Consider the following 230,686-nt stretch of genomic DNA (forward strand, 5'->3'; position numbering starts at 1 on the left):
GAAGGGAATTTTTTAGGAGATAATTTCGTAACACGTGAACAATATGCACAGTTTTTATATAATGCAATAAAGAAATAAAATGAAACTTTAATCAGTGGGGGTTTTGTTTATCCCCCACTGATTATTAGCCCTCACCAATCGGGCTTTTACGGGCAGAGCCCGATCCCCGCCTAACTTCTTTGCTTTCGCTGCATTTTGAGGTGGGGGTCTTACTGCCCAGCAAATAGCGGGATAAAAATTGAGGAAAATGCACTATTCTTTAATTAAAGAATAGTGCATTTTTTTATGTACAAAATGAAATAGGCAATAGATAGGAGTATAGACATATGAATAGCCTATTTTAAAGAAGAACCGCGAAACTATATTGACAAAAAAGCATTCTCATGTGATAATTCAATTAAATTTTTAGAATAATCAAAAAATATTCCTTTTACATAGAAAGGATTCGAACCTTATATGAATATTATGCCGGGGGTGACGAAATGTTATTTTTTCTGAAGAAATGGAATGAATTAAAAGATGTGAAATCTGAATTGGCACTTCGTGATTGGTTTTATGGTACCAAAATTAGTTTGTCGCTATGTACGTCAAAAGAGCCGTTAACATTTTTAGTAAATGTTGAGGGAAGAGATAAAGGGCTATTTTCGGAAGAAGATTTTATTGTCGTAAATTGCATGTGCGAGTCAGTATTTGAAAATGAAGAAAAACCAGCTGCAGAGTCATTTATGCATGCGGATATTTATAAAAAAAGTAGTGCAGGATGTATTTTACAAGTGCAGACTGTAGATAGTCATTTAATATCAGAGTTATATGGAGAAGAAGGAGAAGTAACGTTCGATAAACGCAGTGTGGAACGTGTTTTCGGAAAAGAAGGTATAACAGAAATGACCATTCCAATTGTAGAAGATGAAAAAAAATTCGCTGATTTATTAGAAAGCAATGTTCCGAATTTCATTGAAGGTGGAGGAGTAGTTCTTGTTCATAATTACGGCATGATTGTGTGGGGAAAAACGCCAGAAGAAGCGAAAAAATGGCTAGAGGGTATAGAATATTTAATGAACTATCATGTGAAATTATTAATGATTAAGGGCGCAAGAAGCTCTGTTATATAAAAATGAATGTGATATGGCCACAAGTTAATAAATAAATGAAAGCGTTTTAAAAATAATTTCACTCATAAAATATAGGTCTCCTTATTATATATAGATTACATGTTGACATGTAAGGAGGAACATATTTTGCGAGTTAAATATCATTTTCTGCCAAAGCAGCAAGTAACATTTTGCAAAATAAATGATTCTGGTGAAGAGGCACTGCAAACGATGAACAAAACGGGATTTCGAGCCATCCCGGTATTAGCAGAAGATGAGAAGAAATTCACGGGTATTATTTATAAAGTAGATTTATTAGAAAAAAATGCAATAGCGGATTAGAGCATGTAAGTGCAGGAGATATGCTTGACAATTCCAATGCATTTATTTTTGAAAAGGATTCCTTCTTCAGAGCCTTTTATGTGATTCGTCGGCTTCCGTTTTTAGCCGTGCTAAATGATTATAATGAATTTGTCGGTATGTTAACGCATTCGAATATATTTGATGTTATTGAAGATTCATTTGGTATGCGGACAGGTGGTTATATATTAACAATTGCAACACAAGATTGTAAGGGAACGATTAAAGAGCTTGGGACATTGTTAAAAGCATATAATATCGGTGGGTTGTTTACACTTGATAACGGTGATCAATATATCCGCCGCGTTATTGTAAATATATCAGATGAGTTAGATGAAACAAGATTAAAGCAATTAATCGGAAAAATAGAGAAAAAAGGATTCAGAGTGAGTCATGTAGATTATATTTAAGTTAAAAAGAAAAGTACCTATCTGTTATATGTAGATAGGTACTTTTCTTTGTGAGTAATAAACTTTATTTTGAAACAGGAGGCGGGGATAATGCTAGATCAGATAAAAAAATAAAGTCTGCATGCTCACGAATTTTAGGGATAGAAGTTTCAATAACTCGTGATGTAATTTCACCTGGGGGGCCCACATGCCCGATAGCTACCATAATAGGTTTTTCTTGAATTTTTTTGATGAGTAATTGGGCTTGTTTTGAAATATGTCCTGCTGTATACACATCATCAAAAAATAGTTGGTTTTCAATAATAGGAACTCCTAATTCTTTTCCGATTTTTGGGACGACACTATTAGGATTAGTTTTACTATCTAAGTAAAATAAACCGTGTTTTTTACAAGCAGCAAGTATAAGGCGAACAATTCTTTCATCCGCTGTTACTTTTGACCCCATATGATTGTTCATTCCAATTGCATGCGGAACTTCTTGAATCGCTTGTTCAAGTCGGTTGTTTATTTCTTCATCGCTTAAATCGGTTGTAATTGCTTTCGGTCCAAGCCATTCTTTTTTACCTTTAATAGGTTCCATTGGCATATGTATAATAACTTCATGGCCTTTTTTATGGGCAGCTATTGCATCTTCTTTTGTGGAAGGAAGAAAAGGCATAACAGCAACAGTGAGCGGAATGGGAAGTGATAACATTTGATTAGTCCCCTTCATATTATTGCCGAAATCATCAATGACAATAGCAACTTTATTTGTATGAGCATTTGCTTGAATAGGAAATAAGAAGGACGGTAAAAACAAAACAATGATGAACAATGTAATCGTATATTTTCGCATATAAATATTTCCTTTCTATTGTTATCCCGCTATTTGTGGGTAGTAAGACTCCCACCTCAACATTGGGCTGGATAGGTGGGAGATTCACTGCCTATAAACGCACGATTGGTGAATGCTAATAATCAGTGGGGCTGAACAAAAAACACTGATTAAAGTTTCACTTTATCAATCATCATTATGTTTTGCTTTTTTATATAAATTAAACAAAAAATGTCGAAGAAAAGTAGGTGGAAAATTAAGAATCCCCGGTTTACGTAGAATTTGTAAAAAAAGAAGATGAAAAAAATGTCTATTATTGCGAATGTATTTACAAAGATAGAATAATTTGTAATAATTCTCAAAGTGAGGGTAAAGATTTGTAAATTACAGGGAGAAAATGTTAAAATTTCTGATTCTTCAAATTTGTATATGATTAAGTAGTTAAAAAGGTCAATGGAGAAGTGAAGTTGAGAGCATGGAAGTATAATAAGGGGGATATGGATGTTTACTGTAAAAAGGAAGTACACATTAGAAAAGCTTTCACGTGATATTCATATGAAACGTGAAGAAATGATTCAACTAGGATTAACAAGTGGGCTAAATAGTAGGGAGACAATTCAAGTTAGTCAAGAATTGGACAAGCTTATTTTACAATATCAGTGTTATAAAGAAAAACAAACACCGAAATGGTTTTCAATTATAAAAATACCAATTTTCCAAATCGGGTATGAAGGAAAATCAAATAATTTTTGGCGAATGCTTGTCACTGGTTTTATGAAATAAGTATAATTACCCTTATAGGATAAGGATAATTATACTATGTGTAACGGAATTTCGATATGAACTGTCGTTCCTTCGTTTTCTGTACTGTCAATAAAAATATGCCCATTATACATCTCTACAATTCGTTTACATATGACAAGTCCAAGACCTGTTCCAGTATCTTTATTAGTAAAGAACGGATGAAAGAGGTGTTTTTGAATATGTTGCGGAATCCCTTTTCCAGTATCTGTAATCTGCAATTGTGCGTGTGTTTCATTGTTTTTTACTACAATGGTTAGTGTATCACTAGAAGTCATGGCCTCAATTGCATTTTTTGTAATGTTTAAAACCACTTGTTTCATATGGTCTTTGGAACAACGGATATGAACAGGATGGTCTGGCAAATGTAAATGGAATACAATGTTATGTAAATTCGCCTCAGATTGAATAATTAATGCTACCTCATTTAGAATTGTTCTTACGTCATATGTTTGTTCGATGATGGCGGTTGGCTTGCCGAGAATAAGAAATTCACTTACAATTTCATTGATTCGCTCTATTTCTTGTTCAATTACGGAAAAGTAGAACTGATCTTGTTCATCTTTATATTTCTCTTTTAATAGAGCGACGAGTCCTTTAATTCCAGTAAGAGGATTACGGATTTCGTGTGCTGTACTTGCTGCAAAAGTTCCAACTAATTCAATTTTCTGTAGTTCATTTTGTTGTCTTTCAAGTTTTGTTTGACGTTTTAACAACATATATTGAGCAAGTAAAAATAAAATAGACATTAAAAATAAAGTAGCGATACACTCTATTGCAACCCACTGGTATAAGTTTTTTTGATGAATAGGTAATGGTGAAACAGAGACCTTCCAATTTAATCTTTGGAGTGGAGTAGTAAGCATATTAGAATGCGTATCACTTGTGTCATTATTATCATCGGTTAGAAAAACTACATCATGTTTATCAGTTACCTCAAAATGGTATTGTGGTTTAATGGCATTTAAAGAAGATGAAATGTAATCAAAGCGTAAACTAGCTAATAATAATCCTGAGAGCTCCTTCTGTTTATTGAATATGGGGGCAGCAATCATAATAGCTTTATGTCCAAGAACGCGATCAGTAATGACTGATGATACAGTGGTTTTTTTAGTTTGTAGAACGTCTTGAATATATTTACGGTCTGAAACATCTACGGGCTTTGATTCATCTTCAGATGCGATTGTAATGACCCCTTTTGGTGTAGCGTAATATAGACCAGAAAAGCGTGCATCGTTTCCATCTGTATCATGTACAATTTGTTTAATGCCATTTATATTACCAGTCTCGGTGCCTACAACTTTTGCAAGCATGTCTAAAGCAGAAATTGCTTCACCAAGATGATGATCTAAATAATCTCTATATAAAAAGAGAACTGTATGAGCGGATAATTTGTTTTCCTGTTTCATTTTATATGTATGATACGAATAAAATGTAGCACCAATCCCTATTGTCGGTAGGATAACAAGCAATATATATATAATTATGCTTTGGAATTTGACTTTCAAATGTGGTACTCCTTCTTTTTTTATTATCATTATATATAAACTATGTTAAAATTGTCATGTTTTTATTCAAGAATGATTCTTAATATATTAGGGGAGAGGAAATGGATGAGTGAATGCTCATTCGGAATTCACATGAAGTATGAAGTGGCATTTTCTTTTTATTGCTGAGAATTTAAGTGAAGGGTTGAAAGTTGTATGACATCAAATAATGAACGAGAAGATATTTCTCAATCTTTAAAAGTATTTATTGCATTATCTCGTGTACATCGTTCTGTTATGGATACTACAAATAAATCTATACAAAGTAACGGGTTAAATCCAACGGAATTTGCTGTATTAGAACTGCTATATCATAAAGGCGGTCAACCACTCCAGCAAATTGGTGAGCGCATTTTAATAGCCAGTGGCAGCATTACATATGTTGTAGATAAGCTGGAGAAAAAGGGATTAGTAAAGAGAATCCCATGCCCGAATGACAGACGTGTTATTTACGCGCAATTAACTGAGTCTGGCGAGAACTTTATTGCTTCTATTTTTCCGGGGCATGAGAAAGTTATACATCGGTCTTTTGAAATGTTAACGAAAGATGAAAAAGATGAATTACTTGATCTATTAAAAAAAATTGGGAAGTATGAAAAATAATAATATGTTCCAAAGGAGCTTTGGATAAATAAATCCAAGGCTTTTTTATTTGCAATGAACTCAGGGTAGTAACTGCCGAATTTTGTTGAAAATTAAGAGGGAATTCGGGAATACGTATTGAATTATAGTAAAGGTATGTAATGGAGAGGAGGCTCGTTCATGTCATTTAAAGACTATGAATATAAACGCCCAAATATTGAAGAGTTAAAAGAGAAATTTACTGTTGCTTTAGAGAAGTTTGATAACGCAAAAACTGTAGAAGAACAAAAACAAGTCATTCATTCAATTAATGAAATTCGCAACGATTTTGGTACAATGGGAAACCTTTGTTACATTCGCCATTCTGTTGATACGACGGATACTTTTTATAAGGAGGAGCAGGATTTCTTTGATGAATTCTCTCCAGTTGTACAAGGATATGGTACAAAATATTATAAGGCACTCATTAATTCTCCATTTCGTGAAGAATTAGAGGCGTATTATGGAAAACAATTATTTGCTCTAGCAGAATGTGATTTAAAAACATATTCAGATGAAGTCGTGAAAGATTTACAATTAGAAAATAAATTATCGTCGCAATATACACAGTTATTAGCATCTGCAAAAATTGACTTTGCTGGAGAAGAAAGAACATTATCGCAACTGATTCCGTTTATGCAAGGAAAAGAAAGAAGCGAACGTAAAGCAGCAAGTGAAGCATACTACGGATTTTTAGCTGGAAATGAGGAAGAACTAGATCGTATTTATGATGAGCTTGTTAAAGTGAGAACGAAAATCGCAAAATCTTTAGGTTTCAAAAACTTTGTTGAACTTGGATATGCAAGAATGTACCGTACAGATTATAATGCGGAGATGGTGGCTAATTACCGTCAGCAAGTGCTGGATTATATCGTTCCCGTTACAACGGAATTAAGAAAGCGACAACAAGCACGTATCGGTGTAGAGAAGTTAGCTTATTACGACGAAAACTTTGAGTTTGCTACAGGGAACCCAACTCCAAAAGGAGATGCGGATTGGATTGTTGATCATGGAAAGACGATGTATAAAGAGTTATCGGCTGAGACAGATGAATTTTTCAATTTCATGCTAGATAATGATTTATTAGATTTAGTTGCGAAAAAAGGAAAAGCTGGTGGCGGATATTGTACATATATTGAGAATTATAAAGCGCCATTTATTTTCTCAAACTTCAATGGAACATCTGGTGACATTGATGTATTAACACATGAAGCAGGTCATGCTTTCCAAGTATATGAAAGTCGTAAATTTGAAATTCCAGAATATAATTGGCCAACATATGAAGCGTGTGAAATCCACTCTATGAGTATGGAATTTTTTACATGGCCATGGATGAAGCTATTCTTTGAAGAAGATGCAGATAAATATTACTTCTCTCACTTAAGTTCAGCACTTCTGTTTTTACCTTATGGCGTATCAGTTGATGAATATCAACATTATGTATATGAAAATCCTGAAGCATCACCTGAAGAGCGTAAGACAGCATGGCGTAACATAGAGAAGAAATACTTACCGCATCGTGATTATGAAGATAATGATTATTTAGAGCGCGGTGGTTTTTGGCAACGTCAAGGGCATATTTATAGTTCACCTTTCTATTATATTGATTACACGCTTGCTCAAATTTGTGCGCTACAATTTTGGAAACGTGCAAGAGATAATAGACAAGAGGCGTGGGAAGATTATGTGAATCTGTGTCAACAAGGTGGAAGTAAATCGTTCTTAGAATTAGTAGAAGTTGCAAATTTAACATCACCATTTGCTGAAGGCTGTGTGAAAAGTGTTATTACAGAAATTGAAGCATGGTTACATGCGTTTGACGACACAAAATTGTAAAAAACATGCGCTTTTTTTCACATGTTTAACATCGACATAATGGGAAAATGATGAGATAATAAAAGAAAATTCAGAATACTAAAGAGGTGTTTCTAATAAGGAGCACCTCTTTTCACCAACAAAAGGGGGGAACAAGTATGCTTCAATCTAATATGGATGTGAGTTTAGAAAGTTTAGTAAACTCATTACAGTCTACCCGAAGCACGCTATTATCAGAAATTGAAATGTTAAATGATACAGAAGTGAATGTAAAGCCACGCCGTGATAAATGGAGTATTACTCAAATTTTACACCACTTGCATTTAGTTGAACAATCTGTCACGTCTGCCCTTGTATATGCTTTACAAAAAAACGAAAGAAACATGACTCCATTTAAAGACCTCCAACTTACGCTTGATCGCACACATAAACGAGAAGCTCCTCAGCAAATGCAACCAACAGAAACTTTAATGAAAAAACAGCAAGGAATTCAATTACTAGAACATTCACGACAAGAACTATTACACGCGCTTCATAGTGTTATAGATGAAAAAGATCTATTTGAAAATGGATTAAAGCATCCTGTTTTTAATGATCTGAATTTGTATCAATGGGTTCAATTTCTTGATTTGCATGAACAAAGACATCTTACGCAGTTAAAAGAGGCGAAACATGCAATTTTGCAACGCTAAAGTGGAAGAAGTGGGAAACCACTTCTTTTTTGATATGTGCATAGTTTTCTTTCTTATTTTGGAATACTACATGGAGAAAGAAAAGAAGGAGTTGAAAAAATATGTCTAAGAAGAAGCGAGAAGAGGAGCGCGCCTGGAAAGCGCGTAAAGAAAATCAACAACCGCACGGAAAAGTGAAAGCTTTTGCTGAATTAGTTGAAGGAACAGAAAAAACGTGATGATTATTTCATCACGTTTTTTGTATGAGTGGAAAAGTTAATAAAAAGGTTGTACCGATTCCTTTTTCACTTATAATATCAATTTTTCCGTTCATAGCTTGAACAACACTGAATACGACCATCATTCCAAGTCCAGTGCCTTTTTCTTTCGTTGAATAGAAAGGCGAACCAAGACGTTTTACTTGTTCTGAATCCATACCGATTCCTGTATCTTTTATATATAACTGAATATGCTTATGATCAGGAACTAATGTGAAATAAAGATCACCGCCTTTTGGCATAGCCTCAATGCAATTTTTTAAAATATTTAATAAACATTGATTTAGTTTTTGTTTTTCTCCAGCGATAAAAAAAGAAGTGCTTTGCTTTATATAATGAGTACGTACATTTGTTAAATTAGCAAGCGGTGTAATTAACGACAATGCATGTAGTAATTCTTCTTCTAACTGTAATGTTTGTTCTTTTTCAATGCTTGGTTTGGCAAAAGTTAAATAATCTGTAAGAACATGATTTGCTTGTTCGATGCCGTTAATGGCAATGTCGATATATAATTTTCGTTCCTGCTCAGTGCATGTATCTGATTGTAACAGTTGTAAAAACCCTTTCGTTGAAGTTAATGGATTGCGAATTTCATGAGAGATAGACGCTGCCATTTCACCAATTAAATGAAACTTTTCAGCATTTATAAGTTCGTTTTGGAGACGAACTTGAGTTTGTAATATGTGTAGTAAATATAAAATTAGGATCGTACCAAGCATTGAACATAACTCATATACAATAATATGCGGTATATAATCAGTCTTATTTGTAACCTTTGAAAGAAAGAAAGGTATCCAACTAAATCCATATGTGAGACTGTAGATAATAGCAAGTGTTATTTTTATACGATTAGAAGTTCGATTGAAAAATTTATATGTTAATAGTAGAACAATAAATAGAAGAACAGAACCGATAAGAGATGGGAAAACACCTACCCCACCTAATAGTAAGCGATATATGTTTAATACAACTAAGATAGAACCACCAGCAATAGGCCCTCCCGTTAATGTACCGACAATTAATACAATATGGCGCATATCAAATTGAAAACCATTATTTGTTTTTGCTGCAAATGTAATACAGAGTACGGTAGCGAGGCAACACAATACAATAAATATAGCTGAATTTAATTTAGGAGAGCGTTTCCCTTTTTGATTCCAAAATAAATGATATACGAGCATTGTAATAAGGATGAATAATATATTTAAAAAGAGATAAATAATAAAGGATTTCAGTGGGATGCCTCCTCTCTTCTTATATTAAATTAATCATACTATAAAATGTAAGAAATGAAATAATAAATAGCGGAAAAATCAGAAATTTTTACGCTAGTATACAATATGTTACAATAAGCTGTGTCAATGAAAGAAGAAATTCCGTGCACCGCGCGGGAGAGGTTCGCGAACTCCCTCTATAAAAAACTATGGAAACAACAATATCCTTAGGTATTGTTTTGTTTTTTTATTGTGACAGTTCAAGAACGTTCTTTCTTCTTATTTATAGTAGAGAAGGAGAATGAGTGAAATGAAAAAAGAAAAAGCAGTTGTTGTTTTTAGTGGAGGACAAGATAGTACAACATGTTTATTTTGGGCAATAGAGCAGTTTGCAGAGGTAGAAGCTGTAACGTTTAATTACAATCAACGTCATAAGCTAGAAATTGATTGTGCAGCGAAAATTGCAAAAGAGCTAGGAATAAAGCATACGGTACTAGATATGAGTCTATTAAATCAACTTGCTCCAAATGCGTTAACGAGAACGGATATGGAGATTACACATGAAGAAGGTGAATTGCCATCGACATTTGTAGATGGACGAAATTTACTCTTCTTATCATTTGCTGCTGTATTAGCAAAACAAGTTGGAGCACGTCATATTGTAACGGGTGTATGTGAAACTGATTTCAGTGGTTATCCAGATTGCCGTGATGTGTTTGTGAAATCGTTAAACGTTACTTTAAATTTATCCATGGATTACCCGTTTGTCATTCACACGCCACTTATGTGGATTGATAAAGCTGAAACATGGAAATTATCAGATGAACTTGGAGCATTTGAGTTTGTTCGAGAAAAAACATTAACATGTTATAACGGAATCATTGGTGATGGTTGCGGTGAATGTCCAGCGTGCCAACTTCGTAAAGCAGGATTAGATACGTACCTACAAGAACGCGAAGGAGCGAACAACTAATGGATAATTTCTTTGGATTTCGCATCGTAGAAAATTTGCAAAAAATGGACAAGGATATTCAGCGTAAACAGCTCAAATACCATAATAAAAGAGTAATGGTCAGCAAGGAATTTACATTTGATGCAGCACACCATTTACACTGTTATGAAGGGAAATGTAAAAACTTACATGGTCACACATATAAAGTTGTATTTGGAATTAGTGGATATGTAAATGAAATAGGACTTGCAATTGACTTTGGTGATATAAAAGAGATTTGGAAGAATGAAATCGAAATTTATTTAGATCATCGTTATTTAAACGAAACGTTACCTGCAATGAATACGACTGCTGAAAATATGGTCGTTTGGATTTATGAAAAGATGGCAGAGGCACTAACTAAAGAGAATCGAGTGAACGAATATAAAGGAGCTCGCGTAGAATTTGTTCGTCTATTTGAGACGCCGACTAGTTATGCGGAAGTAAGACGGGAGTGGATGCTCGATGAGTAAAATCCCTGTCTTAGAAATATTTGGTCCGACTATTCAAGGTGAAGGAATGGTTGTAGGGCAAAAGACAATGTTTATCCGTACGGCTGGTTGTGATTATAGCTGCGCTTGGTGTGATTCTGCTTTTACATGGGATGGATCAGCTAAAAATCAAATTAGACAGATGACAGCAGAAGATATTTGGGATGAGCTTGTTGCAATTGGAGGAGAAAAATTTTCTCATGTTACGATTTCAGGCGGGAATCCGGCATTGCTGAAAAATATTGAGTTTCTTCTTTCTATATTAAAAGAAAATGGAATGCGGACGGCAATTGAAACTCAAGGGAGTAAATGGCAAGATTGGTTACTTCAAATTGATGAAGTAACAATTTCTCCAAAACCACCAAGTTCGACGATGAAAACAGATTTTCAGAAGTTAGATGCTATTATTCAGAAACTAGCAGGAAAAGATATTAGTTTAAAAGTAGTAGTATTCGATGATCATGATTTTGAATATGCAGTTAAGATGCACGAACGTTATCCAGATGTACCATTTTTCTTGCAAGTAGGAAACGATGATACAAAAACAGTGGATGATGCGATGCTTATTAAAAAATTATTAGATAAGTATGAGTGGCTGATTGATAAAGCTGTAAATTGTAAAGAGATGAATGATGCAAAAGTATTGCCCCAGCTTCATGCGTTAGTATGGGGAAATAAACGCGGCGTATAATGAGAAGGGATGTTTAAAATGACAGGAAGATTAGATGAAGATTTAAAAGATGTAACATTACTAGGAAATCAAAATACAAAATATTTATTTGAATATAGCCCAGAAATATTAGAGGTATTTGATAATAATCATCCAAACCGTGATTATTTTGTAAAATTCAATTGTCCTGAATTTACAAGTTTATGTCCGAAAACAGGACAACCAGATTTTGCAACAATTTATATTAGCTATATTCCAGAGCAAAAAATGGTAGAGAGTAAATCTTTAAAGTTGTATTTATTTAGTTTCCGCAATCATGGTGATTTCCACGAAGATTGCATGAACGTTATTATGAACGATTTAATTAAATTAATGGATCCACGTTACATTGAGGTATGGGGGAAATTTACACCACGTGGTGGCATTTCAATTGATCCATACTGCAACTACGGTCGCCCGGGGACGAAGTATGAACAAATGGCTGACTACCGCATGATGAACCACGATCTATATCCGGAAACAATTGATAATCGTTAATAGAAAGAAAGGGCATGTATACTATACAGGCCCTTTCTTTCTATTATATTATGCATTTTGATTAATGACAGTATAGTTTTTATGACTTACAACTGTAAGAGGTTCCATATCTAGTTCTCTAAAATTCTTCATAATTGTTATATCAACAATAACAGAGTTTTGATTTACTTTTTGAACACGGCCTTGCATTCCACCTTTAAATTCGATGATATCTCCAGTTTCTGCGATCTGCATAAGCAACTCTCCTTGTTACAGTTTTCCCAAAAAAAGAATAAATTTGGGTTTTTTTATTTCCTCCTATTTTGAACCATATTTCCTACTTTGTAAATGTTTCCAAAGTAAAAATTCGAAAAATATTCACTTTTTGTAAGAAAATATGTAGAAAATCCATGTTATTTGAAAAAATAGCAAAAATGCGGAAATCTTTATATCGAGGTATAATGAAAAAGTAGAATAACCTGCTGAAGTGGGAGAAATTAGAGGCGGTAAAATGATGTTTGAATTTGTGGGGAGTGTTATAGCTTTAATTTTATTTTTATTTTCTTATATGCATTTAAAAAAGATTCGTCAATATGATACGAATACATATTTTGATGGGATGGATGGTACCCATGCTTCGATAACACATGATAGTGGTGGGGAGATGTAAAGGTATATAACTTTCTTTTCTTGCGTGGTATGATATTTAGAACTAGTGCATAATAGAGTTCGTAAGTGATGAATGGAGAGTGAAAAGAATGAAGATTTCTTTTATTCGTCATGGTTGTTTAGGTCGTATAAGAGAACCGATGACAATTAATTCATTTCACGAATGGATGAAACAGTATGATTCCGAGTCAATGATACAAAAAGCTAAAATGCCGATAGAAACAATAGAGGCAATTGAAGCAGCGAAATTTGTCTTAACAAGTGATCAAAGGCGTGCTGTACAATCAGCAGCTGAATTGACAGATTCTTTATCTTTTATGCAAAATTCTCTTTTTAGAGAAGCTGAAGTTCCTTCATGCTTTTTTGCTCCGAAGTGGTTGAAATGCACAATTAAGGTATGGATGTTCATTGGACGAACGTTATGGATACTTGGCTACCATAAAGATGTTGAGTCTTATAAGGAAGTAAGAGAGAGGGCAAGGCAAGCGGCTTACCTGTTACATCGTTATGCTCTCGTACATGGAAGTATTGCTCTTGTAGGTCATAAGTATTTTAATTCGATGATTGGAACGGAGCTGAGGGCAATGGGATGGTCTGGTTCTCCTATTTTGCATAGAAAGCCATGGGGATGTACAACATATACGTTTCACGAGGCGATTGATGGAAATATATTAAATACGAATTTAACATAAAAGCACACGATTTATATAAATCGTGTGCTTTCTTTTTAAGATATAGAAATTTTGACGTTTAATGTTTTTACGAGATGAGCATAAGGTTCGCCTACTAGCATAACAATTTCATCTTTTTTATAACCTAACTTTTCGTATAGTGAATAGGCGCGTGTGTTTTCTAAATTAACAAGTAAAGCGATTTTTTCATGCCCTTTTTCAGTTGCATAGATTTCGGCAGCTTCAATTAATTTAGAACCTATACCTTTTCCGCCGTGTGCACTTGAAACTGATAATGTATCAATGTAATACTCATCAAGCTCAGCTTCTTTTTCTAACGTAATTGATTCATCTTTATGTAATTCTCTTAAGTGATGTACAATTGGTGCGTCAAGCTGTGTTGCTTCACTACCGTGATAAGCGACAATAATTCCAACTGCACTCTCGTCTTGTTCATAGACAAAACAGTTTTCGTAGCTCAGACGGTTATTTTCTTTTGAGAACCATGTCTCAAGTCCTAGTAATACTTCTGCTTTAACTGTGCTACCTGTGATTTTTTCAGCAATTTCATGCAGAGCATTATACAATAAAGGAGCTATTGCCATTGCATCTGTCTTTTTTGCTTTCCGAATCATAGTATCCCTCCTAGTTCTATTTGTATATTGTAGCATAGTGGTATGGAACTTTGCATAATTGAATGCCGAAATGTTTGATATAGAGAAGTAGCTATGTTAGTATATGATATTTAGTGGACATATAGTAAAACGATATTGTTTGCGAAATAACGAAAATAAAATCATGGCATAACAACGAGATAAAATGAAACGTTAATCAGTAAGACTTTTGTTCATTCCACGACTGATTAGTAGCCAACACCAATCGGACCGCCTGCAAATAGCGGGATAATTTTACAGTTGTTGACCTATAGAATATACGATAAAATAAAATATTGCAGAGAGGTGAAATACATGGATAAAGAATTAGCAAATACAATTTTAGATCAGCTGAAAAATGGTGAAATAACGGAGTATGTTGTTACGAAAGATGTATTTTATACGTTCAGAGAAGTTGTTGTAAATAGAGAAGACTTTAAGCATTTCATTGGTAACGCACAACGAGGCGGGCAAGTGATTTATACATATTCAGAAACGCCACGTTCATAAAGGGGAATTTTGATCAGCAGGGCATCCCTCACTGATTAGTAGCCGACACCAATCGAACGTTTAATGCGGGATAAATAAAAGATAAAGGAGAGGGGAATTATGGGCGATTTTAAACAAGGCATTTTACCACATTGGGATTATATGTGGAAAGATAGAGCCGGCAATAGATTTATGGGAATGGTTATGTATCCAGAGAAACGAAAATGTTCAGCAAAAATGCTTCAGAAAATAAAAAGAGCATATGAAGAAGCGATAGAAATTAAAGTAACTGTACAAGTTCAACATACATATCAGTACGTAGAAGGAATGATTGTATACTTTGATGAAGAGGCTCCTGTATGTACAATGCTTGATAAAGATGAAAATCCACATCACATATTTGTAAAAGATATTTTGCGTATTGAGCACTCTGAATAAACTTTTCATAAATAAATTGAAGTTCCATAATAATAATCTTTTTCTATAATAGTTATCTTTTAGTATGTAACGAAAAACGAAAGTATATGTATAATATATTTAATAAGGTAAATTTGATAAATGTAATCGTTTTTTAGAGCAGATTATAGTTTCATATCTGTTCTTTTTTGCGTGATGCTGGAGAAATATATTTCTTCAGCATCTACCGTTTTATGACAAAATATATTGTTAACTTTTTTTAAAATAAGATTAAATTCGTTGACAACTTTTTTGAAAAGCACTTTATTGACATGAGTTTTAGAATGTTGTTTCATAGTCATTGTATTGAAAAAAAACGGCTATCATGTCGAAAAGTAAAAGTTAAAAAAAGAAAGAATTTATACATATATCTTGTGTCTTATTTTGAAACGTAATACAATATATAGAGAAATCAAGAACAACATATAGAGAATATAGATTTGAGAGGGAGGGTCGGAAATGTTAGTTGCATATGATTCTATGACAGGAAACGTGAAGCGTTTCATTCACAAATTAAATATGCCGGCCGTTCAAATTGATGAAGATCTAGTAATAGATGAAGACTTTATTCTTATTACGTATACAACAGGTTTTGGCAATGTACCAGAACGTGTTTTAGACTTTTTAGAGCGCAATAATGAAAAATTAAAAGGCGTATCTGCAAGCGGCAATCGTAACTGGGGAGACATGTTCGGTGCAAGTGCTGACAAGATTTCTACTAAATATGAAGTGCCTATTGTATCAAAATTTGAGTTATCTGGAACAAATAACGATGTAGAATATTTTAAGGAAAGGGTGCGGGAGATTGCGACACATTGAACTGAATAATGAAATCACGCAAATGCAGGACGGTTTTTATCAGCTTCATAAAGATAAAGAGGCATTAGAAGTCTTTATGGAAGAAGCTAGAGAGAATACCGTTCCTTTTAATAGCGTGGCAGAGCGAATGGAGTATATGAAAGAACATGATTACTATTACAACGTTCTGGACGAGTATAGCTTGGAGGAAGTAGAGGGAGTATATAACATCGCTTATGGTGAAAACTTCGAGTTCCAATCTTATATGGCAGCATCTAAGTTCTACAAAGATTATGCGTTAAAAACGAATGATCAAAAACAATACTTAGAAAGCTATGAAGATCGTGTAGCAATTGTGTCATTATACTTAGGACGCGGTGATGTTTCGAAGGCAAAACAATTCGCAAGCATGATTGTAAAACAAAACTACCAACCAGCGACACCAACCTTTTTAAATGCGGGAAGAAGCAGAAGAGGAGAAATGGTGTCTTGTTTCTTGTTAGAGATGGACGATAGCTTAAATTCAATTGGTTTTAACATTAATACTGCGATGCAATTATCGAAAATCGGCGGGGGAGTAGCCTTAAACTTATCTAAGCTACGCGCACGTGGTGAGCAAATTAAAGGTATCGACAACGCTGCAAGTGGTGTAGTGCCTGTTATGAAATTGCTTGAAGATTCGTTTTCATATGCGAATCAGCTTGGCCAACGAAAAGGTGCCGGCGCAGTATATTTAAACATTTTCCATTGGGATATTATTGAATTCCTTGATACAAAAAAAATAAATGCCGATGAGAAGAGCCGTATTCAGTCTCTATCAATCGGAATTATCGTTCCAAGTAAGTTCTTTGAGCTTGCTGAGAAAAACGAACCTTTCCATGTTTTCGCGCCTTATACGGTTTATAAAGAATATGGCAAGCATTTAGATGATATTGACATTGATGAAATGTACGATGAATTAATGAGCAATCCGAAAGTGAAGAAGAAGCCACTAGATATTAGTGCACGTGATATGCTTATTAAAATCGCTATGATTCAGCTTGAGTCTGGTTACCCATACTTAATGTTTAAATCAAATGCAAATAATCAACATCCATTGAAGGATATTGGAACTGTGAAGATGTCGAACTTATGTACAGAAATCTTCCAGCTTCAAGAAACTTCAGAAATAAATGATTACGGTACAGATGACATTATCCGTCGTGATATTAACTGTAACTTAGGATCGTTAAATATCGTAAACGTAATGGAAAATAAAGAAATTCGTGAAGCAGTTCATGCGGGAATGGAAGCTTTAACAGCTGTTTCTGATATGACGATTATTCCGAATGCACCAACTGTGAAAAAAGCAAATGACGAGCTTCATTCAGTTGGACTTGGAGCAATGAACTTACACGGATATTTAGCAAAAAATAAAATCGCTTATGAAAGTGCAGAAGCGAAAGAATTCGCTCGTACATTCTTTATGATGTTAAATTACTATTCTATTGAGAAAAGTATGGAAATCGCTACAGAAAAAGGCGAGACATTTAAAGACTTCGATAAATCTGATTATGCGAATGGCACATACTTCGAAAAGTATGAAACGACAGATTACAGCCCAGTAACTGAAAAAGTTCAGCAACTATTTGAAGGAATTCATATTCCGACAAAAGAAGATTGGACAAGTTTAAAAGAGCAAGTGCAAAAGAATGGTTTATACAACTCATATCGTCTTGCCATTGCTCCAACACAATCAATCAGTTACGTTCAAAATGCAACTTCAAGCGTAATGCCGATCGTAAGTCAAATCGAATCAAGAACATATGCGAACGCGACAACATATTATCCAATGCCGTATTTATCAAAAGATACGTTCTGGTACTATAAATCTTCTTACGATATGAATCAGTTTAAATTAATTGATTTAATCGCAGAAATTCAAGAACATATTGATCAAGGAATTAGTACAATTCTTTACGTTAATAGTGATATTTCAACACGTGAATTAGCACGTTACTACATCTATGCACATAAAAAAGGCTTAAAGAGTCTGTATTATACGAGAACACGTAAATTAAGCGTGGAAGAGTGTGTGGCTTGTACCGTTTAATATAAAAAGTGAGACATGATGAGCAGGGTTTTCTGAACCCTGCTCATGCTTAGTTATCATATTTAGAGAAGGGGCGATTTAATGCGTGCGGTAAACTGGAACAAAAAAGAAGATGATTTTAGTTTAATGTTTTGGAAGCAAAACATCGCTCAGTTTTGGACAGAAGAAGAAATTGCGGTTTCGTCTGACAAAAATACTTGGGTGCAATTATCGAAAGAAGAGCAAATTGCTTATAAGCGTGTATTAGGTGGTTTAACACTTTTAGATACGAAACAAGGTGGCGAAGGAATGCCACTTGTACTTGTTCATCTTGAAAATTTACAAGCTAAAAGTGTATTAGCTTTCATGGGAGCTATGGAAGAAGTACATGCGAAGAGTTACAGTCATATCTTTACAACGTTAGCTACTGAAGAAGAAATTGATGATATTTTTGACTGGGTAGACAATCATCCATTACTTGAGAAAAAGGCCGGTATTATTACTGGTTACTATCGTCGTTTGTTAAAGCCTGAGGTAACGAAAAAAGAGCTATATATGGCAATGGTAGCAAGTGTGTTCTTAGAAAGTTATTTATTCTATAGTGGATTCTTCTATCCGCTTTACTTAGCTGGTCAAGGAAAACTAACAGCAAGTGGTGAGATTATTAACTTGATAATTCGTGATGAGTCAATTCACGGCGTATTCGTCGGTATTTTAGCACAACAAATCTTCGCAGAACTTTCTGCAGAAGAGCAACAAGAAGTGCAAAAAGAAACACAAGAGTTATTAATGGAACTATATGAAATTGAAATGGCCTATACAGAAGAAATTTACACTTCTATCGGTCTTGTAGAAGATGTAAATCGTTTCGTTCGTTACAATGCGAATAAAGGGCTTATGAACTTAGGACTTGAGCCGAAGTTTGAAGAAGAAGAAATTAACCCAATCGTTTTAAATGGTTTACGTACAGATACGAAAAACCATGATTTCTTCTCTGTAAAAGGAAATGGTTACGTAAAAGCAACGAATGTTGAAAAGTTAGCTGACGATGACTTCGTGTTTAACTTTTAATATAGGATTATAAAGAAAAGCTGTCTTATTCATTGATAAGACAGCTTTTCTTTATAATTTTGTTTACATAACACTATTATTTCTATATAGCGATTTATGTTTGGGAAGTTCTATTCGGTTAACGGATAGAACTTTTTGTAATTAAATGGGTATTTACAAACTTTTTGTATCAGTGTATTATTTAACTAGTACACCAATACAAAAGGAGGGAAGAAATGAAAATAGAGTTTTCTCCAAATATACCAATTTACATTCAGGTAATGGAATACATAAAAAAAGAGATCGTAACAGGACAGTTATTGCCTGGTGATAAAATTCCCTCTGTCCGTGAATTAGCGAGTGAATTACAAGTGAATCCAAATACGATTCAGCGTACATTTCAAGAGCTAGAACGGGATGGAGTTGTTGTAACACGTAGAGGAATGGGACGGTATGTAACGAATGAAGGGGAGAAAATAATGGAGCTGCGAAAAGAGATGGCGAAAGAATTACTTCATTCTTTTATAGATGGAATGGACAATTTAGGTTTTTCAGAAGAAGAAATTCTTACAATTCTTCGTTCTTCATTGCATGATAAGAGGGAGGAGAGCCAATGACAGAGCTATTAAAAATAGAAAACTTATGGAAGAGATACGGATTAAAAGCAGTGATCCGTGAATTAAACATAGAGATTACGGAAGGGAAAATCGTTGGGCTTGTTGGAGATAACGGGAGCGGGAAAACGACGTTATTGAAAATGATTGCAGGCTTGCAACACCCTTCTGAAGGCAGTATCACAATAGACGGTAAAAAGGTAGGATTACAGACGAAAGAAATCGTTTCATTTATGTCCGATAAGCCAATCTTTGATGATTGGATGACTGTAAAAGACGCTTTATTTTTCTACCGGGATTTTTATAAAGACTTCGATATTCAAAAAGCGGTAGATACGATAGCGGAATTTAAAATATCGCTAGAAGAAAAAATTACAGCATTGTCAAAAGGTATGGTTGAGAAGCTGCAGATTATTTTAACGTTTTCTCGAAAAGCGAAGCTATATGTACTAGATGAGCCATTGGGCGGAATTGATCTTGTTTCTAGAGAACATGTACTTGAGCTAATACTTAAATTTTATCGTCAAGACTGTACGCTACTTATATCGACTCATTTAATAAGAGAAATTGAAAATATATTCGATGAAGTAATCTTTTTGAAAGATGGAGAAATAATATTGCATGAAAATGTAGAAGAACTAAGATTTCAAAAGGGTAAAGCAGTACATGAGCTGTTTAAGGAGGCCTATGAGAAATGAGTCAGCTTTTTCATTATCTGTATAATTGTAATAAGAGAAAGATAGCTATTATTTACTTTGGTTTTATTACAGTTTCATTAATTCTTTTATTTAATATGAAAGGAGTTTCAGGAGTTAGAATTTCAGGTAGGCAAGATATAATTATTATTATATTTTTTATCGTGCTAGGTATAAATGGATTTGCAATTCTTCTAACAGGTATATCGTCTTTTCGGAAAATGTTAAAAGACTCTATGCTACGTTATACTTCTATTTCAGCAAAAAAGTATATATGTGCAAATATTTTATTCTGTGTACTACTCTTTATGATTTTGCTAGGAATAGGAATCATTTTTCTATACTATTTTTCTTTAAATATTTACAATGGCAAAACTAATTTAGGTATTCAGCAAGCGATACACAGTTTATATGATTATGGAATATTACATCATATGTTATCTATTTTCTTATGGGGACTAGATTTTCTTAATATGCTAGTTTCTATTTATTTTATTATAGTAATTGTGAAACTATTCAATGTGAAATCATCGATGAATAAGATTGCTTGTTTAGTTTTGTTCGTCATTTTTACAGCATTTAATGGAGGAATAACGTATATTTTTCAGCAAATAGAAAAGTATGTGTTTGCTATAAATAATATTGGATTTATAGATAAAAATGGTTTTTTAAATACATCATTTTATTCTGGTACCGAGATTACAATTTTAAATCTATTTTTTAATTGTTTATTAACAATTATATTACTAGTAGTTACAGGTTACATAGTCGATAAAAAACTAGAAGTCTAAAGGAGGAATCAGCATTGGGAAACGTAGTAGTAAAGTTAGAGAATGTTCGAAAAAGGATTGGTGGAACGGAAATTATTCGTGGTTTATCATTTGAGGTTCGTGAAGGAGAAGTATACGGATTCCTTGGACCGAACGGTAGCGGTAAGACGACGACGATCCGTATGATGACAGGTCTTATTTCAATGACAGAGGGCGATATTACAATTTGTGGACATAGTATTCGCTCGGAGCGTGAAAAGGCACTAGAGCAAATTGGAGCGATTGTAGAAAATCCTGAACTATATGATTATATGACAGGAATGCAAAACTTAAAGCATTTTGCGAACATGGCCATTAAACCAATTAGTAAAGAGCGCATTGCTGAGATTGTAAAGCTTGTTGAATTAGAGCATGCAATTCATAAAAAGGTGAAAACATATTCACTTGGTATGAAACAACGTTTAGGAATTGCACAGGCATTACTTCATCAGCCGAAAATCTTAATTTTAGATGAGCCGACAAATGGATTAGATCCAGCTGGTATTCGCCAAATTCGTGATTATTTACAACGTTTAGCGAAAGAAGAGAATATTGCTGTAATCGTATCAAGTCACTTATTGAGTGAAATTGAATTAATGTGTGATCGCGTCGTTATTATTAAACAAGGTGAGTTTGTACAAGAGTACAACTTACATGAAAAAGTGAAGCATGATGAGGCAGTCGTTGTAGCGTTTGAAGTAGATGAAGTTCAGAAAGCGAATGAAATTATTAAAGGTAAAGCGAAAGGGAATGTAATTGTAGCATCTTTAACAAAAGACAACATTCCACAAATTGTAAAAAAACTTGTTCATGCTGATGTGCTTGTATACGGAGTTACTGTTCAAAATAAAACGTTAGAGGATGAGTTCTTAGCGATTACTGGGGGAGTGAAAGCGTAATGTTTAAATTAATTCAAAATGAATTTTTAAAGTTGCATGCGAAAAAAGGTATGTATATTTTAATTGGTGTCATTGCGGCACTCGAAATTTTAGGTACTTTAGCAATGTTGAAGTGGGGAAAAGGTGATGAGTTTAAGGGATCATATTTAGATTATGCAAACTCAGAGATTGGCTTAATTGTTTTATTTACAACGATTTTTGGGATCACACTTGCTGCCCGTACTCTTACTGATGAGTTCCAAAAAGGTACAATTAAACAATTGTTAATCCGTCCAAGAAAAAGACTTGCAGTTTTATTTTCTAAATATATTACAGTGTTATTAGCAATGTTATTTATCGTATTAGCTGGTATGCTAATTGCAATGATTATTGGCGGTATTGTAATGGATGGTAGTAAAACAGAATTAACGTTAGGAATCGTAATGAAGTCCACTTTATATCAATTACTTTCACCGTTCTTTTTTGCAACACTTGCATTTTTCCTAGCAAATGTCTTTAGAAAGTCTGTATTACCATTAATTATTACGATGTTCCTATTCTTCTTACAAGGTGCAATTAACATGGTATTAATAATGTTTGCAAAAGGTGTAGCGAAGTTTGTAGTATTCTTCCATTTGGATTTAAGAGCTTACGACAGTAATAAATTAATTAGTGGTGGAGTAGAACCAACATTTACAGAATTTACGTTTACAACTTCATTATTACTTGTAGCTGCATACTTTGTTGTGTTACTTGTAGCATCAAGTGCATTATTCCAAAAACGTGACGTATTATAATAAAAGAAATCCCCGCTTGTAAAAACGGGGATTTTTATTACATAAATTTCACTTGGATTGCAACTTGAAGAACAGCGATATGGTATTTTAAGAGCCATGCTGTTTGAAATGATTTGAGAAAAATAGGAAGGATTTCAACTAGATTCATATTGTAATTTAGTTATCCAATTATTTATAAGGAAAGGACGCCTATAAAATATTGATTCAAGTTTTACTTTATTTTTTACTATCTTTGGGGGTGTTTCATGTGCACTATGCATTTTCACGTATAAGGCTACGTAGCTTTTTTGGATGGATGATTATAGGGGTGTTCCTTATAATGATACCATTAGGTCTAGCAAATGTTTCTGAGAATACGATGGAGGTTATTTCACAAATAACTGTATTTTTTGTATTTCCGTTACTTTGGCTATACGTAAAAACAAATAAAAATAATGTTGTATTTAACAGTTTTTTTGATAAGCCAGGACGTTTATCTTGGGGATTAATTGTATTAGCAACGATAATGGGGATGATTTTTTCAGTTGGCATATCTCAGATTCAATTTTACATATTAGCACATACGTTACCGAATTTCTTAGTTACTATGCTAGAAGACGGAAATGTTATTAATACGAGTAACGTATATATGACGATATTTACTTTCATTTCAGCATGTGTGTTAGCACCTATTATGGAAGAGGTTATTTTTAGGGGATTTTTCTTACAGCGAATGGCTCATAAATGTGGAATTAAAAAAGCTGTAATTATATCTTCAATTATTTTTGGCCTAGGACATTTTGATGTTATTGGTGCGTTCATGTTTGGTGTCGTTATGTGCCTTTTATACATAAAGACAAAAAATATATGGACGAATATAGCTGTGCACGCTCTAAATAATTTGATTGCAACAAGTATGCAATTTTTCGGTGGAGAAGAAAGTGGTACAATCTCAATTACTGAATTACAAGCGCAAAGTAATTTATGGATTGGTATCGGTCTTACAGTTGTTGGATTACTATGGTTAATTCCGTATGTTTGGAAACAATGGCGTACAGTAAAAGAAGTTGGCGTGCCACCAGTACGTTTTATAAATGAGCAAAAAGTAGTGAATTCATCACAAGAAAATGAAGTGTATAGTCAAGTGATCGTAACCGATAGATTGATGGCCATAGAGTTACCAGATGAGGTTGTAAATAAGCTTCGGTTAGAAGAAAGTGATTATGTAACAGTATCAGTAGAAGAAGATAAAATTGTTATAAAGAAAGCACATAATAGATAATTAAAAAGTAGCTCCTTAGGAGCTACTTTTTAATTTGTAATAATTTCTATACGAAAATTATTACCGTTCTTTACATATTTAATATCTGTAACAGTACGGACTGTCTTTAAAATCTCCACTTTTTCACCAATTCGCGGGATGGTCGGAACATTGTCCCAAATACCAAGCAAGTCATCTAATTGTGCCGTTTTTTCATAAAACCAGATTTTCAATGTAAAGCCCCTTTCTCGAACTTTATGTATTTTAATACATAATATATTATTTTTATTCTTATTGTAAGGGGTTTTTTTATATTTTATGAATAAAAATAAATTAATCTTCTGGGAAGATATGTTCAATATCAGGAGTAAGAGATACTTCTGATAATACGATATGAGAAACTGTCGTTGCATATGAAGAAACATCATTGATAAATTCTTCAAGTTCAACGAGTGAAGGAACAGAAATTTTTACAATGTAGCATAAGCTTCCTGTTACTCGGTAACAAAAACTTGCAGATGGATAAGACTGAATAAACTGTTGCATACGTGTTGTATCACCATTTTTTAAAGTGATTTCTAAAATACAATCTAAAACTAGTCCTGCTTTTTTATAGTCGATATCGATTGTATATTTTTGAATAACGCCTTCACTTTCAAGTTTACGAACACGTTCTGCAGTAGACGGAGCAGATAAGTTTACTCGTTTCGCCAATTCACGCATAGAAAGGCGACTATCATTATATAATTCATTTAAAATTTTTCGATCAACACGGTCTAGTTGCATTTGTAAATATACCTCCAGTAAAATAATGATTTTTGTAAAGGGAAAATATAAATTAAGATTCATATGAAATGTAAAGTGAACGTTATTTATTTTACAATAAAACAGAAGGAAATAGGAGGGGAAATGATGGAGAGAATTTCATTATCAAATGTAGGAGATACAAAGTTTCAAAAGTTATTAGGGCATAATTCGGATATATTACATTCGTGGAGTACGTTAGAGGATACACTGTACAATAAAGGAATTCTTTCAGCAGAGTTGAAGGAGCAAGTGAGAAGAACATTAGCGTATGGGAATGAATGTCCGTACTGTATGGCAAAGGGAAGACCTGATGATGTGCAAAAGGCAGAGGAGATTGGTGTAGCCGTTACTTTTGCGCATACATTTGTTCATGACCGAAAAGCGATAGATGATACTATGTTTCACGCATTAAAACAATATTGGACAGAAAAAGAAATTGTAGAGCTTTGCGCCTATGTTTGCTTTATTACTGCGTCACAACAACTTGGTTTTCTATTTCAATTACAGCCAAATTAAGGAGGAAATGATGACAAATCAAATAGCACTTATCATAATCGATGTACAAAAGGCATTTCAATTACAAGATTGGGGCGAGAGAAATAATATTTTTGCTGAAGAAAACATGAGAATTTTGTTAGCAGAATGGAGGAAAAGGAAACGACCAGTTTTTCATATTCAACATGTAAATAAAGAAGATGCTCGGTCAATGTTTTATGAGAGAGGGGAAACGGTAAACTTTAAAGAAGAAGTGCAACCACTACCTGGTGAAGTGGTTATTCAGAAATTCGTTAACAGCGCGTTCATTGGGACGAATTTAGAAGAGCAATTAAGAGAGGACAAATGTAATGCAGTAGTAGTTGTAGGATTAACGACAAATCATTGCGTGGAAACTACGACACGAATGGCAGGGAATTTAGGATTTACAACGTATTTAGTGAGTGATGCAACGGCTACTTTTAACCGTAAAGGTTTAGATGGTAAAGAGTATAGTGCAGAAGATATTCACAATATGACACTTGTAAATTTACATGAAGAGTTTGCTACGATTGTGACGACAAAAGAAGCATTAAAATTATTTTGAAAAAATAATTGCGAATTATGTAGAAAAAAATAAGAATATTTCGTATAATCTAAGTACAATCATTTTGAAATAGGGGTGGCATCATATGGAGCAAATTTCAGTAAAGAAATTAGAAGAGGTACTTGTTGTAGCAGGGGATGATAAACAGAAGCAAAAGGAATTTTATGAATTGCTCTTATCTACTGAGTTTTATGTTGCTGGTTCACTAGAAGCAGAGGACGGGGCAACAGAAGGAATACTTCGTTTGCGTCATTTCCAAGGAGAAGGTAGATGGATCGTTCCGTTCTTTACACAAATGGAATTTGTAAAAGATGTGTTGCCAGAAGGAACGCCCCTTATTACGATACGTGGGAAAGAGTTATTTGGTAGCATTGAGAAAGATGCTACAGCTGTATTAAATGTTGGCACTGATATAAGTAAAACATTTATTCCAGAAGAAATTGCAGATATCGCATCTGGACGAATTTTTAATTATTATAAGTAAAAGGAAAAGCGTAATCGCTTTTCCTTTTTAATTTGAACATGGAGTGGCTATACCAGAAGAAATAGAGACTGTTTTATTATTTGTGTTTATTGTCGCTGTAGCTCCAAGTGGAATACCGATGTTTGGACTTATATGTCCAATTGGTAAACCGAATAGGACAGGTATATGATATGGCGCGAAATATTCATATAATATTGTTTGCAATGATTGAGATGGCTTTGAAGGAGTGCAGTCGTGACAACTTGTGAAAATAACGCCCCTGCATTCATTAAACTTTCCAGATAAAAGTAGCTGATTTAACATACGGTCAATGCGGTACGGTTCTTCACCAATGTCTTCAAGTAATAAAAGTGTATTGTCCGTATTTATCTCGTAGGGCGAGCCAATTATACTTGTTAACACAGCTAAATTTCCTCCAACTAACGTACTTGTAACTGTACTGTGAGAGCTAGGTACGATACATTCTGATGCAGATAAAATGGTTGAATACGGATGGAATAGCTGATTAAAAGAGGATAAAGATAGGGAATCAATACCTTTTCCTAGTTCTTCAATCATCGGACCATGAAATGTTATAAGCTTTGCATAACGTGAAACAGCAGTATGTAAAGCTGTAATATCGCTATATCCCCAAAAGATTTTTGGATTCTGCCTAATAACTTCATATTGAATGTGAGGAAGAAGACGAGCACTTCCATAACCACCTCGTGCACAAAAAATTGCCTTCACTTCATTATTTGTAAATGCTTCATGTATATCGTCAAGCCGAACTTGATCACTTCCGGCTAAAAATCCATATTTCTCGTAAACACTCTTCCCGATTATTACGGATAACCCCATCTCTTGTAATACATTCACACCTTTTAATACATTTTCGATTGTAGGTGGACCAGATGGTGCAATAATCATTACTGTATCACCTTGTTTTAATGCATTTGGATAAATCATTAAGCTCAGCCTCCTTATCTTTCAATATATTCGCTTCATATGAAGTTCAACCCTTGCAAAAGCAGGGGAAAGCTTATCAAATAAAGAAGATATAAGGGAAATAGGAGGGAAAATGATGTTTACAAGTCGAGTAACAGACATATTAAAAATTGAGTATCCCGTTGTTCAAGCCGGTATGGCAGGCGCGATTACGACGCCAGAACTCGTTGCAGCAGTAAGTAATAGCGGAGGATTAGGGACGCTTGGAGCGGGCTATATGAGCCCAGAACAAATTTGTGAAGCGATTTATAGAATAAGAGAACTAACAGATAAGCCTTTCGGTGTTAATTTACTTGTAACGAAAGAGATACAAATAGAAGAAGAGAAGGTAAATGAGGCGAAAGTATTACTAAGCGGAGTGAATAGAGAATTAGGTATAGAAGTAGAAGGAACGTTAAAGCTTCCAAAAAGCTATAAGGAACAATTACAAGTCCTATTAGATGAAAAAGTACCGGTCGTTAGTTTTGCATTTCAAACGTTAGAAAAAGAAGAAATAAATGATTTAAAAAGAAGTGGAATAAAAGTTATCGGAACAGCTACCCATGTGAAGGAAGCGAAAGTACTTGCCGAGCTAGGAGTAGATATTATTATCGGACAAGGTAGCGAAGCAGGAGGGCATAGAGGAACGTTTATTGGGAAAGAACGAGATGCTATGATTGGTACTTTTGCGTTAGTACCTCAGTTAGTAGAAGCTGTTCCGCATATCCCAATTGTCGCAGCAGGTGGTGTAATGAACGGACAAGGGCTTGTTGCGGCATTGGCACTAGGAGCAGAAGGTGTTCAAATGGGATCGGCCTTTTTAACAAGTGAAGAGAGTATTACGCACGATGTGTATAAAGAAGCGGTTTTACATAGTACAGATACGAGCACAACGGTAACTCGTGCGTTTTCCGGGAAATATGCACGGGGTATCCGGAATGAATTTATAGAGAGACATGAAGGAAAAGAAGAAGGGCTTCCGATGTATCCAGTGCAAAACGTATTAACTTCTAAAATACGCCAAGAGGCAGCGAAGCAAAATAAGGAAGAATATATGTCACTTTGGGCAGGACAGGCAGCATCGTTGGCACGAATCGAATCAGCTCAGCATGTAGTGGAGCGAGTTATGAAAGAAGCGGAGAATGCAATCGAGCAATTACAAAATATATACAAAAAGACCACTTGAGTAATTCAAGCGGTCTTTTCATTAGTTTGCTTTATAAAATTGTTGGATGGCTTCGTCGATGTAAACCCAGCCTTTCCAACCTAAGTGCATATGATCTTTTAAGAAGTATTTATCGTATTCATGATTTGAGAAGTCGGCAATTGGATAACCAGCTTTTTCGATTTGCTCATGAACTTTCTTATAGTATGCTTCACGGCGTTCTTTCGGGAAGCCAGCGTAGTCGTACCAAGGACCTTTGACAGGAACAGAAATGAAGAGCGGTTTTGCACCAGATTGTTTTAATAAATCAAGTACAATTTGTAAATCTTCATATTCTGGCGATTGGTCATAAGCATCATTTTTTAAGTAACCTTCACGTTGCTTTAATTTTTTCTTAATTTTGCTATTGAAATAATCATCTTCAATACCGTATTCATTAGATCCAGATTCTACTGCACCTGTTTGATCCGCATGTTTACGAGCCTCTTCCCAGTTCATTTGTTTTAATGAAGGATCAAGCTTTTCTTTGTGCGGTTTAATATTAAACATAGCTGTAAATAAATCTTTACGATCTAAAATGTTACGATAAATATAAGCGAAAGGTTTAGCAGCAAGTGCTTTTACTTTATACTTCGTATCATCATAAGCAATGCCTTCAAGCGAAATTTTTAATAAAGTTTCTTTTTTTACAATCTCAAAGTTTAATAAACGCTTTGCAATTTGTTTTTTCATTTCAGGTTTTAAATCATTGTTGAAAATGAAATGGTAACCTTGTTGCTTTGAAAAGTTAGGTGCAAAGTGCGTTTCATCAATACCTTGTGGTACAAACCATTGCGGAGAAAGAACGAATACCATTTTCTTATCTTTCAATTGATCCATTGTAGATGCGAAGTTTAACACATGTACAAGGTCTTGTGTTCCGCCGCGTCCAAGAAGGAATGGTGTGAACCCTTCAGGCTTTACTTTAAAATAATTAGATGGATGGAAAGCATCCATACGTGCGAATTCCGATGAACCGTACATCGGAAGATATTTTGGATTTGCTAACATCTTTTGCTGTAAAATCATACTTTGAATTTTTTCTTCTTTTAAAGAAGTAGCAGCTTGTTCTACTTTTTCATCACTTAAAAGTGGAAGTAGGAAGCGCGTTGGAATAAGTAAGAATACAGCAAAAAGGGCCAATGCTAAAAGCATCGGACCAAATTTTGCTTTGTTCATCGGATTTCTTCCAACTTTTTAATAACCATGTTTGGTGTAGCCCACTCGTCACGGTCAAAATCAGAAATAGAAACTTCAATATCTAAACGCTCTTGGAATTCAACTAATAAAGATACTACAGCGAAAGAATCAAGGATACCTTCTTCAAATAATTGAACATCTAAGTTTTCTTTCACAATATCGTTTTCACATACTTCTTCTAAAATATCTAATACTTGCTCTTTGAATTCTGCCATTTTTAAAATCTCCTTTATATCCGAAATATATTATATGTGCAACTTCTTAATGGAATAAGAAGGGTGCATTAAAAGTATCTGTTAAGGTGTCCAGAGAAGATTAGGAAACCGAAACATACAACGTGGAACGTAATTACAATCGCAAGGATGCGTGTAAATTTAGTGTTTGGCCAAAACTTATGCTTCTTGTTTTTTCGTTCGAAAATATCGAATAAAATAAACAGTGCGGCATGATATAGACCATAAATAATATACTGCGCAACAGCGCTTCCTTGGATATGCCAAATTCCCATAATGAAAAAGTTTAAAAATGCACCGATATATGAAATTGTGTAACGGTTCTTAATTAACTTTTTCTTCGTTGCAAAAAAGACGAAACGCATGTAAATAAAATCACGGAACCAGAATGATAAACTCATGTGCCAGCGGTTCCAGAAGTCTTTAATATTACGACTAAGGAATGGCTTATTAAAGTTTTCTGGCGTTTTAATTCCCATCATATAACTTACACCAATTACAAAAGAGCTATAACCAGCAAAATCAAAGAATAGATATAAGCTATAGCTATACATGTAAATCATATTTGAAAAGATTGTATCGTGTTGAGCGAATGCTGGATCCATACAATATTGCTTTATTAAGTAAGCAATAATAAATTTATACAAGAAACCTTGGAAAATACGATTTAGTCCTGTATATAGTAAATTTTGATATTCTTCAGCGCTAGGTGGCTTTTGAATATCTTTTTGGAATCTTCTGTAACGATCGATAGGTCCTGTTGAAATTGCAGGGAAGAATAAAACGAATTCCCAGAAGTTAAAGAAAGAAAGCTCTTTAATTAAACCATCACGAACTTCAAATACCATTTGAACTGCTCTGAATGTTACGTAAGATATACCTAGAAAAACAACAAGTTTTAACTCAGGTAATAACGATGCAAATGGTGCGATTTTTGCCAAAATAAGAGGCAAAATCGATAAAATAACAGCTATGCAAAATGTGAATGTACTATTATTTTGTTTTCTTAAAATTAAATAGCCTTTAATAAGGGCATATTGCCAAATAATAAATGCAGCTAACATCATTGCTTGCTTTGGTTTATCTGAGAAGATAATAGCAAGCATGACTAATGTTAAAACGGCATTATATTTACGCAACATTTTACCTTTTAATCCAGCTATGATAGTAGGTATTAATAAAATGCCCACTATAGCGAAAAAATAAAATGATCCATATGCGGTCATGCTGTAACCTCACTCAATAATTTTTTGCGATCTACCTTTCCATTTGGTGTCATTGGAATAGAAGATTGATACATGAATTTACGTGGAATCATGTAGTTTGGTAATCGCTCATTGAGCTCTTTTTTGATTGCAGATGTTAATTTGAATTCTTTTTCAAACGAATGCTCTCCAGGAACAACAACCGCTAATAAATAATCGTATTTCTCACCTTTTTTAATTGGAACGATAACTGCTCCCTCAACGTAAGAACACGCACGAAGGTGATGCTCAATTTCTTCTAATTCCATTCGATAACCATGCAGCTTAATTTGGAAATCAAGACGACCATTATAGAATAGAAGACCATTTTCTACATAGCCAGCATCGCCTGTTTTATAGGCACGCTCACCGTCAATCATAGTAAATGCTTTTTCTGTTAATTCAGGGCTTCCTAAGTATCCAACGCTTACGCTTGGACCGACAATTACGATTTCACCTTTTTCACCATCAGGTGCAATCGTGCCATCTTCTTTCATAATAAGAAGGCGACAGTCTGATTTACAATAGCCAACTGGAAGTGAGTTGTATTGATCAAGTACTTCTTCTGTAACGTGAATACCTGTTACAGCGACAGTAGCTTCTGTTGGACCGTACGTATTCATAATTGTTGCATTTGGGAAACGCTCAATTAATTTTCTAGCTACTTCATTTGGTAACACTTCACCGCAGAATAAGAATGTTTTCATGTTCGGTAGCATATTCTCAGAGAAAGAAGCTTCCATTAAACACATCTCTGCGAAAGATGGTGTCGAAGTCCATACTTGTATATCCGATTGCTCTAAAGAAGCAAACAAGTCTTTTGGACGTGCAATCATATCTTTATCGATTGCCCAAAGTGTACCACCTGTTACTAATGATGGGTAAATATCCATGACAGATAAATCGAATGAGAAAGGTGCTTGGTTTAAGAATACTTGCCCTGTTTGTAAGTTAAAGTCTTCTACAGCCCATTTTGTAAAGCTAACAAGGCAGTTATAAGTAATCTGAACCCCTTTCGGATTACCTGTGCTTCCTGATGTGTAAATAATGTAGAAGTTCTCATCACCTTTTACCGCATGTTCAGGATTTGGAGTGTTCCCTTTATGAGTAAAGAAAATATCTTTTAAGTTGTCTTCACTTACGATGCGAACTGGTAAATCAGTTACAGTTACTGCTGCTGCCGATAAAAGTAATTTCGCACCAGAATTTTCAGCGATACGTTGTACACGATCAGCTGGGATAGATAAATCTACAGGAATATAAGCATGTCCAGCTTTTACACATCCTAAAAAGTTGATAATCATTTCAGGTTGCATATGGCCATACACCATAATTGGTGAACGATCATCTGGATACGCAGAAGAAATCCAATGTGCTAACGCATCAGAATCTTCCTTTAATTGTTTGTACGTAATTTTCGCATCTCGCCAAACAAAAGCAGTTTGATCAGGCGTTTCAATAGCCCACTTTTCAATTAGTTCTAATAACTTCATAACGTTCCCACCCTAGAATTCATTGTAAATAAATGTACTTGTGTTTGTATCATGGAATCCATACAACCAAAGTAATGCAAATAAAATTGCAAGATAATAAACCGTCTTTGCAACCCATTGTGTGAGTGGTCGAGACCATATCTCTTTTAATCTTTCCATGTCTTTCCCTCTCTTAATGAAATAATAGCTCTTTGTAGGTATCATGTCCTACATTATTGTGAAAAAAACAAAATCCCACATTTTAGGTAAAAATAAGTCAAAAGGCTCTTTTCTGATATTAGCACTAAATACTAAAAAAGAAAATCCCTAACTTAGCAATTATATTACATTCAGCATGAATTTGTAATGGGTTTGATATGTAAATAGGAAGTGGATTGTGTGAATGTATAAAATTGCCCTGAGAGAATGTATAGAAATGCAATATTTGTTTGCATTTTTTCATAGTTAATGTATGAATTCCTAAAGTTTCTTAAAAGGAGGAATCTCTAATGACGAGGGTTTGGAAGGATCTTATTTCAGAAGAAAACATTATAAAATGGAGACGACATTTCCACAAGTATCCGGAATTATCATTTCATGAAAAAGAAACTTCGCAATTTATATATGATACATTATGCTCGTTTTCTTCTTTTGAAGTAACGAGACCGACGAAGTATAGTGTACTAGCAATTAAAAGAGGCGTGAAGCAAGGGAAAGTGATTGCGATTCGAGCTGATATAGATGCTTTACCAATCCAAGAGGAGACAAGGAAATCTTATACGTCTGTAAATAAAGGAGTGATGCATGCATGTGGGCACGATGCTCATGCAGCTATTTTATTAAGTACAGCAGAGATGTTATCAAATATGAAGGAAGAGTTTGTAGGGGAAATTCGTCTATTCTTTCAGCATGCAGAAGAAGCATACCCTGGTGGTGGACAAGAAATGGTCGAGGCGGGCGTTATGGACGGTGTTGATTATGTAATAGGTTTACATGTTATGTCTGGATTGGAGAGCGGAAAGATAGGTATTGCGTATGGGCCAATGATGGCAGCTCCAGACGTATTTACAGTTGAGATTCAAGGCAAAGGAGGACATGCAGCACGTCCAGAAGAAACGATTGACCCTATTGCTATCGGAGCACAGATTATTACAAATTTACAACATATCGTATCAAGAAATACAAGTGCTTTCATGCAAAGAGTCGTTTCAGTTACGCAGTTCCATGGGGGAATGGCTGATAATATTATTCCAAGTACAGCAACTTTAATGGGAACTGTACGTTCTTTTAATCAAACATTAAGAATAGAAGCAGAAGGGAAAATCGAAAAAATTGTGAAAGGAATTACAGAAGCACATGGAGGATCGTATACATATACGTATCGATATGGATATGATCCGGTTATTAATGATGAATATATTACGAAAATAGTAGAAGAAAGTGCACTACATTTGTTTGGGAATGAGCGTGTTGTTAAGCTTGAACCTTCTATGGGTGGGGAAGATTTTTCAGCATATTTAAGAAAAGCACCCGGTTGTTTCATTAAATTAGGAACAGGTAATGAAAATATATATACTTGTTATCCACATCATCATCCGAAATTTGACGTGGATGAATCAGCATTAATTTGTGGAGTGGAGCTATTCTTAGAGACTACTATAAGATTACTAAAATCATAGAAAAACAAAAAAAGGCAACTGCGCTCTATCGCAGTTGCTTTTATTTCTTTCCGTCAGAGAGGGCTGAGAAAGAACTATGCTCATTTATAGTATATGAATAGCTAACGGACAAGCTTGTACATTTTAATCATTTTTTTTAAAATAGTTGTTGACATTGATAATCAATGTCAATTAATCTAAATATAGTTGAAATTGATAATTATTATCAATAGGATGGATGCGACATGTTAATGAGAAAAAAATTTCACCTTCTACGGAGGGGATTAAAAGATAAAAATAAAGATGTTGATCAGCATATGGAATGGCAACGAAATGTAATTCGGTCTGAATATGTAGATGAGAAGAAGAGCATTCAAACAGAAAAAGAGATACAAAGTAAAGGGAGAGGTTCAGTTGAGTAAGTTAGTAATGATTTTTGCAAGTATGAGTGGAAATACAGAGGAAATGGCTGACCATATTGCCGGCGTAATTCGTGAAACAGAAAATGAAATTGAAGTTATTGATATTATGGATTCACCAGAAGCTTCTATATTGGAACAGTATGATGGAATTATTTTAGGTGCATACACATGGGGAGATGGTGATCTTCCTGATGATTTCTTAGATTTTTATGATGCAATGGATTCTATTGATTTAACTGGGAAAAAAGCGGCCGTATTCGGATCATGTGATTCGGCTTATCCGAAATACGGAGTGGCGGTTGACATTTTAATAGAAAAGCTAAAAGAGCGCGGAGCAGCAGTTGTGTTAGAAGGACTAAAAGTAGAATTAACGCCAGAAGATGAAGATGTAGAAAAATGTTTACAGTTTGGAGCTAAATTTGTAAAACACCTTTCTTAATGGCAGAAGGGAGCTGAAGAGCAAGTGCATGAGAAAATCTCAATCAAAACGATGACAGATTATCATTTGTATGATTTTATGCGGTGTCCGCATAAATTTTATTTTCGTCATATAAAAAGAAGAGAACCTTCTTCATTTGAATGGCAACAAATAGCGCAAATGATTGTGAATCAAATTATTAACGAGTATTACACGCTACCTGCGGGTCAACAAACGAAAATTGTACTTTTAATATTAATAGAAAAGTATTGGAAAAAAGTAAGGATTAATATGTTTGCTTCGAAGACGGAGTACTATATTGTATTAGCGAAGCTAACGGATCACTTATTACAGTTTGTTGAAAGGGATGATAGTCAGACACCACCATTGTTTTTATACGAGAAGTTTCAAACATATATGGAAGAGTTAGGTGTCCACATGTCATTGACATTTGAAGTTGGTGAGTGGAATGCTGAGTCGTTTGTAATTAAAAAGTATGTTGTCGATGCGGATGAGGAAATGCTTGCTCTTTGTCAGAAGCTAATGACAGTATTCAGTTATAAAGCTTTCGGCGTTCTTCCAGGAAAAATTGAAGTTATTAATTTAATAGAAGGAACTAAGTATGAGTACATTCCGAAACAAGAAGATATTATAACTGGAATGGCTGATTTATCTAGAATGAAAGAAATGTTACAGCAACCTGAGCATTATACTGAGCGTCATTTTCGTTCTGAGTGTATAAGCTGTGCGTTTCGTAGTGAATGCCAAAGTGAAGAAGTAAAGAAAGAAGCGAAACAGAAGAAAAATATAGTTCATTAAAGGATGCAACTTTGCATCCTTTTTTGTTATTGACATGAAAAGCTTTTCATCATTTACGGTATATTTGTAGCAGATTTTAATAAAGTGAAACTTTAATCAGTGGGGTTTTGTTCATCACCCACTGATTTATTAGCCTTAACCAATCGGGCTTTAACGGGCAGCCCGCCCCCCACCTAACTTCTTTGCTTCCGCTGAATTTTGAGGTGGGGGTCTTACTGCCCGCAAATAGCGGGATAAAGGGAGGAATAATCAATGAAAGATGAAACGAAAGTATTTCAATGGTTAAAAGAACAAAATGCTCCTTTTGAAATTCAACTGCAAATCTTACAGGCATTTCAATTGTATAAAGTTATTGTTGAAATGGATAAAAAGTTAATGATGTATGAGGAAAGAGTATACAGGGAGAGAATGTAATCTCATCCCTGTAATATCGTTTTTAGCTGTTCTGTACTTGTAATGAATTCGAGTTCATTCTCTGACTCAAAGTTATAAATAATATTATGTAGTAAAGGACTGTATTGATAAAAGGTAGTAATGCGGTGAATGAGTAATGGATCATGATGAGAAATAAGTGTACTGTACTGTTCATATACAGATGTAGTAAACTCATGTCCGAAATCATAATATAGTCCTGCAAAATCAAAAGCAGGATCGCCAATTTGCGCATCACCAAAATCGATAACACCTGAAATGCTTTTGTTCTGCTTGTTAAATAAAATGTGATGATGTGTAAAATCAGCGTGAATGATTGTGTTTTGAAAAGTGGATGTAGCTAAACATGCAAAGAAATTTTCAAATAAGCGATTTAAGGCTAGTTTCTGTAATGAAGTAAGGTTAGTAGTGAGATATTGGTTTAATTTTGTTTGTAGCTCTTTCCAGTAGGTACATGTTTTTCTAATAGGGAAACATAGCGTTGTAACTTGGTTTAAAGGAATACTATGTAGTACCGCAAGGAAAGTAGCTAATTTTGTAATAATTGCTTTCAGCTCTGTATCCTCCAGCGTGGCAATTGTTTCTGTTTTTAATGGTTCACCATGAATGAGAGTATAGTAACTACAAAGAGGAACCTCATCAGATTCATTTTTATAAATTAGGTGATATTGTGGAACTTTGATTTCTTGTAGTGATTGAGTGAGAATTGTGCATAGTTCTTTTTCTAACGGAATTCGCATTGCATATTCCTGTTTTCGCGGGAAACGAAACAGTAGCTCATCATTTACTATAACTGCTACATTATCCCATCCTCCTTTATTTTGTTTATATGAACGTATAGAAAGATTAGGCAAAGCTTCTTTTATATAATGTTTGTAAGAGTCCATAATTGTTCCTCGTTTCTGAGTTAAGTTATTCTACTTTATGATATCAGAATTTTCTTTCTATATGTTAAAATATAGCTATCATTATGAAGAAGGGCGGGAGTATTACGAAAAAAAGATTGTTAATCATTTCTCTATGTATCGCTTTTGTATTGTTTTGGTCATATAAAGAGAAGGTTTTTGCTACCTTTAAACCGATTGATCAGTACGAGTTAAATAAGGAATTAAAGAACAAAAGTATAGAAAATTTAACTCATAATGAAATGAAAAAGGTAGGAGAGCATTTTGTGACCGAGCAACTATCAGTGTTTGAGTTTACTAATAAAGAAGATGTGAAACGAAAAGGTGAAGAACTATTTTTAAATAGAGGGTATGAACAATTAATGGGAAATTATTATCCAAATCGTTTTCAAGATTTAGAGTATAAATTTACAAACGAGGAGATACGTGAAGAGACCGATGAGAGTTTTCTTTATCAAGCTGTAGCGTACGTTGCGGGTACTGAAAATGGTAAGAGAAGCAAAATGAAATTGAATTATGAAGTGAAAATTGTAAAGGTTAATAATATATTTATGGTGCTAGAACAAAAGCAGCGCGTACAATAAAGGAAATTCATTGCTCAATAGAACATTTGGGGGTGTACTACTTAATGCGGAATAAAAAGGCCCTCAAGGAATCAAGGGCCTTTAAAGATTTTCATTTTGTTGACCAAGTTCTTTTTGAGCAATATATAAATTTCCTTGCTCGACTTGTTTAAGTGTATGAACAGAATCTCCTGCATATCCTTTTTGTGTTTTAACAGTTCTTTTTGAACGATTGGAATTTTGTTTCTTCATATAATAGGCACCTTTCATCAAAAATAAACGAAAATGATAAGTATGAGTAATACAGCAGCGAAAATGGTAATGCCCATTAAAAACGAAGTGTTTTTATATTTAGGTGGCTTATGTACATCTTGCCGATATCCAGGTGAAATTTCAGGGGCAAATTCTTCATCGAATGATTGCTTTTTTTCTTTGTCGTCCATATGTACCCACCTTTCTTTTTCATTATATTACACGTTACAAGAAAAAATATGCATAAAGAAAACAGCCGCTTTATTATTAGCGGCTGTTTTCTTTATGCATATTTTCGTTGTACTTGAAAGAGACGGATAAGTAGGAAGGCAGCGCCAAATGCTAGACCGATAATAAGACCGATCCAATAGCCTTTTGCGGCCCATTCTGTATACGTTGCTAGTATGTAACCTAGTGGTAGACCTATTATCCAATAAGCAATTAAAGTCATAATTAGAGCAACATTTACATCTTTATAACCACGCAGAGCTCCTTGTACAGGGGTTGCAATTGCATCTGAAATTTGAAATAAAATCGCAAAGATAAGAAATTCTTTTGCTAAATGATGAACTTTTGCATCTGTCGTATAAATAGAAGCAATTTGATTATCAAAGAAGTAGAGAAGAATCGAATATAATAAAGCAAAGGCAAGGGCTAATCCAATTCCAATCAGTCCGTATTGTTTTGCATTATCGTAACGTTTTGCTCCGACTTCGAATCCGACTGCAATAGTCATTGCCATTGCTAAACTTAGCGGAGTCATATATAACAAGGAAGCAAAGTTCATAGCTGCTTGGTGAGCTGCAATAGTTGTCGTACTAAAATTACTCATCATAAGCGTTACCGCAGCGAAAATACTTGTTTCAAAAAAGATAGCAAATCCGATAGGGACGCCAAGCTTTAAGAATGCTGTCCAACTCGAAAGAGAAGGACGATATAATTGTTTGAAAATGTTAAAAGAGGCAAAAGGCTCTTTCGTCTGAATAATAATGACTGTAATAATTAAAATGCACCAATATGTTGCAGTGGAAGCAATTGCTGCTCCGACACCACCAAGCTTTGGGAAACCGAAGTTACCAAAAATTAATAGGTAATTTAATATTACGTTAATTGGTAATGATAGTAATGTAATAATCATCGTTGTTCGAGTTTTTCCTAATGCATCAATAAATCCACGTAAAACAGTGTACGTGAATAAAGGTATAATTCCTATTGCGATAATACTTAAAAATTGAGCTGCAATTCGTTCCACAGGTTCTTCTAAGCGCATGCCGTTTAAAATAGGTGAAACGACGAAGAAACCGATGAGGATAACAACGAAGCTAGCACAAATTGCTAAATAAACTGCTTGTATGACAACGTGGGGAACGTCCTCTTTTTTCTTGGATCCAACGAGCTGTGCAACAATGGGAGTAGTAGCCATTAAAATTCCTGTTAATCCCGTACTAACTGGAAGCCATATACTTGTTCCAATTGCAACACCTGCTAAATCAGTTGGACTTGCATGTCCTGACATTGTTGTATCAAAAAAACTCATCGCAAATAATGACATTTGCGTTACGAAAATCGGAAAAAATAGTAATACAAATTGCTTTAACTTTTGTGAGAATGAAGTAGTTTCTTTCATAAAATCCCCTTTCCGTATAAAAAAACAAACTCTTACTATCATACAATTTAATCAAAGATTAGAAAAGAAATACGCGCCTACAACATATGAAACCAATAAAAAAAGGATGCACTTTGAAAAGGGATAAGGTATTATGATAAGGTGTGAAAAAATTACATATTATTTGTTATTAAGGAGGCACTACTTGTGGCTGATTGGTTAATTGGTTTAATCATGGGTGCTGTTGAAGGGTTAACAGAGTTTCTACCAGTATCATCAACAGGACATATGATTTTAACAGGACATTTAATTGGATTTGAAGATGAGAGAGCGAAAGTTTTCGAAGTTGTTATCCAATTGGGATCGATTTTAGCAGTTGTTGTTATATTCTGGAAGCGTCTATGGTCGTTAGTTGGAATAGGAAAAGTAACAGACGGACCATCGTTAAATTTATTACATATTATTATCGGGATGATTCCTGCCGGGGTACTTGGCGTATTATTCCATAGCACTATTAAAGAGGTTTTATTTGGTCCAGGACCAGTTGTTATTAGCTTAGTAGCCGGTGGTATTTTAATGATTGTTGCTGAGAAGTTTTCAAAACCAAGTACAGCAAGAACGTTAGATGAAATCACATATAAACAGGCATTTACAATTGGAATGTTCCAATGTTTAGCTCTTTGGCCAGGGTTTTCTCGTTCTGGTTCTACAATCAGTGGTGGTTTATTAGCTCGCGTGTCGCATACAGCGGCAGCTGAATATACGTTCATTTTAGCGGTACCGATGATGGTAGCTGCAAGTGGGTTAGATTTAATTAAAAGCTGGGATGTATTAAGCTCAGCAGATATAACGCTATTTGTAACAGGATTTGTAACTGCATTCGTTGTTGCGATGCTTGCAATTGTTTCATTCTTGAAATTATTATCTCGTGTAAAACTAACACCGTTCGCTTACTATCGTTTCATTTTAGCTGCGGTATTCTATTTCTTCATTATGTAATAAAAAAAACTGCCGAGCTCGGCAGTTTTTTTATTTTACTATTTTTTCCACCATATTTTCCATTACATGCTCCCAAAGAGAAGTATCATCAGCTAATGTAGCACGGAAATTAGCATACATTTCTTTTTGTTTTTCTTCGAATGTTGGATCTTCTTTTTCAGGTAATGTAGCGCGCATTGAAGTTACTAATTCTTGTACTTTTGGAGCGCGTGGTCCAAAGACGGCTTGTTCATTTCCATCTTTATCAATGAAAATAAAGATTGGAATCGCACGTGCTGTTCCATTTGTTAAATATTGATCCATTAATTCTAAGTTTTCATCGCGAATTAATAAACTCATATCAATATTTGCAACTTCAGAAATTCGTTTCATAACAGGTACGCATAAAAGAGCATCGCCACACCAATCAGCAGTTAATACGATAACACGCCAGCCGTCATTTTGACGTTCTTCTAATACAGGAAGTAATTCATTTGGAATTAAAAAGTTATTGTAAATGTGTAGTAGCTCGTATTGGTTTACTTGCATTTCATTCACATATGTATCAAAGGACATACCTTTATCAGCCCATTGTTGTAAGTTCATAATTAACACCTCTTTAGTAAGATTTGCTTTCATTGTACCAATTTTTATATAGAAAAGCTTGTATTCTTACTCTTTCTCGTCACTTAATAATTTATTTAAGAGGAAAAAGAATAGTACGACACATAATTCAGCTGTGTTGGACATTTGTACGCTTTCTATCCAATTATCAGCAGTATGAATGACGAACCAATCTAGTGTAATTTCAATGAACGAGAAAAGAGTAATAGAAATCCAATTTGGCATGTTTTGTGTCAGTGGATATAGCAGCGCTTTGAAGAAACTGAAGATGAAAAATGTAATACTGTCTAAGAAAGTGATTAATAAAAAAAGAGAAGTAACGCAGTACGTGAACTATACTCTATACCTGTAATTTGAAAGATTCCTACATATACAAAAAATATAAATGCAAAAACGATAATGAGAAAAAGAGCAATAATACTAGTGATAATCGTTTTATCTTTTAGGCTGAGATTTGAGAATTTCTCCTCCTCATGCATTAAAATACCCCCTTTTTCTGGAAGTTAACTTCATTTTATCATGAAATACCTATTAAAAAACTACGAATTATGGGAAAATAAGGTGACAAAAAGTAAGATTTCATGTAAAATTGTTAATAAGGTTTTTATTTAACTAAATGAAATAAAAGGAGCTGTCAAAGTTGTCTCAAAATCGAGAGCAATTAATGGAAGAACTATCGACAAATGTGTTTGCTATGTTTCGCACATTGCGTAATGATATCGGAAAAATATTCGGTGGTTACATACCGTGGAATGAATTCATCGTCCTGAGAATATTAAATCGTACGAATAAAGAAATGGTATCGCGTGTAGCAAATGAATTAAATGTGTCGAATAGTCATATTACAGCTGTTACAGAAAAATTAATTAATAAAGGTTTTGTAACTCGTTCACGTTCTACATCGGATCGCCGAGTTGTGTATTTAGAGATTACAGAACAAGGGAAAGATTTAGTTGCGAAAATGGAAGATGCGAAAAAACAATATTTACAAGAAAGATTCTCTGCACTTTCAGAAGATGAAATGAGTGTAATGATTTCGATTTCCAAAAAACTTATTTAAGTGATTATAAACAAGAAAACGCTTACGTGATGAAAAAGAAGATCTTCCTTATATATGGAAGGTCTTCTTTCGTGTGTAGTAGATGTTAAAAAATAAAATGTGTATGAAAAAAGATAGAGCGCCATACTACTAATACAAGGAAGGGAGGGAGAAATATGACGAATCGTAACGGTAGTAAAGGGAGCGGTAATCAAGGATCACCAAAGTCCGGCCAGTTTAATCAGGAATTTAGCACTGAATTTGAAACTGGTAATGATAATAAAGGGAAAGAATATCGTTCGAAAAAAGGAAGTAAATCAAAAAAGGAGTGAATATATTCACTCCTTTTTTGATTTAAGATGCTGCCGATTGATCAGTATTATATTTTTCTTCTGATTTTGCGACAATCATTGCACAAATTGCATCACCAGAAATGTTTACAGCTGTTCTTGACATATCTAGAATACGGTCAATACCAATAATTAAAGCGATACCTTCTACTGGTAGATTTACTTGATTTAAAACCATTGTAAGCATTACAAGTCCAACACCTGGTACACCAGCAGTACCAATACTAGCTAGTACAGCAGTTAATACGACCATAGCTAATTGCGGTAATGTAAGTTCAACTCCGTATACTTGAGCGATAAATACAGTTGCTACCCCTTGCATAATAGCGGTACCATCCATATTAATCGTTGCACCGAGTGGTTGTACAAATGAGCTGATTGCTTTTGGAACTCCAAGCTTCTCTTGTGCGGTTTTCATTGCAAATGGAAGAGATGCATTAGAGCTAGATGTGCTAAAGCCAATTGCCATTACCGGTCCGAAATGCTTAAAGAACCGGACGATACTTTCTTTTGCTAATACCTTTAATAGGCCGCCATATACAAAGACCCCGTGAATAATGAGTACTAACATAACGACAATCATATACTTGAACATCGCAGCGACGCCTGCAAGACCCATTTTACCAACGGATGAAGCGAGCAAACCGAATGTTCCAATTGGGGCTAATTTCATAACGAGATTAACAAGATACATCATTAATTCGTTGCCCTGTTCAAGTAATGAATGGATACCTTGAACTCGTTTTCCTAAAATAGCTATACCGAGTCCAATCAATACGGCAAAGGCAATGATTTGTAACATATTTCCGTCAGCCATTGCTTTTGCTGGGTTATCTGGTACGATATTTAGCAATGTTTCGACGAAAGATGTTTCAGTTTTTGCACCTTCATACTTAAGACCTTCTGTTTTAAAATTACCGCCAGCTCCTGGTTTTATAATAAGTGCAAATGTAACCGCTATAGAGATGGCAACCGCAGTTGTTACGAGAAAGAATGAAATTGATTTTAAACCGATTCTTCCAAGTTGTTTCGGATCTCCAAGGCCGGCAGCACCAAGTACGATAGAAATGAATACAACAGGAACAACTAGCATTTTAATAAGGCGAATAAACAATTGACCAATTGGGTTGAACACATATTGATTTAGTGGCTCAAAGATAGATGGAGCGGCTAAATTTAGAGTGAGTCCAACAACTAGACCTAGAAATAATGCGATTAAGATTGCTTTTGTTTGTTTCAATAAAATCCCCCCTTTTGTTTTTGCGAAAGTTCTTTCTAAAGTAATTATACCGAAAAAATCCCTAATTTAACAATATTTTCTGAATTTTTTGTTTTTATTTAAGTGTAGATAGACTGATTTTGTGTTTGGAAAATAAAATAGACCATCACATAGGATGGTCTAGGGAAGGGGACAATTTATGTCAATTTAATTAGGGATGGAAGYTGYTYWAAGACACTGGGGAATGTCTTAAAAATTAGGGAGGAACAACTTCGATAYATATACTATAAAAGGTAGGTGTGACTCTCATGTGAACATAGGGTGAAAGAGAGAGGGAGTTTTAAAGAAAAGATAGAAAGACAAAAAAATAAGACCATCATTTATAAGATGGTCAAGGAAGGGGACAATTTATGTCAATTTAATTAGGGATGGAAGTTGTTCAAAGACACTGGGGAATGTCTTAAAAATTAGGGAGGAACANATTAGGGATGGAAGCTATTCAAAGACACTGGGGAATGTCTTAAAAATTAGGGAGGAACAGCTTCGATACATATACTATAAAAGGTGGATGTGACCTCTGTGTGAACATAGAGTGAAAGAGAGAGGGAGTTTTAAAGAAAAGATAGAAAGACAAAAAAATAAGACCATCATTTATAAGATGGTCAAGGAAGGGGACAATTTATGTCAATTTAATTAGGGATGGAAGCTATTCAAAGACACTGGGGAATGTCTTAAAAATTAGGGAGGAACAGCTTCGATACATATACTATAAAAGGTGGATGTGACCTCTGTGTGAACATAGAGTGAAAGAGAGGTACTATCAAAAGCTTATTATGGAAAAGATTATANAATTAGGGATGGAAGCTATTCAAAGACACTGGGGAATGTCTTAAAAATTAGGGAGGAACAGCTTCGATACATATACTATAAAAGGTGGATGTGACCTCTATGTGAACATAGAGTGAAAGATATGGGGATTTGAAAAATAGTACATATGAAATTGTTATTGCTAGCAATATTGAGCTAGGATATATAGTTTTCCAGCATAAAACAAAAAGGAATCTGAATATAAATAAAAGTTGTAATCTATGAAAAAAAGGATTATGCTCAACTATATTATAAGAATATAAGGTTTGTCCCAATTGTTTAAGGGCTTTTTAAAAGCTTTTTATTTATGAGGGGAAAGCTTCACTTTAATAAGGGAGTTAGTGATATGGAAGTAACAAAAAAACAAGGGCTGTATAATCGTCTTATACGATTAAACCCACCACAAATATTAGCATTAGGTTTTTTCTGCTTAATTGTGGTTGGCGGTTTGTTATTAAAGTTACCATTCGCAACGAAAGCACATATTAGTTGGGTAGATGCTTTCTTTACAGCAACGTCAGCAGCGACCGTAACTGGTTTGGGAGTAGTGGATACAGCAAGTACATTTACGATGTTTGGCGAAATTGTTATTATGTTTTTAATTCAAACAGGTGGTCTAGGTCTTATGACAATTGCCATTTTAATTGTTTGGGTATTAGGCAAAAAAATCGGATTACGCCATCGTTTATTAATTGGAGAAGCATTTAATCAAACAAATATAGGTGGTCTTGTAAAATTAGTAAAGCGTGTCTTTATATTTTCGATTTGTATTGAGCTTATTGGGGTCATCTTTTTATCGTTTCGCTTTATTCCAGAGTTTGGTTTTGGAAAAGGTTTATACTATAGTATTTTTCATGTAATTGCATCTTATAATAATGCAGGATTTGCTTTATGGCCAGATAATTTAACAAGATATGTAGGGGATCCCATTATTAATATTGGGATTTGCTCTTTAATTGTAATAGGTGGACTCGGTTTTACCGTATTAATTGATATATGGTATAGTCGCAGTTTTCGAAAATTATCACTTCACTCAAAAATAATGATTATTGGAACAGTAGTGTTAAATGTTATAGCAATGATTGTAATTTTTGTATTGGAATATAATAATGTGAAGACGTTAGGGAATTTATCTTTAAATGAAAAACTATGGGCTTCCTTCTTTCAAGGTATTACCCCGCGGACAGCTGGATTTAATACGATTGACTATGGAGGTATGGAAGAATCATCTATATTATTTACGATGATTTTAATGTTTATTGGTGCAGGAAGTGTATCAACAGGTGGAGGAATTAAATTAACAACGTTTGTTATCTTAATTACATCTGTCCTTTCTTTCTTTAGAAAAAAGGAAGAAATTGTTTTATTTCAGCGTACAATTAAAATGTCGACAGTAACGAGGGCCTTAGCGATTGCTGTTGCTAGTCAAATACTTATTTTTACAGCGGTATTTATATTAATGCTTACAGAAAACTTCAGCTTTATTCAATTATTATTTGAGACAATATCAGCGTTTGGCACAGTCGGATTAACGATGGGAATTACTGCAAAGCTATCGGCATTCGGAAAATGTATTATTATGTTTGTTATGTTTTGCGGATTAATTGGACCGTTAACACTTGTGTTTTCTTTAGCGCGACCAGCAAAACAAAAAATAAAATATCCATCGGAAGATGTGTTTACAGGATAAGGTATCCCGCGTTAAGCGAGATACCTTTTTCTTTTTTAGAACAGGGAGAACAATAAACCAATAAGTGCTACTCGGAATAAAATTGCGATAAGTGCAGCAATCCCACCGACAACTGCAGCGATACCGCCAGTTACAGTAGCTCCGCGATTATAAGCGTAAATACCGAGTAAAACAGAAACAAGACCAAATAGTGTTGGGAATGTAAATAGCGATAAGATAGATAGCGCAAGAGCGATAAAACCAGCAGTTGATCCAGCGGCGGATGATTTTACAACATCTTTATCGTCTTTATCATCGTAATCATAATCAATGCGTTGTGGTGCAACCTCAGCGGCGTACTCTTCTTTATAGTCACTATAATCACTATCTATTCTATCTCTTCTTTTATAATCATCAAATTTCTCAGTCAAAGTCATGACTCCTTTCATAACAAGGTTCAATAGTAGTATGTATCTCTTTTTCTTTTTTATCCTGCTATTTGTGGGAGTCGAGCTACGTACACATCCTACTGATTAAAGTTTCACTATACCGGAGCATGTACAGGGAGTAGTATCTTTTAAAAGGAGGAAAATGTTTTCTTGAAATAGGAAAAGTTAGTATGACTTCCTCTATTTTGGAAAGTATAAAAAGGAATAAAGAGGAAAGGGTGCAATACATAATGGAACATCCAATTGAAAATTTAATGAAAACGGCAATGACAAATTTAAAAGAGATGGTAGATGTAAATACAATTGTTGGGAGCCCGGTCTCAACAGCTGACGGAAATGTAGTATTAACAGTATCTCAGGTGGCTTTTGGTTTTGGAGCTGGTGGAAGTGATTTTAAAGGGGATTTCATTACTGAAAAACATAACGGTGGGCAAAATCAGCATAAAGAGAAAAAGCAAGGGCATCCATTTGGAGGAGGAAGCGGGGCTGGGGTTTCTATTAGCCCAGTTGCTTTTTTAGTAGTCGGTTCTAACGGTGTGCAAGTATTACACCTCAATAGTAGTATACATTTAATTGAAAAGGCTTTAAATACGGTACCAAGCACTGTAGATAAATTTGTAAATGGTCGCCAAAAGTGAACTTGCATTTTTTAGGAATTATGATATATTAGAAAAAGTGCGCTTTAGGATGATCGGAATAATTGAACTGTAAATATATATGATGTGTGGAATAAGGGAGAGGAATTTATGATTAATATCAAAAACTTAGTAGTTGGTTTATGTATGTTAGTAAGCGGTTTTGTTGTATATGTAATAAAAGAAAAAGCTCCATTCTAAAACAGACAAACCGTTACTGTCTGTTTTTAATTTACAAAAAATGTTGACAAGTTATTTTATTGATGTTAAAATTTTAATTCGTGTCTCGGTTACAGCTAGTATAAAGTAAATAAATCTTATAAATGTAATACGAAAAGTTTGCGAAAGATCGGGTAGTCTTACCAACAACTTTTGTGAACAAACCCTATAAATTATAAGTGTAAGCTTTATAGGTATACTAGTGAATCAAGGAGCGGTCAGTGGAACCGTAATGATGAGAGAGAGGTAGGGCTTTCATCCAGTATATGTTACTTTCCCGTTAGGTGAATATAAAAAAGAGGACTCCTTTTCAAAAGGAGTCCTCTTTCTTTTTTTAAGTGCGAATTTCAACTTGTTGACAAATTTCATCCGTTGTTAAACCGTGAGCTGTAATGACTGATCCTTTAATTGATGCATCTGCAATGCCCATCACATTAGAATCTTGCCCAGTTACAACGCAACAATCACACCCTTGTGCATCCTGTTCTGAGTTAAGTGTAACAACTTCATGACCTTGTTGCTGAAGAGCTTGTTGAACGTCTGTTAATGAGTTTTCAACGCCAATTCTAGCCATAATTCTCACCTCCTACCATCTAATTGCTAGTATGCTCAAGTTCACTGCATATATTTATGAAAAGACGGTAGGAAGTAAATCTTTGTTTAGTCGTTATATACGCCAGTAAGCATTTGACTAACGAATTGATCGTTTAATGTATCTTGTGCAGAAGAAGTATTTGAATGGATGTCGATTGAAGCAATAAAATGATTATGTTCTTGCGTGTTTGGTTCTACCTCTACGTAATTATCGAATTTACAAAAACCTTTCGTGTCCATTAGATCAAATAATTGCAACATTTCTACTACCTCTTGTCTCGTTCCTTTAATTTGTACACATGCCATATTTATTTCCTCCTTCATTTTGACAAATTGTTTTTTAAAAATAGGATTATGATTACGAAATGAAAAATATGAATGTTATTTTTAGACAGCGCTATTTTTGTTATTTTCCCCCTTTTTCAGCAAAAGTCGTTATATATTCCCGGATTTATAAAATCGGACGTCCGTTTATTGAATACAATAGATTCGTATTAATTGATGAAAATCCTTCTTTTAAACAAATATTTTTTTAGTGAAAATTGGCGAAAAAAATTTTCGGGCTTTTTGTAAACGTTAACAATGTTGTTAAATCAATACAATTGAAGATGTACGTACGATTAAAAATTATAAATTTTCTAAAAAATTTACTTGATTTATTTAAAAAGGAGAGTAAACTAGGAAACAATAAAAAATTCATAGAACATAGGAGGCACTTCCAGTGAATGAGCAATGGATTTTCTTAAATGGAGAATTTGTTCCGAAAGATGAAGCAAAAGTTTCGGTATATGATCATGGCTATTTATATGGCGATGGAGTATTTGAAGGAATTAGAGTTTATAGCGGTAATGTTTTCCGTTTGAGAGAGCATCTTGTCCGGTTGTATGAATCAGCAAAATCAATCCTTTTAGAAATTCCATATTCATTAGATGAAGTAACGAATATTGTTGTTGAGACGATTCGACAAAATAAATTATCTAATGGATACATTCGCCTTGTTGTATCAAGAGGAGCAGGAAATCTTGGATTGGATCCCGATTCATGTAAGAAGCCGAATGTAGTAGTAATTGCAGAACAATTATCTTTATTCCCACAAGAATATTATGAGAAAGGGATTCCAGTTGTAACAGTTGCAACGCGCCGAAATCGTCCCGATGTTTTATCCCCTCAAGTAAAATCTTTAAATTACTTAAACAATATTTTAGTTCGTATTGAAGCGAAATTAGCTGGAGTACAAGAAGCACTTATGTTAAATGATCAAGGATATGTAGCTGAAGGATCAGGAGATAACGTGTTTATTGTTAAAGGAAATAAATTAATTACACCACCAAGTTCTGCTGGAGCGTTAGAAGGTATTACACGAAACGCCATTTTAGAAATCGGCGAAAAACTTGGATATGACGTAAGAGAAGAGTTATTTACAAGACATGATGTATATGTAGCTGATGAAGTGTTTTTAACAGGAACAGCTGCTGAAGTTATTGCTGTTACGACAGTAGATGGTAGAACGATTGGTTTAGGGCAAACGGGTCCACATACGAATCGTTTATTGGAAGAATTCCGAAAGTTAGTTATAGAAGATGGAGAGAAAATTTACGAAGAAAATAAAGTTGGATAACAACTTTTTATAACATAAGAAAGCGTTGAGAGGGAGGAGTAGTTGATTGTGAAGCCTCACAGAGAGTCGGTGGTTGCTGAAAACCGATGGTTCACGTCGACGAACATCGCCCTTGAGTGCTAAGCTGAAGCATTTGTCTAGGCTTAGACGGTAGCTCCGTTATTAGCTAGATCCATTTATGGGTCACTGAGGCAAGAGTATTCTTGCAAAGAAGGGTGGTACCGCGAAATCTTTCGTCCCTTCAGCACATAGCTGGAGTGTGGACGTAGGATTTTTTTTATTGATAAAGGTTTTCAAAAAGGGGGCTTATAAGAACAATGTCTTCAAAAACGGAAGAGAAACTGGCAACTGGTGCACAGCTATTGTTAGAAGCGCTAGAAAAGGAAGGAGTAGAAGTGATTTTCGGTTATCCTGGTGGTGCTGTTTTACCTCTCTATGATGCACTGTATGATTGTGAAATTCCTCATATTTTAACAAGGCATGAGCAAGGAGCAATTCACGCTGCTGAAGGGTATGCCAGAATTACTGGTAATCCAGGGGTTGTCATTGCAACGAGTGGTCCAGGTGCTACAAATGTGATTACTGGTCTAGCAGATGCGATGATTGATTCATTACCACTTGTTGTATTTACAGGGCAAGTAGCAACAACGTTAATTGGAAGTGATGCTTTCCAAGAAGCGGATATTATGGGGCTTACAATGCCGGTGACAAAACATAACTATCAAGTGCGAAAGGCTTCAGATTTACCTCGAATTATTAAAGAAGCATTTCATATTGCTAAAACAGGAAGACCAGGCCCAGTCGTGATCGATCTTCCGAAAGATATGGTAGTAGAGCAAGGAGAACGATGTAATGATGTGCAAATGGATTTACCAGGATACAACCCAAATTATGAACCAAATTTACTCCAAATAAACAAATTATTACAAGCAATTAGTGCTGCAAACAAGCCGTTAATTTTAGCTGGAGCAGGTGTATTGCATGCGAAAGCATCAAAAGAGTTAACAAGTTTTGCGCGTAAATATGAAATTCCTGTTGTGCATACATTACTTGGTCTTGGTGGCTTTCCGCCAGATGATGAACTTTTTCTAGGGATGGGGGGAATGCATGGTTCTTACACAGCCAATATGGCGTTATATGAATGCGACTTACTCATTAATGTAGGCGCGAGATTTGATGATCGGCTTACTGGAAATTTAGCTTATTTTGCTAAAGGAGCGACTGTCGCGCATATCGATATCGATCCAGCAGAAATCGGAAAAAATGTGCCGACTGAAATTCCTATTGTTGCAAGTGCTAAGCGGGCATTGGAAGTATTACTTCAACCAGAAGGAAGGAAAGGAAATCATCATGAATGGATCTCTTTATTAAAGAGTAGAAAAGAACAGTATCCATTCTCTTATAAACGAAACTCTGAAAGTATTAAACCTCAATACGCAATTGATATGCTATATGAAATCACGAAAGGAGAAGCGATTGTAACAACAGACGTTGGGCAACATCAAATGTGGGCAGCGCAATATTATCCGCTGAAAAATCCAGATAAATGGGTAACTTCTGGCGGATTGGGAACGATGGGATTCGGATTTCCAGCAGCAATTGGTGCGCAAATCGCAAAGCCTGAAGAACTAGTCATTGCAATTGTTGGTGACGCTGGGTTTCAAATGACTCTACAAGAATTAAGTGTATTAAAAGAACATTCTTTACCTGTTAAAGTATTTATTTTAAATAATGAAGCTTTAGGAATGGTAAGGCAATGGCAAGACGAATTTTATAATCAAAGATATTCACATTCCTTATTGTCGTGTCAACCAGATTTCGTCGCTCTTGCGAATGCGTATGGTATAAAAGCTGTTCGTATTGATGATCCACTTCTTGCAAAGAAGCAGTTGAAGCATGCGATTGAATTAAAAGAACCAGTCTTAATTGATTGCCGTGTACTTCAATCTGAGAAAGTTATGCCGATGGTTGCGCCCGGGAAAGGCGTTCACCAAATGGAAGGAGTGGAAAAAAGGTGAAGAGAATTGTTACAGCGACAGTTCGAAATCAAAGTGGTGTGTTAAACCGAATTACAGGGGTTATGACACGAAGACATTTTAATATTGAAAGTATTTCAGTAGGTCATACGGAATCATCAGATATATCGCGAATGACGATAGTTGTGCATGTGGAAAGTGAACAGCAAGTTGAGCAGTTAATTAAACAACTTCATAAGCAAATCGATGTTCTGAAAGTATCAGATATTACAGAAGAAGCGATGATTGCTAGAGAGCTTGCTCTTATTAAAGTAGCAACTTCTGTAGCAAGGGCGGAATTATATAGTTTAATTGAACCGTTTCGAGCCGCTGTAATAGATGTTGGGAAGGATTCCATAGTTGTGCAAGTAACAGGTACGCAAGATAAAGTGGAAGCGTTAATTGAATTACTTAGACCATACGGTTTGAAAGAAATTGCGAGAACAGGTGTAACAGCATTTACACGTAGTATGAAAAAACAAGATAAGCAAGTTATGTTAATTCAATAATCATTTAAATATAGGGGGAAATGAAAATGGCAAAAGTTTATTATGAGAAAGATGTAACAGTAAATGTATTAAAGGAAAAGAAAGTAGCAATCATCGGATATGGCTCGCAAGGTCATGCGCATGCGCAAAATTTACGTGATAACGGATTTGATGTAGTAGTAGGTTTAAGAAAAGGTAAGTCTTGGGATAAAGCGAATGAAGATGGATTTTCTGTATATACAGTAGCAGAAGCAGCGGAAAAAGCTGATGTAGTAATGATTCTACTGCCTGATGAATTACAACCAGAAGTATATAAAGCTGAAATTGAACCAAATTTACAAGCCGGAAATTCTCTCGTGTTCGCACATGGATTTAATGTTCACTTTGATCAAGTAAAACCACCAGCTAATGTAGATGTATTTCTAGTAGCGCCAAAAGGACCGGGGCATCTCGTACGCCGTACGTTCGCCGAGGGCGGGGCTGTTCCTGCACTATTTGCCGTATATCAAGATGCAACAGGAGTTGCGACTGAAAAAGCACTTTCTTATGCTGACGGAATTGGAGCAACGAGAGCTGGTGTATTAGAAACGACGTTTAAAGAAGAAACAGAAACAGATTTATTTGGAGAGCAAGCTGTACTCTGCGGCGGAGTGACTGCACTTGTAAAAGCAGGGTTTGAAACGTTAGTTGATGCGGGATACCAGCCTGAACTTGCATATTTTGAATGTTTACATGAACTGAAGCTAATCGTTGACCTTATGTATGAAGGTGGACTTGAAAATATGAGATATTCAGTTTCAGATACAGCGCAGTGGGGAGACTTCGTATCAGGACCACGCGTTGTTACTGAAGATACGAAGAAAGCGATGGGGGCAGTATTAGCAGAAATTCAAGATGGTACATTTGCAAGAGGCTGGATTGCAGAGCATAAAGCAGGAAGACCAAATTTCCACGCGACAAATGAGAAAGAGAATGAACATGAAATTGAAGTAGTTGGACGTAAATTACGTGAAATGATGCCTTTCGTACAGCCGCGAGTAAAGGTAGGGATTAAATAATATGAAGCAGATTTTGTTCATGGATACAACGCTTCGTGATGGCGAACAATCACCAGGAGTAAATTTAAATGAACAAGAGAAATTACAAATTGCTAGGCAATTAGAGAGGCTTGGTATTCATGTAATGGAAGCTGGATTCGCGGCAGCTTCCGAAGGTGACTTCCAATCAGTAAAACGCATCGCGAATACAATTCAAAATGCTACGGTTATGAGTTTAGCTAGAGCGAAAGAAAGTGACATTCGAAGAGCATATGAAGCAGTGAAAGGTGCTGTATCTCCTCGTCTACACGTATTTCTAGCTACGAGTGATATTCATATGAAATATAAACTTTGTATGTCAAAAGAAGACGTGTTAAATAGTATTCATCGTTCGGTTACGCTTGGAAAATCATTATTTCCGACAGTACAATTTTCTGCAGAAGATGCGACAAGAACATCGAGAGCATTTTTAGCTGAAGCAGTAGAAACTGCGATTCGCGCAGGAGCGAATGTAATTAATATTCCGGATACAGTTGGATATACGAATCCAGAAGAATATTATTCTCTTTTCAAATACTTACAAGAATCCGTTCCATCATATGAAAAAGCGATTTTTTCTTGTCACTGTCACGATGATCTTGGTATGGCAGTAGCAAATTCGTTAGCTGCGGTTGAAGGCGGAGCATTGCAAGTAGAAGGAACGATTAATGGCATTGGAGAAAGAGCAGGGAATGCAGCGTTAGAAGAAGTTGCGGTTGCTCTTCATATTAGAAAAGATTTTTATAAAGCAGAACCTTCTATGACTTTAAAAGAGATTAAGGCGACGAGTACATTAGTAAGCAGGTTAACGGGTATGGTTGTACCGAAAAATAAAGCAATCGTTGGAGCGAATGCATTTGCTCATGAATCAGGCATCCACCAAGATGGGGTTCTAAAAGAAGTAACAACTTATGAAATTATCGAACCAGCGCTTATAGGAGAATCTCAAAATCTCTTTGTACTTGGGAAACATTCTGGCCGTCATGCGTTTACGGAAAAAATGAAAGAGCTTGGTTATGAATTTACAAATGAAGAGCGAGATGCGGTATTCGAAGCGTTTAAAAAATTGGCTGATCGTAAAAAGGAAATTACTGAGGAAGATTTACGCGCACTTATGCTTGGTGAAGCAGCATTTGCAGCCCAGCAATATAACATTACGCAATTACAAGTGCATTTCGTATCAAATAGTACACAATGCGCAACAGTTGTGCTGAAGGATGAGGAAGGAAATGTATATGAAGATGCAGCCACTGGTTCTGGTAGTATTGAAGCGATATACAATGCGATTCAAAGAATTTTAGGACTAGAATGTGAATTGGCAGATTATCGCATACAATCTATTACACAAGGTCAAGATGCACTTGCTCACGTTCATGTTGAATTAAAAGAAGGTAGTCACCAAATATCAGGTTTCGGAGTTGCGCAAGACGTATTGGAAGCGTCGGCGAGAGCTTATGTCCATGCAGCAGGGAAATTAAAATCTCTTATAGCGCTTGTGAAATAAATATTTGATAGGTGAGAGAAGTTTTCCTCACCTATCAAATTAAAGTTCTGAAAATTCAGTTAAAAGGAGTGTTAAAAATGGAAAAACGTATCGTTTGTTTAGCTGGTGATGGTGTCGGTCCAGAAGTTATGGAAAGTGCGAAGGAAGTATTGCATATGGTAGAAAGGCTATATGGACATCATTTTCATTTGCAAGATGAGTACTTTGGTGGTGTTGCTATCGATTTAACTGGGCAACCATTACCACAGCGAACACTTGCCGCCTGTTTAGCGAGTGATGCGGTTTTACTTGGAGCAGTAGGTGGACCAAGGTGGGATAGTGCGAAAGAAAGGCCTGAGAAAGGATTATTAGCATTAAGAAAAGGACTCGGTGTATTTGCGAATGTTCGCCCTGTAACGGTAGAAAGTGCAACTGCACATTTATCACCATTAAAAAATGTGGATGAAATTGATTTCGTTGTCGTTCGTGAATTAACAGGCGGAATTTATTTTTCTTATCCGAAAGAGCGAACGGAAGAAGTGGCGACAGATACACTTACGTATCATCGCCATGAAATTGAACGTATCGTTTCGTATGCTTTTCAATTAGCGAATAAGCGGAAGAAAAAAGTAACATCTATTGATAAAGCGAATGTTTTAGAGTCTAGTAAACTATGGAGAACTGTGACAGAAGAAGTAGCACTTCGCTACCCAAATGTGGAAGTAGAACACATTTTAGTAGATGCAGCGGCTATGGAATTAATTCGAAATCCAGGAAGATTTGACGTTATTGTAACGGAAAATTTATTTGGTGATATTTTAAGTGATGAGGCTTCAGTATTAGCTGGATCATTAGGAATGCTTCCATCAGCAAGTCACGCTGAAAAGGGGCCTTCATTATACGAGCCTATTCACGGATCAGCGCCGGATATTGCGGGGGAAAATAAGGCGAATCCAATTGCGATGATGCGTTCTGTTGCAATGATGCTTGGGCAATCGTTCGGATTAACGAGGGAAGGATATGCAATTGAAGAAGCAGTTTCTGCAGTCCTTAAATCAGGAAAATGTACAGCAGATATCGGGGGGACTGAAACGACAATTTCATTTACAAAGGCAGTTATTCAAGAAATGGAAGAGCAAGCGTTAGTAGGGAGAGGAAAATAATGGGGAAAAGGTTACTAGATAAGCTTTGGGAAAGACATGTAGTTGCGACTAATGAAAATGGATTGGATTTATTATATATCGATCTACATCTTGTTCATGAAGTAACGTCACCGCAAGCCTTTGAAGGCTTGCGGCTTACAAATCGAAGAGTCCGCAGACCAGATTTAACATTTGCAACGATGGATCATAATATTCCAACGAAAGATGTTTGGAATATTACCGATCGTATTGCGAAGCAGCAACTAGATACACTTCGGGAAAATTGTAAACAATTTCAGGTGCCATTAGCGGATATCGGAGATGAAGAGCAAGGGATCGTTCATGTTATAGGACCAGAACTTGGACTCACACAGCCAGGAAAAACGATTGTTTGTGGTGATAGTCATACAGCAACACACGGTGCTTTTGGTGCACTAGCGTTTGGTATTGGTACGAGTGAAGTGGAACATGTATTGGCAACGCAAACGTTATGGCAACGAAAGCCGAAAGCGATGGGCATTGAGTTAAAAGGAAAGTTACCGCAAGGTGTTTATGCGAAAGATATTATTTTACATCTCCTTTCAAAGTACGGAGTAGCAGTTGGAACAGGTTACGTAATGGAGTTTTACGGAGAGACCATTCATGCTATGGATATGGAAGAGAGGATGACGCTTTGCAATATGGCAATTGAAGGGGGAGCAAAGGCTGGTATTATTGCACCAGATGAAAAAACGGTTGCTTACGTAAAAGGGCGTAAATATGCGCCGAAAGACTATGAATCTATTAAGAAAAAATGGTCAGAACTTTATACAGATTTAGATGCAGTTTATGATTTACATATTTCAGTAGATGTTACGGATTTAGCGCCGTACGTTACGTGGGGAACAAATCCTAGTATGGGTGTTCGGATTGATGAGAAATTGCCAGAAAAGTATGATGCAAATGACGAAAGAGCGTTTTCTTATATGGGATTGAGTCCCGGACAAAGTACGTATGACATTCCAGTTCAACATGTTTTCATTGGATCTTGTACAAATTCTAGGCTTTCTGACTTAGAAATTGCTGCATCTGTCGTGAAAGGTAAGAAAGTAAAAGAAGGTGTGCGAGCACTTGTTGTACCCGGATCTCAAAGGGTAAGAGAAGCAGCGATGCATAAAGGATTACATCGCATATTTGAAGAAGCTGGATTTGAATGGAGAGAGCCCGGATGCTCAATGTGTCTAGGTATGAATCCAGATCAAGTGCCTGAAGGAGAACATTGTGCCTCTACGTCAAATCGCAATTTTGAAGGAAGACAAGGAAAGGGAGCACGAACGCATTTAGTTAGCCCGGCAATGGCGGCTGCGGCTGCGTTATATGGTCATTTTGTTGATATTAGAAAGGAGAGTTATGATGGAGCCATTTCGTATTCATAAAGGTACTGCCGCAGTACTGATGAATGATAACATTGATACAGATCAAATTATTCCGAAGCAATATTTAAAGAGAATTGAAAGAACTGGGTTTGGGAAGTTTTTATTTGATGAGTGGCGATATGATAATAATCGCCAAGAAACCCCTAATTTTCCTCTTAATGCACAAGAAAGAAAAGGAGCCAGCATATTAATTACAGGTGATAATTTTGGATGTGGCTCGTCAAGAGAACATGCTCCATGGGCGCTTGCTGATTATGGTTTCCGCGTTATTATCGCTGGAGGATTTGCCGATATCTTTTATATGAATTGTATGAAGAATGGCATGTTACCGATTGTAATGGATAAAGATATGCGTGAACAACTTGCTAAAACAGATGCGAGGGAACAAATCACAGTTGATTTAGAAAATGAAGTAATTACAACGAATACGCATAGATTCCATTTTACAATCGAGAAAATGTGGAAAGAGAAGTTATTAAATGGTTTAGATGAAATTAGTATTACAATGCAATATGAACAAGAAATAAAAGAGTATGAAAGAAAAGTGGCTTTATATTAAAAAAGTGACGGAATATTAAAAATGTATTTACATTCAAAATTAACTGTTATATACTATGTGAAAATCAGAGGAGAAAGGGAGTAAGTATTATGAATATCGTGCGATCTATTACAATGCTTACACAACTACATCATCATACATGAAACCCTTGAACCTAGCGTGAAAACGTGTAGGTACAAGGGGTATTCCCGTTGTACCTACACTCTATTGAAGAGCCTTGTAGGTATTTTGTCTACAAGGCTCTTTTTATTTTCGGCTTAGGTGAATGAAATCGGCATACATTAGAAGGGGAAAGGTGTGAAAATTTAGATGACAAAATGGAAGCGGGCAAACCCGAATGGAACGAGAGATTATTTATTCGAAGAATGTACATTAATTGAAGAAGTGGAGCAAAAATTAAGGCTTACTTTTTTAGAGAGAGGTTATGAGGAAATAAGAACACCTACAATTGAATTTTATGATGTTTTTGCATTTCAAAATAGACCGATAGATGAAGAGAAGATGTATAAATTTTTTGATGAAAAGGGAAGGATTATCGTTTTACGTCCAGATATGACAATTCCTTTAGCGAGAGTTATTGGAACACAGAGATGGGATACGCCACTTAAAGTGACGTATAGCGGGAATGTATTTCGAGCAAATGAATCCCATTCTGGAAAATATAATGAAATCGTACAAAGTGGTATTGAAGTTATCGGGATTGATAATGTAAGAGCTGAAATTGAATGCGTAATAAGTGTCATTCAAGCACTTCAAAAGTTGAATGTGCAATCTTTTACAATTGAGATTGGGCAAGTACAGTTATATAAATGTATTGTAAAAAAGCTCTCCATCCATGATGAAGAAGAAAGGGTACTTAGAACGTATATAGAAAGTAAAAATTATGCTGCCCTCTCAAATTTCATCGGAGAAAAGAAATTAGATCGATGCGATGAGACAGTAAGATTACTTGAGAAATTACCGAGGCTATTTGGAAATTTAGAAGTTATTGAGGAAGCAGAAAAGCTTGCTTCAAGTAATGAAATGAAAATGGCAATTGCAAGAGTAAAAGAAATGTATGAAACAATGGAAACGTTAGGATATGGTTCTTACATATCAATTGATTTAGGCATGATTCAACACTTAGATTACTATACGGGTGTTATTTTCAAAGGATATATATATGAAATTGGAGAAGAAATCGTTAGTGGCGGAAGATATGATGAGCTAATTGGGAATTTTGGAGAAACGCTGCCGGCTGTTGGACTCGCGGTGCAAGTAAATCAAATTGTGAAGGCGCTACAAGAGCAGCAAGAACCATATGAACGAAATCAAATTGATATTGTGATTCATTATGAGTTAAATAGATTAGCAGAAGCAGAAAGGTTACGAAATTTACTTCGAAAGGACGGGAAAAATGCCTGGTTATCTCTATTCTCTAATTTAAGCGATACCTTTCAATTTGCAAGAAAAAATAAAATAGGAACGGTCGTTGAGGCAAAGAATGAATACTTAGTGGAATATGTGTGGAATGAGAAATGGGTAGTCCAGAAAGAAGGAGAGACTTCATGCGTAACATTCAAATTGCGTTAACGAAAGGAAGATTAGAAAAACATGTAATTCCACTCTTTGAGCAGATTGGAATTGATTGTTCGGAACTCAAAAATAAAGGTCGGAAGCTTGTATTTCAAAGTAAAAATACAAATGTTTCATTTATTTTAGTAAAAGCGGTTGATGTTGCTACTTATGTAGAACATGGGGTAGCTGATATTGGGATCGTTGGAAAAGATATTTTAATGGAAAACGAGAAAGATATTTATGAAATGCTGGATTTAGGAGTAGGGATTTGTAAGTTTTGTGTTGCTTCTATTCCTACGTATAATCCGAAAAGTTACCGGAAGAAAAGAATTGCTACGAAATACCCACATATTACTTCTACTTATTTTCATGATAAGGGAGAGGACGTAGAAATTATTAAAATAGAAGGTTCTGTAGAAATCGCTCCTCTTCTTGGATTGGCAGATGCAATTGTAGATATTGTTGAAACAGGAAAAACATTACAAGAGAATGGACTTATTGTATTTGAGGAAATGCACTCTATATCGGCTCGGATGATTGTAAATAAGGCGGCCTTAAAAACTAAAAAAGACGAAATATTCAGTATTGTAAATATGATGGAGCAAGAAATCTTATCAGGGAAATAGGAGGACTTAAAATGGAAATCATTTATGAAGACTTTAAGGAGGCATTATCTAAAATAAAAGTGCTAAGAGAAAACGCTAATATAATAGAAGAAACTGTTCAAAGAAGTGTAAGAGAAATCATTAGAAATGTAAGGGAAGGGAAAGATGAGGCTTTATCTTTCTATACAAAAAAGTTTGATGGTGTAGAGATGAAAGATTTTTGTGTAAGTGAAGAAGAAATACAGCAAGCGAGTATGCTTGTAGAGAATTCATTTTTAGAAGCTTTAAAAGAGGCGAAGAAAAACATTGTTTCGTATCACGAAAAGCAAAAGAAGTACTCAATATTCGATTGTGAAAGTAAAGGCATAATTAGAGGACAGCTCATTCGGCCATTAGAAAATATAGGTGTATATGTACCGGGTGGGACAGCCTCATATCCTTCTTCAGTATTAATGAATGTATTGCCGGCGAAACTCGCAGGTGTGAAAAAGATTGTAATGGTAACACCGCCGAGGAAAGAAGGAATTGATCCTCATATATTAGCGGCTGCAAATCTTGCGGGGGTAGATGAAATTTATACGATAGGTGGCGCGCAAGCAATTGCGGCTTTAGCATACGGGACGGAATCGATTCCGAAAGTGGATAAAATAGTTGGACCGGGAAATTTGTACGTCGCTCTAGCGAAACGAGAAGTATACGGAATAGTAAATATCGATATGATTGCTGGTCCATCAGAAATTGTAGTTGTCGCGGATGAAACAGGTAATGCAAAATATATCGCAGCGGATTTATTATCGCAAGCAGAGCATGATGAGAGAGCAACGGCAATTTGTATTACAACGAATATGGAACTAGCTAAAGAAGTAGAAAAAGAGGTAGAAAGACAGTTAGAAATGTTACCAAGAAGTGAAATTGCACGTGAATCAATAAATAGAAATGGAGCCATCTTTATCGTTCCTTCTTTAGAGGAGGCACTAAAGTTATCAAATGAAATTGCTCCAGAACATTTAGAGTTACATATAAAAGAACCGATGAATGCTCTAGATTATGTGAAACATGCAGGCTCTATTTTCCTTGGGCCATATGCACCTGAACCGCTCGGGGATTATTTGGCGGGACCGAATCATGTATTACCAACGAGCGGAACGGCAAGATTTTTTTCTCCGTTATCAGTCGATGATTTCGTGAAAAAATCAAGTTTTATTTCTTATACGGAGGAAGCATTAAAAAATGTACAGCATCATATTGTAGAGCTTGCAAATAAAGAAGGGTTACATGCACATGCGAGAGCAATCCAAATAAGGTTTGAGGAGGAAAAATAATGCGTCAGTCCAGTCAAGTACGTCAGACGACAGAAACAAAAATTAAATTAAGTTTGCAGCTTGATGAAAGTACGAATGTATCTATTCAAACGGGGATTGGTTTTTTCGATCATATGCTGACTTTATTTGCTAGACATGGAAGATTTGGATTGCAAGTTGAGGCAGAAGGTGATGTATTTGTCGATGCACATCACACCGTTGAAGATGTTGGAATTGTACTCGGAAATTGCTTGAAAGAAGCATTGCAAAATAAAGAGAGAATTAATCGTTACGGTTCAGCGTATGTACCGATGGATGAATCTTTAGGATTTGTCGCAATTGATATAAGTGGACGCTCATATTGTGTATTTCAAGGGGAATTAACAAATCCGAAGCTCGGGGATTTTGATACAGAATTGACGGAAGAATTTTTTAGAGCAGTTGCACATGCTGCCAATATTACATTACATGCGCGCGTTCTATATGGAAGTAATACACATCACAAAATTGAAGCATTATTTAAAGCTTTTGGTAGAGCGCTTAGAGAAGCGGTCGAAAAAAATGCCAACATTACTGGTGTAAATTCAACGAAAGGGATGTTGTAATTGATTGCCATTATAGATTATGGAATGGGGAATATTCGTAGTGTAGAGCAAGCATTAAAATATATTGGGGCAGAGCACATTGTAACGAGTGATAAAGAAGAGATATTGAGAAGCGATGGCGTGATTTTACCGGGAGTAGGTGCATTTCCGAAAGCGATGGAAGTATTAGAAGAAAGAGATTTAGTGTGTGTACTAAAAGAAGTTTGTGATATAGGAAAACCACTCCTCGGTATATGTTTGGGCATGCAGCTTTTATTTGAACGAAGTGAGGAACTAAAAGGTTGTAGTGGGTTAGGTTTACTACCAGGGGAAATTCGTAAGTTAAAAGTTTCGTATAAAATTCCTCATATGGGATGGAATGAATTAAGGAAGGAAAGAGAATTTCCGCTTTGGAATGGATTAGTAGATGGTTCTTTCGTGTATTATGTTCATTCATATTACGCGGATTGTCCAGATGAAATTGTATGCGGAGTAAGTGATTATGGAATGCAAGTACCAGGGTTTGTAGCGAAAGGAAATGTATTTGGTGCACAGTTTCATCCAGAAAAAAGTGGTGAAATTGGCATGCAAATATTAAAAAATTTTCAAGGGGTGGTAGAAGCATGGAAATCTTCCCGGCTATCGATTTAAAGGAAGGGCGATGCGTTAGACTTTATCAAGGAGAGTTTAGTAAAGAAACGGTGATGAATGAAGATCCGGTAGCGCAGGCGATCATATTTGAAAAGCTTGGAGCGGAAATACTACACATTGTTGATTTAGACGGTGCAATTGCTGGCGAGTCGCTAAATTTTCTCGTCATTGAAAAAATCTGCAAGGCGGTACGTATTCCTGTGCAAGTGGGAGGAGGAATTCGTTCACTTAAAGCGGTGGAGAAGTTATTGTCAGTAGGTGTAGAAAAAGTGATTTTAGGAACAGCGGCTCTTTATGATAAGTCATTTTTAGAGGAAGCAGTTCATCTATATAAAGAGAAAATCATTGTTGGAATTGATGCGAAAAATGGTTTCGTAGCAACGAGAGGTTGGCTTGATTTGTCTGAAATTTCTTATATTAGTTTAGCGAAACAAATGGAAAGTTTAGGTGTTCAAACGATTGTGTTTACAGACATTTCGAAAGACGGGACGCTTGCAGGGCCAAATTTTGAACAATTGACGTTACTTCAAAAAAGTGTGGGCATTCGTCTCATTGCCTCTGGAGGAGTGGCATCTATTCAAGATGTGAAAAAGTTAGATGATATGAATATATATGGTGTCATAATTGGAAAGGCGCTTTACGAGAAAAAGATTGATTTAGAAGAAGTATTACAGGTAACGAAGTTATGTTAGCGAAACGAATTATTCCATGTCTAGATGTGAAAGAAGGGCGAGTCGTAAAGGGTGTAAATTTTATAGGATTACAAGATGTCGGTGATCCGGTTGAAATAGCTGAAGCATATAACGAGGCAGGGGCAGATGAAATCGTATTTTTAGATATTACGGCGACCCATGAAGGAAGAAAAACGATTATAGATGTTGTAGAAAAAACAGCAGCAAAAGTATTTATTCCTCTTACGGTTGGCGGGGGGATTTCAAGTGTGAAAGATATGTACAATTTACTAAGAGCTGGAGCAGACAAAGTTTCAATAAACTCAGCGGCAGTGCGAAACCCGAAGCTAATCGAAGAAGGGGCAGAACACTTTGGATCACAATGTATTGTCGTCGCAATTGACGCTAGAAAAGTAGCGGAAGATAAATGGAACGTATACGTCAAGGGTGGAAGAGTTGACACAGAAATGGATGCTATAGAATGGGCGAAGCGTGTTGTTAAGCTCGGGGCGGGTGAAATTTTGTTAACGAGTATGGATGCAGATGGAACGAAAAGTGGATATGATCTTCGTTTAACAGAAGAGATTTCAAAAAGTGTTTCCATTCCAGTCATCGCATCAGGGGGCTGTGGTCATACGGATCACATTATAGAAGTTTTTCAAAAGACAACGGTTGATGCAGCGTTAGCGGCATCCATATTTCATTATGGTGAGGCGACAGTGCAGAGTGTAAAGCGAAAATTAAGAGATGCAAATGTTGAGGTGCGGTTATGAAACCTAATTTTTCAAAAGGATTAATACCAGCAATTGTCATCGAAGAAGGTACGAAAGAAGTTTTAATGCTAGCTTATATGAATGAAGACGCATATGAAAAAACGTTAGAGACGAAAAGAACATGGTTTTATTCTCGTTCGAGGCAGTCGTTATGGAATAAGGGAGAAACATCAGGGAATGTTCAATATGTGCAATCTCTATACTTAGATTGTGATCAAGATTCAATTGTTGTGAATGTGAAACAAGTAGGGCCTGCTTGTCATACGGGGGAGAAGACATGCTTTCACTATCAAATTATATAGGGGGGATACATATGGAAAATGCCTTTAAGTTGCTGTATAAAACAATTGAAGAACGAAAGGAAAGCCCACTTCCTGAATCGTATACAAATTATTTATTTTCAAAAGGAGAAGATAAAATTTTAAAGAAAATTGGTGAAGAGTGCGCTGAAGTAATTATCGCATGTAAAAATAATGATAAAGAAGAAGTAGTGAAAGAAATGGTTGATGTATTTTATCACTGTTTCGTTTTATTGGCTGAAAAAAATATTGCATTGGAAGATGTCATGCGAGAGGTGAAAGAACGAAATGGAAAGCTTTCGAGAGTTGGGGATAGAAGGGAAATAGATACATTATAAGGGGGAATGTATATGAAAGTAGATTATCATCTTCACTTAGAAGAAGGACCGTATTCAATAAGATGGCTTGCTAAAATAAATGAAGCGTTGGAATGTTATGAACCGCTTCAAGAAAGGCATTCTATTGATTGGCTTATGAAAACACAAGAGCGTTTGCAAAAGCGTGTGAAGGAAGGGCCATTTACAAAAGAATGGATGGATCTCTATTTAGAAGAAGCTGTGCGAAAAGGAATAAAAGAAGTGGGAATTGTTGATCATCTATATCGTTTTCATGAAGCGAAAGGATATTATGAAAAATATGTAGATATTAGTGATTCTAAGCTTGGTCGTATACAGAAGGAATGGTTAGATCAAGTAAGGGTAGTTTCACTGTATGATTTTACAAAGGCAATTGAAGAAGCGAAAGAACGATGGAGTAAAAGAGGTGTCACACTTAAACTTGGAATTGAAGCGGATTATTTTCTTGATTGTGAAGGAGAGTTAAAAGAATTATTAGCGCTAGGAGACTTTGATTATGTAATTGGTTCCGTTCATTTTCTAAATGGCTGGGGATTTGATAATCCGGATACGAAAGAATATTTTGAGGTGCATGACCTACGCACATTATACGATACGTTTTTTAAAACAGTTGAGAGTGCGATTCATACAGAGTTATTTGATATTATCGCTCATCTTGATAATATAAAAGTATTTAATTATCGATTGGATGAGAATGAACAGCTTTCTTATTATAAGGAAATTGCCTGTGCGTTAGTAGAAACGAATACGGCAACAGAAATAAATGCAGGACTGTACTATCGTTACCCTGTTCGTGAGATGTGCCCAAGTCCACTATATTTACAAGTATTAGCTAAGTATGGTGTTCCAATTACGATTTCTTCGGATGCCCATTATCCAAATGATTTAGGGAATTATGTACAAGAAAATGTACAAACATTACGAGCTCACGGTGTTACTCAGGTCGCAACATTTACGAAGCGAGCAAGAGTAATGAGGTTGCTTGAAGAAGAAGTAACAAATTTAAAATGAAACGCGATTTTTTGATGAAAACCGTCCTTTTTGTTCAAAATAAGAAAGAATGAAAAGGAGGGTAAGAAATGGCGAAACAACAAAATAAACAAAATGTACAAGTTGCACAGCAACAAGCTTATACGTCTGAAACGAATGCTGCATCTCAATCGGTTATTGAGGAGCAAATTAGCGATACGGTTGCAGAAGGAACTATTGATGTGAAGCTCGGAAAAGAATCGCAGGAAAAAGCGTAAGAAGAGGGGAGAGTTGTATCTCCTCTTTTTTTATGGAAAAGTGTCGATTTTCAAAACTATAATCAAATTCCTTGGTTTTTATATATGGATTTCTTACAATGAAATATAAGAGATATCTTATTTTCTATAGAAGAGGTGTTAGTAGTGGCAAAAATATTAGTAGCGGGAAAAATTCCAGAAATTGGATTAGAACTATTAAAAGATCATGATGTAGAAATGTACGATAAAGAGGAGTTAATTTCTATAGATGAATTAACAGAGCGTGTAAAAGATAAAGATGCATTGTTAAGTTTACTTTCAACAAAGGTGCCAAAAGAAGTTATTGATGCAGCGCCTCATTTAAAGATTGTTGCAAACTATGGTGCTGGTTACGACAATATTGATTACACGTATGCTGGGGAAAAAGGAATTGCAGTAACGAATACACCGAAAGTATCAACGGAAGCGACTGCAGAATTAACATTTGCACTTCTTTTAGCAGCGGCGCGTAGAATTCCTGAAGGGGATACGTTATGTCGTACGACTGGATTTAACGGATGGGCACCGTTATTTTTCTTAGGACGAGAAGTCCACGGTAAGACAATTGGAATTATTGGTCTTGGAGAAATCGGGAAGGCTGTTGCAAAACGTGCGAGAGCATTTGGAATGGGTGTTTTATATACAGGGCCAAATCGTAAGCTTGAAGCTGAAAGTGAACTGGGAGCAACGTATGTGACGTTGGAAGAATTATTACAAACAGCAGATTTTATTACAATTAACTGTGCTTATAATCCAAAATTACATCATATGATTGATGAAGAGCAGTTTAAAATGATGAAGAAAACAGCGTATATTGTAAATGCTTCACGTGGACCAATTATGAATGAAGCGGCACTTGCTCATGCATTAAAAACGAATGAAATTGAAGGGGCAGCTCTTGATGTGTTTGAATTTGAACCGAAAATTTCAGAAGAGCTAAAAGAATTAAAGAATGTAGTGCTTGCTCCACACGTAGGGAATGCAACGTTTGAAACTCGTGATGCGATGGCTGAAATGGCTGTCAGAAATATTTTAGCTGTATTAAACGGCGAAGAGCCAGTAACACCTGTAAATCAAAAGGTATTAGTCACAAAATAAAAAGAAACCTTCCGGACTCGGAAGGTTTCTTATTTTTCTTTATTCGCTTTTTTAGACGGTCTTTGTCTAATGAATTGAGATAACATGTACAAAATATATAGTGGAATGGCAATGAATAAGAAAACAGAAAAATTGCCAAATCCTGTTTGATACATTGTAATAATGATTCCAACTAAAAATAGTGTAATAATGATGCTATATCGTGGAATTGGTACATCTTTTAAACTTGGGATACGAATGCGGCTCACCATTAAAAATGCGAACGTTACAAATACGGTAATAAGAACGATTTTTGGAATGGTATGTGAAAATAATGTTAAGAAAGCAACAAGCCCTCCCGCTGCTGTAATCGGTACTCCAGTGAAATATTTCATTGAAGTAGAAGATGGTGTTACATTAAATCGTGCTAAACGATATGCCCCGAAAAGAGGGAATAATCCCGCTATGTATAATCCGATGATTCCGTAGTTTGAGAAAGATGTGTAATACATTAAAACAGCAGGTGCTGCACCAAATGTTACGACATCTGCAAGCGAGTCGAGCTCTTTTCCCATTTGTGAATCAACACGTAATAAACGAGCAACACGACCATCAAGACTATCTAACATCATCCCGATAAGTACTAAAATAGCAGCTGATTTATAATATCCTAAAGATGCATAGCCGATTGATAAAAATCCGCTATATAAATTTCCGAGCGTAAATAAGTTTGGAATAGCTGCTCTATACAAAATCTGATCCCTTGCTTTCTGTAATAAATTCTTAATTAGTGTATGAAAGTTTACTTATTTTATCATACCATAAATTTATTCCTCATACGAAAGAAATTACCAATTTGTGAAAGATTTCATAGAAGGATGAGGAATAAATTAAGTGAAAATAAAAAGAGGAAGCAACTTGTATAAAGTTGCTTCCTTTACTATTCAAATTTCGTTGTCATCGTTCCGGTTTTATATCGATTATTAGGATCGAAACGTAATAAATCTCCATAAATTAATTTATCGGAGAGTTTTAATTCTGTTTTTGCTTTTTCAACATACGGCTGACATAGCGTCATGTCAGCTTCTTCACCCGTACTTCTTTTGTAGCACATATTTTTTGTATAAACATACTCTTCAGAAACAAAGCTACCATCACGCATTACCATAAGCGGGTCTTTTTCTTTAATAAATAAGTCAGTTCCAAATTCAACGGATTTATTTGTTTTAATACCAAGTAAATGAAGGAGCGTTGGTTTAATATCAATTTGACCAGATACTTTAGAAACAACTTTTCCTTCTTGACCAGGCACATGAATAATAAGAGGAACGCGTTGTAATTGCATAGAATCGAATGGTGTAATAGTATCTTTTCCTAGGAACTGTGCCATAGCTGCGTTATGGTTTTCGGAAATACCATAATGATCACCATAAATGACAATAACGGAATTATCATACAGTCCTTCTTCTTTTAATTGTTTAATAAATAATTTAAGAGCTTCATCTGTGTAACGAACAGTTGGGAAGTAGCGGTTTACAACACCACTTTCTGAGTTGAATTCATCAACATATTGGTCTTCCGGATTTAGAAGAAACGGAAAATGATTTGTTAATGTAATAAATTTTGTATAGAACGGTTGCGGTAAAGATTTTAACTTTGGAATAGATTGTTCAAAGAACTCTTTATCTTTTAATCCCCAACCGACAGACATTTGTTCCGTTCCTACGTAATCATTTAAATTAAAGTAACGATCATATCCAAGTGTAGGATACATTACATCCCGATTCCAAAACGTTTTATCGTTTGAATGGAAGACGGCAGAAGAATATCCGTATTTCTTTAATTGTTCTGGTGTAGCTGTGTATTCATTTGTTGCATGAGTAAAGAATACAGAACCACGATCTAGTGGGTAAAGTGAGTTTTCAACGATAAATTCAGCATCAGAAGTTTTACCTTGTCCAGTTTGATGATAGAAGTTATCGAAATAGAAGCTATCCTTAATAAATTCATTTAAAAATGGTGTAATTTCTTTTCCATTTATTTTTTTATTAATAACAAAGCTTTGTGTAGATTCCATTGAAATTAAAATTACATTTTTACCTTTTGCAGCTCCAAATAAGTTTTTATCAACTTGCTTGTCTTTTGAGTCTGTATAGTTCTTAATTTCAGAAAATCCATCGCCACTTGCAAATACACGCTCAGCTGAAGACTTGGATTGAAGTGTAATATCAAATAGATGATATGTGTATAAACCTAAATTTTTCACAACAGTTTGACGGTCAAATGAGCGTGAGAACATTTGTGGTTTATAAATAACTGATACAACAATTTGTAGTGCTAATAAAGCTGTTACACCGCTAAAGAAAGTTCGCTTCTCTGAGCGGGAAAGTGGTGTTTTGTCGCCAAATGATGGGAATTTACGCGAAATAAACATTAAAATAATTGCATCTGCAAATAAAAGTAATGTTTTGTACGTAAAGAGTTCTTTTATACTTGTCCCTAAATCAGCCATATTGTTTGTTTGGAATAAAACCGGGAAAGTAACGAAATCGTTATAGAACCCATAAAACATTGCGTTTCCAAATAAAATAAATGACAGTATAAAACTGATTCCAATTATAATTCGGTTTCGGTGCTTAGATGCAAGTAAAGCTAAGCCGAAAAATAAAAGTAACGCAGCTAGTGGATTAATAAAAAGCATGAATTCTTCAAAGAAATTATCAATTTTAATATCAAATGCTAGCTTGTACACAATATATGTTTTAATCCATAGTAAAACGACTGCAACGAGTGCAAATCGCAGTTTTGGAAACAGATGTTGTAGCATAATATACTCCTCTCCTAAAAAGCATGACAGTTCTTGTGAGTCAGTTTGCTTAACGACTCCTTTTATATATACGAACAGTCCTTTGTTATTATGATTATTATACTATGAGTATCATTATACGAAAATAAAAGGGGGTTGTGGGCTTTTTTATAATAATCGAGTAGAAAAAGATTGGTGGGAGACAATAAAACAGAATTTCTATGTATGATAATTATCGTAAGTAGAAAGAATCGCGTGATATACGGAGGTTATAATGCGAAAATTATTATATTTTATAGCATGCAGTAGTGTTATACTTTTTACTTCACCGAGTGTGTCGGTAGCTCAATATGATGCACCTCTTATGGAAGATGCACTTTATTCTGTTTTATTTCCAAAAATAAATAAAGCAATTGAAAAACAATATGGAAGTTTGAAACCTTATCAATGTCCTAAAATTATTAGTTTAAAAAAAGTGTATAGCGGTACATATTTATTTCAAGCAAGTATTGAAGTGACAAAGTATGAACGTGTTGCTGGGAAAATTGCTCCACCATTTGAGAAGGTAACGATTACATTTAATAACGAAGAAGGCGAATGGGAAGTGACAAAGATTTCAGTAAAGCGCTTACCAAACGATACAAAATTAAACTGTAAAAAAACAATATAAAAAATTGTTTGACAAATAAAATGGTCCTTTGGTATTGTTAATAGCAACAATTAGATGTTTGAAAATTAAATAGACTTACCTCATCTACTCTCAAAGGTAGAGGCCGCGATAGGAAAGAGTAAGCTATGGGAGATTTAATGGAATCTGTGATCATAGGTTGAAAGGGACTATTGCCGAAATATAAGAATAACCATCTTATTCATATATTGGGACTACATTGAATAAATGTAGTACTGTCATAAGATTTATTTTATGGAGAGCTATTTGGAGATGTTGATGCGGTTTCTTATTTTGAGGAGATAACAACTCGTTTATTTTTTCAATATATATTTTTCCTAATAAGAAACGCGTGTGAACATTGTTCCGCGCGTTTTTTGTCTATCTAAAAGCGTGCTGCAATGAATAGAAGATTGGGGTTATGAGTTTTAGAGGAAATAAGGGAGGAATTTAAATGTATTTACACGGCACAAGCCGAATTAATGGGCAAGGACACTTAGAAATTGGAGGGTGCGATACGACGCAGCTAGCAAAGCAATACGGAACACCACTTTATGTATACGATGAAGAGTCTATTCGAGGAAAATGCCGAGCGTTTCATCGTGCTTTTAAAGAAAGTGGTTTCTCTTATCAAGTAGCATATGCAAGCAAGGCGTTCTTGTGCATGGAGATGTGCCGAGTAGCTCGTGAAGAGAATATGTCATTAGACGTTGTTTCTGGGGGAGAATTATATACTGCGCTCCAAGCTGGATTTCCAGCATCACGTATTCATTTTCATGGAAATAATAAAACAGAAGAAGAGATAGTGATGGCTCTTCAGGCGAATATTGGTTGTTTTGTCGTAGATAATTTCTTTGAATTAGAAATTTTACACGATTTAGCGATGCAACATGGAAAATTTGTGAACATATTAATTCGTGTAACACCTGGAGTAGAGGCGCACACACATGAATATATTACAACAGGCCAAGATGATTCGAAATTTGGATTTGGCGTTTCAAACGGTCAAGCGATGCAGGCAATTGGATTTGCTTTACAAAAATCAAATTATAATGTGCTAGGGATTCATTCACATATCGGATCGCAAATATTTGAAACAGCTGGTTTTGTTCGAGCAATTGAAGTTCTTCGCCAATTTTTAGAAGAAGTGAGAGAGCAAACAAACTATGTAGTAAAAGTGTTAAATGTAGGCGGGGGATTTGGAATACGCTACACAGAGTCGGATACACCATTAACTCTTGAGACATATGTGCGAGCTGTAACAAGTGCAGTGAGAGAACAATTTACTGTATGTGAATATCCATTGCCAGAAATATGGATTGAACCAGGCCGTAGCATTGTAGGTGATGCTGGGACAACAATTTATACAGTTGGATCTGTGAAAGATATTCCTGGTATTCGGAAATATGTATCAGTCGATGGTGGAATGACAGATAATTTAAGACCTGCTTTATATAGTGCGCGTTATGAAGCAATGTTAGCGAATCGAGGGAATGATGAGAATGAGGAACTCGTTTCGATTGCTGGGAAATGCTGTGAGAGTGGAGATATGTTGATTTGGGATATTCATTTACCAAAAGTCGCTTCTGCTGATTTACTAGCAGTTTCCTGTACAGGAGCCTACGGGTATTCGATGGCGAATAATTACAATCGGATTCGAAGACCAGCCGTGGTCTTTGCAAAAGGCGGAACATCGCAAGTAGTTGTGGAACGCGAAACATATGAAAATATTATTGGGAACGATCGCATACGTATTAAAGAGCTTGTCTAAATAGAAAAGGAGTTGTTCGGATGGGCAATTCCTTTTTTGTAAAATAAAATAATTAAAATATATCGGAAAACTAGGATTGAAAAAAATCAGAATTGTGATAAAATACAAATACAAAGCTTATCAAGAGAAGCGGAGGGAACTGGCCCGAAGAAGCTCGGCAACCTGCTTATAGAAAGCAAGGTGCTAAATCCAGCAAAATGGAATCCATTTTGAAAGATAAGGTAAAATATATTACCGAACAGTCTTTTCGAAATGGGAAAGATTTTTTTTATGAATAAAAAGGGGGGCTGTTCGCGTGAGTGTACGGGAACATTTTGATGAAGTATCCGAGAAGATTGAAGCGATGCTTGCTGATATGAAATATGGTTCAATTACAATTGTTGTGCAAGATGGAAAAGTAATTCAGTTAGAGAAAAGTGAAAAAGTACGTTTAAAGTGAAAAGCGCTGACTAGAAAAACTAGAGGCGGTTTTAACCTATTTTCATTAGGTTAAAACCGTCTTTTTGCTTTTACAGGGGGAAAAAACATGTTGACGTATGAAACGTGGGAAGAAAATGTTGTTTCATTTTCGGAAGAAGATGAAACAAAAGGCGCGTTATCAGTATTAAATTGGGCTTATGAAGAGTATAAAGATGAAATCGTCTATGCATGTAGCTTTGGGGTGGAAGGTATGGTATTGCTGCACCTTATAAACCAAGTAAATCCATCTGCTAAAGTTGTATTTTTAGATACAAATGTTCATTTTCAAGAAACGTATGAATTAATTCAAAGAGTGAGGGAACGATTTCCTTCATTGAATATTATAGAAAAACAGCCAGAACTTACACTTGATGAACAGGCGAAGTTGCATGGTGAAAAACTGTGGGAGAGCAATCCGAATCTTTGTTGTAAGATTAGAAAAATTTTACCTTTAGAAAAATCATTAGTCGTGGAAAAAGCATGGATATCGGGCTTAAGAAGGGAACAATCAGAAACACGTAAGCATACAAAGTTTATAAATCAAGATCATCGTTTTCAATCTATTAAAGTTTGTCCACTCATTCATTGGACGTGGAAAGAAGTTTGGCGATATGTATACAAACATAGCTTGCCGTATAACCCGTTGCATGATGTTGGCTATCCAAGTATTGGGTGTGAGAAATGTACTTTACCTGTAGGGGATGGTGGCGATTCAAGAGATGGTAGATGGGCTGGGAAAATGAAAACCGAATGTGGTCTTCATTATCAATAAGATGAATCTTGAAATAAAGCTAAGAGGGGATATAGAAAATGAGCACAGTAAACGAATTAGTAAACCGTATAGATGAGACATATGAGGTATCACAAATTGAAAAAGAAATTAAATTAGACAATATTGCTTTAAGTGATTTAGAACTATTGGCGACAGGTGGATATAGCCCGCTTACTGGTTTTTTAGGGAAGGAAGATTATGATTCAGTCGTAGAAACGCTTCGTTTAGCAAATGGTAGTGTGTGGAGTATACCGATTACATTACCGGTAACAGAAGAAGTCGCAGAAAGCCTGAAGACTGGAGAGGAAGTAAAGCTTGTCAACAATGGAAATATATATGGTGTTATTCAAATAGAAGATATTTTCGTACCAGATAAAGAAAAAGAAGCGTTACTTGTATATAAAACAACGGATGAGGTTCATCCAGGAGTGAAAAAGTTATATGAACGGCCAAACGTTTACGTTGGAGGAACTATTATTCTAACAAAACGCTTTGAAAATAATCAATTTCCTTCTTATCGTTTAAACCCAATTGAAACGAGAGAAGAATTTAAAAAACGTGGGTGGAAAACAGTAGTCGGATTTCAAACGAGAAACCCGGTACATCGTGCCCATGAGTATATTCAAAAATCTGCTCTTGAAATTGTAGATGGTCTCTTTTTAAATCCACTCGTTGGAGAAACGAAATCGGATGATATTCCTGCTGATGTAAGAATGGAAAGCTATGAAGTACTCCTTCAAAACTATTATCCGAAAAATCGTGTCTTTTTAAGTGTATTTCCTGCTGCAATGCGTTACGCAGGACCAAGGGAAGCTATATTTCATGCGTTAGTAAGAAAGAATTTTGGATGTACACACTTTATTGTAGGGCGTGATCATGCCGGAGTAGGAGATTATTACGGAACATACGAAGCGCAAGAAATCTTCACGAATTTTACGATAGAAGAGTTAGGCATTACACCACTATTCTTTGAACATAGTTTTTACTGCACGAAATGTGAAGCGATGGCTTCAACGAAAACATGTCCGCACAGAAAAGAAGATCATGTTATTTTATCGGGTACGAAAGTAAGAGAATTATTAAGAAACGGTGAGATTCCGCCAAGTACATTTAGTCGTAAAGAAGTAGTAGAAGTGCTAATTAAAGGTTTAAAAAAAGAAGTAGTAACAGAATAGGGAGAGAACGAGATGGATACGAATATTACTTGGCATATAGCTTCGGTTTCAAAAGATGATAGAAGAGTGAAGAATGGACATCACAGTTTTGTAATTTGGTTTACTGGTTTATCAGCTTCGGGTAAATCTACAGTAGCGAATGCGGTTGCTCGTAAACTATTTGAAAAGAATATTGGAAATTATGTGTTAGATGGGGATAATATTCGCCACGGTTTAAATAAAGACTTAGGTTTTTCTGAAAGTGATCGTATGGAGAATATAAGGCGTATTGGCGAAGTGGCGAAGCTATTTGTAGATCAAGGTACTGTTGTTCTTACAGCGTTCATTTCACCATTTCGAGTAGATCGAAAACAAGTTAGGGATCTATTAGCGGCAGATGAGTTTATAGAAGTGTTTGTAAAATGTCCAATTGAAGAGTGTGAAAAACGTGATCCAAAAGGGTTATACAAAAAAGCGAGACAAGGTGATATTAAAGATTTTACAGGTATTGATTCACCGTATGAGGAACCAGATCGAGCGGAATTAATTGTAGAAACGCACAAGTATTCTATTGAAGAATGTGCAGAACAAATCGTGAAGTACTTACAAGAGCGTAGTTTTGTCCCGTTGTTTGCTGGGAAGTAAAACGCCCACCTCAAAATTCGGCTGGAGCAGGCTGTAAATGCCCGATTGGTGAGGGTTGATTAAAGTTTCACTTTATATAGGGGGATTTAAAAATGAGTTATGAAAAAGTATGGGCTAATAATGAAAAATTAAATCAGACTGAGAAAAATAAATTAGCAAAAGATGGTTTGGAAATTTTTAATGATATTCCTTACTATGCGGAAAATGGATTCGAATCTATTCCGAAAGAAGAGTGGGACGCATTTAAATGGGCAGGATTGTATTTGCAAAGACCGAAAGAAGCTGGCTATTTTATGATGCGTGTAAATATTCCTTCAGGGATTATTACAAATGCGCAGGCGGAAGTGCTTGCTTCTATCGCTGAGGATTATGGACGTGATGTAATAGATATTACGACAAGACAGGCGATTCAGTTTCACTGGTTAGAAATTCAGCAAATGCCAGATATTTTTAAAAGATTAGCAAGAGTTGGGTTATCTTCAGCAGGGGCGTGTGGTGATATAACACGTAATATTACAGGTAATCCACTTGCAGGAATTGATGCGAATGAACTGTTTGATACAACGCATATTGTGAAGGAGGTATATGACTATTTCCAACATAATGAAGAGTTTTCTAACTTACCACGTAAATTTAAAATGTCTATTAGTTCTAACGTTTATAACTCGGCAAACGCAGAGATTAACTGTGTTGCATTTACACCTGCTACGAAAGAAATAGATGGTGAGAAAAAAGTTGGTTTTCATATAAAAGTAGGCGGTGGATTATCAGCCCGTCCATATTTAGCTGATGAATTAGATGTGTTCGTTTTACCAGAAGAAGTGAAGGCGGTAGCAATTGGGATTGCTACTATATTCCGTGATTTTGGATATCGCGAGAAACGTCATTTAGCTCGTTTGAAATTTCTTGTTGCAGACTGGGGAGCAGAGAAATTTAAAGAGAAACTAATAGAGTATACAGGACCATTGCAAAGTAAAGGAGAAAGTGCACTTAAAGGATGGAATGCAGGCTATTTTTATGGTGTTCAAGATCAAAAACAAGATGGATTAAAATATGTCGGTTTTAATGTGCCGGTAGGTCGTTTACATGCAAAAGAAATGTTTGAGATTGCAAGAATTGCAAAGCAGTATGGAAATGGACAAATTCGTACGTGTAACTCACAAAACTTCATCATTCCGAATGTTCCACCAGAAAATGTAACGGGTTTATTAAGTGAACCGTTGTTTGAAGCGATATCTGCAAGTCCGAAATCATTTATTGGTCATGCGGTTTCATGTACTGGTATTGAATATTGCAATCTTGCTCTAGTAGAAACGAAAGAAAGATTACGGAAAATTGCAGAATACTTAGATACAGAAATTGCACTTGATGTTCCAGTTCGAATTCATATGGTAGGATGCCCAAATTCATGTGGTCAACGTCAAATTGCTGACATCGGATTACAAGGGGTAAAAATGAAAACGAAGGAAAAAGGGATTGTTGAAGCATTTGAAATATATGTAGGTGGAACGTTGTTAGATGGCGGTGCCTATAATCAAAAGTTAAAAGGGAAAATAGATGGCGAGGATTTACCGGATGTACTCGCATCATTTATAAGTTATTTTAAAGAGAATAAGTTACCTGCCGAAACATTTTATGATTTTGTCGGACGTATCGGTGTAGATACATTGCAAATAGCTTTAAATAACGTGTTAGAAGAAGTAATAGCGTCTTAGGAGGGGCAATATGGAATTATATCGATTTGAAGCTGTGTTAGCGAATAATATCGTTCCGATTGTTGTTGTTGCTCAAAGTGAAGAGCAGGCATTTAAGCTTGCGGAGATTGAGCTTGAAAAGCATTTTTTACCGTTGCCAGAAGTAAAGGAAATCTCCTTATTTGAAAAAAAGAAGATTCGAAAAGGTGCGGCATTTGTTGTTCATGAGTAAATAACATTGAAATACGAACGTATACTAACTTCCATTCATGCATAAGGATGGAAGTTTCATTTTAATAGTAGAAATGAGGAGAGATGATGGGGAAGGTGTATATAGTTGGAGCGGGTCCTGGCGATCCGGATTTAATTACTGTTAAAGGATTGAAATGTATTGAGAAGGCAGATGTTATTTTATATGACCGTCTCGTGAATAAAGAATTGCTTTCATATGCAAAGCCTGAAGCGGATTTAATTTATTGTGGGAAACTCCCGAATTATCACACAATGAAGCAAGAGACAATTAACACATTTCTTATTAAATATGCGAAAAAAGGAAAAGTTGTAACGAGGTTAAAGGGCGGTGATCCATTTGTATTTGGTAGAGGGGGGGAAGAAGCTGAAGCGTTAGCAAAGCAGGGTGTACCATTTGAAATCGTTCCTGGAATTTCAGCTGGAATAGCTGCACCTGCTTATGCTGGTATTCCGGTGACGCATCGTGATGCAAGTGCGAGTTTTGCGGTTGTGACAGGGCATAGAAAAGAAGGTGCTGAAGAGGAAGTGAAGTGGGAAAATTTAGCGAAAGGTGTAGAGACCTTGGCAGTATATATGGGAGTTAGTAATTTGCCCTACATATGCGAACAACTTATGAAGCATGGAAAAGATAAAGGTACACCTGCTGCTATTATTGAACGGGGAACGACGTCTATGCAGCGTACAGTTGTCGGGACGTTAGGGACAATTGTAGATGTTGCGAGAAAAGAACAAATTCAAAATCCGAGTATGATTGTAATTGGAGAAGTTGTCCGTTTTAGAGAGAAAATTCATTGGTTTGAAAAACAAACGGAACAGACTTATCAAGTAAGTGGAGTGTTATAAAATGAAAGCCATCTTATATATATGTCATGGAAGTCGTTTGAGGGCAGCGAAAGAAGAGGCAATTCAATTTATTACGACATGTATGAGCCGTATAGAAGCGGCTATTCAAGAAGTTTGTTTTTTAGAGCTGGCGAATCCTTCTATTGAAGAAGGATTTCGTACATGTGCGAAGCGTGGTGCGACAGAGATTATTGCTATTCCTGTTTTCTTATTAGCAGCAGGCCATGTGAAGAATGATATTCCTTTTGAATTAGAAAAGTTAAATAATCAATACCCTAATATTAAAGTGACGTATGGTAATCCGTTTGGTGTATCAGAGACGCTTATAAAGTCGGTATATAACGGAAGTGGTATTGAAGAATATAAAGATGAAGTAACACTTTTACTCGTTGCAAGGGGTAGTAGCGATCCTGAAACTTTACAAGATATAAATCGGATCGCTACTTTATTTCAAGCAGAAGAAAAAATTGCTAAAGTAGAAGTTTGTTTTTTAGCAGCTGCGGAGCCGAAATTTGAGGAGAAATTAAAGGAAGTTGTAGAACGAAAAGAAAAGAACATCGTTGTACTGCCTTACTTGTTATTTACAGGTTTACTTATGAAACATATTGAGAAAGAAGTGCGCCAATATGAATTGGAAGAGATAAAAATCAGTCCATATTTAGGGAAGAATGAAGCGTTTCAAGATATGTTAATTCAGAAAACGACGGAGTTATTGAAGGGAGATCAGTATGTATCCACTTACAGTGCGAGTTAATGAGAAACGTGTTGTTGTTATTGGTGGGGGAAAAGTTGCAGGATTTAAAATTATTCCTTTACTCAAACAAGGTGCAGATATAGTTGTAATCAGTCCAGAATTAGATGCGAATTTAGTAAAACTTGTGGAAGAAAAGAAAATTCGTTGGTATCAAAGAGAATATGAAAAAAGTGATATTAAAAGTGCTTTTTTAGTTGTTGCAGCGAGTAGTGATTCAATATTAAATGAACAAGTTGCTGAAGATGCCGCGGAGAATCAATTAGTAAATGTTATTACAAATCCGGAAAGTGGTAATGTTCATTTTCCGGCAGCGATTCATCGTGGTTTGCTTAATATAGCAGTTTCTACTGGGGGAGCGAGCCCGAAGCTCGCAAAAAAAATTCGAGATGAGATTGCAAATAAATATGATGAGACATATGAATCGTATTTAGATTTTTTATATGAAGTAAGGGTGAAGTTAAAAGATTTACAGTTAGAAAAGAGGGAACGAAATATATTGCTCCAGGAAGTGTTGAAATCAGTATATATGCAAAACGAGGGGAAAAGAGAAAGTTTTTTGCGAGAATTAGAGGAAAAGGTTTTAAAATAATAAAAGATAAAGTGCGCTTTACAAATATAAAAATATAATTTATAATCACAAGTAACTTCAATAGATGAAATCGATGAGCAAGAAGAGTACGTATATTTGATGCGTTCAGAGAGCTGGGGTTAGGTGGGAGCCCGGTACGATAAATTATACAGAATGGGCTTGCGAGAGGTATGTTGAACATTGTAGTAGGCAACCCGGGTTCCGCCGTTAAAAGGATAGAGTATCGGAATTATTCCTGTACTTGAACAAGTGGGATTTATCAATCCAATTGAGGTGGTACCACGGTATTTACATTACATATATCGTCCTCTACATGCATATTTGCGTGTAGGGGACTTTTTTATTTTCTAAAGGAGGTGTGCGAGTATGAAATGAAAGTGTATAATTAACAAAAGTTTAAATATTCAGAAAAGGAGAATTTATGATGAAAGAAACACAGCAATGGACGTCGAAAATAGGCTTTGTACTCGCAGCAGCCGGAGCCGCAGTAGGTCTTGGTGCGATATGGAAATTTCCATATGTTGCAGGTAATGGCGGGGGAGGAGCATTCTTCCTTGTATTTTTACTATTAACTTTATTTATAGGTATGCCTCTTCTAATAGCGGAGTTTGTTATTGGACGTAGCACGCAAAAAGAGGCGGTTACAGCTTATAAAGTATTAGTGCCAAATAGCAAATTATATCCTTGGATTGGTCGTATGGGAGTTGTTACTTGTTTTAGTGTACTATCTTTTTATAGTGTTGTAGGTGGATGGATTTTACTTTATTTATATTATAGTGTGACAGGCAGTTTCTGGAATGGAGTAGCTGATTATGGACAATTGTTTGGTGAAACGATTTCAAATCCGTTAAGTGCGATTGGAGCACAATTTATCTTTATGCTTTGTACAATTTTTGTCGTAAGTAAAGGTGTAGAGAAAGGTATAGAAAAGGCAAGTAAGTACATGATGCCGCTATTATTTATTTTATTTATAGCGATTATTGTTCGTGCGTTAACACTCGATGGTGCTTTTGCTGGAGTAGAGTTCTTCTTAAAGCCAGATTTTTCAAAGCTTACAGCAGATACGATTTTATATGCGATGGGACAATCTTTCTTCTCGCTAACTGTAGGTGCCTCGGTAATGGTAACGTATAGTTCGTATTTAAAGAAAGAAGAACATTTAGCGAAATCAGCAACATCTATTGTAAGTTTAACTGTTTTTGTTACAGTACTTGCAGGATTAGCAATTTTCCCAGCGATTTTCGCATTAGGAGTTAAACCGACTGAAGGACCGGGATTACTGTTTATCGTCCTTCCAGCAGTATTTGCAAAAATACCATTTGGTCAATTTTTCTTTATTATGTTTTTAATTTTATTCTTCTTTGCGACTTTAACATCAGCAATTTCAATGCTTGAAATTGTAGTAGCATCTGTTGCGAAAGGTAATGAGAAGAAGCGTCCGTCAGCATCATTATTAATTGGTATTCTTATTTTTGCAGTCGGTATTCCATCAGCGTTATCATTTGGAATAATGAGTGACGTGAAAATATTCGGGAAAACATTTTTTGATTTAGTCGACTTTTCAGTAAGTAACGTATTGCTGCCGTTAGGAGTACTAGCTATTTCATTATTTGTACCAAATAAAATGAGTAAAGAATTGTTGATGAAAGAATTAGAAGTGACGGAAACGAAAGGGAAAACGTTATTTAACATTTGGTTCTTCTTACTTCGTTATGTCATTCCGGTAACTGTAATAATTGTATTTTTAAATGCGATAGGTATATTTAAAATGTTTGCATAAAAAAGACGGGGATCTACCGTCTTTTTTATGTTGATGAATGTAATAGCCGATTATACGCTTTATAGGCTGTGGTGACTGCGAGGAATGAACCGATTAAAAATAAAACTGAGCCGCCAAATGTAAATATCCGGCCGATATATGTCGTTCTAGCTTCTTCTATTTTTTGTTGTAATTGCGTATTCATATGGATCACCTCGTAAACTATAGGCATTTAGTTATAGTTTATGTAGAATGCCTATATTGTGTGAAGTGTAAATAAAAAACCTCGGTAGGCACCGAGGTTTTTTATAATCCGATATAAGGAGATGGGTCAACTGCGTTTGTCTTGCCGACATTCCATTCTCCAAGATGAAGTTCGAAGTGTAAATGTTGTCCGTATGATTGGCCCGTATTCCCCATAAATCCAAGCTGATCGCCTTGTTTTACAGTTTGTCCATTCGATACGGAACGGCTATTCATATGAGCATATACTGTCGTATATGTTTTTCCGTTTATACGGTGAGATAAGTACACTACGTTTCCGTAACTAGATGATAATTCTGAGCGAATAACAACGCCATCTGCAGCAGCGATAATTGGAACCGTTCCCGAAGCAGCGATGTCAATTCCTTTATGGTTATCTAAAGAACGTACACCGAATCCGGATGTTTTTGATCCAGCTGCTGGTTTGATAAAGCCACCGATATTTGTATCATGTGGTGTTGGAGCTGCTTGAGTTGCTTGAGCAGATTTAGTAGCTTGTTGTTTGCGAGCCTCTTCTGCCTGGCGAGCTTCTTCCACTTTACGAGCTTCTTCGGCACGTTTTTCTTCTTCAATTGCTTTTTGAACAGCTTGACGTTGATTTTCTAAAATACCTTTGGATTCTTCTAATCCTTCAATCTCTGAATCTACTTTTGCTACTTTCGTATGTAGATCGTTAATAAGAGTTTGTTGCTGTTGTTGGTTATTTTGTAATTCTTGCTGTTTTTGTTCTAGTTTTTGCTCAGATTCTTTCAGGTGTTGTTCTTTTTTCTCAACAGCTTCTTTTTCTGTAGTTACAGCATTTTGATCAGATGTTTGTTTTTTTACAATATCTGTATCGTTGTTTAATATTAAACTTACGGAGTACATATTATCAACAAGATCAGCAATGTTTGTAGAGTTTGTTAATACTTCTGTAATGATATTTGTACGCGGTTTTTCTTGCATAGATTGTAATCGTTGTTTAATAACTTCCTGACGTGTATCTATGTTTGTTTGTAATTGTTCTATATGTTTCTTTTTGTCAGTAATTACTTGTTGTGTTTTGCTAATTTCTTTTTTTGTATCGTTTAATTCAGCCTCGTTTTTATTAATAGAAGTAGTTAATTCATCGATTTTCTTCTGTAATTCTTGAATTTCTTTTTCTATTTGTTCTTTCTCGACTGATTTATTTTGTAAGTCACTTTGTTTGCCTTCTAATTCAGATTGAATGTTAGTTAATTTATCTTGATTCGTTTCAGCGTATACGGGTGAAAGTAACGGGGAAGCAAAAATCGTTCCTGCTGCTAAAACACTAAACGCTGCAAATTTCTTTTTCATTGTTGTCTGACTCCTTTCCCTATGAATGTTATATATCATAAGAAGAAGGGTGTCTATCGTTGTAATCATAATGTAAAGAAAACTTTATAAAATTGCTAAGTTTTGTCGGAATTTATCATTTTTCAACTTTAATTGTCATAGTACTTACATTTTATTTATATGTGTAACAAAGGTAAATTTTTGATTTATTTGTAAAATGCAGGAGGGAAGTAAGAGTTTTTATGGGGTGAAATATTACTTAGAAAGCCAATGAAATACTAGTAAGGAATCGTTCTCATGTGAGGTTTTCTGACATGAGTTTATTTTTTGTCAAGAAAATTATTTGTGTTCGAGCAAAGTTATTTTGTTGTCAGATTTTAAATTTTGATTTATGATTTTTAACAGGGACAAAATGTAGTGAATTGTCGAATAATATGTAATACTCTTAATTTCTTAGTTTTATAGAGATAGAATGAGAGATAGAGTGACACATCGAAGAGGGGGTTACAACAAATATGAAAAGAATAGGACTTGCATGGCAAATATTAATAGGACTTGCACTTGGTATTGCAGTTGGGGCGATTTTCTTTGGCAATCCGGCTGTAGTGAGTTATTTACAACCAATTGGTGATATTTTCATCCGATTAATTAAAATGATCGTTGTACCGATTGTTGTAGCAAGTATTGTTGTTGGGGTTGCTGGTGTTGGCGATGTTAAAAAACTAGGTCGACTAGGCGGAAAAACAATTATTTACTTTGAAATTATTACAACAATTGCAATTATTGTTGGTCTATTAATAGCGAATATTTTCCAACCAGGAAAAGGCGTGAATATGGAGCAGTTAACAAAGACAGATATTTCAAAATATACACATACAACAGAGCAAGTACAAAGTCATTCATTTGCAGATACATTTGTAAATATTGTTCCAACGAACATTATGAAGTCATTAGCTGACGGAGATATGCTTGCTATTATATTCTTTTCTGTACTATTTGGTTTAGGTGTAGCAGCAATTGGTGAAAGAGGAAGACCAGTTCTTCAATTTTTCCAAGGTGTAGCTGACGCAATGTTTTATGTAACAAACCAAGTTATGAAATTTGCACCATTTGGTGTGTTTGCACTAATTGGTGTTACAGTTTCTACATTTGGTCTTGCTTCATTAATTCCATTAGGGAAATTACTAATTGTCGTATATGGAGCAATGATCTTCTTCGTCGTAGTTGTCTTAGGACTTACAGCGAAAATATTTGGAATTAACATTTTCCAATTCTTTAAGATTTTAAAAGACGAGCTGATCTTAGCGTATTCTACAGCAAGCTCAGAAACAGTTTTACCGAAAATCATGGAGAAAATGGAGAAATTCGGTTGTCCGAAAGCAATTACATCTTTCGTTATTCCGACAGGTTATTCATTTAACTTAGATGGATCAACTTTATATCAAGCAATTGCGGCGATTTTCTTGGCGCAAATGTACGGTATTGATTTATCTATTACACAACAAATTACATTATTACTTGTATTAATGGTTACCTCAAAAGGTATCGCAGGTGTACCGGGCGTATCATTCGTTGTATTATTAGCGACACTTGGTACAGTAGGTATTCCACCTGAAGGTTTAGCGTTCATTGCTGGTATTGACCGTATTTTAGATATGGCTCGTACAGCAGTTAACGTTGTAGGAAACTCTTTAGCAGCTGTAGTTATGTCTAAGTGGGAAGGTCAATATGACGCTGAAAAAGGACAAGCTTATTTAAAAGAGATTTCTGAAAAGGGTCAAGCTGCTTAATTATAATATGAACAAGCTCTCACATAATATGTGGGAGCTTTTCTGTATATAGAAGAGGAGCAGACATAATGAAACGTAAATATGGTGACGGTGCTTCGTGGAAGAGACTAATAGAAAAGAGTTATACGGTTAAGCAAGTGGAAGAGGGAATGCTCGGAATACTGGATATAAAAAAAGTGAGAGAGCCTAGTTGTAAAGAATATGATGGTAAAGAAATTTGTATTGCAAGTGATGGGTATACGTGGGTTCAATATTTCATTAATGGAAAGAACTTTGCGATTACAGCTATGTTAGATGATAGGCACAATTTAGTGCAATATTATATTGATGTGACGAAAGAATATGAAATAGACGATCGTGGTTTACCGTATTTTGATGATTTATATTTAGATGTAGTATTATTACCCAGCGGTAAGGTGTATATATTAGATGAAGAAGAGCTAGAGGATGCTTATAAAAGTGGCGATGTCACGAAGGAAGAGTATGAGTTAGCTTGGTACACTACGAAATGGATATTAGCAGCAATAAAAAATAGTGAATTTTATTGGATTTCAATATTGGAAGAAGAAATCGAAAAGTTAAAATGATTGTTGCATTCAAATTTTTGTATAATTACCAAAAAAATCTATACAAAAAATAATTGACTTTTGTTTTGTAAGCGAGTAAAGTTAGGGAAGAAATTATTATTAAAAAATAAATATGAAACCTTCTTATAAAGAGAGGCGGAGGGACTGGCCCTACGATGCCTCGGCAGCGGACTCGATTTCAGAGTGCTGTGCCAAATCCAGCAAGCGTGTGCTTGAAAGATGAGAAGAGTGTTTCTTATAGATGTATAAGACCTCTTCTCATCGGAAGAGGTCTTTTGTTATTCATTAGAAAAAGGTTGAAACTAGGGAGAGATGGTACTTTGAAAGAAACGAGAGGAAATGGTTTAGCTTTATTACCACTTGGGATATTTTTGGCGCTATTTATTGGTTCTGGAATTATTACAGGTGATTTCTATAAATTGCCGATACTTGTAGCGATTTCAATTGCTGTAGGAGTTGCTTTAGTGATGAATCGTAAAGAAAGTTTTAATGTGAAAGTAGAGCGGTTCGCTAAAGGTGCAGGAAATCCAGATATTATGATTATGGTATTAATTTTTGTGCTTGCTGGTGCATTTTCTGAAACTGCTAAAGGAATGGGCGGGGTAGATTCAACTGTTAATTTAGCGTTAACTATTTTACCGCCAGGATTTATCGTAGCTGGAATCTTTGTTATTGGTGCATTTATTTCATTAGCTATGGGGACTTCAATGGGAACAATTGCAGCGTTAGCACCAATTGCTGTAGGTATTAGTGGTCAAACTGATATCTCAATTGCGCTTACGATGGCTACTGTTGTTGGCGGAGCGATGTTTGGTGATAATTTATCATTTATTTCAGATACAACAATCGCAGCTGTTCGTTCACAAGGAACAGAAATGAAAGATAAGTTTAAAACGAACTTTTTAATTGTATTACCAGCGGCTATTATTACAATTGTACTATTAGTAATAGTTACTTCAGGAAGTGATACGCAGGTTAAAGCGCATAGCTTTGATTGGATAAAGATTTTACCGTACGCAGGAGTACTTATTACAGCTCTACTTGGCTGGAATGTACTTATCGTATTAACTGGTGGAACTGTACTATCTGGTGTTATCGGTCTTATAGATGGAAGTTACACGTTAGAAAGTTTCTTTAAAAGTGTAACGACTGGAATGGGCGGTATGATGGAGTTAGTATTACTTGCTATATTAATTGGCGGTATGGTTGAATTAATCCAATATAATGGTGGTATTCAATATTTAATGAATGTATTAACACGTAATATTCGTTCGAAAAAAGGAGCGGAATTTGGTATTGCTGGTTTAGTGAGTATGACGAATATGTGTACAGCAAATAATACGATTTCGATTATTTTTACAGGCCCGCTTGCAAAAAATATTGCGGATCAATATGAAATAGATCCTCGTAAATCAGCGAGTGTATTAGATCTTTTCTCATGTTGTGTGCAAGGGTTGATCCCGTACGGTGCCCAAATGTTAACGGCAGCAGGATTTGCAGCGTTATCTCCGGTTGAATTGTTACCATATGCATTTTATCCAATTTTAGTTGGAGTATGTGGGATTGTTTCTATTTTAATTGGGTTTCCAAGGTTTTCGAAAGTAGCTGAGAAAAAAAAGTATCATAAAACAGCTTAATCTAATATGAACGTTAGTAATTAAAAAACGTGCAGAGAATAGACTCTGCACGTTTTTTTGCGTAAAGGGCTGAATATGACTCGGTCTTAAGTCTGAGTTAAAAACGGTTCTTAAGCTCGTTATGGAAAGATGAAAAAATAGTTAAGATAAGAGTATCAAATCGAAGGGAGGCAAGCACAAGATGAAACAATTTCTAGCGTTTATCGCAGCCGGTATTTTGGCTTTAATTGCTCTTGGTAGTCTTGCTGGTATTGTAGGATTCGCAATCGGAGCAGGAGTTGTATATTGGAGCTATAAATCATTTGTGCGAGCTAAATCATTTTTTGGAAAGTTAGCTTGGGGTATTGTTGGTTTAATCGGTTTATCCATTGCACTTTCTCATTCACCAGCATTAATCGGTATCGCTGCTTTAGTGGTTTTATACTACGGATACCGTGAGTGGAAAAAAGAAAAAGATGTAGTTGTTGAATCTGCTCCAGAAAGTTCTAAACCATATAGCAACTTTGAAGATGAGTGGAACAAATTAATGAAAAACTAAAACAATAAATCAAATTATAATTAAAGTAGAAGAGAGGAAGATTTATAATGAAACAATCTTTATTCGGACGTGTACGCGATGCAATTTTAGCTGATTTTCATAACGTGTTAGATGAGAAGGAAAGAAAAAATCCAATTGCGATGTTAAACCAATATTTACGTGATAGTGAGCGTGAAATAACAAAAATTGAGAAGTTAATTGAGCGTCATAAAACATTAAAATCTAACTTCGCTCGTGAGCTTGAGCAAGCACGTTATTTCGTTAATAAAAGATCAAAGCAAGCTATCGTTGCTCAAGAAGCAGGCGAATTACAATTGCACGAACGTGCGTTAGAAGAGGTAGCTTATTATGAAGGGCAAGTAACTCGATTAGAAGAAATGTATGCAGGTGTTGTAGAGCAAATTGATGAGTTAGAGCGTCGTCTTTCTGAAATGAAAAATAAATTAAAAGAAATGCACGCAAAGCGTATGGAACTAATGGCACGTGAAAATATGGCACATGCAAATCGTCGGATGAATACTGCGATGCATAAAATGGATGAAAATAATCCGTTCTTACGATTTGAAGAAATTGAAGATCACATTCGTGACTTAGAAACTCGTATGAATGAAGGGCATGAGCGTGACACATTTGATATGAAAATTGCAAAACTTGAGCGTGAAATGAAAGAAAAGAATGATGTATCGTTAACGAAAGAGTTAACAAAATAATAGTAGTATATTATAAAACAGGCTTATGATATAGTGATAGGAGAAAAGGTGTTGGAAAGCAATGCCTTTTCTTCTATGTATATGTGACAAGAAGGGGGGGGAGCTGAAGTGAAGAAACATTTTTCAAAGACACAATTAATGGGGATGCTCCTCATCATATTTGGGTTCGGTCTTTTTCTTGATATGATACTTGGACATTTTGAACCAGGTGGTCTCATTTTTGCATTTATTATGCTTATGTTTGGAAGGCATTATCGTAAAAAGAATCGTTATGTACGGGGGAATGTATTTTTATTTGTTGGTGGTATCGTATTTTTATTTTTCTTATTTTCATCAGCAGCATTTGTTCTTGTCGTATTTGCTTGTTTAGCTTTAATTGGTTATCAATTGATTCAACAAGGACATCAGCAAAAAGCAATGAAGGTTGAAATTAAAGAAAAAGGGATTATAGACGAAGAGAAGCAAATATATCGTACAGAACCATATTTGAAAAATATGTTTGTAGGCAATGTACGAATGATGGATCATATTTATGAACTTGAGGATATTAATGTTCAATATGGTGCTTGTGATGTGGAAATAGATTTAACAACTGCTATGATTCCAGAAGGAGAAACAGTAATTGTTATTCGAGGTGTCGTTGGTAATATTCGTTTATATGTGCCATATGATATTGAACTTTCTTTAAATCACTCTGTTATTGTCGGCCGTGTGCTCTTGCCAGGTCATGAAGAGACAGGGTTTAACCGCAATGTTACATTTAGAACAGAGCAGTATAAAGAGGCTCCTCGTCGTATTAAAATTATTTCTTCGCTTGTCGTAGGCGACACGGAAGTGAGGAAAGTATAATGAAGAAACAAAAAAATATTTCGTGGATGTATATTCGTTATTCTATGTTGTCCTCTGTTAGTATCGCACTCATTTGTACAATTGTATATGTATGGAAAAGCGAGCAACAAGTGTATGATTTATTATGGAAGGAATCCATCGCTTCTGTTCCAATTGGCTTGTTTATTATGACTACAAGTTTACTTATCGGGGGAATTGTAGGATATGCAATCGGTTACTATATAGAGCAGCGTATACAAGGATTAAATACTTTTCTATTTGAAGTAGAGCGAGGGAATTTTCCGAGTGATGTTTCGTTTACTGCGGATGATGAATTTCATGAAGTGGAGCGAAAAGTAATCGTTCTGGCTCGTCGATTAGAGGAGCAAGCTGGACTCTTTCAAAAAGTAACGAATGAACGAGCTCATTGGAATGAAGAGATGAGACAAGAAGCGATTTCTCAAGAAAGGCATCGCTTAGCAAGGGAGTTGCATGATTCAGTAAGTCAGCAGCTTTTCGCAATGTCGATGATGATGTCAGCGATTAATGAACAAATAACTGAATTTCCAGATGTGACAAAAAAACAATTACAACTTGTTGAAAATATGGTTGTAAATGCTCAATCAGAAATGAGAGCATTGCTCCTTCATTTACGTCCTGTACAATTGGAAGGTAAGAAACTGACAGAAGGTATAGAGGAATTATTAACGGAATTATCGCGAAAACAACATATGAAAATTGAATGGCTTATTGAGCCAATAGAATTAAAAAAAGGTGTAGAAGATCATTTATTCCGTATTGTGCAAGAAGCGCTATCAAATACGTTGCGACACGCGAAGGCAAAGAAAACAGAAGTGCGCCTTCGAAAAATTGATCAATATGCGATTTTAAAAATCATTGATGACGGTGTTGGGTTTGAAGTAGGCGTTAATAAAGCCGGTTCCTATGGCTTAAGATCGATGCAAGAGCGTGTTCATGAAATTGGTGGGACACTCAAGGTACTGAGTTTCCCGGCCAAAGGTACACAAATAGAAGTGAAAGTACCGATTATGCTTGAGAGAGGGGGAGAAGTATGATAAAAGTATTGCTTGTCGATGATCATGAAATGGTTCGTATGGGTGTATCGGCATATTTATCTACACAACCAGATATTGAAGTGGTCGGGGAAGCTGAAAATGGAAAAAAAGGATCAGAATTAGCACTGCAATTAAGACCGGATATTATTTTAATGGACCTTGTTATGGATGAGATGGATGGTGTCGAAGCAACACGTGCTATTATTCAAGAATGGCCAGAAGCAAAAATTGTAGTTGTAACAAGCTTTTTAGATGACGAAAAATTGTATCCTGTTATTGAGGCTGGGGCGACTAGTTATTTATTAAAAACATCAAGAGCAAGTGATATAGCGGACGCTGTACGAGCTACTTATGATGGAGAAACGGTATTAGAGCCGAAAGTTACCGGGAAAATGATGTCCCGTATGCGTCAAAAGAAAGAGCAACCTTTGCATGAGGAGTTAACAGAAAGAGAGTCTGAAATTTTGTTATTAATTGCAGAGGGGAAAAGTAATCAAGAGATTGCAGATGAATTGTTTATTGCCCTCAAAACAGTAAAGACACATGTGAGTAATATATTAAATAAACTAAATGTAAGTGACCGGACACAGGCGGTTATTTATGCATTTAGACATCAATTAACGAAATGATAAAGTGCAACTTTAATCAGTGGGGGACTATCCCCATTGATTATTAGTTTGCATCAAATCTTTTTATTGACGCTAATAAATGTAAGCGTTATCATTAATTTGTTAACAGTACATACAAAGGGGAGAATGTATATGTTAGTTCAAACTATATTCGGAATGGATAAGTCTAAAAAATTAGGGGATTATGTGAACGCATTACAAGCGCTTTGTGAACAATATAATGTTGAAACAGATAAAATTGCGATTATTGAGGCAACAGAGGAATACTATTTATTTTTAGTAAAGCAAGAAGACTGCTATGATGTTGTTAAGGTAGAAACAGTTGATACGAATATTGAATATTATACGAAAGCGTATAAAATAAGTAGTTTTAATCATACTGCTTATCAAATGTAAAAAAACTCCCTTTCGGGAGTTTTTTTAGGATGCTTTTGCGTCGGTTATTAAGGGAACTTTTTTAGCACCGCTTAGTTTAGCGATAGTAAATCCGATAAGTGCTCCGGCTAATGCTGGTAATAGCCAGCCTATTCCTTCATTATATAAAGGAATAAATTCAAAGTTGGACGTGATAAACGAGACTGGAATACCGCCTTGTTTTAATCCATCAAATACGCTCACAACTGCTGCTCCGATTAAAGCACCTACATAAACAGAGCGATATCCACCGAAGTATTTATGAAGTAACGATAGTAGTACGAGTACAATCGCAATTGGATATACAACAAGTAGAATTGGAACAGAGATTGCGATAATTTTTGTTAAACCTAAGTTGGCAACTAATAATCCTAATGCGCAAATGATACTCGCGAACGTTTTGTATGAAAATGTAGTCAATAATGTTGAAAAATATTGGCTGCACGCAGATACGAGTCCAACGCATGTCGTTAAACAAGCGAGTGTAACGATAAGAGATAATAGGAGCAAACCGTATGGGCCGAATAATTGTTGTACGATAACAGTAAGTAGCTGTCCACCATTTTTTGCATATCCGAGAGAGACACTAGTTGTCCCAAGCCAGCCGAGTGCACCATATACAAGTACGAGTCCTGTAGCGGCAATAAGCCCTGCTTTTGCTGTGGCGATGGCAATGGACTTACGATCATTCACACCTTTAGAGCGAATTGCATTTACAACGATAATTCCAAATGCAAGTGCTGAAATGGTGTCCATTGTTAAGTACCCTTCCATAAAGCCTTTGAAGATTGGAGAAGTTTGATACTCTTGCATAGCTGGTCCTGATTGTCCAAGTGGTGTAAAGACACTTTTAACAAACAATAAGAAAATTGAGAGTAATAAAATAGGTGTTAATATATTTCCAATACGATCGACAAGTTTAGATGGATTTAAACTCAGCCAAAATACGATAGTAAAGAATATGATTGTATATACAAATAGCACTAGGCTGCTAGAGCGGATTGTTTCTGGTAAGAAAGAACTAACACCCATTTCATAAGCAACATTTGCAACACGTGGGATGCCCATGGATGGACCGATGGCAATGTATACAACTACCGTAAAGAAAATTCCGAATAATGGATGAACATGACTTGCAAGTTGCTGCATTCCATTTCCTGATAGAGAAATTGCGATAACAGTAAGTAGTGGTAAGCCAACTCCTGTTAGTAAAAATCCAATCATTGCGGGCCAAAAGTTTTCACCTGCGTTTTGGCCAAGCATGGGAGGGAAAATTAAATTACCTGCCCCAAAAAATAAAGAAAATAGCATAAGACCCGTGAAAAAAATATGTTTTTTTGATACAGTGTTCATTGTTTTTCCTCCTTTTTTAAATTCATTTGTAAGAACACAAAAAACTCGTCCCTAAAGAAAGGGACGAGTTATATTTACCCGCGATACCACCCTAATTTACACATGTAGAAATAAATCTATATGTATACGGCTTTGCAACGTACAACATGATACGTGTTCCTTGTAACGGGGGACGGCCGGTAAGAACTTACTGTAACATTCGGTTCTACTTCTCGGAGATGATTTTCGGTTACGCACTGAACGTTGGCTTTCAGCAAATCGCCAACTCTCTGGGGAACAGTTCTATAACGTACTCGTTCTCGTCAATGAATTTTTATTCAAGTATTCTGACAGTATTGTTGCATGTTTTTTTTAGAAAGTCAATATGTTTTTTGAAAGATATATTTATATACGGAAATATCGAAAGTAATATTCGTTGTTGCAAAAGGAATAATGAATTGTAAAATGGGAGTAAAAATTTGTGGAGAATTGTAAAATTTATAGAGAAAGTTGATATTTATAGGAGTAAAGAAGGGATTATTTGAATTTACAGAGAATATTACAACAATCCACTTGCTGGAAAGAACAAACCAAAAGAGGTGACTGAAATGCTTGCGATGGGAGTATTATTTGGCATTATTGCTATAATTGGTTTTATGTGGTTATATTATTCGCGTTCGTTTAAACAAGCAGAAGTTTTACTCTTTCAAAAAGGTAGTTTGTTGACAAATCAGTCTAGATATTTAGTATGTCCGAAGTGTGGAAGTGCACAGGCCAGAAGTGGAGGATATCAAGAGTGTTGCAAAATTAGATTATGAAAGAAAGGAAGCCTCACATTATTTTGTGAGGCTTCCTTCCTTACAACTTCATGGCGCTCCAAATTGTCCATCGATCTCTTTCAATAATAGGAGAGACGTTTTGTAATGTGGTCTGTATATGTTGTAGAAGTTGAGAAAGTTCATCATCTGTTAACTCATATAGAATGGATCGACCTGTTCGAGGAGATAAATCTTGTAGCAATGCTTCTACAGAATCATGTATTTTTCGTACTTCCCATTGTGTTTGTGTGGGAAGCACGTGAAGAGAATGTTTTTGTAATTCTTTCTGTATCGTGTTGGTTTTTGGACGTCTTTTTGACTCTATTTCAATGAGTTTTGGAAATATAGAGAAAAAATATCCACGAATGTGTTCGGGACTTCCTGGAACTGTACAATCTTCAATCGTTCGATCTTGTAAAATAAGTACACCGTTTTTATTTAATATACGAGAAGCTTCACATAAAAATGTAGGAATGTCTTGTAAATGATGAATAACTGCGCGCGAAATAACTATGTCGAATGTTTCGTTAGGGTATGGGATATTATGTGCATCACCGTGGATGAAAGAAAAATTTGGGAAATTGTTGCAATTTTCTTTTGCAGCTTGTAATATTTCTTTTGAAAAATCAAGTCCCACAACATTTTTGGCTCCCATAAGAGCGAGTTCTTTCGTATAAATCCCGCCACCGCAGCCAATATCAATTATTTGCTTGTTTTGTATGTCTGTAATGTTTTTTACCATTTCAGCCCAAGAAATATGAGCGTTTCTTGTTGCGTATGTGTATTTATTATTTGCATCATGAAAATTAATGGACATGATAAAGACCTCCTTTCAATGATTAGTATAACTTATTTAATAGGATGTCACGTTTTTGTTTTATGTATGAAGATTATAAGAATTTCTTATCGTAAAAGGAGGATTAATTTGAAAGGGAAATATGTATTGTTGTTATTTGTTATGTTACTAGCAGCTTGTGGTCAAGCTGAGCAAAAACAAGAAACAAAAAAAGTAGAAGAGACGGTGAATGAAGTGAAAGAAACAATAGGGGTAACCGTTATACAAAAAAAACATAAAGAGAAAAAGTTGCAGGAATCAGAAGCGAAGTTAGTAATAGACATTTTGGATAAAGCTGAGAAACAAGAAATAACCGGAAGCTTCGGTGAACCTGAATATGAAATACAAATTAGTAGAGAGGGGAAAAAAGAAACTTATTATGCATGGTTAAGGGGAGAAGATAGACGAGGATGGGTGCAATATAAGAAAGTTATGTATATGTTGAATGAAAAAGATACGGAAAAGCTTTTGGCTATATTTCCAAATGTTTCAGAACAAAAAGAAGAAGAGATGCAGGTAGGTCCTTTAACGGAGGTAACAAAAAAAGATTTGCAGATTACCGCGTTTCATATTAAAGCAGGCGATCAAAACGTGAATTATATGGTACGGTATACGATTTCACAATCACTATACAACAAGTTAGTGAAGGAACAAGAATATTATTTGCAACTCACTTTCCCAGAAAAAGTTCAAAAATTAATTGGAGCAAAAGAGAGTGAAATGATTTTAGGTGAAAAAGTAAAGGAAGGGTATAAGCAATATGAATTGCATGCTACTGTGCAGGTAAAAGGCGCTTCAGAATCACAATTAAAATCATTAGAAACATATTACGAAAAGTATGATTTAAAAATATTAAACAGTGAAAAAGAAAAAATAGGTGTGTTTCAAAATATAATTCAAATCGTTAAAGAGTATGGTGAAAAAATGAATTTCCAAAGATAAAGTGAGAATTTAATCGGCGGAGGCTGCTCATTTCTCATTGATTAATAGTCTTTGCCAATTCGGCGTTGACTCTCACTTAACTTCTTTGTTTCAACTGAATTTTGGGGTAAGGCCCTTATTGGCTGTAACTGAATTGTAAATTCTATATAGCCTTTCCTAGGAAATGATAATAGAGAGGGGAGAAGAACACCCTCTCTATTATTTTGCTTTTGCAGATGGCTCATTCATTGATTTTCGTGTAATAAGAAATGAAATCATAAGAGCGGAAAGAATGATAAGAGTGATAAGTAAGTGATTTGGCAACCAATCTAATAATAATACATAGCTCACTGTATAAAAAATAAGAGTTGAAGCTAAAAATGATAAAACACTTATTATGAGAGATTGTAAATTCATTCGTATATACCTCCTTTATTTATATTTTTGGCTAAAAATGGATTAAATAAACATTATTTCTAACAATAGAAAAAAATATGTCATAATAAAGAGGAGAATAATTTTTGATGAGCTTGTATGACTCGTTACAGGGGGTTAAAGGAGAGAGATGAAAAATAATAAAAAAGGATTATGGGGAATTATTGTTGCCATAGGATTATTTTTACTGTCTAAGTTAAAGTGGATATTTGCAATTTTTAAATTAGCAAAGTTTTCAATGGTATTTAGTATGTTTCTATCGCTTGGCGCATACGCAGTTCTATATGGTTGGAAATTTGGGGTGGCGCTCATTTATTTGTTGTTTGTTCATGAAATGGGCCATTTATGGGCTGCGAAAAGAAAAGGAATTCCAACATCGCCAGCAATCTTTATCCCATTTATGGGGGCTCTTATTGGAATGAAAGAGATGCCGAAAAATGCAAAAGATGAAGCTTACATTGCCTATATGGGTCCGCTTTTCGGGCTTCTGTCATATTTACCCGCGATACCGCTTTACATAATGACGAAAGAACCATTTTGGGCGCTTGTTATTTTGCTTGGAAGTATGATTAATTTCTTTAATTTAATTCCCGTTTCGCCGCTAGATGGTGGGCGAATTATTTCAGTTGTCAGCACTAAAATTTGGGGAGCAGGCCTTATTTTATTACTTGGCTATTCAATTTACTTTAAAAGTATTTTGGGAGGATTTATTGTTATTATCGGTTGTATGGAATTATATAGAGTGATAAAGAGAGATGAGCCGATTAAGGAATTAGGGCATAAAATTGATGGGATGAAAGAATATGTTGCTAGGATTGAAGAGGAATTAAAAGAAACGGGTGCTGTACATCGGACTATATACATGATGCATCATGAGATGAATGCATTAAGACAAAGAGAACGGGAAAAAGAGTTACAAATAGGTGAACTTCAAAAAATGGAAGTGTTAGAGTATCTTTTACCGAAGTTCGAACCGTTAGATTATGTTCCATATGAAGATGAAAAAGATGAGTATACAATTCACATAAGGGAAGCATTTGAAGCGTCAGAAAGAAAATTAAATAAATGGAAAATAGAAAAAGAACAACAAGAAAACTATTATAAAGTGGATGCGAAAACGAAATGGACAGTATTTGCTTGTTATATCGGATTAATGGCTATACTCGGTTACACAGCTTATGAAGGATATATTGTTTTACAAGAACATTTGCCAACGAGAAATGTATAGAAAAATATTGTCGAAATGATAGGAAGAATTTATACAGGAAGTATATTTCTACGAGAGAATGTTACAAGTATAGCCATACATTATAATATCTTTAGTAGAGAAGGAGTTCTGTATATGAAGAAATTGCTACGTGTATTCGGGATTATTATCGTAATGATCATCGCGAGTTATAGTCTTATGAAAGTGCTGTTACATTATGCGAATAAGCCTGCTGAGGTAAATACAATAGCTCAAGTAGAAGATGTGCAAGAAGAGACAAAAGTGCTAGATTTTATTCGAATGACACATGAAAGCTATAATAATTTCTTAAATTACGGTAAAGCAGAGAATTATACAGACGGGGATTGGAATCAATTTAAGCAATGGTTTCAACAACAAGAACCATCTTTAAAAAATATACATACGGAAATAAAGAATGAAAAAATAAAACGCGATGTAAATAGAAGCTATGAAATTGTAAAAAAAGGTGTGGAACTTCAAAATATTGAGTATGTAGTGTATGCCCACCGTGTATATCATGACTTGGATATTATCGTAAATAAATATAGGGGGGAAACGAATATCTGGGGGTATACAGAGTTTGGCGAGGGGAAAGATATAAAAGTAATTGAACAAGCTATACAAACAAAATAATAAGCTAGCTAGAATTCTAGTTAGCTTATTTTCTTTTGTAAGTACAATGTTCATATATTATTCACAAAAACAACGTGTTAATAGTGATTAAAATCACAATCTGCATTATAAGATTCAGTTAAACTAAAAACAGTTAAGGAAATAGAGGAGTGGGATACAATGTTAAGTGCAAAAACAATTGAAATCGTAAAGTCAACAGTACCATTATTACAAGAAAAAGGCGTTGAAATTACAACGAGATTTTATGAAATTTTATTTTCAGAACATCCGGAGTTATTGAATATTTTCAACCATACGAATCAGAAAAAGGGAAGACAACAACAAGCGTTAGCGAATGCTGTTTATGCAGCTGCAACGTACATTGATAATTTAGAAGCAATTATTCCAGTTGTAAAACAAATTGGTCATAAGCATAGAAGTTTAGGTATTAAAGCTGAGCATTATCCGATTGTAGGTACATGTTTACTACGTGCCATTAAAGAGGTCGCAGGTGCACCTGATGAAGTTTTAAATGCATGGGGAGAAGCATATGGTGTCATTGCTGATGCATTTATTAGCATTGAAGCAGAGATGTATGAAGAAGCTGCACATAAAGAAGGTGGATGGAAAGACTTCCGTAACTTTGTGATTGTTAAAAAAGTGAAGGAAAGCGATGTTATTACGTCATTTTATTTGAAACCTGAAGATGGAGGGAAAGTTTCTTCATTCATCCCAGGTCAATATGTAACGGTTCAAATCAATATTGAAGGTGAGACATATACACATAATCGTCAATACAGTTTATCCGATGCACCTGGGAAAGAATATTATCGTATTAGTGTAAAGAAAGAAAAAGGTGTAGATACACCAGACGGTAAAGTGTCTAATTACTTACATGAACATGTAAAAGAAGGAGATGTTTTACCAGTAAGTGCACCAGCGGGAGATTTCGTGTTAAATATGGATTCAACATTACCAGTTGTACTAATTAGTGGTGGAGTAGGGATTACACCGATGATGAGTATGTTAAATACGTTAATTGAACAAGATTCAAAACGTAATGTATATTTTATTCATGCAGCAATAAATAGTAATACACATGCAATGAAAGAACACGTTAAGGCAGTAGAAAATGAATATGAACAAGTTAAAGCATATACTTGTTATTCTGCACCGACTGAAAAAGATTTAGAAATGAAGAACTTTGATAAAGAAGGTTTCGTTGAAAGCGAATGGTTAAAAACTATTATTCAGACAACTGAAGCAGAATTTTATTTCTGTGGTCCAGTAGCATTTATGAAGCATATAAATGCTGCACTAACTGATTTAGGTGTGAAACAAGAGCATATTCATTATGAATTTTTCGGCCCAGCAACAAGCTTACAATAAGACAGATGAGAATAAACAAAAAAACGAGGTATTTATTTTACCTCGTTTTTTATTTGTTCTCGTAATAAACGGTTAACTGTTTCACGGCGTATGCCTATCAGTTGACCAATTTCAGTTTGTGTTAATATTTCATATATAGGAATGTCACCTAAATATAATGTGAACCATTCTTGTAAACGATGAAGACGTTCTTTCGGAGAGACAGTTGTCAATTGATCAATTCGTTGTTGCATCATTCTTAATTTAGATTGCAATTGCATAGCGATGTTGGCATATGATTCGGGATTTGCTTGAAGTCTCTCGTACCATTCACTACTAGTGATCGGTTCCACTTCTGTCTTTATTAAAGCGATAGCTGTACCGTGATATTCTTTCGGTGAAATTAAAGAATGATGAGGTATCGTTTCACCTGGAACGATAATGTTGAATAAAAATGGTGTTCCGTCTTCTTCTAGCCGAACTACTTTTAATAAGCCTGTTTTTATAAAGTATAAAGGACCGTCCTCGCCTTGACGGAATAGTACATCTCCTTTGTGTAGAATCAATGTTAGCCCCCCATTAATATGTTTCTATTTCTTCTATTTTAGCGTATATGTATATAGACAATATGCTATTTCAACAGCAATTTCATTGACGAAATGTATGCTATTACAGTAGTATACTATTTAGTGTGTAATAGTACTAGCAATGAATACGCTGTAGGGGGTTTAGTATATTGTTAGATGCGATAAGAATGACGGATATGAGAATTCCGGCGAATGCTATCATTCATGTAGAAGAGATGAAAGGTGGAGTCGTTTTATCCGTTGAAGTAGACGGCCAAATTATTTATACGATGGCTTATGATGAAGAAACAGATAGTTATGCTGAATTATATGATCGAAACGATAAGAGGGCGTGCCAAGTACATGAAGACTTTATGGGATGGTCACTTCTTCACTAAAAAAGATGTCAATATGACATCTTTTTTTATTAAATCGATAGAATATACAAAGAAATGAAATATAAGGATAAAATTTGTAATAATTGATTTTGCATTGTTAGCACTCTGTAACTGCAAGTGAACTATTTTTTCGCTATCATAAAGATAACAGTCGCAGTTATAGGAGTGGTCAACTTGAAGAAAGTACATATTTCAAATTATATGTTATTAAGTGCTTGTTTAATTTTATTTGTTCTCCTCGGAGGATTTTTATATTCATGTGTATAAGAAAAACGCATTCTAAAAAGAATACGTTATAAAAGGGAAATAATGATTAATCTAGTTCCAAGAATAATTAACGTAATACGTAATAAATTAATTACGGCGTTACCACTCAGTTTTGTATTAATGTAAGCCCCGATTTTTCCGCCGATCCATGCACCAGGAATAAGGATTAATGCATAAATCCAGCTGACATTTCCAAGTGAGATGTGAGTTGCAGAACTTACAATTGCTGATAGAAATACGATGAACATTGAAGTTGCTACTGCAATATGTGCTGGGAATGCAAAAAGAAGCATCATTGCTGGAACAAGTAAGGCACCGCCACCAATTCCAAATAACCCAGATATAAACCCAACTATAAAGGCGATAAAGATAGCAAGAAACGGTGGGAATTGGTAGTGTACAGCATTTCCATCATTATCTGTAAAAGAACGCTTAATTACAGACGTATTTGAGAGGGAAAGAGGTTTTAATTTGTCTCGAAGCATAAGTAGAATTGAGACGAATATAAGGAAAATCCCAAAGTATAAAGAAAATGTGTCTTGGTTTAAAAATTTATTTGCCCATGATCCGATAATACCACCAGGACCGCTTCCGATAAATAAAATAAGTCCACTTTTATAATCCACTCGCTTATGCTTCATGTAAGTAAGGGTAGAAGATAGTCCTGTGAAAACGACTGTTACCATAGAAGTCCCTACTGCAAGTTGTGGTGATAAACTGTGTAATCCAATTAATAACGGAACAATAATAATTCCGCCTCCAAGCCCAACTAGGCTGCCGACTGTCCCGGCGATTAGTCCGATGAAAAGTAACATGATGTATTCCAAAATTGCCAACTCCTCTAAATAACTTATCCACCAATTATTATACACGCTTTTTAATGAGAAATAGGCTTGTTCACAAAAAAGTCGTCTTCCTAGAAAAATAAGGAAGACGACTTTTGATTAGAAAACAAAATGTAATAGGTAGTAAAACAGAGCAGCTAAAGAAGCTGAAATAGGAAGTGTAATAACCCATGTAATTAACATACGTTTTGCAGTTCCCCATTTTACCCCCTTCACACGGTGAGAAGCACCAACCCCTAAAATAGAAGAAGAGATAACGTGCGTCGTACTAACCGGTAAGTGAATGAATGTTGCACCGAAAATAACAAGTGATGATGATAAATCGGCAGCTACACCATTTACAGGACGAATTTTCATAATTTGTCCACCGACAGTTTTAATAATTTTCCATCCACCGACAGAAGTACCAAGTCCCATTGCGATAGCACAAGATAATTGTACCCAGAACGGGATATCGCTAGAAGTATGATAGTTATTAGCCATAAGAGCCATCGTAATGATTCCCATTGCTTTTTGTGCATCATTCGTACCGTGTGTATAGGCTTGTAATGCTGCAGTGAAAATCTGGAATATACGGAAGTTTTTATTCGTTTTCGTTAAGTTAAAGTTTTTAAAGACCACTTTAAAAATACTGTAAACGATATAACCAATAACGAAAGCGATAATTGGTGAAATGATTAAAGCTTCAAGAATTTTAATGAATCCTTTAAGGTTTAATGAGCTAATACCAGCAGCAGCAATGGCTGCACCTGCGATGGAGCCAATAATTGCATGCGAAGAACTACTTGGGATACCGTAGTACCAAGTAATTAAGTTCCATGCTATCGCCGCAAGCAAAGCAGCTAAAATTACAAGAGAACCATTTTGTAAAGCAAATGGGTCAACGATATCTTTTGTAATCGTTTTTGCTACACCTGTAAATGTCATTGCACCTAAAAAGTTCATAATAGCTGCCATAATAATTGCATGTCTAGGCTTTAGAGCTTTCGTTGAAACAGCCGTTGCAATAGCGTTTGCTGTATCGTGAAATCCATTGATAAAGTCAAAAGCTAAAGCGCAAATGACTACTAAAACGGTCAGTATCAAGAGTGTATCCATGATCAAACTCCTTACGCGTTCTTCATAATAATTGTTTCTAATACGTTTGCAACGCTTTGACAGCTATCAGCTACTTCTTCAAGCTCTTCGTAAATCTCTTTAAATTGAATAATCTTAATCGGATCTTTTTCACGAGAGAATAAGTGCTTAATCGCATGACGACGAATATCATCGCATTGTGATTCGTAATCCTTAATCTTAATCGCGTTCGTACGAATGTCGACTAACTTCTTTTTAGACAGTAGTTCAACAGAGTTTGCAATCTCAATCGCACATTGATTAATTGCTTCCACGAATTTAATCATGTATTCATCAGCTTCTGTAATAGAATACATTTCGAACAGACCAGCACTGTGATCTAATCCGTCTAATACATCATCCATACTCATTGCAAGTTGTAGGATGTCCTCACGTTCAATTGGAGTAATAAACGCTTTGTTTAGCTCCATAATGATTTCGTGAATAAATGAGTCACCTTTTGACTCATACTCTTTCATGCGCATAGAAAACTCTTTTAAATCGCTAGCATTTTTAATTTTATACTCCACGAAAAACTGCGCGCCTTCTTTTAAATTTTCGGAAACATTCATTAACATTTCAGAAAATTTATCTTTTTTTGATTTAAAGACCATTATTGTTACCCCCACAAAAGTAATATATGTAAAATATATTGGCTAATCAATTCTAACAAAAAACTGTCGTTTTTTAAAACATTTTATCGAAAAGTTTACAAAAACTTAACATAACTCTCGTTGTTCTATTAATAATATTAATATCCAATAGTGAATATCTTACTTGTAGAATGTCCTTTTCTTGCAAAAAGTATGAATGTAAAAGAAAAGCTTTACACTATAGGAATGACTACGTTATTATAGTAAATTTAAAAGGCGGTATATTCTTCCTTTTAAAAAGAAGAGTGTAAATAAATGAAGGAAGTGAACGAATGAAATTGAAGAACACTCATTTTAAAAAAATGCTTGAGTGGTTCAATAAGAGGAAGAAACTTCGTAATTCATTAATTGTATTGGGAAGTGTACTCATTACTCTATTTATTGCTATAAATATAATAATATCCATTCAAGACATATCTGAATTAAAACAAGCTGTTCCACAACCGACTTTAATTTATGATGCAAATAATGAGGTCGCAACTAAATTAGCTTCTTCGAAAACAGAAGGTGTTAAAAGAAAAGATATTCCTGATATTATGGTTCAGGCAATTGTTGCAGTAGAAGATAAGGGTTTTTTTAACCATCATGGTATTTATTATAGTGGAATTATAAGTGCAATTTTTAAAAATATTACAGCAGGAGAAGTTGTAGCAGGGGGAAGTACAATTACACAACAGCTTGCAAAGAATGTATTTTTGACACAAGATCGTACATTTTCTCGTAAAATAAAGGAATACTTTTTAACCAAAAAAATAGAACGTACTTATACAAAAGATGAAATTATTGAAATGTATATGAATCAAATTTATTTTGGGGAAGGTGCTTGGGGAATAAAGAGGGCAGCTAAATCTTATTTTGATAAAGAGGTAAAAGATTTATCAATTTCAGAAGCTGCAACGATTGCAGGTTTAATTAAAGCGCCGTCTGCGTATTCTCCTTATAAAAACTTTAATAAATCAATTGAACGACGTAATGTCGTATTAAGTTTAATGAAGGAACAAGGATATATTTCTGAAGAGCAATACAATAAAGAAAAAGAGTCAGGCCTTGTATTAAAACGTGGGGTTGATGATAAATACAAAGGTAAATACTCCCAATATGTAGACTATATAGTTAGAGAAGCGATGGATAAGTATGAATTAACACAAAATGAAATTTTAGCAGGTGGTTATCGTATTTATACAGAGCTTGATCCGAAAAAACAACAAGCTGTAGAAGATGTTGTGAATAATGATAGTTATTTCAAAGATAGTGGCTCAGATCAACTTATGCAAACGGGTGTAGTCCTTATAAATCCAAAAACAGGCGGTGTTCCAGCTTTAGTTGGAGGTAGAGGACCATATCAGTTTTTACAATTTAATCATGCTACGCAATTAAAAAGACAGCCAGGTTCAACATTAAAGCCTCTAGCTGTATATGTACCCGCTTTAGAACAAGGGTATGAAGTATACGATATATTAAAAGATGAACCATTTCATATTAAAGAATATGAACCGAAAAATAGTGATCAGGCCTTTCATGGTAATGTGACAATGTATGAAGCGGTAGCAAAGTCGTATAATGTTTCCGCTGTGTGGCTATTAGAACAAATAGGATTAGATAAAGGATTGAAATCTTTAGAGCGATTTGGTATTCCGTTAGTACCAGAAGACCGTACGTATCCAATTGCTTTAGGTGGGATGCATGTAGGGACATCACCATTTGTAATGGCCCAAGCATATAGTACATTTGCTAATGATGGGATTCAAGTAGAGGCTCATGCAATTAGAGAAGTTCAAAATGCTGAAGGGGAAATAATAGGGAAATGGTATAAGAAAGAGACACGAGTGACGAGTGAGAAAATTGCTCAAAAGATGACGTATTTATTAAAAGGTGTTGTAGAAAAGGGAACAGGTGGAAAAGCGAAAGTTACTAATGTTGATACAGCAGGGAAGACAGGGACTACTCAACTTGTAAATGGCCCGAGCGTAGGGGCAAAGGACTCGTGGTTTGTAGGATACACACCAGATTTAGTAGGTGCAGTTTGGGTAGGATATGACAAAACAGATAGCGAGCATTATGTTCCAGGTGGTAGTCAAATTACAACGACGATGTTCCGGGATATCATGAAAAAAGCAAATGCAAACCCAGCCCAAAAAGCGTTCCAATTGTCGTTAATATCTGAGGCGGACTATAAAAAACAATTGCAAACAATTGAAGAAGAAAAGCGAAGAAAAGAAGAAGAAAAGAAAAGGCAAGAAGAAGAACAAAAAAGGAAAAAAGAACAGCAAGAGTGGTTTAATAAAGTAAAAGAGTGGATTCCATCGTTATGGTAAAAGAAAGAGGCGAATTTCGTTATTCGCCTCTTTCTCATGTGAAAAATGAAGTGAGCTCATAATTAGTGGGGTAAATGCTACTATTCATTAAGAGTAATGTTGGTACTGCCAAAGGATTGAGAATCGTATGTGATGATTATTGTTCCTTTACTAATCGGTTCGTATGGTAATTCTTCTTCATAACTACCATTATTTTCATTATGGATAGTCAGCGTGATTTCATCAATTCCTTTATTTGTATACTGATCTTTAATCGTTTCAGTAATTTGAAGTAGAGTTTCGTAACTAGAAGCTTTCGTAATAAGCATTCCTTTTATAACTTTTTTTTCATTATTTGTGGAATTGGAATAAAGGATGTTGTTTTGTTTCGTATACAAAAGTGTGTATGGAACTGTTTTTCTCTCTGCTTTTGAAATAGTAGAATATTTTAGAGTTAAAAAAAACCCTACACATAAAATAATGCATATCATAAGAGCAATCCAAATGCGTATCGGTGACATAACTCTCATTTTTCATCCCTCTTTCATATCTTTGACTTCATTATTTATCATACAAAATGAGGATTAAGATAGAGTAAATTTGAGGTAAAGAAACGTAAAGAAGGAGCACTTATCCTCCCAAATAAGTGCTCCTTTTTATTAAAAGAGAGATTTAATAGACAATCAAAATCACACCTATTACTTATAAATGTGTTTAGTCCTCCCAAAATATTATCGGAAATTGTGGTTAGTAAATTCGGAGTACAGATAGTGTCGCAGTTGTATCGCCCGTGTTAGGAATAGAAATAGTATTTGCTGTAGGTTGTACAGAAATCGTTGTACCAGCTTGTAAAGTAACAATTGTAGAGAAAGAAACAGCACTACCGATAACATTAGTTGAAAAATTACGAGTAAGTGGTTGGCCATTGAATGAAATACCGAATCCAAACGGTGAAGAGCCTGGGAAAGTTGTAGATGCCGAGAAACTAATATCATATACGCCTGTAAAGTATGTGTAGTGTCATTAAAGTTAATATTATTTATTTCAAAAACTTGATTTAATTGAATATTAATTCCAGTTGATATTGTTTGAGCATTGGAGTTTCCTATTGCAGCTATAGTTACCCGAATCGGAGTACCCGCTGGTCCAGTAGCGCCTCCACCTAGGAACCAGATCCATATTGAACTAAGACAGCTTGAATAGCTTGGCCGAGAGCTTGAAGAAGTCTAACAAATTATTTAAGTTCGGACTTAGAGATGTTGATATAACTACAAGCTCTTACTTCGCAACAATCATTACCATAAAATACTTTCCCTTTATTTTTGTTGTTTATCTTTGCATTCCTTTCTTTCATAGAATAATAGTCGTTACTATATATTATAATGAAATTTAAATTAAATTCGTGATGGACAAACTACTATTTCTCAAAAAATAAGAAGTTTACCTACCTAACACGAACAATAAAGAAGTAGAGAAAAATCTATATGTTTTAAAAAACTCCCTTTAATTGTTAGAGTGTGCTTAACAATTAAAGGGAGTTAATAGAACAGCATTCTCATTTTATAAGTTAATTGCTTCACGATTTACTTTAGGTAAAATCGGAATAGAAATAGTGAAGGTTGTACCGTCTGGATCACTAGTCATTTTGAGCGTACCGTTATGATTTTGGATGATTTTTTTTGTTACTGATAAGCCTAGTCCTGTCCCCGAATCCTTCGTTGAGAAGAATGGATCAAAGATATATTCTTGAATAGCTAGAGGAATACCAATTCCATTGTCTGTGAAAGTAATCCGAACGAAGTTATCTAGGCGATAACTAGTGATTTGAATAGAAAGAGGCTTTTCGCCTTGAGCATCGACGGCATTTTGAAATAGGTTTAAAAATACTTGAACAAGTTCATGTCGATCAATATTGACTAAAATATCATCTAATTCATTAGAAAAGTTATAATCAATTGAAATGTTATGCAAGAAGACTTCACTAGCTAGTAACTGTTGAATATAGTCGCATAAAAATGTATTAATAGGAAACGGTTCTCTTGTAAATTCACGTGTTTTTGAAATGGCTAAAAATTTTGTAATAATACTATTTGCACGATCTAATTCAGGGATAAGTAAGCTTTTAAATAACTCTTTATTTGATGGAGAAACACTTTCTTGTAAAAATTGTAAGTATCCTCGTACTGTCGTAAGAGGGTTTCGTACCTCGTGTGCAATTCCGGCTGCGATTCGTCCTGCTAACGAAAACTTCTCTGCATCACGCTCTGTGTTTAAATAATGAAAGACACTAATAACCCTAAAAATCTCCCCGTTATAATCGCGAATAATTCGGTTGTTTATAATGCCATAGTTTTTGTCTAAAACTTCTTCATTATATATTTCTGTTCCCGTTCTTAATGTTTCAATCGCTTTAATTTTTTCTTCCGGCAAGTTTAGTAATTGTTGAATCGGTTTTCCGATAATATCATTTCGTATTACACCGAAATCATCTGCGGCAACTTGATTACATAAAGTAATATTCCCTTTACTATCGACAAAGGTTACATGATGTGAAAAGGCATCAAAAATATGTACAAAGTGTTTTTCAAGTTGTTCAAATAAGAATAATGAATCACAAGTAAGTTGAAAATGAGCCTCTTTATTCTCTTTTGGTATTTCTTGAATGGAATGAGTTGCTCTAGTTTTCTTTATTTGTAAACCAATATGTGGATTTTTGTATGTGAAATGATGTGGTAATTGATTTACAAGTTCTTCATAAAAACGCACTTTATTTTCTAGTTCTTCAATTCGTTTTTCATGAGATACAGTAGCATCGTTTGGAAGCATAAATAAATAACCCCTCATTTTAAAAATTCTTCCATATAGTATATCATATTTTAATAAGGATACTCTTAAAGAAAGGGCCACTTAATGAAATTGATTAGCAAAAGTGTTTGGGGAGTGAATAGAAGATAAAGTTAAAAAGGGAGGAATATATGTGCTGTTCATTGGAGTGACAGGATGGGGAGATCATGATTCTTTATACGTAGATTCCTATGAAAATAGAAATAAATTACGAACATATAGTGAGTATTTTCCTATTGTGGAAGTGGATAGTTCATTTTACGCGATGCAACCTGCACGAAATTATATAAAATGGGCAATGGAAACGCCGAAAGATTTTTCTTTTGTCGTAAAAGCGTATCAAGGAATGACAGGACATATGAAAGGGGAATTTCCTTTTTCTACGTTTGATGAGATGTTTGATGTGTATAAGCAGTCCATTCTTCCTTTAATAGAAGCTAATAAATTAAAAACAATTTTATTTCAATATCCACCATGGTTTGATTGCAAAAAGAAAAATGTAGATTTTCTTCGATATACGAAAGAAAAAATGGAAGGTTTACCATGTGCAATAGAATTTCGAAATCAAACATGGTTTTATCCAGAAATGAGAGATAAGACGTTACAGTTTCTAGAACAGGAGAAATGGGTTCATACAATTTGTGATGAACCACAGGCTGGGATAGGTTCTGTGCCACTCGTATTAGAGGTTACGAATTCAAACATGGCATTAATACGTTTTCACGGTCGAAATGTTCATGGTTGGCTTGATAAAGGGGAAAATTGGAGAGCGGTTCGTTGTTTATATCGCTACAACAATAAAGAACTGGAAGAATGGGTGGAACGACTAGAGCAATTAAAAAAGAAAACAAAGGATATATACGTACTGTTTAACAACAATTCAGGTGGGGATGCAGCAGATAATGCGAAACAGCTTATGAAAATGATGAACATTACATATGGTGAGCCGAAGCCGGAGCAATTAAATTTTTTTGAATGATAATAAACAAGAAAGGCACTGTACAAACAGGGGGAATGTACAGTGCCTTTCTATATGAAAAAGAGGGGTAACAATGTTACTGAGCGTTTGGTTGATTCATCAATTGTTGGCTTCATAATAAATGATAATGGTTATCATTATCATTGTCAATGGTTTTTCTAAAAATATATAAAAAACTTTGTATATTTTAAATAGAGATAAAAAAAGAACAGCATTAATGCTGTTCTTTTCCGTTGATGAATTGTTGTAAATCAAAAGGAGTTATCGCCTGGATAAATTCTTTTGAGATAAGTGTTTGCACGAGAGTGCTCTCAGAGATAGAAGCACCTGTTTTCTTTTCGTAAGCTTGTTTTAATAAATCAAGTTTTTCAGCCGTTTCTTTTGGTAATTCAATTGTAAGTGTGTTCATAATTTCTCCCCCTTATTATTAGAGTACCACTACAGTATAGGAGAGACAAGAAAAGAGAATATGAAATATAAAAAAGGTTACCAAATTTTCAAATGGTAACCTTTTTTATGTATAAGAGTTATTAAGCAATACCGATATACTTTAAAGTTTTTGATGGAGTACTGTGATCAAAGAAGTGTTGTAAAAATGCAATATCAACACCTGATTTGTATGCACAATAACCCCAAGTTTTTCGAAGTGTATGTGAGCTAATCCCTTCTAATCCAACTTCTTTTGCAGCTTTGTTTAAAATGTACCATGCATGTTGTCTCGTAATAGATTTTGTTCCTTTTTGAGATTTTAACAATGGTTCATTACGTTTCCAAGTTTTACGTTCTTTCATGTAGTCTTCGATTGCGTGCTGTAAGTCTTCATTTACAGCAAACCATTTATGTTTCTTCACTTTTTCATTGTAAAATAAAATGGAATGGCGAACATTTTCATTTTCATCGATTACATCACTAACTTTTAATTGTAAGATTTCACTTACTTTTAAGCCAGAATTTACAGCTAATACGAATAATAAGCCATCACGTTTCGAAGATTGTAAAAGTATATTTTTGATAGTTTCTAATTGTTTTTCATTTTGAATAGGTTGTCCTGCTTGTTTCATTTCACGCACTCTCCTCTTTTATATGTGTAAAGGAAAGGATTAACTTGTTTCTTACTATAAAGGGAGAGTGTGAATTTCATGTGAACTCCTAGTGAAATTAAGACAAATTATTTGACTTCTTTTACTTTTTGTAAATTGAAATAGAATACAACACTGTTAGTCGTATTATACACACCGTACTCGGCATGATGGAGGTCTAAAATGTTTTTTACAATAGATAATCCGAGACCGGTACCTCCGGTGTGACGGCTACGTGATGCATCTAGGCGATAGAAGCGATCCCAAATTTTTTCAAGACTTTCTTCAGGGATAGGGTTTCCTGTATTTTCGATTTCGATTTTTACGGTATCTTCTGCTTCTATAATGGAGACTTGTATTTTTTCTCCATCCGGCGTATAGCGGATGGCATTACTTAGTAAGTTCACAACTACTTGCTCAATACGGCTACGATTTGCTTTAACAAGTATAGAAGGGTCTGCATCGACGTTCACTTGTAGATGCTTTTCTTCCATGCTAAATAATAATTTTGTATAGACTTGTTGCGTTAATTCACCAATTGAGAACGTCGTCATATCTAGTTTGTAAGTACCAGATTCTAACTTTGCTAATTCTAACATTTCAACAATCAGCCTGTTCATATTTTCTGTTTCTTCTAAAATAACATCAGTATAATACGAAGTATCCTTACTAACACCATCTTTAATACCTTCTGCAAAACTTCTAATTACACTCAGTGGTGTTTTTAATTCGTGTGATACGCCAGAAATGAATTCTTTTCTTGTTTTCTCTAATTGACGTTCACGTTCAATGTCTTGTTGTAACTTTGTATTGGCAACATTTAATCGATCGATTCGATCTTTTAAATTTACAGATAATGTATTGATACTGCCGGAAAGCCCACCAATTTCATCGTCGGCTGTAACAGGTAATTTCTCGCTGAAATCAAAATTAGCCATTTTTTTTGTAACACGATTCATTTTAATTAATGGCTTAACAATGATTTTTGAGTAGTAGAAGGATAACAAAATAATAACGAGAAACACGATGATTAAGGCATAAACATAATAGTCTTTTAAAACTAGCATCGCTTCATTAACGGGTTGTAAAGACGCTATCGCAAAAGCATATTCTGTAATCTTTCCGTTTTCTATAATCGGCTTTACAAAGATACTATTTTTTATATTTTCGCCGCCATCTAATATGAAAGTGTTTAATTGGTTCGAGTTAGAAGTGCCATCTCTAATAATATCTGCAAAATATTGAACGGCTTGTAATGTTTCAATATCATTTGCAAGACGAACCTCAGCTTTTGATGGGAGCTGTAACTTAGTTATAACACCTGTAAAGACGATACGAGTTGTAGATTTGTATCGGCTTGCAAGTCTATTCTTAGAAGGATTACCATTAATTGACTGAAAATCCGAATAGAAATGTTCGTTTTGCCATTGATTATAATTCGTTCCTAATTTTTGTGGTGTAATAATATTATTCTCTTGTACGACTCCATCAACATTAATTATTACATCTTTTTTTAAACCTAAATTTTCGAATTTATTATATTCTTCTGGTGTTAAAAGGTTATTGAGTGGAATGGAATACTGTTTATTATTGTTGGGATTAAATACATCGATATAGTAATTGTTATCACTTTTAATAATACCGTTAGAATCCAAAAACTGCATATCGGCATTTGTTTTATCATGAAATTCTTGTTTTAGTTTTCTAACTTTCTCATAACTTTTATCACTTTTGTCATAATTATCTACGAATTTTTCAAAAGCAGTTTGAACTGTTTTTACTTTTTTATTAATATAAAATTTCTCTAAAAATAGAGATTGTCCTAGGAAAAAAAGTAGGAATATTATTGTAAATAAAGTTGATGTTAATAAAAATAGTTTAAAGACGATACTTCTGTTTTTCACTGCGTCACCTCTTATGAGAAATACTGTAAATGATTTCTTTATCCCGCTCGGGCAATAAGACTTCCACTTCAAAATTCGGCGAATACAAGGGAGTTAGGTGGGAGATCAACTGTCCGTAAAAGCCTGATTGGTTCAACTAATAATCAGTGGGGGATGGAAAAAAACCACTGATTAAAGTTTCACTTTATTATAACAAACGTTACAATAAAGTAGAGGGGAGAAATCTGTCTCTTTATAAAATAGTTATTTATAAAAAGTCACATAAAAAGAACTCGCCAGACGTATGACAAGTTCTTTAGTGTATTATTGTTGAATTGCTGCATCTAAAGCGATTTCAATCATTTCGTTAAATGTAGTTTGACGCTCTTCAGATGTTGTTTCTTCGCCAGTGAAGATGTGATCGCTAACTGTTAATACAGATAATGCATTTACGCCGTATTTCGCTGCTAATGTATAAAGAGCAGTTGTTTCCATTTCTACTGCTAATACACCGTAATCTCCAAGTTTTTTAACCATGTCCATGCTTTCGCGATAAAACACATCTGCTGTTAAGACGTTACCGACACGAACGTGTAATCCTTTTTCAGTTCCAGCATCGTAAGCTTTCTTTAAAAGATCAAAGTTTGCAGCTGGTGCGAAATCAAATCCTGGGAATGTTAAACGGTTCATATTAGAATCAGTACAAGCCGTCATTGCGATAATAACATCACGAACTTTTACATCTTTTTGAATTGCACCGCAAGTGCCAACGCGAATTAAATTTTTAACTCCGTAGCTTTGGATTAATTCGTTTACATAAATAGAAATAGAAGGAACACCCATACCTGTACCTTGAACAGATACACGTTTTCCTTTATAAGTTCCAGTAAAACCTAACATACCACGTACGTTATTATAGCAAGAAACATCCTCTAGAAATGTTTCAGCGATATATTTTGCACGTAATGGATCACCTGGTAATAGAATAGATTCAGCGATTTCGCCTTGTTTTGCTTCGATATGTACACTCATGAAAAGTCCTCCTTATAATGTATTGATAGAAATCAATATCATTTGCATTATACACTACGAATCCTTTCAATTAAAATCTTTTTATTATTTGTAATATGTGCAAAATAGGAGGATTTCATAAATCATAATCTAGAATATATAGCTTAAGAAGTTTTATGTGAACAGAGACAATAAAAATGGTAGGTGATGTTTTGAAAAATCTTGTCATTGGGCTTATTGCGTTAGTACTTATTGTGGCAGGAGGATTTTACATAAAAAAATATCAAGAAAACGAAGAGACTGTAGGAGATGTTCAGGAAGTAAAGTGGGATGTGTCAAATGGAAAGGGAAATGAGAAAGTAGATATTGTATTTCAGTTGTTAAACAAAAAGAATAATGAAATTCGTGGTGTAAATGATCAAATTCGGGCAGTGATTGTAGATGGACAGTTAAAACACATACAACAAATTAAACCTACATTTGCAGGGAACGGGTCATATAAGTTATCTTCCAAAATAGCGAAAGATGAAGAATATACGATATTTTTATACGAAGATAAAAATAAGTCCGTAGAGTCATTCGCTAGAAAAGATTTTGGTAGAACGAAAGAGGAGAACAATAAGAAAAAAGTGAAATTTCCAATCGACAGTGTACTTACAAAAAAAATAGGGGAGTATGAAGTTTCTCTTTTATTTGGCGCATTACATCCGAATGAACCAGTTACGTTAACATTTCAGTTTCAAGCGAAAAAGGGTGAAAAATTGAAATTACATTCAGAGAGAGGAGAAGTAGAGTCACTCTATATCGTGGATGAAACGAAGGAGAACTTTTTATACGCTATGCCTGTGGATACGGATGAACAATTACAATACCGTATTACATTTCCTGCCGAGGGTACGTATAAAATGTGGGGGAATTTCTATATAAATGGTAAGAAATATGAAAAAGAATTTATTGTACAAGTTCAAAAAAGAAAAAACAGCTAAGAATTTAGCTGTTTTTTCTTTTTCCTATTAATTTTGTTACAGAGAGCATTGTAATTGGTAAAGAATGATTCTTCCTAAATGCTAAATATTTACCGCTCCATGCTGGTTTATATTTTTCTTTAAAATGTCGTAATCCGCTGAAACTATACGTATAACGAACGTTATTAAAGATTGCAGCAGCCACTCGTTCAGACCAGAAAGACTGTGTGGATAAACCAACATTTGAAAGTGGTGCCATACCAATATTAAAGGAGTGGTATTCATTTTCTTTTGCCCATTGGAATAAGTGGATGAAAATTGCGTCCATAATGCCGCTAGGCGCATCTGGATAATATCGCATTAAATCGACAGATAATGATCCGTTTTGATATACGGGCATGAATGTTGTGAATGCAATAATTTTTCCATCCGCATCAGATAATGTTGCAATGGGAGCGCGACTAATATATTCACGATCGAAGTATCCGAGTGAAAAACCTTTCTCTTTTTTTCCACCAAGCCATGCATCTGAAACTTTTCTTAACTCTTCATATAATTCGTCTGAGAAAGGTGGCTCATGAATAGAGAATGTATAGCCTTCTCTTTCAAAACGGTTGAAAGTAGCTCGCATGCCAGCGCGTTTCTTTCCTGTTATTGTAAATGTATTTAAATCAACAACAGCTTCTTCACCGAGCTTAAAGAAGTTATAACCAAAATCGTGATATAAACTCATCCATTTACTTTCAATTTGGTAGAATACACAAATGTATCCAAATCGATCAGCCACAGCTAAAAACTCTTGCAATACAGTACGATAGGAGGAAGGGTCCCCGATTGGATCACCTAGTACAATAAGTCGTTTTCCAGTTATTGAGAAGAGAATGAGTGCTTTTCCATCACTACTGAAAAAGAACTGTTTATCTCCTAAAAAACCTAAATGACTAAGTACATTTCCACCATGTTCATCTAAGAAGTTTTGTAATCTTTTATCATTAGCTGGTTGCCCGGGAAATTCATTTCGATAACGATTTGCAATGAGTGAACCAATTAGTAAAAAAGTAGGAACAAAAAAGGCAGCTGCTAATGCACTTCGTTTCACTTGTGTAATATTACGAACGACAAAATCAGGTTGGAAAGCTTCTTTTGCACTTGCAAATAAAATACCTAAGTTTTTATATAAATATAACGTTACAAGTAGGAATATAAAAACTTTTACGATATCGGAAAGTGAGACTTCCATTTTCTCACGTACAAACCTTTTACGAAGCATATACAATACAGCGAGTACGATTAATAAAATAAAAGTTTCTTCAACATCAATTCCTTTTAGTGTATTAAAAATAGCCGCTCCAATTAAAGAAACAATCGTCATATAATAAGAACGTTTTGTTCCGTAATATATCCCTCGTGAAAGAATGAGGAGGAGAATACCGAATGTTAGCGATAAGCTAAAAGAAAATTGAATAAGATGTTTTGGAGCTAGAATATGTAAGGCGTGTGCCCGATTTATACTTGTCGGTAGAATAGTTGATAAAATAACCATTAAGCCAGCAAATACTGTTAAAGCAGCAGATGCCCAAGAACCTAACTTTCCTAGAAAGTCACGCTGCAAAGTCCATATAACACCAGTTGTCTCTAATGCAGGCGCAATAAAGGGTTTATCTTCAAACTTTTTAATGGCTACTCCTGTCATTTCAAAAGCTGCAAAAATGAGACCAAGGCAGAATGGTAAGATGTAATAGACGAGACGATATAATAACATAGCAGGAAGCAAAACACCTGTATCGATGCCGTATTGCCCAAGCCCAGTTAAGAAGACAAGATCAAATGATCCAAGACCACCAGGAACAAGACTAACGACACCAGCTAAAGCAGCAATGACATATACGCCTAAAAACTTTTGGAATTCGATTTCAATGCCAAATAATAGTAATATGACGTACATAACAATACCAGCAGATACCCATTCGACTAATGAAACTAATGAGTATAAAACAGTTGGGTTTTTCTCCTCTTCTTCTTGTCCCTCTGTTTGCATCGCTTTTCTATTTTTTAATTTAGAAAATCCGATATATATAGGGACGAAAAGAGCAAAGAAGATAAGAACAGGCCATAGCCATGGTTTTTCATGCAAAATAAATCTCGTGTCTAATATTCCGATAAGACCAAGAAATGAAAGAATGGCTAATCCATTAATAAAGGCAGTTGTCATCCAAGCGATACTTTTAATAAGTTTTCCATTTTCTTTTATGTATGGACGATAAAGCATTGTGCGTACGCCGGCTCCAACTAGACCACCAAACCCGATAAATCCATTTAAAGTATTAGCAATCCACGAGATACGGAAAATCTTTTGGACAGGGATATCAGCTTTTAAGTAACGAAGCATAACATAGTCATAAAAGAACATTGTTGATACAGCGAATGCACCAAGTGTAATTGCTAAAAAGACTCCTCCAGTTGGAATGTTTTTAATTGTATCAATCGCTTCTAAAAAAGAAATGCCCGCTAATTCTTTTTTTGCTTGAAAGAATACAATTGTTAATACAACAAATGGGAAGATAATTTTCCCGATTTGTAAGAAACGTTTCCATGAAAACGACATAAATACAACTCTCCTTGTATAAGAAAACTGAGACAATAATATTATTATGACAAACTTCAAGAAAAATAAAAAGGTAAATTCCTGTATAGGGGAGCTATTTTTTATATAGGTATATTTAAAAGAGTATTTTGTTTATCAGAAAATTAAGTTAGAATAAGATGAAAGAAGGTGGAGGGGAGTATATGATTATAAAAGGTTATGTAGGATATGAGTTAGAAAAGGCGAAACCTAATACATCAGAAGATTTTTTTAACAGATCTGAAGTGACATATATATTAAATGATAAAGAGAAAACTTTTTCGGTTTTATACGTTCGATATTTTGAAGAAGTTTTACAAGAAATTACTCCTTTTGAAGGAAATCCAGTGTATAAAGTAGAAGAACAAAACATATATTTGCGCGATATTGTAGCGATATGTTGTTTAGTGAAGGATAGGGAACTTCGTGCGCAAAAACGTTTGTATTTAAATAATCTGGAAGAATTTCAACAATATTTTGATGAGGGAACGGTGTCGAAAGTACAAGAAATATTGGCTGAATTACATAAAAATAAAAGAGTAGAAATAGCGTGAAATGGCAAAGGAGAGAGAAAAAATGTCTAATTTGATGGTTGAAAATCAAACAGAACAAGTTTCTATATTTTTAGAAGATGCTATTAATTTGATAACCAATTATGTAAATTATCATACGTTGCCTTCTTTATTAGAGGAAACACCAGCAGGGAATGAGCAATATTATAAAGGGTTATTAGCATCAATGAGACGACTTCTCGTTTTTTGCGAAGAAGGACATGATGCATGTTTTGTTTTGTTGAATAGTCAGCCATTTCGAAAAACAGCAGCTGAAAAAATTTTATATAAGATTTACCATCAAGTAATTGCAGAGTTTTTTTCACCAAAGAGTGATTATTGGTATGAAAATAGTCGGTCTGCATATACAGGAAAAAATTCTATCGTTTTTCAACAAACACCACCTGCATCTTTGGGGCAAGTGATGAAGAGTTTAGAAGGTAAATTTCAATTGATGCGTGAAGAACTAGAATATTATGAGACGGATTATCAGACAAAGATGTTACACAAATATTGATTGCGGAAAAGAAGCTAAGGTGACTTAGCTTCTTTTCCTTTTGTACAGTTATATAAGGGATTTTCATTGAATATAGTTAAGTGGATAGCATTAGGGAGGTGCAACATGAATCAGCAAGGTGTATTTACAGATTACTTTCATGAAGTAGAAAATTGGTGTGAAAGTGTTCTTCACGTATTAGATAGCCGCGCAATGGAAGTGTATGATGTCCATATGCTTGCTTATAAAATTCAGGCGTTGTTAGAGCGTATGAAAGAGCATGAGTATGAAACAGATGCAGAGTTTATGTATGAAATAAGTGATGATGTAGAACATATTCAGCATCACTTGCAGGAAGTATTTATGCAAGAAGAAGAGGAATATGAATTATATGAAAGAGGGGATAGCGAACGAGCTGTTCCAATTGGAGGACATACACTCCCGCCATTACCTTATCCGTATAATGCGTTAGAACCTTATATTTCTAAAGAAATTATGATGTTACACCATGATAAACATCATCGGAGTTACGTGGAAGGGTTAAATAAAGCAGAGAAGATGATGGAAGAAGCGAGAAAAACAAATCAATTTGATTTAATTAAGCATTGGGAAAGAGAAGCGGCTTTTCATGGGTCAGGTCATTACTTACACACGATATTTTGGAATAACATGAAAAAAGACGGTGGTGGGAGTCCAAGAGGTGCTTTTTCACAACAAATCGAACAAGATTTTGGGAGCTTTTTACGTTTCCAAAAACATTTTACAGAAGCGGCCTCTAAAGTAGAAGGTTCAGGCTGGGCAATTCTCGTTTGGGTGCCCCGGTCTGGAAGGTTAGAAATTTTGCAAAGTACACTTCATCAATTATTTACACAATGGGATACGATACCACTCCTTGTACTAGATGTCTGGGAACATGCGTATTATTTACAATACCAAAATCGAAAAGATGAATATATTAAAAACTGGTGGAATGTTGTAAATTGGCCTGATGTAGAAAAAAGGTTTGAAACTGCGAAACAAATTGAATGGACACCATATTAGACGCAAATTCTCTGCGTCTTTTTTAATGGAAGCAGAAGGAAGATTTCGTTCATATTTTAAAAGGCCAAGCATACACTTGTACAAAAAGTGCCAAAAGGACGTGGGGGGAAATATGAGACGAATTTGTGTAATCATTACGCTTCTTATTATGTACGCAAGCGTTATGCCGATTCCTACATATGCAAAGATGAACAGCAATGTCAGTGCTCGAAATGCTGTATTAATGGAGCAACAGTCTGGTCGTGTATTATACGGAAAAGCAGAACATGAACCACAAAAAATTGCTAGTATAACAAAAATTATGACTGCCTTGTTAGCTGCTGAATCAGGGAAGATGAAAGAAATGGTGTCAGTTAGCAATGAAGCGGTGAGGGTGGAAGGATCAGCAATCTATTTAAAGCCTGGACAAAAAGTGAAGTTAGAAGATTTAGTATACGGACTCATGCTTAGATCTGGTAATGACGCAGCGCAAGTAATTGCTGAAAGTGTGGGTGGGAGTATAGATGGATTCGTATATTTAATGAATGAAAAGGCGAAAGAAATTGGAATGAAAGATACTCACTTCTCAAACCCTCATGGTTTAGATGGAGATGGATCACATTATTCGTCGGCTTACGATATGGCGTTATTAACGAAGTATGCAATGGGAAACGAGTCATTTAAAAAAATCTTTGGAACAAAAACGTATAAATCCGATTCTTGGGATTACCCGTGGAAAAATAAACATAAGTTGGTAACGTCTTATTATGAATTTGCAACAGGAGGAAAAACAGGCTTTACGAAGAAAGCAGGAAGAACGCTTGTTACAACGGCATCAAAAGATGGACTAGATTTAATTGTCGTAACTTTGAGTGCTTCTAGTGATTGGGATGATCATATGAATCTATTTGATAAAGGATTTGAACGTTTCAAGCAAACGAAAGTTTTAGGACAAGGAGCAATTGCTGAAATAAATGAAAAGAAGTATGCCAACCATGTTTATACGAAAAATAGTTTTTCCGTACCGTTAACTGAAGAGGAAAGAAAGAACGTATTATTAAAAGTTGAACTGGATAAAAGTATAACGCTTGAGGATGGAGTAAAGGTTGGAAAGACAGATGTTTATGTTGGCAATGAGAAAGTTGGAGAACGGAATTTATTTTATAGTAAACGGAAGTTAGTAGCTACAACGGGACTTTACTGGAATAATGTGAAAGAAATTTTTTCTTACATGATAGGTGTTGGGAACAATGGTTAATCTCGTATGGGTAGCGATGGCTGTCATTGGGATTGTATACGCCATGATAAATGGAACGATGGAAGAAGTGAATAAGGCTGTATTTGACGGAGCAAAAGATGCAGTAACGATTTGTATAGGACTTATTAGTGTTTTAGTATTTTGGCTTGGTTTAATGAAAATTGCAGAGGAAGCCGGATTGTTAAAAAAATTAGTTTCACTTTTTATGCCGATAGTAAAAAGGTTGTTTCCAGAAATACCAAAGGATCATCCGTCCATGGGATTTATTCTATCAAATATGATGGCAAACTTTTTTGGTCTAGGTAATGCAGCAACCCCTCTTGGTATTAAAGCGATGGAACAACTAAAAGAGTTAAATGGAGGAAAGGATTCGGCGAGCCGTTCTATGGTGACGTTTCTAGCATTAAATACATCAGCTATTACATTAATTCCTACGACAGTCATTTCAATTCGAATGACATATGAATCAGCCAATCCTACTGAAATTGTTGGGGTAACATTTATTGCACAAGTACTTTCTATGATTGGAGCAATTTGGATTGACCGCTATTTTTACCGAAGAAGGAGTAGAAAGGGGCGGAAAAAATGAGTATTGTAAATACAATTTCCTTATGGGTAATCCCTTGTGTAATTGGTTTTATCCTTTTATATGGCACGATAAAGAAAGTGCCGACGTATGAATCGTTCGTTGAGGGAGGAAAAGAAGGGATTCAAATTGCAATTTCCATTTTACCGTTTATGGTTGGAATGCTTGTGTCTATTTCTATATTCCGATCGTCAGGTGCGCTAGATGCAATGATATCAGTAATGAAGCCAATGCTAGATTTAATTCACGTTCCAGCAGAAATCGTTCCATTAGCACTAATACGTCCTATTTCAGGTTCTGCTGGTCTAAGTATTACGACTGATTTAATTGCTACATATGGGCCAGACTCATTCATTGGGAGATTAGCTTCTACGATGCAAGGGAGTACAGATACGACTTTTTATATTTTAACAGTATACTTCGGAGCTGTTGGTATTAGAAAAATGGGAGATGCATTAAAAGTAGGTCTTTTTGCAGATTTAATCGGAATTATTTGCTCGATTGTCTTTGTTTCCCTATTGTTTCAGTAAAGCTATTCATTTTTTATGCTATTTCGCGTATAATACGTATACGACCACTATTAAGGTGTAGCTTAATAGTGGTTTTTTTATGCAGTATTTTTGACAAAATGATGAACTTTTATTGTGAGAAATATGAAAAATATGGACAATAATAAAGGATAAAAACATGATTTGACCTTTATATGTTTAATATCATCGCTATGTTGTTTAAGGGAGATGGAGCGAATAACCGTAAAGCGTATGCGGTTGCCAAGTCTTTCTAATGTAAGGTAAGATAAATTCGAGGTGAAAAAAAGAAATGGAACGATTACAAAAAGTGATTGCGCAAGCAGGTATTGCATCGAGAAGAAAGGCTGAGGAATTAATTCAGCAAGGAAAAGTGAAAGTTAACGGAAAAATAGTGAAAGAGTTAGGAACAAAAGTAACTCCTCAAGATAAAGTAGAAGTAAATAACATCCCTCTTGAAAAAGAAGAACCTGTTTATTTTTTACTATATAAACCAACTGGTGTAATTTCAAGTGTATCAGATGATAAAGGTAGAAGTGTTGTAACAGACTTTTTCCCTGAAATTACACAACGTTTATTCCCAATCGGACGTCTAGATTATGATACGTCAGGAGTATTATTAATGACAAACGACGGGGACTTCGCAAATATATTAATGCATCCTAAATATAAAGTTGAAAAAACGTATGTTGCAAAAATAAAAGGCCCATTAACAGGTGAGAAAATTCGCATGTTAGAACGCGGTGTTGCATTAGAAGATGGTAAAACAGCACCAGCACATGTGAAAATTATTTCTTGGGACAAGCGTAAAGAGATGGCTATTGTACAATTAACAATTCATGAAGGACGTAATCGTCAAGTGCGTCGTATGTTTGAAGCGTTAGACTGTAAAGTAGTGAAATTAAAACGTGAACGTTATGCTTTCTTAGAAGTAGGAAGCCTGCGACCTGGTGATGCGAGAGAATTGACACCACATGAGGTGAAACAATTACGCGCGCTTGCTTCTACAAAGCCAAGATAAGCTATAGAGTTAAAAATTCACCAGTGGAGTGCTCTGCTGGTGATTTATTCAATACAACATTTACAGAAGATAATACATAACATTTACCGAGGAGAGGAGAGGTAATATGAAGAAAAATCGCTTATTATTTCGCGTTATTATTCTACTCATTTTATGTGGTGCTGTAGGATTTACCCTTTATCAAGGATTGTTTGCTAATAAAGAGAAAATGCAAATCGGAAAAGAAGCACCTAACTTTGTTGTGACAGATTTAGAAGGGAAGAAAATTGAACTAAAAGATTTAAAGGGAAAAGGTGTATTTTTAAACTTTTGGGGTACGTGGTGTAAACCTTGTGAAAAAGAAATGCCTTATATGAATGAATTATATCCAAAGTATAAAGAAAAAGGCGTTGAAATCATAGCGTTAGATGCAGATGAAACGGATATTGCAGTAAAGAACTTTGTGAACCAATATGGTTTGAAATTCCCAGTTGCTATTGATAAAGGACAAAAGATTATAGGAACATATGGAGTAGGTCCATTACCGACAAGCTTTTTGATTGATAAAGATGGAAAAGTAGTGGAGCAAATTATAGGTGAACAAACGAAAGAACAGTTAGAAGAGTATTTAAAGAAAATTACTCCGTAATAAAGAAAGCCTTTACATAAGAGGTGCGTGTCTATAGTGCCTCTGATTTAAAAATTCTGAGTATTGCGGTAACTCGAGGTTAGAATATACAATAGTACATATAGATACAGGGGCGGTGAGAGTGTTGAAAGAAATTAAATGTGAATGTGGACATGTTAATCCGATAGGAACCGTTTTTTGTGAAGCTTGCGGGAAACCATTTGAAAGCAATGAAAATGCAAAACTATTGGATATGCGCTATGAGGGGAGTGCACGGAGATCTCTCACGCAAACAAAAACGATAGTCGATAAAATTTGGAGCTTTTTCTCTTCTGTAAAAGTCGGTGTATGGCTAATCGTAATAACTTTAGCTGCATCAGCGATAGGAACTATTTTTCCGCAAGAAATGTACATAACTCCAGGGATTGCACCAGCTGAATATTATAAGCAAGAATACGGATTTTTAGGGCAATTATACTATCAATTAGGATTTAATAATTTATACGGTTCATGGTGGTATATGATTTTGATTGCTTCTATCGGTATTTCACTTGTGATATGTAGTTTAGACCGCGTTATTCCACTTTATAAAGCTTTAAAAAAGCAAGGCGTAAAAAGACATCCTAGTTTTTTAAAGAGACAGAGATTATATGGGACTGGTACACCGCAAGATGGTGACCTGGAAAGAGTGCAAAAGAATTTAAAGAAAAGAAACTATAACGTGAAAGTGGAAGACGGAAACGTTTTAGCAGAAAAGGGACGCTTCTCGCGTTGGGGTCCATATGTAAATCATATCGGTCTTATTATCTTTTTATTCGGTGCGATGCTTCGTTTTTTACCGAGTATGTACGTAGACGAAGCACTTTGGTTACGTGATGGTGAAACAAAAGAAATACCAGGGACGGATGGACAATACTACTTAAAAAACGAGAAATTTATAAAAGAAGTTTATGATAAAAGTAAGGACAAGGAAGTTTTTGAGGAAGCGATTGATCGTGTAGGCGATAAAATGATTGCGAAAAACTTCCAAACGAATGCTGTATTATATAAAGCTGTGGGCGAAAATATAGCAGGGCAAAAACCAAAGTTGGAAAAAGTAAAAGAAGCGGAAATTCGAGTAAATGAACCACTGAAATTTGATCAATTTGCAGTGTATCAAGTGGATTATAAAGAAAGTGAATTTAAAAGTATGTCCTTCAACTTGCAAAATAAAGAAAATAATCAAAAATGGGGACCGATTAAAGTAGATTTAACGAATCCTAAGGAAAAATATGATTTAGGAAATGGTTATTCTCTAGAACTATTAAGCTATTTTCCTGATTTTTATTTTGATGAGAATGGAAAACCGAATACAAAAACGAAATTACCGAACAATCCTGCATTTGTATTTAAAATGTTTACACCTGAAACACCAGATGGTGAAGTGAGTTTTGTTGGTATTCAGCAAAATATAGAACCTGATGGAAACAACAAATATAAAATGTCGTTTGCGGGTGTTGAAATGCAAAATGCAACAGCACTTACTGTAAGAAAAGATTTAACGCTTTGGATTCTCGGTATTGGAGGATTTATATTTATGGTTGGTGTCATTCAAGGTATGTATTGGAATCATCGCCGTATTTGGATACAACGTGTTAATGATGAATGGTGGATTGCAGGGCATACGAATAAAAATTGGTTCGGTTTAAAGAAAGATATTGAAAGAGTAATAGAAGGTACAGCAATTCCACAGCCAAATGATAAAGTAATCGATAAAAAAATTAGTTAAGGTGGGGAAACGATATGGTGCAAATAAGTAGTAACTTTCTCTTTACCGCATTTATTTTATATTTAATTGCGACTCTATTTTTTGGTGGAGCCATTAAAGAAAAGGGACATAAATGGGCAAATGTAGGAATAACAATTACAATTTTAGGGTTTATAGCACAAACAGTATATTTTGTTACAAGGTGGATTGCATCAGGGCATGCGCCAGTTAGTAACTTTTTTGAATTCGGTACATTTTTCGGCATGATGCTTGTAGGAGCATTTATTGTAATGTATTTTATGTACCGCGTAAGTATAATTGGACTATTTGCATTACCAGTTGCGCTTTTATTAATTGCCTATGCAAGTATGTTTCCGAGGGAAATATCTCCGCTTATTCCATCTTTAAAAAGTAATTGGTTACATATTCACGTGACGACTGCAGCAGCAGGACAAGCAATTTTAGCGATTAGTTTTATTACGGGCGTCATGTATTTATTAAAAAATGTAGATCAATCAACGAGAAGTAAACGGACATTTTGGCTAGAGACGGTAGTGTTTACGCTTGTTTGTACAGTTGGATTTATTGGAGTAACAACGGTATTTTCTAGTATGAAATATGAAGCGAAGTTTCAATGGGTTGATAAAAATGAACAACAACTGGAAATGAAGTACAATCTTCCAGCTTTAGTAGGACCGCATGAAGGGAAGTTACAGACAGAAAATAAATTAGAACCGGTAGTTGAAGTTCCAGCGATTGTAAATGCAAAGAAATTAAATACTGTAATTTGGTCTGTGTTAGTCGGAACATTGCTTTATATCGTATTAAGGCTTGTTTTACGGAAGCGAGTATCGGCGGCACTTCAGCCGTTAGTAAAGAATACGAATAGTGATTTACTAGATGAAATCGGATATCGATCTATTGCAATTGGATTCCCAGTTTTCACATTAGGAGCGTTAATTTTTGCAATGATTTGGGCTCAAATAGCGTGGACGCGTTTTTGGGGCTGGGATCCGAAAGAGGTTTGGGCACTTATAACGTGGCTCTTTTATGCTGCAGTACTACATTTACGATTATCTAAAGGGTGGCATGGAGAGAAATCAGCTTGGCTTGCAGTAATTGGTTTTGCAATTATTATGTTTAACTTTATTGTAGTAAACTTAATTATTGCCGGTTTACATTCATATGCATAGAGAAATAAAATAGGAGAGTGCATGTCACTTTCCTATTTTATTTTTGTCAACTTTTCTTCTTTTTTGAGAAAAACATGACAAAGTAGCGGTTGATTTTGTAAAATGATGTCGAGGACATTATATACTGTTCAAAAAAAATACATAGTTTTGGAAAAAAATTGAACAAAATTTATTATTCTTGTGAAGCATAATATGGGAAGTGAAACATTTAGAAGATTGCTTAAATAAACGAGAATAGCGCAACATAATAGTAAAGAAGGGTAGGTGTGAACCGCTGAGGTGAGAGTACGCAGCGGGTAGAGATGGAAAATGAATCAAGAATTTTAATTGTAGATGATGAGGATCGTATTCGTCGTTTATTGAAAATGTACTTAGAAAGAGAACAATACACAATTGAAGAAGCAGATAATGGTGATACAGCTTTAGAAATGGCGTTGCAAAATGATTACGATTTAATCTTATTAGATCTTATGATGCCTGGTAAAGATGGCATTGAAGTATGTAAAGGGGTTCGTGAGAAGAAAGCGACACCAATTATTATGCTGACAGCAAAAGGTGAAGAAGTAAATAGAGTACAAGGATTTGAAGTTGGAACAGATGATTATATTGTAAAGCCATTTAGTCCACGTGAGGTCGTGCTACGTGTGAAAGCGGTATTACGTCGTGCTGTACCAACAACATTCTTTACACAAGATACAACGACAAAAGATGTTACTGTATTCCCGCACTTAACAATTGATAACGATGCACACCGTGTTACTGCAGATGGTAATGAAGTAAACTTAACGCCGAAAGAATATGAGTTACTATTATTTTTAGCGAAAGCTCCTGATAAAGTATTCGATCGTGAGCAATTGTTAAAAGAAGTATGGCAATATGAATTCTTCGGAGATTTACGTACAGTTGATACGCATGTAAAGCGTTTACGTGAGAAGTTAAGTAAAAAATCACCAGATGCTGCGAAGATGATTGTTACCGTTTGGGGCGTAGGTTATAAATTTGAGGTTGTGAACGACTGATGCTTTGGAGAAGTGTAGTAGGGAAGTTATGGATGACTATATTACTTCTCGTTTCGTTTGTGCTTGGATTTGTTGCGATTTTACTTTCACAGTTTTTTAGAACATATTATGTTGATATGAGTGAAGATAGGCTTCAAAAAGTTGCAACAAGTGTTTCAGAGTTAATTGAAGAAGGTGCCGATGTAAAAACGATTGAGAATATCGCGTACAAATTCTCTGATTCACTTTCAAGGATCATTATTGTAGAAGATGGTAAAGAAATATCATCTTCGCCGAAACAAGAAGGGTTAGTCACTCTTACAATGGATGATTTGAAAGAAGATAAAGAATTAGCGGCTGTTTTCACAGACAAAAAAGAAATTAAGAATAACATTAGAAAAGCCTCTAATAGTAGAAAGAATAAAAACACTGAAAATGATATTATGATTGTCGGAAAACCAGTGCAGTCAAAAAATCAAAGTGCAGTGTTCGTATACGAATCTTTACAAGTACCGATACAAGGCATGGAGAGAACGACTGATTTTATATTCTTATCAGCAGGGATTGCGATTATATTAACAACGTTCTTTGCATTCTTCTTGTCTACTCGAATTACAGCACCACTCCGTAAAATGCGTGAAGTTGCTTTTGAGGTGGCGCGTGGGAAGTTTGATGCGAAAGCTCCTATGGTGTCTCAGGACGAGATTGGTGAGCTTGCAACGGCCTTAAATCAAATGGGGAAACAGTTGAAGTTTAATATGAATGCACTGCAGCAAGAAAAAGAACAGTTAGCTAGTATTTTAAGTAGTATGGCAGATGGGGTTATTACGTTAAATCAAGAAGGTGAAGTCGTTGTAATTAATCCGCCGGCCGAACATTTCTTACAAGTTTGGCAAGAAGAAAAAGAGATAGAGCTAAGTAAAAAACTACCTTCTGAACTTGTGGAACTATTCCATCTTGTTGTAGAAAGTGAACAACAACAAGTTGTTGAAATTAATTTACAAAAAGGGAACTATGTAGTTCTTATGACGCCGCTTTACAATCAAACGAAAATTCGTGGAGCTGTAGCGGTACTGCGAGATATGACGGAAGAACGCCGTCTTGAAAAGATGCGTCAAGACTTTATTGCGAATGTATCGCATGAACTTCGTACACCAATGGTAATGCTGCAAGGGTATAGTGAAGCGATTTTAGATGATATTGTGCAAACGAAAGAAGAAATTGATGAGTTTGTTCAAATCATTTATGATGAATCCGTTCGTTTAGGTAAACTTGTAAATGAATTATTAGATTTAGCACGCATGGAAAGTGGTAATGTAGAGTTACATATAGGTGAAGTTGATATTCATCCTTTCGTTGAAAAAATAGGTCGTAAATTCCAAGGGATTGCAAAGGATAAAGAGGTCGCGTTAACGGTTGATTTCAAAGATTCAATTGAACAATACCCGTTTGATGCAGATCGTATGGAGCAAGTATTGACGAATTTAATTGATAACGCAATACGTCATACGAATGCAGGCGGACATGTAACGCTTGTAATTGATTCGAAAAATAATGGCCTCATTTTTGAAGTACAAGATTCGGGTGCAGGCATTCCAGAAGAGGATATTCCATTTTTATTTGATCGTTTCTATAAAGCTGATAAAGCAAGAACACGTGGGAAAAAGGGTGGAACAGGACTCGGGCTTGCGATTGCGAAAAATATTGTTCAAGGTCATGATGGTAAAATTTCTGTTTCAAGTGTTGTTGGAGAAGGAACTACATTCTCTGTATATTTACCGAATCGTATAATTTAGATATGTGTTTTTAAAGTTGATAATGAATAAAGTTCTGCTGTTTTTTATTTTTTTGTAAACTCAATTAAATAAAGAATGGTAGAACTTTTTTCTATGTTGCTCGAATAAAGAATAACAAGAGAGGTGCTGTGAAGAAATGAAATTATATACAAAAACAGGAGATAAAGGAACGACAAGTGTAATAGGCGGTAGAGTTGATAAAGATGATATCCGTGTGGAAGCGTATGGAACAATAGACGAGGCGAATTCTCATATCGGATATGCAATGACTAAGCTTCAAGGCGGGACTTATAGAGATATTTACAATGAGCTCGAAAATATTCAACATGAGCTATTTGATTGCGGAGGAGACTTGGCAATAGTGGAACAAAAAATTCCTTATAAGGTGACAATTGAGATGGTTGAAAGCTTAGAAAGAAAGATTGATTTGTATATAGAAGAAGCACCGCCGCTAGAGCGCTTTATTTTACCAGGTGGAAGCGAGTCGGCAGCTGCTATTCATATTGCACGTACAGTTGTAAGGCGAGCAGAACGATGTATCGTGTCCTTACAAAAAGAAGGAGAAATAAATGAAGTTGTTCTAAAGTATGTAAATAGATTATCTGACTATTTATTTGCAGTAGCTAGAGTAATAAATGCCCGATTACAAGTGAAAGATGTGGAGTATAACCATAGTGCATTAGTTTTTCGTGATAAGAAAGAGAAGGAAGTGGAGTAATTCACTTTCTTTTTTTGTATACTTTTTTCTGTAATATACCAAAATAGAGAAGGTATGGTGGTAATTAGAAAACGGAGGATGTATATGAAAGTTTTAAAATGCGGAGTCATGTTATTGAGTATACTGTTTGTATCTCAATTACATGTTTATGCAGAAGAAAATCGATGGACATGGCCTGTTGAAGGTCAGATAAGTGATTATTTTGGGACAAGGCATGGAAAACACTATGGTATTGATGTAGCTGCACCGATTGGAACGCCTGTGGCAGCTATCCAAGATGGTAAGGTAACGAAGTCTTATTATTCAAGTAGTTATGGAAATGTTGTATTTATTAAACACGGAGAATATGAGGCTGTATATGCACATTTAAATAAGAGATATGTAGTTCAAGGGGATTATATTTCAAAAGGGGAAATAATTGGAGAAGTAGGAAATACAGGAGAATCACGAGGTGCACATTTACATTTAGAAGTTCATCAAGGAAGATGGACGATGGCAAAACAGAATGCGATGAATCCATTGCTTGTTTTACATGAACAAAGAAATGAAGTCGTTTCTTCATCGTTATATGTCGTGCAAAAAGGGGACACTTTAGTTAGTATTGCACGGAAATTTAGTATGTCAGTTAAGGAAATTAAAGAAAAAAATGGGCTGCAGCAAGAGCTAATTTATCCTAATCAACAATTATATGTTAAGTAAAGGCAACGTCTCAAAAATTAAACTTTGAATATTCTTAAATAAGGTTCAATGTAAATGAAATTATATGGGCGCTTCTGCTAGAAGTATTGAGTGAATTAGAGTATTTATATCTAAAAGAAAACCGTCCCAAAATTTATTTTGGGACGGCTTCTTTTACCAAAAAATAAAGACACATATAAATCCAGAAATAGCTAAATAGCTATATAAGTAAAAAACTTTTGTTCTTGTTTTCTCTTTTGTTCGAAACAGTACGATAGTCGGTTCAATTAAACCGATTGTCAAACAAAGTAGGCCAAGAAGCATACAACCAATCGAAATAGAATACAGGGCGATTTGTGGTGCTTGAAATGGAATCATCCATTTTAATAAAAATGCAATAAGTGCAGTGTAACAAATGCTACCGATGTATTTATTCAGTGGTGTATTAGAACGAAAACCAGGAAGTTTTTTTAAGAAAGAGCGGGAAACAACTTCTGTTTGTAAAGATGTATGCTCTTCAATAATTCTTTGAGCTTCTTTTCCTTTTTGAAAAAGGGATAAGATCCAATTTCGCTCACCCTGAAAAATAAATTGAGAAGTTGTCAAATAGTGATCAATCTTCACTTTACTCCAACTTTTCCACGGATGACGCTCACACAATTTTAATTTACTTTCTGTTTTTTTATCATACTGATAAATACTGATGCCATCTTCATCGAAAGTAGCATAGTATGTCTCGTTTGAGAATGTGCCTAAATCAATTGGGCAGTAGAAAAGTAATTCTTTTTTTAAGTAAAAGTATTCTTTTCTTAAGTTTTTTTTCATTGCTTCTCGAATAGAATGTCTCTTTTCTTTTTTCATGACATTTCCTCCATAACTCAGAAAATGTTCTTATCTTAACAATTCAATATCTTATCACTTTTAATTATATATGACTAGGTAATTCAAAAGAGAAATGCCGAATAATAAAAAATATGGATTGTATTGTAAAATATCTCGCAATTTATTTATTGTTACGAAAAATAAATAACTAATTTTAAATAAGTTACAATTTTTTTGTTCACAATGTTATGAGGTTGTTGTATAATGAAGGGGAAAATAGAATATCGGTCTATCTTCGGGGCAGGGTGAAAATCCCGACCGGCGGTGATGAACTATTTATGATTTTGTTCTAAGCCCGCGAGCCGTTAAGGCAGGATTTGGTGTGATTCCAAAGCCGACAGTACAGTCTGGATGGGAGAAGATGGAGGTTCAAGCGTTCAAAAAAGATATGGATTTGAACGTCTGTTTGATGTGCCTTAAATTCTCCCTTTGTGTAAAACACAAAGGGTTTTTTCGTTCTATGAAAAAATAGGCATAGCAGAACCTTTCCACTTTCCATGAGAAGATCGATGGAAAAGGAGAGAGAAAGATGAAACAAAAAAACAGTGTGGTGCAGATGGTGAGTGTAGCGATGCTAAGTAGTATTGCATATTTACTAATGATGTTAGATTTCCCGTTCCCAGGGCTTCCGCCATTTTTGAAAATTGATTTTAGTGATGTACCAGCTCTAATTGCAGCAATTATCTTTGGACCAGTAGCTGGAGTGATTGTAGAGGCAATAAAGAACATTTTACATTACGGGATTCAAGGAAGTTTAACGGGAGTACCAGTTGGAGAAATTGCAAACTTTATTGCAGGATGTTTATTTATTGGACCAGCAGCTTTCTTATTTAGAAAGTATCGTACTGTGAAGAGTTTAACGACAGGGTTAATGCTAGGGACAATTACAATGGCACTTATTATGAGTGTATTAAACTACATCATCATATTCCCGGCGTACACTTGGTTTTTAAATTCACCAGCTATGTCTAGCGAAGCTATAAGAACAACGGTTGTAACGGCAATCTTACCATTTAATTTAATTAAAGGAATTGTTGTAACAATTGTATTTGTGGCATTATTCTCACGCCTGAAAGTATGGGTGTTTGCAAAAATGAAAAATGCATAATATATATAAACCATTAGTAGTGTGGAACTACTAATGGTTTTTTATTAAGGAAAATAAAATTTAGATACAAAAAATGCCCCTCATCAATATGAGGGGCATTTTTTGAAGTTAATAAAAGACTATTCAAATTTTAAAGCGTCTCCGTCGAATGATTCGTCAGCAACTTTAATTGAGTCAGTTGGACAGCCTTCGAATGCATCCATCATATCTTCAATTAATACATCTGGAATTTCAACGATACCTTGGTTATCGTCTAATGTTACAAATGCAATACCTTCATCATCATAGTCATAAATGTCTGGTGCAGCAGCGCCACAAGCACCACATGCAATACAAGTATCTTTATCAACGATTGTATATTTTGCCATCTTTTTTCCCTCCTGATAATATGTATGTGAAAAGCTTGCCATAAAAATTATAACCTTATTGTAAAACGGTTTGTAAAACTTTTCAACATAAAATTATAATGATAATGCTTATCAATTAGAGTGTCAACTTATTTTTGAATTATGTCATAAGATTTTCAAAATACGTAAATATGATTTCGTTTGATACAATAGAATATATACAAGTATATAGTTCTTATTATGATAAGTTTAATGAGCGACAGTAGATAGTATAATTGTACTGAAAAGAATGAAGTTAAGATTGGAAGGTGGAAGCGGTCATGCAAATACAATATACTTTGTTGCATTGTTTAAAACAATTGAATGGTGAAAGAACCGTTTCATCTATTTATTATTTACTAAAGGGCAAACGTTCTTCGCAAACTTTACAAGATGGAAATATGTTTAGAATTTCTTTTTTGTTCGGAATATATAAATCATTAAATAGAAATGACTATGATGGTGAAGTTGTAAAGTTGTTGCAAGCAGATTTTATTCAAGAAATACATGAAAATACATATGTGTTAACACCTAAGGGTAAAACGCAGTTACATAAATGGGAGGAAGTTTATGCTTTTCCAGCGCATTTGCATGGTTTACATTATGGAGAATTAGGTGAAACATTTTGGAAAAGATTGTCATTGATTATTCAAACTGTATCAAATTTACAACAGAATAATACTAAGTTTATCCCGATTCAACAAGATACAGAAATAATGATGTGGGTGAAACGTTTTCTAACAGGAAGGCCATATAAGAGAAGTGAATTGGCGAGAAAACTGTGGACGGAAGTACATAATCTTTTAGAAAAAAGTAATGCGATAGAAGCGACGATTGTAACATATCGACTAACGGGTTATGAACGGATTGGTTGTACATTGCAACAATTAGCAGAAATTACGAAACAAGATATGTTCAGGGTGTATTTTTTATTTTGGGGTACAATGCATTTCTTTATACAAGAAGTTCGTGATAAAGAAAATGAATTTCCGCTATTAGCTGAAATTATATCTTATCCAAATGAGAGAGCTGAACTATTTAGTTTATCCACGAAAAAAACATATAATTTTTGGAGACAAGGGCGTTCTTTAGAAGAAATAGCAACGATTCGGAATTTGAAGGTTGCAACGATAGAAGATCATTTTGTTGAAATTGCTTTGCGAGAAAAAGATTTTTCTATTGAAATGTTTATGGAAAAAGAAAAGATAGACAAAGTAATAAAAGTAATTGAAGCATTGCAAACGCGGAAGTTACGTGTTTTGAAACAAGCGATTGGAGAAGATATCTCTTATTTTGAAGTTCGTCTTGTATTAGCGCGGATGGAGGGTGTAAATGAAACTTGAAGAATATTTATATAAGTGGTTTGGATATTCTGAATTTCGTCCAGGTCAAAAAGGAGTTATTACAGATTTATTAGAAGGAAAAGATGTGATAGCAATGCTTCCGACTGGAAGAGGAAAGTCTATGTGCTATCAGTTTCCGGGGCTTATGCGAGCAGGAACAGTGCTTGTTGTATCGCCGTTATTATCTTTAATGGAAGATCAAGTGACACAATTAAAGTATGTTGTGAAAAACCGAGTGATAGCATTTAATAGTTTTCGGACATTAAATGAAAAAAGAGAAGCGATGAAAAAATTATCTTCATATAAATTTATTTTTGTTTCACCAGAGATGTTACAGTCGGAGTTATTAATTAGGGAATTGAAGAAAATTCATATTTCATTATTTGTTGTTGATGAGGCTCATTGTATTTCTCAATGGGGTTATGATTTTAGACCGGACTATAAGAAACTAAATGTAGTTATTGAAAATATTGGTTCTCCTACAGTGTTAGCATTGACAGCCACAGCGACAAAAGGGGTACTGCAAGATATCGCAGACAGTTTAAATTTAAAGGGTGCCGCGGAACATGTATACTCTATTGACCGTCCTAATATTGCAATGGAGGTGCAATTTGTAGAGACGATAGAAGAAAAGAAAGAGGCGCTTTTGGAGCAGGTGATGTATTTACAAGGGCCGGGGATTGTATATTGTTCAAGTAGAGCGTGGACAGAAAGGTTAACGGAATACTTGAGAGGGAAAGGTGTTACTGGTGTAGCTTTTTATCATGGTGGTATGGAACATGAAGAGCGTATGTTAATTCAACAGCAGTTTATGAACGATCAATTGCAGCTTGTAATATGTACAAGTGCATTTGGTATGGGGGTAAATAAGGCGAATACGCAATATATTATTCATTTTCATTATCCAACTAATATAGCTTCTTACTTACAAGAAATCGGAAGAGCTGGAAGAGATGGCAAACCGAGTATAGCTATTTTATTGTGTAGTCCGTTGGATCATGATTTACCACTTTCAATCATTGAGGATGAATTGCCAAGTAAGTCGCAAATACAATTTTTATTTTCTTTACTACAAGAAAGAATGTTTCAAACGAAAGAATTACCAATAGAAGATGTAGAAGAAATTTGTTATAATGCAGCAAGATTTAATGAGCAATATTGGCGTTTCGTTCGTTATCATCTCGAACAGGTTGGAATTATACAACAACGAAGATTATTATTAGAGGGTTTGTCAGATGAAATTATGAACCGATTAATAGCTGAAGTAGAAATAAGGTTGCGTAATAAATATAGTGAATTAGAAAATATGAAGTCATGGATACGAGTTAAAGGATGTAGACGTGAATATGTGCTGCAACAGTTCGGTTATAGGAAAGAGAAAGAGTTAAATAATTGCTGCGATTATTGCGGTATTACAAAAGAAGATTATAAAAAAAGACGAGCGCAACAATCGGATTTCGACTATAATTGGGAAACAGAGTTACAAAAGCTTTTCGGCCTAGAAAAGATGGAGGAATGATGAACATTCAAAGGCATAATGTTGAAGATATGAGTCCGCAGGAAATAAGGCTGAATCTATATATAACACAGTTAATTATTATCGGTATTGGCTGTTTACTAGCATATATATTATTTCAAGATGTAAAAGAAGTGTTTAATTTATGGAAATGGGAACCAGTATCTATACTTATTATAGGTGGTTTGTTAGCGATTGGTATTGTGTTATTAGATTATGTTGCAATGCGAGTGTTTCCAGAGTCTTGGTTTGATGATGGTGGTATTAACGATAAGATGTTTCGAGGAATGTCGGTTCTACATTTACTCGTTATTACGTTCGTAATCGGTTTTGCAGAAGAATTTTTATTTAGAGGTGTAGTGCAGACTCATTTTGGAATTGTAATTGCGAGTTTAGTATTTGCAGTGTTACATATTCGTTATATAACAAAGCCATTTTTGTTTTGTTTCGTCTGTTTCATTAGTTTTGTCTTTGGTTATGTATTTGAATGGACAGGGAATTTGTTTATAACAATCTTTGCACACTTTCTTGTTGATTTTATAATGGGACTCCAATTAAGAAAATAAATGGAAGGTGGTGGTGAACAACATGAGGAAACGAATTCCTGATTTTGAAGAGGAATTAGAAGTTGAGCGAGTGGAAGAAAAAGAAAGTTTACCGCCGCGTAGTGAAATTCATAGAAATAAAGAGAAAAAACAAAAGTTTAAAATAAATCACATTTTCGTCCGGGTTTTAACATTTCTATTCATTCTGCTGCCAATTAGTATTTTGTGGTATACGGATAAATATATTCAGGTGAAGGGCGATAGTAATAATGCCGGGAAAAGTGCGTTTGAAGTAATCTTCTTTGATTCAGCTAAATCTGATTCACAGAAACAGTCTGAAAAAGCGATAACGCATACTGTGAAAGAGGGAGAAACTTTAGAAAGTATAGCGAAGCAATATTTTTCGGATGAAAATGGGATTGAAGTCATTAAAAAGTATAATAACTTGCAAGAAGATGAAGTGAGTGCAGGGCAAGAATTAAAAATTCCGATAAAAGATAAATCCACAAAGCAAGAGAGCTAGTGAATTAAGCGATCACAATTTGTTATAAAAGCCTAGGATTATCTTTATGAGGAGGGGAGTAAAAAATATGATATGGATTATATTATTCAGTACTCTCATAGGCATTGGGATTTTATTACTTCTTGTGATGTATAAAGAAGCGACGCGTAATACGGTGTTGGAACATACTTTAGTATTTAAAGAATTTCCGAAAAGTTTTCAAAAAGTAAATGTGTTTTTTATTTCTGATATTCATAGAAGAGTTATTTCGAATTTGTTAATTGAACAAGTAAAAGGAAAAGTAGATCTAGTAATTATCGGAGGAGATTTAGCAGAGAAAGGTGTCTCTTTATCAAAAATCTCTGCGAATATTCAAAAGTTAAGAGAGATAGCTCCTGTATATTTTGTGTGGGGAAACAATGATTATGAGATAGAATATCATGAATTAGATGCGTTATTATTAGAAAATAACGTAAAAGTTTTAGATAATACAAGAGTGGTATTTGAGTCTGAATTAGGAGAGAAAATTTGTTTGCTCGGTATAGATGATGTTGGATTGCACCGTGATCGTCTAGATTTGGCATTGGTGGATTGTAAAGAAGAAGGTTTTCGTATCTTAGTTAGTCACAACCCTGATATAATAAAAAAGATGTCTGGAAATGAGCAGATTTCACTTGTATTAAGTGGACATACGCATGGGGGACAAATCCGATTATTCCCATCTAAAAAATATTTAAAAGGTGGCGTATATAACCATTTGAATACGATTCTCTTTGTTAGTAATGGGTACGGAACAACATTGATACCACTTCGTTTCCGAGCACCTGCTCAAACACATATTATTACATTGTGCGGAGGGAAATGATGCCAACTCTTAGTGGAAAATATAATATAAAAGCTGTTTCGAATATAATTGGAGTTCAGCCGAGTACGCTTCGTGCATGGGAAAGACGATATCAAATTATTGCCCCAAAGCGGAATCAAGCTGGGCATCGTTTATATACAGAAGAACATATTCAAATTTTAAAATGGTTAATGGAAAAAGTTTCTTCCGGTATGATGATTGGACAAGCAGTTCAGTTATTAGAAGAGAATCGTTTGCAGAGTACAGTTCAAAAAGAGATACCTTTCGATAAAGAAGTTGTTTTAGTGGACGATTTGCTACAAGCTTTGTTAAAATTTGATGAAATTACAATTACTGCATTATTAAACGAAGCTTTTAGTATATATTCAACAGAGAAGGTTGTTGCCAGTATCGTTCTTCGAGTGACAGACAATTTATTAATGTCAAAAAATAATAATGAGATTTCAATGGCGCAATTCCAATATGCACTATCATTTTTACAAACGCGTCTAGGAATGGTGTATCACAATGCCTCAATGTTTTCCTCTTTACACAAAGTTATTGTGTTAGAAAAGAATGCATTGCAAGGATTTATTTTTTCAACGTATTTACGCTTAAAAGGATATGAGGCGATATATATTAGGACAAGCTTAGCTGAAGATGGTATGTTGTCAGCGGTAGAAGAAATACAGCCGAAATATGTATTTGTATCTTTTGCTGACGAACAAGAAATGAAAAAGACGATGAACTTTATAAATTTATTACAAGAAAAAAGGGAATCTCTTTCTGTTGGCTTTATCGGAAAGGTAGGCGTTCTAAACCAGTTGGACATTGAAACAACCTTAATTGGTGATACAAAAGAAGAATGGGATGAATGGTTAAAAATGTCGGAATAGTTGTTCGAAAAGAACCATCTATTTTCTATTTCATATAATAAAAATTAGATGCATTGGTTACGTAGGGAGGGTATGAGATGAGGCTGGAACGATTAAATTACAATAAGATAAAAATTTTTCTAACATTTGATGATTTATCTGAACGAGGATTAACGAAAGAAGATTTATGGAGAAATGCGCCGAAAGTACAGCAATTATTTCGTGATATGATGCAAGAAGCAAATAAGGAATTAGGATTTGAAGCAGATGGTCCGATTGCAGTTGAAGTATTTTCTCTACAAGCACAAGGGATGGTTGTAATTGTAACGAAAGAAAATCAAGAAATGGATACAGATGATGAGTTTCGTGACGAGTTTATTGAAATGCAAGTGACTCTAGATGAAAGTGAGCATATATTATATGAGTTTGCTACGCTAGATGACATAATTAACCTGTCGAATCGCTTATATAACCTTGGTGTAACTGGCGGAAAGCTATATACGTGGGATAAGCGCTTCTATCTTTGGATGGAAGAAGAGGAACAAATTCAATTGTTAAAGGCGGATTTTATAGCTATTTTAGCGGAATACGGTAATCCGTCTACCGCAACTATTTATCGCATCATGGAGTACGGTAAAGAATTAATGGATTTTAATGCGATAGAACAAATACACAATTACTTTGTGAAAAAACAAAACCTCAGCTAATACAACATAGCTGAGGTTTTGTTTTTATTTGGATAAGGGAAGGGATGATTGTAAATACTCCAACATACTTTTTTAAAATAAAATATGCAGTTTTATGGGAGTATGTTTGAGTAAAATAAAAAATATTTAAATATTTAAGTATTTTACTTTTCTAAAAGTAATAAAAGGACTATAATAATAGTGAAAACGCTTGCAACAGAAAATAGTTTGTATATATTTGTTAGCGTTTTCTATTGCATTCCAAATTTAAGGGTGTATACTAGGCAATGAAGGTTTACTAAACAAGTGAAATTACAGGGGGTTTACTTACTATGGTAGCCGAAAAGGGAACTCAAACAAAAACACAACAACAAAGGGAACAACATTTTGAACTATTGAATTCAACACAAATTGTTATTAGTGAAGCGTTAGAAAAATTGGGTTATCCAAACGAAGTATATGAATTATTAAAAGAACCAATTCGTATGATGACAGTGAAAATACCAGTTCGTATGGATGACGGGACTGTTAAAATATTTACAGGGTATCGTGCACAACATAATGATGCTGTTGGTCCAACGAAAGGTGGAATTCGCTTCCATCCGAATGTAACAGAAAATGAAGTGAAAGCACTTTCAATCTGGATGAGTTTAAAATGTGGTATTGTTGATTTACCATATGGTGGAGGTAAGGGTGGAATTATCTGTGATCCACGTGAAATGTCATTCCGTGAGTTAGAAAGATTAAGCCGCGGTTATGTACGAGCAATTAGCCAAATCGTAGGTCCGACGAAAGATATTCCAGCTCCAGATGTATTCACAAACTCTCAAATTATGGCATGGATGATGGATGAGTATAGCCGTATTGATGAATTTAATTCACCAGGATTTATTACAGGTAAACCGCTTGTATTAGGTGGATCACATGGCCGTGAAACAGCAACAGCGAAAGGTGTAACAATTTGTATTCGTGAAGCTGCGAAAAAACGTGGCATTGATATTAAGGGTGCACGCGTTGTTGTCCAAGGGTTCGGTAATGCTGGTAGCTTCTTAGCTAAATTTATGCATGATGCAGGTGCGAAAGTTATTGCAATCTCAGATGCTTACGGTGCGTTACATGATCCAAACGGATTAGATATTGATTATTTATTAGACCGTCGTGATAGCTTCGGTACAGTAACAAAGCTATTTAACAATACAATTTCAAATAAAGAATTGTTAGAACTTGATTGCGATATTTTAGTTCCAGCTGCAATTGAGAACCAAATTACAGAAGAAAATGCTAATGATATTAAAGCGAAAATCGTTGTTGAAGCTGCAAATGGTCCAACAACATTAGAAGCGACTAAAATTTTAACAGATCGCGGAATTTTACTTGTTCCAGACGTGTTAGCAAGTGCTGGTGGTGTAACAGTATCTTACTTTGAGTGGGTACAAAATAACCAAGGATACTACTGGACTGAAGAAGAAGTAGAACAACGTTTAGAAAAAGTAATGGTAAGATCATTTGATTCTATTTATGAAACAGCACAAGTTCGTAAAGTGAACATGCGCTTAGCGGCGTACATGGTTGGTGTTCGTAAAATGGCTGAAGCAAGCCGCTTCAGAGGTTGGGTATAAAATATTATATCTTGAGAAAACGTGATTTCCTTTCGAGGGAATCACGTTTTTTTGTTGAAGTATTAAATGAGGTGTTATATATGGAGAATGAAATGCTGGAACGAGTAGAACAATTAGAAGAAAAGGTTAAGAGGTTAGAGGGAGAACTTGCAAGAACGATGAAAGCTCGAAAAGTAAGTACCGTTAGAATGTTCGGGGAAGGGCTACTGTTTTTGATATTTGGTGTGGTTGTAGTAGGGCCGATTATTGCCGTTGTAATCTCAATTTTTATTTGGCTTGCTGAAAAATAAAATAAAAATAAAAAAAGAACGCTTGTTCTATACGAACAAACGTGCTATACTCTCCTTAGATAAACAAAACGGAAATGATTTTAAGGAGAGATAAATGATGAAAATGACAGTAGACCAAAGATTTATGATGCCAGCAGATGTTGTAGAGCGAGTGGAAGTATTACGAAACAAACAAAGCAAGCGTGGCACATTATTACAATCGGTAAATAAATTTTTCGGTTTAGATACGAAAGAAGATTGTGTTTGGTTTTACGGTTTTTATGGAGTGGCTGTAAGTATCTTGTTGTTTATGGTGTTCACTTCAAATATTTTCGATTTTCTCTTCGTGTAAGAAATATGCGATAAGGACGTTGCTACCGAATACATATATAAGGAAGTAAGGTAATCTTCTAGAGCGGGAGTTGGTAGCAATGGCGATGTTTCCTATAGAGCGCAACTATATTGGATATGGAAGTTCACGGCCGGGGATTCCTCTGACTAAAGTGAGATTTATTGTAAGCCATGATACGGGGAATCCAGGAAGCAATGCGATAGGAAATCGAGATTACTTTAATGAATTACAACCGAAAGCTTCGGCGCATACATTTATAGATGATAAAACAATATTGGAGATTATTCCTATAAATGAAGTTGCGTATCATGTTCGATATGGTGTGCCGACGGATAATGACTTATACGGCTATGACGCGAATAAGGCGGCCATTGGAGTGGAACTTTGTTATGGCGGTGATGTTAACTTTTGGGAAGCATATAATCGTTTTACATGGTATCATGCGTATTTATGCCAAAACTTCGGCTTAAATCCGAAAAAAGATATCGTGTCACATAAAACGCTTGATCCAGCTAGAAAGATTGATCCTGAGAATGTATTAGGGAAACGAGGTATTAAATTTCAGCAGTTTTTAGCAGATGTCTATCGGATGTACGTTTCGTTTAGATGACAAATATATGAAAAATGAATACAATAAAGATAGGTACCTACTGCTGTAAGTAGGTTTTTTCTTGTTTTTATAAATAGTGTATTGGTAGAAGACTAGGAGTGGACGAGTATGCAGAAAGAAACAGTTATTATAATCGGAGGCGGTCCGTGCGGATTAGCGGCAGCGATTTCGTTGCAAAAGGTAGGGATAAATCCGTTAGTAATTGAAAAAGGAAACATTGTAAATGCCATTTATAATTATCCAACTCATCAAACATTTTTCTCTTCTAGTGAAAAATTAGAAATTGGTGATGTAGCTTTTATTACAGAAAATCGTAAGCCAGTTCGAAATCAAGCGCTTGCGTATTATCGTGAAGTAGTAAAACGTAAATCTGTACGTGTAAATGCTTTTGAGCGAGTGGAGAAAGTTCAAAAAGATGGAGGAGTTTTTCAAGTTGAGACGACAAAGTGTGACGGAAGTAAAGAAACATATATAGCGAAATATATTGTTGTAGCAACTGGATATTATGATAATCCAAATTATATGAATGTTCCAGGTGAGGGATTGAAGAAAGTAGCTCACTATTTTAAAGAGGGGCATCCTTATTTTGATCGAGACGTAGTAGTTATAGGTGGGAAAAATTCGAGTGTAGATGCCGCATTAGAACTTGTTAAAGCTGGTGCGCGTGTAACGGTACTGTATCGTGGAATTGAGTATTCACCAAGCATAAAGCCTTGGATTTTGCCGGAATTTGAGGCGTTAGTACGAAACGGTACAATTCAAATGCATTTCGGGGCTCATGTGAAAGAAATTACTGAGCATACATTAACGTTTACAGTTGATGGTGAAGTTTATACAATCCAAAACGATTTTGTATTTGCGATGACTGGTTATCATCCTGATCATAGCTTCTTAACGAAGATGGGTGTTCAGATTGATGAAGAAACAGGACGTCCAATTTATACAGAGGATAGAATGGAAACGAATGCTGAAAATATTTTCATTGCAGGTGTCATTGCTGCTGGAAATAATGCAAATGAAATATTTATCGAGAACGGTAGATTTCATGGAGATGCGATTGCGCAAACCATTGCATCAAGAGAAAAATAAAAAGGAGTTGTCGAGAAAATCTCGACAACTCCTTTTTATTCGTGCATAAACATATTTTGAATGGATTCATGAGAATTTGTATTCTCTAATGCGACAAGTAATTTAATACGTGCTTTTTGTGCATTTAAGCCGTATGTGAATACAACGCCCATATCTTTTAAGTGTTTACCGCCACCTTCATACGAATATACGTCTTGAACGATACCGTTGAAACAGCGAGAAACTAATACGACAGGAATACCTTTATTTAATAATCGTTCTAGACTAGGAAGTGTTCTTGGAGGTAGATTACCTTGTCCGAGCGCTTCGATAACAATACCGTCTACAGGAAGATTTTCGATTGCTGCTAATAATGTATCATCCATGCCAGCATATGCTTTTAGAACAACTACATTTTTAGACACTGTGTTTATCGTATATGTTTCATGATGTACTAAAGCGTGATGGAAGACAACGCCGCGTTTTGTTACCATTCCAATTGGTCCGTATTGTGGGCTTTGGAATGTTGCGACATTACTTGTATGTGTTTTCGTTACATTTGTAGCGCAATGAATTTCGTCATTTAATACGACTAAAACACCTTTTTCTGCAGCTTCATCACAACTAGCAACCTTTACAGCTGATAAGAAGTTATATAGGCCGTCAGCACCTAATTCATTGCTAGAGCGCATTGCACCTGTCACAACGATCGGAATAGTTGCTTGTACTGTTAAATCTAAGAAATAGGCTGTTTCTTCTAATGTATCAGTACCATGCGTAATGACTACGCCATGAATGTTGTCTTGTTTTACTCTTTCATCAATGATGACTTGTAATTGTAACATTTCGCTCGGTGTCATATGGGGAGATGGTAAATGGAACACATCTTCAACGATTAAATCAACATCGCCTTCTAAATCAGGAATGAATTTTAAAAGAGGATTTTTTTCACCTGGTTGTACGACTCCAGTTTCTTTATCCTCCTCCATTGCAATTGTTCCACCTGTGTGTAAAACTAGGATTCTTTTCAATTCTTATACCCCTTTCAAGTAAAAAATACATTTAGAACATAACATGTTTTTAGTAAATTCGACAATGGAAATGTATAAAAGTATGCCTCGCAAATGACAATAAAATTAACTGCTATATGTACGATGTATAAAATTACGAAACGAGATGTGTAAATATAGTATAGGAGGGAGCAATTACGGTGGAAAAGATGGAGAGAATTTTTATTCGTATATTAATAATACAATTTATTTGTCTTTCTGTTGTGCAATTGTTATTTATACATAAGTCATCAGTGAAATATTTATCTAAAATTGTTTATTATGAAGGTGTCATGGTAAAAGACAAAGCGGAAATCTTACAGGTGAATAGGTAGTTTTCATTTTCTTCTATGAAGGATTATGCTACAATAATTGAGGATTTAATGACGTGAAGCAAATGAGAAGAAGCAGGGTGAACACCTGCTTTTCGTTTTGTTTTATAAGTGAAAAAATGAGGTGTTACAATGGATAAACGAATTTCAATTGCTATAGATGGTCCAGCAGCTGCTGGTAAAAGTACAGTGGCAAAAGTTGTTGCGAAGGAACTTTCTTACGTTTATATTGATACAGGCGCAATGTACCGTACGCTTACATATGCAGCCCTTGAACAAAAAGTAGATATTGAAAATGAAGAGCAGTTAATGGAAGTTGTAAGGAATGTAAATATTGAATTTCAGCAAGGAGAAAATACACAGCTTGTATTTTTAAATGGACAAGATGTTTCTGAAGTAATTCGTACACCTGATGTGACGAATCGAGTATCTATTGTAGCAAAGCATCGCCTTGTTCGTGAAGAAATGGTACGCCGTCAGCAAGATTTAGCGAAAAAAGGCGGCGTTGTAATGGACGGCCGTGATATTGGTACACATGTATTACCGGATGCTGAAGTGAAAATCTTTATGCTTGCTTCTGTTGAAGAAAGAGCGGAAAGAAGACATTTAGAAAATTTAAATAAAGGTTTCGATTCTAATTTAGAGCAGCTAAAAGAAGAAATTGCTCAGCGTGATAAATTAGATTCAGAACGCGAAGTTTCTCCACTAAAAAAGGCTGATGATGCATTGGAATTAGATACGACTTCTTTATCAATTGAAGAAGTTGTCCAAAAAATTATGAGTATTGTTTCAGGAGTGTTTGCGAAATAAAGAAAGGGGATGATCCCCTTTCTTTTTTGTTTAAATAGAAATGTAAAGGATACGTGAATTGTGAGTCTCTTTCCTTGACAAATGAGCTGATTTGTAAGAAGTTAGTTAAAGAGGAATAAAACTGTCAGAATATATTCGCTATTATATTTCAAAACATACTTTTTTCAAGCTGGTTTTGCTGTATACTATTTATATAGGTTTAATATATTTTCTTATGAATGGTATTGAAAAAAGTATGTGATGAGAAATTCTTAAACATGCAAATGAAAACTTTGTTTTCATTTCGTATATACATAAAAAATGCTTTGTCAATTCTGTAGGGAGGTATTTCCATGGTAGAGAAAATGAATGAAGAAGTTATGGATTCAAAAGAATTACAAGTTGGTGACGTTGTTACAGGTTCTGTAACGAAAGTTGAAGAGAAACAAGTGCTTGTAAATGTTGGATACAAAACAGATGGCGTAATTCCAATTAGTGAATTAGCTAACGTTCATATTGAAAAAGCAAGCGATGTTGTAGAATTAGATCAAACACTAGAGTTGAAAATTATTAAATTAGAAGAAGATGATCTTGTCTTGTCTAAACGTGCTGTTGATGCAGAAAAAGCATGGGTAGAATTACAAGAGAAATTTACTTCTGGTCATGTGTTTGATGTTACTGTAAAAGATATTGTGAATGGCGGATTAGTTGTGGATCTTGGGGTTCGCGGTTTTATCCCAGCTTCACTTGTAGAAGTACATTATGTAGAAGACTTTACTGACTATAAAGGTAAAACGTTAGCGGTGAAAATTGTTGAATTAGACCGTGAAAAAAATCGTGTAATCCTTTCGCATAAAGCGGTAGTAGAATTAGAACTAGATTCTAAGAAAAAAGAAGCAATTTCTTCATTAAAAGAAGGGGACGTTGTTGAAGGAACAGTGCAACGATTAACTGACTTTGGTGCTTTCGTTAACGTTGGTGGCGTGGACGGTTTAGTTCACATTTCACAAATTTCACACGAACGTGTAGAGCAACCTTCTGAAGTTTTAGAGCAAGGTCAAAAGGTTAAGGTAAAGGTGTTATCTGTTGATGCTGATACACAACGTATTTCTTTATCGATTAAAGCAGCTCAACCAGGACCTTGGGAAAACGTTGCTGGCGAAATAAAAGCTGGAGATATTCGTGAGGGAGTAGTAAAACGCCTTGTTACATTTGGTGCATTCGTTGAGATTTTACCTGGCGTTGAAGGACTTGTACACGTATCTCAAATTGCAAATCGTCACGTGAAAAATCCGAATGAAGTATTGGAAATGGGACAAGAAGTAAAAGTGAAAGTACTTGAAGTTCACGCAGCAGAGAAACGTATTTCTTTAAGTATAAAAGAAGCGCTTGAGGAAAATAATGTAATTGAAGATTATAGTCAGTATGAGCCAAATGCTGATTCTGCTACTTTCCAATTAAGTGATATTATTGGTGAACAACTGAAAAAATTAAAGAAATAATGAGGGGTACAAGTGGTAAGGGCAAAACGTAAATTAGATCATATTGAATACGCTCTTTCTACTGGTCAGTCTCGTACGCATGGCTTTCATGATATTGATTTTGTGCATCAAAGCTTGCCAAATTCAAATTATGACACAATAACATGTGAAACAAAAATCGGCGAACTTTCACTAAGTTCGCCGATTTTTATCAATGCGATGACTGGTGGTGGAGGAGAGAAAACGTTACATATCAATGAGCAATTAGCATATGTAGCGAAACAACATAACCTTGCTATGGCTGTAGGTTCGCAAATGGCGGCGTTAAAAGATGAAAGTGAGGCTGCTTCTTATAAGGTGATCAGAAAGGTAAACCCAAATGGTATTTTCTTTGCTAATTTAGGTAGTGAGGCAACTATCGAGCAGGCAGAGCGTGCAGTTGATATGATTGAAGCGAATGCATTGCAAATTCATTTAAATGTCATACAAGAGTTAACGATGCCAGAAGGAGACCGTGATTTTACTGGCGTACTTCAGCGTATTGAGAAAATTGTTTTAAATAGTAAAGTTCCTGTCATTGTAAAAGAAGTTGGATTTGGGATGAGTAAGGAAACAATGCAACAGTTAGCGAACGTAGGTGTAACGGCAATTGATATTGGTGGGCAAGGTGGTACGAATTTTGCTGCTGTTGAAAATGAAAGAAGACAGCGAATGCTTTCTTATTTTAATAACTGGGGCATACAAACAGCAACCTCGATTATTGAAGCAACCTCTACAAATAATAACCTCTCTTTTATTGCATCAGGGGGTATACAGACAGCGCTTGACGTAGCGAAAGCAATCGCATTAGGGGCGAATACAACTGCGTTTGCTGGTTACTTTTTACGTATTTTAATGCAAGATGGTATCGAGAAATTAGTGGATGAAATTGAGCTTCTACATACAGATTTGAAATTTATTATGACAGCTCTTGGTGCGAAGACGATAGAAGAGTTGCAATCTGTACCTCTTGTTGTAAAAGGTGAAACATATCATTGGTTAATGCAGCGTGGTATTGATACTGCGCATTATAGTAGGAGATAAAAAATCAACCGTTCGGTTGATTTTTTGTTTTCTTTTCTTTCTCGTAATATAAAGTGGAGAATGGAATTGGTATTTTATAAAAATTGTAATTGAAAAAAGGTTAAAAAATGAAGATGATTAGTTACTGGATTTTTGAGAGGACTTGCTTTTATAAGGGAAATAGGTGGGGGCAAAAGAAGTGATAGGAGGATATAGTACACAAAATATTATTTCAATATAAATAAAAATCATTAAAATGATTATGCAAAAGACGGTTTCGTACAACATCGAAACCGTCTTTTTGTATTAATTAGTGCTGGTTTTGTTTTCGAGCCTGCTCTGGTGTATCAAGTCCAGTTGCACCTGGATATTGTAGTGATTGATTACGATCAGATTCAACGCGGCGTGATTCTCGTAGTTTTCGTTCTTGGCGATCTTTACCCATAATAAATAACACCTCCTTGTTAAAAGTGTTGCTGTTATAAGAAAAAACTATGCGTAAATAAAGTGGATTAACTTTCATAAAAAGTTCCCATAATGGAAAACATAGGAGGTGAAGTTGATGGATGGAAGTACTTTTTATTTTGTAGCTTGGATAGGGTGGATCATCGTAACCTTTTTTATGAAAAAGGACCCTATTCGGTGGAAGTTAGGCGCTTGTATAATGATTTTTATAATTTGCTCTCCGTTACATGTAACGATTGCCTCATTCGTGGTATCAGTAAATGCTCTTCTACTTTGTATTATTTCTTTTATAGGAATTACGCTATATTCTGTTTGGAAAAAATTATATAGCTTACTTTCGGCACTTATTATTGCAATGTTATATACAAGTTTTCATTTGTTAGAAATATATGATCCGATTTGGATTGTGGTGGATAGAGTGTTTCTGCTAAGTAGTGCTCTTGTGTATGCATCGGTGTTATTGCATGGGGATCGCATATTACGATTATGTTCCCTATATGTAGGGATGTTACAAGGAGAGTTGCTAGTGACATTTATTTTTCGGAAATTGAATTTTCCATATGATTACGGTAGTTTAGCATTTTTTGATATCGTCGCCGTTTCTACATTATTCATGGCAGTATTGTTTTGGATTGCAAAAGCATCAGTATACATGGAACAGTTTAAGAGAAAAACACGTAAAAGAAAGGCGAGGGTAATGCATGACTGAATATACATCAGCCATTTTATGCGGCGTAATAGCGGGGACAGTTACAAGAGTGTTAATGCTTCGGACGGATACGCGGCAATATCCGACGAGGCTGCATGGGAAAATTATTCATATTGCAATGGGGTTAATTGCAGCTGCTTTAGGAGCGATTGCAATCCCGTCTATTTTGAAAAAAGATTTTTCTGCCATTACATTTCTTACGTTAGCGGCAACACAATTTCGTGATGTACGTAATATGGAAAGAAACACGCTTCAACAATTAGATGGATATGAGCTCGTACCGCGTGGAAATACATATATTGAAGGAATTGCATTGGTTTTTGAAAGTCGCAACTATTTGGCGATGTTAACGTCGTTTGCAACGACATTTGCGTATATAGGGTTCCGTTCATGGATTGCGGGAGTAATTATGGCTATAATCGCATTTTTTATTGCGAAAAAATTAATGTCTGGAAAAAGGCTACATGATCTTGTTGAAATTGAGCACGTGCCCCTTCGTTTTGAAGGGGCAGGACTGTATATTGATAATATTTATATTATGAATATTGGATTGCCGGCGAGGCAAGAAGAGATTATGAAATATGGCATGGGGTTTATTTTAAAACCGAAATCAATTGATGCGATGGTGACAATCTCAAATTTAGGGCAACGGCAAGCTGTTTTACACGATGTTTCGGTGGCGCTAGGGATTTATAGAGATTCTGGTACACCAGCGCTTGTACCGTTAGCAAAGCGTGATTTAGAGGATGGTAGGGTTGGAATTTTTGTCTTACCGCAAGATCAAGATGCAGAGAAAGCGATAAGTGTTATAGGAAATGTACCAACGTTAGAAAGTGCCGTCCATATGTCATCGGAAGCCCCGAAAGGAAGGGGAGATAAGAGATGATGTTAGAAAGCGTTATCCTGGCAGTTATTACAACAGCGCCGGAAAAATTTGCAGGTGGTGCTCCTTTATTTGTTTGTGAGTCGATGGAGGAACTAGAATTTGTTGCAAATAATTTAGAGGCAATTTTAGATGGTATTGCGCATCGCTTACAAGAGAATGTATATATTATTGTGAAACATTAGGAACGTGTGTTATAATGTGAGGTGTTTTGATACGTTGAGAAATATTCTGGAATGCAAATCCCTTCTTGCACAAAGAAGGGTTTTTTACATAATAAACAGAAGCAAGTTGAAAGGATGAAAGTATATGCCGAAACCAGTAATAGCAATAGTAGGCCGCCCGAACGTAGGAAAATCTACTATTTTCAATAGAATAGTTGGAGAAAGAGTTTCAATCGTAGAAGATATCCCAGGTATAACTCGAGACCGTATTTATAGTGCGGGAGAATGGTTAAATCATGAGTTTAACATTATTGATACAGGTGGAATTGATATTGGAGACGAGCCGTTCTTGACACAAATTCGTCAACAGGCGGAAGTTGCGATTGATGAAGCAGATGTTATCATTTTTATGACGAATGGTCGCGATGGTGTAACTGCAGCGGATGAAGAAGTTGCTAAAATTTTGTATCGTTCTAAAAAACCAATTGTACTTGCGGTAAATAAGGTTGATAATCCAGAAATGCGTAGTGATATTTATGATTTTTATTCATTAGGATTTGGCGAGCCATTCCCGATTTCAGGTACACACGGTTTAGGACTTGGTGATTTGTTAGATGAAGCTGCAAATCATTTTCCAAAGATTGAAGAAGAGGCGTATGACGATGAAACAATCCGTTTCTCTTTAATTGGACGTCCAAATGTAGGGAAATCATCGCTTGTAAATGCACTTCTTGGTCAAGAACGTGTAATTGTAAGTAATATCGCAGGAACGACGCGTGATGCTGTCGATACACCATATAGTAAAGATGATCAAGATTATGTAATCATTGATACAGCTGGTATGCGTAAAAAAGGAAAAGTATATGAAAGTACAGAAAAGTATAGTGTACTTCGTGCACTTAGAGCGATTGAACGTTCTGACGTTGTTTTAGTTGTTTTAGACGGAGAAGAAGGAATTATTGAGCAAGATAAAAAAATCGCTGGATATGCTCATGATTCAGGACGAGCTGTTATTATCGTTGTAAACAAATGGGATGCAGTGAAAAAAGATGAAAAAACAATGAAAGCATTTGAAGAAAATATTCGTGCTCATTTCCAATTCTTGGATTATGCACCGATTGTATTCTTATCTGCAAAAACGAAAAAACGTACACAAACGTTATTACCGGTTATCAATGAGGTAAATGAAAGCCATAGTATCCGTGTACAAACAAACGTATTAAACGATGTAATTATGGATGCGGTAGCGATGAATCCAACACCGACTCATAATGGTAGCCGTCTGAAAATCTTCTATGCGACACAGGTTGCGGTAAAACCACCGACATTTGTTGTGTTTGTAAACGATACAGAATTAATGCACTTTTCATATGAGCGCTTCTTAAAGAATCGTTTACGTGAAGCGTTCGGTTTTGTAGGAACGCCGATTCACATTATTGCTCGAGCAAGAGACTAATGGAGAGGATGTGATTTTATGACAAAAATCACAGTAGTAGGAGCAGGTAGCTGGGGAACAGCGTTAGCGATGGTATTAGCTGACAATGGACATGATGTACGTATTTGGGGAAATCGCTCAGAACTTATGGATGAAATGAATACGAAACATGAGAATAGTCGATATCTCCCAGGCATTACATTGCCAAGCACAATCGTAGCCTACTCTTCTTTAGAAGAAGCATTAGTAGATGTAAATACAGTACTGCTAGTAGTACCGACGAAAGCGTACAGAGATGTATTACAAGAGATGAAAGAAATTGTTACAGAACCGATTACTTGGATTCATGCGAGTAAAGGGATTGAACCTGGTACGTCAAAACGTATTTCGGAAGTGATCGAGGAAGAAATTCCAGAGAACTTAATTAAAGATGTTGTTGTATTGTCTGGACCGAGTCATGCTGAAGAAGTTGGTTTACGACAAGCGACAACAGTTACGTCTGCAGCAAAGCGTATGGAAGCGGCTGAGGAAGTACAAGATTTATTTATGAATAGTTATTTCCGTGTATACACAAATCCAGATATCGTTGGAGTTGAACTTGGTGGTGCGTTAAAAAATATTATCGCATTAGCTGCTGGTATAACTGATGGTCTTGGATTAGGTGATAATGCAAAAGCGGCATTGATGACACGTGGTTTAACAGAGATTGCTCGTTTAGGAAGAAAAATGGGCGGGAATCCGTTAACGTTTGCTGGTCTAACCGGTATGGGAGACTTAATTGTAACTTGTACAAGTGTTCATAGCCGAAATTGGCGCGCTGGAAATATGCTTGGAAAAGGACATTCTTTAGAAGAAGTGTTAGAAAGCATGGGTATGGTTGTGGAAGGTGTAAGAACAACGAAAGCTGCTCATGAATTGGCAGAGAAAATGGAAGTTGAAATGCCGATTACAGCTGCTTTATATGACGTGCTGTTCAATGGGAATAACGTAAAAGATGCGGTAGGCTCATTGATGGGACGTGTTCGAAAACATGAAGTGGAAGCTATACCTGACTTACTGTAAAGAAAAGCGACAGAAGTACATTTGTACTTCTGTCGCTTTTTTATTTTATGGGTCTTTTCACCATTTTTTTATTTTTGCATAGGATGAAGAGTAACTTGAGGAGAGGGTGAAAAGAATGGATAATAACATTTTTAATAATATTGAGAAGGAAGCGAAAGTAAATAAAGAGGATATTTTTAAATTAGCGTCATCCGTGCAAAATGCGAATTTACGTGATGAAACTGTACTTCGTCAATTAATTCATCAAGTGGCTCTTATGGCGGGACGTGAAGTGCCGAAAGAGCAAGAGGATCAAATTGTAAAAGCGATTATTAATAATAATATGCCAGCAGATTTTGGCTCGTTAAGCAAAATGTTTAAAAAATAAATTATGAGAAACAAAGAGTTTGTAGATTGCATATGATAGCCATGAAAGAATGGGAATAGAGCTGTTTTTGGGCATATTTGGTCAACCGAAGCGAGAGATACAATCGCTTCGGTTTTATTTTTATCTAGATTAGTGGAAAATGCTGAAAAACCTATTGATTAAAGTTACATATTCGTAATTTGTAGTAAAATGTTCTTTTTGTATTTGTTTAAAGATTTTAATTTGTTAAAATAGTATAAAAATAGATTAATAAAAAGGGGTGTGTATATGTCAGAAGGGCTTATGAAAATGTGGTTGGCTTTAGGGGCAATTGGATTTATGTTTTTTGCAGTAAGTTTTATTTTATTAAGTAGACATAAAATACAGAATAAATTTTTGAAAGGGATTACAGCGTTAGTAGCGTACACCCTTATGGTTGTGTCAGGAATTGTTATTTTTCTTGTTGTATTTAGTGGACCTGTACAGCAGTAAATGGAATGGTCTCGAAAATACTACATACGGAGCAAGTTATATTAGTATGAAAAGGTGATGCTAGTGAAAAAAGTCCATATTATTTTAATATTTTGTTGTATGAGCCTTTTAACGGGGTGTCTGTATCCGAAAGAAAATATGAAGCAAAATGCGGTTCCTTATGAAGATCAGCTACAGGTTGTTCAAAAAGCTGTTGTGACATTTAAGGAGCAAAATGATGGGATATTGCCAATTAAGACGAGGGATATGAGTACACCTATTTATCAAAAGTATCCAATCGACTTTCAACAGATTGCCCCGCGTTACATACAAGAAGCACCAGGGAATGCATATGAAAGTGGAGGAGTATATCAATACGTATTAATAGACGTTGAAACAAATCCAACAGTAAAGTTAATTGATGTTAGGATGGCTGAACAAATTCAGGAACTATCTTTAAAGCTTAGGATGTATCGTGATGAACATCAATATCCACCTTTTAAAAAAGTAATTTCAGATGGTGTATATGAATTGGATTTTAAAAAACTAGGATATAAAGATGTGCCACAAGTGACAAGTCCATATTCTGGTAAAGGACTTCCTTTTGTAATTAATGAAAAAGGAGAAGTTTTTGTTGATTATAGAATCGACTTATATGACGCTTTGAAAAAAAATGAAGGGCAGTTTACGGAGGGAGAAGATATTCGAAATATACTTTCGAAAGGTTCCCCGTTTGTACCAGCTTATTCTTTACCGTACACGGTAAAGGACGGAGAACCAATTTTTTTAAAATCATAAGTCATGAACCTTTCTTTTAGTGAATAAGTTCTAGAAGAAAGGTTTTTTATGTTATACAACTTACGATGCAAACAAAAGATATTTTTTAATAGTCATATGAAATTGGACAAAATTATATGATATATTGTCCGAACTTCTAGAATACCATTATATTATATCAGATATTATAGGCAACGTTAGAGAAGGTATTAGTTGACTATAAACGCGGAATTATTCCCAAAAATTTTGAGGGAGGGAATCACTTGGAAAAGGTAGATATTTTTAAAGATATTGCAGAACGAACAGGCGGTGATATTTATTTTGGAGTTGTAGGAGCTGTTCGAACAGGGAAATCAACATTCATTAAAAAATTTATGGAACTTGTAGTTATTCCAAATATTGAGAATGAGTCTGACCGTCAAAGAGCGCAGGATGAATTGCCTCAAAGTGCTGCTGGTCGTACAATTATGACGACGGAACCGAAGTTTGTTCCAAACCAAGCGGTTTCTATCGAAGTAGATGAAGGACTTGAAGTGAATATTCGATTAGTAGATTGTGTTGGATATACGGTTCCAGGAGCGAAGGGCTATGAAGATGAGAATGGCCCGCGCATGATTAATACCCCTTGGTATGAAGAACCTATTCCATTCCATGAAGCTGCAGAAATCGGCACGCGTAAAGTAATTCAAGAACATTCAACAATTGGTGTTGTAATTACAACAGATGGAACAATTGGTGAAATTCCAAGAAGAGATTATATAGAGGCAGAAGAACGCGTTGTAAATGAATTGAAAGAAGTAGGAAAACCTTTCATTATGATAATTAATACGGTACAGCCGTATCATCCAGATACAGAGCAATTACGCCAAAGTTTATCAGAAGAATATGATATCCCGGTTATTGCAATGAGTGTGGAGAGTTTAAGAGAAACAGATGTATATAATGTACTTCGTGAAGCGCTATTTGAATTCCCTGTATTAGAAGTGAATGTGAACCTTCCGAGCTGGGTAATGGTGCTAAATGAAGGGCATTGGTTGCGTCAAAGTTATCAAGAAGCAGTTCAAGAAACTGTGAAGGATATAAAACGTCTTCGTGATGTGGATCGGGTTGTTTGGCAGTTTAGTCAATATGAATTTATTGATCGAGCGAGCTTAGCTGGCATTGATATGGGGCAAGGTGTGGCGGAGATTGATTTATATGCGCCAGATGAATTATATGATCAGATTTTAAAAGAAGTAGTAGGGGTAGAAATTCGGGGGAAAGATCATTTATTGAAGCTTATGCTCGATTTATCTCATGCGAAAACAGAATACGACCAAGTCGCAGACGCACTGCGTATGGTTAAGCAAACAGGATATGGTGTAGCAGCGCCTGCGCTAGCAGATATGAGCTTAGATGAGCCAGAAATTATTCGTCACGGTTCAAGGTTTGGTGTGAAGTTAAAAGCGGTAGCGCCATCCATTCATATGATTAAAGTAGATGTAGAGTCAACGTTTGAACCGATCATTGGTACTGAAAAGCAAAGTGAAGAATTAGTTCGTTATTTAATGCAAGATTTTGAAGATGACCCGTTATCAATTTGGAATTCTGATATATTTGGACGTTCGCTTAGCTCAATTGTTCGAGAAGGAATTCAAGCGAAATTATCCTTAATGCCAGAAAACGCTAGATATAAATTAAAAGAAACGCTAGAAAGAATTATTAATGAAGGATCTGGCGGATTAATTGCGATTATACTATAAGAAAAATCCCTCTCATTGTAGAGGGATTTTTTGTTTTTTTTTGATTATAAAATAGAAAAATAAACAGTCATTATCTAATACATTGTTGTAAATTGTCAAGTTTCATCAGATTTTCACATTTTCACAGTAACAATTTCCTTAAAAATATTGAATTATAAAGGAGAATCGTATAATATAGGCGTTGATAATGATTTATCTACATCTTTGTAGTATAGAATTTGTAAAAATTGCCTACAAATGAAAGTAAGACTCATTTTATGATCATTATACAGTCTTATCTTTGGGAGGAGGTGAATGGCATGAACAAGACAGATTTAATCAATGCTGTTGCAGAAGCAAGTTCCCTTTCTAAAAAGGACGCAACAAAAGCAGTAGACGCTGTTTTTGATTCTATCTTAGAAGCTTTAAAACAAGGTGATAAAGTACAACTGATCGGATTCGGTAACTTCGAAGTTCGTGAGCGTGCGGCTCGTAAAGGTCGTAACCCACAAACAGGTGAGGAGATTGAAATCGCTGCAAGTAAAGTACCTGCATTCAAACCTGGTAAAGCGTTAAAAGATGCGGTTAAATAATCCTTACATATTAACAGGGAAGAAGAGTTTCCTTTTTGGGAACTCTTCTTTTTGCTTTTAAAAACATAAATATGCTAGAATGTGTTCGTATCACTTTTAGGTTTTCGGGAGGGCTAGCGGATGGCAAAAGTTAATTTAGAACAAATTGAACATGCAGTACGCCTTATTTTAGAGGCGATTGGGGATGATCCAAATCGTGAGGGAGTACTTGATACACCAAAACGTGTTGCAAAAATGTACGCAGAAGTGTTCTCAGGTATGCATGAAGATCCGAAAGAGCATTTGCATAAAGTATTCGGAGAAGATCACGAAGAGCTTGTACTAGTAAAAGATATACCATTTTATTCGATGTGTGAGCATCATTTAGTTCCATTCTATGGAGTTGCTCACGTTGCATATATTCCGCAAGGTGGAAAGGTGACAGGGTTAAGTAAATTAGCTCGTACTGTAGATACAATTGCACGTCGTCCACAACTGCAAGAACGTATTACATCAACAGTAGCGAACTCTATTATGGAAGTATTAGAGCCTCATGGTGTAATGGTAGTAGTAGAAGCAGAACATATGTGTATGACGATGCGTGGTGTGAAAAAACCAGGTGCGAAAACAGTAACGACAGCAGTGCGTGGTGTGCTTGAAAATGATGCTGCAGCGCGCAGTGAAATTTTATCGTTTATTAAAACGAAGTAAAGAAAAGCGGGAAACTGCTTTTCTTTTTTTTTTTAGTAAATAAATGATATAGTTTTAGCTAGACAGAGTGAGATTAGAAAAATTGCTTACATGAATGGTAGGTGTAGCCAAGTTTTGGTTATAGAAAATAGAGTGTATGTGTTATAATAAGTTTTATGAATTAGAAAACAAGGGTGATTTTTTGTGTGTGACATCTACGGAGGGTATGCGGGTATAAAAGAGAAATTGATGGAGAAATTACGCCATCCTTATTTTATAAACTATATTGAAGAACCATTTATTGATGAAGAAAAGATAGCATTGTTATATGGTGCTTTAAAGAGTGCAAACTTACATATAGAACAAATTGAGCATTACGTAGTAACGATTATGCTTGTGCAAATTGCGCTTGATACGCATGAAAAGGTATCAAATAAAGCAGGCGAGGAAGCGATTGAATCGCATAAATGTCGTCAATTAACAGTACTTGCAGGCGATTACTATAGTGGACTATATTATTATTTATTGTCTATGAATCGTGATATTGTTTTAATTCGTGCACTTGCTGAAGGAATTAAAGAGATAAATGAACACAAAATTATGTTATACCAAAAAGCGCATGAAACGACGGATGACATAATGAAAAGCGTAGTAACGATTGAGTCTGCGCTCCTTCAAAAAACATGTGATCATTTTCATTTATCACATTGGAAGCCATTTATCACATACGTATTAGGTGGAAATCGTCTTCAAAAAGAAATTCAATTGTATGCTGATAAACAACATTCACCTGTTTTTCAAGCGATGCAAGATGCTTTAGGGGATAAAGCAGAAGTAGTGATTAATAGTTGGATGATGGAATTGAGAAAGAAAGAAAAACAATTTTTAGAAAATCACATAGACATTAATGAAATAAATTCTGTGTTAAGGGATAAATAGAAGACATAAGCAATTTTACATTGGAAGAAGGTACGAGCATGCAACAATCAAAAGAAGAAAGAGTACATGACGTATTTGAAAAGATTTCTGATAAATACGATGTGATGAATTCTGTAATTAGTTTTCAAAGACATAAAGCGTGGCGTAAAGAAACGATGCGAATTATGGATGTACAACCAGGCAGTCAAGCGCTTGATGTATGCTGTGGAACCGCAGATTGGACAATTGCGCTAGCTGGAGCGGTAGGTGAACAAGGAAAGGTTGTTGGCTTAGACTTCAGTGAAAATATGTTATCTGTCGGTAAGCAAAAGGTAGAGGCGTTACAATTAAAACAAGTAGAACTTCTACATGGGAATGCAATGGAACTTCCATTTGAAGATAATACGTTTGATTATGTGACGATTGGGTTTGGTTTACGTAACGTACCGGATTATATGCACGTATTAAAAGAAATGACACGTGTAGTAAAACCAGGTGGAAAAGTAATCTGTTTAGAAACATCTCAACCAACAATGATTGGTTTTCGACAAGGGTATATTTTATACTTTAAATATATCATGCCGTTATTTGGAAAGATGTTTGCGAAAAGTTATAAAGAATATTCATGGCTTCAAGAATCTGCTAGTACGTTCCCAGGGATGAAAGAACTGGCTCAAATGTTTGAGCAAGCTGGACTTGAACGTGTGCAAGTAAAACCATTTACTTTTGGGGTAGCAGCGATGCATTTAGGTATTAAACCAGAATCAAAATAGAAAAAAGAAGTTTTAGGTTAAGGTGAACAATATGAAGTTACAACTTATGTACTCTTTTTTACGATCGGATATTAATGTGATAGAAAAAGAATTAAAAAAGACAGTCGCTTCTGAACAGCCATTAGTAGAAGAGGCAGCATTACAGCTTATTGAAGCTGGTGGGAAGCGAATTCGTCCTGTATTTGTGTTGCTTGCAGGGAAATTTGGAGATTATAAGTTAGATGCAATTAAGCATGTTGCTGTTGCGTTAGAACTTATTCATATGGCTTCTCTTGTTCACGATGATGTTATTGATGCTGCATTTTTACGACGCGGCAGTGCGACTGTGAATGCAAAATGGGGAGATCGTATTGCGATGTATACAGGGGACTATCTGTTCGCTAAGTCTCTTGAATGTATAACAAATATCGAAATTCCAGAGGCACATCAAGCGTTATCGCATACTATTTTAGAAGTCTGTAAAGGTGAAATTGAACAAATTAAAGATAAATACAATTATGACCAAAATTTAAGAACGTATTTAAGAAGAATAAAGCGAAAAACAGCATTATTAATTGCCGCGAGTTGTCAATTGGGAGCGATTGCTGCTGGTGCTAATCGTGATACGGTAAATCGTCTATTTTGGTATGGGTATTTTGTAGGAATGTCTTATCAAATTATTGATGACATTTTAGACTTCGTTTCTACAGAAGAGAAACTTGGAAAACCTGCTGGTGGAGATTTACTACAAGGGAATATTACACTTCCTGCTTTATATGCGATGGAAGATCCCGTACTTCGTCAGCAAATCACATCTGTACATGAAAATTCAACAGCAAGTGAAATGCAAGAAATTATTGATGCTGTAAAAAATAGTACAGCAATTGATCAAGCATTTGCGTTTAGTGAACGTTATTTACATAAAGCTTTAGAAATAATAAAACCACTCCCACGTGGACAAGCAAAGTACGCATTACAAAATGTTGCAAAGTATATTGGAAAACGAAAATTTTAATGTTTATTCTAAAAAATAAAATAATCTCTCTATTTCAAAACTATTGCACAATTGTGATAAGGGTGATAATATGTGTGTGGGGATATACAATTACATACATAATTCAGAAGTGGAGAGATTTTTTATGGAAAAAACATTTCTAATGGTAAAACCAGACGGTGTACAACGTGCCTTCATTGGGGAAATTGTAGCTCGTTTTGAGAAAAAAGGCTTTCAATTAGTTGGTGCAAAATTAATGCAAGTCACTCCGGAAATTGCTGGACAACACTACGCTGAGCATAAGGAAAAACCTTTCTTTGGTGAGTTAGTAGACTTTATTACATCTGGACCTGTGTTCGCAATGGTATGGCAAGGTGAAGGTGTAGTAGATACAGCGCGTAACATGATGGGGAAAACAAGACCACATGAAGCAGCTCCTGGAACAATTCGTGGAGATTTCGGTGTAACTGTTGCGAAAAACATTATCCATGGTTCTGATTCTTTAGAAAGCGCAGAGCGCGAGATTGCTATTTTCTTTAAAGAAGAAGAATTAGTTGACTACTCAAAATTAATGAATGAATGGATTTACTAATTATTTCGAAATAATTTGTAAACGCTTTAATCACTGTGATAATAGTAAAAAGTGCAAGAAGAATAGGGGTATTCTTCTTGCACTTTTTTTATTTTCAATTAGTTACGAAGTTTGAGCTGTTATGATATATTGATATTTAAATTAGGCCTATCGGAAATATAGAATAAGAAAATGGTCGATATATGATATAATTTCTTTAATATTTTTAGAATGATAAAAGTTAATATAGTGAGATAAATACATATACGAAAAGAGGAATAACGTATGCGATATATTACAGCTGGTGAATCTCATGGTCCGCAACTTACAACAATTATAGAGGGTGTTCCAGCAGGATTGTCTTTAGTAGCGGATGATATAAACGAAGAGTTAGCTAGAAGGCAAAAGGGGTATGGGCGTGGTAGACGCATGCAAATTGAAACGGATCAAGTGCAAATTTTAAGTGGTGTTAGACATGGAGAAACATTAGGTTCCCCTATTGCACTCATTGTTGAAAATCGTGATTTTGCCCATTGGATAAAAGTTATGGGTGCAGAACCTTTAACGAAACAAGAAGAAAAAGAGATGAAAAGGAAAGTGACAAAACCAAGGCCTGGGCATGCTGATTTAAATGGTGCAATTAAATATGGTCATAGAGATATGAGGAATGTACTGGAACGTTCGTCAGCGCGCGAAACGACGGTGCGTGTTGCTGCTGGTGCGGTTGCTAAAAAGGTGTTAGCAGAACTTGGTATTAAAGTGGCGGGCCATGTAATTGAAATTGGCGGTGTACAAGCTAAGGAGGTTACGTATAGTTCAATTGAAGAATTAAAGAGTATTACAGAAGCATCTCCTGTACGTTGCTTAGATGACGAAGCTGGTAACCAAATGATGAAAGCGATTGATGATGCGAAAGCAAATGGTGATTCAATTGGTGGAATCGTTGAAGTAATTGTGGAAGGAATGCCAATTGGAGTAGGTAGCTACGTGCATTATGATCGAAAACTGGATGCGAAATTAGCAGCTGCAATTATGAGTATTAATGCTTTTAAAGGTGTCGAGATTGGAATTGGTTTTGAAGCAGCGCATAGACCGGGAAGTGAAGTTCATGATGAAATTCTATGGAATGAGGAGCATGGATATACAAAAAGAACAAATAATGCAGGTGGATTGGAAGGTGGTATGACGACTGGAATGCCAATTGTTGTGCGCGGTGTGATGAAACCGATACCTACACTTTATAAACCTCTTCAAAGTGTAGATATTGATACGAAAGAGCCTTTTACAGCGAGCATTGAACGTTCAGATAGTTGTGCAGTACCAGCAGCTAGTGTCGTTGCAGAAGCGGTTGTGGCTTGGGAATTAGCAACAGCTTTAATAGAACAATTCGGATTAGATCGTATGGAACTGATTCGTGAAAATATTGAGAAACATAATGAATATGCGAGGGGATTTTAATGGGAAACATACATATTCAAACGAAATCAAAAGAATATGATGTACATGTTGGTAAAGAAGCGTTGTCACACTTAACAATGATCGTTCAAAATATGCAGCCAGCTGTATCTAACGTAATGATCATTTCAGATGAAGCTGTTGCATCACTACATTTACAGACAGTTATCGATGCATTACAAGTGGAGCAGGACGTGTTTTCGTTTGTTGTACCAAGTGGCGAAAAAGAGAAGTCTTTCGAAAATTTCTATGCGGCTCATACGTCAGCTCTTGAAAATAAATTAGATAGAAATTCTTTAATTCTTGCACTGGGAGGCGGAATGATTGGAGATTTAGCTGGTTTTGTTGCTGCATCGTTTATGCGTGGTATTCGCTTTGTGCAGGTTCCGACGACTTTATTAGCGCACGATAGCGCAGTAGGTGGGAAAGTAGCGATTAATCATCCGTTAGGTAAAAATATGATTGGTGCATTCCATCAGCCAGAAGCAGTTGTATATCATACACCGTTTTTACAGTCTCTTCCTAAAAAAGAGTGGCGTTCAGGTTATGCAGAGGTGATAAAGCATGCTCTTATTGGTGATGTGGAGCTATATCATTGGTTAAAAGAAGAAGTGCAAACATTAGCGGATCTTCGTGATGAGAAGTTAATCCATATATTAACGAAGGCGATTCCTGTAAAGGCAAATGTTGTATCACAAGATGAAACAGAGAAGGGTGTACGTGCCCATTTGAACTTTGGACATACGTTAGGACATGCTCTTGAAAAAGAGCTAGGGTATGGAAATATTACTCACGGTGACGGCGTAGCGGTTGGAATGTTATTCGCCATATTTTTAAGTGAGCAAGTGTACAAGGTTAATCTTGCTTATGAAGATATGAAGCAGTGGTTCTTGAAATACGGCTATCCAAAAATGCCAAGAGATTTGAATGTAGAGCGCCTCGTTCAATTGATGAAACAAGATAAGAAAGCAAATGCAGGAGCAATTCATATGGTGCTTATGCAGGAATATGGGGTAGTGAATGTCGTATCTATTTCAGATGAGACTGTTCATATTGCGTTAGAGGCATTTCAAAAAGATATGGTTTAAAATGATAGCGAAGTGTTGTGAAGTGCTCATTTAGAGGTATTCTCGTAATAGTGACGGTTATGATAAAAGATTACAGTAAGGGGCTATAACTGTATTGTAATCAAATTGAATGAAATGACTGGGGGAAGAAAAATGAGAGTGAAAGAGCAATTGTTAACTTTGAGAGCGTATGTACCTGGGAAAAACATTGAAGAAGTAAAAAGGGAATATGGATTATCGAAAATTGTGAAATTAGCATCGAACGAAAATCCATTCGGTTGCTCAGCGCGTGTGACAGAAGCATTAACTTCTTTAGCGAGCCAATATGCCCTTTATCCAGATGGATATGCCTTTGAACTTCGGACAAAAGTAGCGGAACATTTAGGTGTAAAAGCAGAACAACTACTATTTGGTAGTGGATTAGATGAAGTCATTCAAATGATTAGCCGAGCGTTACTACATGAAGGAACAAACGTTGTAATGGCGAATCCTACGTTTTCACAATATCATCACCATGCTGTTATTGAAGGAGCAGAAGTTCGTGAAGTATCACTTAAAGATGGTATTCACGATTTAGATGCAATGCTAGAGCAAGTAGATGATAAAACGAAAATTGTATGGATTTGTAATCCGAATAATCCGACAGGTACATATGTTGAGAAACAAAAATTACTTTCATTTTTAGAATCGGTTCCTAAGTCGGCTCTCGTTATTATGGACGAAGCATATTATGAATACGCGGAAGCAGAAGACTATCCGCAAACATTACCACTTCTTGAAAAGTATGAAAATCTTATGGTTTTACGCACGTTTTCAAAAGCATATGGTTTAGCTGCTTTTCGTATTGGATATGCGATTGGGGATGCGAAGTTAATCGGACAGCTAGAAGTAGCAAGGTTACCATTCAATACATCAACTGTAGCGCAATCTGTAGCACTCGCTGCATTAGAAGATCAAGCCTTTTTACAAGATTGTGTGAAAAAGAATGCTGAAGGTCTAAATCAGTATTATGCATTTTGTAAAGAATATAACGTATTCTATTATCCATCTCAAACAAATTTCATTTTCTTAAAACTTGGTATACCGGGTAATGAAGCTTTCGAACGATTAATGAAAAAAGGATATATCGTTCGTTCTGGTGCTGCATTTGGTATCGATGATGGTATTCGTATTACTGTCGGTTTGAAAGAAGAAAATGATGAAATTATAGAGTTGCTGAAAGAGCTTGTAAATGAGCAAGTACAGAAAGAAGAAACATATTCTTAAGAGATTGTGAAGGCTCCTATTATAGGAGCCTTTTTTATCGTATTAAAAATAAAGGTTGAAGACTGGTAATTAAGTTGTTCTGTAAATCACGGTTTGTATGGCTTGATAATTAGTGAGAGAAGTTATTTGCACGGTCATAAAAGAAAGCGGTACAATAGAAGATGATGATAAGGTATCGGTGTCATATCCGAACCTTTTGAACAATTACCTACTCTGTAAGAAGAAGCATGCTCATTCTAAAGGTTGCGTTCTAACAGTGAGTTGCTTATGATAAAGTGAAACTTTAATCAGTGGGGGGATGTTTATCCCCCGCTGATTATTAGTTGAACCAATCGGGCTTTTACGGGCAGTTGATCCCCAAACTAATTTCTTTGCCTTAGCTGAATTTTGAGGTGGGGGTCTTACTGCCCGTTAATAGCGGGGTAAATGAACAGAAGAGAATATTTTTTAGAATTAAAGGAGACGTTTATGCAAAAGTTTGAACAAGTTGTTTCATATATTGAAAATGGTGAAGCGGAAAAAGGATTACAATTATTAAAAGAACAATTAAAAATTGCAAATGATGAAGAGAAGTATGATATCGCTCGTTACTATCATACACTTGGATTTACAGATGAGGCATTAGCGATTACTGAAGACTTACGTTTACTGTATCCGGAAGAAAGTGAATTCACTGTATTTTTAGCAGAATTATATATTGATCTAGATAAAGAAGATGAAGCGATTGAAGTACTTCATGATATTCCAGAAAATGACGATTTATATGTTCAATCTTTATTACTTGTTGCAGATTTATTCCAAATGCAAGGTTTTGATGATGTAGCAGAGCAAAAACTATTAAAGGCGAAAGAAATGATGCCTGATGAACCTGTTATTACGTTTGGGTTAGCAGAATTATATAGTAGTAAAGGTGAAGAACAAAAGGCAATTACTTATTATGAATCGCTATTAGCGGAACATAAAGTAATGGGTGGTGTTGTAATCGCACTTCGTCTTGCAGAAACGTTAAGTGCGATTGGAAACTGGGAAGAGGCGATTTCTTATTATGAAGCAGGCCTAGAGGAACAAAAAGATATTCACTCATTATTTGGATATGCCTTCACATTATACCAAGGTGAAGAATATCAGAGAGCAATCGGTGCTTGGCAAGAACTAAAAGAATTAGACCCTGAGTACGCATCACTGTACATGTATTTAGCGAAAAGCTATGAAAAAGAAGGAATGCTTCAAGAAAGCTATGAAACGCTTCATGAAGGAATTAAAGTAGATGAGCTTTCAGTTCCGTTTTATGTAGAGTTAGCGAACATTGCGGCGAAATTAGGAAAAATAGTAGAAGCAGAGGAAGTTCTTCAAAAAGCACTTGAGTTAGATCCAGGGCATTTAGGCGCAACATTAAAATATGCGTATATCTTAAAAGAACAAGAAAAGTACGAAGATTTAATTGCAATTGTAGAGCGTGCTATTGATAGTGGAGAACCAGATACACAACTACTTTGGGACCTTGCGTATGCAAAAAAACAATTAGAAATGTATTCGGATGCATTAAAACACTATGAAAGTGCATATACTTCTTTTAAGAATCATCCAGACTTCTTAGAAGAATACGGTTATTTCTTATTGGAAGAAGGAAAGCGAAAAGAGGCGAAAGAAGTATTTACCCAGTTATTACAACTAGACCCGACACAAATTCATATTGAAGAGTTGTTATATAATTTAGAGGATTTTTCATAAGTTGGAAGGAAACTGAATGCCGCTTCTTGAATCTAAAAAGAAAAGAGAAAGACAGAGGAGGGACTTAATTGCTATGAATACCCCTGTTTCTGTAAACGAGAAGAAGGATTTTGTAAAATGGTTTTTGAATAATTACCAACTGAAACAGCGTGAATGTGTATGGATTCTGAATTATTTAATGAGTCACGACCAATTGATGCATAAAGTCCACTTCGTAGAGCATGCAAAATATTGTCCGCGTGGCTTAGTGATGTCAGCGAATTGTGTGAAAGACACACCGTTTCACTTTTTTAAACAAAATGTTATGACAACAGATGCTGAAAAATCGTTTCATGATATTCGTTTAAATCGAGATGAGGATATTTATATTCAACTCAACTTTAAATCATCGTTTCAAAATGCGAATTATGTAGCTGTATTAGAAGAAAACCCATATCTACCAAAGCATATTGAAGTAAATGAAAAAGATCGTTTACTTGCAGAAAGGTTTTTGGAAGAAAGTGTATTTTCGTTTAGAAGAGAACGCCTTTTGAAACAAATTGATGAAGCGTTAGATAAGCAAGATAAGGAAGCGTTTCATAGATTAACGGCAGAGTTAAAAACTTTATAGAATGTATTTGGATTAATATTTTTACAAATTTCAGACTTTTATCAAGAAAAACTACCTATATTGGGTAGTTTTTCTTTTTTTACCTCTTTTAGTATGGTTTAATATATATAAAGTGAAAGTTCTGTCATTTGTAAATGAAGGGGGGAAGAAATTTGAAATGGATTGTAAAAGATGTGGAACAGTTTGAGCAAGCAAGAGAGTATGTTGATACAGGAGTAATACCGCTTTTATCAATTTCGGCAGCGAAAGAAATAAAAATGGTTGTAGAACAAGGTGAATTTATCGAATTGTTGAGTATGGAATTGGAAAGAGAGTATAAAGGAAGAGTGCTTTTACTGCCTGCTTTTACGTATTTAGTAGAAAGTCAAAAGAATGAAAAAGGTCGTTTGCAAGAATGGACAAATCATTTACGAAGAGAAGGTTTTAAGCATATTGCTTATGTTACAAGTGATTTTTCATGGAAAGAGGATATACAAGAGTTACAGGGAGATTTATTTTGGTTTCCTTCATTAGCATTAGAACAATTTAGTGATCAAGCAAAGAGAGAAGTTATTCATGCACATATAAAAAATATAATGGTGATGTTGGAAGAGAAGTGGGGAAACTCGCAATAAACAGAAAGTTCTTATTATTATGAGTAGTATGATATTGACCTGTGCATGAGCGTATTATATCATGATAGTGTCCTAGTTTTTATTTTTTATATAATTTATCACGAGGGGACAATTTCTGATAGAGGGGGGAAATTTTCGTGAGCGAGAAAGAACATCGCGTGTCAAGAAGACAATTTTTAAATTACACACTCACAGGGGTAGGAGGCTTTATGGCTGCCGGTATTTTAATGCCGATGACGCGATTTGCGCTTGATCCGGTGTTAAGAAAAGAAGCCGGAACAGATATGGTTGCTGTTGCGCAAGTAAAGGATATTACAACAGAGCCGAAGCGTTTCGATTTTAAAGTGAAGCAGGTTGATGGTTGGTACAAGTCTGAAGAACCAAAATCGGCTTGGGTTCATAAAGATGAAAGCGGAGACATTGTTGCGTTCTCTCCAGTATGTAAACATTTAGGATGTACAGTTAACTGGAATTCGGACAAAGCACATCCGAATCAATTCTTTTGCCCATGTCACGGGGGGCGTTATACAAAAGATGGGATGAACATTAAGGGTACGCCACCCCTTGCTCCGCTTGATGTGTACGAGTCTAAAGTGAAAGATGGAACGCTGTATCTAGGAAAAGCAAAGCCAAGAGGGGGTGCAAAGTAGATGTTAAATAAAATTTATGATTGGGTAGATGAAAGATTAGATATTACACCAATATGGCGTGATATCGCTGATCATGAAGTACCTGAACATGTAAACCCGGCACATCACTTTTCTGCATTCGTCTATTGCTTTGGAGGACTTACCTTTTTCGTTACTGTAATTCAAATTTTATCTGGAATGTTTTTGACGATGTATTATGTGCCTGATATTAAAAATGCTTGGGAATCCGTTTACTATTTACAAAATGAAGTTGCTTATGGGCAAATTGTTCGTGGTATGCACCACTGGGGTGCTAGTCTCGTAATTGTAATGATGTTTTTACATACACTCAGAGTTTTCTTCCAAGGTGCGTATAAAAAGCCCCGTGAGTTAAATTGGATTGTTGGTGTTCTTATTTTCTTTGTTATGTTAGGTCTTGGTTTTACCGGATATTTATTACCGTGGGATATGAAAGCTTTATTTGCTACAAAAGTAGGGATTCAAATTGCAGAGCAAACACCGCTCATTGGTCCTTATATTAAAACATTACTCGCTGGTCATTCCGAAATTGTTGGCGCTCAAACATTAACTCGCTTCTTTGCTATTCACGTCTTCTTCTTACCAGCAGCACTTCTAGGTTTAATGGCCTTCCACTTCATCATGATTCGCAAACAAGGTATTTCCGGTCCACTATAAGAGATTGCTAAATTAAAGGGGAAAGAACTAAAGGAGGGAGATTATGCATCGCGGCAAAGGGATGAAGTTTGTAGGAGATTCTCGGGTACCAGTAGCTCGGAAACCAAATATTCCAAAAGACTATTCTGAATACCCAGGGAAAACAGAAGCATTTTGGCCGAACTTCTTGTTAAAAGAATGGATGGTTGGTGCAGTTTTTTTAATCGGTTATTTATGTTTAACAGTGGCGCATCCGTCGCCACTTGAGAGAATGGCGGATCCAACAGATGCTGGATATATACCACTTCCAGATTGGTATTTCTTATTCTTGTATCAGTTATTAAAGTATTCTTATGCTTCCGGTTCATTTACTGTAATTGGAGCGTTTATTATGCCAGGGATTGCGTTTGGTGCATTACTGTTAGCTCCATTTCTTGATCGAGGTCCAGAAAGACGTCCATTGAAGCGTCCTGTAGCAACTGGATTTATGCTTTTAGCAATTGCATCGATTATCTTTTTAACTTGGGAATCTGTAGCACACCACGACTGGGAAGCTGCAAAGAAACAAGGAGCAATTGTAAAAACAGCGCCAGTTGATAAAAATGATGATGGCTATAAATTAATGCAAAAAAATACTTGTTTAACATGTCATGGTGACAACTTACAGGGCGGGGCGGCAGCACCAGCACTGCAAAACTTAACTTTAAAGCCAGAAGAAATTGCTAAAATTGCGAAAGATGGAAAAGGTTCCATGCCTAAAGGTGTATTTAAAGGTACAGATGAGGAACTGAAGAAGCTTTCGGAATTCGTTGCAAAGTATAATAAAAAATAATAAAAAGCTGACTACAAAATTTGTAGTCAGCTTTTCTATTTAGTTGGATGAAGTTTGTTATAATAGAGTAGGATTTAGTGAATGAATTACTTTGCTTGAAAGGTGTTGGACATACAGATTGGTGTACTTGTATGCAATGTTAAGACAACGCTCGGTATTATTATTTTTATTGGTTGTTAACATATTAGGTACAATTTACGGGTTTATATGGTACGGAAATCAATTGAAAGAAACGTCACCTATATTTTGGCCGTTTGTACCAGATAGTCCTATGGCGAGTCTCTTTTTTGTCTTTGTTTTAATTGCTTTTTTGACAAAGAGAAACTGGGGATTAATAGAAGCACTAGCGATTGTTACTTTAATAAAATATGGTATTTGGGCTGTTGTTGTAAATGCGATTATGATTTACGTAAAAGGTTCTATTGGCCTTATGGGCTACATGTTAATGCTTTCGCACTTTGCGATGGCGGTGCAAGGTGTTTTATATGCTCCATTTTACCGTATAAAAAAATGGCATTTTATAGTAGCGGGTGTGTGGACGTTGCATAACGATGCAATTGATTATTTATTTTGGCAAATGCCGCGATATGGAATTATGCATTTGTTTGTAGAGGAAATTGGTTATTTTACGTTTTGGTTAAGCGTTGCTGTACTATGTATTACATATTATTGTTGCTTACGTGAGCACAGGAAACAATTTTCTTTATGATGGTTAGAACATTTAGGGGGAGAACATGGAGAAAAATAAGAGTGGTACAAAAATATTGGATCGATTGATTACTTTAATTGTTTCATATAGCATAGCATTTTCTATTTTTGCACTTGCAACAACGGCAGTTGTGTATGGAAAATGGCTGTATTATTTTGAAATTGATTTTTTAAATATTCCTGATTTAGCGGATATGACGAAGGATGAAATTAAAAGAAATTACGATGTGCTTATTACATATTTATCCCCGTTTTATGACGGAGCATTACATTTGCCAACATTAGATATGTCTACAAATGGCCGTATTCATTTTGTAGATGTTAAAAATATTTTAGTAAAGATTCAATATGTGATGTATGCGACAATTATGATTGCAGTGATAGGCGGAATTTATTTATTAAAAAAGAAAAATGAAAAGTTTTTACTGCACGGATCGATTTTAACAATCATTTTTCCGATAGCGCTTATGTTACCAATCGCTATTAATTTTGAAAAGAGCTTTGTATTATTCCATAAGCTTTTATTCAGTAATGATTATTGGATGTTTGATATTGAAACGGATCCAGTTATATTAATGCTACCAGAGGAGTTCTTTATGCATGCTGCGTGTGCTATTTTATTATTCATTTTAGGTGGTAGTATACTTTGTTATAGTTTATATAGATATTTCGTAAAAAAGAAAAGGATGTCAAAGAAAAAATTCTCTGCTTAAAGAGAATTTTTTCTTTGTAAAACGATAATATATTTTTCGGTTCAGTTCTGTTCTATTCTTGTCCCAATTAACATATTTTGTACTAGTAGTTATAGGGGGGACCGGGATGAAGAGAACATTAATTGGATTGATAGCATTTCTAATTATAATGTTTCCATTACGTATATATGCTGAAGAGTGGAATGAGCTAACAGGGTTGTTAGATGACTCGTTACAGTTAGTGAAGCGTAATGAAGATGAAAAAGCAGTACAAGTATTACAACTTTTCTCAGAGCAATTTTTAATCAAGGGGAATGAAAAGAAGCAGGAAGTAACACCAGATCAAGTTAGAGTTATTTCTTTAGCTTACGACAAGGCGCAACAATCGCTCTTTGAAGAAGGTTTAGGTAAGCAAGCTAAAATGGATAATGTGCTGGCATTACAACTTGCTGTTGATGCGCAAGTATCGAAATATCAACCGCTTTGGATGGAAAGAGAAAGAAAAGTAATGGATGCCTTTTCTCAAATGGAAAAAGCGATGGAAAAAGAAGATGTTGGGCAGTTTCAACAAACGTTAAATACATTTTTAAATGAATTCAATATTATTTATCCAAGCTTAATGATTGCTTTGCCAGAAAACGAGGTACAGCGTGTAAATGCTCATTTATCTTATTTGGATGAATTTCGTAACGTTATGTTAAAAACGAAAGGCGGCCAAATGCAATTAGGGATTATTAAAGGGGATTTGCAAAAGATATTTCACACAGTAAAAAAGGATGAAATTGCACCCTCTCTCATTTGGTTTATGACAATTACTGGGGGACTTATTTTATTCACATTAACTTATGTTGGATGGAGAAAGTATAAAGGAGAGAGAGAGAAAAGAAAAAGTAATGTACATTCTAAAAATAGATAATGTAATAAGTAAAGATATGGATTGTAAGGTTTATTTATTGACAATAGTGGCAGAAGAAAATAGAATGAGAAGTACTATAATTAAAACTTCAATGGAGGTTCATGATGTTTTATTTAATTTACTTCGCGATCATAATGATCATACCGTTGTATGCACAGTCAAGAGTACGTAGTGCCTATAGCAAGTATTCACAAGTTTATTCAACATCAGGTATGACAGGAGCGGAAGTGGCTCGAAAAATTTTAGATGAAAATGGATTATACAACGTAGCTGTAGAAGAAACACCAGGTCATTTATCAGACCATTATGATCCAACCGCTAAGACGGTTCGATTATCAACAGATAACTATTATGGACATTCAGTTGCTGGTACGGCAGTTGCAGCACATGAAGTAGGACACGCAATTCAAGATGCAAAAGATTACAAATTTATGCGCGTTCGTCATTCGTTAGTGCCAGTTGCAAACTTTGGTTCGAATATGTCTTGGGTTTTCGTCCTAATCGGTATATTTGCACAAATGTCTGGTTTGTTGTTATTAGGTATCATTCTAATGGCAGCAGGTGTTGTGTTCCAGCTCGTTACATTACCAGTTGAGTTTGATGCGTCAAAGCGTGCGATGCAACAAATTGAAGCGTTAGGTATTGTATCAACAGATGAATATGGCCAAGCTCGTAAAGTATTAAATGCGGCAGCATTAACATATGTAGCAGCTGCAGCTGTAGCGGTATTTGAATTATTACGTCTCGTATTAATGTATACTGGTATGCAGCGTAGCGACGACTAAAGACTATCAATTTTGATAGTCTTTTTTTGTTGTGTGGCTTGAATTATATAATGTATTGCAAATAGAAATAATAGAAGTAATGCGGAAAGGCGGTGGGGGGAAATGAAATATCCAGACCATTTAGTAAAACAAGTGAAAGAGCGTAGTGCTCCTTATCAACTAGAAGGTTTTTTAAGTGGACAAGGCCCTGAAAATCCCAAATTTATGTTGTTAGGAGAAGCGCCTGGTGAAACAGAAATTCATAATGGGATTCCGTTTAGCGGGAGGGCGGGAAAACAATTAATGGGTTTTTTAGAGCGTATTCACGTTACAAGGGAAGAAGTATATATTACGAGCGCTGTTCGGAGTAGACCTTATAAATGGCGAGAGAAAAAAGAACGAAATGGTGAAATCATACAAAAAAAGTATAATAGAACGCCAAATCAAGGAGAAATAGTTGCCCATGCGCCTTTATTAGATTATGAATTAGAGAAAATAAATCCGAAGCTTATCGTCACGCTTGGAAATATCGGTCTTCAACGTTTAACAGGAAAAAATAAAAAAATCACAGATGTACATGGGCAATTATTAAAACAGCCCATTCAAAAATTAAAGGATATGCAAAGTGCAGAGTTTATATGGTCAGAGAATGAATATCATGTTTTTCCAACTTTTCATCCAGCTTCTATTTTTTATAATCGGAGTTTATTGGAGCTTATTTATGAGGATTTGGAGAAGCTTAAAAGACTTGTAATAAAAAACTAGAAAAGCTAAGGTGCTTTTCTAGTTACATTTAATTATGTAAAGGGTTTTTATTTTCATCTAACGTAAATCCTTCACCAACTACATCATGTACATCACTTACAGCGACAAAAGCATGAGGATCTACAGACGTAATAATATTTTTTAATTTCACGATTTCATTTTTAGCAACAACGCAATACAATACGTTACGTTCCACTTTTGTATACGATCCAACTGCTTTTAAAAAGGTTGCTCCGCGCTCCATTTCAGATAAAATTTTGGCAGCAATTTCATCGTTTTTCTCTGAGATAATAGTCGCTCCTTTTGCAGCATAAGCCCCTTCTTGCATAAAATCAATGACTTTAGCACCGATAAAAACAGCAACTAGCGTATACATGCCCTCGCGGTATGATAAATAGGTAAGAATAGAGACTACGATAACGACAGCATCAAACATAAACATTGTTTTTCCCATACTCCAGCCAACATATTTGTGAGCTAGTCGTGCGATAATATCTACACCGCCAGTAGTCCCGCCATATTTAAATATTATTCCAAGGCCGATACCTATAAATGCCCCAGCGAATAAAGCTGCGAGTGTCATATCATTTTGCAAGTTTAAATGTAAGTTTAGCACTTCGTAACGCTGGAAAATCCATAGAAATAAAGATACGCTAAAGGTGCCGATTAATGTATATAAAAATGTCGTTCTGCCAAGTAACCTCCAACCAATAAAAAATATAGGGATATTTAAAATTAAGTTTGAGTAGGAAGGATCAAACTTAAATAAAAAATACAATAATAGTGTAATACCAGTAAACCCACCCTCTGCAAGGTGGTTTTCAATATTGATATTGACAATACCGAAAGAAAATATAGCGGAACCGATTAAAATAAAAATAATATTTCGCATCTTCAATTTTGATGTCATATAGAAATCCCCCTAATTATGTAATGATTGCATTGCTCCGCTGAAACAGTAAAACATAATAATAAGTAATTTCTAGTTGCAACCCGATTGGTGTGCGCTGATTTTTTGCGAAAAGCACATAAAAGAAGTTTCACTTTACCCCGTACCAACGGCTTGTAGGAGATAAAGTTCTGAAGAAAGGCGAACCAGCCGTAGGAACCCGATTAGTTCGGGCTGATCTTTTGCAAAAATCGCAAAAGAAGTTTCACTTTATTATAGTCTATCCAAAAAAGGGTAGCAAATAGGTGTTTGGCGGGGAATAATATTTGTCAAATCGCGATGAATTGGCTAACATGAAAGAGGAAGGATTAGAGGTGAATAGTATGGAAGCAAAAACGATGAAAGATATGCAGAAAGAAGTAGATGCATATATTGGTCAGTTTAAAGAAGGTTATTTCAGTCCGCTTGCAATGATGGCTCGTTTAACGGAAGAAATGGGAGAGCTTGCAAGAGAGGTAAATCATTATTATGGTGAGAAACCGAAGAAAACAACTGAAAAAGAAAATAGTATTGAAGAAGAGCTTGGAGATGTATTATTTGTTATGATTTGTATGGCAAATAGTTTAAATATTGATTTAGAGACAGCACATAACATTGTAATGAACAAATTTAATACACGTGATAAAGATCGCTGGACACGTATTGATGAGGGAGAGAAAGAATAATGAAAGAAATTAAAGTAATTATCGCCGGACCAAGAGGACGTATGGGACATGAAGCAGTCCTTCTTATGGAAAGAACGGAACATTTAAATTTAGTAGCAGCAGTGGATTATAAGCATGGTGGTGAGAAGATTTCTGATTTACCTGGCATGCCAGCATTACATGCACCGATTTACGCTGATTTACATACTTGTTTAGATGAAGTAGAAGCAGACGTGTTGTTAGATTTAACAACACCAGAAGTTGGGAAACAACACGTTACACTTGCAGTTGAGCGTGGACTTCGTTCTGTTATTGGTACAACTGGATTTACAGAAGAAGAATTGGCACGTTTAACAGAGAATGCAAAAGAAAAAGCAGTAGGAACAATTATTGCTCCAAACTTTGCAATTGGTGCAGTTCTTATGATGAAATTCTCACAAATGGCAGCGAAATATTTCCAAGATGTTGAGGTAATTGAATTACATCATGATCAAAAATTAGACGCACCATCTGGTACAGCTGTAAAAACGGTAGAATTAATTCGTCAAAATCGTGAATCAAAGCAGCAAGGTCATCCAAATGAAGTAGAGCAACTAGCAGGTGCACGTGGTGCAAATGTAGACGGTATTCACATTCATAGTGTACGTTTGCCAGGGCTTATTGCACACCAAGAAGTAATGTTCGGTGGAGATGGACAAATGTTAACAGTTCGTCATGATTCATTCAATCGTGCATCATTTATGTCAGGTGTAAAACTATCAATTGAGACAGTAATGAACCTGGATCATCTTGTGTACGGTTTAGAAAATATTATCGACTAAAGGGGAGACAACGGATGAAAATTGCCTTAATCGCACATGACAAAAAGAAAAATGATATGGTTTCGTTTGCATACGCATATAAACCAATTTTTGAACAACATGAATTATTTGCAACAGGAACGACAGGGCTTCGCATTATGGAAGCGACTGGATTAGTTGTAACAAGATATCAATCTGGCCCTCTTGGTGGAGATCAAGAAATTGGTGCAATGATTGCAAAAAATGATTTAGATATGGTGATTTTCTTCCGCGATCCATTAACAGCACAGCCGCATGAACCGGATGTGAATGCATTGCTTCGTTTATGTGATGTATATGCGATTCCACTTGCAACGAATATGGCAAGTGCTGAAATGTTAATGCACGCATTAGAGCGAGGAGATTTAGATTATCGTAAGTTAAGAAAATGAGGGGAACAATTATGAGTGGATTACATATATTAGCGTTTGGTGCTCATGCCGATGATGTTGAAATCGGCATGGCTGGTACCATCGCTAAATATACAAAGCAAGGGTATGAAGTAGGTATTTGTGATTTAACAGAAGCTGATCTTTCTTCAAATGGAACGATAGAGTTGAGAAAAGAAGAAGCAAAGGTTGCAGCTCGTATAATGGGAGTAAAAACGAGACTGAATTTAGCGATGCCAGACCGTGGTTTGTATATGAAAGAAGAGTATATACGTGAAATTGTCAAGGTGATCCGTACATATAAACCAAAACTAGTTTTTGCGCCGTACTATGAAGATCGCCATCCAGATCATGCAAATTGTGCAAAGCTTGTGGAAGAGGCTATTTTTTCAGCAGGAATCCGTAAATATATGCCGGAACTTGCACCACATCGTGTGGAGTCTTTTTATAATTATATGATTAATGGTTTTCATAAACCGAATTTTTGTATAGATATAAGTGAGCACCTCTCTATAAAGGTGGAAGCATTAGAATCGTATGAAAGTCAGTTTTCAACAGGGAGTGATGGGGTTAAGACACCGTTAACAGAAGGATACGTTGAAACGGTGATTGCTCGTGAGAAGATGTTTGGAAAAGAAGTTGGAGTCTTGTATGCCGAGGGATTTATGAGTAAGAAACCGGTTTTATTACATGCTGATTTATTAGGGGGATGTAAATGAAATTAAAAATAGGTATTACATGTTATCCTTCTGTAGGTGGTTCTGGAGTTGTTGGAACAGAATTAGGAAAGCAATTGGCGGAACGCGGGCATGAAATTCACTTTATTACATCGGGTTTACCATTCCGGTTAAATAAAGTATATCCAAACATTTATTTTCATGAAGTGACGGTAAACCAATACTCTGTATTTCAATATCCACCATACGATTTAGCGTTAGCAAGTAAAATGGCAGAGGTTGCACAAAGAGAAAATCTAGACATTTTACATGTGCATTACGCAATACCACATGCGATTTGTGCATATTTAGCAAAACAAATGATCGGAGAGCGTATTAAAATTGTTACAACCTTGCATGGAACAGATATTACTGTGTTAGGTTCCGACCCTTCGTTAAATAATTTAATTCGTTTTGGTATTGAGCAATCGGATGTTGTAACTGCTGTCTCGCATTCATTAATTAACGAAACGCATGAGCTTGTAAAACCAAGTAAAGAAATTCAAACGGTATATAACTTTATAGACGAACGTGTATATTTCAAGCGTAATATGTCTCAATTAAAGAAAGAATACGGTATAAGTGAGAGCGAAAAAGTACTTATTCATATTTCGAATTTCCGTAAAGTGAAACGTGTGCAGGATGTTGTTCAGGCATTTGCTAAAATTGTTAAAGAAGTAGATGCGAAGTTGCTTCTTGTTGGAGACGGACCAGAATTCTGTACGATTTTACAGATAGTGAAGAATTTACATATTGAAGATCGCGTTTTATTCCTAGGCAAGCAAGATAATGTTGCAGAACTACTTGCGATGAGTGATTTAATGTTGCTTCTATCAGAGAAGGAAAGTTTTGGTCTTGTTTTATTAGAAGCAATGGCGTGTGGTGTACCTTGTATCGGAACACGGGTCGGAGGTATTCCAGAGGTTATTCAACACGGGGAAACAGGATATTTATGTGAAGTTGGCGATACAACAGGAGTGGCAAATCAAGCTACTCAGCTATTAAAGGACGAGGAACTTCATCGTAATATGGGAGAACGAGCAAGAGAAAGTGTTTATGAGCAATTTCGCTCAGAAAAAATTGTTTCACAATATGAAACGATTTACTATGACGTACTAAGGGATGACAAAAATGGAAAGATTTAAAAAAGCTAGTTCTATTATTGAGACATTAAAGCAACAAGGACATGAGGCTTACTTTGTTGGTGGGAGCGTACGAGATCTTATTATCGATAGGCCGATTGGAGATATTGATATTGCGACATCTGCTTTACCAGAAGAAGTGATGGCTATATTCCCAAGAAATGTTCCTGTTGGTCTTGAGCATGGAACTGTAATTGTTTTAGAAAATGGTGAGCCTTATGAGGTAACTACTTTTCGAACAGAAAGCGAATATGAAGATTTTCGAAGACCTAGTAGTGTTCAATTTGTTCGTTCATTAGAAGAGGATTTAAAACGTCGTGATTTCACTATGAATGCAATTGCTATGACAGAAGAAGGCGAAATGGTTGATTTATTCGCTGGACAGGAAGCCATTCAACAGAGAGAAATCGTGACAGTTGGAAATGCTGCGGATCGTTTTCAAGAAGATGCCCTGCGAATGATACGTGGTATTCGGTTTGTAAGCACGTTAGGTTTTTCAATAGAAACGAAAACGAAGCAAGCGATTGAAACGTATGGGCATTTGCTAGAACATATAGCAATTGAGCGCATTACAGTAGAGTTTGAGAAACTGTTAACTGGTACATATTGTGTGAAAGGTCTCAAAGAATTAGTAGAGACGAAGCTATTTTCTCATTTGCCATATTTACAAATGTCAGAAGAAAGACTCTTAACAGCTACGCGGTATAAATGGGATTCTTTCGAAACGGATATTGAGGCGTGGGCATTTTTCTTATATTGTATCGGAGAAGAACATCCATCTGTCTTTTTACGTCAATGGAAGTTTTCGAATAAAAAAATAAAAGATATTGTTGCAGTTTTATTGGCAATCCGTACTAGAAAGGAGAGGGGTTGGGATACAGTCCTTCTTTATAAAACGGGAATTCATATCGCTGAAATGGCAGAGAGAGTATATGAAGCGATGATTGAAAGCTATGACCCTACATCTGTTAAACGAGTACAATCAATGTTTCATGTATTGCCAATCCAGGAGCGTCAAGAAATGAATGTGACTGGTAATGATTTATTAAACTGGGCAAACAAAAAGCCTGGTCCGTGGGTTGCTGAAATGCTTCAGAAAATCGAGGAAGCAATCGTACAAGGGAACATAGTTAATGAGAAAGAGCGTATAAGGGAGTGGCTGCAAGGATGCAATCTACTATAAGAAAGCAGTTATTACAAGTTTTTTCTGAAGCGGATGGCGAGTTTGTATCCGGCCAAACGATTAGTGATAAACTTGGTTGTTCAAGAACTGCTGTATGGAAACATATGGAAGATCTCCGGAGTGAGGGATATGAACTTGAAGCTGTGCGTCGATTAGGTTACCGAATTGCAAGTAAGCCAGACAAAGTGACTGCTAATGAAATTCAGTTAGGGCTACAAACGAAGCGAATTGGTAGAACAGTGTATTTTGAAGAAACTGTTGAATCAACGCAGCACATTGCAGCAAAACTGGCTTATGAAGGTGCAGAAGAAGGAACTATCGTTGTAGCAGAAGAACAAACAGCGGGAAGAGGTCGTTTAAGCAGAAAATGGCATTCACCAAAAGGAACAGGAATTTGGATGAGTATTATTTTACGCCCATCGATTCCAGTTCATCATGCACCGCAACTTACTTTGTTAGCGGCTGTTAGTGTTGCACAGGCAATTGAAAAATGTACAGGTGTAGGCGTGGGAATAAAATGGCCAAATGATATTTTAATTCAAGGTAAAAAGGCTGTAGGTATATTAACAGAAATGCAAGCGGATCCTGATAAAATTAATGCTGTCATTATGGGCATCGGTATTAATGCGAATCAAAAGCAAGAACATTTTGATGAAGAAATTCAGCACATTGCTACTTCATTAGCGATTGAATCAGGTAAGCCGATTGTTCGTGCAGAACTTATGCAACAAATCTATTTACAACTAGAAAAATTATATGAAGAGTATTTACAAAATGGTTTCTCTGTCATTAAAATTCTTTGGGAAAGTTACGCTGTGAGCATCGGGAAAGAAATTACTGCTCGAACGATGAGAGAGACGATTACGGGGTTAGCGAAAGGAATCACAGAGGATGGTGTATTACTTCTGGAGGATCATGAGGGGAAAGTACATCATATTCATTCTGCAGATATCGAAATTAAGTAAAAGAAGTTCCTCTTTTGGAACTTCTTTTTATTTCAATATTTTTGAGTTGAATTTGTAACATGATAATAAATTCTTTTCATATTTAAAGTTCACTTCAAAATATCTTCCGTCTAGTTGGCCTGGCATGTTATTTGACGATTACTTTGCCTTCCATTCCTTTAAGAAGATGGTATCGACATATTAATTCATATGTACCAGTATTTTTAGGTTTCACGGTAATATTCTTTTCTTTTCCTGACTCGACTACGACGTCAATGCCGAGTTTTTTCACTGTAAAGGTGTGCTCGTTTTTACCTTTATTTTTCAATAGTAATGTTGTAGATCCTTCAAGCGGAATCGTGATGACATTTGGATTAAAGTAATCATCATTTAGTTCAACCTCAATCACGTTCGTTAAATCGGTGGGTTGTGTTACGACATTAACTGAGGAAAATACATGAAAGGATCCTAAAGACATCCACCATACAATCATTACAAGCAAACTGCTGAATCGAAATAACCACCTGTTCATAGACATCTGCAATTCTCCTTTGTTAAGTCCTTTTCCTCAATTAACCTGTATCATTAGTTTAAGAGTTATACTATACAGTTCAATTGATTATAGAAGAAATTAACTTAGATTTTTTTAACATGCGTTGAAAAAACATGTATCTTTTCAAGATTGAATTATCTATAAAAACTTTATCCCGCTATTTGTCGGGCTGATTAAATTTTCACTTTATAGCATATATACTCTCTTGTTAAATTTCATATACCGTAATAAGAATAAAAAATTATTTTTTCAAAAAAATGTAGTAATTCCTTTTTGTAGTTTGCTATAATTAGTTCGAATGTGGGCAGTATCAGAGTGAACTGCACCATGATTCGAAGTAATATGAAAAATAATAACTTGGATTCTGCCTTGATCCAATAACGGACTGGGACAGAGGGATGAATAATGCCGACTAACACACAACCCTTCTGCCCTTTTATGGCCAGAGGGGTTTTTTATATGATTTCGGCCATCTCCTCTCTCCTGCATAAAGGAGGAGTAGTTTTTGAAAACAAAAACAGATTTTTTGAAGATGAAAGAGCAAGGTGAGCCGATTACAATGCTAACGGCGTATGATTATCCATCTGCTAAATTAGCAGAAGAAGCTGAAGTTGATATGATTTTAGTTGGAGATTCTCTTGGAATGGTTGTACTCGGATACGATTCAACAGTACCTGTAACAGTAGAGCATATGATTCATCATACGAAAGCTGTACGCCGCGGAGCGAAAGAGACGTTTATTGTAACTGATATGCCATTTATGTCGTATCACGTATCATTACAAGAAACGATGATGAATGCACGCCGCATCGTTCAAGAGAGCGGGGCGCACGCACTGAAGGTAGAAGGTGCTGGAGAAGTTATATCAACGATTCAATATTTGACGAACGCAGGAATTCCTGTTGTAGCGCATTTAGGTTTAACACCTCAATCTGTAGGAGTGTTGGGTGGATATAAAGTGCAAGGAAAAGATGCGGAGAGTGCAAAAAAATTAATAGAAGATGCAAAGAAATGTGAAGAAGCTGGTGCAATAGCGCTTGTGTTAGAATGTGTACCAATGCAGTTAGCAGAACTTATTTCAGAACAACTAACAATACCAACAATCGGGATTGGTGCAGGACAAAAAGTAGATGGGCAAGTGCTTGTTTATCATGATCTTATCTCATATGGCGTAAATCGTGTTCCAAAATTTGTGAAGCAATATACGTCTGTTCAAGAGGAGATTGTGCGCGGGATTTCACAATACGTTACTGAAGTAAAGACAAGGCAATTTCCTGAAGAAAAACATTCGTTCACAATGAAAGAAGAAGACCGCTTAGCGTTATACGGGGGAAAACAATAATGAAAATCGTAACTACAGTGCAAGAGATGCAGCAAATTACAAACGAACTGCATGCAAGTGGAAAAAGTATTGGTTTTGTTCCAACGATGGGTTATTTACATGAAGGGCATGCTACCTTATTATGTAAGGCAAGAGAAGAAAATGAAATTGTAGTTTTAAGTGTATTTGTAAACCCGCTGCAATTTGGCCCAAATGAAGATTTAGATCGATATCCTCGTGATATTGATAGAGATGAAAATGTAGCAAAAGAAAACGGTGTAGATTATTTATTTTATCCGAGTGTAGAAGAAATGTATCCATCAGAACAAACAACAACAGTAGAAGTTGTGAAACGCACGGACGTATTATGCGGTAAACAAAGACCTGGTCATTTTGCTGGTGTTGCAACTGTACTAATGAAACTATTTAATATTACGCTGCCCACGCGTGCTTATTTCGGTATGAAAGATGCTCAACAAGTTGCAGTAATTGAAGGATTTGTAACTGATTTCAATATTCCAGTTACAATCGTACCAGTTGATATTGTAAGGGAAGAAGATGGATTAGCGAAAAGTTCTCGTAACGTGTACCTATCACAAGATGAACGTGAAGAGGCTCTTCATTTATACCGCAGTCTATGTATAGCGAAAGAAAGAATTGAGGCAGGTGAACGTAATCCGGAAATCATTACAAATCTTGTGAAAGAGTATATTGAGACGCATACGAAAGGCACTGTAGATTATGCGGATTTATATGCATATCCGTCATTAACAATGGTAGAGAAAGTCGAAGGACGAATCATTTTAGCTATTGCAGTTAAATTTGAAAATGTAAGATTAATTGACAATATAACATTAACGGTTAAATAAGGGGGAGCATCTATGTTTCGCACAATGATGAGAGCAAAGTTACATCGTGCAACTGTAACGGAGGCAAATTTAAATTATGTAGGTAGTATTACAATTGATGAAGATTTAATGGATGCAGTAAATATTGTAGAAAATGAAAAAGTCCAAATTGTAAATAATAATAATGGTGCTCGCTTAGAGACATACGTTATTAAAGGGGAACGCGGTAGTGGTGTTGTTTGTTTAAACGGTGCTGCGGCAAGGCTTGTACAACCAGGGGACAAAGTAATTATTATTTGTTATGGGCTAGTTACGGAAGAAGAGGTTCATAAACAAGAACCAAAAATTGCAGTACTAGACGACAATAATCAAATTATTGAAATGTTAGGTGCTGAAAAAGCGGGTACGATATTATAAGTAGAAAAGCTATCTCCATTGCGGAGATAGCTTTTTTGTGCATCTTTTCATTAAGATGAGATAAAACGTGGTATAGTAACATTATATAAATTATTGTTGTTTGAACGGTAAGAAATTGAGGTGTTACATATATGAGTAAGCGTTATGTCGTTGTTGATTTAGAGACGACAGGGAACTCCTGGAAAGATGGGAAGGATAAAATTACCCAAATTGCAGCTGTTGTAGTAGAAGATGGAGAGATATTGGAGATTTTTTCGTCTTTTGTTAACCCAAAGAGAGAGATCCCACCATTTATTACAGAATTAACAGGGATTGATGAAAGTCTTGTAAAACAAGCCCCGTTATTTCAAGATGTAGCCCCGATGATTGTTGAGCTATTACAAGGTGCGGCTTTCGTTGCGCATAATGTTCACTTTGATTGGAATTTTTTAAATGAAGAATTAAGGCAGGCTGGATATACAGAAATACATTGTCCTAAAATCGACACGGTTGAATTGGCTCAAATTCTTTTACCGACAGCTGATAGTTATAAATTACGTGATTTAGCTAAGAAGCACGAACTAGAACATGATCAACCACATCGTGCGGATAGTGATGCTCTTGCAACAGCGGAATTATTTTTACAATTTTTAAATGAAATTGAAAAGTTACCACTTGTCACGTTGCAATCGCTTTATGAATTAAGCGACGTGTTTCAAAGTGATATAGCTGATGTGCTTTCTGAAAATATTTTAAAGAAAGTAATGCATGGTAAAGAAGATATAGCGGAGTATGAAATACATCGAAATATTGCGCTGAAAAAGCGGAACTATTCCTTAAACCTTGGAGAAACGTGTTCATCAAAGTTTGATGCTTTCTTGAATAAAACGATGGATAAATTGGAATCACATATGCCAAAGTTTGAAAGAAGAGAAAGTCAACAACTGATGATGAAAGAGATATATACGGCGTTAAGAGATTCTCGTTTTTCACTAATTGAAGCCGGTACAGGAACAGGAAAGACTCTTGCGTATTTGCTTCCTAGTCTTTATTTTGCAAAGAGAAAAGAAGAACCTGTCATTATAAGTACACAAACGGTACAACTCCAACAACAAATATTAGAAAAAGAAATTCCGTTATTACAAAAAATAATGCCATTTTCATTTGATGCAGCTCTTCTAAAAGGAAGAAAGCATTATCTTTGCTTACACAAATTTGAGTATGCTTTACAAGAGGAAGAAAAAAATTATGATATGGCTCTTACGAAAGCGAAGATTTTAGTTTGGCTATTGCAAACTGAAACGGGTGATCGAGACGAATTAAATATTCCTGAGGGCGGAAAGTTACTTTGGAATCGTATTTGTAGTGATGCGTATAGTCCAGGCGGTATGCAAAGTAATTGGTTTAGTCGTTGTTTTTACCAGCGAGCGAAGAATAAAGCTTTATTTGCAGATATCGTTATTACAAATCATGCGTTATTATTTCAAGATTTTTCAAGTGAAGAACCGCTGTTTGCTTCATGCGAACATATTATTTTTGATGAAGCTCACCATATTGAAGAAGCTGCGAGTAGAACATTGGGTGAACAGTTCTCTTGTATGTATTTTCAATTGGTTATATCTCGTCTTGGGACGCTAGAAACAGAAGATGTACTCTCCAAAGTATATAAAATGATGAAAAAATCAGAGCAAGCATCTCGTTCAACTTTCCGTATGATAAGTTATAGTTTGAAGGAACTTAAGTTTGATGCGGATGAACTCTTCCAAATGTTACGTACTTTTATATTTAAACAAACAAAGCAAGAGCAAGGAACGAATAATATGCCGCTCATCTATAGGTATAACGCAGAACTAGAAAAAGGTAAGTTGTGGGATAGTATCGTCGAATTAACAAATCGTTTTATATATGAATTAAGAAGGATAGTAACTGCTCTTGAGAAGCAAGTGGATATATTGCAAAGTAAGTTAGAATGGGAGATGCATGTTGTAACAGGTGAATTTATGCATTTAATTGAGTTGCTGAGAAAGATGGCAGAATCATTACAGTTACTCGTATTAGAAAAGAATTCGTATGTAACTTGGATGGAGACTGAAACGAAAGGGACGATTCATTCAACAGTTCTATATGCACAGCCTGTTCATATTGGTGAAAGATTTGCTGATGAATTTTTAACAGAAAAAAAGAGTGTTATTTTTACATCCGCAACACTAACAGTTAACGATACGTTTGATTATATAAAAGAGGAACTTGGTTTACATGATTTCGCTCCAAATACTTTAAAGGTTCCGTCGCCATTTCGTTATGATGAACAAATGAAATTAATGGTTTCAACGGATGTACCTTTTATTAAGCAAGTAAGTAATGAGCGATATATTGAATCTGTATCGGAACATATTGCAAAGATAGCGAAAGCCACAAAAGGCAGAATGCTTGTTTTATTCACTTCGTATGAAATGTTAAAAGAAGCGTATGCGAATTTAAAAAATAATGATGAATTAGAGGGTTATTTATTACTCACACAAAGTGTGAATAATAGAAGTCGAAGCCGCTTAATTCGAAAGTTTCAAGAGTTCGACAAATCAATTTTATTAGGGACGAGTAGTTTCTGGGAAGGGATAGATATTCCAGGAGATGCCTTAAGTTGTCTTGTTATTGTCCGTCTACCATTTACGCCTCCTCATCAACCTATGATGGAAGCGAAAGGTGAGTGGCTAAAAAATCAAGGTGAGGATGTATTCGCTAAATTAGCGTTGCCACAAGCAATATTACGTTTCAAACAAGGATTCGGCCGCTTAATTCGAACGAATACAGATACAGGAACGGTAGTAGTGTTAGATCGTCGTTTGACGAGTTCTTCCTATGGAAAACGATTTCTACAATCGATCCCTAACGTACCTCTTTATGAAGGGCCATTAGAAGAATTATTAGTACAATTAGAAGAACCATTAAATGAATAAAAATGGAAGAAAAATACGCCTGAAGTACTTATAAACTTCAGGCGTAAAAAATGTGGGTAGGAGGAATTTTATTTTTCTTACTTCTTGTATACAAAATGTGTTGGTTTTCGACTTGAAACCTTTTTTTGCTGTACATGTCCTGCTATAATAGATGGGTGATGAAGCAGGGGTTGTAAAGAATGTACTCTTATTGTAACCGCATTGCGTTCTTCTATAATTAGAAATTTTTGTGTAACGGAGGAGTTTTTTCATGGAGAAGAAAATCGAAGTACTATCAACGACGCGTATTAAATATTCGTCTGATTTGTATAAAATTGTTGATAGTTTGAATCGTACGTTAAAAGAGCAGGACCTCATGTTCGGACTAGCATTAGACGAAAAAGATAAAGAAACAGCTGTATTTACGATTTACAGAACGTAGCGATACAATGAAAAAGTGGATTTTTGCAATCATTATTGTTATCGTTGCTAGCGGAATATATGGGGCGTATGTTTATAATAAAGCGATGGGAAAGAAAATTCCAAAAGAGTCGAAATTTGTAGAAATTGCTAAAGAAAAAGCAAAGCTTACAAAGGTGAAATCTGTTGATTATTACAACGGAAAATCTGCATATATAGTCGTGCAAGGTACAGATGAAAAGGGAGAACAACTTATCGTTTGGGTGCCTGAGAAAAAAGGGGATACTGTAGTAAGGAAAAAGAGTGAAGGTATTTCTGAAAAAGAGGCTATACAAAGAACAATAGAGCAAGTCGGCAATGAAAGTAAGGAATCAAAAAGTAAGCCGAAAGAGATTATGAAAGTGAAATTAGGCTTTGAAAATGATGTACCACTATGGGAAGTTACATATATTGATGATGACAATCGTTATAGTTATTACTATCTTGAATTTAAAGATGGAAAATTTTTAAGACGATATAGCATTGAAAAATAGATGTAGGGGGAACTACAAATGAAATTAGCAAAGCGAGTAGCTGCTTTAACACCGTCTTCAACTTTAGAAATTACAGCAAAGGCACAAGCATTAAAAGCAGAGGGTCATGATGTAATTGCATTAGGGGCAGGGGAACCTGACTTTAATACACCAGAGCATATTATGGATGCTGCACATAAAGCGATGTTAGAAGGGCATACGAAGTATACACCAACAGGTGGATTACAATCGTTAAAACAAGAAATTGTGAAGAAATTTACTCGCGATCAAGGTATTGCGTATGATCCATCTGAAATTATTGTATGTAATGGCGCAAAGCATGCATTATATACATTATTCCAAGTATTACTTGATGAGGGAGATGAAGTTATCATCCCAACTCCTTACTGGGTAAGCTATCCAGAGCAAGTAAAGCTTGCTGGCGGTAAGCCGGTTTATGTAGAAGGTTTAGAAGACAATGAGTACAAAATTACAGCAAAGCAGCTGCGTGAGGCAATTACAGAGAAAACGAAAGCAGTTATTATTAATTCACCGAGCAATCCAACAGGAATGATTTATAGCAAAGAAGAATTACAACAGCTTGGAGAAGTATGTTTAGAACATGATATTTTAATCGTTTCTGATGAAATTTATGAAAAATTAATTTATGGTGGCGTAGAATATATTTCAATTGCCCAGCTTTCTAATGAATTAAAAGAACAAACACTTATTATTAATGGTGTATCTAAATCTCATTCTATGACAGGATGGCGTATTGGATATGCTGCAGGAAATAAGCAGCTTATTAAAGCGATGACGAACTTAGCGAGTCATAGTACGTCAAACCCTACTTCAATCGCTCAATACGGCGCAATTGCGGCATATGCAGGATCACAAGAACCTGTGGAAACAATGCGTCAAGCCTTTGAAGAGAGATTAAACATCATTTATGATAAATTAATTCAAATCCCTGGCTTTACTTGTATTAAACCGCAAGGTGCATTTTACTTATTCCCTAACGTAAAAGAAGCTGTAGCTTTATCAGGATATGCAACAGTTGATGATTGGGCAAAAGCTCTATTAGAAGAGGAAAAAGTGGCTCTTGTACCAGGTACAGGATTTGGTGCCCCAAATAATGTTCGTTTATCATATGCGACATCTCTTGAACAAGTAGAGAAAGCATTGGAACGCATCCATACATTTATGAAAAGTAAAGTGCAAGCTTAATTGTATATTTCATTTATGTAATATACAAAACCTCCCTATTAATGGGGAGGTTTTTTTGACGAATTGTGGCAAAAAGAAATAGCTAAAGGTGTGTTATACTAGAGAGCGAGGTGTTTGGTGATGAAAAAGAAAATGATGTTACAGTGGTTTGAGCAGGGAAGCATTGCAATTCCAAAATTGCTTATGATGCATTATAAAAAATTAGGTTTAAATGAGACGGAATTTATGGTTGTACTTCATATACATACATTTTTAGAATCAGGTAATTCGTTTCCGACTCCTTCAGAGATTTCTGAACGGATGACGATAACAGAAATGAAATGTATGGAAATAATTCAAGCGTTGATTCAAAAAGGTTTTTTATCACTAGAAGGTGGACAAAGATCAGAAGCGATGATGTGCGAAAGTTATTCTTTACAACCGTTATGGGAAAAAATATTACATTTCTTAATGGATGAATCAATAGAGGAAGAGCAAAAAGAAAAAAAACAGCTGCAAGTAAATTTATATACAGTATTCGAAAAAGAATTTGGAAGACCACTTTCGCCGTTCGAATGTGAAACGTTAGGAATGTGGGAGGACCAAGATCAACATCATCCAAATTTAATTCAAGCGGCTCTTAGAGAAGCTGTAATGAGTGGAAAACTAAATTTCCGATATATTGATCGTATTTTATTTGAGTGGAAAAAGAATGGAATTAAAACGGTAGATCAGGCTCAAAATCAAGGTCAAAAATTTAGAGCGAATCAACAAAGAGCACAACAAATGACAAAACAAGAGACGAAATTTACTGGAAAAGTGCCTTTTTATAATTGGTTGGAGCAGTAATATAGGAGGGGAAATATGCTTAACAAAACGCAAATCCGTTATTGTTTAGACACAATGGCGGATATGTATCCAGAAGCACATTGTGAATTGGTTCATGACAATCCATTTGAACTTGTAATCGCGGTGGCGTTATCTGCACAATGTACAGATGTACTTGTAAATAAAGTGACAAGAAATTTATTTCAAAAATATAAAACACCAGAAGATTATTTAAGTGTTTCTCTAGAAGAATTACAACAAGATATACGCTCTATCGGATTGTATAGAAATAAAGCAAAAAACATTCAAAAATTATGCCGAATGTTATTAGATGACTATAATGGGGAGGTACCGAGCGATCGAGATGAACTTACGAAATTACCAGGTGTAGGAAGGAAAACAGCGAATGTTGTAGTTTCCGTAGCGTTTGGGATTCCGGCAATTGCTGTTGATACACATGTGGAGCGAGTGAGTAAACGATTAGCGATTTGTAGATGGAAAGACTCTGTGTTAGAAGTAGAAAAAACGTTAATGAAGAAAGTACCGATGGATGAGTGGGGGGTTACGCATCATCGTATGATTTTCTTTGGACGTTATCACTGTAAAGCACAACGACCGCAATGTGAGGAGTGCAGGCTGTTAGAAGTATGTCGTGAAGGAAAGAAGCGAATGAAGGTGAAATAAAGGATGGAGCGAGTTATAGAAATACCGAAAGAATTTCATTGCTTACCATTTTTTAAAGAAAGCGTAAATTCAATTGAGTATCATACAGACGAGTCTTTTGAAGAAATAATACAAAATACTTACTTTATATTTGATATTGAAAGACAGTATAAGCCATGGAAGGAAATTGAAAACAGTATTCCAGCAGTGTTGAATGTATGGAAAAATAAGCATGAAGACATTGCTATACTGTTTCGAAATAGAGATAAGCAAGAGGCTGAGGGGCCAATGATTCTTTTTGCAGCTCACTTGTTATCGGTTGTCTATTGGTTAAATGAGCAACCTGTTCATAGTTTGAATGAAATGCAAATAAATACGAATAAATTAAAAGTGCAACCTGTTAATTTTATGGAAAGGTATTCATTCATTATAAAGAAACCGAGTAATTATCATTCTTATATTCAATTAGCGCAGTTATATATCGAAATAGAAAAGCTGTTTGTAAAGAAAATGATAACAAAAAAGAAGTCTGCTTCTCGTTAAGAGAAACGGACTTCTTTTTTTGTTTATTAGGACTCTGTTGTAACAACAGCACCGTCTGCCTGAGGTGTATCTCCTCCGGTATTTTGGTGTTGCTGTTCTTGTTGTTTCTTAGCTTCGTCTTCAGCTTTTTTCTTGGCCTCTTCTTCAGCTTTCTTCTTAGCTTCGTCTTCAGCTTTTTTCTTAGCTTCGTCTTCAGCTTTTCTTCTAGCTTCCTCATCAGCTTTCTTTTGAGCTTCTTCTTGCTGTTTACGTTGTTGTTCTTGTTGTTGCTGCTGTTCTTGTTGTTTCTTAGCCTCTTCATCAGCTTTTTTCTTAGCTTCGTCTTGTTTTACTTTATCTTCATTAGCTTTTTTCTGGGCTTCCTCATCAGCTTTTTTCTTAGCTTCTTCATCGGCCTTTTTCTTAGCCTCTTCATCAGCTTTTTTCGCATCTGGAGTTCCGCCAGGCGCAGTGAAGGATGCACCAATTGCTGGGCTTGTTCCAGTACCTTTTTTCGCTACTACAGAGAAGCTGTAAGTAACACCTGGTTTAATACCACCAAGAGTAGCTGTCGTACCACTTATTGATAGGCTACCACTTGAACCGTCAGTTGCTTTATAGCTGGCTGCATATGCGTCAACTTCTGCTGGTCCAGACCAGTTTAGTGTAACTGTGCTAGCGCCATCAAAAGTGACATTCAGACCACTAGGGGCATCTACTTTAATTTGTTTAATTGCATCTTTTTTCGCACCTTTAACGTATAACTCTCCGTTTATTTCTTGTACAGAAGAAGGACGTTCAAAGCGTGATTTATCTGTAGCGAATTTGCTCATCATTATTTGGAACATTTGCTGTGCAATTCTAGTGGAGCGATCACTAACATAATTTTTTGGACCATCTTTTTCGTAACCAGTCCAAACAGCCATTGTGTATTGTGGTGTATATCCAGCAAACCAGCTATCTCTGTTTGCATCAGCTGGGATATCATATTTTTGAAGAACTGATGCATCAAAGTTTTGTGTTCCTGTTTTACCTGCTACGTCAACACCTGAAACGTATGCTGTTGGACCTGTACCACCAGAACCAGGTTTTACTACGTCACGAAGAACGTCAGTAACCATGTAAGCTGTATAGTCTTGCATTGCGCGTTGTTCCTTAGGTTTAAAGCTTTTCTTTTTCCCGTCCGGGAAGGTTACTTCTTTTACGAAGTGTGGTTTATTATAGTTACCACTATTACCGAAGGTTGCATATGCACCTGCTACTTCCAATGGAGACCCTTCGTTACTACCGATTGCTGTTGATTCGTAGACTTTTCCTTCTTTAAAGGTCATGCCTAAACCTTCAGCGAATTCTTTTGACTTATTAAGACCAACTGTTTGTGCTGTCTTTAAAGCTGGAATGTTTAATGACTTTTTCAAAGCTTCACGTAGTGAAACGTCACCTTTGTAGCTCTTTGTTGCATTTTGTATTTTTTTACCATTGGAATACGTATACTCTGAATCGTTTAATTGATGGTATGTAGACCATTGTAAATTTTCAATTGCCGGACCGTAGTCGAAAATTGGTTTCATTGTTGAACCAACTTGGCGTTTTAAATCAGTTGCCATATTATGACCTTTGAAAGTAGACTTACTTTCTTTACGTCCAGCACCAATTGCTCGAACTTCTCCAGACTGTGTATCCATAAATACGAATGACCCTTGGAATTGATCGTCTGGATACTTAATAAGATTGCCATCCATAATTTTGTCAGCGTAATCTTGAGCATCTTGATCAAGTGTTGTATGAATCGTTAAACCATCTGAACCGATATTTACATCAGGATATTCTTTTTCAACTTCTTTTACAACCGCATCTAAAAATGCTTGATACTTCATCTCAGTTACTTCTGAAGACGGTTGAAGGCCCTCTGTTACTGGGATCTTAACGGCGTTATTCATTTCTTCTTTTGTTATATAACCATGTCGATTCATTAATGATAATACAACATTACGACGATTTGTTGCTCGTTCAACATTTTCCTTTTTTGTTGGATCATAAATGTTTGGACCTTGGGGTAAACCAGCGAGCATAGCAGCTTCATGTAATTGCAAGTCTTTTAAATCTTTACCATAATATTTTTGCGCTGCTGTCGCAATACCATATGAACGGTTACCTAAATTAATCTTATTTAAGTACATTTCTAAAATCTCATGTTTAGAGTATTGTTGCTCTAATTTATAAGATAAGTACCATTCTTGTACTTTTCTCTTAGCAGTTTTATCCATCGTTAGAAAATAGTTTTTAACGACTTGCTGTGTAATCGTACTACCACCTTGGGAACCGAAACCACCAGTGACATTTTCCATAACTGCTTTTGTAGTTCGTTTAAAATCAATTCCATTATGATCATAGAAACGCGAATCCTCAGTTGCAAGGAATGCATTTTCAACTACTTTTGGAATTTGATCATAAGTAACATGCGTTCGTTTTTCAGCACCGTATTCATAGAAGAAATTCCCGTTTTTATCAAGAAACTTTGTTGATAAAGGATTAACAAGTTTGGATTTGTCTAATTTTGGAGCGTCCTTTACCATAACAAAGAAAGCGGAAACGCCGGCTACGAGACCAACGATACCAAGAAGTAGACAACCTATAAGGAATTTCTTGAAAAAGGAGCCTTTTTTCTTTGGTTTTTCTTCTTTATGTGTTTTTTTCTCTTGATTTTTCACATGATTTCGTTCTGTACGAGAACGATAATTATCTGACATTATACTTTCTCCTACCTTTCATTCTCTCCCCAAAAGTCGAAAAAAGAGCCTTAGTGATGACTCTATCACGAAAAATAAACCGTGTCTAGTACACGGATATAGTCAATCCGAGGGTGATAACCGCATGATAATAAGGATCCATGCTCTTCTATTTCTTCTTTCGTAATCGACTTGCGTCCACCAGTATTTTGACGATTCCAAAATGCAATAATATGTTTTGCATCTAATAAATAAAATTCATCAAAAAGTGTAAATTTAATAATGACAAATGCAATTCCATTATGAGCAACCACTTGCTTCATATGTTCTATTTGATGAAGGTGGAAGTTTTGAAGTGGGAAACTAGTTTTATTTTTTGTTTCCTTTGCTTCAAAATCGATGTATTTCCCTTTGTATACACCGTTGTAATCTGTTGTAGAAGGTTGTTTAAAATACGCTTCTTTTACCACTGCAGCACTTCGAGCGGGGTAATCTACTTTTACAATTTGAAGAGGTGTAGGTTTTTTATGTACACATGCAATATTATGGGTTAAGTAATATTGATTTGTTTCATTCAATTCCTCTTCAAGGGACATACCTCTGTTGCTATAAGTATGTGTTTTTATAGGTGTTTTTTGAGGTTGTGAAGCTTGATTATACCTTTTTCCATTTGGGTAACGAATGGTCATAGTGTGTCCACTCCCAACTTACTAAGAATTACTTACAAAGGTGATTATATCAAAAAATGAAAAAAGATGTGACCTTTTTGATGAAAGGTATGATGACTTATTTATGTTGACATGGAATGATTATATGAAAATTAAACAAAATCGAGAAAAAAAGTTTTGTACAGAGGAAGAAAAAGCAATCATTCGCAATATTACAAAGAAAACAGAAATAGCTAATGTGGACAATATTTCTCGGACACAATCTTATCAAGAATATTATTTAAGAAATAGTGAAATCAGGTGGGCCTTTTTAGCGAGTATGGTTTCGAGAAATGCGGGATGGAATATGACCGATTTAGAAGGGAGATATTATGCTACTGTTTTACCTAAAACGGTAAAAAAACATTTATTTCTTCTGTACGAACAAGCTAATTGGATTATTTTCTTAGATGCCTTTCCTCAGCTATTATTGTATGAGGAAAGTAAGAAGAGACGTACACCTCTCTTTCATTTGTTGCAATATTTCAGCGTATCAATTTTTATGGAAAAAGAATGGTTACTTTTCTGGGAGAAAAGAGATATGAATAGGCTTATAACAGCCCTTATTATAAATGAACAAAATAAAATTCAAAAACCAGTCATTGAGAGCACATATTTTAAAAAACATGTATTCCATACTGCACTTTTTAAAGTACAAGAAAGATTTCATATTAGTGCAGTTATCTTCCCAACAATTGAAGGGAGGATGTATGGATTTTCGGTTTATCAATTTGAAACGTTACAACAGCGTATAGAACTGGGAAAAAAATTAGCATGGTTATTGTTTCATCCAATTTATAATGGTTCGTTTTATAAGTTTGCAGTGCAAACTACACATACTGGGTCTAGAGAAGATTATGAATTTTACTCAAAGGAAACTAGAAAATCGTGTACGCCAGCACTTAGAGATAGTTATCCTGTTGTTTTACATGAAGAAATAGAAATGAGAGATTGGTTTTGTGCAAATATGAAAATGAATGTGCTATTTGTACTTGAAGAACCTAAAGAGGAAGTTAATATAACAGAATGGTATAGGAGAAAGAGGGAACAAATCTATAGGATATCTATCGTAAATCGTTTCGTTAAAAGGATGGATGAGTTCATGATATAATGAAAAAGAAGTCCCGTCTTCCATTTTGAAGACGGGACTTCTTAATTTGAAATAATCCTGCTATGCTTGCTACGACTTTAATCTCAAAACGTAATGCTAGTAGGAGATTAAGGGTGACTTGAAATTTAACCGTACGTAATAAAGTCTCGCTTTATGTAGCAGGGAAGTTTGGACCATCTAGCTTTGGATTGCCAGTCTCGGGTTTATTTTGTTGTTTGTTTTGGTTTTTCTTTTTTTCATTTTTGTTCTTTGCCATTGTACTACACCTCCTTTTTGTATTGTTACCATTTCTATAAATGACATACGAAATGATTTCTTTGACGAATAACAACTAGTTTTGTCATGTGGGCAGGAGTGGTGAATCGTTCGGCGAAATTACATGACAAAGGAAAAGCAAAGAAGGAGGCGTTTTGTATATGGCGATGGTTCAGAAGGAAGATGTAATGAAAAAAATGGATCAAATGTTAAGTTCTCTCGATTTGCTGGAAATGAATATAGGGATTAGAATGAATCATGCATTAAAGGATGCGAGTGAAAAAATATGTAATAAGATAGAAATAACAGAAATGCATATTGAACATATGGAAAATAAATTAGTGCATCACGAAGAAAAAGGGAATTGGGTAAAGACATTTCAAAACGTCGTAGTGAGTGCATAATAAGGTGGGAAAGAGATGAAGAATGAAGCATTAATACAGTCTTCAGAAAAACTCATGCAGTATAATAATGAAGCGAATATAAAAAAAAGAGAACTAATCGAATACGACTTTTATAAGGATATGAAACCATTTGTAGACATGGTAGATGAGGAATTAAAGAAGTGGAAAGAATTAGCTTATACGTGGATTAAAGAAGAAAAGCCAAAGTATATACATGTACAGCAAATTGATCAAGTATACGATAATTTACAAACGAATGTGTTACAATGCTTTGTAAATAAAGGTAAAGGTAAACGATTCTTTGAAACACACCAAGCCATTTCGTATACTTTGCAAAATATAGTTGAGCAATGTAAATAACAAGAGGGAGAACCCTCTTGTTATTTTTATGCTTCTGTCATTGTTGTAGGTTTTGTTGCGCCGTTTATTTCTAATTCTTTTATTAATGTTCGATAATCTGAAATGCATATTTTTCCTTCGAGATACCAATGTCTCGCAAAGTCTAATAATTCATTTGCATTCTCTGTGCAATACCCCTTTTTTTGAGAAAACGCTTGTTTTAAATCCCCTAATACCATGTTGATTCCTCCCCCATGAGAATCTTCTTCTTAATTATCATAGCATGGAAGGGTTTTCTTTTTTAATTTTTTAAAAATTTAAACTTCCGACAAAAATAGACAGATACTCCATCACACATATTATTTTATAGGTACATATTATATATGTAGAAACTTATGTGAAGGAGGAGAGAATGCATGTTTCAACAATCTAACGTATATCAGCAAACAAATCCATATGCACAGCAAAATATGTACCAATATAATACGGATACATATTTACGGTATAATATGTATCCTTTCGAGCCTTATTATGGAAATCAAAATTATTATCAACCGTTTGAAGTTTCATTTATGAATCAAGCTCAACAACCACAACAGCAGCAACAACCTTATGTGAATCAGGCTCAACAACCACAACAACAGCAACCTCATGTGAATCAGGCTCAACAATCACAACAGCAGCAACCTTATGTGAATCAAGCTCAACAATCACAAGCTCAGCAACCATACATGAATCAACAACAGCAGCAGCCTTATATGAATTCGCAATATTATATGCCACCACCATCGCCCTATGCTAATCAACAAGCGATGTTTTATCCACCAAAACAGCCGTACCCGACGCAGAGTAAACAAAAGCAACAACAGCCAAGTCAGTTTTCTAGTTTTGTTTCTCAATTTAAAACATCCGATGGTAACTATGATGTAAATAAAATGATGAATACAGCTGGACAAATGATGAATGCGATGAATCAGGTGACAGGTATTGTAAAGCAAGTTGGAGGCTTTTTTGGTAAGTAATGTTGAAGAGTTGTCTATGAAAGTATGGTATATGAAATAAAGGACTAGACAAATTTCCTTGTAATAAATGGGTATATATAACAAACGGCTTTCTCTCTTTTCTCATACTGTAAAGTGTAATCAGATTTTTTTAACGAGAGAGGAGAGAAAAAACTATGCATCATTGTCATCCTTGTTTTGGAGGGCATAAGCCTGTAGGACCTATTTGTACAACTGCTCCTGTCGTTCATCCGACGAAACAATGCGTAACACACTCTTTTTCAACAACGGTGGTGCCACACATTTTCCCAACACATACAACACATGTACATCATCAACAAATTAAAAACCAAAACTTCTTCCCACAAACAAATTCAAATGTAAATGTTGTGGACCCAATCGACCCAGGATTCGGCGGTGGATGTGGACCGTGTGGCCATGGTCATCATCACCACGGTCATCAAATATCTCCATTTGGGCCAGGACCGAATGTATCACCGTTTGGACCAGGACCAAATGTATCACCGTTTTTACCAAACAATGTATCACCAGTAGGTCCAAATATCGGACCAAACGTTGGTGGAATATTTAAAAAGTAAATGATATGTTAGAACTAGCGAAATGCTAGTTCTTTTTTTGTAATTGGAGTGTTGATATGAAAGTTATTGCAGTAACAGGATATAAGCCATTTGAACTTGGAATATTTAAAAATGATCATCCAGGGGTGGGGTGTATAAAAAAGGCATTACACCGTAAATTAACCACTTTTGTAGAAGATGGTTTAGAATGGGTTATAATAAGCGGCCAGTTAGGTGTAGAATTATGGGCTGCTGAAGTTGTTTTTGAAATTCAAGTAGAATATCCAGATTTAAAATTAGCGGTATTCACTCCGTTTTTAGAACAAGAAGAAAATTGGAAAGAAGATAATCGTGAATATTACGAATTTATTCTTTCTCAAGCAGACCATGTTGATAGTATCACGAAACGGAAGTATGAAAGCCCAGAGCAATTTAAATTAAAAAATCAATTTTTTATTGAAAAAAGTGATGCACTTTTAGCGGTATACGATGAAGAAAAACCAGGAAGTCCCAAATATATTGTAGAAACAGCAAAGAAAAAAGGGGAAATAGAAAATTATCACAGTTATTTCATTCTTTTTTCTGAGTTACAAGATATAATAGAAGAGGAACAGTGGAATAATGCAGAGTAATATGTAATATAGTACTCGTATATATGATTGACAAAAAGCATTGTTTCTGAAAAAATTTAGTTAATGAAAGTTTTGGTAAAAATTTGAGGTGAAGAAAATGATTTCGGATAAAATTAAATTAACAGCGAAAGATATTTTAGAAAAAGAATTTAAAACAGGTATGAGAGGTTATCAGCAAGAAGAAGTAGATAAGTTTCTTGATATGATCATTAAAGACTATGAAGCTTTCCACAAAGAGTTTGAGCAATTAAAGCAACAAAATGCTCGTTTAAAGCGTGAATTAGAGGAACAAAAACTAGCAGTAACGCAAGTTCCACAACAACCTGTACAAACACCAGTTGCACAACCGGTTTATAACAACACGAATACGGATATTTTAAAACGCTTATCTAACTTAGAAAAAGCTGTATTTGGAAGTAAGTTATACGAATGATGTAAGGTGGGAAAAGGTTTAAGCATTTTACATAGAAAAAAACGTTGCAAAATCTTTTTGTTTCCACTATACTAATGGATGTCATAACGTTTGGGTAATCGCTGCAACGCCAACGTTGTAGAGGAAAGTCCATGCTCGCACGGCCTGAGATGGCTGTAGTGTTCGTGCCTAGCCAATTCATAAGCTAGGGTATTCTGGCTGTAAGGCTGGTTTAACGGCAGGGAAAAAACCTAAGTCCTTTCGGATATGGTTTGACTACCTTTAAAGTGCCACAGTGACGAAGTCCTTGAAGAAATGATAGGAGTGGAACGAGGTAAACCCCACGAGCGAGAAACCCAAATAATGGTAGGGGAATCTTTTCCAAGGAAATGAACGACGGGAAAGGACAGGTTTTATAACCTGTAGATAGATGATTGCCACCGGAGTACGAGGCGTGGGCCGTTTGTAGTACAAAGGAACAGAACATGGCTTACAGAACGTTATGAACCAACTATGAAATAACTCAGCTCTCCTTTGTTAGAGGAGGGCTTTTTATTTGTATGAAGTTATAAAGTATGAGTTAAAATGGTTAATGAGAAAATTTTTCGTAAAATGTAATGATTAATAGGAACAATTGCTATTAATTATTGTTTGAATATACATAAGAGGTGAATGCAAATGGGAAAAGTTACTTTAATTGCAACAGCGGCAATGGGTATTGAAGCGTTAGTTGCCCGAGAAGTTCGCGATCTTGGTTATGAATGTCAAGTAGAAAACAGCAAAGTAACATTTGAAGCAGATGAAAAGGCGATTTGTCGCACGAATTTATGGTTACGTACTGCGGATCGTGTAAAAATTAAAGTTGGCGAATTTAAAGCAACAACATTTGATGAGCTATTTGAAAAAACGAAAGCATTAAACTGGGGAGATTATATTCCAGAGAATGGCGAGTTCCCTGTTATCGGTAAATCTTTAAAATCTGAATTATTCAGTGTTTCAGATTGCCAACGTATCGTTAAAAAAGCTGTCGTTGAAAAATTAAAAACAACATATAAACGTACAACTTGGTTTGAAGAAGATGGTCCGTTATTCCGTATCGAGATTGCAATGCTCAAGGATATTGCAACATTAACAATTGATGCGAGTGGTGTTGGACTTCATAAACGTGGATACCGTATGGATCAAGGGGAAGCTCCGTTAAAAGAAACATTAGCTGCGTCTTTAATTAAATTAACAAACTGGAAGCCAGATCGTCCATTTGTTGATCCATTCTGTGGATCAGGTACAATTCCGATTGAAGCGGCATTAATTGGGCAAAACATTGCGCCAGGATTTAACCGTGGTTTCGCATCAGATGAGTGGGGCTGGGTAGGTAAACAAAACTGGCGTGAAGCGCGTCAAGAAGCTGAAGATTTAGCGAACTATGATCAACGATTACAAATCATAGGATCAGATATTGATCATCGTATGATTCGAGTTGCTCAAGATAACGCAGAAGAAGTAGGTTTAGGTGATTTAATTACATTTAAACAAATGCAGGTAAAAGATTTCACAACAAAAGAGGATTATGGCTACGTTGTAACGAATCCTCCATACGGAGAACGTTTAAGTGAAAAAGCACTCGTTGAACAACTGTATAAAGAAATGGGACAAGTATTCCGTCCGTTAGATACATGGTCAGCGTATGTATTAACAAGCTACGAAGCATTTGAGAAGTGTTACGGAAAAGATGCGTCGAAGAAGCGTAAACTGTTTAACGGATTTATCCGTACAGATTACTACCAATACTTCGGAAAACGTCCACCGCGTAATTCATAGTATAAAACTCCTCCAGCGCGCATATACTGGCTATTATGTAATGCGTAAAGGAGGAAGTGATATGGATAGTTTCCAATTATCAATGATTCAAAAAGCTATTCACCGTACGTATGACGAGCTCGGAAAAGAAGTGGATAGTCAAGGTGCGATTGTAGATGAAATACAAAAAGCACAAGAAGAATATTTGTCAGCTCTTTCACATGAAACAGCGATTGATAAACGGTATTTAAAGTCATTAATATAGAAGAAAATTTTCCTTTTTCGAAAGGAAAATTTTTTTTCGTGAATTTCTATGTATGGCAACAGGGGAAAGCAAATGCATACATATGCGTAGCAGTTGCTATTATCTTTTTATAGAAAAACTTTTTGGTTGGAGGCTAAGGATGTTTACTGAGAAGAGATTACCATTTGAAGTAGGAAAACAAGATAATTTTTATGATAAGTTGAATGAGTGGATTGGAGATGTGTTTTACGACATCCTTCCGGAAAAAGGCTTTGAAGAGCGTGATGAACAAATTTTTATGGCGTTTCAGTTAGAACGCGCTTTCCAAGAAAAGAAAGTTATGTTCGCAGAAGCTGGTGTAGGAACAGGGAAAACAATTGTATATCTTCTATATGCAATTTGTTACGCGCGTTATACTGGGAAACCAGCTATTATTGCTTGTGCAGATGAAACGTTAATTGAGCAGCTTGTGAAAGAAGAAGGGGACATTGCTAAGTTATCTGAAGCATTAGGGCTATCTGTTGATGTAAGGCTTGCAAAATCAATGGATAATTATTTATGCTTACGTAAACTTGAAGATGTTATGAGTGGACGAGCTCCAGAAGTAATTGAAGACGTATATTACGAGTTACCACAGTTTGTATTCGATCATGGTACGATGCAAAACTTTACTCACTATGGTGACAGAAAAGAATTTCCACTTTTAAATGACGAAGAATGGTCAAAAGTAAATTGGGATTACTTCCAAGATTGCTTTACTTGTGATTCTCGTCATCGCTGTGGACAAACTCTTTCTCGTGAACATTATCGTAAAGCAGCAGATTTAATTATTTGTTCTCAAGATTTCTATATGGATCATATTTGGACGTACGATGCTCGTAAGCGTGAAGGGCAAATTCCATTATTACCAGAAAGTAGCTGCGTTGTATTCGATGAAGGACATCTTGTAGAATATGCAGCTCAAAAAGCTTTAACATACCGTTTAAAGCAAACGATGATGGAGCAACTTTTAACGAGATTGTTGCAAAACGATATTCGCGAGGAGTTTGCACATTTAGTAGAAGAAACAATTTGGCAAACAGAGCGATTCTTTGATGTGTTACAAGAGAATAAAAAGGAAATTGCCGGTTCTGATCGTTTAGAAATTACTGTGACAGAAAAAGTAACAGCTGAAGCGAAGCGACTTTATGCAAAAATTGGTGAAGTCGGTGATGCATTAGTATTTGAAAGTGAAATGCATACAGTAAACACGTATGACTTAAATATCGTTGATGAGCATTTAGATGTGTTAGAACATTCACTTCGTCTGTTTATGCACGAGAAAAATGTAATTACATGGGGTGAAGAAGGTGATGGTGCCTTCACGTTAGTTATTATGCCGCGTGCAGTTGAAGAGGTGTTACAAGAGAAAGTATTCTCGAAGAAAATCCCGTATATTTTCTCTTCTGCGACATTATCGAACAACGATTCATTCGCATTTACAGCAAATAGTCTAGGGGTAAAAGATTACTTATCATTCTCAGTTGCCTCACCGTTTGATTATGAGGAGCAAATGGCGGTAAACTTACTATCGCATACGAAAGAAAATGAATGGGAAAGAAAGTGTCAATATACACTTGAAAATATACAAAAAACAAATGGACGTACGCTTGTATTATTCCGTACAACACAAGAACTTGCAGCGTTTAAAGAATATGTAAGTAAAGAACAAATGTCAGTTCCGTTCCTATATGAAGGAGATCAGGAAATTAGTCAGCTCGTTTCTCGTTTCCAAAATGAAGAAGAGACTGTACTTTGTGCCGTTCATTTATGGGAAGGTTTAGATATTCCAGGTTCATCATTATCACATGTTATCATTTGGTCATTACCATTCCCTCCAAACGATCCTGTGTTTGAAGCGAAACGTAAGCACGTAAATGATCCATTCTGGGATGTAGATGTACCGTATATGATTTTACGACTTCGTCAAGGGATCGGACGTTTAATTCGTACGAGCGACGATAAAGGTGCTATATCAATCTTCTTATCTGATTCAGAAGATGAGAAAGTAGTTGCAGCTGTGAAAAATGTACTGCCAGTAGAAGGTAAAGAATTATAAGGAAAAAGCTTGGCGCTTGCCAAGCTTTTTTCTATTATAAAAGGAATTTATGTTTCCGTGTCGAATTAAGTTTGAGGTAGAAAAAGGAGGCTTTTATACGATGACAGTTGCTACATATGAAGTAGAAAAACAATTTTTAACATACGTGAAGAAGATACAGAATTATGGAGAAGCATTAAGTTTAATGTTTTGGGATTTAAGAACAGGTGCACCAAAAAAAGGTGTGGATCAGCGTTCTGAAGTAATTGGTATGCTTTCGTCAGAAGTGTTTGCTATGTCGACTTCAGATGAGATGGGAAACTATTTAACAGAGCTTGAAGCTTTAATACGCGAAGATAAACTTTCTGAAACGACGAAGAAAATGGTTGAAGAGTGCCGGAAAGAATATGATAGAAATAAAAAAATTCCACAAGTTGAATATGAGGCTTATGTGAAATTAGAAGCGAAAGCGGAGAGTGTGTGGGAAGAAGCTCGCGAAAAATCTGATTTCGAAATGTTCCGCCCGTACTTAGAAAAAATTGTGGAATTTAAAAAGAAATTTATTACATATTGGGGTTATGAAACATATAAATACAATACATTATTAGATATGTATGAGCCAGGTATTACAGTGGAAGTTTTAGATCACGTATTTGGTCAACTTCGTGAGCGCATCGTACCGCTTGTAAAAGAAATCTCTGAGTCTAAAAAAGGATTAAAAACAAGTGCTTTATCGGAACGATTTTCAAAAGAAAAACAAAAGAACTTTACATTAGAATTATTGAAGCAATTGAATTATGACTTTGAAGCAGGTCGTCTTGATGAAACAGTACATCCTTTCGAAATTACATTAAATAGAGGGGATGTTCGTATTACGACACGCTATGATGAAAAAGATTTTCGTATGGCTGTTTTTGGAACAATTCATGAATGTGGTCATGCAGTATATGAACAAAATATTGCAGAACAATTTGAAGGTACACCACTTTGCAGTGGTACATCTATGGGTATTCACGAATCACAATCATTATTCTTTGAGAACTTTATCGGCCGTAATAAATCATTCTGGAAGAAGAATTATGATTTATTAAAAGAGTATAGCAATGGTCAATTTGATGATATGTCAGTTGATGAGTTTTATGATGCAATTAACGAATCGAAACCGTCATTCATTCGTATAGAAGCAGATGAGCTTACATACCCGCTTCATGTTATGGTTCGTTATGAGCTTGAGAAAGAATTATTTGATGGTACATTACAAGTGAAGGACTTACCAGCAGCTTGGAATGATAAGATGGAAGCATATTTAGGCATTCGTCCGGAAAATAATGCACAAGGTGTATTGCAAGATGTTCACTGGGCTGGTGGTTCATTTGGATACTTCCCATCTTATGCGCTTGGTTACATGTATGCAGCACAGTTTAAGCAAAGAATGTTAAAAGACATTCCGAACTTTGACGCATTATTAGAAGAAGGAAACGTAACACCAATTCGTGAATGGTTAACAGAAAATATTCACCAATACGGTAAAACGAAAAAGCCACTTGAAATTTTAGAAGATGTGACAGGCGAAGGATTAAATGCAAACTACTTAGCAGATTATTTAGAAGCGAAGTATAAAGAAATTTATGAGTTATAAAAAAGAGCTGCTTAATTGCAGCTCTTTTTTTAAGGGGGATAAAAGAATGCTTTATACATATACAGTAATGACGCAAGAAGAAGCGGAAGAGATTGCATATAACTGGCACTATGAAGGGAAATATTCTTTTTATGATATAGCGGCAGATGAAGAAGATTTAGATGAGTTTTTACATGATGAGAGTAGAGGGAATCATACATTTTCTGTAAAGGAAAATGGCACTCTCATTGGTTTTTTTACTGTTTGTAAAATGAATAATGGAACGGTTGATATAGGACTTGGAATGAGACCTGATATAACTGGCAATGGATTTGGTTTACAGTTCGTGAATGCGGGACTAGCTTTTAGTGAAGAAAAATATGGGTGCAATTATATAACACTATCAGTAGTGAAATTTAATGAGAGAGCTATTAAAGTATATAAAAGGGCAGGGTTTGAAGCAGTTGGGACGTTTATACAAAAAACAAACGGTAGTTGTTTTGAGTTTTTGAAAATGAATTATATATGTGGAAAATAACAAAAAACAGAAGAGGGTTCTTCTGTTTTTTGCAACTTCATTAACTTTCAGTTGATAGCATGTGTACAGCTATTTCATGCATGTCTTTCAAACCTGATACTTGAGCGTATACAGCAACAGTGATACTATTTGTTGTTAGAAGTTCGATAATATGTTCATCCATTCTTGACCAAGTTTTACCGCCAGAATTGTCATAAGAATTAATTAACTTTGTTAGTCCATCTTTCCCAAAGAGCAGATAATGGGAAGCGAAATCGATAGATACATCAGCTATCCCTACTTCTGTCCAATCGATTAAGCCAGTTACATTATTTTTCTTATCAATCAGGATATGACCTGGATGTATATCCCCGTGCTTTACTCCTACATGAGATGGCCAAAAAGAGTCTTCAGCTAGCCATGCTTGCCAACGATCCCATAAGTTTTGATTGATGTGGTATTGTTCCTTCGCTCGATTCATCCTTTGTTTCATAGAAGTTCTTAATTCATTAGCAGTAAGAATTTCAACACCTATATTATTAAATTTTTGCTGAGGTAATGAGTGTAAATTCGCTAGAACTTTTCCTAATGAAATATTGTATTCAGTTGGTGCATTCTTTTCATTAAAGTTCCATATATATTCTTGTCGTTCTATATCGATAGTAGCGGCAGGAACGCCACTTAGTTGTTTATAAGCGATTAGTTCCTCAGAGAATATAGACCAATCAGGAACTTGGAATTCTACATGTTTTTTCATAAGTTCTAATGCTTTTTTTTCTCGTTGGACATGTCTCATAGATTCTGGTCTACGAGGAATTCTTAGTATCCATTTATCTCCGTTTTGTTCTTTAACGTGTGCTACTTGAAAGTCAACGCCAGATTCATTAATTACTATTGAATCTTCTAATATATTTAGTCCTTCCTTATTTGCTAATTGTTTAACTTTAAGTGTATTCATTCCCATTTCCTCCAAATGTTTATTCTAATTTTAATGTTTTCTGTTACTAATTGTTTCTAACTACATCAATATGATTAAAGTAGCGAGATATAAGGAAATGTAATCATAAAAAAACCACAGACGAGCTTCTGTCTGTGGTTAAGAGTAAACGAGGATATAATGAATAAACGCCTCTCTTTGTATGAAAAAATATACGAAAAAAAGACAGACGTATATCTGCCTTTCTTCATGTGGAAAGTGTACTCTTCCGTTGAAGATTATTAAAAATGTGCAGACTAATCCCGTTTACTCTGCTTTATGAAAACAGAGCCTTTGAACATATTAAGTTACTTATTGTTCAAAGTTTGCTGACGTAGTCTTCCTGCGTGCATCATCTTTAATAATCCTCCTTTTAATAGTATGGTAACACTATACTTTGTTTATAAGTAAATATCAATAAAAAATACTAGATATAATATCTTAAAAATCGAATTAAATAAAAATTTATATTCGGAAAATAGAGATAAAGGATATTTGCTTTTGTAATTGGAAATTGTGGAAGAAGATGTGTATGATAGAATTTTAGTAGTAAATAGTAGGTTTAGCAAGGAAAGGTAGAGGTAGTATGATTACAATTAAAACGAAAAATGAAATAGATTTGATGCATGAATCTGGAAAATTACTTGCTTCATGTCATAAAGAAATTGCGAAAATGATAAAGCCAGGTATAAAGACACAAGAGATTGATACGTTTGTTGAAATGTATTTAAAACAGCATGGTGCCACATCTGAACAGAAAGGTTACAATGGGTATCCATATGCGATATGTGCATCTGTAAACGATGAAATGTGTCATGGGTTTCCGGCCGATGTTCCTTTAAATGAAGGAGATATTGTAACAATTGACATGGTAGTAAACTTAAATGGTGGTCTTTCAGATTCTGCTTGGACGTATAGAGTTGGAAATGTTTCTGAGGAAGCGGAAAGGTTAATGGTAGTAGCTGAGAATGCATTGTATAAAGGGATTGATCAGGCGGTAATCGGTAATCATGTAGGGGACATTGGGTATGCAATTGAGAGTTACGTAGCAAATGAAGGTTTTTCTGTCGCAAGAGACTTTACGGGACATGGAATAGGTAAAGAGATCCATGAAGAACCAGCAATTTTTCATTTTGGGAAACAAGGACAAGGGCCTGAGTTGCAAGAAGGAATGGTAATTACAATTGAGCCAATTGTAAATGTAGGTATGCGATATTCGAAAGTAGATTTAAATGGATGGGCTGCAAGAACGATGGACGGGAAATTATCAGCGCAATATGAGCATACAATTGCAATTACAAAAGATGGGCCAATTGTTTTAACGACGCTTTGAAATAATATGTAAGAGTTTACAAAACTCGAACGAAAATGATGTTTTTATAAAATTTGTACGTGTTTTGTTAATAAATACTTTTCAAAGTATAAAAAGTGCGTTATAATCCATCTATAAAATAAATAGTTAGCTACACTCATATAATCGCGGGGATATGGCCTGCAAGTTTCTACCGAAGTACCGTAAATACTTTGACTATGAGTGAGGACGAATATATTGCTTGTTTAGCATTCTTTTTTGCGAAACTCCAAAAGCGCGTCTCTCACTTGTAACGAGTGGTGGCGGCTTTTGGAGTTTTTTATTGCATAAGAGGGGGAACAAACATGAAAGTATTACAAGAAAAGATTTTGAACGAAGGAAAGGTTTTATCTGGTGACGTATTAAAGGTAGATGCATTTTTAAATCATCAAATTGACCCAGTACTTATGCAAGAGATTGGAAAAGAATTTGCTAAACGTTTTAAAGAAGAGAACATTACAAAAATCGTAACGATTGAATCTTCAGGCATCGCACCAGCAGTTATGGCTGCATTAGAGCTTGGTGTAAAAGTAATCTTTGCAAGAAAACGTAAATCGTTAACGTTACAAGATAATATGTACGTTGCAAACGTATACTCATTTACGAAACAAGAAACGAATGAAATTTCATTATCTCGCAATCATATCGATGAAAATGATCGTGTATTAATCATCGATGACTTTTTAGCAAACGGTCAGGCTGCTTTAGGTTTAATGAGTTTAGTAGAGCAAGCTGGAGCGAGTATTGCAGGAATTGGAATTGTTATTGAAAAAGCATTTCAAGATGGAGGAAAGAAGCTTCGTGAACAAGGCGTTCGTGTTGAATCACTAGCAGAAATTGCATCACTTGATAACGGCACAGTTACATTTGTACAGCATGAAACTGCGGAGGTGAAATAAGCAATGAAGCAGCATCCATTTAAAATTGCATCGCTTGGTATGCAGCATATGCTTGCTATGTATGCTGGCGCAATTATCGTACCGCTTATTGTAGGCGGCGGACTTGGTTTAAATCAAAAAGAGTTAACATACTTAGTCTCAATTGATTTATTAATGTGCGGCGTTGCGACAATTTTACAAGCATTATCAAATCGCTTTTTCGGTATTGGACTCCCAGTTGTACTTGGTTGTACATTTACAGCGGTTGGGCCGATGATTGCAATTGGAAAACAATACGGTGTGTCTTCTATCTATGGGGCAATTATTGCTGCCGGGTTATTCGTTGTTATTTTTGCGAAATTATTTGGAAAGCTTGTAAAACTGTTTCCACCAGTTGTAACAGGGTCTGTCGTTACAGTAATTGGAGTTACACTTGTTCCAGCCGCTATTAATGATATGGCTGGTGGAGTAGGAAGCAAAGATTTCGGAAGTCTTGAAAACTTAGCGTTAGCATTTGGAGTGTTATTATTTATCATCATTATGTATCGTTTCTTTGATGGGTTTATCCGTTCAATTTCTATTCTATTAGGTTTGTTGTTCGGTACTATCGTTGCAGCATTTATGGGGAAAGTAAGCTTGCAAGCAGTTGGAGAGGCGGATTGGTTCCATGGTATTCAGCCATTTTACTTCGGTACACCAACATTTGAATTAACACCAATTATTACAATGATTCTCGTTGCTTGTGTAGGGATTGTAGAAGCAACAGGTGTATACTTTGCATTATCTGATATTTGCAATAAAAAAATCGGTGAAAAAGAATTAGCAAAAGGGTATCGTGCAGAAGGATTAGCGATGGTGTTAGGTGGTATTTTTAACGCGTTCCCATATACAACATACTCTCAAAACGTAGGACTTGTTCAATTAACTGGAGTAAGAAATCGCGTTATTATTTATACTTGCGGTGGTATGTTAATCGCTCTTGGGTTTATTCCGAAAATTGCAGCTATCACAACAATTATTCCGAAGTCAGTACTTGGCGGTGCTATGCTCGCAATGTTTGGTATGGTTATGGCATATGGTATTAAAATGTTAAGTAGCGTTGACTTTGGAAGACAAGAAAACTTATTAATCGTTGCATGTTCTGTTGGAATTGGGCTTGGCGTAACAGTCGTTCCTACATTATTCTCACAACTTCCAGAAAGCATTCGTATTTTAACAGATAACGGAATTGTACTTGGAAGTGCATCAGCAGTATTGTTAAATATCGTATTTAATATGGTGCCGCAGCGCAAAGTGAAAGTAAAAGAAGAGCCGGTGTCTATGCAAAGTGCAGTAAGAGAAGCGTAAAAAAGCAAGGTCTCGTTATGAGACCTTGCTTTTCTTTTTAAGTGGCATCATTTTCCCGTAAGTACCAAGACGCCAAATGTACTCAAGTGGCCCGTATTGGTAATGTGAAAGCCACCAGCGGCTAATAAAGATTTGTAACGTGTAGAAACCGACGCAGAATAGTGGTCCAACCCATAATGGAGCAAGATAATCATTTTTGAATAGTAGCCCAAATACAAGTAATGTAACAATTGTATGTGAGATGTAATTCGTTAACGCCATTCGTCCAACGTATTGGAATGGACGTAATACTGTTTGCCATTTTTCTTTTTGTAATAAACGCATTAACGTGACAATGTAGAAGATGAACAATGTCTTTCCGCTTATCATCGTAATACCCATAAGTGAAAATGGTGTGTATGGTTGATTGTTCATAAAGAAGTAAACCATAATAAACCACATCGGTAATGTTAAAATGAACATAATGATTTGCCATTTTTTAAGTTTTGGATCTAATTCCTTAGCACGGCGGAAAATGTCTTTTTTACCGGCATATAATCCGAGTAAAAACAATCCTAGTGTTTCAGGAAGCATAATAAGACTGTTACTTATTGCTTCAGAATAGAAAGAATAGAATCTGTCTGTAATTTGTAAGCCCCAGTTTTCTAACGGCATAATGGCTATGGAAAGGCCTAGTTCATCTACCGGCACTAATAACATGACAAGAGAACCTAATAATGTGAACAATTGCATGAAACTTAATAGTACAATTGACCATATTAAAATAGTACGTGTCTTTCTTTTGTAAAATAAAAATAAGAAAAACCCGGTAATTGCATAAGTATGTAAAATGTCACCGTCCCATAAAAGAACGTAATGTAAGAACCCAAATAATAATAAGATAAGTAAGCGGCGAACAAACAAAGTTTTTGGACGATCGGTCTTCGCCTCAGCACGATTCATAAAAATATAAAAACCTAATCCGAATAAAAACGAAAAAATTGTATAAAATTTCGTTTGAATAAACATATCGTAAAATAGGCGAATATAGCTGTCTATCCCTTCGTAAATTCCTGTAATATCACGTGAGTCAACCCCGGCAATAATTGGCCAGTTAACAAGAAAAATACCTAATACAGCTATTCCTCTAATAATATCGATGGAATGTATCCTCTCGCCTTGTGAAATGTTTTGTGTCATTATTTTCCTCCTTGTTAAGTAATTCCCTTTTATTATACAAAATGTAAAGAAGAGGGTATATAGGTAATTTCCAATTTTTAAAACTGTTAAGATGCGTATTATGAGATATAATAAGAGTGCACAACAAGTTTTAACCTTCTTCAAAACAGGCAGTAAAGCTCCTTCCTATAAGGGGCTTTCTTTATGAAAAGTGTTGATAATGATTCTCTTTAATGATAAACTGTATTCAAAAGTGATAATCATTATCAAAAAAGGTTGGTGCGTAAGTATGGTATATGCATTAGTAGCAGGTACAGTCGTTGTATATGCAGTTATTACAAAGTATGTTTTAAATGGAGTAGGAACAGCAAAATGAGTGATATGACATAAAATCCCTTTCATTTGTAAAAAGAATGAAAGGGATTTTTTATTTTTAATGAGAATATGCTGAAAATTTAGTATGATAGTAAAGTGAAACTGTAATCAATGGGTAGGTGTAACTCTCACTGGTTATGAGCTCGCAAATAGCAGGGAAAAGTATATACATCTTGGATAAAGGGGAACAAGGGGATGACAAACATAGTACAGACAAACGGTATGAGAAAACTTGTTTGTTTTTATGAAGAGTGGCAAAAACACGGCGATGCAGAGAATAGTTTAAAGTTGTTTGAGGTGATTCAAAAATATAAACAAGAACAGCTTATGATAGCGTTCTGCGGTCACTTCTCTGCAGGGAAATCAACGATGATGAATCATCTATATAAAGCACAGTTGTTACCAACAAGTCCAATTCCGACAAGCGCTAACGTCGTTAAAATTGAAAAGGGATTTGATCGTGTTGTTGTAACGATTAAATCTGGAGAACAGTACGAATATGATGGTGCATATTCAGCGGAAGAATTAAAACAAATTTGTAAAGACGGTGATGAGGTAATTGGTGTTCATATTTATCGGAATGATGCGCCAATTCCTGAGGGTGTTATGTTAGTTGATACACCAGGGATTGATTCAACAGATGATGCCCATCAATTAGCGACAGAATCAACGCTGCATCTAGCAGACGTAATTTTTTATATGATGGATTATAATCACGTCCAATCGGAAGTGAATTTACAATTTGTTAAAGAATTGAAACAACGTAATAAAACGGTTTATCTCGTTGTAAATCAAATAGATAAACATAAAGAAAATGAATTATCGTTTGAGGATTATAAAGATAGTGTAAAACAATCGTTCTCTAACTGGGATATTGAAGTAGATGGAGTTTATTATACGTCATTAAGAATGATGAACCATCCACATAATGAAATTGGAAGCTTAGAAACATTAATTACATCTATTATGAAAGAAAAAAAGCAGTATGTAAGAGATGGAATGGAGCGAGAAACAGAATATTTAATGGGGGAACATTTCTCGTTTATTCTTTCTGAAAATGAAAAAGCTCTTTTGACATATGAGGAAGAGTTAGCATCACCGCTTTCGATTTCAGAAATAGTTGAAAAGAAAGAAGAGCTAACGGAAATTAAACATCGCGAGGCTAGTAAAGAATCTCATGTGAGAAACGAATTTATAAAAGGTTTACAAGCTATATTAGATAACGCGTATTTAATGCCATTTGAAATGAGAGAATTGGCAAATGCATATTTAGAAACGAAATTAACAAAGTTTAAAGTTGGTTTGCTATTTGCAAAAGGAAAGACGGAGCAAGAAAAACAAAGACGTGTAGAGGCGTTTTATTCTGCCCTTCAAAAGACTGTTGAAACGCAACTTGATTTTCATGTGAAAGAATTTATTGTGGCCTTCTTAAAAGAAGAAGGATTGTTCACGGAGGAAATTGGGAAAGACATATATGCTTTAGAAATTGCTTTTGGACCAGAAATGTTAGCTGAAGTCATTAAACAAGGTGCAGGTTTCACAGGTGATTACTTACTTCTTTATACAGCGGATGTAGCGAATGAACTGAAGAAACGTTATTTTACAAAAGCTCAGCAAATTTTTGATAAAAGTGCAGTCGTTTTAAAGCAAAAGGTGAAGGAAGCAGTTGCTCGTATGGAACAAGAGATTGAAAAATATACGATGTTGCAAACGGCAAAAGAGACGGAATTACAATACAGTAACAATTTAGAGACATATGAAAGTTATTTACAAAATATTTGGCGCGAGCGTGTTGCTACACCAGAAGGATTGCAAATAGAGGAGATATTGCAACGTGAAAAACAAATTGTTAGTGAGAAATTTACACTACAAGAGCAGGAGATTGTAAATGATAACGGGGCGGCTCATGAAGAAGAGATAAAAGGAACAGCAGTTTTAAATATTCAGCGTATATTAGAGAAAGTGAAGAAAGCTGAAATGATATTAGAGCCATTGCCAGCGCTGAAACATGTACAGCAAGAGGTAATAGAAAAAAGGCGTCGTGTGGAAACGAAACAATTTACAGTAGCGTTATTCGGAGCTTTTAGTGCTGGGAAATCATCATTTGCCAATGCCTTACTAGGTGAGAAGGTACTTCCTGTATCACCAAATCCGACGACGGCAACGATTAATCAAATTTTGCCGGTTACAGAGGAAAAACCACACGGAACAGTAATGGTTCAATTCAAATCAAAGCAAGCTTTATTAGAAGATATGAAAGCTGTTTATAAGCTGTTTCATTATGAGATTACTACGTTAGATGAGGCGTTAGCACAAATTGATAAAGTTATGAAATATCCTTCACCAACTGGGAAGCAAAAAACAACATTTAGCTTTTTACGAGCGGTACAAAAAGGGTATGATGCAGTTTCTACTTATTTAGGAGAACAAGTACAAGTTACATTAGAAGAGTTCTCTGATTATGTAGCGAACGAAGAAAAATCATGCTTCGTTGAGTATATGGAGCTTTATTATGATTGTGCTTTAACAAGGCAGGGAGTAGCGCTTGTAGACACACCTGGAGCGGATTCTATTAATGCTCGCCATACGGATGTTGCATTCCAGTATATTAAAAACGCAGATGCTATTTTATTTGTAACATATTATAACCATGTATTCTCTCGTGCTGATCGTGAATTTTTAATTCAGCTTGGTCGTGTAAAGGATACCTTTGCCCTTGATAAAATGTTCTTCTTAATTAATGCGGCGGATTTAGCAGAGTCTGAAGAAGAACTTGAAATGGTAAAAGGTTATATCGCAGATCAGCTACTGCAATACGGTATTAGAAATCCGCGTTTATTTGCAATTTCAAGTTTATGTGCGCTTGAAGAGAAACAAGGAAAGAATGTTGAAAAAGAGAAGTATGGTATTTTACAAAACTCTGGAATTACTAAGTTTGAGGAATCATTTACGTCCTTTATGATGAGAGATTTAATGCTTGTTTCTGTGCATGCTCTATATGGTGCGTTGCAAGGGGCAGATCAGCTTTTAGTAAACATGATAAATGGTGCAAAGCAGGGGAATGAAGAGAAAGAGAAGCAAACGAAAAAATATGAAGCAGAGCGTGGTCAACTACTTCATATCATTTCATCATATAGTGTACTTGCTGAAGAACAGGCGATGCAAAATGAAGTGAAAGAGTTGCTTTATTACGTGCAACAGCGTCTATTCCTACGCTATAACGATGTGTTTACTGAATTTATTAATCCGGCGTCACTTCGAACGGATGGAAATGTGAAAACACAATTGCAACAGTGTGTTATGGAATTAGTAGCATTTATTCAGCATGATTTATTACAAGAAATGCGTGCGACATCATTACGTCTTGAAAAATGGATAGACGAAGCGATGAAGCGTGCAAAGGACGAAATTGTAGTGAACTGTAAAGTAGAAAATCAATCAATTTCTATGAATGGAACAGTGGAGTATGAATATAAAGATATTACACATAAAGAACCGTTCCCTTCAGTTGAAATAAAAGATTTCAAAAAAGCACTGGCACATTTTAAAAATGAGAAAAGCTTTTTTGAAAAGAATGACAAAGCTTTTATGCAAGAAGACGCTAAATCTGTATTAGAACCGCTCGTATCAAACTATGTAGCCGATGAAAAAGATTTATTTGTTCATCATTATAAGCAAGAATGGGATATGAAGTGGAACTTATTCCAAAAAGTGATGCAACAAGATGTGATGAACTATTATGAAAGTATATTGTTTGCATTGGCTGAAACGATCGATGTATCTCTATATGAACAAAGTAAAGAACAATTGCAAAAGCAGTTAGTAGAGATTGAAAAAGAAATTTATGTTATATAGTCGTTATGAGAAAAAGATTCGTTCAATTTTCTTTTGCAGTACAGTATCTAAAGATTTGACAAATCCAGCAAATTCATCGGTAGAAATCATATGAGTAAGAACGAGTCGTCTGCCATCTGGTGTTTCACCGCATAAGACGAATGAAGAAAATTCATATGTTTTGTTTTCTACTACTAATTTTGGGTAGGAATACGTGTCGCTTTTCTTCTTCTTTCCATCAATAGAGATGACGTTGCATTTTTTCTCATTGTTGTCCATGATGAACCCCTCCTTTCTATTACTTATGGTAGACAAGGAGGGTTTAGAACAATAGAGAAAGGGGAATTTTTATGGGTGTAGTAATAGAGTATATTTCGAAAGAAGAAGCTATACCGAAGTCTTTATTGCTACTTGCTGATCCAAGTGAACGGCAAATAGCTACATATGTACAAAGAGGATTAACATACGTAGCAAAGCAAGAGGGTAGCGTTATCGGTGTATATGTTCTTTTAGAAACAAGGCCAAAGACGATGGAAATCATGAATATTGCGGTTGCAGAGCATGTGCAAGGAAAAGGGATTGGAAAGAAGCTAGTAAGTCATGCTGTAGAAACTGCTAAAGGATATGGTATGTCAAAACTGGAAATTGGTACAGGTAATTCTAGTGTTTCACAACTTGCTTTATATCAAAAATGTGGATTTCGTATTTTTTCTATTGATTTTGATTACTTTTCGAAGCATTATGAAGAAGAGATTATTGAAAATGGCATTGTATGCCGTGATATGATTCGGCTTGCAATGGAATTGAATTAGAACGTATAACTTATTTAGGGGGAAGAGAAGATGGAAGTACATAAAGCAATTACAGCACATTCTCGTAAACAAAATGAAAGTGTAAAAGCATGTTTACAATTAGATGCGCAGCGTGAAGCAGCTATTGAAGCAGCCGTATCTCTTGCGTCAAATGGGAAAGAATTTTCGGTTGATGTCATTAATGTTGTAACAAAGCAAATTAATGATCTTGCAAAAAATGGTGTTACCTTGCAGCGTAAATATGTTACAGAAGAAATGGTTATGGAGTATGTAAGTCGTTTACAAGAGAAAGAAGGTCGTTAAAGATGATAGTTACAGTCGAATGGTTACGTGAGCATATAGAAGATGAGAACGTCCGTGTAATCGATTGTCGTTTTGATTTAGCGAATCCTAATTGGGGTAGAGAAAAGTATGAAGAAGAACATATTCCTCATGCTTTATATTTTGATTTGAATTTAGATTTATCAAGTCCTATAGTAGAGCATGGTGGCCGCCACCCGTTGCCAAGCATTGAAGAGTTTGCGGACAAGCTTTCGGAGGTTGGTATTGATGAACATACGACAGTAATTGCGTATGACAGTCAAGCTGGTGCAAATGCTGCTCGTTTATGGTGGTTATGTAACTATGTAGGACATGAGAAAGTATATATATTAGATGGTGGTTTCCCGGTTTGGAAAGAGAATGGACTACCGACAACAACGGAAATTCCTGTTGTTATACGAAAAACATTCAAAACAAACATACAAGATCATATGCTTGTATCGATGGAAACAGTAAGAGAGAATATCCAGGCAGGTGCAGATGTTACGTTAATTGATTCAAGAGAGCCAAAACGTTATGCTGGTGTAGAGGAACTTGTCGATCATAAAGCAGGACATATTCCGACAGCAGCAAACTATTTTTGGAAGGATGGAATGTTGCAATCAGGACAATTTAAGAATGAAGCTGAGCAACAAGGACGATTCCAAAATCTGTCGAAAGATAAGGAAACCATTGTATATTGTGGTTCTGGTGTTACGGCATGTCCAAATATCATTGCGTTAAAATTGGCTGGATTCCAAAATGTTAAATTGTATGCGGGTAGCTGGAGTGATTGGATTTCTTATCCAGAAAATCAAATTGCAAAAGAAGAAGATTAATCACTTGCATGCAAAAATAATTTGTATTAAAATAAGGTCACAAGCAAGAGATTGCTCGAAAAACTTTGTATTTTACACATTGGAAACAATGTGATAATATAACGACAAGTAAATAATACATCCTGCGGTGTACGTAACTTATTTATGTCTAAAACCGATGTTAGTTATACGGAAGCTCAATATTTAGCGACCATCATCAAGCCTTCCTTGTGGAGGAAGATGTACGGTAACTGTGAGGGCATCCACCTGCGAGTAGCGGGTTTTTGGACATTTACGAGGAGCGGCACGTGCGGGGGTCTTATTTCAACTAACCTTATATAAAATTCCTACGGTGTACGTAGCTTATGCATGTCTTAAACCAATAAGTTTAATATGGAAGTTCAATATTTAAATGTAGCTAACATGCCATCTTTTTAAGAAGGAAGTTACAAACATTTGTGAGAGCATCCACCTGTGAGAGCAGGTTTATGGACATCTAGAGAGAACGGCATATGTGGGGCTATATAAAAACCTTACGTTTTATACGTAAGGTTTTTTTGTTGCATAGATATATCAATATTATCTTGATTCACCTGTGAAGTTTCCGTAATAAATGTAGCACTTTCTGTCTTCATCAATCTCTCTTGAATCCAAGGAGAATTCCATAGACATGCCGTCTCGCTGAATATATATAATATCTGAATGAAGAGATGGTAAAATTTCTTCGTAGTTCCATACATCTTGACTATCTACTAAGCTTGAACTCGTTTCACTTAGTTCTCTAATTTCAAAACCGATGTGGGAGTATGTAGGGTCTGAAGGGTCATTGGCGAAAACTTCTTTTTGAATATAAATAACTGCTGTTCCGTCTGGATCAACCGAAGTTGCAGTAACAACATAAGTATTTTTCTCTTTAATAAAATATTCACAAGTCATGCGTGCGATAATTTCAGAATTAGAAATATTGGCGTAGTTCCATAAAGCAGGATACCCTTTCGTTTCATCATTAAGTCGATATTCTAAGCGCATTTCATCCCTCTTCTTCCTTTTTCTTCTACTTTATCATGCCATCCTATATAATAGGAATAGAATTTAAAAAGGGGAGTGCGAAGGTGACAAAAACGAAATGGCTAGTAGGTGGTGTCGTAACGTCTTTAATGACTGGCACTTTATTTGGTTGCGCACAAGATCTTCCCCCAAAACCGAATGATAATAGTTGTTCTGATTGGGATTGGGATGATGAACTTGGGGTATGGCAGTGTGATGATAGTAGTTCAGGTTATCGTGGGCATTATTTCTATGGTGGGCGATACTATCAAAATAAATCCACTTTTAAAAATTCATCGGCGTTTAAATCGTATCAATCGTCTGCTGAATTTAAAGGTGGAATTGGAAGCGGTTCAAAGGGAGGATTTGGGGGCTAAAATATGTCGCAATACATAAGGGATCGAAAAGATTTTTATTTAAAATATCCGAATTTTTGGTCGGATTTATATGAATGTGAATATAGTTTGTTTCATGTTTTTTCTATAACAAATCAGACTTTGGAACAATTACACTTAGCGACTGAACGAATGGGTAAAATATTTTTTAAGACTGCTAGACTTTTGCGAAATTTAAGTGACGAACAGCTTCTTGAGCTTGGTTTTCCTCCTGCGAGCTTATCATTCATTAGAATGAAAGGATTATATCCTGAATCTGTTATTTCACGATTTGATTTCGTTATAACGGTTGATAACCAAATTAAAATGCTTGAGTTTAATAGTGATACACCAACTTTTATTATGGAATGCTTTCAAATGAATGGAGAAATTTGTGAAAACCTAGGTTATGATGATCCAAACTCGGATCAAGAACGATTACTATCTTCTGGTGTTACGAAAGCTGTAATGGAAGCGACAAAGGGATTAGACAATCCAAATGTTGTTTTTACAGCACATCATGAACATATTGAGGATTGGAATACGACTATGTATTTAAGTCAGTTATGCCATGTTGAAAATAAAGTAGTGCCAATGTCAGAACTTAGAATTACGAAAGGTGCTCTAGTTGATAAAGATGGGGCGAAGATTGATGTTTTATATCGCCAAACATATCCGATAGAAGATTTAATTGAGGATCAAGATCCTGAAACAGGAGATTTGGTAGGTGTGGAACTGCTGCAACTTGTAAAAGCCGGAAAGCTTTTTATAATAAATCCTTTGTCAGCATTTTTACTTCAGCCAAAATCAATTCAGTGTCTTATTTGGGGGTTAGCAGAAGAAGAGGTCTTTTATACAAACGAGGAACAACAGTGGATTAAAGAATATATGTTACCTACATATTTAGAACCAGATTTATTTTTAGGAAAAGGTTCTTTCGTTCAAAAACCTTCATTTGGTAGAGAAGGAGATACAATTACGATTCGCGATAAGGATGAAAATATTATGCTTCAAAATGCACATCAAACGTATAAAACTTCACTGCCGATATTTCAAAAGTATATAGAACTTCCAGTCGTATCCTTGGAAACAGAAAAAGGGATGGAGAAACTGTCGTATGTGTTTGGTTCTTTTTTAATTGTTGGAAAAGCAAGTAGTATCGGTATTCGCGCGGGAGAAAAGATTACAGGAAATGAATCGTACTATTTACCGGTAGGTATAAAAAGGAGGGGGAAAAATGATTAATTTTCTATCATATTTAGCAGTAACACTCGGACTTTTATGTATTGGTCTGTTCTTGATGGAAGTGACAACGAAAGTTAAGGAATTTAAGTTAATGGCTCAAGGGAATAAGGCGGTAAGCTATGTGCTTGGAGGACGATTACTTGGGTTAGCTATTGTTTTATATTCGACAGCAGCTAATTCAATTTCACTTCTTGATATGATTTCGTGGGGAGCAGTTGGGATTTTGGCTCAAATTATCGTTTTTTATTTAGCTGAGTGGCTTACACCACGCTTTAATATAAACAAAAGTCTTGAAGAAGATAATCAAGCAGTCGGTCTTTTTCTTATGTTTTTATCGCTTTCAATTGGGATTGTAATTGCTGGCTGTATAACTTATTAAAAACTTTACGTTTAAACGTAAAGTTTTTTATTTTATTCCGCTATTTGCCGGGCAGCCCGATTGGTGAGGGCTAATAATCAGTGGGGGATGAACAAAACCCCACTGATTAAAGTTTCACTTTATATATGTTAGTTTGCCATACCTTTTGAAAAAATTGTAGGCTACGGTTGACATCTATTTTAAATAAGAGTAACATTTTCAATGTAATGAAAATAAGTCTCTGTTAGGTGAGGCTCCTGTATAGAGAAATGCTACTGCCCAAAAATGTCGAGAGACGCCAATGGGTCAACAGGAATGATCGAATTAAGGTTTTTCTTAACGTAGCTGGTAATGTACCTATGCTATACAGTGCTAAAACTCGGTGAGGGAGAGGTCCGTAGATTTCTAATTATATTAGAAATCGTTTATTTGTGTATGTAATGGCCACTACTCTCTTAAGGGTAGGGGTCTTTTTTGTTACCAAGCTATGAGTAATTTCATAGTATAAACTATAAAATTAAACGAGGAGGTGAGGAGCATGTCAAATTCTGACTCGGTTCCGTTACCCATATACTTCAAATCAAAAATATATGATGTAGGCAGGAAACGATTTGTTCCTCCCTCTATATTTATCACAATGTAGCGTTTATAAAGCGCTAGACACTTTCACAGTAAAGTGGATAAATTGAGAAACAAAGCGTTTCTTCCTATGTTGTAAAGGAGGAGACGATAATATGTTATATGCAAACAAAACTGTGGGTAACACGTCATATAAACTAAGTAAAAAATCAATAAAAGAACAAACAATGCTTCAAAAAAATAAAGATTTATTAATTGAAATTGCAACAAGAGATGTAAAATCTGTATTTGCATATTTTAAAACAACAAGAGACGGACTATCAATGAAAGAGGCACAAAAACGTATTCAAGTATATGGCCGAAATGAACTAACTTCAAAAAGAGCACTTCTTGCAGAAGTAATGATGAAGCTTAGTGGCATGATCCCAGGTTTTTCAAAACAACGTGTTTGTGATGAATTACAACGTGAAACGATTACTGTATCTAGAGTAGAATGTTCTAGTAGTACAGGGCTAAATAGTGAACTGAAAATGATGGAGATACCAGTGCAAGAACTTGTACCTGGAGATATGATTTTTCTTTCGGCTGGAGATGCTGTGCCAGCTGATGTACGTATTATTTATGCAGATGATTTATTAGTAAATGAGTCTGTGTTAACGGGAAACGAAGCGAGTATAGAGAAGTTTGAAAGCTGCTATCACCTTGAACGTAAACGATTTATTCCATTAAAACGGATGAAAGATTATAATCCACTTGAGCTTGAAAATGTATGTTTTAAAGGTTCGCATATTGTTAGTGGAAATGCAAAGGCTGTCGTTGTTTCTACTGGAAAAAATACGTATTCAGGCATATTGCATACTTGTTGTAGTAGGATGTCTTAATGTGTGAATGGTGCTAAATATACAAAAACCATGTATAATAGACAAAGTTGAGCAAAAACGTAGAATGGTAATCTATTTATATAACCTTACGTGATAACGTGAGGTTATTATTTTTTTAATAGGAGAGGAATTATGAAAAAAGTATTATTAGTTGATGGTATGGCACTATTATTTCGTGCTTTTTACGCAACAAGTGTCTACGGACAATTTATGAAACGACAAGATGGAACCCCTACGAACGGGATTCATGGTTATATGAAACACTTGTTAACAGCTACGCAAGCGATCGAACCAACACATATCGTTACATGCTGGGATATGGGAAGTACGACATTTAGAACAGAATCGTTCTCGAATTATAAAGCAAATCGTGCAGCGCCACCAGAAGAATTAATTCCTCAATTTGATTTAGTGCAAGAAATGACTGCGAAATTATCCATTCCAGTTATCGGTATGAAAGGCTACGAAGCCGATGATTGTATCGGTACGCTTGCAAAACAATATTGCAATGAAGCTGAAGTTTATATTTTAACTGGTGATACAGATTTACTTCAACTTGTTGATAAGAACGTTACAGTTATGCTTCTGCGTAAAGGAATTGGAAATTACGAATATTACACACCGGAGAAAATTATGGAAGAAAAAGGTGTAGAGCCGTGGCAAATCGTCCATGCAAAAGCTTTCATGGGAGATACAAGTGATAATTATCCAGGTGTAAAAGGTATCGGTGAAAAAACAGCGTATAAGCTTATTCAAGAGCACGGAACAGTATCCGCTGTACTAGAAAATGTAGAATCATTAACGAAAGCGCAGCGTACGAAGATTGAAAGTGATTTAGAGAACTTAAATATTTCGTTGCAATTAGCACAAATTCACTGTGAAGTTCCAATTTCATGTTCACTAGAAGAGGGACTACACACAATGGATGAAGAAAAACTTAAATTTGTTTGTGAAGAAATGAATTGGGGAAGACCTGAAATATTAATAAATATGCTATAAATAGTTTAGAAAGAGGGATGTTGCATAAGTCGAACTTTGACTTATGCAACACCTTCTTTTTGTTTTTGTAAACAGTATTATAGTAAATAAAATTATGTCGAAATCAATTTTAAATATATAAATGTTTCGACAAGATATAATGATAAAAGTTGATGGAAATAGTAATTTTTATAATGAAGTGAATTAATTTCAACATAGTTTTAGAGAGTCTTTTTTTCGTGTTCACAAAGTTGTCAGAAAATAAACGGAATTTTCATATGAAGTTCAAATAGAATTCACAACAATCAATTATTATAAGGACACACAGATAATTCTTTATCTTTTATATAAACCATCCCCCAAGGAGGACAATGAAAATGAGAAAAAAAGTGAGAAAATCTTTTAAACAATTATTAATTGAAAATAAACAATCACTATTAAATAATAAAGAAAATATGAAAGAAATTGAAGAAAGAATTGAGAAACGACATGTAGCATATAGTGGTGCCAGTAATTAAATAAAATAAAAAAGATAGCCTATATAGGCTATCTTTTTTATTTTATATTGAAAAAACGCTATTCATCTCTTTAATTTTGTAAATATGCAAGATATTTTTATAGTGTTTTTCTATCAATATTACTCATTTTTCGAGGTTGAAATTGGTATATACCAATTTTCGAGATTTACTATTCATAATATTACAAAAAATGTTACAATACACTCAAATTTATACTATAAAATCATTTTAATATGAAAAATTGGAATGAAAAGAAAGGAGAGGAATATGAATAAAGATGTCGCTTTGAAATGATTAGTATCATTTCATTAGGAGTTGATGTAAAAAGATGAAGAGATACGAAGAATTGGACTCTATAAGAGGGATTTCTTCATTAGTAGTAATGATTGGTCATCATTTAATGATTTTTTCAGCATTTCAAAATTACAGTTATGAAGATAATAAACCATTTGTTGTGTATCTATTAAAAGAAACACCTGCTCGTCTAATTTTTAGTAGTGGTAACGAATCTGTTATTATCTTTTTTGTTTTGAGCGGATTTGTTTTGTATGAATCTATTGAAAAAAACTATAGTAGCTATGGGTCATACCTTTTAAAACGTATATGCAGAATATATATTCCTTATATTGTGGCAATAATTATAGCGATTATATGCCAGACTACAATTAGTGAATATGGTATTTCTTATTTAAGTGAATGGTTTAATCGCTCATGGACGATTGAAAGTTCTTCAAGCTTAATCGCACAACATATTTTATTGGTTGGGAAATATAATACAGATGCATATAACGGTGTGATTTGGTCGCTTGTCCATGAAATGCGAATATCAATAATTTTCCCGTTAATTTTGATGATTTGCTTACGAAAAACGTTAAGGGGTTCATTACTATTATTGTTTAGTTTTAGTATATGTTCTGTCATCATATTATTTTTGTTTCGTTCGGGCTTAACATTAACAAGCTATGCATTAACTTTGCATTATACGGTGCTATTTTTACTAGGAGCACTAGTTGCGAAGTATAAAAATAATTTAATAGTTTTTTATAGTAATTGTACTAAAAACACGAAAATTGCATGGTTTTTATTTGCGATTTTACTTTTTATGTATGAAGGGCTTATTGGAGAAATGAAAGTGCTCAATAATTTTATATTTCGAGACTATGTAGTGGCGATAAGTGCATGTCTATTTGTCATATTAAGCTTGTCAATATCAACTTTGTCGTCCTTACTACGTAATAAATACTTGTTATATTTGGGGAAGATTTCTTACAGTCTTTATTTATATCATATTATATCGTTATTTTCCCTTATATACATGCTCCATAAAATATTACCGTTGCTTATTATTTTAATTTTTTCACTTGTTTTTTCGTTTATATTTGCAATGCTTTCGTATATATATGTAGAAAAATTTGCATTGAGAGTCGGAAAGTATGTAACAAAACAAGTGGATAGAAAGGAGAAAGGGTTATCTGTAAAGAGTGACTTGCAGGATGTTATTCAGAAAAGGGCGGTGAAATAATTGAAGCAAGAAATGAGTATAAAAGATTTTCAACAATTATTGAAAAGAAGATTCGTAACGATTATTTTAACGATGTGTTGTTTAACCGCTTCTTTAGTTCTTATCTCTATGTATGTTTTAAAGCCGTCATATCAATATTCAACGCAAATTCTTGTTGGGAATTTAGATGAGTTTAATAAGGAAAATTCAACAAATAAAACACAAGAAAATAAGCAACTAGTAACATCGTATGTCGATATTTTAAAAAGCCCATTAATTATTTCAACAGTTAAAAAAACTTTGAAATTAGAGCAATCAAGTTATGAATTAGCACAAAAAATCTCGGTGGTAAATACGGACAACTCACAAATTGTAACTGTTACAGTAAAAGATTCCAATCCGAAAGTCGTGAAAGACATAGTAAAGACATTGGCAGAGCAATCACAACAAAGTTTTCAACAGTACACAAATGTACAAGGTGTGAAAGTGTTGACGGATCCTGAGTTACAGGAACAGGCTGAAAAATTGTTTCCAAAATTTCAACTAATCATTCCTATTTCTTTAATTGTTAGTTTTTTTGTTGGGATAGGTTTAGCTGTATTTCGAGATTATTTTGATGAACGTATATACACGGAACAAGATTTAGAGAAAATAACAACAGTCTCTGTTATTGGTCACATAAATATGAAACCGAATAGAAAAAAGAAACCTACAGAGGTTGATAAACAATCATCTATATATCGAGGTGAACATGTTGATGTTTAGGACAAAGAAACAGCTGCCATTCGATCTGCATGATGATCTGATGAAAGAACAGTTTTATACGGTGTATCACGAGCTAAAAAAATCTGGAAAACAACTGTTCACAGTTAGTTCAACGAAGGACAGAGGGGTTGTTGCCTCGCTTATAGTAAATATGGGTCTAGTGTTTGCGGAAATGAAGAAAAAGGTGTTACTTATTGATGTGAATTTTTCTGATCCTAAATTACATGTATTATTACAAAGTGATCACATGATAACAGTAAACGATATAATAAGCTCTTCCCCCTGCAATTATGAATCTTTTTCTAGTAATTTGTCTAAATACTTATATTGTATTCCTGCAAAAAAAACAGTACACACAGGGACCCCCTTAGTTGCTATGGATGAATTTGATAATGCGATTGCTAAGTGGAAAGAAGATTTTGATTACATTTTCTTTTATTCTTCTGAAGTATTTGACCTTCCTGCTACGCACATTATTGCAGGGAAGTGCGATGGAGTGGTTTTAGCAGTTAAAAAGCGAAAAGATTCACTACGTACAGTGCAAAAAGTAATAGCGGATATAAAGAGAAAAGAATGTGAATTAATAGGTATAATTTTATATTCTTGAATGTGGGGGTAACGATCCATGATTCGTGAAACAAATCAAGCCAAGTTGTATACGATTCCGGCTCAAGAAAAGCCTAGCATATTGAATCGAAGTGTAAAACGCTTGTTTGATATTATATTTTCAATCATATTGTTACTATTAACGATACCAATTATGTTGTTCTTTTGTATTATGATTACTTTAGAAACATCAGGGGCTCCAATTTACTTTCAAGAACGTTTAGGTATAAACGGGAAGAAGTTTAATGTATTTAAATTAAGGTCGATGGTAAAGGATGCTGAAATGAACGGACCACAATGGGCAAAAGAACATGATCAAAGAATTACAAAAGTTGGATTGTTTATAAGAAAAACGAGAATTGATGAATTACCACAACTCTTAAATATTTTAAGAGGAGATATGTCTTTTGTAGGTCCTAGACCAGAGAGAGAGTTTTTTTATAATGAATTTGATGCGTATATTCCAGAATTTAAGGATCGTTTAATGGTAAAACCAGGCTTAACAGGATGGGCACAAATAAATGGAGGGTATAATCTTGATCCAAAGGAAAAGTTGAGGTTAGACATGGAGTATATTGAAATGAAAACGATTCGGATGGACATCCGTATTTTATGTAAGACCGTTTTAATTGTATTGAACGGTAATGGTGCAAGATAAATATATATGTAAACAAACAACATATGTAAGTAGGTTACTTGCAAAGGAGAACTGGTATGGGTAGATCTATTCTAAATAATATTATCCATCTATTTTATAGCACGATTTTAGCTAACCTTCTTCAGGCTGTCAGTTTAATTGCTTTAGCAAACTTTTTTAACGCACAACATTATGGGATGTTTAGTGTTGCCATAGCAGTGACGTTTGTTATGTTATTTTTTACAGACTTAGGACTTAGTAATACATTTCTTCGAGAAGGGGCAAAGGATGGAGCAGATTTAGAGAAGATTTTATCATCGTATATAAAAATAAGAATGATTCTACTTATTTTTATTTCTATCATCGGTTATATTTCTATTCATTATATGTATGTAGATAAAAATTTAATTTATATGATGATAAACGTAATGTTTTTCATGTTAATAGGATTAACTTGGCAAAACATAGGGATTGCCTATTTTCAACTGACGGAACGTATGAAGTATATAGCGCTCATTAAAGTTGTATCATCATCGGTTGTTATTATAATTACATTTTTTTGTATTTTCGGAGAATTACCGGTGTATGTAACGGCTCGCTTATATGCTTTTGGGTATATGATCGGCGGTTTATTCAGTATATATATCATGAGAAGAAAGACGAAAATGAATATGAAAGTCGTAATTCATAAAGCGTTATTTTGGCAATTAACTCCTTTTATTATTAGCGGTTTTTTAATAATGGGTACGCCACAATTAGCGCCTATCTTGCTTAACTATACATTGCCATTAAATATGGTAGGTGTTTTTGCAGTGGCGTACCGGATGCCAGCAGCTTTATATCAAGTACCGGGGGTAATTGCAGGTGCATTTTTTCCAGTGCTCTTTAAGCATTATAACCAGAATAATTTAGAAGAGCATACGAAATTAAATTTGCTTCAAATTAAATCAATGGCGATTGTAGGAATATGTATGACGATCGGTTTATATCATTTAGCACCATACTTTATTTCTATATTTTTTCATGAAGAATGGAGCAATGCAGTAGAACCACTCCAAATATTATCATTTCTTATTGTGCTACAAAGTTTAAATATTGCCATTGCTGACGGTTTAACGACGAGTGGATGTCAAAATAAAAGAACTGTTGTGCAGTGTGTAGCATTGGTGATAGGTGGGTTTATGCTTTATAGCTTTAGTAGTATTGGTGGAGTGATAGGAGCGGCATACGCTATGGTTTTATTTGAAATCGTCGCTTTAGTGGGATATATAGCGGTAAGTGTAGTGAAGAAAAAAATTGTATTCCAAATTGTAATACCGTATACAATTTATTTTGGTGTAACCTTTATTGGAGTGCAATATATAGTGCATACATATCATTTGATTGCGCTTGTTCTTAATATACTAATTGTAGTAGCTGCCATATTCCTATATGATTATGAGCTAAAAAAACTTCTTCTTTCTTTTATAAGAAAAATACGCAAAAAGGATTATATTACGAAACAGGGGATATAGCCTATGGGAAATAATATGAAAGTATCGATGGGATGGATTATTCTTCTAATATTATTTGTTATGTTAAGTAAATACAATTTATATATTGGATTTTCATTGAAGGTATATATGATTTTTTTAGTCATATATTTTTGTTTAACAATTAAAGACTTTCATATTCAAAAGTTATATTTTCATGAAGTTGTATTTTTACTGTTTTATTTCATTTATTGTTTAAGTGGAATTCTTTCTATGTATTTAAATACTAGTATTCGTATGATTTTTGGCGTGCTACTCGTTTTAGGATGCTATTTTATAATGAGGAATTTATTGGGGAATACTGAAATAGTGGTACTTGAATCATCTATTGCTTATGTAGGAGTAGTATTTAATGTTGTAAGTCTAATACTCTATATAATCGGTTTACAATACTTTGGTTTATACGGTGGAGAAGAGAGAGAAATTTTTGCTGGGTTATTAGTTGATAGAGGATATCCACGGTTAATTGGATTGCTAGATGATCCTAATATTTTCATTTTCTATAATACAATATTTTTTATGTACTATATGACGAATTTACAAAATATCACCAATATATTAGGGTTGATTTTATGTGTTACGACGAGTCTATTAACCTTTTCAAGGGGCGGTATATTAGCTCTTGTACTTGTCGTTTTTGTATATATATGTATGTCTAGTTTCGTTAAAAAAGTAAAAATAATTATGAGCTTAGTATTGTTTAGTTTAGTTATTTTTAGTTTATCGAATAGTGTAATGGGGGGCCAATTAGATGACATATTAAATAAACGAATTTCTGATTTTTCCCATGATAATGGAAGTGGTAGATTTACATTATGGGAAGCTGCTTTTAAATATTATTTATCCAATCCATATATCGGAATCGGTGCTTTTAACTTCTCAAATTATTATGAGTATCAATTTAATGAAAAATTATATGTACACAATACATTTTTAGAAATTTTGTCTGAATCGGGTACAATTGGTTTTCTTCTATATAGCGCGTTTTTATTCATATTAATGTTCAAGCTAGCGCAGCATACTTTATTTCGTGAAAAACCATACCTTCTATTGACTATGATTGCATTTTTATTTCAGATGATGTCATTGTCACTCATTATTAACGAAGCGTTCTTTTTATTTTTAGCAGTTGTTGTGAAGTATATTTCAATATATGAAGGAAGGAGAAAGATAGATGGTAAAATGTCTATCAGCACATAACGAGCCGCCTTATGTTTCTGTAATAACACCTTCTTATAATAGTATACGATTTATAGGTGAGACAATTTTATCTGTACAGAATCAATCGTATGAAAACTGGGAAATGATTATCGTTGATGACTGTTCAACCGACCAATCTGCCGCAAAAATTAAAGAGATAATAGAAGGAGACTCACGAATTAGGTTATTATCATTAAAAGAAAATGTCGGTGCTGCTAAAGCTCGGAATTTAGCTATTCAAGAGGCGAGAGGAAGGTACATTGCCTTTTTAGATAGTGATGATATATGGTTGCCGCATAAATTGAAGACACAATTATTATTTATGGAAGAAATGAATATTGCTTTTTCATATGCGTCGTATAGTTTAATTGATGAAAATGGTAATGAACTAAATCGCGAAGTGAGTGTACCAAAATCTGTTGACTATCATTATTTAGCAGGGAATACAATTATCGGGTGTTTAACAGTGATGATTGATCGTGAAAAAATTCCGTATGTCGAAATGCCTAGTATACAGCCGGAAGATACAGCGTTATGGCTGAACTTATTACATGAAGGGTATGAAGCAAAAGGGATACAGCAAGTATTAGCAAAATATAGAATTGTTACAAATTCTGTTTCTAGAAATAAAATTAGAGCAGCTTTCCGGTATTGGAAATTGTTAAGGGAACAAGAACGACTGAATTCGGTGCAAATTTTTTACTATTTTAGTAAGTATGCTTATCATGCTTATAAAAAAAATAAAATCAATGTAGTTGGGAAGACGCAATTATGAATATACTGTTGATGACAGATAAATTGATAACTGGCGGAGCCGAGAGCTATTTCTGTAAATTGGAAAGTAATTTGCATTATGAGGATTTTGAGATTTATACAGCTGCAGGTAATGGAGAACTATATGAATCTCTTACTAGAAAAGAAAATTTTATATTACTTAGTCGATGGAATCATTTGAGAAATATTTATTATTTACGAAACGAAATTTGTAAACGAAAGATAGAACTTATTCATGCAAATAGTTTGCGAATGGTATTATATGCTTTGCTACTTCAAAAGTTTATTAAAAAAAAGATGAAAATTGTTTATACGAAACATAATGTAACGATATTAGAAAAGAAAATGCCAACGCTTTTTCGTTATTTCATGAATAAATATGTAAACAATATTATTACAGTAAGTGAGTTTGAAAAGAATAATTTAATTTCAATTCATGTAGCAGAAGAAAAAATAAATACAATTTATAACGGTGTCGATATTGAAAAGTTTTTATTCCAGCAGAAAAAGAAAGAATCTACATATAAAATAGGGATATTAGCTAGATTATCCAAAGAGAAAAACCATCTACTATTTGTCAAAATTGCAAATGTGTTGAAAAAGAGAAATGATTTTATGTTTTATATTGCTGGTGATGGACCAGAGAAAGAATCGATTATGAAAGAAATAGAAAAATATGGATTGCGACAAAGTGTAAAGATGCTAGGAAATATTTCAGAACCGCATGAGTTTATAGGGAAAATGGATGCCTTACTTTTATTATCTTTTCGTGAAGTATTTCCAATGGTAGTAATTGAAGCGATGGCTACAGGGACACCAATTGTTTCAATAGATGTTGGCGGAATACATGAAGCGGTAATAGATGGAGAATCAGGTGTTTTGGTATCTGAATATTGCGAATTGGAATTCGCAAGTGCACTGGAGGAACTACAAGGGAATGAAGAAAAGGTAAATGCTATTAGACTCGAAGCACGAGAGAAAGCAGTGAGGTATTTCTCGTTAACTAAAATGATAGAAGAAACGAAAAATATATATGAATTAAACAAATGACCGGGTAGGTCGTTTGTTTTTTTTATTATAGAAACTTTTAAGAGAGAACTCACATATTATATGAAAAAGGTAATATGAGGAGTGAATTTATTTTGTCAGAATATATTTCTTCCCAAGAAGATTGTGTGCCAGAAAGTAGCGTTCACATTAATTGTTTTGGCGCAGTTCCAAACTCGGGAAATGATAGCTCATTAGCAATTCAGCAAGCTATTGATTATTGTGTAGCGAATCGAATTTCGACGGTTAGAATTACCGGGGTAAATACGTACAAAATTGTAAAGCCGATTGTTATTAAATCAAACGTAAGATTAGAGTTAGATCCTACCGTAACGCTGCAAATTGATGGAGATTTTAATGCATTTGAGCTACAAAGTAACGCTTCGATAGTTGGTGGTACTCTTCAAGTTATAAATCCATTGTTTCAATCTGTTGTTATTTATGTTTCTGGTTCACAACAAATCGAAGTACCTAATCAATCTGTTATATCAAATATAAATATAGTAAATGCAACCCCATCGTATAAAGGAAAAGCTATACATTTTTATTGTCAAAAGGCATGGGATTTTATTAGTTTCTTTCAAGTTAAATTTATTCAAATTAAAAACTTTCAAACTGCAATACATTTGAAGACAGAATATATAAATGATATCAATACACCTTGCTGGATTAACGCCAATGTATTTCAATCTATATTTATTGATGGATGTGTGTATGGGATTGAAGTAGATGGAAATAGTGATTTACCAAATGAAAGTTCAGGAAATACGTTTCATGCTATTCAAGTACAATGTAGACAACAAACGAAAAAAGTAATTCGTTGCTCAGGTGCGTATAATACATTTGATTGTATGATTTGGGATACGTACCGGATGAGTAGTGAACAAATTGTCATTGAATTTTCTTCTAATTCTCATCGTAACTACCTTTTTTCAAATCTGCTTTCGACAACTATTGTAGATAAAGGGCAATATAATGTTTGTAAGTCTACCTATGAAGAATCTCTTCGAATTCAGTTACCGATTACGTTAAATAAACCTCACTTAATAGGCAATCAAGATGATA

Annotated in this window: 257 protein-coding genes, 3 other RNA genes, 4 pseudogenes, 7 riboswitches and 3 other annotated features (2 of these 274 only partly in view); of the genes and pseudogenes, 207 read left to right on the forward strand and 57 right to left on the reverse strand. The window is 35.2% G+C overall.

Translation table 11 applies throughout. The features are described 5' to 3' along the window. The 3 genes and pseudogenes from ASE54_RS00290 to cbpA all read left to right on the forward strand — a co-directional run. A protein-coding gene (locus ASE54_RS00290) for an NEAT domain-containing leucine-rich repeat protein (RefSeq protein WP_000742630.1) crosses the window boundary here: on the forward strand, window positions 1-78 show its 3' end. It extends 2,205 nt beyond the left edge of the window; only the last 78 of its 2,283 coding nucleotides appear in the window; its start codon lies off the left edge, out of view; it ends in the stop codon at window positions 76-78. A 404-nt stretch (window positions 79-482) separates the two neighbouring features. Further along, the gene (locus tag ASE54_RS00295) at window positions 483-1,112 is read left to right on the forward strand and encodes a class II aldolase/adducin family protein (protein ID WP_000896006.1); all 630 of its coding nucleotides are present in this window, start codon (window positions 483-485) and stop codon (window positions 1,110-1,112) included. Window positions 1,113-1,238: 126 nt separating this feature from the next. Next, window positions 1,239-1,861, forward strand: a pseudogene (cbpA, locus tag ASE54_RS00300) (cyclic di-AMP binding protein CbpA). A 64-nt stretch (window positions 1,862-1,925) separates the two neighbouring features. Here the strand turns inward: cbpA and ASE54_RS00305 are convergent. Beyond that, window positions 1,926-2,696 (reverse strand): divergent polysaccharide deacetylase family protein, encoded by a 771-nt coding sequence (locus ASE54_RS00305; RefSeq protein ID WP_001234134.1) that lies wholly within the window; start codon window positions 2,694-2,696, stop codon window positions 1,926-1,928. A gap of 480 nt (window positions 2,697-3,176) precedes the next feature. Here ASE54_RS00305 and ASE54_RS00310 point away from each other — a divergent pair, with 480 nt between their 5' ends. Continuing rightward, complete coding sequence (locus tag ASE54_RS00310; RefSeq protein ID WP_000495537.1) at window positions 3,177-3,458, forward strand: aspartyl-phosphate phosphatase Spo0E family protein; 282 nt, start codon at window positions 3,177-3,179, stop codon at window positions 3,456-3,458. A gap of 29 nt (window positions 3,459-3,487) precedes the next feature. Here the strand turns inward: ASE54_RS00310 and ASE54_RS00315 are convergent, their stop codons facing one another. Continuing rightward, entirely contained in the window at window positions 3,488-4,984 is a 1,497-nt protein-coding gene (locus ASE54_RS00315; protein WP_000865060.1) for a DUF3149 domain-containing protein, read from the reverse strand. 195 nt (window positions 4,985-5,179) lie between these two features. Between ASE54_RS00315 and ASE54_RS00320 the strand changes: the two genes are divergently transcribed. The 4 genes from ASE54_RS00320 (at window position 5,180) to ASE54_RS36650 (ending at window position 8,369) form a co-directional block, all read left to right on the forward strand. After that, window positions 5,180-5,626 (forward strand): MarR family transcriptional regulator, encoded by a 447-nt coding sequence (locus ASE54_RS00320; protein ID WP_000203339.1) that lies wholly within the window; start codon window positions 5,180-5,182, stop codon window positions 5,624-5,626. 159 nt (window positions 5,627-5,785) lie between these two features. Next, complete coding sequence (locus ASE54_RS00325) at window positions 5,786-7,480, forward strand: M3 family oligoendopeptidase (protein WP_000008575.1); 1,695 nt, start codon at window positions 5,786-5,788, stop codon at window positions 7,478-7,480. A 137-nt stretch (window positions 7,481-7,617) separates the two neighbouring features. Then, entirely contained in the window at window positions 7,618-8,151 is a 534-nt protein-coding gene (locus ASE54_RS00330) for a DinB family protein (RefSeq protein WP_000941975.1), read from the forward strand. A 101-nt stretch (window positions 8,152-8,252) separates the two neighbouring features. Beyond that, a complete protein-coding gene (locus ASE54_RS36650) occupies window positions 8,253-8,369 on the forward strand; it encodes a DUF6254 family protein (protein WP_000038355.1) in 117 nt (38 codons plus the stop codon). A gap of 11 nt (window positions 8,370-8,380) precedes the next feature. On the opposite strand, the gene kinB is transcribed toward ASE54_RS36650, so the two are convergent. After that, a complete protein-coding gene (gene kinB, locus ASE54_RS00340) occupies window positions 8,381-9,589 on the reverse strand; it encodes a sporulation sensor histidine kinase KinB (RefSeq protein WP_002083096.1) in 1,209 nt (402 codons plus the stop codon). Between the two features lie 206 nt (window positions 9,590-9,795). Continuing rightward, window positions 9,796-9,839, forward strand: a riboswitch (PreQ1 riboswitch). Between the two features lie 93 nt (window positions 9,840-9,932). Here kinB and queC point away from each other — a divergent pair. Genes queC through queF form a run of 4 tightly spaced genes read left to right on the forward strand, consistent with a single transcriptional unit; the run spans window position 9,933 to window position 12,311 of the window. Beyond that, entirely contained in the window at window positions 9,933-10,595 is a 663-nt protein-coding gene (gene queC, locus ASE54_RS00345; RefSeq protein ID WP_000711598.1) for a 7-cyano-7-deazaguanine synthase QueC, read from the forward strand. Further along, window positions 10,595-11,086: a 6-carboxytetrahydropterin synthase QueD gene (gene queD, locus ASE54_RS00350; protein ID WP_000368414.1), complete on the forward strand. Its 492-nt coding sequence runs from the start codon at window positions 10,595-10,597 to the stop codon at window positions 11,084-11,086. Before queC ends, queD begins: the two co-directional genes overlap by 1 nt. Continuing rightward, entirely contained in the window at window positions 11,079-11,795 is a 717-nt protein-coding gene (queE, locus tag ASE54_RS00355; RefSeq protein WP_000036303.1) for a 7-carboxy-7-deazaguanine synthase QueE, read from the forward strand. Before queD ends, queE begins: the two co-directional genes overlap by 8 nt. Before the next feature lie 18 nt (window positions 11,796-11,813). After that, window positions 11,814-12,311: a preQ(1) synthase gene (queF, locus tag ASE54_RS00360; protein ID WP_001986050.1), complete on the forward strand. Its 498-nt coding sequence runs from the start codon at window positions 11,814-11,816 to the stop codon at window positions 12,309-12,311. Window positions 12,312-12,359: 48 nt separating this feature from the next. Here the strand turns inward: queF and ASE54_RS00365 are convergent, their stop codons facing one another. After that, complete coding sequence (locus ASE54_RS00365; RefSeq protein WP_001165082.1) at window positions 12,360-12,545, reverse strand: DUF2187 family protein; 186 nt, start codon at window positions 12,543-12,545, stop codon at window positions 12,360-12,362. Window positions 12,546-12,804: 259 nt separating this feature from the next. Here ASE54_RS00365 and ASE54_RS36150 point away from each other — a divergent pair, with 259 nt between their 5' ends. Then, on the forward strand, window positions 12,805-12,960 hold the full coding sequence (locus ASE54_RS36150; protein WP_002083105.1) for a hypothetical protein: 156 nt from the start codon (window positions 12,805-12,807) through the stop codon (window positions 12,958-12,960). A gap of 88 nt (window positions 12,961-13,048) precedes the next feature. After that, window positions 13,049-13,651, forward strand: coding sequence for a hypothetical protein (locus ASE54_RS00375; protein ID WP_000703091.1), 603 nt, complete (start codon window positions 13,049-13,051; stop codon window positions 13,649-13,651). A 35-nt stretch (window positions 13,652-13,686) separates the two neighbouring features. Here ASE54_RS00375 and ASE54_RS00380 read toward each other — a convergent pair whose 3' ends face one another. Beyond that, window positions 13,687-14,265, reverse strand: coding sequence for a GNAT family N-acetyltransferase (locus ASE54_RS00380; protein WP_000619550.1), 579 nt, complete (start codon window positions 14,263-14,265; stop codon window positions 13,687-13,689). Between the two features lie 333 nt (window positions 14,266-14,598). On the opposite strand from ASE54_RS00380, the gene ASE54_RS00385 reads away from it, so the two are divergent. The 11 genes from ASE54_RS00385 (at window position 14,599) to ASE54_RS00435 (ending at window position 24,201) form a co-directional block, all read left to right on the forward strand. After that, the gene (locus tag ASE54_RS00385) at window positions 14,599-14,793 is read left to right on the forward strand and encodes a hypothetical protein (RefSeq protein ID WP_000356686.1); all 195 of its coding nucleotides are present in this window, start codon (window positions 14,599-14,601) and stop codon (window positions 14,791-14,793) included. 99 nt (window positions 14,794-14,892) lie between these two features. After that, window positions 14,893-15,210, forward strand: a complete 318-nt coding sequence (locus ASE54_RS00390; protein ID WP_000502199.1) for a hypothetical protein — start codon at window positions 14,893-14,895, stop codon at window positions 15,208-15,210. A 477-nt stretch (window positions 15,211-15,687) separates the two neighbouring features. Continuing rightward, on the forward strand, window positions 15,688-16,047 hold the full coding sequence (gene nrdI, locus ASE54_RS00395; RefSeq protein ID WP_000959447.1) for a class Ib ribonucleoside-diphosphate reductase assembly flavoprotein NrdI: 360 nt from the start codon (window positions 15,688-15,690) through the stop codon (window positions 16,045-16,047). Continuing rightward, window positions 16,034-18,118 carry a class 1b ribonucleoside-diphosphate reductase subunit alpha gene (gene nrdE, locus ASE54_RS00400; protein ID WP_001215843.1) on the forward strand — a complete coding sequence of 695 codons (2,085 nt, stop codon included), beginning with the start codon at window positions 16,034-16,036 and terminating at the stop codon, window positions 18,116-18,118. Before nrdI ends, nrdE begins: the two co-directional genes overlap by 14 nt. Before the next feature lie 81 nt (window positions 18,119-18,199). Beyond that, a complete protein-coding gene (gene nrdF, locus ASE54_RS00405) occupies window positions 18,200-19,168 on the forward strand; it encodes a class 1b ribonucleoside-diphosphate reductase subunit beta (protein ID WP_001203025.1) in 969 nt (322 codons plus the stop codon). A gap of 215 nt (window positions 19,169-19,383) precedes the next feature. Continuing rightward, window positions 19,384-19,764: a GntR family transcriptional regulator gene (locus tag ASE54_RS00410; RefSeq protein WP_000687506.1), complete on the forward strand. Its 381-nt coding sequence runs from the start codon at window positions 19,384-19,386 to the stop codon at window positions 19,762-19,764. Beyond that, window positions 19,761-20,459, forward strand: a complete 699-nt coding sequence (locus ASE54_RS00415) for an ABC transporter ATP-binding protein (RefSeq protein ID WP_000137742.1) — start codon at window positions 19,761-19,763, stop codon at window positions 20,457-20,459. Before ASE54_RS00410 ends, ASE54_RS00415 begins: the two co-directional genes overlap by 4 nt. Continuing rightward, window positions 20,456-21,247 (forward strand): hypothetical protein, encoded by a 792-nt coding sequence (locus ASE54_RS00420; protein ID WP_000080429.1) that lies wholly within the window; start codon window positions 20,456-20,458, stop codon window positions 21,245-21,247. Before ASE54_RS00415 ends, ASE54_RS00420 begins: the two co-directional genes overlap by 4 nt. A gap of 14 nt (window positions 21,248-21,261) precedes the next feature. Further along, window positions 21,262-22,164 (forward strand): ABC transporter ATP-binding protein, encoded by a 903-nt coding sequence (locus ASE54_RS00425; protein ID WP_000528817.1) that lies wholly within the window; start codon window positions 21,262-21,264, stop codon window positions 22,162-22,164. Further along, the gene (locus ASE54_RS00430) at window positions 22,164-22,940 is read left to right on the forward strand and encodes an ABC transporter permease (RefSeq protein ID WP_000475425.1); all 777 of its coding nucleotides are present in this window, start codon (window positions 22,164-22,166) and stop codon (window positions 22,938-22,940) included. The genes ASE54_RS00425 and ASE54_RS00430 overlap by 1 nt, the downstream gene beginning before the upstream one ends. 247 nt (window positions 22,941-23,187) lie before the next feature. Continuing rightward, window positions 23,188-24,201 (forward strand): CPBP family intramembrane glutamic endopeptidase, encoded by a 1,014-nt coding sequence (locus ASE54_RS00435; protein WP_014895205.1) that lies wholly within the window; start codon window positions 23,188-23,190, stop codon window positions 24,199-24,201. A gap of 29 nt (window positions 24,202-24,230) precedes the next feature. On the opposite strand, the gene ASE54_RS00440 is transcribed toward ASE54_RS00435, so the two are convergent. Both ASE54_RS00440 and ASE54_RS00445 read right to left on the reverse strand, forming a co-directional pair. After that, window positions 24,231-24,413: a DUF3913 family protein gene (locus ASE54_RS00440; RefSeq protein WP_000707106.1), complete on the reverse strand. Its 183-nt coding sequence runs from the start codon at window positions 24,411-24,413 to the stop codon at window positions 24,231-24,233. A 100-nt stretch (window positions 24,414-24,513) separates the two neighbouring features. Beyond that, window positions 24,514-24,966, reverse strand: coding sequence for an Lrp/AsnC family transcriptional regulator (locus ASE54_RS00445; RefSeq protein ID WP_001175498.1), 453 nt, complete (start codon window positions 24,964-24,966; stop codon window positions 24,514-24,516). 126 nt (window positions 24,967-25,092) lie between these two features. Between ASE54_RS00445 and ASE54_RS00450 the strand changes: the two genes are divergently transcribed. The 3 genes from ASE54_RS00450 to ASE54_RS00460 all read left to right on the forward strand — a co-directional run bounded on the left by ASE54_RS00450 (window position 25,093) and on the right by ASE54_RS00460 (window position 26,552). Next, window positions 25,093-25,503 carry a carboxymuconolactone decarboxylase family protein gene (locus ASE54_RS00450; RefSeq protein WP_000439752.1) on the forward strand — a complete coding sequence of 137 codons (411 nt, stop codon included), beginning with the start codon at window positions 25,093-25,095 and terminating at the stop codon, window positions 25,501-25,503. Between the two features lie 10 nt (window positions 25,504-25,513). Further along, window positions 25,514-26,068 (forward strand): cysteine hydrolase family protein, encoded by a 555-nt coding sequence (locus ASE54_RS00455; RefSeq protein WP_000184442.1) that lies wholly within the window; start codon window positions 25,514-25,516, stop codon window positions 26,066-26,068. Window positions 26,069-26,153: 85 nt separating this feature from the next. Continuing rightward, complete coding sequence (locus ASE54_RS00460; protein ID WP_000435265.1) at window positions 26,154-26,552, forward strand: SseB family protein; 399 nt, start codon at window positions 26,154-26,156, stop codon at window positions 26,550-26,552. Window positions 26,553-26,579: 27 nt separating this feature from the next. Here the strand turns inward: ASE54_RS00460 and ASE54_RS00465 are convergent, their stop codons facing one another. Beyond that, entirely contained in the window at window positions 26,580-27,500 is a 921-nt protein-coding gene (locus tag ASE54_RS00465; protein ID WP_000640066.1) for an LD-carboxypeptidase, read from the reverse strand. A 115-nt stretch (window positions 27,501-27,615) separates the two neighbouring features. Between ASE54_RS00465 and ASE54_RS00470 the strand changes: the two genes are divergently transcribed. Then, window positions 27,616-28,704, forward strand: coding sequence for a nitronate monooxygenase family protein (locus ASE54_RS00470; protein ID WP_000495271.1), 1,089 nt, complete (start codon window positions 27,616-27,618; stop codon window positions 28,702-28,704). Between the two features lie 21 nt (window positions 28,705-28,725). Here the strand turns inward: ASE54_RS00470 and dltD are convergent, their stop codons facing one another. From dltD to ASE54_RS00495, 5 genes are all read right to left on the reverse strand, one after another. After that, entirely contained in the window at window positions 28,726-29,901 is a 1,176-nt protein-coding gene (dltD, locus tag ASE54_RS00475) for a D-alanyl-lipoteichoic acid biosynthesis protein DltD (protein ID WP_001030287.1), read from the reverse strand. Then, complete coding sequence (dltC, locus tag ASE54_RS00480) at window positions 29,898-30,137, reverse strand: D-alanine--poly(phosphoribitol) ligase subunit DltC (protein ID WP_000807310.1); 240 nt, start codon at window positions 30,135-30,137, stop codon at window positions 29,898-29,900. Before dltC ends, dltD begins: the two co-directional genes overlap by 4 nt. A 68-nt stretch (window positions 30,138-30,205) precedes the next feature. Next, complete coding sequence (gene dltB / locus ASE54_RS00485; RefSeq protein ID WP_000127955.1) at window positions 30,206-31,381, reverse strand: D-alanyl-lipoteichoic acid biosynthesis protein DltB; 1,176 nt, start codon at window positions 31,379-31,381, stop codon at window positions 30,206-30,208. Continuing rightward, window positions 31,378-32,892, reverse strand: a complete 1,515-nt coding sequence (gene dltA / locus ASE54_RS00490) for a D-alanine--poly(phosphoribitol) ligase subunit DltA (protein WP_000770496.1) — start codon at window positions 32,890-32,892, stop codon at window positions 31,378-31,380. Before dltA ends, dltB begins: the two co-directional genes overlap by 4 nt. A gap of 12 nt (window positions 32,893-32,904) precedes the next feature. Then, window positions 32,905-33,051, reverse strand: a complete 147-nt coding sequence (locus ASE54_RS00495) for a teichoic acid D-Ala incorporation-associated protein DltX (protein WP_000440293.1) — start codon at window positions 33,049-33,051, stop codon at window positions 32,905-32,907. A 329-nt stretch (window positions 33,052-33,380) separates the two neighbouring features. Here ASE54_RS00495 and ASE54_RS00500 point away from each other — a divergent pair, with 329 nt between their 5' ends. The 5 genes from ASE54_RS00500 (at window position 33,381) to ASE54_RS36160 (ending at window position 36,602) form a co-directional block, all read left to right on the forward strand. Beyond that, window positions 33,381-34,550: an amidohydrolase gene (locus ASE54_RS00500; RefSeq protein WP_000199092.1), complete on the forward strand. Its 1,170-nt coding sequence runs from the start codon at window positions 33,381-33,383 to the stop codon at window positions 34,548-34,550. Between the two features lie 224 nt (window positions 34,551-34,774). Continuing rightward, on the forward strand, window positions 34,775-34,951 hold the full coding sequence (locus ASE54_RS36155; protein WP_000929009.1) for a hypothetical protein: 177 nt from the start codon (window positions 34,775-34,777) through the stop codon (window positions 34,949-34,951). Then, a complete protein-coding gene (locus tag ASE54_RS00505; protein ID WP_000041149.1) occupies window positions 34,944-35,390 on the forward strand; it encodes a flavodoxin in 447 nt (148 codons plus the stop codon). The genes ASE54_RS36155 and ASE54_RS00505 overlap by 8 nt, the downstream gene beginning before the upstream one ends. 24 nt (window positions 35,391-35,414) lie before the next feature. Further along, window positions 35,415-36,188: a hypothetical protein gene (locus tag ASE54_RS00510; RefSeq protein ID WP_000544581.1), complete on the forward strand. Its 774-nt coding sequence runs from the start codon at window positions 35,415-35,417 to the stop codon at window positions 36,186-36,188. A gap of 252 nt (window positions 36,189-36,440) precedes the next feature. Further along, window positions 36,441-36,602, forward strand: coding sequence for a hypothetical protein (locus tag ASE54_RS36160; protein WP_000651086.1), 162 nt, complete (start codon window positions 36,441-36,443; stop codon window positions 36,600-36,602). Between the two features lie 2 nt (window positions 36,603-36,604). On the opposite strand, the gene ASE54_RS00520 is transcribed toward ASE54_RS36160, so the two are convergent. Further along, window positions 36,605-37,507: an aminoglycoside phosphotransferase family protein gene (locus ASE54_RS00520; protein ID WP_000378990.1), complete on the reverse strand. Its 903-nt coding sequence runs from the start codon at window positions 37,505-37,507 to the stop codon at window positions 36,605-36,607. Window positions 37,508-37,590: 83 nt separating this feature from the next. Here ASE54_RS00520 and ASE54_RS00525 point away from each other — a divergent pair, with 83 nt between their 5' ends. Beyond that, window positions 37,591-38,109, forward strand: coding sequence for a hypothetical protein (locus ASE54_RS00525; RefSeq protein ID WP_002083113.1), 519 nt, complete (start codon window positions 37,591-37,593; stop codon window positions 38,107-38,109). Between the two features lie 81 nt (window positions 38,110-38,190). On the opposite strand, the gene ASE54_RS36165 is transcribed toward ASE54_RS00525, so the two are convergent. From ASE54_RS36165 to ASE54_RS00540, 3 genes are all read right to left on the reverse strand, one after another. Beyond that, window positions 38,191-38,340 carry a hypothetical protein gene (locus tag ASE54_RS36165; RefSeq protein WP_000744623.1) on the reverse strand — a complete coding sequence of 50 codons (150 nt, stop codon included), beginning with the start codon at window positions 38,338-38,340 and terminating at the stop codon, window positions 38,191-38,193. A 17-nt stretch (window positions 38,341-38,357) separates the two neighbouring features. Then, window positions 38,358-38,531, reverse strand: coding sequence for a hypothetical protein (locus ASE54_RS00535; RefSeq protein WP_000341062.1), 174 nt, complete (start codon window positions 38,529-38,531; stop codon window positions 38,358-38,360). Between the two features lie 92 nt (window positions 38,532-38,623). Then, window positions 38,624-39,967 (reverse strand): MATE family efflux transporter, encoded by a 1,344-nt coding sequence (locus ASE54_RS00540; protein WP_014895206.1) that lies wholly within the window; start codon window positions 39,965-39,967, stop codon window positions 38,624-38,626. Between the two features lie 186 nt (window positions 39,968-40,153). Between ASE54_RS00540 and uppP the strand changes: the two genes are divergently transcribed. Continuing rightward, window positions 40,154-40,945, forward strand: a complete 792-nt coding sequence (gene uppP / locus ASE54_RS00545) for a bacitracin resistance undecaprenyl-diphosphatase (protein ID WP_000796263.1) — start codon at window positions 40,154-40,156, stop codon at window positions 40,943-40,945. 30 nt (window positions 40,946-40,975) lie between these two features. Here uppP and ASE54_RS00550 read toward each other — a convergent pair whose 3' ends face one another. Further along, complete coding sequence (locus ASE54_RS00550; RefSeq protein WP_003260458.1) at window positions 40,976-41,563, reverse strand: thioredoxin family protein; 588 nt, start codon at window positions 41,561-41,563, stop codon at window positions 40,976-40,978. A gap of 33 nt (window positions 41,564-41,596) precedes the next feature. After that, window positions 41,597-42,027: pseudogene (locus tag ASE54_RS00555) on the reverse strand (regulatory YrvL family protein). A gap of 161 nt (window positions 42,028-42,188) precedes the next feature. On the opposite strand from ASE54_RS00555, the gene ASE54_RS00560 reads away from it, so the two are divergent. Both ASE54_RS00560 and ASE54_RS00565 read left to right on the forward strand, forming a co-directional pair. Continuing rightward, the gene (locus tag ASE54_RS00560) at window positions 42,189-42,608 is read left to right on the forward strand and encodes a MarR family transcriptional regulator (RefSeq protein WP_000081433.1); all 420 of its coding nucleotides are present in this window, start codon (window positions 42,189-42,191) and stop codon (window positions 42,606-42,608) included. Between the two features lie 155 nt (window positions 42,609-42,763). Further along, window positions 42,764-42,919, forward strand: a complete 156-nt coding sequence (locus ASE54_RS00565) for a hypothetical protein (RefSeq protein WP_000184928.1) — start codon at window positions 42,764-42,766, stop codon at window positions 42,917-42,919. A 22-nt stretch (window positions 42,920-42,941) separates the two neighbouring features. Here ASE54_RS00565 and ASE54_RS00570 read toward each other — a convergent pair whose 3' ends face one another. Next, the gene (locus ASE54_RS00570) at window positions 42,942-44,177 is read right to left on the reverse strand and encodes a dicarboxylate/amino acid:cation symporter (RefSeq protein ID WP_000814811.1); all 1,236 of its coding nucleotides are present in this window, start codon (window positions 44,175-44,177) and stop codon (window positions 42,942-42,944) included. Between the two features lie 1,192 nt (window positions 44,178-45,369). Here ASE54_RS00570 and ASE54_RS00575 point away from each other — a divergent pair. Beyond that, entirely contained in the window at window positions 45,370-46,713 is a 1,344-nt protein-coding gene (locus ASE54_RS00575; protein WP_000454114.1) for a TrkH family potassium uptake protein, read from the forward strand. Window positions 46,714-46,748: 35 nt separating this feature from the next. Here the strand turns inward: ASE54_RS00575 and ASE54_RS00580 are convergent, their stop codons facing one another. After that, entirely contained in the window at window positions 46,749-47,123 is a 375-nt protein-coding gene (locus ASE54_RS00580) for a hypothetical protein (RefSeq protein WP_000136546.1), read from the reverse strand. Between the two features lie 188 nt (window positions 47,124-47,311). On the opposite strand from ASE54_RS00580, the gene ytfJ reads away from it, so the two are divergent. Then, window positions 47,312-47,779, forward strand: coding sequence for a GerW family sporulation protein (gene ytfJ / locus ASE54_RS00585; RefSeq protein ID WP_000204239.1), 468 nt, complete (start codon window positions 47,312-47,314; stop codon window positions 47,777-47,779). Window positions 47,780-47,887: 108 nt separating this feature from the next. Then, window positions 47,888-47,977, forward strand: a complete 90-nt coding sequence (locus ASE54_RS00590; protein WP_000608225.1) for a hypothetical protein — start codon at window positions 47,888-47,890, stop codon at window positions 47,975-47,977. A 352-nt stretch (window positions 47,978-48,329) separates the two neighbouring features. Here ASE54_RS00590 and ASE54_RS00595 read toward each other — a convergent pair whose 3' ends face one another. Both ASE54_RS00595 and ASE54_RS00600 read right to left on the reverse strand, forming a co-directional pair. Next, on the reverse strand, window positions 48,330-48,569 hold the full coding sequence (locus tag ASE54_RS00595) for a YkuS family protein (RefSeq protein ID WP_000101020.1): 240 nt from the start codon (window positions 48,567-48,569) through the stop codon (window positions 48,330-48,332). A gap of 86 nt (window positions 48,570-48,655) precedes the next feature. Beyond that, complete coding sequence (locus tag ASE54_RS00600) at window positions 48,656-48,895, reverse strand: DUF3911 family protein (protein WP_000752514.1); 240 nt, start codon at window positions 48,893-48,895, stop codon at window positions 48,656-48,658. Window positions 48,896-49,310: 415 nt separating this feature from the next. Between ASE54_RS00600 and ilvE the strand changes: the two genes are divergently transcribed. The 20 genes from ilvE to ASE54_RS00695 all read left to right on the forward strand — a co-directional run bounded on the left by ilvE (window position 49,311) and on the right by ASE54_RS00695 (window position 67,545). After that, on the forward strand, window positions 49,311-50,207 hold the full coding sequence (gene ilvE / locus ASE54_RS00605; protein WP_001005485.1) for a branched-chain-amino-acid transaminase: 897 nt from the start codon (window positions 49,311-49,313) through the stop codon (window positions 50,205-50,207). 16 nt (window positions 50,208-50,223) lie between these two features. Next, window positions 50,224-50,451: a binding site (T-box leader), on the forward strand. A gap of 73 nt (window positions 50,452-50,524) precedes the next feature. Next, a complete protein-coding gene (ilvB, locus tag ASE54_RS00610; RefSeq protein WP_000095839.1) occupies window positions 50,525-52,225 on the forward strand; it encodes an acetolactate synthase large subunit in 1,701 nt (566 codons plus the stop codon). After that, complete coding sequence (gene ilvN, locus ASE54_RS00615; protein ID WP_000822952.1) at window positions 52,222-52,731, forward strand: acetolactate synthase small subunit; 510 nt, start codon at window positions 52,222-52,224, stop codon at window positions 52,729-52,731. Before ilvB ends, ilvN begins: the two co-directional genes overlap by 4 nt. A gap of 26 nt (window positions 52,732-52,757) precedes the next feature. Further along, window positions 52,758-53,768, forward strand: coding sequence for a ketol-acid reductoisomerase (ilvC, locus tag ASE54_RS00620; RefSeq protein WP_001151745.1), 1,011 nt, complete (start codon window positions 52,758-52,760; stop codon window positions 53,766-53,768). Between the two features lies 1 nt (window position 53,769). Continuing rightward, complete coding sequence (gene leuA / locus ASE54_RS00625) at window positions 53,770-55,290, forward strand: 2-isopropylmalate synthase (RefSeq protein WP_000809594.1); 1,521 nt, start codon at window positions 53,770-53,772, stop codon at window positions 55,288-55,290. 77 nt (window positions 55,291-55,367) lie between these two features. Beyond that, window positions 55,368-56,432 carry a 3-isopropylmalate dehydrogenase gene (gene leuB / locus ASE54_RS00630; RefSeq protein WP_000415388.1) on the forward strand — a complete coding sequence of 355 codons (1,065 nt, stop codon included), beginning with the start codon at window positions 55,368-55,370 and terminating at the stop codon, window positions 56,430-56,432. Then, the gene (leuC, locus tag ASE54_RS00635; protein ID WP_000518094.1) at window positions 56,432-57,826 is read left to right on the forward strand and encodes a 3-isopropylmalate dehydratase large subunit; all 1,395 of its coding nucleotides are present in this window, start codon (window positions 56,432-56,434) and stop codon (window positions 57,824-57,826) included. Before leuB ends, leuC begins: the two co-directional genes overlap by 1 nt. Then, entirely contained in the window at window positions 57,804-58,385 is a 582-nt protein-coding gene (gene leuD, locus ASE54_RS00640) for a 3-isopropylmalate dehydratase small subunit (protein ID WP_000433194.1), read from the forward strand. Before leuC ends, leuD begins: the two co-directional genes overlap by 23 nt. A 309-nt stretch (window positions 58,386-58,694) precedes the next feature. Next, window positions 58,695-59,957, forward strand: a complete 1,263-nt coding sequence (locus ASE54_RS00645; RefSeq protein ID WP_000170302.1) for an ATP phosphoribosyltransferase regulatory subunit — start codon at window positions 58,695-58,697, stop codon at window positions 59,955-59,957. Next, window positions 59,933-60,568 (forward strand): ATP phosphoribosyltransferase, encoded by a 636-nt coding sequence (hisG, locus tag ASE54_RS00650; protein WP_001244492.1) that lies wholly within the window; start codon window positions 59,933-59,935, stop codon window positions 60,566-60,568. The genes ASE54_RS00645 and hisG overlap by 25 nt, the downstream gene beginning before the upstream one ends. 11 nt (window positions 60,569-60,579) lie before the next feature. Continuing rightward, window positions 60,580-61,869: a histidinol dehydrogenase gene (gene hisD, locus ASE54_RS00655; RefSeq protein ID WP_000402915.1), complete on the forward strand. Its 1,290-nt coding sequence runs from the start codon at window positions 60,580-60,582 to the stop codon at window positions 61,867-61,869. Further along, window positions 61,869-62,453 (forward strand): imidazoleglycerol-phosphate dehydratase HisB, encoded by a 585-nt coding sequence (gene hisB, locus ASE54_RS00660; RefSeq protein ID WP_001249962.1) that lies wholly within the window; start codon window positions 61,869-61,871, stop codon window positions 62,451-62,453. The genes hisD and hisB overlap by 1 nt, the downstream gene beginning before the upstream one ends. After that, window positions 62,454-63,083: an imidazole glycerol phosphate synthase subunit HisH gene (gene hisH, locus ASE54_RS00665; RefSeq protein ID WP_000560346.1), complete on the forward strand. Its 630-nt coding sequence runs from the start codon at window positions 62,454-62,456 to the stop codon at window positions 63,081-63,083. It abuts the gene before it with no gap. Further along, window positions 63,056-63,775 (forward strand): 1-(5-phosphoribosyl)-5-[(5-phosphoribosylamino)methylideneamino]imidazole-4-carboxamide isomerase, encoded by a 720-nt coding sequence (hisA, locus tag ASE54_RS00670; RefSeq protein WP_000402289.1) that lies wholly within the window; start codon window positions 63,056-63,058, stop codon window positions 63,773-63,775. Before hisH ends, hisA begins: the two co-directional genes overlap by 28 nt. Further along, on the forward strand, window positions 63,769-64,527 hold the full coding sequence (gene hisF, locus ASE54_RS00675; RefSeq protein WP_000880104.1) for an imidazole glycerol phosphate synthase subunit HisF: 759 nt from the start codon (window positions 63,769-63,771) through the stop codon (window positions 64,525-64,527). Before hisA ends, hisF begins: the two co-directional genes overlap by 7 nt. Then, window positions 64,524-64,829 carry a phosphoribosyl-AMP cyclohydrolase gene (hisI, locus tag ASE54_RS00680; protein ID WP_000803959.1) on the forward strand — a complete coding sequence of 102 codons (306 nt, stop codon included), beginning with the start codon at window positions 64,524-64,526 and terminating at the stop codon, window positions 64,827-64,829. Before hisF ends, hisI begins: the two co-directional genes overlap by 4 nt. 11 nt (window positions 64,830-64,840) lie before the next feature. Beyond that, window positions 64,841-65,164: a phosphoribosyl-ATP diphosphatase gene (hisE, locus tag ASE54_RS00685; protein WP_000426355.1), complete on the forward strand. Its 324-nt coding sequence runs from the start codon at window positions 64,841-64,843 to the stop codon at window positions 65,162-65,164. Window positions 65,165-65,176: 12 nt separating this feature from the next. Beyond that, a complete protein-coding gene (locus tag ASE54_RS00690) occupies window positions 65,177-66,193 on the forward strand; it encodes a histidinol phosphate phosphatase domain-containing protein (RefSeq protein WP_000861857.1) in 1,017 nt (338 codons plus the stop codon). Between the two features lie 68 nt (window positions 66,194-66,261). Further along, window positions 66,262-66,429: a DUF4025 domain-containing protein gene (locus tag ASE54_RS33335; RefSeq protein WP_001118893.1), complete on the forward strand. Its 168-nt coding sequence runs from the start codon at window positions 66,262-66,264 to the stop codon at window positions 66,427-66,429. Window positions 66,430-66,573: 144 nt separating this feature from the next. Beyond that, entirely contained in the window at window positions 66,574-67,545 is a 972-nt protein-coding gene (locus tag ASE54_RS00695; RefSeq protein WP_001062836.1) for an NAD(P)-dependent oxidoreductase, read from the forward strand. Between the two features lie 29 nt (window positions 67,546-67,574). Here ASE54_RS00695 and pssA read toward each other — a convergent pair whose 3' ends face one another. Beyond that, window positions 67,575-68,276 (reverse strand): CDP-diacylglycerol--serine O-phosphatidyltransferase, encoded by a 702-nt coding sequence (gene pssA / locus ASE54_RS00700; protein WP_000285417.1) that lies wholly within the window; start codon window positions 68,274-68,276, stop codon window positions 67,575-67,577. A 188-nt stretch (window positions 68,277-68,464) separates the two neighbouring features. Further along, window positions 68,465-70,351 carry an LTA synthase family protein gene (locus tag ASE54_RS00705; RefSeq protein WP_000939085.1) on the reverse strand — a complete coding sequence of 629 codons (1,887 nt, stop codon included), beginning with the start codon at window positions 70,349-70,351 and terminating at the stop codon, window positions 68,465-68,467. Window positions 70,352-70,604: 253 nt separating this feature from the next. Between ASE54_RS00705 and ASE54_RS00710 the strand changes: the two genes are divergently transcribed. The 12 genes from ASE54_RS00710 to ASE54_RS00760 all read left to right on the forward strand — a co-directional run bounded on the left by ASE54_RS00710 (window position 70,605) and on the right by ASE54_RS00760 (window position 81,710). Further along, a complete protein-coding gene (locus ASE54_RS00710) occupies window positions 70,605-71,000 on the forward strand; it encodes a DUF3888 domain-containing protein (RefSeq protein ID WP_001228823.1) in 396 nt (131 codons plus the stop codon). Window positions 71,001-71,089: 89 nt separating this feature from the next. Further along, a riboswitch (Lysine riboswitch) is annotated at window positions 71,090-71,271 on the forward strand. Between the two features lie 180 nt (window positions 71,272-71,451). Next, window positions 71,452-72,768 (forward strand): diaminopimelate decarboxylase, encoded by a 1,317-nt coding sequence (lysA, locus tag ASE54_RS00715; RefSeq protein WP_000280641.1) that lies wholly within the window; start codon window positions 71,452-71,454, stop codon window positions 72,766-72,768. 114 nt (window positions 72,769-72,882) lie between these two features. Then, window positions 72,883-72,991, forward strand: a riboswitch (SAM riboswitch). Window positions 72,992-73,063: 72 nt separating this feature from the next. Further along, window positions 73,064-73,207, forward strand: a complete 144-nt coding sequence (locus ASE54_RS33340) for a YezD family protein (RefSeq protein ID WP_000116158.1) — start codon at window positions 73,064-73,066, stop codon at window positions 73,205-73,207. An 87-nt stretch (window positions 73,208-73,294) separates the two neighbouring features. Beyond that, entirely contained in the window at window positions 73,295-73,999 is a 705-nt protein-coding gene (locus ASE54_RS00720; RefSeq protein ID WP_000959017.1) for a phosphoadenylyl-sulfate reductase, read from the forward strand. A gap of 38 nt (window positions 74,000-74,037) precedes the next feature. Beyond that, complete coding sequence (sat, locus tag ASE54_RS00725) at window positions 74,038-75,174, forward strand: sulfate adenylyltransferase (RefSeq protein WP_000108785.1); 1,137 nt, start codon at window positions 74,038-74,040, stop codon at window positions 75,172-75,174. Between the two features lie 12 nt (window positions 75,175-75,186). Next, window positions 75,187-75,798, forward strand: a complete 612-nt coding sequence (cysC, locus tag ASE54_RS00730; RefSeq protein WP_000380490.1) for an adenylyl-sulfate kinase — start codon at window positions 75,187-75,189, stop codon at window positions 75,796-75,798. A gap of 92 nt (window positions 75,799-75,890) precedes the next feature. Then, the gene (locus ASE54_RS00735; protein ID WP_000119600.1) at window positions 75,891-77,513 is read left to right on the forward strand and encodes a ferredoxin--nitrite reductase; all 1,623 of its coding nucleotides are present in this window, start codon (window positions 75,891-75,893) and stop codon (window positions 77,511-77,513) included. Between the two features lie 10 nt (window positions 77,514-77,523). Further along, entirely contained in the window at window positions 77,524-77,724 is a 201-nt protein-coding gene (locus ASE54_RS00740; protein WP_000424930.1) for a DUF3906 family protein, read from the forward strand. Window positions 77,725-77,810: 86 nt separating this feature from the next. Continuing rightward, window positions 77,811-78,587: a uroporphyrinogen-III C-methyltransferase gene (cobA, locus tag ASE54_RS00745; protein ID WP_000521277.1), complete on the forward strand. Its 777-nt coding sequence runs from the start codon at window positions 77,811-77,813 to the stop codon at window positions 78,585-78,587. A 1-nt stretch (window position 78,588) separates the two neighbouring features. Next, on the forward strand, window positions 78,589-79,341 hold the full coding sequence (locus ASE54_RS00750; RefSeq protein WP_000644374.1) for a sirohydrochlorin chelatase: 753 nt from the start codon (window positions 78,589-78,591) through the stop codon (window positions 79,339-79,341). Then, window positions 79,316-79,930, forward strand: coding sequence for an NAD(P)-binding protein (locus ASE54_RS00755; protein WP_000283361.1), 615 nt, complete (start codon window positions 79,316-79,318; stop codon window positions 79,928-79,930). Before ASE54_RS00750 ends, ASE54_RS00755 begins: the two co-directional genes overlap by 26 nt. A 64-nt stretch (window positions 79,931-79,994) precedes the next feature. Then, window positions 79,995-80,243: a binding site (T-box leader), on the forward strand. 111 nt (window positions 80,244-80,354) lie between these two features. Continuing rightward, a complete protein-coding gene (locus ASE54_RS00760) occupies window positions 80,355-81,710 on the forward strand; it encodes a sodium-dependent transporter (RefSeq protein WP_000665434.1) in 1,356 nt (451 codons plus the stop codon). Window positions 81,711-81,735: 25 nt separating this feature from the next. On the opposite strand, the gene ASE54_RS36170 is transcribed toward ASE54_RS00760, so the two are convergent. Then, the gene (locus ASE54_RS36170) at window positions 81,736-81,894 is read right to left on the reverse strand and encodes a hypothetical protein (RefSeq protein WP_001096007.1); all 159 of its coding nucleotides are present in this window, start codon (window positions 81,892-81,894) and stop codon (window positions 81,736-81,738) included. A 101-nt stretch (window positions 81,895-81,995) separates the two neighbouring features. After that, window positions 81,996-83,270 (reverse strand): M23 family metallopeptidase, encoded by a 1,275-nt coding sequence (locus ASE54_RS00765; protein WP_000726090.1) that lies wholly within the window; start codon window positions 83,268-83,270, stop codon window positions 81,996-81,998. A gap of 494 nt (window positions 83,271-83,764) precedes the next feature. Between ASE54_RS00765 and gltP the strand changes: the two genes are divergently transcribed. The 9 genes from gltP (at window position 83,765) to ASE54_RS00810 (ending at window position 91,440) form a co-directional block, all read left to right on the forward strand. Then, on the forward strand, window positions 83,765-85,039 hold the full coding sequence (gltP, locus tag ASE54_RS00770) for a glutamate/aspartate:proton symporter GltP (RefSeq protein WP_000821134.1): 1,275 nt from the start codon (window positions 83,765-83,767) through the stop codon (window positions 85,037-85,039). 68 nt (window positions 85,040-85,107) lie between these two features. Then, on the forward strand, window positions 85,108-85,626 hold the full coding sequence (locus ASE54_RS00775; protein WP_000824630.1) for a DUF402 domain-containing protein: 519 nt from the start codon (window positions 85,108-85,110) through the stop codon (window positions 85,624-85,626). Between the two features lie 120 nt (window positions 85,627-85,746). Further along, window positions 85,747-85,852: riboswitch (SAM riboswitch) on the forward strand. Window positions 85,853-85,946: 94 nt separating this feature from the next. Continuing rightward, a complete protein-coding gene (locus tag ASE54_RS00780) occupies window positions 85,947-87,263 on the forward strand; it encodes a Na+/H+ antiporter NhaC family protein (RefSeq protein ID WP_000665498.1) in 1,317 nt (438 codons plus the stop codon). A gap of 181 nt (window positions 87,264-87,444) precedes the next feature. After that, on the forward strand, window positions 87,445-87,801 hold the full coding sequence (locus ASE54_RS00785) for a hypothetical protein (protein WP_000808640.1): 357 nt from the start codon (window positions 87,445-87,447) through the stop codon (window positions 87,799-87,801). A gap of 47 nt (window positions 87,802-87,848) precedes the next feature. After that, complete coding sequence (locus tag ASE54_RS00790; RefSeq protein ID WP_000814131.1) at window positions 87,849-88,511, forward strand: PspA/IM30 family protein; 663 nt, start codon at window positions 87,849-87,851, stop codon at window positions 88,509-88,511. A gap of 108 nt (window positions 88,512-88,619) precedes the next feature. Beyond that, window positions 88,620-89,360, forward strand: coding sequence for a cell wall-active antibiotics response protein LiaF (gene liaF / locus ASE54_RS00795; RefSeq protein ID WP_000716094.1), 741 nt, complete (start codon window positions 88,620-88,622; stop codon window positions 89,358-89,360). Next, window positions 89,360-90,415, forward strand: coding sequence for a sensor histidine kinase (locus ASE54_RS00800; RefSeq protein ID WP_000744327.1), 1,056 nt, complete (start codon window positions 89,360-89,362; stop codon window positions 90,413-90,415). The genes liaF and ASE54_RS00800 overlap by 1 nt, the downstream gene beginning before the upstream one ends. Beyond that, the gene (locus ASE54_RS00805) at window positions 90,412-91,044 is read left to right on the forward strand and encodes a response regulator transcription factor (RefSeq protein ID WP_000598702.1); all 633 of its coding nucleotides are present in this window, start codon (window positions 90,412-90,414) and stop codon (window positions 91,042-91,044) included. Before ASE54_RS00800 ends, ASE54_RS00805 begins: the two co-directional genes overlap by 4 nt. A gap of 57 nt (window positions 91,045-91,101) precedes the next feature. Beyond that, window positions 91,102-91,440: a DUF3922 domain-containing protein gene (locus ASE54_RS00810; RefSeq protein ID WP_114365419.1), complete on the forward strand. Its 339-nt coding sequence runs from the start codon at window positions 91,102-91,104 to the stop codon at window positions 91,438-91,440. Window positions 91,441-91,464: 24 nt separating this feature from the next. Here the strand turns inward: ASE54_RS00810 and brnQ are convergent, their stop codons facing one another. After that, window positions 91,465-92,811 (reverse strand): branched-chain amino acid transport system II carrier protein, encoded by a 1,347-nt coding sequence (gene brnQ / locus ASE54_RS00815; protein ID WP_001099171.1) that lies wholly within the window; start codon window positions 92,809-92,811, stop codon window positions 91,465-91,467. Window positions 92,812-92,867: 56 nt separating this feature from the next. After that, window positions 92,868-93,126: a binding site (T-box leader), on the reverse strand. 272 nt (window positions 93,127-93,398) lie between these two features. Here brnQ and ASE54_RS00820 point away from each other — a divergent pair. Beyond that, a complete protein-coding gene (locus ASE54_RS00820) occupies window positions 93,399-93,608 on the forward strand; it encodes a hypothetical protein (RefSeq protein WP_000880630.1) in 210 nt (69 codons plus the stop codon). A gap of 40 nt (window positions 93,609-93,648) precedes the next feature. Here the strand turns inward: ASE54_RS00820 and ASE54_RS00825 are convergent, their stop codons facing one another. Next, window positions 93,649-94,425 carry a class I SAM-dependent methyltransferase gene (locus ASE54_RS00825; protein ID WP_000026262.1) on the reverse strand — a complete coding sequence of 259 codons (777 nt, stop codon included), beginning with the start codon at window positions 94,423-94,425 and terminating at the stop codon, window positions 93,649-93,651. Between the two features lie 108 nt (window positions 94,426-94,533). Between ASE54_RS00825 and ASE54_RS00830 the strand changes: the two genes are divergently transcribed. Next, on the forward strand, window positions 94,534-95,385 hold the full coding sequence (locus tag ASE54_RS00830) for a hypothetical protein (RefSeq protein ID WP_000677055.1): 852 nt from the start codon (window positions 94,534-94,536) through the stop codon (window positions 95,383-95,385). Between the two features lie 198 nt (window positions 95,386-95,583). Here ASE54_RS00830 and ASE54_RS00835 read toward each other — a convergent pair whose 3' ends face one another. Continuing rightward, window positions 95,584-95,781, reverse strand: coding sequence for a hypothetical protein (locus ASE54_RS00835; protein ID WP_001053359.1), 198 nt, complete (start codon window positions 95,779-95,781; stop codon window positions 95,584-95,586). A 148-nt stretch (window positions 95,782-95,929) separates the two neighbouring features. Here ASE54_RS00835 and ASE54_RS00840 point away from each other — a divergent pair, with 148 nt between their 5' ends. The 3 genes from ASE54_RS00840 to hmpA all read left to right on the forward strand — a co-directional run bounded on the left by ASE54_RS00840 (window position 95,930) and on the right by hmpA (window position 99,028). Beyond that, window positions 95,930-97,027 carry a site-2 protease family protein gene (locus tag ASE54_RS00840; protein ID WP_000794467.1) on the forward strand — a complete coding sequence of 366 codons (1,098 nt, stop codon included), beginning with the start codon at window positions 95,930-95,932 and terminating at the stop codon, window positions 97,025-97,027. Window positions 97,028-97,141: 114 nt separating this feature from the next. Next, the gene (locus ASE54_RS00845; RefSeq protein ID WP_000735433.1) at window positions 97,142-97,660 is read left to right on the forward strand and encodes a hypothetical protein; all 519 of its coding nucleotides are present in this window, start codon (window positions 97,142-97,144) and stop codon (window positions 97,658-97,660) included. A 159-nt stretch (window positions 97,661-97,819) separates the two neighbouring features. Further along, complete coding sequence (hmpA, locus tag ASE54_RS00850; protein WP_000947319.1) at window positions 97,820-99,028, forward strand: NO-inducible flavohemoprotein; 1,209 nt, start codon at window positions 97,820-97,822, stop codon at window positions 99,026-99,028. Between the two features lie 32 nt (window positions 99,029-99,060). Here hmpA and ASE54_RS00855 read toward each other — a convergent pair whose 3' ends face one another. Then, window positions 99,061-99,573 carry a Crp/Fnr family transcriptional regulator gene (locus tag ASE54_RS00855; protein WP_000600585.1) on the reverse strand — a complete coding sequence of 171 codons (513 nt, stop codon included), beginning with the start codon at window positions 99,571-99,573 and terminating at the stop codon, window positions 99,061-99,063. Between the two features lie 170 nt (window positions 99,574-99,743). Between ASE54_RS00855 and ASE54_RS00860 the strand changes: the two genes are divergently transcribed. Continuing rightward, window positions 99,744-99,971, forward strand: coding sequence for a hypothetical protein (locus tag ASE54_RS00860; RefSeq protein WP_000882911.1), 228 nt, complete (start codon window positions 99,744-99,746; stop codon window positions 99,969-99,971). Between the two features lie 293 nt (window positions 99,972-100,264). Here the strand turns inward: ASE54_RS00860 and ASE54_RS00865 are convergent, their stop codons facing one another. The 3 genes from ASE54_RS00865 to ASE54_RS00875 all read right to left on the reverse strand — a co-directional run bounded on the left by ASE54_RS00865 (window position 100,265) and on the right by ASE54_RS00875 (window position 102,813). Further along, window positions 100,265-101,065 (reverse strand): sulfite exporter TauE/SafE family protein, encoded by an 801-nt coding sequence (locus ASE54_RS00865; RefSeq protein ID WP_000455760.1) that lies wholly within the window; start codon window positions 101,063-101,065, stop codon window positions 100,265-100,267. Window positions 101,066-101,182: 117 nt separating this feature from the next. Next, window positions 101,183-102,181 (reverse strand): inorganic phosphate transporter, encoded by a 999-nt coding sequence (locus ASE54_RS00870; RefSeq protein WP_000380276.1) that lies wholly within the window; start codon window positions 102,179-102,181, stop codon window positions 101,183-101,185. Window positions 102,182-102,192: 11 nt separating this feature from the next. Further along, on the reverse strand, window positions 102,193-102,813 hold the full coding sequence (locus tag ASE54_RS00875; protein ID WP_000231445.1) for a DUF47 domain-containing protein: 621 nt from the start codon (window positions 102,811-102,813) through the stop codon (window positions 102,193-102,195). Between the two features lie 311 nt (window positions 102,814-103,124). Between ASE54_RS00875 and ASE54_RS00880 the strand changes: the two genes are divergently transcribed. Next, window positions 103,125-105,167 (forward strand): PBP1A family penicillin-binding protein, encoded by a 2,043-nt coding sequence (locus tag ASE54_RS00880; protein ID WP_000769247.1) that lies wholly within the window; start codon window positions 103,125-103,127, stop codon window positions 105,165-105,167. Window positions 105,168-105,247: 80 nt separating this feature from the next. Here ASE54_RS00880 and ASE54_RS00885 read toward each other — a convergent pair whose 3' ends face one another. Together ASE54_RS00885 and ASE54_RS36655 are read right to left on the reverse strand one after the other, a co-directional pair. Further along, window positions 105,248-105,676: a hypothetical protein gene (locus ASE54_RS00885; RefSeq protein WP_001265587.1), complete on the reverse strand. Its 429-nt coding sequence runs from the start codon at window positions 105,674-105,676 to the stop codon at window positions 105,248-105,250. A gap of 217 nt (window positions 105,677-105,893) precedes the next feature. Beyond that, window positions 105,894-106,091: pseudogene (locus tag ASE54_RS36655) on the reverse strand (Gly-Xaa-Xaa repeat protein); the annotation flags it as partial. On the opposite strand from ASE54_RS36655, the gene ASE54_RS36660 reads away from it, so the two are divergent. After that, window positions 106,072-106,164 (forward strand): DUF3982 domain-containing protein, encoded by a 93-nt coding sequence (locus ASE54_RS36660; protein WP_229145116.1) that lies wholly within the window; start codon window positions 106,072-106,074, stop codon window positions 106,162-106,164. The pseudogene ASE54_RS36655 and the gene ASE54_RS36660 sit on opposite strands and share 20 nt — an antisense overlap. Window positions 106,165-106,383: 219 nt before the next feature. On the opposite strand, the pseudogene ASE54_RS37490 reads toward ASE54_RS36660, so the two are convergent. Both ASE54_RS37490 and ASE54_RS00895 read right to left on the reverse strand, forming a co-directional pair. After that, window positions 106,384-106,500 (reverse strand): annotated as a pseudogene (locus tag ASE54_RS37490) (collagen-like repeat preface domain-containing protein); the annotation flags it as partial. 206 nt (window positions 106,501-106,706) lie between these two features. Next, a complete protein-coding gene (locus ASE54_RS00895) occupies window positions 106,707-107,972 on the reverse strand; it encodes an ATP-binding protein (RefSeq protein WP_000937232.1) in 1,266 nt (421 codons plus the stop codon). A 151-nt stretch (window positions 107,973-108,123) separates the two neighbouring features. Between ASE54_RS00895 and ASE54_RS00900 the strand changes: the two genes are divergently transcribed. Next, on the forward strand, window positions 108,124-108,969 hold the full coding sequence (locus tag ASE54_RS00900; protein ID WP_000897362.1) for a DUF72 domain-containing protein: 846 nt from the start codon (window positions 108,124-108,126) through the stop codon (window positions 108,967-108,969). 214 nt (window positions 108,970-109,183) lie between these two features. On the opposite strand, the gene ASE54_RS00905 is transcribed toward ASE54_RS00900, so the two are convergent. From ASE54_RS00905 to deoD, 4 genes are all read right to left on the reverse strand, one after another. After that, on the reverse strand, window positions 109,184-109,378 hold the full coding sequence (locus tag ASE54_RS00905) for a DUF3924 domain-containing protein (protein ID WP_001094856.1): 195 nt from the start codon (window positions 109,376-109,378) through the stop codon (window positions 109,184-109,186). A 121-nt stretch (window positions 109,379-109,499) separates the two neighbouring features. Further along, window positions 109,500-110,030 (reverse strand): tyrosine-type recombinase/integrase, encoded by a 531-nt coding sequence (locus ASE54_RS00910; RefSeq protein WP_000806236.1) that lies wholly within the window; start codon window positions 110,028-110,030, stop codon window positions 109,500-109,502. A gap of 107 nt (window positions 110,031-110,137) precedes the next feature. Then, window positions 110,138-111,952, reverse strand: a complete 1,815-nt coding sequence (locus ASE54_RS00915) for an ATP-binding protein (RefSeq protein ID WP_000797506.1) — start codon at window positions 111,950-111,952, stop codon at window positions 110,138-110,140. A 303-nt stretch (window positions 111,953-112,255) separates the two neighbouring features. Continuing rightward, window positions 112,256-112,963, reverse strand: a complete 708-nt coding sequence (gene deoD, locus ASE54_RS00920; RefSeq protein WP_000110699.1) for a purine-nucleoside phosphorylase — start codon at window positions 112,961-112,963, stop codon at window positions 112,256-112,258. Between the two features lie 176 nt (window positions 112,964-113,139). Between deoD and ASE54_RS00925 the strand changes: the two genes are divergently transcribed. Next, on the forward strand, window positions 113,140-113,928 hold the full coding sequence (locus tag ASE54_RS00925) for a hypothetical protein (protein WP_000232602.1): 789 nt from the start codon (window positions 113,140-113,142) through the stop codon (window positions 113,926-113,928). 4 nt (window positions 113,929-113,932) lie between these two features. Here the strand turns inward: ASE54_RS00925 and mprF are convergent, their stop codons facing one another. Further along, the gene (gene mprF / locus ASE54_RS00930; protein WP_000010843.1) at window positions 113,933-116,512 is read right to left on the reverse strand and encodes a bifunctional lysylphosphatidylglycerol flippase/synthetase MprF; all 2,580 of its coding nucleotides are present in this window, start codon (window positions 116,510-116,512) and stop codon (window positions 113,933-113,935) included. A gap of 182 nt (window positions 116,513-116,694) precedes the next feature. Here mprF and ASE54_RS00935 point away from each other — a divergent pair, with 182 nt between their 5' ends. From ASE54_RS00935 to ASE54_RS01000, 14 genes are all read left to right on the forward strand, one after another. After that, entirely contained in the window at window positions 116,695-117,084 is a 390-nt protein-coding gene (locus tag ASE54_RS00935; protein ID WP_000584359.1) for a hypothetical protein, read from the forward strand. 22 nt (window positions 117,085-117,106) lie between these two features. After that, complete coding sequence (locus ASE54_RS00940; RefSeq protein ID WP_000067555.1) at window positions 117,107-117,598, forward strand: YpuI family protein; 492 nt, start codon at window positions 117,107-117,109, stop codon at window positions 117,596-117,598. A 105-nt stretch (window positions 117,599-117,703) separates the two neighbouring features. Further along, complete coding sequence (locus tag ASE54_RS00945) at window positions 117,704-118,618, forward strand: superoxide dismutase (protein WP_001075736.1); 915 nt, start codon at window positions 117,704-117,706, stop codon at window positions 118,616-118,618. Window positions 118,619-118,730: 112 nt separating this feature from the next. Next, a complete protein-coding gene (locus ASE54_RS00950) occupies window positions 118,731-119,855 on the forward strand; it encodes a D-alanyl-D-alanine carboxypeptidase family protein (RefSeq protein WP_001252627.1) in 1,125 nt (374 codons plus the stop codon). Then, window positions 119,848-120,444: a spore maturation protein SpmA gene (spmA, locus tag ASE54_RS00955; protein ID WP_000247810.1), complete on the forward strand. Its 597-nt coding sequence runs from the start codon at window positions 119,848-119,850 to the stop codon at window positions 120,442-120,444. Before ASE54_RS00950 ends, spmA begins: the two co-directional genes overlap by 8 nt. Beyond that, window positions 120,441-120,971: a spore maturation protein SpmB gene (gene spmB, locus ASE54_RS00960; protein ID WP_000029514.1), complete on the forward strand. Its 531-nt coding sequence runs from the start codon at window positions 120,441-120,443 to the stop codon at window positions 120,969-120,971. The genes spmA and spmB overlap by 4 nt, the downstream gene beginning before the upstream one ends. 289 nt (window positions 120,972-121,260) lie before the next feature. Beyond that, on the forward strand, window positions 121,261-121,989 hold the full coding sequence (gene rluB / locus ASE54_RS00965) for a 23S rRNA pseudouridine(2605) synthase RluB (RefSeq protein ID WP_000440553.1): 729 nt from the start codon (window positions 121,261-121,263) through the stop codon (window positions 121,987-121,989). A 106-nt stretch (window positions 121,990-122,095) separates the two neighbouring features. After that, window positions 122,096-122,617: a thiol-disulfide oxidoreductase ResA gene (gene resA, locus ASE54_RS00970; RefSeq protein ID WP_000742195.1), complete on the forward strand. Its 522-nt coding sequence runs from the start codon at window positions 122,096-122,098 to the stop codon at window positions 122,615-122,617. 121 nt (window positions 122,618-122,738) lie between these two features. Then, the gene (gene resB, locus ASE54_RS00975; protein WP_000910521.1) at window positions 122,739-124,364 is read left to right on the forward strand and encodes a cytochrome c biogenesis protein ResB; all 1,626 of its coding nucleotides are present in this window, start codon (window positions 122,739-122,741) and stop codon (window positions 124,362-124,364) included. Between the two features lie 14 nt (window positions 124,365-124,378). Then, entirely contained in the window at window positions 124,379-125,536 is a 1,158-nt protein-coding gene (resC, locus tag ASE54_RS00980) for a cytochrome c biogenesis protein ResC (RefSeq protein WP_000250089.1), read from the forward strand. A gap of 302 nt (window positions 125,537-125,838) precedes the next feature. After that, entirely contained in the window at window positions 125,839-126,555 is a 717-nt protein-coding gene (gene resD / locus ASE54_RS00985; RefSeq protein WP_000426861.1) for a DNA-binding response regulator ResD, read from the forward strand. After that, window positions 126,555-128,330, forward strand: coding sequence for a sensor histidine kinase ResE (gene resE / locus ASE54_RS00990; RefSeq protein WP_000964694.1), 1,776 nt, complete (start codon window positions 126,555-126,557; stop codon window positions 128,328-128,330). Before resD ends, resE begins: the two co-directional genes overlap by 1 nt. Before the next feature lie 136 nt (window positions 128,331-128,466). After that, a complete protein-coding gene (locus tag ASE54_RS00995) occupies window positions 128,467-129,048 on the forward strand; it encodes a cob(I)yrinic acid a,c-diamide adenosyltransferase (protein ID WP_000781273.1) in 582 nt (193 codons plus the stop codon). Between the two features lie 84 nt (window positions 129,049-129,132). Continuing rightward, a complete protein-coding gene (locus ASE54_RS01000; RefSeq protein ID WP_000866115.1) occupies window positions 129,133-129,747 on the forward strand; it encodes a peptidoglycan DD-metalloendopeptidase family protein in 615 nt (204 codons plus the stop codon). A gap of 153 nt (window positions 129,748-129,900) precedes the next feature. Here the strand turns inward: ASE54_RS01000 and ASE54_RS01005 are convergent, their stop codons facing one another. Continuing rightward, complete coding sequence (locus ASE54_RS01005) at window positions 129,901-130,587, reverse strand: hypothetical protein (RefSeq protein WP_000711799.1); 687 nt, start codon at window positions 130,585-130,587, stop codon at window positions 129,901-129,903. 248 nt (window positions 130,588-130,835) lie between these two features. Continuing rightward, a riboswitch (FMN riboswitch) is annotated at window positions 130,836-130,975 on the forward strand. Window positions 130,976-131,137: 162 nt separating this feature from the next. Between ASE54_RS01005 and ASE54_RS01010 the strand changes: the two genes are divergently transcribed. Next, window positions 131,138-131,716: an ECF transporter S component gene (locus ASE54_RS01010; protein WP_000810856.1), complete on the forward strand. Its 579-nt coding sequence runs from the start codon at window positions 131,138-131,140 to the stop codon at window positions 131,714-131,716. Window positions 131,717-131,835: 119 nt separating this feature from the next. Here the strand turns inward: ASE54_RS01010 and ASE54_RS01015 are convergent, their stop codons facing one another. Beyond that, the gene (locus ASE54_RS01015) at window positions 131,836-132,084 is read right to left on the reverse strand and encodes a ferredoxin (RefSeq protein ID WP_001151993.1); all 249 of its coding nucleotides are present in this window, start codon (window positions 132,082-132,084) and stop codon (window positions 131,836-131,838) included. A gap of 299 nt (window positions 132,085-132,383) precedes the next feature. Here ASE54_RS01015 and ASE54_RS01020 point away from each other — a divergent pair, with 299 nt between their 5' ends. From ASE54_RS01020 to ASE54_RS01075, 12 genes are all read left to right on the forward strand, one after another. After that, window positions 132,384-133,445, forward strand: coding sequence for a helix-turn-helix domain-containing protein (locus ASE54_RS01020; RefSeq protein ID WP_001167016.1), 1,062 nt, complete (start codon window positions 132,384-132,386; stop codon window positions 133,443-133,445). Further along, a complete protein-coding gene (recQ, locus tag ASE54_RS01025) occupies window positions 133,435-134,964 on the forward strand; it encodes an ATP-dependent DNA helicase RecQ (RefSeq protein ID WP_000762959.1) in 1,530 nt (509 codons plus the stop codon). Before ASE54_RS01020 ends, recQ begins: the two co-directional genes overlap by 11 nt. Beyond that, window positions 134,964-135,527, forward strand: coding sequence for a CPBP family intramembrane glutamic endopeptidase (locus tag ASE54_RS01030; RefSeq protein WP_001025781.1), 564 nt, complete (start codon window positions 134,964-134,966; stop codon window positions 135,525-135,527). The genes recQ and ASE54_RS01030 overlap by 1 nt, the downstream gene beginning before the upstream one ends. Window positions 135,528-135,549: 22 nt before the next feature. Then, complete coding sequence (locus ASE54_RS01035; protein ID WP_001231548.1) at window positions 135,550-136,029, forward strand: LysM peptidoglycan-binding domain-containing protein; 480 nt, start codon at window positions 135,550-135,552, stop codon at window positions 136,027-136,029. Between the two features lie 67 nt (window positions 136,030-136,096). Beyond that, a complete protein-coding gene (locus tag ASE54_RS01040) occupies window positions 136,097-136,873 on the forward strand; it encodes a metallophosphoesterase (RefSeq protein WP_000637789.1) in 777 nt (258 codons plus the stop codon). Further along, window positions 136,873-137,748 (forward strand): MerR family transcriptional regulator, encoded by an 876-nt coding sequence (locus ASE54_RS01045; RefSeq protein ID WP_001142723.1) that lies wholly within the window; start codon window positions 136,873-136,875, stop codon window positions 137,746-137,748. The genes ASE54_RS01040 and ASE54_RS01045 overlap by 1 nt, the downstream gene beginning before the upstream one ends. Before the next feature lie 77 nt (window positions 137,749-137,825). Then, entirely contained in the window at window positions 137,826-138,434 is a 609-nt protein-coding gene (locus tag ASE54_RS01050; protein ID WP_001235399.1) for a genetic competence negative regulator, read from the forward strand. Between the two features lie 311 nt (window positions 138,435-138,745). Beyond that, window positions 138,746-140,032 carry an NAD-specific glutamate dehydrogenase gene (gene gudB / locus ASE54_RS01055; RefSeq protein WP_000225173.1) on the forward strand — a complete coding sequence of 429 codons (1,287 nt, stop codon included), beginning with the start codon at window positions 138,746-138,748 and terminating at the stop codon, window positions 140,030-140,032. Window positions 140,033-140,112: 80 nt separating this feature from the next. Then, entirely contained in the window at window positions 140,113-140,322 is a 210-nt protein-coding gene (locus ASE54_RS01060) for a hypothetical protein (RefSeq protein WP_000426764.1), read from the forward strand. Between the two features lie 94 nt (window positions 140,323-140,416). After that, window positions 140,417-140,653 carry a DUF3961 domain-containing protein gene (locus ASE54_RS01065; RefSeq protein ID WP_002083150.1) on the forward strand — a complete coding sequence of 79 codons (237 nt, stop codon included), beginning with the start codon at window positions 140,417-140,419 and terminating at the stop codon, window positions 140,651-140,653. A 79-nt stretch (window positions 140,654-140,732) separates the two neighbouring features. Beyond that, complete coding sequence (locus ASE54_RS01070) at window positions 140,733-141,263, forward strand: N-acetylmuramoyl-L-alanine amidase (RefSeq protein WP_001240656.1); 531 nt, start codon at window positions 140,733-140,735, stop codon at window positions 141,261-141,263. Window positions 141,264-141,371: 108 nt separating this feature from the next. After that, the gene (locus tag ASE54_RS01075; protein WP_001168517.1) at window positions 141,372-142,352 is read left to right on the forward strand and encodes a YpdA family putative bacillithiol disulfide reductase; all 981 of its coding nucleotides are present in this window, start codon (window positions 141,372-141,374) and stop codon (window positions 142,350-142,352) included. Window positions 142,353-142,387: 35 nt separating this feature from the next. Here ASE54_RS01075 and ansA read toward each other — a convergent pair whose 3' ends face one another. Continuing rightward, entirely contained in the window at window positions 142,388-143,362 is a 975-nt protein-coding gene (gene ansA, locus ASE54_RS01080) for an asparaginase (RefSeq protein ID WP_000822011.1), read from the reverse strand. Between the two features lie 179 nt (window positions 143,363-143,541). Here ansA and ASE54_RS36085 point away from each other — a divergent pair, with 179 nt between their 5' ends. From ASE54_RS36085 to ASE54_RS01095, 4 genes are all read left to right on the forward strand, one after another. Further along, window positions 143,542-143,715: a YpfB family protein gene (locus ASE54_RS36085; RefSeq protein WP_000413849.1), complete on the forward strand. Its 174-nt coding sequence runs from the start codon at window positions 143,542-143,544 to the stop codon at window positions 143,713-143,715. Window positions 143,716-143,844: 129 nt separating this feature from the next. Beyond that, window positions 143,845-144,522, forward strand: a complete 678-nt coding sequence (cmk, locus tag ASE54_RS01085) for a (d)CMP kinase (RefSeq protein WP_000361254.1) — start codon at window positions 143,845-143,847, stop codon at window positions 144,520-144,522. Window positions 144,523-144,854: 332 nt separating this feature from the next. Continuing rightward, complete coding sequence (gene rpsA, locus ASE54_RS01090) at window positions 144,855-146,003, forward strand: 30S ribosomal protein S1 (protein WP_000229557.1); 1,149 nt, start codon at window positions 144,855-144,857, stop codon at window positions 146,001-146,003. A 12-nt stretch (window positions 146,004-146,015) separates the two neighbouring features. Next, the gene (locus ASE54_RS01095; protein WP_000251041.1) at window positions 146,016-147,065 is read left to right on the forward strand and encodes a type 2 isopentenyl-diphosphate Delta-isomerase; all 1,050 of its coding nucleotides are present in this window, start codon (window positions 146,016-146,018) and stop codon (window positions 147,063-147,065) included. A 289-nt stretch (window positions 147,066-147,354) separates the two neighbouring features. Here ASE54_RS01095 and ASE54_RS35580 read toward each other — a convergent pair whose 3' ends face one another. Continuing rightward, on the reverse strand, window positions 147,355-147,489 hold the full coding sequence (locus ASE54_RS35580) for a YpzI family protein (protein WP_000513902.1): 135 nt from the start codon (window positions 147,487-147,489) through the stop codon (window positions 147,355-147,357). Window positions 147,490-147,606: 117 nt separating this feature from the next. On the opposite strand from ASE54_RS35580, the gene ASE54_RS01100 reads away from it, so the two are divergent. The 29 genes from ASE54_RS01100 (at window position 147,607) to ASE54_RS01240 (ending at window position 172,298) form a co-directional block, all read left to right on the forward strand. Then, complete coding sequence (locus ASE54_RS01100) at window positions 147,607-148,218, forward strand: hypothetical protein (protein WP_000349104.1); 612 nt, start codon at window positions 147,607-147,609, stop codon at window positions 148,216-148,218. Further along, window positions 148,211-149,104 carry a YIEGIA family protein gene (locus tag ASE54_RS01105; RefSeq protein WP_000141605.1) on the forward strand — a complete coding sequence of 298 codons (894 nt, stop codon included), beginning with the start codon at window positions 148,211-148,213 and terminating at the stop codon, window positions 149,102-149,104. Before ASE54_RS01100 ends, ASE54_RS01105 begins: the two co-directional genes overlap by 8 nt. After that, window positions 149,101-149,286 carry a hypothetical protein gene (locus tag ASE54_RS01110; RefSeq protein ID WP_000979048.1) on the forward strand — a complete coding sequence of 62 codons (186 nt, stop codon included), beginning with the start codon at window positions 149,101-149,103 and terminating at the stop codon, window positions 149,284-149,286. The genes ASE54_RS01105 and ASE54_RS01110 overlap by 4 nt, the downstream gene beginning before the upstream one ends. 124 nt (window positions 149,287-149,410) lie before the next feature. After that, window positions 149,411-150,721, forward strand: a complete 1,311-nt coding sequence (engA, locus tag ASE54_RS01115) for a ribosome-associated GTPase EngA (protein ID WP_001125890.1) — start codon at window positions 149,411-149,413, stop codon at window positions 150,719-150,721. 18 nt (window positions 150,722-150,739) lie between these two features. After that, the gene (locus tag ASE54_RS01120; RefSeq protein ID WP_000161783.1) at window positions 150,740-151,762 is read left to right on the forward strand and encodes an NAD(P)H-dependent glycerol-3-phosphate dehydrogenase; all 1,023 of its coding nucleotides are present in this window, start codon (window positions 150,740-150,742) and stop codon (window positions 151,760-151,762) included. Between the two features lie 115 nt (window positions 151,763-151,877). Then, window positions 151,878-152,129, forward strand: a complete 252-nt coding sequence (locus ASE54_RS01125) for a stage VI sporulation protein F (protein ID WP_000369753.1) — start codon at window positions 151,878-151,880, stop codon at window positions 152,127-152,129. Between the two features lie 267 nt (window positions 152,130-152,396). Beyond that, the gene (locus tag ASE54_RS01130; protein ID WP_001289006.1) at window positions 152,397-152,600 is read left to right on the forward strand and encodes a DUF2768 domain-containing protein; all 204 of its coding nucleotides are present in this window, start codon (window positions 152,397-152,399) and stop codon (window positions 152,598-152,600) included. A gap of 63 nt (window positions 152,601-152,663) precedes the next feature. Then, complete coding sequence (locus ASE54_RS01135) at window positions 152,664-153,377, forward strand: hypothetical protein (protein ID WP_000755479.1); 714 nt, start codon at window positions 152,664-152,666, stop codon at window positions 153,375-153,377. Between the two features lie 242 nt (window positions 153,378-153,619). After that, window positions 153,620-155,098 carry a stage IV sporulation protein A gene (spoIVA, locus tag ASE54_RS01140; protein WP_000416521.1) on the forward strand — a complete coding sequence of 493 codons (1,479 nt, stop codon included), beginning with the start codon at window positions 153,620-153,622 and terminating at the stop codon, window positions 155,096-155,098. A gap of 299 nt (window positions 155,099-155,397) precedes the next feature. Then, the gene (locus ASE54_RS01145) at window positions 155,398-155,670 is read left to right on the forward strand and encodes an HU family DNA-binding protein (RefSeq protein WP_001043860.1); all 273 of its coding nucleotides are present in this window, start codon (window positions 155,398-155,400) and stop codon (window positions 155,668-155,670) included. Between the two features lie 120 nt (window positions 155,671-155,790). Then, the gene (gene folE / locus ASE54_RS01150; RefSeq protein ID WP_001151482.1) at window positions 155,791-156,360 is read left to right on the forward strand and encodes a GTP cyclohydrolase I FolE; all 570 of its coding nucleotides are present in this window, start codon (window positions 155,791-155,793) and stop codon (window positions 156,358-156,360) included. 183 nt (window positions 156,361-156,543) lie between these two features. Continuing rightward, window positions 156,544-157,278: a heptaprenyl diphosphate synthase component 1 gene (locus ASE54_RS01155; RefSeq protein WP_000332840.1), complete on the forward strand. Its 735-nt coding sequence runs from the start codon at window positions 156,544-156,546 to the stop codon at window positions 157,276-157,278. 38 nt (window positions 157,279-157,316) lie between these two features. Then, window positions 157,317-158,030: a 2-heptaprenyl-1,4-naphthoquinone methyltransferase gene (gene menG / locus ASE54_RS01160; protein ID WP_001187674.1), complete on the forward strand. Its 714-nt coding sequence runs from the start codon at window positions 157,317-157,319 to the stop codon at window positions 158,028-158,030. Window positions 158,031-158,061: 31 nt separating this feature from the next. Next, window positions 158,062-159,024, forward strand: coding sequence for a heptaprenyl diphosphate synthase component II (gene hepT, locus ASE54_RS01165; RefSeq protein WP_000776080.1), 963 nt, complete (start codon window positions 158,062-158,064; stop codon window positions 159,022-159,024). Window positions 159,025-159,148: 124 nt separating this feature from the next. Beyond that, window positions 159,149-159,595, forward strand: coding sequence for a nucleoside-diphosphate kinase (ndk, locus tag ASE54_RS01170; protein ID WP_000415883.1), 447 nt, complete (start codon window positions 159,149-159,151; stop codon window positions 159,593-159,595). Between the two features lie 264 nt (window positions 159,596-159,859). Continuing rightward, window positions 159,860-161,032 carry a chorismate synthase gene (gene aroC, locus ASE54_RS01175; RefSeq protein WP_001269376.1) on the forward strand — a complete coding sequence of 391 codons (1,173 nt, stop codon included), beginning with the start codon at window positions 159,860-159,862 and terminating at the stop codon, window positions 161,030-161,032. Then, entirely contained in the window at window positions 161,032-162,117 is a 1,086-nt protein-coding gene (gene aroB, locus ASE54_RS01180; protein ID WP_000526805.1) for a 3-dehydroquinate synthase, read from the forward strand. Before aroC ends, aroB begins: the two co-directional genes overlap by 1 nt. Window positions 162,118-162,249: 132 nt before the next feature. Next, complete coding sequence (hisC, locus tag ASE54_RS01185) at window positions 162,250-163,362, forward strand: histidinol-phosphate transaminase (protein WP_001264022.1); 1,113 nt, start codon at window positions 162,250-162,252, stop codon at window positions 163,360-163,362. A 468-nt stretch (window positions 163,363-163,830) separates the two neighbouring features. Continuing rightward, entirely contained in the window at window positions 163,831-165,093 is a 1,263-nt protein-coding gene (locus ASE54_RS01190) for a tetratricopeptide repeat protein (RefSeq protein ID WP_001168695.1), read from the forward strand. Window positions 165,094-165,166: 73 nt separating this feature from the next. Beyond that, window positions 165,167-165,703, forward strand: coding sequence for a ReoY family proteolytic degradation factor (locus tag ASE54_RS01195; protein WP_001095925.1), 537 nt, complete (start codon window positions 165,167-165,169; stop codon window positions 165,701-165,703). A 134-nt stretch (window positions 165,704-165,837) separates the two neighbouring features. Beyond that, complete coding sequence (locus tag ASE54_RS01200) at window positions 165,838-166,317, forward strand: YpiF family protein (protein ID WP_003258820.1); 480 nt, start codon at window positions 165,838-165,840, stop codon at window positions 166,315-166,317. A 137-nt stretch (window positions 166,318-166,454) separates the two neighbouring features. Further along, the gene (gene qcrA / locus ASE54_RS01205) at window positions 166,455-166,967 is read left to right on the forward strand and encodes a menaquinol-cytochrome c reductase iron-sulfur subunit (RefSeq protein ID WP_001290420.1); all 513 of its coding nucleotides are present in this window, start codon (window positions 166,455-166,457) and stop codon (window positions 166,965-166,967) included. Beyond that, on the forward strand, window positions 166,968-167,642 hold the full coding sequence (gene qcrB, locus ASE54_RS01210; RefSeq protein WP_000932700.1) for a menaquinol-cytochrome c reductase cytochrome b subunit: 675 nt from the start codon (window positions 166,968-166,970) through the stop codon (window positions 167,640-167,642). It begins immediately after the preceding gene. Window positions 167,643-167,685: 43 nt separating this feature from the next. Further along, window positions 167,686-168,453 (forward strand): menaquinol-cytochrome c reductase cytochrome b/c subunit, encoded by a 768-nt coding sequence (qcrC, locus tag ASE54_RS01215; protein ID WP_000554601.1) that lies wholly within the window; start codon window positions 167,686-167,688, stop codon window positions 168,451-168,453. A 118-nt stretch (window positions 168,454-168,571) separates the two neighbouring features. After that, window positions 168,572-169,162: a DUF1405 domain-containing protein gene (locus ASE54_RS01220; protein ID WP_000262840.1), complete on the forward strand. Its 591-nt coding sequence runs from the start codon at window positions 168,572-168,574 to the stop codon at window positions 169,160-169,162. Between the two features lie 25 nt (window positions 169,163-169,187). Further along, the gene (locus tag ASE54_RS01225) at window positions 169,188-169,874 is read left to right on the forward strand and encodes a TIGR01906 family membrane protein (RefSeq protein WP_000414366.1); all 687 of its coding nucleotides are present in this window, start codon (window positions 169,188-169,190) and stop codon (window positions 169,872-169,874) included. Between the two features lie 106 nt (window positions 169,875-169,980). Then, on the forward strand, window positions 169,981-170,769 hold the full coding sequence (ypjB, locus tag ASE54_RS01230; RefSeq protein ID WP_000831587.1) for a sporulation protein YpjB: 789 nt from the start codon (window positions 169,981-169,983) through the stop codon (window positions 170,767-170,769). Window positions 170,770-170,870: 101 nt separating this feature from the next. Beyond that, a complete protein-coding gene (locus ASE54_RS01235; protein WP_003258828.1) occupies window positions 170,871-171,554 on the forward strand; it encodes a zinc metallopeptidase in 684 nt (227 codons plus the stop codon). A 102-nt stretch (window positions 171,555-171,656) separates the two neighbouring features. Further along, window positions 171,657-172,298 carry a uracil-DNA glycosylase gene (locus ASE54_RS01240; RefSeq protein WP_000876853.1) on the forward strand — a complete coding sequence of 214 codons (642 nt, stop codon included), beginning with the start codon at window positions 171,657-171,659 and terminating at the stop codon, window positions 172,296-172,298. 28 nt (window positions 172,299-172,326) lie between these two features. Here the strand turns inward: ASE54_RS01240 and ASE54_RS01245 are convergent, their stop codons facing one another. Continuing rightward, on the reverse strand, window positions 172,327-173,208 hold the full coding sequence (locus tag ASE54_RS01245; RefSeq protein WP_000202121.1) for a YitT family protein: 882 nt from the start codon (window positions 173,206-173,208) through the stop codon (window positions 172,327-172,329). 362 nt (window positions 173,209-173,570) lie between these two features. On the opposite strand from ASE54_RS01245, the gene ASE54_RS01250 reads away from it, so the two are divergent. The 7 genes from ASE54_RS01250 to ASE54_RS01280 are packed head-to-tail and all read left to right on the forward strand — an operon-like array spanning window position 173,571 to window position 179,125. Then, window positions 173,571-173,912 (forward strand): nucleotide pyrophosphohydrolase, encoded by a 342-nt coding sequence (locus ASE54_RS01250; protein WP_014894810.1) that lies wholly within the window; start codon window positions 173,571-173,573, stop codon window positions 173,910-173,912. Beyond that, on the forward strand, window positions 173,912-174,712 hold the full coding sequence (dapB, locus tag ASE54_RS01255; RefSeq protein WP_000658818.1) for a dihydrodipicolinate reductase: 801 nt from the start codon (window positions 173,912-173,914) through the stop codon (window positions 174,710-174,712). Before ASE54_RS01250 ends, dapB begins: the two co-directional genes overlap by 1 nt. A gap of 14 nt (window positions 174,713-174,726) precedes the next feature. Then, window positions 174,727-175,122: a methylglyoxal synthase gene (gene mgsA, locus ASE54_RS01260; RefSeq protein ID WP_000684765.1), complete on the forward strand. Its 396-nt coding sequence runs from the start codon at window positions 174,727-174,729 to the stop codon at window positions 175,120-175,122. A gap of 11 nt (window positions 175,123-175,133) precedes the next feature. After that, window positions 175,134-175,838, forward strand: coding sequence for a bacillithiol biosynthesis deacetylase BshB1 (gene bshB1 / locus ASE54_RS01265; protein ID WP_000015671.1), 705 nt, complete (start codon window positions 175,134-175,136; stop codon window positions 175,836-175,838). Continuing rightward, complete coding sequence (gene bshA / locus ASE54_RS01270) at window positions 175,835-176,980, forward strand: N-acetyl-alpha-D-glucosaminyl L-malate synthase BshA (RefSeq protein WP_000768306.1); 1,146 nt, start codon at window positions 175,835-175,837, stop codon at window positions 176,978-176,980. The genes bshB1 and bshA overlap by 4 nt, the downstream gene beginning before the upstream one ends. Beyond that, window positions 176,967-178,160 carry a CCA tRNA nucleotidyltransferase gene (locus ASE54_RS01275; RefSeq protein WP_000439309.1) on the forward strand — a complete coding sequence of 398 codons (1,194 nt, stop codon included), beginning with the start codon at window positions 176,967-176,969 and terminating at the stop codon, window positions 178,158-178,160. The genes bshA and ASE54_RS01275 overlap by 14 nt, the downstream gene beginning before the upstream one ends. Further along, a complete protein-coding gene (locus ASE54_RS01280) occupies window positions 178,145-179,125 on the forward strand; it encodes a biotin--[acetyl-CoA-carboxylase] ligase (RefSeq protein WP_001192058.1) in 981 nt (326 codons plus the stop codon). The genes ASE54_RS01275 and ASE54_RS01280 overlap by 16 nt, the downstream gene beginning before the upstream one ends. Window positions 179,126-179,252: 127 nt before the next feature. On the opposite strand, the gene ASE54_RS01285 is transcribed toward ASE54_RS01280, so the two are convergent. Then, window positions 179,253-179,642, reverse strand: coding sequence for a cupredoxin domain-containing protein (locus tag ASE54_RS01285; protein ID WP_000062384.1), 390 nt, complete (start codon window positions 179,640-179,642; stop codon window positions 179,253-179,255). 520 nt (window positions 179,643-180,162) lie between these two features. On the opposite strand from ASE54_RS01285, the gene panB reads away from it, so the two are divergent. From panB to ASE54_RS01330, 10 genes are all read left to right on the forward strand, one after another. Then, complete coding sequence (panB, locus tag ASE54_RS01290) at window positions 180,163-180,999, forward strand: 3-methyl-2-oxobutanoate hydroxymethyltransferase (RefSeq protein ID WP_000853118.1); 837 nt, start codon at window positions 180,163-180,165, stop codon at window positions 180,997-180,999. Then, window positions 180,999-181,847 (forward strand): pantoate--beta-alanine ligase, encoded by an 849-nt coding sequence (panC, locus tag ASE54_RS01295; protein ID WP_000707006.1) that lies wholly within the window; start codon window positions 180,999-181,001, stop codon window positions 181,845-181,847. Before panB ends, panC begins: the two co-directional genes overlap by 1 nt. Before the next feature lie 12 nt (window positions 181,848-181,859). After that, window positions 181,860-182,243: an aspartate 1-decarboxylase gene (panD, locus tag ASE54_RS01300; RefSeq protein ID WP_000490186.1), complete on the forward strand. Its 384-nt coding sequence runs from the start codon at window positions 181,860-181,862 to the stop codon at window positions 182,241-182,243. A gap of 131 nt (window positions 182,244-182,374) precedes the next feature. Further along, the gene (gene dinG / locus ASE54_RS01305) at window positions 182,375-185,179 is read left to right on the forward strand and encodes an ATP-dependent DNA helicase DinG (RefSeq protein ID WP_000044951.1); all 2,805 of its coding nucleotides are present in this window, start codon (window positions 182,375-182,377) and stop codon (window positions 185,177-185,179) included. A 250-nt stretch (window positions 185,180-185,429) separates the two neighbouring features. Beyond that, a complete protein-coding gene (locus ASE54_RS33380) occupies window positions 185,430-185,600 on the forward strand; it encodes a YpmA family protein (RefSeq protein WP_000412179.1) in 171 nt (56 codons plus the stop codon). 7 nt (window positions 185,601-185,607) lie between these two features. Next, window positions 185,608-186,111, forward strand: coding sequence for a DUF5590 domain-containing protein (locus ASE54_RS01310; RefSeq protein ID WP_000758739.1), 504 nt, complete (start codon window positions 185,608-185,610; stop codon window positions 186,109-186,111). 18 nt (window positions 186,112-186,129) lie between these two features. After that, window positions 186,130-187,317 (forward strand): aspartate transaminase AspB, encoded by a 1,188-nt coding sequence (aspB, locus tag ASE54_RS01315; RefSeq protein WP_000761559.1) that lies wholly within the window; start codon window positions 186,130-186,132, stop codon window positions 187,315-187,317. Window positions 187,318-187,437: 120 nt separating this feature from the next. Continuing rightward, the gene (gene dnaD / locus ASE54_RS01320) at window positions 187,438-188,145 is read left to right on the forward strand and encodes a DNA replication protein DnaD (protein WP_000728537.1); all 708 of its coding nucleotides are present in this window, start codon (window positions 187,438-187,440) and stop codon (window positions 188,143-188,145) included. A 15-nt stretch (window positions 188,146-188,160) separates the two neighbouring features. Further along, window positions 188,161-188,808 (forward strand): endonuclease III, encoded by a 648-nt coding sequence (gene nth / locus ASE54_RS01325; RefSeq protein WP_000933035.1) that lies wholly within the window; start codon window positions 188,161-188,163, stop codon window positions 188,806-188,808. 3 nt (window positions 188,809-188,811) lie between these two features. Then, window positions 188,812-189,330 carry a YpoC family protein gene (locus tag ASE54_RS01330; RefSeq protein ID WP_000442662.1) on the forward strand — a complete coding sequence of 173 codons (519 nt, stop codon included), beginning with the start codon at window positions 188,812-188,814 and terminating at the stop codon, window positions 189,328-189,330. 26 nt (window positions 189,331-189,356) lie between these two features. Here the strand turns inward: ASE54_RS01330 and ASE54_RS01335 are convergent, their stop codons facing one another. Next, a complete protein-coding gene (locus tag ASE54_RS01335; RefSeq protein ID WP_001283103.1) occupies window positions 189,357-192,059 on the reverse strand; it encodes a PBP1A family penicillin-binding protein in 2,703 nt (900 codons plus the stop codon). A 65-nt stretch (window positions 192,060-192,124) separates the two neighbouring features. Then, on the reverse strand, window positions 192,125-192,727 hold the full coding sequence (gene recU / locus ASE54_RS01340; RefSeq protein ID WP_000155599.1) for a Holliday junction resolvase RecU: 603 nt from the start codon (window positions 192,725-192,727) through the stop codon (window positions 192,125-192,127). Between the two features lie 103 nt (window positions 192,728-192,830). Between recU and ASE54_RS01345 the strand changes: the two genes are divergently transcribed. Beyond that, on the forward strand, window positions 192,831-193,856 hold the full coding sequence (locus tag ASE54_RS01345) for a DUF2515 domain-containing protein (RefSeq protein ID WP_003277507.1): 1,026 nt from the start codon (window positions 192,831-192,833) through the stop codon (window positions 193,854-193,856). Window positions 193,857-194,007: 151 nt separating this feature from the next. Here ASE54_RS01345 and ASE54_RS37495 read toward each other — a convergent pair whose 3' ends face one another. After that, window positions 194,008-194,187: a hypothetical protein gene (locus ASE54_RS37495; protein ID WP_003277508.1), complete on the reverse strand. Its 180-nt coding sequence runs from the start codon at window positions 194,185-194,187 to the stop codon at window positions 194,008-194,010. Between the two features lie 85 nt (window positions 194,188-194,272). On the opposite strand from ASE54_RS37495, the gene ASE54_RS01350 reads away from it, so the two are divergent. Together ASE54_RS01350 and ASE54_RS01355 are read left to right on the forward strand one after the other, a co-directional pair. Further along, window positions 194,273-194,515 carry a hypothetical protein gene (locus ASE54_RS01350; RefSeq protein ID WP_001252036.1) on the forward strand — a complete coding sequence of 81 codons (243 nt, stop codon included), beginning with the start codon at window positions 194,273-194,275 and terminating at the stop codon, window positions 194,513-194,515. Between the two features lie 15 nt (window positions 194,516-194,530). Further along, window positions 194,531-194,875: a YppE family protein gene (locus ASE54_RS01355; RefSeq protein ID WP_000786936.1), complete on the forward strand. Its 345-nt coding sequence runs from the start codon at window positions 194,531-194,533 to the stop codon at window positions 194,873-194,875. Between the two features lie 26 nt (window positions 194,876-194,901). Here the strand turns inward: ASE54_RS01355 and ASE54_RS01360 are convergent, their stop codons facing one another. Continuing rightward, entirely contained in the window at window positions 194,902-195,093 is a 192-nt protein-coding gene (locus ASE54_RS01360; protein ID WP_000242652.1) for a YppF family protein, read from the reverse strand. Window positions 195,094-195,270: 177 nt separating this feature from the next. Between ASE54_RS01360 and ASE54_RS01365 the strand changes: the two genes are divergently transcribed. The 10 genes from ASE54_RS01365 to ASE54_RS01405 all read left to right on the forward strand — a co-directional run bounded on the left by ASE54_RS01365 (window position 195,271) and on the right by ASE54_RS01405 (window position 203,751). Beyond that, window positions 195,271-195,876, forward strand: a complete 606-nt coding sequence (locus tag ASE54_RS01365; protein WP_000487717.1) for a YppG family protein — start codon at window positions 195,271-195,273, stop codon at window positions 195,874-195,876. Window positions 195,877-196,031: 155 nt separating this feature from the next. Then, window positions 196,032-196,454: a CotD family spore coat protein gene (locus ASE54_RS01370; protein ID WP_000546292.1), complete on the forward strand. Its 423-nt coding sequence runs from the start codon at window positions 196,032-196,034 to the stop codon at window positions 196,452-196,454. 56 nt (window positions 196,455-196,510) lie between these two features. Further along, the gene (locus ASE54_RS01375) at window positions 196,511-197,065 is read left to right on the forward strand and encodes a DUF1273 domain-containing protein (protein ID WP_000862927.1); all 555 of its coding nucleotides are present in this window, start codon (window positions 196,511-196,513) and stop codon (window positions 197,063-197,065) included. A gap of 97 nt (window positions 197,066-197,162) precedes the next feature. Continuing rightward, window positions 197,163-197,498 (forward strand): cell division regulator GpsB, encoded by a 336-nt coding sequence (gene gpsB / locus ASE54_RS01380; RefSeq protein ID WP_000622431.1) that lies wholly within the window; start codon window positions 197,163-197,165, stop codon window positions 197,496-197,498. 86 nt (window positions 197,499-197,584) lie between these two features. Next, window positions 197,585-197,975, forward strand: an RNA gene (gene rnpB, locus ASE54_RS33390) — RNase P RNA component class B. A gap of 180 nt (window positions 197,976-198,155) precedes the next feature. After that, a complete protein-coding gene (locus ASE54_RS01385) occupies window positions 198,156-199,295 on the forward strand; it encodes a class I SAM-dependent RNA methyltransferase (protein ID WP_000521224.1) in 1,140 nt (379 codons plus the stop codon). A gap of 61 nt (window positions 199,296-199,356) precedes the next feature. Continuing rightward, entirely contained in the window at window positions 199,357-199,539 is a 183-nt protein-coding gene (locus ASE54_RS01390; RefSeq protein ID WP_000376895.1) for a DUF3921 domain-containing protein, read from the forward strand. 139 nt (window positions 199,540-199,678) lie between these two features. Then, window positions 199,679-201,616 carry an ATP-dependent DNA helicase gene (locus ASE54_RS01395; RefSeq protein ID WP_000493696.1) on the forward strand — a complete coding sequence of 646 codons (1,938 nt, stop codon included), beginning with the start codon at window positions 199,679-199,681 and terminating at the stop codon, window positions 201,614-201,616. A gap of 100 nt (window positions 201,617-201,716) precedes the next feature. Beyond that, on the forward strand, window positions 201,717-203,234 hold the full coding sequence (ypwA, locus tag ASE54_RS01400) for a carboxypeptidase (protein WP_000215085.1): 1,518 nt from the start codon (window positions 201,717-201,719) through the stop codon (window positions 203,232-203,234). Window positions 203,235-203,280: 46 nt separating this feature from the next. Next, window positions 203,281-203,751: a GNAT family protein gene (locus tag ASE54_RS01405; protein WP_000967501.1), complete on the forward strand. Its 471-nt coding sequence runs from the start codon at window positions 203,281-203,283 to the stop codon at window positions 203,749-203,751. A gap of 40 nt (window positions 203,752-203,791) precedes the next feature. Here ASE54_RS01405 and mphL read toward each other — a convergent pair whose 3' ends face one another. Further along, window positions 203,792-204,688, reverse strand: a complete 897-nt coding sequence (gene mphL, locus ASE54_RS01410; protein ID WP_001094260.1) for a macrolide 2'-phosphotransferase MphL — start codon at window positions 204,686-204,688, stop codon at window positions 203,792-203,794. Between the two features lie 604 nt (window positions 204,689-205,292). Between mphL and ASE54_RS01415 the strand changes: the two genes are divergently transcribed. The 3 genes from ASE54_RS01415 (at window position 205,293) to pbuX (ending at window position 208,282) form a co-directional block, all read left to right on the forward strand. Then, window positions 205,293-206,039 (forward strand): type I methionyl aminopeptidase, encoded by a 747-nt coding sequence (locus ASE54_RS01415; protein ID WP_000628412.1) that lies wholly within the window; start codon window positions 205,293-205,295, stop codon window positions 206,037-206,039. 116 nt (window positions 206,040-206,155) lie between these two features. Next, window positions 206,156-206,257: riboswitch (purine riboswitch) on the forward strand. A gap of 105 nt (window positions 206,258-206,362) precedes the next feature. Then, the gene (locus ASE54_RS01420) at window positions 206,363-206,956 is read left to right on the forward strand and encodes a xanthine phosphoribosyltransferase (protein WP_000866482.1); all 594 of its coding nucleotides are present in this window, start codon (window positions 206,363-206,365) and stop codon (window positions 206,954-206,956) included. Window positions 206,957-206,959: 3 nt separating this feature from the next. Beyond that, the gene (pbuX, locus tag ASE54_RS01425) at window positions 206,960-208,282 is read left to right on the forward strand and encodes a xanthine permease PbuX (RefSeq protein WP_000809210.1); all 1,323 of its coding nucleotides are present in this window, start codon (window positions 206,960-206,962) and stop codon (window positions 208,280-208,282) included. Window positions 208,283-208,297: 15 nt separating this feature from the next. Here the strand turns inward: pbuX and ASE54_RS01430 are convergent, their stop codons facing one another. Continuing rightward, the gene (locus tag ASE54_RS01430; protein ID WP_000193087.1) at window positions 208,298-209,461 is read right to left on the reverse strand and encodes a DUF418 domain-containing protein; all 1,164 of its coding nucleotides are present in this window, start codon (window positions 209,459-209,461) and stop codon (window positions 208,298-208,300) included. Window positions 209,462-209,651: 190 nt separating this feature from the next. Here ASE54_RS01430 and ASE54_RS36090 point away from each other — a divergent pair, with 190 nt between their 5' ends. Both ASE54_RS36090 and ASE54_RS01435 read left to right on the forward strand, forming a co-directional pair. After that, on the forward strand, window positions 209,652-209,816 hold the full coding sequence (locus tag ASE54_RS36090) for a hypothetical protein (protein ID WP_153587184.1): 165 nt from the start codon (window positions 209,652-209,654) through the stop codon (window positions 209,814-209,816). A 194-nt stretch (window positions 209,817-210,010) separates the two neighbouring features. Continuing rightward, window positions 210,011-213,670 (forward strand): dynamin family protein, encoded by a 3,660-nt coding sequence (locus ASE54_RS01435; protein WP_000182180.1) that lies wholly within the window; start codon window positions 210,011-210,013, stop codon window positions 213,668-213,670. Window positions 213,671-213,673: 3 nt separating this feature from the next. Here ASE54_RS01435 and ASE54_RS01440 read toward each other — a convergent pair whose 3' ends face one another. Further along, a complete protein-coding gene (locus tag ASE54_RS01440) occupies window positions 213,674-213,928 on the reverse strand; it encodes a DUF3931 domain-containing protein (RefSeq protein WP_000369740.1) in 255 nt (84 codons plus the stop codon). 71 nt (window positions 213,929-213,999) lie between these two features. Between ASE54_RS01440 and ASE54_RS01445 the strand changes: the two genes are divergently transcribed. The 5 genes from ASE54_RS01445 to ssrS (ASE54_RS33405) all read left to right on the forward strand — a co-directional run bounded on the left by ASE54_RS01445 (window position 214,000) and on the right by ssrS (ASE54_RS33405) (window position 216,104). After that, window positions 214,000-214,461, forward strand: coding sequence for a GNAT family N-acetyltransferase (locus tag ASE54_RS01445; RefSeq protein WP_000539328.1), 462 nt, complete (start codon window positions 214,000-214,002; stop codon window positions 214,459-214,461). Window positions 214,462-214,491: 30 nt separating this feature from the next. Then, window positions 214,492-214,764: a YpbS family protein gene (locus tag ASE54_RS01450; RefSeq protein ID WP_000451820.1), complete on the forward strand. Its 273-nt coding sequence runs from the start codon at window positions 214,492-214,494 to the stop codon at window positions 214,762-214,764. A gap of 2 nt (window positions 214,765-214,766) precedes the next feature. After that, window positions 214,767-215,600, forward strand: a complete 834-nt coding sequence (locus ASE54_RS01455; protein WP_000637581.1) for a sulfurtransferase — start codon at window positions 214,767-214,769, stop codon at window positions 215,598-215,600. 116 nt (window positions 215,601-215,716) lie between these two features. Continuing rightward, window positions 215,717-215,899: non-coding RNA, 6S RNA (gene ssrS, locus ASE54_RS33400), on the forward strand. A gap of 21 nt (window positions 215,900-215,920) precedes the next feature. Beyond that, window positions 215,921-216,104, forward strand: a non-coding RNA gene (ssrS, locus tag ASE54_RS33405) — 6S RNA. A gap of 54 nt (window positions 216,105-216,158) precedes the next feature. On the opposite strand, the gene ASE54_RS01460 is transcribed toward ssrS (ASE54_RS33405), so the two are convergent. Beyond that, window positions 216,159-216,608, reverse strand: a complete 450-nt coding sequence (locus tag ASE54_RS01460; protein WP_001235522.1) for a hypothetical protein — start codon at window positions 216,606-216,608, stop codon at window positions 216,159-216,161. 83 nt (window positions 216,609-216,691) lie between these two features. Here ASE54_RS01460 and ASE54_RS01465 point away from each other — a divergent pair, with 83 nt between their 5' ends. The 15 genes from ASE54_RS01465 to ASE54_RS01530 all read left to right on the forward strand — a co-directional run. Continuing rightward, window positions 216,692-217,003, forward strand: a complete 312-nt coding sequence (locus ASE54_RS01465; protein ID WP_000169030.1) for a hypothetical protein — start codon at window positions 216,692-216,694, stop codon at window positions 217,001-217,003. Window positions 217,004-217,006: 3 nt separating this feature from the next. Further along, on the forward strand, window positions 217,007-218,245 hold the full coding sequence (locus ASE54_RS01470) for a glutathionylspermidine synthase family protein (RefSeq protein WP_000084927.1): 1,239 nt from the start codon (window positions 217,007-217,009) through the stop codon (window positions 218,243-218,245). Then, window positions 218,238-218,624: a DUF350 domain-containing protein gene (locus tag ASE54_RS01475; protein WP_000606873.1), complete on the forward strand. Its 387-nt coding sequence runs from the start codon at window positions 218,238-218,240 to the stop codon at window positions 218,622-218,624. The genes ASE54_RS01470 and ASE54_RS01475 overlap by 8 nt, the downstream gene beginning before the upstream one ends. A 212-nt stretch (window positions 218,625-218,836) precedes the next feature. Further along, window positions 218,837-219,000: riboswitch (M-box (ykoK) riboswitch) on the forward strand. A gap of 337 nt (window positions 219,001-219,337) precedes the next feature. After that, on the forward strand, window positions 219,338-220,063 hold the full coding sequence (locus tag ASE54_RS01480; RefSeq protein ID WP_000964952.1) for a cation-transporting P-type ATPase: 726 nt from the start codon (window positions 219,338-219,340) through the stop codon (window positions 220,061-220,063). A gap of 132 nt (window positions 220,064-220,195) precedes the next feature. Further along, entirely contained in the window at window positions 220,196-221,062 is an 867-nt protein-coding gene (locus ASE54_RS01485) for a 5'-3' exonuclease (protein WP_000757071.1), read from the forward strand. 356 nt (window positions 221,063-221,418) lie between these two features. Further along, window positions 221,419-221,559 (forward strand): FbpB family small basic protein, encoded by a 141-nt coding sequence (locus tag ASE54_RS33410; RefSeq protein WP_001228048.1) that lies wholly within the window; start codon window positions 221,419-221,421, stop codon window positions 221,557-221,559. A 328-nt stretch (window positions 221,560-221,887) separates the two neighbouring features. Further along, window positions 221,888-223,081, forward strand: coding sequence for an acyltransferase (locus tag ASE54_RS01490; protein WP_000833048.1), 1,194 nt, complete (start codon window positions 221,888-221,890; stop codon window positions 223,079-223,081). Next, entirely contained in the window at window positions 223,082-223,825 is a 744-nt protein-coding gene (locus tag ASE54_RS01495; protein WP_000807061.1) for a Wzz/FepE/Etk N-terminal domain-containing protein, read from the forward strand. Beyond that, entirely contained in the window at window positions 223,812-224,432 is a 621-nt protein-coding gene (locus tag ASE54_RS01500; RefSeq protein ID WP_002163913.1) for a CpsD/CapB family tyrosine-protein kinase, read from the forward strand. Before ASE54_RS01495 ends, ASE54_RS01500 begins: the two co-directional genes overlap by 14 nt. 18 nt (window positions 224,433-224,450) lie before the next feature. Then, window positions 224,451-225,089 carry a sugar transferase gene (locus tag ASE54_RS01505; RefSeq protein ID WP_000617647.1) on the forward strand — a complete coding sequence of 213 codons (639 nt, stop codon included), beginning with the start codon at window positions 224,451-224,453 and terminating at the stop codon, window positions 225,087-225,089. 56 nt (window positions 225,090-225,145) lie between these two features. Further along, window positions 225,146-226,582: an oligosaccharide flippase family protein gene (locus tag ASE54_RS01510; RefSeq protein WP_000533719.1), complete on the forward strand. Its 1,437-nt coding sequence runs from the start codon at window positions 225,146-225,148 to the stop codon at window positions 226,580-226,582. A gap of 3 nt (window positions 226,583-226,585) precedes the next feature. After that, on the forward strand, window positions 226,586-227,800 hold the full coding sequence (locus tag ASE54_RS01515; RefSeq protein WP_000527869.1) for an O-antigen ligase family protein: 1,215 nt from the start codon (window positions 226,586-226,588) through the stop codon (window positions 227,798-227,800). Then, window positions 227,775-228,575, forward strand: coding sequence for a glycosyltransferase family 2 protein (locus ASE54_RS01520; protein WP_000237677.1), 801 nt, complete (start codon window positions 227,775-227,777; stop codon window positions 228,573-228,575). The genes ASE54_RS01515 and ASE54_RS01520 overlap by 26 nt, the downstream gene beginning before the upstream one ends. Beyond that, window positions 228,572-229,624, forward strand: a complete 1,053-nt coding sequence (locus tag ASE54_RS01525; RefSeq protein WP_001023693.1) for a glycosyltransferase family 4 protein — start codon at window positions 228,572-228,574, stop codon at window positions 229,622-229,624. The genes ASE54_RS01520 and ASE54_RS01525 overlap by 4 nt, the downstream gene beginning before the upstream one ends. Before the next feature lie 92 nt (window positions 229,625-229,716). Next, on the forward strand, window positions 229,717-230,686 hold the 5' portion of the coding sequence (locus ASE54_RS01530; RefSeq protein WP_000006066.1) for a hypothetical protein. It continues 578 nt past the right edge of the window; the window shows 970 of its 1,548 coding nt (coding positions 1-970); its start codon is at window positions 229,717-229,719; its stop codon lies beyond the right edge, outside the window.

It is taken from the genome of Bacillus sp. Root131 (genome assembly GCF_001429475.1).
Lineage (GTDB): Bacteria > Bacillota > Bacilli > Bacillales > Bacillaceae_G > Bacillus_A > Bacillus_A thuringiensis_S.

Bases quoted from the DNA above. Each gene is read 5' to 3' on its own strand.
- ASE54_RS00295 (WP_000896006.1), top strand. From the start codon at position 483: ATGTTATTTTTTCTGAAGAAATGGAATGAATTAAAAGATGTGAAATCT.
- ASE54_RS00305 (WP_001234134.1), bottom strand. From the start codon at position 2,696: ATGCGAAAATATACGATTACATTGTTCATCATTGTTTTGTTTTTACCG.
- ASE54_RS00310 (WP_000495537.1), top strand. From the start codon at position 3,177: ATGTTTACTGTAAAAAGGAAGTACACATTAGAAAAGCTTTCACGTGAT.
- ASE54_RS00320 (WP_000203339.1), top strand. From the start codon at position 5,180: ATGACATCAAATAATGAACGAGAAGATATTTCTCAATCTTTAAAAGTA.
- ASE54_RS00325 (WP_000008575.1), top strand. From the start codon at position 5,786: ATGTCATTTAAAGACTATGAATATAAACGCCCAAATATTGAAGAGTTA.
- ASE54_RS00330 (WP_000941975.1), top strand. From the start codon at position 7,618: ATGCTTCAATCTAATATGGATGTGAGTTTAGAAAGTTTAGTAAACTCA.
- ASE54_RS36650 (WP_000038355.1), top strand. From the start codon at position 8,253: ATGTCTAAGAAGAAGCGAGAAGAGGAGCGCGCCTGGAAAGCGCGTAAA.
- kinB (WP_002083096.1), bottom strand. From the start codon at position 9,589: ATGCTCGTATATCATTTATTTTGGAATCAAAAAGGGAAACGCTCTCCT.
- queC (WP_000711598.1), top strand. From the start codon at position 9,933: ATGAAAAAAGAAAAAGCAGTTGTTGTTTTTAGTGGAGGACAAGATAGT.
- queD (WP_000368414.1), top strand. From the start codon at position 10,595: ATGGATAATTTCTTTGGATTTCGCATCGTAGAAAATTTGCAAAAAATG.
- queE (WP_000036303.1), top strand. From the start codon at position 11,079: ATGAGTAAAATCCCTGTCTTAGAAATATTTGGTCCGACTATTCAAGGT.
- queF (WP_001986050.1), top strand. From the start codon at position 11,814: ATGACAGGAAGATTAGATGAAGATTTAAAAGATGTAACATTACTAGGA.
- ASE54_RS00365 (WP_001165082.1), bottom strand. From the start codon at position 12,545: ATGCAGATCGCAGAAACTGGAGATATCATCGAATTTAAAGGTGGAATG.
- ASE54_RS36150 (WP_002083105.1), top strand. From the start codon at position 12,805: ATGTTTGAATTTGTGGGGAGTGTTATAGCTTTAATTTTATTTTTATTT.
- ASE54_RS00375 (WP_000703091.1), top strand. From the start codon at position 13,049: ATGAAGATTTCTTTTATTCGTCATGGTTGTTTAGGTCGTATAAGAGAA.
- ASE54_RS00380 (WP_000619550.1), bottom strand. From the start codon at position 14,265: ATGATTCGGAAAGCAAAAAAGACAGATGCAATGGCAATAGCTCCTTTA.
- ASE54_RS00385 (WP_000356686.1), top strand. From the start codon at position 14,599: ATGGATAAAGAATTAGCAAATACAATTTTAGATCAGCTGAAAAATGGT.
- ASE54_RS00390 (WP_000502199.1), top strand. From the start codon at position 14,893: ATGGGCGATTTTAAACAAGGCATTTTACCACATTGGGATTATATGTGG.
- nrdI (WP_000959447.1), top strand. From the start codon at position 15,688: ATGTTAGTTGCATATGATTCTATGACAGGAAACGTGAAGCGTTTCATT.
- nrdF (WP_001203025.1), top strand. From the start codon at position 18,200: ATGCGTGCGGTAAACTGGAACAAAAAAGAAGATGATTTTAGTTTAATG.
- ASE54_RS00410 (WP_000687506.1), top strand. From the start codon at position 19,384: ATGAAAATAGAGTTTTCTCCAAATATACCAATTTACATTCAGGTAATG.
- ASE54_RS00415 (WP_000137742.1), top strand. From the start codon at position 19,761: ATGACAGAGCTATTAAAAATAGAAAACTTATGGAAGAGATACGGATTA.
- ASE54_RS00420 (WP_000080429.1), top strand. From the start codon at position 20,456: ATGAGTCAGCTTTTTCATTATCTGTATAATTGTAATAAGAGAAAGATA.
- ASE54_RS00430 (WP_000475425.1), top strand. From the start codon at position 22,164: ATGTTTAAATTAATTCAAAATGAATTTTTAAAGTTGCATGCGAAAAAA.
- ASE54_RS00445 (WP_001175498.1), bottom strand. From the start codon at position 24,966: ATGCAACTAGACCGTGTTGATCGAAAAATTTTAAATGAATTATATAAT.
- ASE54_RS00450 (WP_000439752.1), top strand. From the start codon at position 25,093: ATGGAGAGAATTTCATTATCAAATGTAGGAGATACAAAGTTTCAAAAG.
- ASE54_RS00455 (WP_000184442.1), top strand. From the start codon at position 25,514: ATGACAAATCAAATAGCACTTATCATAATCGATGTACAAAAGGCATTT.
- ASE54_RS00460 (WP_000435265.1), top strand. From the start codon at position 26,154: ATGGAGCAAATTTCAGTAAAGAAATTAGAAGAGGTACTTGTTGTAGCA.
- ASE54_RS00465 (WP_000640066.1), bottom strand. From the start codon at position 27,500: ATGATTTATCCAAATGCATTAAAACAAGGTGATACAGTAATGATTATT.
- ASE54_RS00470 (WP_000495271.1), top strand. From the start codon at position 27,616: ATGTTTACAAGTCGAGTAACAGACATATTAAAAATTGAGTATCCCGTT.
- dltD (WP_001030287.1), bottom strand. From the start codon at position 29,901: ATGAACAAAGCAAAATTTGGTCCGATGCTTTTAGCATTGGCCCTTTTT.
- dltC (WP_000807310.1), bottom strand. From the start codon at position 30,137: ATGGCAGAATTCAAAGAGCAAGTATTAGATATTTTAGAAGAAGTATGT.
- dltB (WP_000127955.1), bottom strand. From the start codon at position 31,381: ATGACCGCATATGGATCATTTTATTTTTTCGCTATAGTGGGCATTTTA.
- dltA (WP_000770496.1), bottom strand. From the start codon at position 32,892: ATGAAGTTATTAGAACTAATTGAAAAGTGGGCTATTGAAACGCCTGAT.
- ASE54_RS00495 (WP_000440293.1), bottom strand. From the start codon at position 33,051: ATGGAAAGATTAAAAGAGATATGGTCTCGACCACTCACACAATGGGTT.
- ASE54_RS00500 (WP_000199092.1), top strand. From the start codon at position 33,381: ATGACGAGGGTTTGGAAGGATCTTATTTCAGAAGAAAACATTATAAAA.
- ASE54_RS36155 (WP_000929009.1), top strand. From the start codon at position 34,775: ATGTTAATGAGAAAAAAATTTCACCTTCTACGGAGGGGATTAAAAGAT.
- ASE54_RS36160 (WP_000651086.1), top strand. From the start codon at position 36,441: ATGAAAGATGAAACGAAAGTATTTCAATGGTTAAAAGAACAAAATGCT.
- ASE54_RS00520 (WP_000378990.1), bottom strand. From the start codon at position 37,507: ATGGACTCTTACAAACATTATATAAAAGAAGCTTTGCCTAATCTTTCT.
- ASE54_RS00525 (WP_002083113.1), top strand. From the start codon at position 37,591: ATGAAGAAGGGCGGGAGTATTACGAAAAAAAGATTGTTAATCATTTCT.
- ASE54_RS36165 (WP_000744623.1), bottom strand. From the start codon at position 38,340: ATGAAGAAACAAAATTCCAATCGTTCAAAAAGAACTGTTAAAACACAA.
- ASE54_RS00535 (WP_000341062.1), bottom strand. From the start codon at position 38,531: ATGGACGACAAAGAAAAAAAGCAATCATTCGATGAAGAATTTGCCCCT.
- ASE54_RS00540 (WP_014895206.1), bottom strand. From the start codon at position 39,967: ATGAAAGAAACTACTTCATTCTCACAAAAGTTAAAGCAATTTGTATTA.
- ASE54_RS00550 (WP_003260458.1), bottom strand. From the start codon at position 41,563: ATGAAAGCAAATCTTACTAAAGAGGTGTTAATTATGAACTTACAACAA.
- ASE54_RS00565 (WP_000184928.1), top strand. From the start codon at position 42,764: ATGACGAATCGTAACGGTAGTAAAGGGAGCGGTAATCAAGGATCACCA.
- ASE54_RS00575 (WP_000454114.1), top strand. From the start codon at position 45,370: ATGGAAGTAACAAAAAAACAAGGGCTGTATAATCGTCTTATACGATTA.
- ytfJ (WP_000204239.1), top strand. From the start codon at position 47,312: ATGACTTCCTCTATTTTGGAAAGTATAAAAAGGAATAAAGAGGAAAGG.
- ASE54_RS00590 (WP_000608225.1), top strand. From the start codon at position 47,888: ATGATTAATATCAAAAACTTAGTAGTTGGTTTATGTATGTTAGTAAGC.
- ASE54_RS00595 (WP_000101020.1), bottom strand. From the start codon at position 48,569: ATGGCTAGAATTGGCGTTGAAAACTCATTAACAGACGTTCAACAAGCT.
- ASE54_RS00600 (WP_000752514.1), bottom strand. From the start codon at position 48,895: ATGGCATGTGTACAAATTAAAGGAACGAGACAAGAGGTAGTAGAAATG.
- ilvB (WP_000095839.1), top strand. From the start codon at position 50,525: ATGTCTTCAAAAACGGAAGAGAAACTGGCAACTGGTGCACAGCTATTG.
- ilvC (WP_001151745.1), top strand. From the start codon at position 52,758: ATGGCAAAAGTTTATTATGAGAAAGATGTAACAGTAAATGTATTAAAG.
- leuA (WP_000809594.1), top strand. From the start codon at position 53,770: ATGAAGCAGATTTTGTTCATGGATACAACGCTTCGTGATGGCGAACAA.
- leuB (WP_000415388.1), top strand. From the start codon at position 55,368: ATGGAAAAACGTATCGTTTGTTTAGCTGGTGATGGTGTCGGTCCAGAA.
- leuC (WP_000518094.1), top strand. From the start codon at position 56,432: ATGGGGAAAAGGTTACTAGATAAGCTTTGGGAAAGACATGTAGTTGCG.
- leuD (WP_000433194.1), top strand. From the start codon at position 57,804: ATGGAGCCATTTCGTATTCATAAAGGTACTGCCGCAGTACTGATGAAT.
- ASE54_RS00645 (WP_000170302.1), top strand. From the start codon at position 58,695: ATGACAAAATGGAAGCGGGCAAACCCGAATGGAACGAGAGATTATTTA.
- hisG (WP_001244492.1), top strand. From the start codon at position 59,933: ATGCGTAACATTCAAATTGCGTTAACGAAAGGAAGATTAGAAAAACAT.
- hisD (WP_000402915.1), top strand. From the start codon at position 60,580: ATGGAAATCATTTATGAAGACTTTAAGGAGGCATTATCTAAAATAAAA.
- hisB (WP_001249962.1), top strand. From the start codon at position 61,869: ATGCGTCAGTCCAGTCAAGTACGTCAGACGACAGAAACAAAAATTAAA.
- hisA (WP_000402289.1), top strand. From the start codon at position 63,056: ATGGAAATCTTCCCGGCTATCGATTTAAAGGAAGGGCGATGCGTTAGA.
- hisF (WP_000880104.1), top strand. From the start codon at position 63,769: ATGTTAGCGAAACGAATTATTCCATGTCTAGATGTGAAAGAAGGGCGA.
- hisI (WP_000803959.1), top strand. From the start codon at position 64,524: ATGAAACCTAATTTTTCAAAAGGATTAATACCAGCAATTGTCATCGAA.
- hisE (WP_000426355.1), top strand. From the start codon at position 64,841: ATGGAAAATGCCTTTAAGTTGCTGTATAAAACAATTGAAGAACGAAAG.
- ASE54_RS00690 (WP_000861857.1), top strand. From the start codon at position 65,177: ATGAAAGTAGATTATCATCTTCACTTAGAAGAAGGACCGTATTCAATA.
- ASE54_RS33335 (WP_001118893.1), top strand. From the start codon at position 66,262: ATGGCGAAACAACAAAATAAACAAAATGTACAAGTTGCACAGCAACAA.
- ASE54_RS00705 (WP_000939085.1), bottom strand. From the start codon at position 70,351: ATGCTACAACATCTGTTTCCAAAACTGCGATTTGCACTCGTTGCAGTC.
- ASE54_RS00710 (WP_001228823.1), top strand. From the start codon at position 70,605: ATGCGAAAATTATTATATTTTATAGCATGCAGTAGTGTTATACTTTTT.
- lysA (WP_000280641.1), top strand. From the start codon at position 71,452: ATGTATTTACACGGCACAAGCCGAATTAATGGGCAAGGACACTTAGAA.
- ASE54_RS00720 (WP_000959017.1), top strand. From the start codon at position 73,295: ATGTTGACGTATGAAACGTGGGAAGAAAATGTTGTTTCATTTTCGGAA.
- sat (WP_000108785.1), top strand. From the start codon at position 74,038: ATGAGCACAGTAAACGAATTAGTAAACCGTATAGATGAGACATATGAG.
- cysC (WP_000380490.1), top strand. From the start codon at position 75,187: ATGGATACGAATATTACTTGGCATATAGCTTCGGTTTCAAAAGATGAT.
- ASE54_RS00735 (WP_000119600.1), top strand. From the start codon at position 75,891: ATGAGTTATGAAAAAGTATGGGCTAATAATGAAAAATTAAATCAGACT.
- ASE54_RS00740 (WP_000424930.1), top strand. From the start codon at position 77,524: ATGGAATTATATCGATTTGAAGCTGTGTTAGCGAATAATATCGTTCCG.
- cobA (WP_000521277.1), top strand. From the start codon at position 77,811: ATGGGGAAGGTGTATATAGTTGGAGCGGGTCCTGGCGATCCGGATTTA.
- ASE54_RS00750 (WP_000644374.1), top strand. From the start codon at position 78,589: ATGAAAGCCATCTTATATATATGTCATGGAAGTCGTTTGAGGGCAGCG.
- ASE54_RS00755 (WP_000283361.1), top strand. From the start codon at position 79,316: ATGTATCCACTTACAGTGCGAGTTAATGAGAAACGTGTTGTTGTTATT.
- ASE54_RS00760 (WP_000665434.1), top strand. From the start codon at position 80,355: ATGAAAGAAACACAGCAATGGACGTCGAAAATAGGCTTTGTACTCGCA.
- ASE54_RS36170 (WP_001096007.1), bottom strand. From the start codon at position 81,894: ATGAATACGCAATTACAACAAAAAATAGAAGAAGCTAGAACGACATAT.
- ASE54_RS00765 (WP_000726090.1), bottom strand. From the start codon at position 83,270: ATGAAAAAGAAATTTGCAGCGTTTAGTGTTTTAGCAGCAGGAACGATT.
- gltP (WP_000821134.1), top strand. From the start codon at position 83,765: ATGAAAAGAATAGGACTTGCATGGCAAATATTAATAGGACTTGCACTT.
- ASE54_RS00775 (WP_000824630.1), top strand. From the start codon at position 85,108: ATGAAACGTAAATATGGTGACGGTGCTTCGTGGAAGAGACTAATAGAA.
- ASE54_RS00785 (WP_000808640.1), top strand. From the start codon at position 87,445: ATGAAACAATTTCTAGCGTTTATCGCAGCCGGTATTTTGGCTTTAATT.
- ASE54_RS00790 (WP_000814131.1), top strand. From the start codon at position 87,849: ATGAAACAATCTTTATTCGGACGTGTACGCGATGCAATTTTAGCTGAT.
- ASE54_RS00800 (WP_000744327.1), top strand. From the start codon at position 89,360: ATGAAGAAACAAAAAAATATTTCGTGGATGTATATTCGTTATTCTATG.
- ASE54_RS00805 (WP_000598702.1), top strand. From the start codon at position 90,412: ATGATAAAAGTATTGCTTGTCGATGATCATGAAATGGTTCGTATGGGT.
- brnQ (WP_001099171.1), bottom strand. From the start codon at position 92,811: ATGAACACTGTATCAAAAAAACATATTTTTTTCACGGGTCTTATGCTA.
- ASE54_RS00820 (WP_000880630.1), top strand. From the start codon at position 93,399: ATGCTTGCGATGGGAGTATTATTTGGCATTATTGCTATAATTGGTTTT.
- ASE54_RS00825 (WP_000026262.1), bottom strand. From the start codon at position 94,425: ATGTCCATTAATTTTCATGATGCAAATAATAAATACACATACGCAACA.
- ASE54_RS00835 (WP_001053359.1), bottom strand. From the start codon at position 95,781: ATGAATTTACAATCTCTCATAATAAGTGTTTTATCATTTTTAGCTTCA.
- ASE54_RS00840 (WP_000794467.1), top strand. From the start codon at position 95,930: ATGAAAAATAATAAAAAAGGATTATGGGGAATTATTGTTGCCATAGGA.
- ASE54_RS00845 (WP_000735433.1), top strand. From the start codon at position 97,142: ATGAAGAAATTGCTACGTGTATTCGGGATTATTATCGTAATGATCATC.
- hmpA (WP_000947319.1), top strand. From the start codon at position 97,820: ATGTTAAGTGCAAAAACAATTGAAATCGTAAAGTCAACAGTACCATTA.
- ASE54_RS00870 (WP_000380276.1), bottom strand. From the start codon at position 102,181: ATGGATACACTCTTGATACTGACCGTTTTAGTAGTCATTTGCGCTTTA.
- ASE54_RS00875 (WP_000231445.1), bottom strand. From the start codon at position 102,813: ATGGTCTTTAAATCAAAAAAAGATAAATTTTCTGAAATGTTAATGAAT.
- ASE54_RS00880 (WP_000769247.1), top strand. From the start codon at position 103,125: ATGAAATTGAAGAACACTCATTTTAAAAAAATGCTTGAGTGGTTCAAT.
- ASE54_RS00885 (WP_001265587.1), bottom strand. From the start codon at position 105,676: ATGAGAGTTATGTCACCGATACGCATTTGGATTGCTCTTATGATATGC.
- ASE54_RS00895 (WP_000937232.1), bottom strand. From the start codon at position 107,972: ATGCTTCCAAACGATGCTACTGTATCTCATGAAAAACGAATTGAAGAA.
- ASE54_RS00905 (WP_001094856.1), bottom strand. From the start codon at position 109,378: ATGAACACACTTACAATTGAATTACCAAAAGAAACGGCTGAAAAACTT.
- ASE54_RS00910 (WP_000806236.1), bottom strand. From the start codon at position 110,030: ATGAAACAAGCAGGACAACCTATTCAAAATGAAAAACAATTAGAAACT.
- deoD (WP_000110699.1), bottom strand. From the start codon at position 112,963: ATGAGTGTACATATCGAAGCAAAACAAGGCGAAATCGCTGAATCTATT.
- ASE54_RS00925 (WP_000232602.1), top strand. From the start codon at position 113,140: ATGGTAGGTGATGTTTTGAAAAATCTTGTCATTGGGCTTATTGCGTTA.
- mprF (WP_000010843.1), bottom strand. From the start codon at position 116,512: ATGTCGTTTTCATGGAAACGTTTCTTACAAATCGGGAAAATTATCTTC.
- ASE54_RS00935 (WP_000584359.1), top strand. From the start codon at position 116,695: ATGATTATAAAAGGTTATGTAGGATATGAGTTAGAAAAGGCGAAACCT.
- ASE54_RS00940 (WP_000067555.1), top strand. From the start codon at position 117,107: ATGTCTAATTTGATGGTTGAAAATCAAACAGAACAAGTTTCTATATTT.
- ASE54_RS00945 (WP_001075736.1), top strand. From the start codon at position 117,704: ATGAATCAGCAAGGTGTATTTACAGATTACTTTCATGAAGTAGAAAAT.
- ASE54_RS00950 (WP_001252627.1), top strand. From the start codon at position 118,731: ATGAGACGAATTTGTGTAATCATTACGCTTCTTATTATGTACGCAAGC.
- spmA (WP_000247810.1), top strand. From the start codon at position 119,848: ATGGTTAATCTCGTATGGGTAGCGATGGCTGTCATTGGGATTGTATAC.
- spmB (WP_000029514.1), top strand. From the start codon at position 120,441: ATGAGTATTGTAAATACAATTTCCTTATGGGTAATCCCTTGTGTAATT.
- rluB (WP_000440553.1), top strand. From the start codon at position 121,261: ATGGAACGATTACAAAAAGTGATTGCGCAAGCAGGTATTGCATCGAGA.
- resA (WP_000742195.1), top strand. From the start codon at position 122,096: ATGAAGAAAAATCGCTTATTATTTCGCGTTATTATTCTACTCATTTTA.
- resC (WP_000250089.1), top strand. From the start codon at position 124,379: ATGGTGCAAATAAGTAGTAACTTTCTCTTTACCGCATTTATTTTATAT.
- resD (WP_000426861.1), top strand. From the start codon at position 125,839: ATGGAAAATGAATCAAGAATTTTAATTGTAGATGATGAGGATCGTATT.
- resE (WP_000964694.1), top strand. From the start codon at position 126,555: ATGCTTTGGAGAAGTGTAGTAGGGAAGTTATGGATGACTATATTACTT.
- ASE54_RS00995 (WP_000781273.1), top strand. From the start codon at position 128,467: ATGAAATTATATACAAAAACAGGAGATAAAGGAACGACAAGTGTAATA.
- ASE54_RS01000 (WP_000866115.1), top strand. From the start codon at position 129,133: ATGAAAGTTTTAAAATGCGGAGTCATGTTATTGAGTATACTGTTTGTA.
- ASE54_RS01005 (WP_000711799.1), bottom strand. From the start codon at position 130,587: ATGAAAAAAGAAAAGAGACATTCTATTCGAGAAGCAATGAAAAAAAAC.
- ASE54_RS01010 (WP_000810856.1), top strand. From the start codon at position 131,138: ATGAAACAAAAAAACAGTGTGGTGCAGATGGTGAGTGTAGCGATGCTA.
- ASE54_RS01015 (WP_001151993.1), bottom strand. From the start codon at position 132,084: ATGGCAAAATATACAATCGTTGATAAAGATACTTGTATTGCATGTGGT.
- ASE54_RS01020 (WP_001167016.1), top strand. From the start codon at position 132,384: ATGCAAATACAATATACTTTGTTGCATTGTTTAAAACAATTGAATGGT.
- recQ (WP_000762959.1), top strand. From the start codon at position 133,435: ATGAAACTTGAAGAATATTTATATAAGTGGTTTGGATATTCTGAATTT.
- ASE54_RS01030 (WP_001025781.1), top strand. From the start codon at position 134,964: ATGAACATTCAAAGGCATAATGTTGAAGATATGAGTCCGCAGGAAATA.
- ASE54_RS01035 (WP_001231548.1), top strand. From the start codon at position 135,550: ATGAGGAAACGAATTCCTGATTTTGAAGAGGAATTAGAAGTTGAGCGA.
- ASE54_RS01040 (WP_000637789.1), top strand. From the start codon at position 136,097: ATGATATGGATTATATTATTCAGTACTCTCATAGGCATTGGGATTTTA.
- ASE54_RS01045 (WP_001142723.1), top strand. From the start codon at position 136,873: ATGCCAACTCTTAGTGGAAAATATAATATAAAAGCTGTTTCGAATATA.
- ASE54_RS01050 (WP_001235399.1), top strand. From the start codon at position 137,826: ATGAGGCTGGAACGATTAAATTACAATAAGATAAAAATTTTTCTAACA.
- gudB (WP_000225173.1), top strand. From the start codon at position 138,746: ATGGTAGCCGAAAAGGGAACTCAAACAAAAACACAACAACAAAGGGAA.
- ASE54_RS01060 (WP_000426764.1), top strand. From the start codon at position 140,113: ATGGAGAATGAAATGCTGGAACGAGTAGAACAATTAGAAGAAAAGGTT.
- ASE54_RS01065 (WP_002083150.1), top strand. From the start codon at position 140,417: ATGATGAAAATGACAGTAGACCAAAGATTTATGATGCCAGCAGATGTT.
- ASE54_RS01070 (WP_001240656.1), top strand. From the start codon at position 140,733: ATGGCGATGTTTCCTATAGAGCGCAACTATATTGGATATGGAAGTTCA.
- ASE54_RS01075 (WP_001168517.1), top strand. From the start codon at position 141,372: ATGCAGAAAGAAACAGTTATTATAATCGGAGGCGGTCCGTGCGGATTA.
- cmk (WP_000361254.1), top strand. From the start codon at position 143,845: ATGGATAAACGAATTTCAATTGCTATAGATGGTCCAGCAGCTGCTGGT.
- rpsA (WP_000229557.1), top strand. From the start codon at position 144,855: ATGGTAGAGAAAATGAATGAAGAAGTTATGGATTCAAAAGAATTACAA.
- ASE54_RS35580 (WP_000513902.1), bottom strand. From the start codon at position 147,489: ATGGGTAAAGATCGCCAAGAACGAAAACTACGAGAATCACGCCGCGTT.
- ASE54_RS01100 (WP_000349104.1), top strand. From the start codon at position 147,607: ATGGATGGAAGTACTTTTTATTTTGTAGCTTGGATAGGGTGGATCATC.
- ASE54_RS01105 (WP_000141605.1), top strand. From the start codon at position 148,211: ATGACTGAATATACATCAGCCATTTTATGCGGCGTAATAGCGGGGACA.
- ASE54_RS01110 (WP_000979048.1), top strand. From the start codon at position 149,101: ATGATGTTAGAAAGCGTTATCCTGGCAGTTATTACAACAGCGCCGGAA.
- engA (WP_001125890.1), top strand. From the start codon at position 149,411: ATGCCGAAACCAGTAATAGCAATAGTAGGCCGCCCGAACGTAGGAAAA.
- ASE54_RS01120 (WP_000161783.1), top strand. From the start codon at position 150,740: ATGACAAAAATCACAGTAGTAGGAGCAGGTAGCTGGGGAACAGCGTTA.
- ASE54_RS01125 (WP_000369753.1), top strand. From the start codon at position 151,878: ATGGATAATAACATTTTTAATAATATTGAGAAGGAAGCGAAAGTAAAT.
- ASE54_RS01130 (WP_001289006.1), top strand. From the start codon at position 152,397: ATGTCAGAAGGGCTTATGAAAATGTGGTTGGCTTTAGGGGCAATTGGA.
- ASE54_RS01145 (WP_001043860.1), top strand. From the start codon at position 155,398: ATGAACAAGACAGATTTAATCAATGCTGTTGCAGAAGCAAGTTCCCTT.
- folE (WP_001151482.1), top strand. From the start codon at position 155,791: ATGGCAAAAGTTAATTTAGAACAAATTGAACATGCAGTACGCCTTATT.
- menG (WP_001187674.1), top strand. From the start codon at position 157,317: ATGCAACAATCAAAAGAAGAAAGAGTACATGACGTATTTGAAAAGATT.
- hepT (WP_000776080.1), top strand. From the start codon at position 158,062: ATGAAGTTACAACTTATGTACTCTTTTTTACGATCGGATATTAATGTG.
- ndk (WP_000415883.1), top strand. From the start codon at position 159,149: ATGGAAAAAACATTTCTAATGGTAAAACCAGACGGTGTACAACGTGCC.
- aroC (WP_001269376.1), top strand. From the start codon at position 159,860: ATGCGATATATTACAGCTGGTGAATCTCATGGTCCGCAACTTACAACA.
- aroB (WP_000526805.1), top strand. From the start codon at position 161,032: ATGGGAAACATACATATTCAAACGAAATCAAAAGAATATGATGTACAT.
- hisC (WP_001264022.1), top strand. From the start codon at position 162,250: ATGAGAGTGAAAGAGCAATTGTTAACTTTGAGAGCGTATGTACCTGGG.
- ASE54_RS01190 (WP_001168695.1), top strand. From the start codon at position 163,831: ATGCAAAAGTTTGAACAAGTTGTTTCATATATTGAAAATGGTGAAGCG.
- ASE54_RS01195 (WP_001095925.1), top strand. From the start codon at position 165,167: ATGAATACCCCTGTTTCTGTAAACGAGAAGAAGGATTTTGTAAAATGG.
- ASE54_RS01200 (WP_003258820.1), top strand. From the start codon at position 165,838: ATGAAGGGGGGAAGAAATTTGAAATGGATTGTAAAAGATGTGGAACAG.
- qcrB (WP_000932700.1), top strand. From the start codon at position 166,968: ATGTTAAATAAAATTTATGATTGGGTAGATGAAAGATTAGATATTACA.
- qcrC (WP_000554601.1), top strand. From the start codon at position 167,686: ATGCATCGCGGCAAAGGGATGAAGTTTGTAGGAGATTCTCGGGTACCA.
- ASE54_RS01225 (WP_000414366.1), top strand. From the start codon at position 169,188: ATGGAGAAAAATAAGAGTGGTACAAAAATATTGGATCGATTGATTACT.
- ypjB (WP_000831587.1), top strand. From the start codon at position 169,981: ATGAAGAGAACATTAATTGGATTGATAGCATTTCTAATTATAATGTTT.
- ASE54_RS01235 (WP_003258828.1), top strand. From the start codon at position 170,871: ATGATGTTTTATTTAATTTACTTCGCGATCATAATGATCATACCGTTG.
- ASE54_RS01240 (WP_000876853.1), top strand. From the start codon at position 171,657: ATGAAATATCCAGACCATTTAGTAAAACAAGTGAAAGAGCGTAGTGCT.
- ASE54_RS01245 (WP_000202121.1), bottom strand. From the start codon at position 173,208: ATGACATCAAAATTGAAGATGCGAAATATTATTTTTATTTTAATCGGT.
- ASE54_RS01250 (WP_014894810.1), top strand. From the start codon at position 173,571: ATGGAAGCAAAAACGATGAAAGATATGCAGAAAGAAGTAGATGCATAT.
- dapB (WP_000658818.1), top strand. From the start codon at position 173,912: ATGAAAGAAATTAAAGTAATTATCGCCGGACCAAGAGGACGTATGGGA.
- mgsA (WP_000684765.1), top strand. From the start codon at position 174,727: ATGAAAATTGCCTTAATCGCACATGACAAAAAGAAAAATGATATGGTT.
- bshB1 (WP_000015671.1), top strand. From the start codon at position 175,134: ATGAGTGGATTACATATATTAGCGTTTGGTGCTCATGCCGATGATGTT.
- bshA (WP_000768306.1), top strand. From the start codon at position 175,835: ATGAAATTAAAAATAGGTATTACATGTTATCCTTCTGTAGGTGGTTCT.
- ASE54_RS01275 (WP_000439309.1), top strand. From the start codon at position 176,967: ATGGAAAGATTTAAAAAAGCTAGTTCTATTATTGAGACATTAAAGCAA.
- ASE54_RS01280 (WP_001192058.1), top strand. From the start codon at position 178,145: ATGCAATCTACTATAAGAAAGCAGTTATTACAAGTTTTTTCTGAAGCG.
- ASE54_RS01285 (WP_000062384.1), bottom strand. From the start codon at position 179,642: ATGTCTATGAACAGGTGGTTATTTCGATTCAGCAGTTTGCTTGTAATG.
- panC (WP_000707006.1), top strand. From the start codon at position 180,999: ATGAAAATCGTAACTACAGTGCAAGAGATGCAGCAAATTACAAACGAA.
- panD (WP_000490186.1), top strand. From the start codon at position 181,860: ATGTTTCGCACAATGATGAGAGCAAAGTTACATCGTGCAACTGTAACG.
- dinG (WP_000044951.1), top strand. From the start codon at position 182,375: ATGAGTAAGCGTTATGTCGTTGTTGATTTAGAGACGACAGGGAACTCC.
- ASE54_RS33380 (WP_000412179.1), top strand. From the start codon at position 185,430: ATGGAGAAGAAAATCGAAGTACTATCAACGACGCGTATTAAATATTCG.
- ASE54_RS01310 (WP_000758739.1), top strand. From the start codon at position 185,608: ATGAAAAAGTGGATTTTTGCAATCATTATTGTTATCGTTGCTAGCGGA.
- aspB (WP_000761559.1), top strand. From the start codon at position 186,130: ATGAAATTAGCAAAGCGAGTAGCTGCTTTAACACCGTCTTCAACTTTA.
- dnaD (WP_000728537.1), top strand. From the start codon at position 187,438: ATGAAAAAGAAAATGATGTTACAGTGGTTTGAGCAGGGAAGCATTGCA.
- nth (WP_000933035.1), top strand. From the start codon at position 188,161: ATGCTTAACAAAACGCAAATCCGTTATTGTTTAGACACAATGGCGGAT.
- ASE54_RS01330 (WP_000442662.1), top strand. From the start codon at position 188,812: ATGGAGCGAGTTATAGAAATACCGAAAGAATTTCATTGCTTACCATTT.
- ASE54_RS01335 (WP_001283103.1), bottom strand. From the start codon at position 192,059: ATGTCAGATAATTATCGTTCTCGTACAGAACGAAATCATGTGAAAAAT.
- recU (WP_000155599.1), bottom strand. From the start codon at position 192,727: ATGACCATTCGTTACCCAAATGGAAAAAGGTATAATCAAGCTTCACAA.
- ASE54_RS01345 (WP_003277507.1), top strand. From the start codon at position 192,831: ATGTTGACATGGAATGATTATATGAAAATTAAACAAAATCGAGAAAAA.
- ASE54_RS01350 (WP_001252036.1), top strand. From the start codon at position 194,273: ATGGCGATGGTTCAGAAGGAAGATGTAATGAAAAAAATGGATCAAATG.
- ASE54_RS01355 (WP_000786936.1), top strand. From the start codon at position 194,531: ATGAAGAATGAAGCATTAATACAGTCTTCAGAAAAACTCATGCAGTAT.
- ASE54_RS01360 (WP_000242652.1), bottom strand. From the start codon at position 195,093: ATGGTATTAGGGGATTTAAAACAAGCGTTTTCTCAAAAAAAGGGGTAT.
- ASE54_RS01365 (WP_000487717.1), top strand. From the start codon at position 195,271: ATGTTTCAACAATCTAACGTATATCAGCAAACAAATCCATATGCACAG.
- ASE54_RS01370 (WP_000546292.1), top strand. From the start codon at position 196,032: ATGCATCATTGTCATCCTTGTTTTGGAGGGCATAAGCCTGTAGGACCT.
- ASE54_RS01375 (WP_000862927.1), top strand. From the start codon at position 196,511: ATGAAAGTTATTGCAGTAACAGGATATAAGCCATTTGAACTTGGAATA.
- gpsB (WP_000622431.1), top strand. From the start codon at position 197,163: ATGATTTCGGATAAAATTAAATTAACAGCGAAAGATATTTTAGAAAAA.
- ASE54_RS01385 (WP_000521224.1), top strand. From the start codon at position 198,156: ATGGGAAAAGTTACTTTAATTGCAACAGCGGCAATGGGTATTGAAGCG.
- ASE54_RS01390 (WP_000376895.1), top strand. From the start codon at position 199,357: ATGGATAGTTTCCAATTATCAATGATTCAAAAAGCTATTCACCGTACG.
- ASE54_RS01395 (WP_000493696.1), top strand. From the start codon at position 199,679: ATGTTTACTGAGAAGAGATTACCATTTGAAGTAGGAAAACAAGATAAT.
- ypwA (WP_000215085.1), top strand. From the start codon at position 201,717: ATGACAGTTGCTACATATGAAGTAGAAAAACAATTTTTAACATACGTG.
- ASE54_RS01405 (WP_000967501.1), top strand. From the start codon at position 203,281: ATGCTTTATACATATACAGTAATGACGCAAGAAGAAGCGGAAGAGATT.
- mphL (WP_001094260.1), bottom strand. From the start codon at position 204,688: ATGAATACACTTAAAGTTAAACAATTAGCAAATAAGGAAGGACTAAAT.
- ASE54_RS01415 (WP_000628412.1), top strand. From the start codon at position 205,293: ATGATTACAATTAAAACGAAAAATGAAATAGATTTGATGCATGAATCT.
- ASE54_RS01420 (WP_000866482.1), top strand. From the start codon at position 206,363: ATGAAAGTATTACAAGAAAAGATTTTGAACGAAGGAAAGGTTTTATCT.
- pbuX (WP_000809210.1), top strand. From the start codon at position 206,960: ATGAAGCAGCATCCATTTAAAATTGCATCGCTTGGTATGCAGCATATG.
- ASE54_RS01430 (WP_000193087.1), bottom strand. From the start codon at position 209,461: ATGACACAAAACATTTCACAAGGCGAGAGGATACATTCCATCGATATT.
- ASE54_RS01435 (WP_000182180.1), top strand. From the start codon at position 210,011: ATGACAAACATAGTACAGACAAACGGTATGAGAAAACTTGTTTGTTTT.
- ASE54_RS01440 (WP_000369740.1), bottom strand. From the start codon at position 213,928: ATGGACAACAATGAGAAAAAATGCAACGTCATCTCTATTGATGGAAAG.
- ASE54_RS01445 (WP_000539328.1), top strand. From the start codon at position 214,000: ATGGGTGTAGTAATAGAGTATATTTCGAAAGAAGAAGCTATACCGAAG.
- ASE54_RS01450 (WP_000451820.1), top strand. From the start codon at position 214,492: ATGGAAGTACATAAAGCAATTACAGCACATTCTCGTAAACAAAATGAA.
- ASE54_RS01455 (WP_000637581.1), top strand. From the start codon at position 214,767: ATGATAGTTACAGTCGAATGGTTACGTGAGCATATAGAAGATGAGAAC.
- ASE54_RS01460 (WP_001235522.1), bottom strand. From the start codon at position 216,608: ATGCGCTTAGAATATCGACTTAATGATGAAACGAAAGGGTATCCTGCT.
- ASE54_RS01470 (WP_000084927.1), top strand. From the start codon at position 217,007: ATGTCGCAATACATAAGGGATCGAAAAGATTTTTATTTAAAATATCCG.
- ASE54_RS01475 (WP_000606873.1), top strand. From the start codon at position 218,238: ATGATTAATTTTCTATCATATTTAGCAGTAACACTCGGACTTTTATGT.
- ASE54_RS01480 (WP_000964952.1), top strand. From the start codon at position 219,338: ATGTTATATGCAAACAAAACTGTGGGTAACACGTCATATAAACTAAGT.
- ASE54_RS01485 (WP_000757071.1), top strand. From the start codon at position 220,196: ATGAAAAAAGTATTATTAGTTGATGGTATGGCACTATTATTTCGTGCT.
- ASE54_RS33410 (WP_001228048.1), top strand. From the start codon at position 221,419: ATGAGAAAAAAAGTGAGAAAATCTTTTAAACAATTATTAATTGAAAAT.
- ASE54_RS01490 (WP_000833048.1), top strand. From the start codon at position 221,888: ATGAAGAGATACGAAGAATTGGACTCTATAAGAGGGATTTCTTCATTA.
- ASE54_RS01500 (WP_002163913.1), top strand. From the start codon at position 223,812: ATGTTGATGTTTAGGACAAAGAAACAGCTGCCATTCGATCTGCATGAT.
- ASE54_RS01505 (WP_000617647.1), top strand. From the start codon at position 224,451: ATGATTCGTGAAACAAATCAAGCCAAGTTGTATACGATTCCGGCTCAA.
- ASE54_RS01510 (WP_000533719.1), top strand. From the start codon at position 225,146: ATGGGTAGATCTATTCTAAATAATATTATCCATCTATTTTATAGCACG.
- ASE54_RS01515 (WP_000527869.1), top strand. From the start codon at position 226,586: ATGGGAAATAATATGAAAGTATCGATGGGATGGATTATTCTTCTAATA.
- ASE54_RS01520 (WP_000237677.1), top strand. From the start codon at position 227,775: ATGGTAAAATGTCTATCAGCACATAACGAGCCGCCTTATGTTTCTGTA.
- ASE54_RS01525 (WP_001023693.1), top strand. From the start codon at position 228,572: ATGAATATACTGTTGATGACAGATAAATTGATAACTGGCGGAGCCGAG.